A 230,686-nucleotide genomic window follows, 5' to 3' on the forward strand; every position below is an offset into this window, starting at 1 on the left:
CGCAGTTACAATAAAGGTTATAGCAACAGGAAACAGGAGAATAGTCTTATTGGATAAAACACCAGACGAAACTGAAATCGGGAGGAACCGGTTTAGATAGGGCAGGGCGAGGGCCACGGTTATTATTGCAAGTACCACCGCGATGCTGACGATTAAAAAGGCTTCCACTATAAACTGGGTTCGTAATTGCGCGCTGTTCCCTCCCATAACCTTTCTTACACCCACTTCTTTTGCACGGGTAACTGCTTGTGCCGTAGAAAGGTTGATAAAATTTACACAGGCTATCAACAAAATAAATCCAGCAATCAACCATAAAACATTCAGCATTTCAGGGCTGATGGTCTTATTGCTGTAATTACCCGCCTGTGCATCGTAATGAACAGCTTCCAATGGCTGGATGCGGTAATTGTCTTTGTTTTCCGGCGATTGAACCTTTGTTGTATAAGCAAGTAGTTGCCCGTTGAAGTGGTTGGTTGAAACCCCGGGCTGCAACATAATAAAACAACCAAACCCTGTATTGGTACGGTCTTCCCAATTGGTGTTTTTAGCGATCAGGCTCCCGGTAAATCCTGTCCCATACGACACCACAATTTTCATCTGGAAGTCGGTATTGGCCGGTATGTCTGCCAGGATGCCTGAAACTTTTAGCTTGTCCTTGCCGTGTTCGAACAGGTAGCCGCCTGTTTCAAGTTCGATAGTCTGGCCAAGAGCTGCTTTCCAATTGCCAAAATATTTTTCGGCTATTTCCTTTGTCAGCAAAACATTATTAGGATCTCTTAGTGTTTCATACGATCCGGCAAGTAATGGAAAATCGAAAATTTTAAAGAATGAAGCATTGGTAAAGAATACACCTGTAGGTTCTTTAAATATGCGTCGCTCCTTATCACCGGCCGCCGGTACCAATAGCTGGTCATCGTGGCTTGCGAAAATGGGTGCCATTTCTTCTATTTGAGAAAACTTCTTTTTTAAAGCCTCAGGCAAGGGGAAAGGAACATCTTTTCCATAGCTGATATTTGCATCACCTGTGTGATGGTATTCCGTTAACACGCGATAAATGCGGTCTTTTTTTGTATGAAAATGATCAAAGCTGGTGTGATAGGATATCACAATAAAAATGATCATGCAAACCCCGATGCCAACTGCGAGTCCTGCTATATTGATTATAGTATAGTTGCTGTTCCGGCTTAAACTTCTGAATGCAGTTTTAATATAATTTTTAAACATAACCAGGGTATTGAATTATTCGTTTCGTAAACTATTTACCGGATTGGCTATGGCTGCTTTAACAGATTGAAAGCTTACTGTTATCAGGCTTAGCAACATCGCAAGGCCTCCGGCAACCAGGAAGATCCAGGCATCGACTTCTGTCCGGTATGGATAATTTTGCAGCCACTGCTTCATCAGCAGCCAGGCTATTGGAAAAGCAATTAAGCAGGAAATAGCCACTAAGAACAGGAACTCTTTTGAAAGAAGCTGTGTGATGCCCGTAATGCTGGCGCCCAATACCTTTCGTATGCCGATTTCTTTGGTCCGCTTTTCTGCCGTGTAGGCGGAAAGGCCAAACAAACCCATGCAGGATATAAGTATAGCCAAAACGGCAAAGATTTTAGATAAAGTGCTTATTAATTGTTCGTTCTGGAACATTCGATTAAACTGTTCATCTACAAAATGATTGGAGACGGGATAGGACGGCGTATATTGTTTTATAGCTGCTGTTAATCGGGAGATAGCCTGTTCTACATTAACACCGGGCTTTAACCTTAAATACATATTGGTCATACTGTTCATGTTAGAGCAATAAAATACTACCGGATCCGGTTGGGCATACATATCACCATAGATGTAATCATTCACTACTCCAACTATAGTAAACTGGTCCCCGCCGGCATTTCCTTCCCAATACAATTTTTTACCCACGGCGGTACCATTACCGATCATTTTTTCCAAAGAACGGGTAATGATGATATTGGGGTTTTGTGTTTGAGCGCTATCTGTTGTTACGAGGTTTTTCCCTGATAGCAATTGCATACCGTAAGCATCGAAGAACTCCGGGTTTATACCCCGGGTTGAGATCAACGTTTTATCGTTATCAGGTTTGCCACTCCAGGCTAAGCCCCCTGTATTGTTACCTCCATATAAGTTATTGTAATCTGCCAGTCCAATATGTTCAATAATATTGCTGTTTAAAAGATTTTGCCGGATAGCCGCATAGTTCTTTCTTATTTCATCGTTCATGTCTATCTGTACCAGGTTGTTTTTATTAAATCCCAGATTACGGCTTTTCACATGTTGTATTTGCCGGAAGATGATAACCGTACTTACGATCAGTATAATAGAAATACTAAACTGTAATACCACCAGGCCTTTCCTGATAAAAGCAGCGCTGCCGGTTTTAATCTGTAATCCTTTTAAAACGGATACAGGATTGAAAGAAGAAAGATAAAAAGAGGGATAGCTACCTGCGATAAGCCCACAAATAAAGGCAATTGACACAATGACAATAAGGTGAACCGGGTTAGTAACGCTGAGTACGAGATTGGTTTGTACCAGTAAATTAAAAGCGGGCAGTAATAACGCCATAAGCAGAACCGCCATAAATGCCGACAGGAAGGACATGAACAGGGCTTCCCCAATAAATTGAAGAATCAGTTTTCGTTTGCCGGCGCCCAGCACTTTTCTTACACCCACTTCCCTTGCCCTTTTTTCGCTTTGTGCAGTAGACAGGTTCATAAAATTGATACAGGCTATAATCAATATGATCCAGGCAATGATCGAAAACATACGCACATATTCGACTTTGCCGCCACCGGTTTGCACGCCGTTTTTAAATTCACTTTTCAGATGCCAGTCATTCATAGACCATAGTATAGGAACTACGGTGGCTTCAGGTTCTCTTTTTTTGATGATATTGCTGATCGATTTATTGATTGATGCGGTGGTTATTCCCTCTTTTAACTCCACAAAAGTTTGTAAGCAATTGTTGCCCCAGGCTTCAGCCAGGGATTGATTGAGCTGATACCAAACCGCAAATGGCGCTACCCAATCGAAGCCTATAGTAGATGTTAAAGGTATATTTTTTATAACTCCCGATACCGCGTATTCAGTACTATTGTTTACCCTGATCGTTTTGCCAACCACATTTTTAGAACTACCAAAAAACTTTTCAGCAGTTCCCTGCGTAACTACTAAAGAGTGGGGTTGCAGGAAAGCCGTTTTAGCATTGCCTTCTGTAAAATGGAAACTGAACATGCTAAAAATGGACGCGTCTGCATAGGCCCCTAAAGCAAACATCGATTTATCGCCAACCGTTAGTAATTGCTTGGTTCCTTTGTCAGCAATCCTGCATGTATTGGAGATCCCTGGAATTTCAGTCTGCAAAGCGGGCGCGAGGGGTAGTGGGGTTGAGCTGAATGTAGATGTTTGAGAACCGTAAGTCTGGTTGGTCATTACCTCATATAGCTTGTCTTTCTTAGCATGGTATTGATCATAGCTGAGTTCATGCTCTACCCACAGGAAAATAAACCCGGCACAGGTGATGCCAATAGCTAAACCAAAAATATTCAGGAAACTATACCCCTTGTTCTTCCAAAGGTTCCGGAAAATGTTTTTTATATAATTGTTGAACATAAATTAATTTGAAAGTGGGTATTGCTGCTTATTGTAAGGCAAGAAGTCGGTCTGTTGTATATTCTATTATTGATATCAGATGAGATCTTATTTTTTGATAAATTTCGCCAGGCCATTATGCAATAATTTTTAAACATGATCGTCTTTTTAAGAAGGCTGCTATTTGATCTCATTCACTTCGCAAACTTTTTACAGGATTCGCTATCGCTGCTTTAACCGCTTGCGTTCCAATGGTTACCAAAACAATAACCGCAATCGTGAGGATAGTGGCTGCTGCCATAAGCCAGTTAAGATGGATGCGGTAGGCAAATGTTTGCAGCCATTTGGTGGCTGCCAGCCAGCTAAGTGGTATAGCTATCAAAAGTGCGGCAATGATCAGCCGGAGGAAAAGCCTGCCCACCAATATTACTACATCACTAACCCCGGCGCCGAGCACCTTCCTGATGCCGATCTCCTTCGTGCGCTCTTTTATGATGTAGGCAGTTAATGCAAAGAGTCCCATTGCCGATATCATTATAGCAACCAGCGCAAAGAAGCTGATGGTTTTTTGAATGGTATAATAGGTGTTAAATATTCTCTGGAAATTTTCATCAAGAAAGCTATACCTGATGGGGGCATCCGGTTCAATTTGTTTCCAGCTGGTTTCTATATTGCCGATTGTTTGCGATAGGTTGTTACCCGAAAGCTTCGCTAACAGCGCTCCGCCAGACAGATATCCGCATGCTTTATTGTTAATAGAGTAGGCAACAGGTCTTACTGCGTTAGCCATATCCTGCACATTGATGTCCTTTGTAATGCCTACTACCTCAGCTTTAACCGAGTCGCAGTAGGGCATTCCTACAAAAGAGCCAATTGCTTTTTGATCGCCCCAAAGTCGTGCTGCGGTCTCGTTTAAGATAATGCTGCGTGTATTTTGATCCGCATAGCTGTCATTAAAGTCCCTGCCCTTTAATACTGGGGTTCCAATGGTTTTAAAGTAGTCAGCACTTACTTTAACCGTGGTCATTTTTATCGTTTGCCCATTGAAGGTATAGTTGTTTAGTATTGTATCCACTTCGGCATCGCCTGGTACCAACGTTGTTTTGGATACCAGCTCAACGCCGGGGACAGACAGGAGCGCAGTGCGGGCTTTATCAAACCCTTCTTCTCTCGTGCCTTGCTGTGCTTCAATACGAACTATTTGAGCACCGGAAAACCCTTTATCTTTTGTTTGCATGTAATGAACCTGCGAGGTAATAACAATAACAGCGAAAACAAAGAACGCGGAAAGCGTAAACTGTACAACCAGTAAGAAATTTCGAAGCTTCAGGCCCGACCTGCCTTGTGAATAATTGCCCTTTAATATTTTAGACGTGTTAAAACGGGACAGGAAGACCGAAGGGTAGAGGCCTGACAATAAAATTACAGTAGTAACACTTAAAGCTATCTGAAAGATAAAATAAGGGATATTTGAGCCCCAAATAGAAAATTGGATATTAAACTCCTGTTTGAACCATGGCATTAATGCTATTACCAGCAGTATCGCAATACATAAGCTTATTGAACAAAATAGAATGGCTTCACCCATAAACTGCCAGAACAGTTGTCTTCTGTTGCCCCCTAAAACTTTTCTTACACCAACTTCTTTGGCTCTTTTAATGGATGCGGCGATGGATAGATTGCTGAAGTTTACGGCTCCGGCAACTAATAATAGAAAAGCCAGGACCAGCAATATCACTATGGTTTTGAAATTACTGCCACCACTTTTGGGAAAATTATGGAGCGCTGATAATTTTTCGGAGAATACAAGCGTTTTGCTATCTCTTTCCAGGTATTGCTGATAGGTGAGATTATCTTTTTTTTGCTGGTCGGTATAATAAATATTGTTGATGTCATACTCTAGCTGTTGAGCTGTAACAGCCTTCTTTATTTTTATAAAGGTTTGATAAGAGAAATTCTGCCAGTGATTGTTGGATTTTTCGTAAGGCGAGCGGAATAGTACCTGCATATTTAACGCAGATGGCTGATCAGGCGATTGCATGATGCCGGTTACTACCACCTCCAGCCGGCCATAAAGTTGGATCGTTTTTCCGATCGGGTCTTCGTTATCAAAAAGCTTCTCCTTAACGGCTTCTGTGATTACGGCTGCGTTGGGAGCATTTAAAACAGTATTTATATTGCCCGAAGATAGTTGATAGGGGAATACTTTAAAAAAATGGGAGTCTACTTCGGTAATTCCTTTTTGATATATTTTTTTATCATTGGCCCCTACCAGTATTTCGTATTCTCCGGCGCCACTTATGCGCGTAGCGGCTTCAGCATTGCTATACTTATCGGTTATCAGCCGACCCAGGGGTTCAGGAGTGGCACCATTCCAGGCAATACCATCTTTGTCTTCAAGTCCGAGCTTATAAATTTTGTCCAGTTCAGGGTTCCATTTGTCATAGCTTAACTCATAGTTCAAAAAAAGAAGTACCAATACAAAACTGGCCAGGCCAACACCCAGTCCAATGATATTGATGGCGCTATACCATTTATTATTTCGCAGATTTCTCCAGGCTATTTTTATGTAATTTTTGAACATATAATTCAACTTAAAGCGGAGCGTTTGATGTTTAATATTTAATATTCTCTCTTACACTAATATATTCTCCGTAACTGTCTGGCCATCCAGCATGCGTATGATACGGTGACTATAGCGCGCATCATGCTCGCTGTGAGTTACCATGATAATGGTAGTGCCCTGCTCATTGAGATCGGTTAGCATCTCCATTACTTCGTTGCCATTGGACGAGTCCAGATTACCGGTTGGCTCATCGGCCAGTATCAGCTTAGGTTTGTTTACAACAGCCCGGGCAACAGCTACTCTTTGTTGCTGTCCGCCCGATAGCTGTTGAGGGTAATGGTTGCGACGATGCATGATCTGTACTTTTTCAAGCACTTCCTCCACCCGTTTTTTACGATCTGCATTTTTTACGCCGGTGTAAATCAGGGGCAGTTCAACATTCTCAAAAACAGTTAGTTCGTCAATCAAGTTAAAGCTTTGAAAAACGAATCCGATATTATGCTTTCTCAGATCTGCTCTTTTGCGCTCATTGAAGTGTGCTACTTCAATTCCGTTGAAAATAAAACTGCCGCCATCCGGATCGTCCAGCAGGCCCAATATATTCAATAAAGTAGATTTGCCACAGCCGGAGGGCCCCATTACGGCTACAAATTCTCCTTCTTTTACTTCGAGAGACAATTTGTTAAGTGCAATGGTTTCTACTTCTTCAGTCCGGTACATTTTTTCCAGATCGGTAATTTTTATCATATAAAAGATTTCAAATTCGAAGGTTTTAAGTTTAATTCCGGTAATTACATTTATTTTTTGATCACTAATTCCTGCATATCTTCTCCGTAATTCTCATAGCTGCTCGTAACTACTTTATCACCTGGTTTGAGTCCGCTCATCACTTCAAAATAGTCGGGGTTTTGCCGTCCCAGCTCAATATCAGTTTTGTAAGCAACGGATCCGTCGCTGCTGAGTTTGTATACCCATCTGCCACCGGTTTTGTTATAAAAACCTCCTCTTGCCAGTAATAAAGCTTTTGTTTCATCGCTTAAGGCCAGGCGTATTTGTAATGTTTGTCCCCGCCTGATACCATCAGGAGCTTTGCTTTCAAAAGCCATATCCACCGAGAATTTCCCGTTGGCCACCTGTGTATAAACTTTTTTAATAGTTAGTAGATAATCTTTACCGCCAATAGTAGCAATGCCTTCCAATCCATTATAGATGCGGTTGATATAATGCTCGTCTATATCTACCCGTACTTTATAATCGCCAATCACATCCAGTTGCCCCAGTCTTTCCCCCTTATTTTTATTCTGGCCCACTTCTGCATCCAGCGAGGTGAGTTGTCCGTCAACCGGAGCTCGTACAATCAAATCTCCGACTTTTTGGCGCATTACCGATAAGGCATTTTGTGAGCCGTTATAAGATTGTTGCGCCTGTACCAGCTGTTGCTTCGAGGATTGGGCATCCTGGCTAATCGTTTCGGTCGCCAGGTTCTTTTTTGCCATCTGGTAATTATAGGCGTTTTCACTTTGCTTCAGCTCCTGCAAACCAATAGCCTTTTTATCATATAACTTTTTATTAAGCGTATATACGCGATCTGCTTCTTTCAGTTCATTGTCTACATCAGTCATCTGGTTAAGGTTGGTAATACGGTTTTGCTGGGAGGCATTTTTGGCAATCTGCATTTGTGTGATCAGGTTGTATACCTGGGTTTCCTGTTGCACCAGGCTTAGCTGCAGATCCGTATTCGAGAGTCGAAGGATGGGCTGCCCTTTTTTCATGATGGCGCCATCTTCTACCAATTTTTCTTCTACACGACCACCTTCTGCCGCATCAAGGTAAATGGACGTAAGGGGTTGCACTACGCCATTCACGGGTATAAACTCCTGGAAATTCCCTTGTTTTACTTCGCTGATAGTAATGCGTTCCGCCTCAACATTGAGTTTCGTATTACCAGTGGTCGCATAAATACTGGCTACAATCAGCATTACCAGGCCGGCAACACCTGCAATCAGCATGATCTTTTTCTTTGACCATTTTTTTTGTTCAATTTTCCTGTCCAACCTACTAGTTTTTTAATGGTACGATGTGTTGTATGCTGATATGAACCAGTCATGCCCGGTTTCCTCCTGCTTAAAAAGCTGCCGGATTTTTGAAAGAGCAATCCGGCAGTAAAACATGAGAGAAAATCACTGATGCCTGGTAATACCATGCCATGATTGTAATTTATTTATCTTCAACTCAGTATGTGTTTTATTGGGTTGAGGTGCTGTTCGGAATCGTACACCAGCTGTCCGGTTTTGATACAGTTTTTGCAATTATCGCCGAACCCGGTATAAAAATGCATATCGGGTATCCAAATGTGGTATTATTGCATTGGCAAATGTCTTTAAAAAATATATCCATATTAGCTGTTGATGACGATGCAGATATGCTCACTGCCTTGCGTTTGTTATTGAAGGCAGAAGTGAAGCAGATCGTTACTGAAAAGAATCCTGAAAATATACGCACCCATTTATTAGAGCAAAAGTTTGACCTGCTGTTGCTTGACATGAATTTTACGAGCGCCCTTCACACGGGCAATGAGGGGCTTTACTGGTTGCGGAAGGCTAAATCCTTAGATCCAGGAATACAGGTAGTGATGATCACCGCCTACGGTGATATTGATTTAGCCGTTCGCAGTTTAAAAGATGGAGCGGCAGACTTTATTGTAAAGCCCTGGCATAATGAAAAAATGCTGGAGACTATTAAGGAGATAGTGGCGCAAAAAAATAAGTCTGCCAGAGGGGCCGTTAATGCGCTGCTACAGGCAGATGCTGCTTTTATTGCTGAGTCTCCGGCTATGCAGGATATCTTATATAAGATCAGGAAAATAGCGCCTACAGAAGCCAATATCCTGATACTGGGCGAAAACGGCACCGGTAAAGACCTGGTAGCTCAGTTAATACATCAACAGTCTTTGCGCCATAAAGGTCCTTTTATAAAAACCGATGTAGGCGCGCTAACTGCCAGTCTTTTTGAGAGTGAATTGTTTGGTTATAAACGGGGCGCTTTTACCGATGCAAGAGCAGATAGGGCAGGACGTTTTGAAATGGCTTCGGGTGGTTCGCTCTTTTTAGATGAGATCGGGAATATCGCCTTACCTCAACAGGCAAAATTACTAACTGTTTTACAAAATCGCGTGGTCCACCGCCTGGGTAGCAGCGAGCCCCAACCGGTTAACATCCGCCTGATATGCGCTACCAACCTGCCTTTGCAGGAGCTGGCCAATGAACAGCGCTTCCGTCGTGACCTGGTGTACCGGATCAATACAGTAGAGATTACCATTCCACCGTTGCGTGAAAGACGGGAAGATATTTTACCCCTGGCGCAGTATTTTCTTAAAATGTATAGCGAAAAATACCTGAAACCATCCTTGTCAATAAGCAGGCAGGCAATGGAAAAGTTGAGATTGTATCATTACCCGGGCAATGTCAGGGAATTGCAATATGCCATAGAAAGAGCGGTGATCATGTGTGAGGGAAGATACCTGGATGCGAACGACCTCGTTTTTTCGCCCATCGAAAAGCACCAGGCGCAGGACCAGGAGCCAACACAGACGAACCTGGAGGCCCTGGAAAAAAATACCATCATCAGGGTTGTTGAAAAGCATAACGGGAATATTACCAAAGCCGCAAAAGAGCTGGGACTTACACGTACCGCTTTGTACAGGCGGTTAAGTAAGTATGATATTTAGTTATGGTAATACATCAAAAATACAGACCCAGGTATGTGCTACGGTTGGTATTGCTGTTTGTTTCGTTGTTGGTTACAGCCTGGTTTTTTCTAAAAGCAGCATACGTTGTATCCGTTTTGTTTATGATACTATCGGTGGTTCAGGCGTACCTGTTTTATAAACTGGTTATGATACCATTTACCGAAATAGAAGATTTTGCTGCCGCCGCCAGATACCGCGATTTTTCCCGCCATTTTAATATTGATAAGGCACCCGCCGAATTGCGCTCACTAAGAAGCGACTTTAACCTGATCAACCAAACCTTTAAGTCGATAACAAGAGAAAAAGAAACCCAGTATCAATATCTTCAGAAAATACTGGAGTTGATACAAACCGGTATCCTGTTATATGATACAGAAACAGGAAAGGTAAGCTGGGTGAACGAATCGTTAAAGAAGATACTGGAACTACCTTATATACCTAATCTGCATCTGATCGAAAAAAAGAATGCAATCATTTATAATGCGGTGGCAAGCCTGGAGCCCGGTCAGAGTACTGTACTGCTGCTGGATGCAGACCAGCAAAAGCTGATGCTTTCGGCGGCAACTTTCGTAACGGAGGGTAAAAGTCATAAGCTGGTAGCGCTGCAAAATATCAATGAAGCGCTTGATGAAAACGAAGCCCGGTCATGGCAGAAATTGTTGAGCGTAATGACTCATGAGATCATGAACTCGGTAGCGCCCATTGCCTCATTGGCTGCTACTTTAAAACAACAGTTGCAGTCTGGGGTGGAGCATTTTGCTTCTTCTAAAGAGGATCTGGAGCTGGGCATTGAAACGATACAGCGGAGAAGTGAAGGCCTGATGCAGTTTGCAGCCACTTATCGCACGCTAAACAAAATAACCAGCTCCGGTAAACAGTCTTTCCTGGTAGGAGACCTGTTTGAAAATGTATTGCAATTACTAGGTCCCAAGATAGAGCAGCGGGCTATTAACGCCGATATTATCTTAAAAGACCCTTTAATGAAACTGAGCGCTGACCGGCATTTAATTGAACAGGTGTTGATCAACCTGGTGCTCAACGCAATTGATGCCTTAAAAGATGTTTCTGACCCGAAGGTAGTACTTTCAGGTTACCTTAATAATGATGGTCGTATTATTATTACTATCACCGATAATGGGGCAGGGATTCCTGCAGACATAATGGAAAAAGTTTTTATTCCCTTTTTTAGTACCAAAGCCAGCGGAAGCGGCATTGGTTTAAGTCTGTGTAAACAGATCATGCTATTACACAAAGGAAATATCCACGTCAAATCGGTACCCGCGTCGGGTACTATTTTTTATTTGCAGTTTTAAAGAAGTGTAGTAGTATTTTCTTCTTCCTCCGAAACATAGTCCGGTACCACTGTTTTTTTAAAAGTGAAATTTCGTTGTACCAGGTAACTAACGATAATTAATATGCCGGTAGTGCCTAATTGAGCAAATGTGGGATATATATGTAAATATTCAACTGCCAGTTTTAATAAGAGCCAGTTTAAAAACAGGTTCAGCAAACAAACCAGTAAATACCTGAAAAACTGAACCCGACCCTTAATTTTGCTGTCATCAAACACCACGTACTTCATCAGGAAAAATCCCCAGAATAAAGCTACCGTAAACGAGATAGCGAGCGATGCGGTATATGATTCAAACACAAAAAAGCCGAGGTTAACATCCTGGCTGCCCACTATATAATGGTAAGCAATATAAAATGTAATAAGGCCTAATAGCGTGTTAGACGCACCTGTGGCGAGATAACGGAAGGTTTGTATCGTCATTAACCTTTTGAAAAGCGGATAAAAAAAGTCAATAACCGGTAAAATAAAATTCCTGACCCGATAAAAATGTTGACGCATCGGCCGCGAAGATATTGCTATTTATAGCTATTTATGATGTCTACGGCCTTAAATTTGTATGGTATTGCAACCCGATATGAAAAATCACGCACTCATTGATCAGACATCAATCACCGGTTAGTCTGGTTGCCCTAAATCGGGAACCGAAAAAATCCTGTACGTTTGCACGAAAATTAAAGATCGTATGAGCATTGTTGCGGAATTGAAACCTGTTGTGCTGGGCACGTTAAACCAGTTGTACGGACAGGATTTTGGCCAGGATATGGTTTCTATAAATATAACCAAGCCCGAATTTGAAGGCGATTACACTTTGGTGCTTTTTTCTTTTATCAAACAACTGAAAAAGAAACCGGAAGAAATAGGGGCCGAGATAGGCCAACACCTGGTAGCAAATCATCCACAGCTCATTACGGCTTTTAATGTGATTAAAGGTTTTTTGAATCTTTCAATCAACCAGGATTACTGGAAACAGTATTTGGAGGGAAAATACGCGGAAACCAATTTCAGGCAATCGGCAGCCGTTCCCCAAAAGATTATGCTGGAATATGCTTCTCCCAATACCAACAAGCCTTTGCATTTGGGCCATTTGAGGAATATTTTCCTGGGTTGGAGCGTTTCTGAAATTTTAAAGCAGCAGGGAGATGAAGTGTTTAAAAGTTCCATTTCTAACGACAGGGGCATACATATCTGCAAGTCGATGGTGGCCTGGGAGCAGTTTGCCAACGGGCAAACACCTGAGCAGGCAGGGGTTAAAGGCGATCATCTTGTAGGAGATTATTATGTGCTCTTTGGTGCGAAGCACAAAGAGCAAATGGCTGAATTGATTGAAGGTGGCATGGGTAAGGAAGATGCAGATAAGAATACACCTATTATGAAAGCTGCCCAGCAAATGCTGGTAGATTGGGAGCGTGGCGATACTGCTGTTGTAGGACTTTGGGAAAAAATGAACGGCTGGGTATACGAAGGATTTAGTAAAACCTATAATCGTATCGGTGCTGATTTTGATAAGAACTATTATGAAAGCCAGACCTACCTGTTGGGTAAAGAGTTTGTACAGGAAGGACTGAGTAAAGGTGTTTTTTATCAAAAAGAAGATGGAAGTGTGTGGATTGATTTAACAACGGACGGATTGGACGAAAAGATTGTACAACGCAAAGACGGTACATCGGTATATATCACACAGGACCTGGGTTTGGCAGATGAGAAGTATAAAGATTTCCCTTACGACGAAAGCATTTATGTAATTGCAGACGAGCAGAATTACCACATGAAGGTGCTAAAGCTGATCCTGCAAAAACTGGGCAAGCCTTATGCCGACCGGATCCATCATTTAAGCTACGGTATGGTAGAACTGCCCACAGGTCGTATGAAAACGCGTGAAGGCACCGTGGTGGATGCAGATGATTTGATGGATGAGCTGGTAAAGGTAGCTGCAGCCAAAACAGAGGAGTTGGGCAAAGTGAGCGGCTTTTCTGAACAGGAACTGACGGAGCTGTATGAAACCATTGCCCTGGGCGCTTTAAAATTCTTCCTGCTACGGGTAGATCCTAAAAAACGTATGGTGTTTAACCCGGAAGAAAGCATCGATTTTCATGGTTTTACCGGTCCGTTCATCCAGTATACTCATGCGCGTATTAAATCGGTCTTAAGAAATGAAACGATCGATCAGCAGTCTGTAACTACGGGTGATCTTTTGCCGCTGGAAAAAGACCTGGTGTTTTTACTGGAACAATTCAATGTAGTGGTACAACAGGCAGCGTCTGAGTTTAATCCGTCACTGCTGGCTATTTATGCCTTTAACCTGGCTAAGTTGTTCAATAGTTTTTATGCAGCCCATTCCATACGTAATGCAGAGAGCGGTGAAAAGAAACAATTGCGTTTAAAGATATCTACATTGACTGCCAATACCATTGCAGCGTCAATGAGGTTGCTAGGTATTAAGGTTCCGGAAAGGATGTAGTAATATTTATCGGATGATCAGGAGGTCGCGGAATAAAGCTGTCAGCATTGTTCCGCGATTTTTATGTGTCGGGGGGAGTATGTCAGCACATAGCCAGGTGTAATTATTCACCAACTAGTGAGTAATTTTACATTTGTACCCGATATTTATTTTGAGATTGAATCTAATTACTATAATATGACCCATCATCACCTATATATACTGGTATTGATCAGCCTGATGGCTAAAGCCTGCAACAGTCCTAAAGGAACGCAACAGTTGGCAGGTAACGACCCTTTTGAAGTGCCGTCGACCGCTCCCTGGCTAAAAGATCAGTACAATAATGTGGTGGAGATAGAAACAAAGCATGTGGCCCGTTCGGGTGAGCATATTCTGATTGATATTCCTTTAGCAGCGTATCCGGATAGCAGTTATGTGTTTTTTCTGAATGCAGCGGTACCTGTTGAAAGATTAGTAAAGTATGAGGGATTTTACCCTGCTGTTAAGGAATTTATTGTTATTGTGCCTGACTGGGAGTTCTATGAAAAACTGGCTGCCGATGCAACTAAGAACGGCATAACCCTGGAACCTGCTACGACTAACTTGTATTACCATATCCTGCGTGAAGAGGACAATGTGAAAGTAGATAGTATCCGCATATCGGGAGATGGGCATCCGAAACTGGAGTTTCAAAAGCCTATAGCGCCCAAAGATATGCTTGTAGTATATCGTACAGAAAGCTATGGGTCGGTTTGTTGTCCCAGGGACCCACGTTGGGACATTGCTGATCAGGATCCCACCTTTATCAAAGCTTTTGAGCAGCGCAATAAGGTTCGTATTCGTTCCCGTTACCGGCAGAATAATGGTAAAGAAGGAGAATATTCCATTTTTTACACGCTGCCCGGTTTATCGGTACAACAGCGCCTGAACTTCATTCTTGAAAAACGTTCACAGTGGATCGTTAATAAAGAAACCAAAGACAGTACTTTTCAACCACAGGTATTTACACCCCAGTTGGTTCCCATTGTTAAGACGGGTTCTAACAGGATGACCGAATTATAATCAGCCGTCGGGAATACCGGTTAATTTTTTCTGAAATCAATTACTACATTGTTAGCTAAAAGCTTTCCCTCAGCTTTAGTAATAGTTGCACCAGCCGGGACCTGAACCAACACCGCTGATTTTTGGGGACTTATTTTGTAGTTAAAGCTTTGCCTGATATTACGGGCTACAAACTTTCCTTCCAGGGTATTGTAAAGATCAACCGGCTGTTTAGATCGATTTTGGATTATAATTGTTTTAGTAGCCGTATAAGGATTGGTATACAGGTGGGTGGGGTAAGCTTCCCGGTGAAAAAAGTCTGCCGCCAAAAGGTCCAGTTGCAGGATACCCGGTACATTAGTAGGCTGAATCGTACCTCCGAAAATTCCCACATGCCCGCTTCCGTATACACTTAACTGAGAGGCTTTGGGGTTTTTATCCTGCACCCATAAAGGGCCGTCGCCCTGGGCTACAGGGGCTGCAAGATGCTCACTCTCTTTATAAAGTGATTTTTTGATAATGCCCTCATAAGCAATAACTCCTTTTGATATAGCCATTGCATTGGAAAGCGTTTGATGATTAGCAGGCATATATTGAGGATAAAATAGCCTGGCCACATTAGCTGCATTCAGCATCCATTTGCCCACAGCTGCTGCATAAGAGGCATCATATCTTACCATGGGTAACAGGGGGAGCGCCAGGTCATACGTGTTCATTAAAAACCCATAACCGCCATTATGTACCGTGCTGCCCACCATGCCTGAGATATCAAATCCATTCCAGTTGCCTGTTAAAACACCCCATCCTTCGCGGCATTGGGCGTCGCCAGCAAAACTCCAGTCCAGTATTTTATGAAAATCGAACTGTTGTCCTTCTTCTGCATTTAGCATAGCGGCAACGTAGGCGCCATACGGCATTAGTAGTTCGTAGGTCATGTTTTCGTTGAGCGCAAGCAATGCTTTAATGGCATTGATAGCTCCCTGCAGGTACCTTTTATCGCCAAATTTTTTGTAAGCCATATATAAAACCCATGCCTGTCCGGCGGCGGCATCTGGCTGTATGCATATCTGGTTTTTAGTGGGTGTTAAAGTAGCGTAGTTGAAAAAGCTGTAATTGTAATTGCCCTGCAAAACCGAATCTGCTGCATGAAATTTTTCAGCAATGCTCCTGGCAATTGCTTCAAAGTCTGTTTCATCCGGATATAAACTATAGATGGAGTAAAATAATACATTAGGATATACATCGTACCACCAATCCCGGCCATAGCCGCCGCCCAGCAAGGCTACTTCGGGGCAGGTGTTATTCATCATAATATTCCAGCCCGTTTCTTTGTTAAAATAATTTTTCAGCATGGCTACGTAGTTGTATTGCTGTGCCGATTTATCGATACCTACCAGGCTGGCACCCAACACGGCGCCCATAGTCGTCAGCGCTTCATGAAAAATGCCTTTATGGTTGTTAAGTCCCTGGCGCACATCGCCTACAGCGGTATAGATGCCGGCCACATTTTGCGGAAAATTTCTTTTACTGCTGTCAATCCATATCATGGGCCAGTATTTCCCTTTCGCGTTAAAATCATAAATCTTACGATCGAAATCTTTAGCGAGTGCGGTAAAGTCGATGATCTTGAGGGGGCGGGGCAGGTCGGGCATTTGGTTAACACGATCGATGGACTTTTGTGGTACCTGTGCCAATGCCATTGAGCTACATGCCAATAAGGCCAGCAGGCAGGTAGAAAATATTCTGTAGAATGTCATGCGTTATTAATTAGGCTTGTGGTTGTATAACTTTTTCTGCTATCTCTGTTTCTAGAGGCGACTGTTCTGCAGGGTCTTGCGGCGCTATTCGGTTGCCATCTTTGATAATCACTTTCGCTACTAAGATAGATCCTAATTGGAGAACGGCTATGATCAATATGGCATACCGTAAAGCTATTTCTGTAGAAACTTTATAAGCTAAAATTAAGAAAGTAGCCGCACCTAAAAATCTACCTGCATATAAACCCGCTTCATGGTTTAGGATATAGGCGAATTCGCTTCTTTTTTCAATTTTGGAAACAATATCAATGACCCTGAACTGTATGGGAAAATAGGCCAGGTCCATCAGGGGTTTTGCGATCAATAATAAGAGGATAAATAATACAACACCAGTTGAATTAAATAGAGCACTGTTAAACGCCGCACCGGCAGTAAATAAAATAAGCCCTGCCGCAAATATTTTTATGCGGTCTGAAGGTTTTGTGACGCGCCCCAGCACATACATAATAATAGCAGCGAGTACAGCGCCGATAGATTGGGCCGTGCCCAATGCACCTTCTTTTCCGAGTAATAACATGATCAACATAGCGGGCGCAGTAACCAGGAAGCCCTGAGCCAGGCCTTTCAACGAAGCCAATACCAACAACTTCCTCCAAAGCGGATGGAAATTGAAATAAACATATTTTTTTTGCGCAGGGTTGCTAAAAGTGCTGCGAAAACAAACCACCGAAGCCAGGATGGTGATCAGGAACACCACGCCGGTAACAATCCGGTAAGCATTTTTTACGCCCTCACCGGATCCCCTGGATTCTATAAACCAGCCAATGGTAATAGGAATGGCTACGGCTATTAAAGTATAGAAAAACGTTTCGAGTCCATAGTAATAGTTCCGGTTACTGTCGTTGGTAATAGCCAGGGCCAGGTAATCGCGGTTAGCCCAATAAAAGCCAAACGATAAGCCCATGATCATACCGGCAATTCCAATACCCACCAGGTCGAGCGATTTTAAGGACATCATTACGATCATAGATACAGCGCTTAGCATCATGCCAGCTGAATACAATTTTCGTATATTGATATATTTTAAAAGAAACCCATTGAGTAAAAAAGTAAGCGGGATGCCTGTGTAAATAGTTAGCTGGTAAATAACCACCTTGGTAGGGTCGTTGGAATTACGCATCACATAAGCTGCAACAAAAATATCAATAACCGGCAACACCAATGCATATACCAGGTTGGTAAGCACCAGTATGCGAAAATTGTGGGGTTGCTGCCTGAAATGCGCTACTTCACTGGAAAGGTACTTAAACATGGGTATAGCTTAATTGATTTAAAATCTGGTTGATGGAAAAATCCGCGGCGCATACTACTTCGTCTGAAGCACCATAATAAATCGTCACTGTGTCGCCGTCAGGCTGAATGATATGCCCATTGGTGAAAACCACGTTGCCGAAAAAACCGGTTTGTTCGTAATCAGCCAGCGGCATCATAATAGGATCGACGGTTTTAGCGAGTACTTTTGAAGGATCCTCAGGATCTAATAGAAAAGCACCCAGGCAGTATTGATGCTTTTCGTTGGCGCCATGATAAATGGCCAGCCAGCCTTTGTTCGTTTTAACAGGAGCAGCTCCGCCACCTACACGTGCGCTATCCCAGTTGCCTTTGGTAGTTTTAACCAGGCATTGATGATTACCCCAGTGAATACCGTCGGGAGAACTGCAGAGCCAGATATAGTTGCCGCCAATATCCACACTGCTCGGCCGGTGTAACATGTAATATTTGCCGTTTATTTTTTCCTCAAACAGGGCACAATCCTTATTATGGGGGGGCAGTATCATTCCATGAATATCAAAATGTTTCCAGTCTTTGGTAGTCCTTAGTCCAACACCCACGCCATTGTCAGAAACTGAAGTAAATGTGAGATAATAAGTGTCGTCAATCTGCGTAACCCGGCAGTCTTCTATGCCAAAAGTTTCCAGCCGGCCTATTCCCGTAAGCAGGGGATAATCTTCCGGTTCATAAAAGTTAACGCCGTCATCGCTGCAAACCAGCCGTAAGTGTGATAAAGTGGTTAAATAGTCAGCGCCCTTGTAATTGATCACGCGTGCATCGGTGGCATCCAGGTCCGGATCTGATTTGGAAATCGTGATCAGCTCAATGGCTCCGTCCTTCGAAAAAATAGGGAAGGAGATCGTTGTTGCATCTTGTGTCGGACGTTCCGCCACCCGAATGATCATCCATGTTTTGTCGTTGAATTTAAATACGCCGGGATTAAGCAGGCATGCTATCTCCAGCCCCTCCGTACTGGGCTTCAGATCGGAAGGCTTCAGTAACGGATTCCGGGGGAATCTCTTTGCTATGTCAGACATTGATTTGTTTTTTTAGTATCCGTTATTTTGAGTGATAGAACCCCCTGATTTGTCAATCTCTCCCTGCGGTATAGGATAGAGATAATGCTTGTCCTGGAAACTTTTGCCAAGACCGGTTAGGAAGGTCTTGGCGAGTCCCCATCTTTTCAGATCATAGAAGCGATGGCTTTCAAATCCTAATTCAACACGCCTCTCGTGAACCAGCCAGTTTTTAATTTCATCTTTATTATTGGATGCGGGCCGGTCTGTAATACTGCCTGCGGGAATAGTGCCGCCGGTAATAGTGGGGGTTTGCCTTGCCCGGGTACGTATTTTATTGATGTAGGTAACAGCATTAGCGTAGCTGTTCATCTCATTATAAGCTTCGGCTTTCCATAATAACACATCTGCCCAGCGAATGTATACCTTGTTACTTGCAGCATCTTCATTGCCTTTATTTGTTGTTCCAATTTCGCCGAAGATCTTATATACATTTTGCGTCGTTACATCCACCGTGTATAACAGGCGGGGATCGTTCGTTTCAAATTCATTGACGAAATTGGTGGTGGGTGCAATAAAGCCCCATCCGGCCAGGGCGCAAATTCCATTGCCATTTCTGGGTGTTTGTTCGGGCACGTGGTTGTAGGCAAAGATCACTTCATTGTCTGTGTATTTCTTGGCTATGGAAAAGTTATCAAAATAGTTGGCGTTTAAACTATAGTATCCCAGTCCTTCTAATTCAGTAATAATGGAAACAACTTCGTTCCATTTTTGAGTAAATAAGGCTACTTTAGCCTGCATAGCTAAAACGGCGCCTTGCGATACTCTCCATTTATCTGTATTATTTGAGTATTTCCCGGCAGGAATTAAACCTTTTGCAGCTGCTAAATCAGCGCTGATCTGGCTGTACACTTCTTCTTTAGGTACGCGCTTGGAAACCTCATCTGCTTCAGAGAAGTTTTTTAGTGGCTTGAGTAATAAAGGAACATCGCCAAAAGCATTTACCAGGTCAAAATAATAAAATGCCCGAAGGAAATAAGCCTGGCCCAACTGGTAGTTCCTGGAAGCATTGTCAATCGCCAGTTTGGACATGAGCGCATCATCTGTAAGATAGCTAATGGCCAGGTTAGAACGTGATATGCCCTCATAGTCATAACTCCATTGACCATTGAATCCGCCATTGTCCGCCGTAAAACTCCAGGAGGTGAACTGATCCATCCAGGCCTGGTCGCCATCAGGATTCCACTTTTTCTGCATATCGCCGGAGGCAATATCCTGCAAGATAAAATCATTTCTCAATACTAATCCCCTTGGCCAGTCCCAGTTACCCAAAAGATTGAGCGTATTGGCCAGCATTTGATAAGAAGAGTTTACCGCACCTGTAACAGTACCCACCTGCGGATCGGTATTTACCTGCTCGGGTGTTAAAAGACCTATCGGGTCCCTGTCTAAGTTTTTCATACAGCCTGCGGAAAATAACAGGGCTGCGGGTATTAAAATTTTATATATGGCTTTCATCTTTGTGTTTTTTACTTTAGAATAGTGTAGATGTTGAATTTAGAATCTGACATTAATGCCCATCATTACATTGCGCGATTGCGGATAGGTCCCCTGGTCTATCAAGGCTGTAGACTCGGGGTCCAGGCCGGTATATTTTGTAACGGTAAACAGGTTCTGTGCAGATACATACAGCCGGCAATTCTGGAATACTGTGCCTGGCTTTACCACACGGCCTAAGTCGTAACCGAGCTCTATGTTTTTCAATCTCAAATAGCTGGCGTCTTCTACAAAAATGCTGGATACCTGGCTGCTGCCATTATCCTGGAAGGTAGAGCGCGGCATACTATTTGTGCTGCCTTCGCCATTCCAGGCGCCTAATGTAGCTATCGTATGATTAAACGGACGGGAGTCATAGTCTATGATCTTCTTCAGGTCATTGTAACGCTCTACTCCTGCTACGCCCTGGAAAAGAAAAGAAAGGTCCAGGCCTTTATAACCCAGCCTGAAATTGGCGCCGTAAACCAATCGGGGATTAGGATTCCCTATATGTGTGCGGTCATTGTCATTAATGACGCCGTCGCCATTGAGGTCTTTGAAACGAATGTCCCCGGGAACCTGTGAAGGGCTGCTTACACCGTGTAAATGGGTAGCAATCTCCGAACTGTTCTGATAAATACCCTCCATTACATATCCAAAATAGGAGTTTAGGGGATAGCCAGCTTCTGTTTTGGTAACAGGGCCGGTTAGGTTGGGCAGATTGGGGTGTAACTTTGTCACTTCGTTTTTAAGCGTAGCTATATTGGCACTAATGCCATAAGTGAAGTCGCGTGATGTGTTGTCATAGCTAACGGATGCCTCAAAACCTTTATTGATAACGGTACCCGCATTTACCATTGTTGCAGAAACATTTCCAACGAGTGCTGGCAACGATCTGGGTAGCAAAATATCTGATGTAGTCTTTTTAAAATAGTCGAAAGTGAACGTCAGTTTATTTTTTAATAAGCCCAGGTCTAATCCAATATTATCCTGGCGGGTACTTTCCCATTTCAGGTCGGGGTTACCATATCTTGAAATCAAATATTGTTCTCCGTTTTTTCTTAGTAAAGTGAGGTAGGTATAATTGTCTATTTCCTGGTTACCCAGCGTACCGGTGCTGGCGCGCAGTTTCAGGTCCGATATCCAGCTTACATTATCCATAAAGCTTTCCTGGGATATTCTCCAGCCTGCGGAAACGGACGGGAAATATCCCCATTGATTTTCGGGTGAAAAACGTGACGAAGCATCTGCCCTTAAGCTGGCTGTTACAAAATATTTATTACGGTAATTGTAATTAGCAGAGCCAAATAAAGAGAACAATGCCCACTCTGAAGCTGTACCACTATTCCAGAGATCCTTTGCTGTACCGCCAAAGTCCATATATTGGAAAGTTGGTTGTGTATACTCAAAGCGTGCGCGTGAGGCTCCAAGGGAAGAAGCCCGGTTTTGTATATATTCCGTACCCCCCAGTATGCTGAAATTGTGGTCGGTTATTCTTTTAGTGTACTGCAAGGTATTGTTCCAGGTAATGGTAGTTTCCTGGCCGCGGTTCTCGTTGAGGCTATTGGGCCTGTTTTGCCTTCCCATTCCTTTATCTCCATCAGCGCCGCCACCATCCACATCTCCAAAGTTTTGGTTGAAAGCTTTGTTGTGCAGCATATTGAGATCAATACCAAAATTGGTTCTGAATTTTAGTTCTTTGTTGGCCAGAAATGCGTATTCGGCAAAAGCATTTCCGAAGGTTTTTAAATTTACTCTTTTATCGTTGGTAAAGTAGGCCAAGGCGATAGGATTGGCACTAAATTCATAACGATTAGCCGAACCGTTCCAGCTGCCACCATTGGCCTGTACGTTTCTATAAAAGAAGGGGAGGTCGGTATAAGGATCTTCGGGTGAGTAGGTGGGATCTGAGGGATCTTTGAAAACTGAAATTACCGGTGGCCGTAAAAATGCATGACGTATGATTCCCGGTGCGTCGCCACTTGATGATATTTTGTCCTGCCGTATATTGGTAATTTGCAAATTGGCGCCCACTTTCAGCCGGTTCGTTAAATTGCCGATCACATTGCTTCTGAAATTGATCCTTTCATATTGGTCATTATCATAAATGACTATACCATTTTGCTTGTAGTATCCACCTGATATCAGGTATTGTACCGATTCGTCGCCACCACTGGCGGTAATGGCTACATTTTGGCTACGTCCTGTCGTAAACAGCTCATCCAGCCAATTGGTATTGGCGAGGTCGGTTCTTGCTTTATCAGTGGTGTATGGATTGGTGCCTGTGTTGCCTGAGTTATTCCAGCTTTCTTCCATTTTATCCATGTACTGGCTGCCGTTGAGCATGGTAGGCAGATTAGCCACCTTATGAAAGCCGGTAAAGTAATTGAGTTCTATAGCAGGTTTCCCCTTTTTACCTCCCTTAGTGGTGATTACAACCACACCAGAGGCAGCTCTCGAGCCATAAATAGCCGCTGCTGCTGCATCCTTCAGTACAGTTATGCTTTCAATATCCTGGGGATTCACAAAATTGATCTCGCGGGAGGGAATGCCATCTACTATATACAAAGGGTTATTGTTTCCAATAGTTCCGTTACCCCGTATTCTTATTTCTATGCCATCGCCGGGTGCGCCCGTACTCTGGGTTACCTGTACACCGGCCACGTTTCCTTGCAGTAACTGCCCCACATCCGGCACGCGGCGGGTGCTGAGATCTGCCATATTAACACTGGCAGCGGCACCGGTAATCGTGCTCTTTCTTTGGGCAGTATAACCTACCACCACAATATCGTCCATTGCCTGTGTTGAGGGCGTCATCGTAAAATTAAAATCGGTTAAACCGGCGGTAGTAACTTCCAGCTCCTTGTATCCGACAGAAGAAATAACCAGAACTGCATTTTCGGGTATACTGATAGAGAATGAGCCATCATTATCCGATACAACAGCGTTGCTGGTACCTTTTATTGAAACGGTGGCCCCTGCGATCGGCTCTCCATTGGCCGAAACCACTTTGCCGGATATATCCCGGCCGGTTTGCTGGGCAAAACTGGTAAGGGTGCATAAAAACAACGCCAGGCCGAAGCTCAGCAGGCGAAGCACGCCGGACCATTGGGAATCTGCGACGGACAAACAATTTTCGTTCGGTTGTTGTATCATATTGATGGCTTTAGAATTAAATCGTTTTTACATTTTCATACAGGGACTGTCAGAATGAGTTCACCTTTCGACAAGCGCGGGACCTCCCTTTTTTTAGCGTGGTAAACCGTATAGCATAAACCGGCAATCACTGTTAAGATGATTGATCAAAACTACAGTTGTACACTCTCGAAACGGGTGTACCATTATTGCATTTTACTGTATTATTATTGCAAAAGAAGGCTTTTTGTGTTTATTAAAGACTTGATTTTCAATTTTAAATAAGAGGTCAGGCTTTTAGCTCGTTGTTTTTTCGATAATCCTGGGGGGCGCATTCATATCTTTTCTTAAACTCCCGGAAAAAGTAAGATTCATTATTAAAACCACTGTTCAGGAACACTTCTCCAACCGGCATGCTGGTGTGTACCAGCAGATCGGCAGCCTTTGACAGGCGGGTATGTTTGATAAACTCCCCGGGTGTCATGCCGGTTAGAGATTTAGTTTTACGGTACAGCTGCATTTTACTCAGGAAGAGAGTTTTTTCAAGTAAACCGGCATTCAACTCAGGGTTTAATATTTCCTCCCGGATGATATTGGTGAGCTGCTCAAGAAATGCCTTATCATCTTTTTTGATCCCAGCGTCGCGAACGGGTATATTATTATTGTCTGTGTTTTTGAATAATTGCTGGATCCTTTTTTGGTATTCAATCAGCTTTCTAACCCTGACTTTCAGGTTGGATGTGTTGAAAGGTTTAGAAATATAAGCATCGGCTCCCGCTTCGTAGCCCTCGATATGCTGTTCTTCCATCGACCGGGCCGATAGCAGGATCACCGGTATCTGGCAGGTGGCCGGCGTTTCTTTGATCAGTTTACACAATTCCAGCCCGTTTAGTAGCGGCATTAAGATATCGGCTATAACCAGGGACGGCATATAGCTACTAATGAGCGCTATAGCCTGTTGCCCGTCTTCCGCTTCGTAAATGATATAATCTTTTTTTAGTATATCTCTAAGGAGGTAGCGTATTTCGGCCTCATCATCTACAATAACCACAATATCCTTTTCGGCGTTCAGGATTTCTTCCATGGCAGCCGTTTTATTGCCCATGTTGGCCGGGCGTGCCAGGCTATCAGATGTCATTACTGTAAATAATTCAGAAGGGGTTGCATCCGCTACGGGATGATCTGCAACCTGCTGGCCGGTATTTTTTAAGGGGATGGTGGTTGTAAAGCAAACTCCATCCTCCCGGTTTTCCGCAATAATAGTTCCTTCCAGCAGGTTCACCAGTTGAGACGTAAAAGCCAACCCGATACCTGTACCATAAGTGTCAGGCGCATTTTTTATATTATCGCCGGTATAAAATTTCCTGAAAATATCCCTGAGCTGTTCCTGGGGTAACTGAACTCCCGAATTAAAGACCTGCAAATAAAGGTGGCTATCCCGCGCCGTAGCCTGGAAGCTTATTCTTTCTCCCTTGCCCGTGTATTTAAAAGCATTGGATAGCAAATTGAACAGGATCTTTTCCAGTTTATCCTTGTCCATCCAACCCATCATATTACCGGAAATATTGTAGTCATATTCCAGCTTTCTCTTCTCGGCGAGTGGCGCAAATGGTTCTACAATATTGGTTAATAAGGCAGTCAGGTTCAGATAACTGAAACGGTTCTGTGTATATCCTGTATCGGCTTTTCTGAATTCAAATAGCTGGTGTAACAAATACGTGAGCTTAGCCGTTTGTTGTTTGATCAAAGACAGGTATTTACCCTTATCATCTTTGATGACCAGCGTATCTGCTCTTTCCATGAAACGTTCAAAACCGCCCATAATAAGGGTTAAAGGCGTTTGCAGTTCGTGCGCTATATTGGTAAAAAATCCGATACGGTTTTCATGCACTTCCTCCTCTTTTAAGCGCATCAATTGTTCTAATTTTAGTTGTTGTTTTATGGCAGCTCTTCTTTTCCGGTAGCTGTATAATGCATATATAGCGGAGCCAATAATAAGTGCATATACAACCATGGCCCAAATACTCAACAAGGGATAAGGCTGCACTTTCACCTGGAGTACGGCTATTTCTTTTGAGCTGAGCCCCTCGCCATTATTCCACTTAACTTTTAACTCGTAGTTACCGGGAGGCAGATTACTGTAGGATATTTTGGCTGTAGCTTTTTGCGTGTTCCAGGTATGGTCATACCCTTCCAGGAAATAGGATATCTCAAATTTTTCAGCATTGGCAAAATTAATGGCTGAGGCTTCCAGGCTGATATAATTTTCGTCCCTCGGAGTGGTGTAGGAGAGCGGCGCAACCGTATTATTATTTTGAAAAACAAAAAGACTATTCTGTCCTGAACTATGATTCCCTGCTGTTACATAGGAAATCAAAATATTACCCAGGTAATTACTTTTACTGATCTGTGCCGGCAGAAAGCTATTAAATCCTGAAATCCCTCCGAAGTATAATTTACCGTCTTTGTCTTTCCAAACCGCACCATCACTAAATTCACTGCTTTGCAAGCCGTCTGTTTGCTGGTAGTTACTAACCGATAAGTTGGGCCAGGTTATCTTGGCGATACCTTTGTTGCTGCTGATCCAGATGTTGCCTTCATCGTCTTCGGTAATAGCATGTATGGTATTATTAGGAAGACCCTCTTCGGTGGTGATCTTTCCAAAAACAGGGTTGGTCTTTTTTATTTCGTCTGGATGTAAAAAATTAAGTCCGTAACTGGTACCTATCCATAGGATATTTCTTTTGTCCTTATATATATAAATAATGTCGTTATTGGATAAACTGCCCTCATATGTAAAAGCTTTAAAGGTTCTGAAAAAGCCTGTTTTTTTGTTTAAGAGACTTAGTCCGCCATACCGGCAACCCACCCATATATGGTCATTATCATAAGGGGTGAGGGAGTAAATAATATTATTGGCAGGTCCTTTATCTCTTTGCCCGGCGCTGTATTTTCTTCCGTACACCAATTTAATATTTCCATTCCCGTCTTTTGAAAACCGGAGGTGTAATAGCCCGTAGCCACTGGTGCCCACCCAAACAGAACTATCCGGATCCTGGTAAATGCTATATACCGAACCAAAAGCAGGAGAGTTTTCTTTGTTTAGAATGTCAGACCATTTGAGGAATTTGTTCCTTTTGATATCATATATATTCAATCCGTTTCCATCTGTTCCAATGTAAATAAGGTTATCGATACCTTTCTTCAATGCATATACCGCATTATTGTCCAGGTATTGAGGGGCTGTAATATTTTTAAGTTCCTGGTCCTTTAAAATATTGTTGTAGGTAATGATGCCCCGTCCTTTGGTGGCCACCCATAGTTGTTGTCCATCTTCACAAAAAGCGCGTACCGGCCGGTTATAGGCGTTGCCTTGCTGAGACATAGTAACTGTTCCGAAGAATTTTGTCTGAGGTGTTATTTTCACAACACCATTACCATCGGTGCCCGCCCATAGGGTTTCATTTTTCAATGCCCAGCTGGTGATGCGGATATTGGCCAGTGATCGAAGTAGACCCGACATAAAGCCAGACAACTGCCATGTGTTATTAAATGCAGTACAGCCGCCCGTTGCCCAGGCAACCACGTAGTGATTACTATAATATATAATGGAGTTGATGGCTCCATTTAATGAAACAATCGGCGTAGCTGCCTGATCAAAGCGATATAAGTATTCATCATTATTTTTGGTAAAAAAGAGCTGGCCGTTGACCAGGAAGAAATTTGTGACATTATTTTGTATTGACTGACTCAATCTAAGTGCGTTCGCGTTGCTGGCCCAAAGTTGAAGCTGGTCGTTTTCTGTCAGAATGATTAAGCGGTTACTATTGTCAAAGGATATCTTTTTTACTTTAATTGAGTTGGTTCCGGGGATGTTTTCAAACTTGTTTTGCTGGAGGTTATAGCGTATTAAACCCTGGCGATGAGTATAGCAAAATACCTGACCGTTTTGATCAATGGCAATTTTGTACTCATGCTCAGTTATATTCCCCGGCAGGTTCTGCTGGTAAAAAAAATTATAAAACCTGCCTTCTTTTTTATCATAACGGGTAATACCGCCTACCGTAGTGATCCATAAATTTCCTGCCTGGTCTTCATCTATATCCTGGATGATATTACCGCCGATGCTTTGCTGATCATTACTGAGATTATAATTAAATATCCGCAACCGGGTGCCTTCAAACATATTCAGGCCGTCCCAGGTTCCCAGCCAAAGCAATCCATCTTTATCTATATGCAGGTCGTTAATAGAGCTGTTGGACAAACCATTGTAGTTGTCGTAAGCCTGTACCAGGAACGAATCGGACGGAGATGTAGCAAAAGTTTCGCCGCTCAAAAATAAAATGACGCACCACAGGGGTAACCACTTTATATAGTTATTCATCATTAAGCCTCATCGTTTTATATAGCAAGTATACGGAATCTTAAGCCTAAATAATAGATAGGTCATTAGTTAGATAACCGTTGGCCTTTTGCTCATCCGGCAATTCTCTATGGGATAGAAGTTTTCCTAATAGGCCCTTACTTCAGTATTAAACCCGCCAATGGGGGTAGACTGATCGTGATATGATATTTTTTAGTTGCTTCATCCACTAATTCGCACCTGATATCAGTATTATACACATCGCCGGTTCCGTCGAATTCTTTCAGGTCAGAGTTGAACAATTCCCTGGTGTATTTTTTACCATAGGTCTCAATTACCCAGTCGTTGCGAACTTCTGGTGTGGCGTTTAGTATGATCAACACATCATCATCGTCTTTTTCAGCCTTTCTTTTGTATACCATCACCCCCTCATTCCGGTGATTGAGGTCTGTCCACTCAAATCCCCCGATATCAAACTGGCGACTGTAAAGCGCAGGTTCTTCTTTGAGTATCCGGTTAAGCGTTTTAAGACAATGCTGCGCCCCTTTGTGGCTATTGTGCTTTAATAAGTGCCAATCCAGTTCAGATTTATAATTCCATTCGCTGGTTTGTCCAAACTCACTGCCCATAAATAACAGCTTACCACCGGGGTGTGTCCACATATAAGTGAAGAACAGCCGGAGATTGGCAAACTTTTGCCATAAATCGCCGGGCATTTTAAATAGAAGCGGACTTTTACCATGTACCACTTCGTCGTGACTGATGGGGAGCATGAAGTTTTCATCATAATAATACATCATACTAAACGTAAACTGATTCTGATGAAAGGTGCGGTGAACAGGATCCAGTTTAAAATAATCAAGCGAATCATGCATCCAGCCCATCATCCATTTCATACCAAAACCCAGGCCACCTGTAAAAGTGGGTTTGGAAACACCGGGCCAGTCGGTTGCTTCTTCGGCGATGGTTTGTACGCCGGGGAAGTCGCGGTAAACCATTTCGTTTAAATTTTTTATAAATTCAATAGCTTCCAGATTACCATCTCCTCCATGTTCATTGGGTTCCCATTCGCCTTCTTTGCGGGAGTAATTCAGTTTAAGCATAGAGCTTACCGCATCTACGCGTATACCATCGATATGAAAAAGATCAAACCAAAATCGCGCATTGCTGATCAGGAAGGATTTTACTTCGCCTCTTTTGTAATTAAAAATGTAACTGTTCCAATCGGGGTGGAAACCTTTACGCATATCGGCATACTCATAAGTATGGTTGCCGTCAAACATAAACAAACCGTGCGAATCATAAGGGAAATGCGATGGTACCCAATCGAGTATCACACCAATACCTTCCTGGTGAAACGCATCAACCAGGCGCATAAATCCCTGCGGATCTCCGAACCTTGAGGTAGGCGCAAAATATCCTGTGATCTGGTAACCCCAGCTGCCATCGAAAGGATGCTCTGCCACCGGCATAAATTCTACATGGGTAAAGCCCATCTCTTTCACATAGGGTACCAGGCTTTCTTTGATTTCGTCATAGCTCAGGTATTTATGTTCGTCGTTTGCATCGGGTCTTTTCCAGCTGGCTAAATGAACCTCGTATACACTCCAGGGCGCATCCAGTGCATTAGGTTCTGCTCTTTTTTGCATCCACTCCGTATCGTTCCATTCATATTGAAGATCCCAGGTAATAGAAGCTGTAAGTGGTTTCAGTTCCCAGAAATTAGCTAAAGGATCACCTTTGTCGACAATGCGATTATTAGGCCCTACTATATGATACTTGTATAACTCACCATGGTTGATATCTGGTATAAACCCTTCCCATACGCCGCTATTGTCCCACCTGGGTGTAAGCGGATGAGAAAGTTTATTCCAATCGTTAAAATTGCCGGTTACAAAAACAAATTTGGCGCTGGGAGCCCACACGCAAAAATACATGCCCCAAATGCCGTTTACCTGCAGGGCCTTCGAACCAAATTTTTGATATAATGTATAATTAGAACCGTTCTGGAAATTACTGATATCTTCTGAGGTGAGAATGGAGTAATTCCAGACAGGTTTTGAGGTGTCTATAAAATTTTCCTTTTCAAACTTTTCCTGCAAAACTTTAATATCAATAGACATGGTATATGTTTGGAGCAATTTACGATAATTATAACACTGATGACCCTGTTTTGATTTAAATCCGATGTTCACCGATAAAATTTATTGGTTTACCGGATATCTATACTCAATTGAAATAAATACCTCTATTTTTATTACTGGTTGATTGTTGAAAAAAAGCTACGTGTCATTCGTAGATGTCCAGTGGTGTCGTGTTTTTTAACAAAAAATTGGTTGCTGAAAAATATAAGGTTGCTAATTGTTTATGGAAATTTGTTCATTGCGCGTCATAACGCTAATAACTACTTGTCAAAACAACTTATGAGATTATACTTAACACTTATGATACTATTTGCATGTTCGTGTGCTTATAGTCAAACATCTGTTATAAAGGGCGCTCTGGTAGACTCTTCAGAGCATAAAAACCTTCAGAATACAGTTATTACCTTGTTTAACAGTAAAGATTCTATATTGACAGCATTTACCAGAGCCGGGGCCCAGGGAGATTTTCAATTAAACGTACCTGACACCGGTAGTTATGTATTGCTGTTAACGCATCCTTATTTTGCCGACTTTTCTGACAGGATCATCATGAACCCAGGACAACCCGTTGATATGGGTTTCATTAATATGATCTCCAAAAGTAAATTACTGGAAGAAGTAGTGGTAAAAACAGGATCACCCATCCGGATCAAAGGGGATACCACTATTTATACTGCCGATAGTTTTAAGGTAAGAGAAGGCGCCAACGTAGAAGAGTTGCTGAAGAAATTGCCGGGTGTACAGGTAGATCGTAACGGTCAGATAACCGCTTTGGGCGAAAAGGTAGAACGTTTTTTAGTAGATGGAGAAGAATTTTTTGGCAGCGATCCGGGTATTGCCACCAAAAATCTCCGCGCTGATATTGTAAAAGATGTGCAGGTTTATAAAGGCAAAAGCGACCAGGCTGCTTTTACGGGTATTGATGACGGGCAAAGCAAGCAAACGATGAACCTGGTTTTAAAGGAGGACAAAAAGAAGGGATATTTTGCAAAAATTGAAGCAGGAGGCGGGCTTAAGAATGGTAATAACCTGGGAGAGGGTGATAAGTTTAATAATGCCCTCATGTTTAACGCGTTTAAAGCAAAGCGGAAGATATCTGCCTATGGAATTATGAGCAATACAGGTAAACTAAACCTGGATTGGGATGATAGGAACAAATATGGCGGAACGGGCGATGTGCAGGCTACCGATGATGGTGGCATTTCTTTCAGTTCTATGGGCGGGGATTATAACCGGAGCGATGGTATACCTACTAACTGGAACGGCGGTATACACTATAATAATAAATTTAACAGTGATAAGCAAAGTATTAACGCCGGTTATCGTATTACCAAAATAAATGCACCAGGAGAAACCAAAAGTTATTCCAGGAATTTTTTGCCTGATTCGACCTGGCTGAATTATAATAATAACAGCGGCTTTAGCTCTAACCTGAAGCAAGGTGCCAACCTGATCTTTGAAACCAAAATTGACTCCATGAATACCCTGAAGCTAACAGCCCAGGGCAATTTTAATAACATGGATGCCAGTTATAATTATTACAGTGAAAACCGAAACATCGATAGCTCTTTTATCAATGTAAACAACAGGCATGGACACAATAAAACGGATAACAGTAATATGGGCGCCAATTTACTCTGGATGCACAAGTTCAAAAAATTGTACCGAACCATATCTGTTAACGGAGGCTTTAGCCATACAGAGGCAAAAGGCACTGCTTTGCTCTATTCTAATATCGATTTTTACAGGAACGGGGTAGTTGACAGCACAGGTACACTAGATCAAAATACAATTTCAGACAATGTGCTCAACAATTTCAATACCCGTATTGCATATACCGAGCCTTTACTCAAGGATTTCTATCTTGAATTGAGCTATTCCTTTGGGCTAACAAAAAATGCGAATAACAGGAATGTATATTTTAATGATGGAACGGGCGGCTATAATCAATTTGTAGATTCGTTAAGTAACGATTTTCAGCTTAATACTTTAAGTAACGCACCCGGTATTAATTTCAGGTACAATAAAAAGAAACTTAATTTCTCTTTGGGTACTTCGGCGGCTTTCACCAATCTCGATCAACGCGATCTTACTAATGGGACAACCCGTGGGTATAACTTCGTGAATCATTCTCCCAGGGCCAATCTTACCTACAAGATCAAGCCCAGCGAAACCCTGAATTTTTATTATAATGGTGCGGGGCGTGCGCCTTCTCTGAATCAGTTGCAACCCATACCCGATAATTCAGATCCGTTGAATATCAGGGTGGGCAACCCATTGCTGAAACCCTCTTTCTCCCACGACTTTGATCTCTATTATAATAGCTTCAAGACACTGAAGGAGCGTGGCATATGGGCTTATGCGAGCTATAATTTCAGGCAGAACGCATTTACACAATTCAGTGAGTTTGCTGATGGTATACGAAGATATTATGATGTTAACACCAATGGAGTGGCCAGCTTTAATTCTAACTTTAATTATAATTTTAAATGGAAAGGTCCTGGTATTCGCATTGGCGCCGGTGTAGGATATGGATTTAACAGGAATGTGGATTTCGTAAGCAGCTTTTCGGCCGATAACGGCAGCAGCGCTAAAAACATCACCAAAACCAATATCTATAGCTTTTCAATAGATGTTTATAAAAGTGTAGATGAAAAATATGATTTTGGTCTGGCCCCCAATGCAAGATATAACAATACCAGGGCCACGGTGAGCAGCAATGCCAATGCCAATTACTGGAGCGGCGGATTAAATATCTGGGGAAATGTACAACTACCGGGTAAAATCGAAATCAGAACAGATGTGGATGCCAATTATGTACAAAAAGATCCGCGCTTCCCTGCTAATAATAATTATGTGATATGGAATGGCTTTATAACAAAAAAGATGTATAAAAACCAGTTTGAGGCAAGAATTTCTATATATGATATCCTGAACCAAAACAGGGGTTATAACAGGAACTTCGGTAACTACAGTTTTACGGAGACCTACAGAACGACACTGCAGCGCTTTTGGCTGGTTTCTTTTGTTTGGAACATTACAAAAAATGGCACCGGTACTCCAACGGCTAAATAAAAATACTATGATGAAGCAATTACTCCTACTGACCGCTTTTCTATATGCTGGTTTGGCACAGGCCCAAAAATTTATAACCAGTGGTACCATAGAGTTTGAAGTAAAAACCAATCTTCAGAAATCATTGTCCTCAGTGGCCTGGGATGATGATGATAACAGTTTTTTCAAGCAGATCATAGCCTCTCAGCCACAGTTTACCGTTAATTATTATAAATATAGCTTTAGTGACAATAAAGCCAATTATATATTTGACCGAAATGCGGATACCAAAAAAGTATCGCCCTGGTTGAGTAATATAAACGAAGATGATCTTTGGTATAGCGACTATACCAATAAAAAATTCGCTAATCTGAAAGCCATTGACGACAATTACCTGATTACCGGCGATCTTAAAAATGTGGAATGGAAATTGTATCCAAACGATAATACACAGATTGCAGGCTTTAATTGCCGCCGGGCCAGTACTATATTGTTTGACAGCGTTTATGTATTTGCTTACTACACCGATGAGATAGCCATTAGCGGTGGTCCTATGAGTGTAAACGGACTTCCCGGAATGATACTGGGCCTGACTATACCGCGTATGTATACCAGCTGGATTGCCACAACACTTACGCTGGATAAACCAGAAATAAAAGAACCAATAAAAGGGAAAAAGAAAACTGAAGCCGAATTGCAGATCCTTTTAACGGACCTTGCAAAATCCCGTATTAAAGAATGGGGCAAGAATTCGGCGAAATGGATGAACCAGATGATATGGCGAACCTTTCTTTAAACATGAAGATCCGGTTAGCAAGGATAATGGTAGGAACTCAAAAATTATCAAGCGCTTTTTTCCATACGGGTAGAATCCCTAATAACCAGGTTCGTTTTAATAACGATGGTTTCTGTTGCAATAGTATTATTCTTTTCTTCAACATTCCGGATTAATAGTTTGGCTGCAGCCTGTCCCATATCAAAGGCGCTGTCGTCAATAGTAGTGAGCGTAGGGTCAAGCATCCTGGAAATCGGGTAATTGCTGAATCCTACTACTGCAATATCACCAGGGATTTGATAGCCAGCTTTTTTAAATACCTGCATGGCTGTTATGGCCGTATAGTCATTCGCGCAAAACATTCCATCGGGCACCGTTCCTGAGGAAAGCAACCTTTTTGCACAGCTGGCGCCTTCTTCATAGCTCAATTCAGACGTATATTTTACCAGCTTATTATTTACAGGAATATGATGTTGAATTAAGGCGGCTTTATATCCTTCCAGTCTGGCTTTAAAAATATCAGTTGATTGAGGGCCGGCTATATGACAGATTGTCTTTCGCCCCAGGTGAATCAAATGTTCCGTTGCTTTAAAAGCAGCTTCAAAATCATCAATCACCACCTTGCTTACATCAAAGCTTTTATTCACACGATCATAGAATACCAATGGCACATTTAATTCCCTGAACTTATGAAAATGGTCGCAGTTTTTTGTTTCAAGCCCTATGCAGGCTATAATGCCATCTACCATTTTAGATTGTAAGATCTGGGTGATTTTAATTTCCCGGTCTAACGAGTCTCTCGATTGAAATATAGTGACGTTATAGCCTTGTTTATAAGCAATCTCTTCTATTCCGCTAATAACATGCGAATGAAAATAAATATCTATGCGGGGTACAATTACACCTATCGTATAGGTTTTGTTTCTCCTGAGGTTCGATGCAACGGAATTAGGGACATATCCTAATAGCCTGGCCATTTTTTTTACTTCGGCAGTCGTTTTTTTTCCAATGCTCGGATGATCATGGAGCGCGCGGGAGATAGTGGAAATAGACAGATTCATTTTTTCCGCAAGCTCTTTTATAGTGATTTTAGAGACTGACATTACAATAGATTTATGCAAACGTTTGTGTTAGTTCAATAGATGAACTATTTGTATAAATATACGAAATTGAATAATAATCTGTTTGTTTTGTTGTATTTTTTTAGAAAATAGTAGCAAGCTAGAGGAAAATAAAATTTTATTTAGAAATTTTACGCAAACGTTTGCTTAAAATAAATGGATGTTTTATATTTGGTTAAGACTAAGACAAAAGTCTGGGTTAACTACATTTTTAAACGATTGCTTCTGGTAGGTTAGCCCGGGTGAAGAACCGTGATATTCAGTGTATATAATATAGTTGTTGGATAGCTACTGGCGTAGTTTTTATAAAACATTTAACTATGATTGAAATCATTAGACTGCAATTGGCAAAAACTATCGGACGTGTTTTTTCAGGTAAATCTTTGCCTATTCTTGTTTGTTTCCTGGCTTTGATGCCGGCTATATCGGGAGCATCTTCTTTATGGCAAACCTCAATTAAAGGTAAGGTGTCAGACTCTGAGAACGGGCAGCCGCTAACAGGGGTTTCCGTTTCTATTAAGGGACAAACTGCGGGTGCTACAACAAATGAGAAAGGCGAATATGTTGTAGAAGCAAAAACCGGGGATGTTCTGGTGTTCTCTTTTGTGGGGTATATTTCAAAGGAGTTTGTAGTGACAGATAACACGGTTGTTGATATAACGTTGGAAAAGGACGTAGCCAGCCTTGATGAAGTTGTGGCCGTTGGTTATGGTGTTCAAAAAAAGCGGGATATAACAGGGGCCATTTCTTCTGTAAGTGCGAAGGATATAGAGAACACACCGGTCAAAGACGTGCTTACGGCCATGCAGGGGAGGATGGCAGGTGTGCAGGTGGTATCCAATTCAGGAGCGCCGGGAGACGGTATTTCGGTAACCGTGCGCGGGCAGTCGTCTTTAAATGCCGGAAATGCACCTTTATACGTGGTAGATGGAATTCCTATAGAGTCATCGTCTATTTCTCAGCTTAACGGATTTGACTCACATGGTTTAAGCCCGTTATCTTATATTAATCCTGCAGACATTCAGTCTATTGAAGTTTTAAAAGATGCTGCATCGACCGCTATTTACGGGTCGAGAGCCGCTAATGGGGTAGTAATGATTACTACTAAAAGCGGAAAGGCCGGAAAGGCGAAAGTTAGCCTGAATTTTTATACAGGGGTAAGTAAAATAACCAGGTACCTGGATGTATTAAACGCCACGCAGTGGCGGGCTAATATACTGGATGCCTATAAAAATCTGGATAAATATAACGGCGCTACCATACCCACCATTCCGCACTGGTCGGTGTTAGACTCTTTAAATCCTATGAATAACGGAGACGTGGACTGGCAAGACGTTATGTACCGTACTGCTAACCAAAAGCAGGCGAATGTATCGGTAAACGGAGGAAGTGAAAAAGCACGCTACTCACTCAGCACTTCTTTATTAGACCAGGATGGGATCTTTATTGCTTCAAATTATAAGCGCATAACATCCAGGTTGAATACAGATTTTGATATTTCTTCTAAAATAAAGCTAGGTTATAATATTTTATACAGCCATGAGCTCAATAACCGCATCAATGCAGGCGGGGATGGCAACCACAGCCTCGTACAGTCAATATTGGTGCGTCCGCCCACATATGCACTAACCTACCCCGATGGGTCGCCTATCAATTATTTCAATGGAAAAAGAAATCCGGTAGGCCTGGCACTAGAAGCAACGCATACAAACAGAACCCATAGGCTGGTAGGAAGCCAGTACCTCGAATACCAGATTTTAAAAAATCTAAAGTTCAGAACTAATGTCAGCATTGATTTTCTGTCAATGAAAGAAGATGAATTTTTACCTGCAACTGTAGATTACAGGGAAGGATATAATTCAGGAGCTGTGCGATCCATCACTAACTTTACATGGGCTAATGAAAACTATTTCACCTACAATACCACGCTAAATGAGCGGCATAATATTTCTGCAATGGCTGGTTTCAGCCAGCAGGCGTGGAAGCTGGAAACCACAGGCCTGGACGGAATGTATTTCGCAAGTGATAACATAAGAACGCTCAATGGGGCTGGTACCATATCCAACCAGGCTGTAAATACAACAGTGGAGCATGGAATGGCTTCTTATTATGGAAGAGTAGGGTATAACTACGACAGCAAGTATATCGTTCAGGCGAATATAAGGGCTGACGGGTCTTCGAGATTTGGCAAGAAAAACAGGTTTGGTTATTTCCCGTCGGTATCTGCTGCATGGCGGTTTTCAGCCGAACCTTTTTTAGAAAAGCTCTCTTTTTTGAGTGATGGTAAGCTAAGATTTAGTGTTGGCCAAACAGGTAATGAAGCCATTGGAAATTATACAGCTCGCGGAGAATTTGCGATAGGCGCCAATTATTTAGATAATTCCGGTGCGGCGCCTACCATAATGCCTAACTCGGGCCTTACCTGGGAAACGTCTACACAGTACGATTTAGGTCTGGATCTCTCATTATTCAATTACCGTGTTTCATTAAGCGGTGATGTGTATGTAAAAAATACCAACGATCTTTTATTTGATGTGCCGATACCCGAAACAAGCGGCTTTGGCTATATTACTCAAAACATAGGCAGTATACAGAATAAAGGCTTTGAACTGTCGTTAACAACTTTTAATCTAACCAGAGATTTTAAATGGAATACGAACTTTAATATAGGTGTCAACCGCAACAAGATCATCAGCCTGCCAGATAATGTATTAACCAATGGTTACATACAAAATGGAGTTTACCATATTTTGAAGGTGGGCCAGCCGATTGGAGTTTTTTACGGATATAAATTTCTGGGTGTATATGTAAATGATGCGGATAACGTAAACCAGGTAAGAAATGCTTCTTCGAATGGGAAAATTTATAAAGGTGGGGACCCCATATGGGATGATCTTAATGGAGATAACATTATAGATGCCCGGGATCAACAGATAATCGGAAATGGCCAACCGGATTATACCGGCGGTATAACGAATGACTTCTCTTATAAAAACTTTTCACTCAATGTGTTTTTCCAGTTTTCTAAAGGAAACCAGATTTACAGTATACTCAATCAGCTTAGAAACTCTGTTGTGGCATATAACAACGTATCCAGAGATGCTTTAACCAGATGGAAAGAACAGGGAGATATAACTGATTATCCCAGGCCTATATTTAACGATCCCCTTAACACTAATAGCAGGGTTTCCGATCGTTGGATTTACGACGGGTCATACTTAAGACTAAAAACAGTGCGCCTGTCCTATTCTCTACCCCAGCATATTATAAACCGCCTTAAAATAAGCGCTGTTAAATTATATGCATCTGGTGAAAATCTTATTACCTGGACACGATATACAGGCTATGATCCCGATATCAGCTCTTATAGCGGACTACGAATTGGACTGGATGGAGGTTCTTACCCTCAGAGCCGAACATTCATTTTTGGTTTAAATGTAGACTTATAAATCAATGTTTATGAAAATAAATAGAGTGATTGTAAAATGTAAACTACCTGTTATGAAAATTATATCTATAAATGTAATTGTTGTTTTGTGTAGCATGCTGCTATTTTCCTCTTGTGTAAAACAGGTTTTAGACAAGGCTCCGGTAAGTAGTTTTTCGGCAGAAGATTTTTATAAAACGCCTGCAGATGCACAAGCTGGTATTTATGGTATTTATAATGCCGTTCAATCAGCTTTTAGAATAAATTTTGCTTATTGGGGCGAAGGTAGGGCCGATAATGTGCAAACAACTCAATCGGGGGAAGGATTAATCCTGACGCAGAATAACCTCAATGAGTCAATGACCTCGGCGAACTGGACTAATTTGTATACGATCATTAGTCGGGCCAATTACGCAATCAAATATATACCTAATGCTTATTCCGGTGGTAATGGAGGTGCGCAATTGATTGGGCAGGCTCACGCATTAAGAGCGCTGGCATATTTTTATCTGGTGAGAGTTTGGGGCGATGTGCCATTAATTGTAGAACCTTACAATTCTATTGACCAGGATATATTTGTGGCTAAGAATAGCAGCGAAGAGGTTTTAGATCAAATCGAGCGCGATCTTAAATTGGCGTCAGCGAATTGTTTAGATCGCTTTAATAGCGACAATGATAGAGTGATGTTTACGAAAGGCAGTGCCAACGCCTTACTTACTGAAGTATATATGTGGCGCAAGAAGTATGCGGAGGCTGTGACCTCCTCCGCGCTGGTGTTGAATAATACCTTGTATTCTTTGGCAAAAACAATGGATGAATGGGGAAAGATATTTACGGGCGGATATTCATCGGAAAGTATATTAGAAGTGGGTTATAATGAAACGCAGACCAATTCTTTGAGAGTTCTGTATGCTATTGGTTCCGATCCTGTATTTTTCCCTTCAGTTAAATTCAGAGCTTCTTATGAAAAAGGAGACCTGCGCATCCCATATGTTTATGACACTACCATTGCACAGCCCAAGGCTATATGGAAATTTCTGGGAAAAGGTGTGAGTGATGAAGACCCGTCTCCCTCAGCTCAAAATATCGTTTTATTAAGGCTTGCAGATATAGTTCTTTTGCGTGCAGAAGCGTTAGTGAAATTAGGGGGCGCCTCAAATATAGCAGAGGCTTTAAGCCTGCTCAACAGTATCAGGAGCAGGGCCGGGTTGCCTGCTATAGAAAATGAAGAGAATGCTGCTGCCCGGTATGGCAATTTAGAGTTGGCTATTTTACATGAAAGGTCGATAGAATTATGCTTTGAAGGTAAACGTTGGTTTGATCTGGTCAGAACTGATAAAGCGATAGCAACGATGTCGCCCATTAATGGATTGAGTGATCAGCGGAATCTTGTTTGGCCCATTCACGTCAGTACCCTGAACAAAAATCCCAACCTTAATCAGAACGATTTTTACAGATAAATATATTTAACGAACCCGGATCATGACATCGTAAAAAAAATACCAAATGAAAATAATTTTCACCTATAAATCAGGTTCCACCCTGTTAGCGGTATTAGTACTGTATATTCTTATTATGTCGGGTTGTCAAAAGCAACCGCAGTTTAAGTATGAGTATGATAATCCAGGTAGCCAGCTGGGCGTGTCTGCGCTTGCTTTTGTACAAAGTACAGACTCGTTGTCGATGTTAGCGCAGGCCATTAGCATAGCAGGTCTGGGTGATTTTTACAGTGGCAATGACTTACATACTTTTATAGCACCTACCAATGAAGCGTTCGGCAAGTATTTAACAGCAAACAAGTACGTAAATATAGCTGCAGTACCTGTTCCTATACTGAGGAACGTGTTATTGTATCATATTGTAAAGAACAAAACCGTATTTTCTGATACTACTTACAATCAAAGGAATAACCCTGTGGCTTTTGAAACCGAGAACGGACAATGGATGTATCTCTCCCGGAATAATAATTATCAGGGAATGATTAATGAGGGTACTAATAAAAGCTGGACGATTTCAATTTCCAACCTTGAGCCCACAAACGGCGCAATTCACATTGTTCCCGAACTGGTATATTTCTCGGCCCGTACGGGAGGAGGAGCCCCGGAAATGCCTTTGGCCAGTGACACTATTTATGCTATTCAGGATGCTTATACCAATGGTGGTGGGTTAAGCACAACTAACTACGGGCTGAATCCGCTGCTTCGTTCAAAAAATGTAGACAATACAGGGGAGTACGATAGGAAGATATATATGATGTTCGATTTAAATGATATTGCAACTACAGGGCAATTAAGGAAGGCAAGCATAGAAGTAGGCGTAAGCTTTACCGCCGCAAAGGGGCTACGACTATACCTGTATAATGTGCCCGATACCAGCTGGTCCGAAAGAACATTGAATTGGAGCAATGCTCCTGCAGCCGGTGCAACACCAATAGCAAGCCTGGTTACCAGTAAAGTGTCGGATTTTAAATGGGATTGCACTGGTTTTATAGCGGCGCAGTTGGTAAAACCCAGGAAAATTGCCATACTAATCGATGGCGATCCGCGTGGCGATGAGACCAATGATCTGATCTCAAAAGAAAATGCTGCCAACAAGCCTCCCCGGCTGGTTACAACGTTTTCATCCGGAAACAGTACGCTTGCCATGGGTATGAATGAGGGATTGGCAGTTGCAAAAGGAGGAGTGAAAGTTTTAACAAGCAGCGTGCTAAAAATGGAAGGTGCAGCACATGAAGATATTACTTATAAATTAGTTTCTGTTCCTGCAAAGGGCTGGTTGATTACCGGATCCACTATATTAACCACGGGCAGTACATTTACGCAGCTTGATCTGGACGTTAATAATATTGTTTATGTGCATGGAAATGCTGATAATAGTGGGGATAAATTTAAGATATCTGTAAGCGATCCCGACGGCGGGATCATTGATCCTTTTGATTTTAATATAACAATACAATAAAAATATACAAAGTTGCCTGATAGCATAAACAGCAAATAGCTTTATTGGTTCTTAATGAGAAATAAATATTTGTATTAATTAACTATGGAAAAAGATATATTGATGCATTATGAATTACAAACTAACAATGTGCATGTTTTTGAAAATCGCAGATTGTTGGGCAATGCAGCCGGAAGCGATATTGAGAATGCAATAATTAAACTATTGAGCGTGAAGGATGAGCTGAGAATGATATTTGCAGCTGCGCCTTCACAGAATGAAGTATTAGAATATCTGTCTTCATCGCCCCGGATAGATTGGAGCAGGGTTGTGGCTTTTAATATGGACGAATACATCGGCTTACCGGATAATTCTAATGCGTTATTCGCATCCTATCTCAATGAAAAGATATTTAACAAAGTTCGTTTTAAAGCAGTAAATCTTATTACTGCCGGTCATGCAGTGGAGGAAGAAATTGCGCGATTTGAAAAGCTTATTAAAGCAAAGCCAATAGATATAGTGTGTCTTGGAATAGGAGAAAATGGTCATATTGCCTTTAATGATCCACCTGTAGCGGATTTTAACGACGAGGCATTAATAAAAGTAGTAGAGTTGGATCATCTGTGCCGTATGCAACAGGTAAATGAAGGTTGTTTTTTACATTTAGATGAAGTACCTAAAACTGCTTTAACCTTAACAATTCCCGTGATTATGCAGGCCGGTCAATTATTTTGTATGGTGCCGGGTAGCAGCAAAAAACAAGCAGTTTGGGGAACTTTAATGGAGCCCATAAGTGAAGCCTGTCCTGCTACCATTTTACGTACGCACGCCAACTGCAGCTTTTATTTTGATAAAGAGTCTTACCAGTTGGTTGAGGAGAGATCAAAGAAACAATAGTAATAATGAAGTATATAAAAACGCTCGTTTACGCAGCCCTGCTTTTGATCAGTATGTTAGCAACCGTTCCTCCGGCAAGAGCACAGCAAAGCAGAGACAACCGGTTTAATCACAGAGGATTTTTTATTGACCTTCGCAGCCAGGTTATGACTATGGATGCACTCCGGCATTTTGCCGGGGAGCTGGCGGGCTTCGGCATTAATACTTTAGTTGTGGAATGGGAAGCCACATATCCGTATAAAAATAATGCAACTATTTCAAACGAAGTGGCCTATACAAGAGCTGAAATAGCCTCTTTTGTAAGTTACTGCAATGAGCTTGGAGTAGATGTTGTTCCTGTTCAGCAATGCTTTGGCCATGCGGAATATATTTTACGGCATGACCGGTACCGCAATTTAAGCGAGGATCAAAAGAATATATCCCAGATATGCCCGCTTAAAGAAAAAGAAGCTAGCTCGCTGTTTTCAGACTTGTTTGCAGACCAGGCATCTTTGCATACTTCAAAATATATTCATATAGGTGGTGATGAAACAAGACTGCTTGGGCACTGTGCTGCCTGTAAGGAAAAAGTAGCCAGAGAAGGAGTGTCGAAGTTGTTCGTTGATTATATGAGAATGATGTGTAGCATTGTTTTGAGATTGGGGAAAACACCAGTGATTTGGTCAGATATGCTTTTAAAATACCCCGAAGCAGCTAATGAACTTCCTAAGGAAACTATTTTGGTGGATTGGAACTATGGATGGAAAATTAATCACTTTGGAAACGTTAGTGATTTACAGAGAAAAGGATTTACGTTTTGGGGCGCACCTTCTTTGAGAAGTCATCCTGATAACTGGTATGTTACTGATTGGCAAACTCACTTCAATAACCAGCGTGATTTTATACCTTATGCACGCGCGTCTAAATATGATGGGATTATAATGACATCCTGGTCGACCTCCGGAGTATATAGCTTTATATGGGATGTTGGAAATACTATTACCGATATGGTGCCTATAAGGAACAATTATCCGTTATCCGGCTTTCGTATTTTAATAGCTTCCTATTTGCAGGCTTTAAATCAAAGAACTGCAATTGATCCGAAGTCATGGGTAGTGAAATACGCACAGGAAAGATTCGGGTTGACAGTAAAAGAGGGCGGGCAATTATGGCTGGCACTAATGCTTCGGCCCGAGCTTATAGAAAATGGAAAGTCATCTCAAGGTAAGTCAATAGAAAGATTACAGGAAGAAAATGATACTGCAAGATTATTGCTAAGCCAGCTAAATCCGTTGCGAAACAAAGATGAGGTGGAGCATTTTAGATTGATGGCGGATTTGAGAAAATATTATCTGGATTATAAAAAGCTGGAGGCTATCTGTAATCAGGCTGATTTTACTATAGATAAGGTTAACGCAGTATTGAATAAAGTAGAACGCTTAAAAGAAGAGGGAGTGATATTGGATAAACGGTTTGAAAGTTTACAAAAAGGATTTCTTAAAAAAACTGAAATCGAAAAGCAAAATGCTGTTAGAAATAAGCCGATAGAGAATTTATATCAGCGAATGGCTAGAAAATTATAAAATGGGTAGCAAGTAGTGCGTTTTGCCTCAGAAGATTATCTGCACAACTATAACAGTCCGAAATAGCCGGGTTGTATGATTTGAAGAAACTTTTAAATTATAGTATAATGCTTCAACATATTACAATACAGCTGGGGTTGATTATTTTATTATTGCTTCATACAGGTTGTCAAAAAACAACTTCCGGAAACCAGGAGGACGAAACACCCGTAAAGGGGGCTAGAATAATAACTTTTTCAGGGCATCAGTGGGAAGTGCGTTCATCGTCAGGAAAAGCAGCAGGCCCGGGCCCAAATTTCTTTTCAGATTCAGAAGATAATGTGTGGTTGGATAATAACGGAAGGTTACACCTTAGAATCACCATGCGTAACGGCCAGTGGTACTGTGCAGGCATAAAGCTGTTAAAGTCTTATACCTATGGCCGATACCTGTTTGAGTTAGATAGCAGGGTAGACACGCTTGACAAAAATGTAGTAAACGGGTTATTTATTTATGAAAATGATGACCAGGAAGTAGATATAGAATTTTCGAAATGGTCTGTAGATCAAAATATGGATGCGCAGTTCGTTGTACAGCCGGGAGATAAAAGTGGCAATAAAAAAAAGTTTTTCCTGAATCATGCCGATCATCAATCTGTTCATTGGATCGATTGGTTTCCCGATCAAATTGCTTTTGCCAGTTTCAGGGGGCTTTTGCGGGATACCGCGAAAGCTGGAAATATGATTCAGAAATGGGCCTATTCCGGAGACGACTTACCTGTAGACAGAGATGAAAGCGTTAAGTTGAATTTGTGGCTTTTTAAGGGGCTTCCCCCTGCCAATCGTAAAGAAACAGAAGTCATCGTCTCAGGGTTCAGGATTATAGAAAAAAAGTAAAAGCATAAAGAAACGTTCTATGAATAGGCCGGCAATCAACAAAACAACCCCCATTATTTTTATCGGAGTTATGTTTTTTGTTTTTGGGTTCACAACATGGATCAATGCTATGTTAATTCCATATTTTAAGCTGGCTTGTGAGCTTACTCATTTCGAATCTTACCTGGTCACATTTGCTTTTTATATATCGTATTTACTTATGTCCGTACCCGCTTCTTATTTACTTACAAAAACAGGATTCAAAAGAGGGATGACAATAGGATTCTGGATTATGGCAATGGGCGCTTTTATATTTATACCAGCGGCTTACGGAAGGGCCTATCCTTTATTTCTTTGCGGGTTATTCTTTATTGGTATCGGTCTTACGGTGTTGCAAACAGCTGCTAATCCGTATGTGACTATTTTAGGATCCAAGGATCGTGCTGCGCAACGTATAGGTATAATGGGCATCTGTAATAAAACTGCCGGTATTCTGGCCCCAATTATCCTGGCCGCTGCAATTTTTAAACCCGGTGATGAAGAATTATTTAAAAATATTGCTGAAATGGCCCCGGCTAATAAAAGTGCATTATTGGATAAGCTGATACTTCGTGTGATACAACCTTATGCGTGTATGGGAGCTGTGTTATTTTTCTTGGGCGTAGTGGTTCGTTATTCTCCATTACCTGAAATAGAAAGTTTTGTAGAGGAGAAAAGCAGCCAGGCAACTGCACATAAAAGCATCCTCGCATTTCCACATCTGATATTAGGAGCAATAGCTATTTTTTTGCATGTAGGTTCCCAGGTAATCGCTGTAGATACTATTATCGGTTATGCGCAGTCGACAGGGATCGCTCTTATCAATGCTAAAGTTTTTCCCGGGTTTACACTTTTTGCTACTATTTGCGGCTATCTTTTGGGCGTTATTCTGACACCCAGGTTTATATCCCAGCTAAATATATTCAGAGTTTGTACTATAATCGGCTTGCTTTTTTCCATAGGCATATTGGTGGCAGAAAAAACGGTTATGTTATTGGGTTATCAAACTGATCTTTCTTTATATTTTATAATAGCGCTGGGATTTGCAAACTCCATGATATGGGCGGGCATATGGCCATTGGCTTTAGATAATTTAGGCGCTAAATTGAAACTAGGTGCTTCCATTTTAGTAATGGGACTTTGCGGAAATGCTTTACTACCCTTGGCGTATGGCTACCTGGCTGATTTATATAGTTTGAGATGGGGTTATGTGGTCTTGATTCCCTGTTATTTGTATTTGATCTTTTATTCTTTTTATGGCTACCGGATACAGTCATGGAAAAAGACCAGTCAGGCTCTGAATGCCTGAAATACTAATAAAAACCTAGACAAGCTATCCTTCCCTATATAGTAACCGGATATTTTGGGTTGTTTGCTGCCTAACCAGGAACTGTTTTTCCTCAGCGTATTGTTTTAAGGACGCGTTGTCGTAATGTCTTATTGTTAAGAGGGTAAGTCCGGGTGTGACCTGTACATCAAAATTCTGAGACGCTTCAGCAGCAAACTGGCTGATCTTTTCTTCACGGTTATCAAAAGCATAGGTAATGCTGATGGCCCCGTTTTGTGTAAGCGTAGGAGTGATAAAGAGTTTTTCAAACAGCTCGTATAGTATCTCGGTATTATGCTCGCCAATAAAAGAAAAATCTTTTGATTTCAACTCTACCATTACCTGGTTTCTTTTAATAACAATAATAGGAGGGAGCTGCCTAACCGTATTGTTATGAATATGGGTGCCTGGTAAATCCTTATTCAGAAAACACTTTACAAATAGGGGAATACTCTTATTTTGTAAGGGTTTAATCGTTTTCGGATGAATAACCTGGGCGCCGTAATAAGCCATTTCAATCACTTCGGTATAGTTTAATTCTGGGATCGATACTGCGTCGGCAATTTCTTTCGGATCGGCATTCATTACACTTTCCACATCCTTCCATATCGTCTGGCTTTCAGCATCCAGCATGTTAGAAAATACGGCCGCGGTATAATCACTTCCCTCACGTCCCAGCGTGGTGCTTTCGTTTTCGTCGGTAGCGCCAACAAATCCCTGCGTCAACACCAGAGAGCCTTCGTCCAAAACCGGGCGGATCAGGTCATTTACTTTTTCCTGCGTAAAAGCCCAATCTATATTGGCATCTCTGAAATTATCATCTGTGCGGATAATATCTCTTACATCCATCCATTCATTGCGGATACCTGCCTCATTCAAATAATGGCTTACTATGGCAGTAGACATAAGCTCACCCGAGCAAACAATCTGGTCGTAGTAATAGTCGTATTCACGAACCGGCCGGTCATGCAAGAGCCATTCTACTTCCGTGAAAAAATCTTTTAGCTGTGCTTCGCAAGCCAGGTAATTGGTTACTAAAAGGTACTTGGCCGTAGTTATATGTTGCAGTTTTACCTGTTCAAAGAGTTGCAAGGCTTCTTCTTTTTTTTGCTGGTAAAAAGCTTCGGCCACTTTTTCAAGCGCATTCGTGGTTTTTCCCATTGCAGAAATCACTACCAGCAGTTGTTGGTTGGGGTACTGCTGTAAAATAGCTGCAACATTTTTTATCCGTTCCACACTGTTTACTGAAGCGCCGCCAAACTTAAAAACTTTAACCATTGTACTTTTTTGAGAGTGCAAATGTCGTGGTTTGTTGGCAATATTTTGAGCGTTTGACCCAGGTGCCCGGAGAAAATCAGGTATAGTGTCTTTTGATACAGTTAACTTTTCAACCGTCATCTGCCAACTAAATTGTAGTTTTAGCCCATGGCAAAAGTGATGATATCCGTAAAAGACCTGGTTAAAAATTATGGTGATTTTAACGCTGTAAAAGGGATTTCTTTTGAGGTATTTGAAAATGAAATATTTGGTTTATTAGGCCCTAACGGGGCGGGTAAATCTACTACCCTGGAAATTATTGAAACGCTTCGCAAAAAAACAAGCGGTTCGGTGCAGGTGGCGGGATATGATTTAGATGCTAGTCCTAATACGATAAAGGGGCTGATTGGGGTACAATTACAGGCCAGCAGTTACTATCCGGGTCTGAATTTACTGCAACTGATCGATTTGTTTGCCGGTTTGTACAACCAGAAAGTGGACGGCATGGAATTGTTGCGCTCGGTAAACCTGGAAGAAAAGGCCAAAGCTAAGTTCAAAGAATTGAGTGGTGGACAGAAACAACGCTTTTCCGTGGCTACCACGCTTATCAACCGGCCTAAAGTTATCTTCCTGGATGAACCTACTACCGGTTTAGATCCCCAGGCCCGTCGCAATTTGTGGGAGCTGATTAAAACGATTAAGGCACAGGGCACTACCATCATACTAACTACCCATTATATGGATGAAGCAGAGTATTTATGTGACCGGATTGCAATTATAGATGCAGGTAAAATTGTAGCATTGGAAACACCCGACAACCTGATCGATCACTTGGTAGCATCTGGTTTTGAAAGACCAAGGGAAGTGAAAAAAGCCAACCTGGAAGATGTATTTATTCAATTGACAGGTAAAAGTTTAAGAGATGCCTGATGAGCAGGTTATATAAATCTGCCCATGGGCTATAGATTTATAATTATTTTTGAAAAAAGTTTTATGGATTTGAATTTACAACACAAATTACGTTCCGCTATGAATGAAAAAATAGAAAAACAAAAACAGGAAGGCCGCGATTTTTTAGAGGCCAATAAAAGTAAAGAAGGCGTACTGGAGCTGGAAGGTGGCATCCAGTATGAGGTGCTTAAGGAAGGTACCGGTATTCAGCCTGAATTGTCTGATTCGATAACAGCACATTATAAGGGCGCTTTATTAAGCGGTAAAGAATTTGATAGTTCTTTTAAACGCAATCAGCCTTTTACAGCAAGATTGACTCAATTGATCCGTGGCTGGCAGATAGCTATTCCTCTGATGAAAGAAGGTAGCCATTGGAGATTGTGGATACCTTCTGACCTGGCTTATGGCGACAGGGGCGCCGGTGGAGATATTCCAGGTGGCGCTACCCTATTGTTTGAAGTAGAATTATTAAAAGTTAATAAATAATACATTGGACATAGAGAACCAATATCCAATTGGACATGCTTCTTTTGTAGAGTTTTCTACCGCAGCTAAAGAAAGTGCATTGGGCGATATACAGTTTCTGCCCAATGCACTGGAAGCTGCCATCTTAAACCTCGATGAAGCGCAGTTGCAAACACCTTACCGTGCCGGTGGCTGGACGGTTAACCAGCTGGTGCATCATGTGGCCGATAGCCATATGAATGCTTATATACGGTTTAAGTTGGGCTTAACGGAATCGATACCTACGATAAAACCTTATGAGGAACAATTGTGGGCGGAATTAAAGGATGTGGCTTCTATTCCTATCAATGTATCCATTACCTTACTGTTTGCGTTGCATCAGCGTTGGTATGCTGCTTTAAAGGACCTTGATGATAAAAGCTGGGAACGAACCGTTTTTCACCCTGCATCGCAGAAGGAATTGTCCTTATGGTATTTGCTGCAAATGTATGCCTGGCATGGAAGGCACCATGTAGCACAGATAAACGGCCTGAGGGAGAAGATGAGGTGGGGGATTGGAGTTAGTTAACTGGTTGATTGGTTGATAAGTTGACAGGTTGATAAGGAGTACTGACCATGAACTATGAGCCATGACCTAAAATAATTTACAATGGAGCTGAAATGGGAGATATTAAAATCGGAGCAGTTATTTAACGATCTCTGGTTTAAGGTAAGAAAGGACACCTGCAAAACACCGCAGGGTAAAATAGTAGATCCTTATTATGTATATGAATTCCCGACCTGGGTTACCTGTTTTGCTTTAACAGAAGATAATAAGGTGGTAATGGAGTTACAGTATCGGCATGCGATAGGCGAAACCTGCTGGGAAATTCCAGGTGGTTGTGTAGATGATACAGATGATGACCTGGAGTTTGCCATAAAAAGAGAATTGCTTGAAGAAACCGGGTACGAATTTCAAAACTTTGAATACCTGGGAAAAACATGCGCCAATCCTTCCACCAATAATAACTGGATGCACATGTTCCTGGCGAAAGGTGGAAAGAAAACAACTGATCAGCACCTGGATGAAAACGAAGAAATTCATGTAGAGCTGATGGACCTGGAAGTGTTCAAAGAAAAATTCAGGAATAACGAATTCATACAATCGATGCATGTTACCTGTATGTTGTATGCGTTGATGAAATTGGGTGAGTTGAAATTATAGCCGAAAAGTTGTTTGTTGACAGGTGGCAGTTGACCGACGTACCGGTATCCTTTAACGAGTATCCGGTAACCTGCATCCAGTAACAAGTATCCAGTAACCAGCATCCTTCCCATGCCTTACCGCAAACAGTTAAATAAAGACAAAGTGATGAAAGCCCTCATCAAAGAGCAGGGTGTTTATAGCATTGAGCAGAAAAAGAATGTTTGTCTGCAGCTCTGTGCTTCTATTATGAGCCAGCAGTTGAGCACCAAAGTTGCTACGGTCATTTATAATCGTTTCTTACAGCTGTTTAGATCGAAATCACCTAAGCCTGCTGATATTTTACAGGTACCTCATGAAACCTTAAGAAGTATCGGTCTTTCGAATGCCAAAGCTATCTATGTTAAAAATGTTTGCCATTTCTTTCTTGAAAACAAGCTGACGGACGCCAGGCTTTATAAAATGAGCAATGATGAAATTGTATCGTTGCTGACCCGGATCAAAGGAGTGGGGCAGTGGACAGTAGAAATGTTGCTGATGTTTACGCTTGCCAGACCCGATGTATTTTCTACCGGAGACCTGGGTTTGCAGAAAGCTATCATCAAACTCTACCATATAGAATATGCTAATCAAAAAGAACTTTTTGAAAAAATGAATGACATTGCCAATAGCTGGTCTCCTTACAGAACCTATGCCTGCCGCTACTTATGGCGGGCCTTAGACGCACCCCTTATTCCTGTATAAACCGGTAGGCCCGTCTTTTTTGAGCCGCTGCTTGCCAGGAGTTTTCTTTTTCTTCGGCACAACATATAATCTCAGCAGCATTATAGGATATTCATTGATATTAATCCCTGAGTATTGGGAACCTATGTATAAATTGATACAGGGTATTTGTATCCCTTTCATAAAGCTGGTTACAGCTGGTTTCACATATTTCTTGTTTTTAGTCAATTTATTTGCCACCTGCATGCCTTTGTTTCGCGGTCTTAAATTCTGATGCATGCCACGGGTATCTGCGGTAGCGCAAGTGCTTGCAGTATCGGGATTTAATTGCAAGGTATTGAACTGTCCGGGTTCCGGCTGGTAACTTCAAAATAATTGAAATATGGCACGTCTGGTTTTATTAGCACACTTCATGTTACTCTGCTGCGGCTTATTTGCGCAGCATGAATTTATTACTGAATGGAAAGTATCTGCTCCTCCCTATGATATCACTTTTCCAGGTATCGGTATCAACTACAAAATAGAATGGGAACAAAAGGGAGCCGCTGGAGTGGCCGGCGTTATTAATCATGCCGGAAACGGCCAGTTGATTAGCTTCCCGGGAGCAGGTACTTACACAGTAAAAGTGACACCAGGTGTGGGAAGTTTTAGAGGCGTTAATAGCGGGGAGTATCCGGCCAGCGTGGCATTGCTGGAAAAGGTTACGCAGTGGGGGACCATCCAGTGGAGCTCCCTTCATTTTGCTTTTGCTGGTTGCAATGCTCTTGACGTAACGGCCACTGATATCCCTGACCTCTCGGGAGTGAAAGCATTACATTTCATGTTTTACGGCTGCTCCAAACTGGTAGGCAACGCTCATTTTGACCGCTGGATAACAACCGGTGTAACAGATATGAGTCACATGTTTTCAGGAGCGAGGTTATTTAACCAGCCTATAGACTGGGATATGGCTACGGTTACTGATATATCCGGCATGTTTGCGGAAGCATCGTTGTTTAATCAGCCCATTGGAAATTGGGAAACCGGTTCCGTTACTGACATGCAGTTTACCTTTACTGAAGCTGATTCCTTTAATCAGCCCATCGGAAACTGGAAAACAGATAACGTACTTGACATGAGTAATATGTTCAGGGGGACGAATTCTTTTAATCAACCTATCGGAGACTGGAACACCGGGAAGGTCAGAGACATGAGTAATATGTTTGCCTTTACCTCTGCTTTTAATCAACCGATAGGTGGCTGGGATACACGCAGTGTTACCAATATGTCATCTATGTTTTCTTATGCCAGTTCATTCAATCAACCCATAGGTAGTTGGCAAACCAATAATGTAACCAACATGTCGTCTGTATTGAACTATGCATCTGCCTTTAACCATCCCATCAGTAACTGGAATTTATCAGGTCTCTCTTCCAATATAACGCTTACTGGTTCCGGGATGGATTGTACTGCTTACAGTGCTACTTTGGAAGGGTGGGCAACTTCTGCGGCAACCCCGGATAATATGGCGCTGGCCGCGGTAGGGATGGTATATAACGCTTCAGCAACAGCCACGCGCCAACAACTGGTAAATAAAGGCTGGAGCATTAATGGCGACACCTATGACCCTGATTGTGTAGGCAATGCACTGCCCGTTCATTTCGGCGCTGTAAAAGCGACAATTCGGGGCAATCGTATTTTTGTCGGTTGGGAGTCCCTGCAGGAGGTAAATAACGATTATTTTGAAGTTCAGGCCTCCGCAGATGGACAGGTTTTTCATAAATTGGGTGACTTGGGTACGCAGGCTCCTGAAGGCAACAGTGATAGCTTGCTTTCGTACAGCTTTGAAGCAGGTCTTAACGGTGCCGGAGCTGCTATCGGGGTCACTGCCTTGCTGGTTATTTTGGGCATGGCGGGCCATCAGAGGAAAAAACAATTACTATTATTGATGACAGCTGTACTATTACTGGCTATCATTTCCTGTGCCAAGCAGGATATTGACCGGAGCGTTGATCGTGAAATATTCATACGCATCAAACAGGTAGATAAAGACGGGAACTTCCAATATTCAAAAACTGTAAAGGCTGTAAGAGAATAAAGCCGCTGCCAGGGTGGTAAGCTGCCAGCTAGATCAGCTAACACAGGCCCCCGGGTTTAAGATGTAGTAAAAGCTATAGCTACAGCTGCCGTCTTTAATTTCGAAGGCAATACAACTTTCACTTTTCCATTCACCAGCGACCATTTTAGTCGCTGCCTGGTCTCTAACAAAGTTACCGTACTGCCTTTGGCCGGGATATTGCCACTCCATTCTATTATCGAGGGTGTGGCAGCACCATCGGCTACCGGCATCAGGGCATACATTTTTTTGCTGTCTTTTGATCGGGTAAAAAATACATTACCGTCCTGGAAAATAGCTGTTGAACGGGTATTGTAAATAGCTTCGCCATTGGCATCCATCCATTTGCCTATTTCGGTCAGCCGATCTATGATAGGTTGTTGTAAGCTGCCGTCAGCACCAGGTCCTACGCCCAACAACAAGCTTCCTCCTTTGGCCACGATTTCAATAAGACTGGCAATAACTTTAGGAGCCGATTTAAAACTTTCGTTAGGTACATAACCCCAGGCGCCGCCTAATGTCATACAGCTTTCCCATGGGTTGTCGATCTTATGATCGGGTATACGCTGTTCAGGTGTCTGGTAGTTTTCATACGGTCCATGAACGGTACGGTCTATCACCAGCAAGCCGGGCTGTTTTTTACGGGCCATGGCTGCTATTTTCAGGATGTCTATATCCTGGCTCCATTCGGGTATGGGCGCACCCCAGCTTAATACTTCAGCATTTACGGTTTCTTTGGGACGTACCCAGCCGCCATCCAGCCAAAGAATATCCATGCAGCCATAGCCGGTCATCAGCTCGCTGATCTGGTTATAAGTGTATTGTTTAAATTTTTCCCATCTCCAGGGAAATTTCCGGATGTCATAGTTGTTGTTACGATTGGCCGTTTCGTATACCGGCCACCAGTAATTTTCGCTATGCCAGTCGGGCTTTGAAAAATAAGCGCCGATCATCATGCCTTCTTTTCTGAAAGCATCAAAGACATATTTGGCCACATTGGCTTTAGGGTGGTTCTTAAAAGGCCCGTTGGTAATTTTGAAATCCGTTTCTTTGGTATCGAACATGCAAAAGCCATCATGGTGCTTGGTTGTAAATACCAGGTATTTCATACCGGCCGTTTTAGCAGCTTTCGCCCATTCATCAGGATTGAAATTTACCGGGTTAAAATCCTTTTGCAAACCCCAGTACCATTTTTTATAGTCACCATAATAAGAGTTGCTGTCGCGGGTAATCCAATCTTCCGAGCATAAGGACCATGATTCAATAATGCCCGGTACTGCATACAGGCCCCAATGAATGATCATACCAAATTTTTGATCCTGCCATTGATCCAGCTTTTGTTTTACCTGCGGATCGGTGGGCCATTCGTATTGGGTAGAGGAGGGGTGGATGCCTTGCTGCTGGGCGGTTGCCGTTAAGGTGGCTAAAACAATTAATGAAGTAAGAATATTTTTCATGCGGGCAAAATATTTTGCTATTTAAGATTGATCGTGAGCATCTTTTCTTTGTTGTCTGCGAGGTATATTCGACTTTGGTTATCAGTATTCCTGACTTATTCTTTTAATTGATATCAAGATTTTCATCCCCCTCATTATAAGTCATATAAACCATAATTAATGTCATCATTTCATCGGTAGAACGCATGTCTCCGGTAGAACTGATCGGACGGGGAGGACTGTAAGGATTGAAAGGGTTACTAGCCGTATTGTCATAAGTGCCTTCGATAATCAGCTTTGATCCTTTTGGTATTTTAACCAGTTTTTTAAACCGGTAAATCTCCTGCCACCTGAAATCCCAACGCGGTATATGCACCAGTTTAATCGAGTCATATAACGGTGTTAAGGCATACGATAAAAACTCTTTGCCTATATAGTGCATATGCGGCCACACATATAGGATAGACATGTCTTCCCGGGGATTCATAAGTGTTAATCTGAATTTTTGGATGCTGTCTTTTTCTATGTAAAAGTTAGGCGTAATTTCCTGTTCTCCAATTCCCCCCGAACCAAAACTGATCACCTTAACCTTTCTTAGTACAGGGTCTTTAGTAAAAAACAGGTTCACGCCCAGCGAAGTGGTATCATCTTTAATTAAAGGAGAATAATGAACCGTAAGTAAAATAACACCTCTTTTGGGCATGGTCCAACCCATATTTTTAGGATATTGCTCATACGATGCGCCCGGTATCCAACCTGAATAATATGCTATTTGTCTTTTATATGGCAGGTAAGCCTGGTATTTTGTCCTGTCATCATCAGTGAGTGACAAGTGGTCAATCGTATTGTATAAGTCGATCGAAGGATCATCGACCGGATGTATACTGTAGTTGGCATGATGAATCAATTTTTTATTAGTGCAAAAGAATTCAATTCCCTCCACATTTGCAGCGTCGGCAAGGTCGAATGGGATTTTGTAGACAACAAAGCGTTCCGTATTATCTCCCTTGACAGTTATTGGATTCCCATACTTTAGAACCAGGTCAGGCTTTCGGGGATAGGCCGACGGGTAGTAAGCTCCTGATGCACCCTTTTTTACCTGTTTGCCAGCCGGCGCTTTTGCATCCACCCAATTTACTATTGTTTCAATTTCAATTTTTGTTAGCGAGCGATCGTTGCTATATAATGCATAATGCGGATCTGCTTTCCAGGGGGGCATAAATTTGCTTTGCACAACATCCTTAATAAAAGTTGCTCTTTTGGCCACGTCCTTATAGGTTAACAAAGGGAAGGGGGCTGATTCGCCCGGTCGATGGCAGGTAGCACATTTCGCCTCAATGATTGGGGCCACATCCTTGTAGTAAGTAAACGTTTGACCACTACCTGCCCCGCAGATGAGCGTACAAAAGGCAATCAATATTATTCTATAAAAATACATAAGTCTAAATGTCGTTAATGTAACAGCCTACAGCTTTGGTTTCGGTGATCGTAATGGTGCGATTGTTTGATATTTCGGTCAGCGCATTCTCAAGATAAGCATGCTTGCTTAACACTTTTTTTTCTCCCAGGTTCTCAACCTTATCATCGATTGCTCCTTTGTAAACAATATGTTTGCCTTTGCTTACTACTATGGCCTCGGGAGTTATAGCAGCACCCAGCACTGCAACTAATTTTTTTTTGTTATCGATGTAAACAGGAAATTTTATTTTGTCTTTATCCACAAAATTTAGCACTTCTTGTTTACTGTAGGACTTGCCAGGGACGATGCCTACCACCATAGCCTCCTTACTATTTGTATGTAGTTCATTCAGCAGGGGAATATAATAAGCTGATAACGGGCATTCGGGAGATAAGAAGATATATGCGATTAATTTAGATTGAAGTAATGTAGAAGGATGTTTGTTATTAGCCAGTGAAGAAATGGCTTGTTTATAATGCGCACTGTTGAGCAATTTTTCCTGGCCGTGCGATGCGCTTACTGCAACTAAAATTGAAAAAGTAATACTTGAAAAATATTTCATTAAAAGATGTGGATTGAATATCTACAAATTACAAAACTCCCATGTAATTATGGGAGTTTTGTTTTATTCTTTTTTTAGTGGATTTAAGGCATATCCCACCAAACCCGGCCATAAATATCACCTGGTCCGGCACCGAAATTTGGATCTTTAGCCATTTCGTCGATAGCCGCTTTTGCATTTTCAAAGTTTCTATCTGTAGTCAATGGTAAATTGACCAATGCTCTCCTTGGCATTTTTTGTGCTACACCATCAGCTAAAATTTGCTCAAAGGCCAACACTGTGGTAGTATTAGGCATACCGGTTCTTTTGTACAGCGACCAACCTTCATTAGCCTGTTTAAAGAAATGCAAGTAAGACTGTGATGCTATTTGATCCATTGCCTTCGCAGTATTGAATTTTACTTTGTCGTGATTGTAGGCTGCATTGACCTCTGCGTCAGTAATGGCTGTGTATTCGAACACCTGTGCACGACTGCCCATCACATCGTAGTATCTCATCGAAGCTTTAACCGCCGCTTCATATAACTGGCTGGCATTTTCAGTAGTGACACCTTTTACGGCTAACTCGGCCCGGAAGAACAGAAGTTCTGAGTAAGTTAACATAGGGAATGTTAAACTACCGGTTCCGGGAGCGCTGGGCGCCGTTAAAACCGGATTTTCAAGTGCAGGTGTAAACAAGCGGTACTGGATACGCGATAGTGTGTCGAGCGGCTGCTGCCTGTTATTGGCATTCAAAAAATTTCTGTTGTTATTATAGTAACGTGCATTAGCCGGATTGCTGGCCGCATCTGGCGAAGCAAAACCGCCTACATATTGCCTTGCCTTGACTACAGTGGAAGCCGGTATCACATTTTGTGCAATGGCCCGCGCCACGTTAGTGGCAGAGTATGCATTTTTCTGGAAAAATATCCGGATCCTTGGATCGGAGGTTTCATACATAAAATCTACAACCGCTTTACTGCCTTTGAATAACGCGCCGCTTGGATCCCAGTTAGAGCCTGCACCAGCATGAGAAGAGGAAGTTACAAATTCAAGATTATCGTCGTTGCTGGCGAACAGATCTGCAGGATTGGCCAATACCTCTGTTGCAATTTCACGCTGTTTCGCAGCGTTGCGTTTCGCCCAGCGCATAGCCAACCTTAGGCGAAGGGCATTTGCAGCTTTCACCCATTTGGTGGCATCTCCCTTATAATATAAATCAGCTGCTCCAAAACTTACCTGGCCATCTGCATTACTTTTTAAGGCTGCAATGGAAGCTTTCAGGTCAGCATCAAACTTGTTGAACAAAGCTTCCTGTGTATCATACTTAGGAGTCACCGTCCCGCCATATCTGGCCTGGAAGGCTTCGGTATAGGGGAGGCTTCCATTAATATCCGTGGCATAAAAAGCATAGTAAGTCATCAGGATATTAGTAATAGCTACCTGGTGCTGACGGCTGGCCTGTTCCTGTTGAGGGAGTAGTTTGATAATCTCTAAAACATCTTTAAATACATTGCCCACACGGGAATAGAAATAGCCCCGGCGCTGATTAAAATTGCCTACATCAGACATAAAGGTTTTAGAGTTCCCGTTTACGGGTGTAAAGTATTGCATCCATGGCATCATGATCCGGTAGTAATCATAAAAATATTCATAATCTGCGTCAAACATCGCAATACAGCCGTTCGTAAACTGCTCTTCCGCTTTAATGTTGTAAATAGTTGCCGGGTTGGTATTATACTCTATATAGGTATCTTTTTTACAGGCAGTAAAGCACACTGCTATAACAGCCGAAACAAGGAATAATTTATTTTTATGTTTCATTTTCTTTTGTTTTAAGGTTAAGTGAATTAGAATCCGGCATCAATTTTAAATCCTACGCTGCGTACAAAAGGTACACCGCCGTATTCAGCAAAGGCGCCGGCTCTGTTACTCAATAACCCTCCTTCGGGGTGAATGCCATCTTTGGTGGTTGTATATAAGTACCCCAGATTTCTTCCAATCAGGCTAACTCGTAGAGAGTTTAACTTTAGTTTGTTTGCGATTACAGATGGCATTGTATATCCCACCGATACTTCACGCACAGCTACCCAGCTGTTTTCAAAAGTAGAATACTCACGGATGCCTGTTGCCCACTGTGTTAAACGGGCATAGTAAAGACGGGCGCTTACTGGTTCTACAATGTTTTGGTCTACAGCTTCCTGGTAACTCATTCCGCTTACATCATAAGTCTGACCATTCGGAGCTTTGATTGAAATGCCATTTCCAAATACGCCTTCAGGTATAATACCATCATTAAAAGTGCCTGTAATATTGCCCGATGCGTCGAATGTGTTTCTAACAAGACCGCCGAACTCTTCTGACCGTCCAAAAAGTGTGCTTTCAAGAGAACCATTAGTAGACCCATATTGGTGCGTAGCTGAAGCCATCATGCCACCAAACTTTCCATCCACCTGGAAGCCCAGCGAGAAGTTCTTATAAGATAATGTTTGAGAAGTGTTCAGCAGGAAATTTTCCATCATGGTACCCAGCTCTTTGGTAGGCTGGCCTAACTCTGAACTTCTGTAAAAACTACCATTTTGTTTCAGCACTTTCTGACCGTTTGCTGGGTGTGCTATATTGTTACCCTGTGCATCCTTAGCCTGGTAGCTGGCGTACCCATAATTGGTGATGATAGTACCATAAGGCAGGCCTGGACGCGCCACAGAAGCCATATCAGCACCGAAGGCCAGGTCAAGGTCATAAGAGGTTACCCCTGGTGCCAGTTCAATAATTTTGTTTCTGTTGCGTGTGAAGTTGATAGACATGTCCCAGTTGAAATCGTTTGTCCTTACGGGAGAAGCTGTTAACAGGATTTCAACACCCTGGTTTTGAATATTTCCTGCATTGACCAACTGAGCTGAAACGCCGCTTTCAGAAGGTAGCGCTAACGGCAGCAACTGGTTGAACGAATTTTTCTTGTAATAAGCGACGTCTATGCCCAATCTGTTTCGGAAAAATTTCAGATCAGCACCTACTTCAAATTCCTTGCTTAGCTCATTTTTGATTTCCTGGTTGCCCAAAGTAGATCCGTCGAAGCCGTAGCGGGGGATAGTACTACTTGGTAGGTTGTAATTGCCAAGAAACATGTAGTATCCGGTACTGGTTTGCCAGGGTCTTACACCGGCACCGGTTTGGGCATAGCTTAAGCGTAATTTACCAAAGGAAAGGATATTCGATAATGACGAACTTTTAAAAGTCTCCGTAAAGATCCAGGCCAGGCCAGCACCAGGATAAAAATAGTTTGAAATGCCATGCCCGTCGTTTGGATAGAGTAGTGTAGAAGTCCAGTCATTTCGTGCACTGAAGTTTAAGGTCAGCATATTTTTATAAGTGAGGTCTCCAAATAAGTAGGCGGCATCAATACGTTTGGATACGCCGCCTTCATTAGATATGCCTCCATTAGTTGTTGCTGCATTTACGGAGTTGCCAATAAAAAAGCCTCCGGGAGTTTTTAGCCCGCCACTGGTTGCAGATTGACTGAAGCGCATCGGTTCGTATGCCTGACTTTCACCACCGATTGAAGCAGATAGCTCAAAGTCTTCACCTAAATCCTTAGTTGCAGTTAATAAAGCCTGTAACCTGGTATTTCTTCTGGTAGAATTATAAACTGAGTAATCTCCACCCGCGAAACCTACACCAGTGCCCCAGTTCTTAGTTTCCCTGTCCATCCCTACATTATTAATGTTCCCCCTCAGCAATAAATTGAGCCAGGGAGTTATTTTTGCGGTAACATCAAGATTAGCTAATAGGGTGTTTTCTCTCTGTGTTGTATTTCGGTAATTTAGGTTGAAGAACAGTCCTGCTAATCCATAAGGGTTGTTTCTGTTTAAGCCGCCCTCCGGATCGAGATAATTTTCCATCCAATACTTGGTGTCATAGTTTCTTGGGTTATAGTAAGCCAGGGCAAATAAGGGGTTATCGGTACTACCTTGAGCCATTGGATTTTTCGCTGCAGACATGGAATAGTTTACACTACCATCTATCGTTAGAAAATCAGATAACTTCTGCGTTACGCGTAATGCAAATGCGTTTCTTTTCAGATCACTATTGGGTATAATGTATGTGTTGTATAAATTCGAGTACGACGCCCTGAAGGTGGTTTGTTCCGTACCGCCCTGAACTGCAACGTTGGTATTGATAAATTTGCCCGTCTGAAAAGCATCCAGCACGTTATTAGGTTGCGCGTTCCAGCTGATCATTCGGTCGTCAATATCTCTTACCTGCTGACCGTTAAATCGCGGACCAAAACTCCAGAAATAATTGGCAGCATCTACTTCAGGTACTCCATCTTCGCCATTAGCAAACGTTGGGTTAATACCAGCTCCAAACTCGTTTTGCAGCTTTGTTGCTTTAAAAGCCTTGTCAAAAAGCTGGCTATGCGAAAAGTTAATACCTAAACCTTTTTGCTTTCTACCTTTTTTGGTAGTTATTATTAATACCCCATTCTGAGCCTGTGAGCCATATAGGGCGCTTGCCGCAGACCCTTTTAAAACTGTTACACTTTCATAATCATCTGAATTCAGGTTCTTCATCTGGTTACCAAAATCCTGTGCACCCCCCCAGCTGTCGCCGCCTGTTGTTCCGGGCTCCATAATAATTCCGTCGATTACTACGAGCGGCTGTGTATTGGTGGTTAAACTGGTATTCCCTCTTATACGAATGCGGGATGAAGACATAGGACCACCGTTGCCCTGGTTGATAAAAACGCCTGCCACTTTACCTTGCAAAGCATTTACAATATTTGCATTACTTGCTCTTGTTATGTCATCTCCCTTAACTTCAGTTATCGAGTAGGCAAGCTTTCGCGTATTTTTACGGGTACCGAAGCCGGTAACTACAACTTCGGTCAAGGCATCATTTGTGGTAGATAGTGAAGCAGACACCGTGTTGCTATCGCCAACCTGGATAGTACGTATGGCGTATCCTACCGAACTGATCTCAAGTTCCGGGTTTCCCTCTACAGATATCGAGTATTCGCCATTTTCATTTGCAACTACTGCCTGAACAGTGCCCTTGATCGTGACGGTGGCACCCGGTATAGGCTTACCCTCTGCATCTGTGATGACGCCTGTAATGGTACGCTTTACCTGAGCCAACAGACTGCCGCAAGTAATTAGCAACAATACAATGGTCGCAACTAATTTTCTTTTCTTCATATTTGTTGTTTTTGATTTGATAAAAGTTTGTTCTCTATTACACAACACGCCCAACTACATTCGTATTATACGATTTGTATCATTTTTCTATTCTTGTATCTGGTTGTCGCGGCAGTTTGGTTTTAACGCATATGGCCTACCGCATAATCGTTCTCAATTGTTAAGTAAATGTAAACTATCTTTTGTATAAAATGAAATACTTTTTAAATTTTTTTGATAACTTTTGTTAAAAGGAAATATTTAATGATGAGTGATTTATGAGTTATATAAATTGCTCGATACGACGAGTATTTATGCAATCGTTTTTTCCGTTAATAGCCTGGGCAGCCGCTCATAATTATCCATGATCAAAGCAGTAGCGCCAACCAGCTCTGCATTATAACCCAGGGAGGATATTTTAATTTCGGTATGTTCAGCAATTTTGGGAATGCAATGCTCATTAACGGCCTGCTGAATAGGAGCTACCCATACTTTCCCTGCCAGTGAACCGATACCGCTAATAACGATCAGCTCCGGGTTTAATAAGTGGATCAGAATGGCAACCCCTCTGCCGATATTATAAGCCGCTTCCGAAATAAGGTCAATGGAGAATTTGTCCCCTTTTTGTGCCGCTTCAATTATTTTTTTAGCCGACTCCTCGATGCGTTCCTTGTTCAGCTCTTTTAAAATAGAAGGTTGCGTCAGTTTCTTAAACTGCTGGATGCCTTTTTGAGCCACCACCATCATCGAAGTTTCTGTTTCCAGGCAGCCATGTTTCCCGCAGCTACATATCTTATTATTATCAAACAGGGGAATATGACTGAATTCGCCCGCAAAGCCTTCTTTACCCCTGAACAATTTTCCATCAGCAATAATGCCGAGGCCAATTCCCCAACCAATATTGATCACCATTACGTGCTGCTTGTTTTTAGCAGCACCCCATTTTAATTCTGCCAGTCCCACGAGGCTGGAGTCGTTATCGATTAATGTGGGAATCTGTAGCGCATCCTGTATGGTATTAACAATAGAACCGTTATACGTAGGTAGAAAGGTATGATTCACTCCCTTGGCTACATCTACAAATCCGGGCATACCAATACCAATACCCGCAATTTTTGATACGGGAATATTCGCCTTACCAATAAAAGTTTTGAGGTATTCAATCAGCTCATTCAGGCTGTTAGGATTATTGGCCAGTACCAGGTCGAATTTCTCTACCTCGCCTATGATACTGTTGTCATTCGAAATAAGCGCTACACGTGTGACCAGCTGGTCCATCGCCACCGCCACCACATAAAATACGCCGGACTTAATGCTATAAGTTTGAGGGCGCCTTCCTCCGGTTGAAGCCGCATATCCTTTTTCGATCACCATTTTCATGCTGATCAGCTCGCTCAGGTACTGCGTGGTAAGGGGGATGCTTTTACCGATCAGGTTGCTTAGATCAGCACAGGACAGCTGTTTGTTAAAAAACAAGTGCTTTAAAATCTCCTTATAGAATTTCTGCTTTTTGGAAATGATGTTGGCAATCATATTAACTATTTTCGTTAGGCAGTATATTCAATTCGAGTTAAATATAGAAACTTTTTTAATTTTTAAAAAAACTTTTTAAAAATTTTACTAAACATTTTATTAACATGAAGGGATTCGGGGTGGAAAGAGAAGGATAGAAGGTTCAATATTCAGTGTTCAAGGTTCAAATGGTAGTGGGTTGAGCCTCCGTACATTGTATACCCTACATCGTACATTGTATATCTTACATCGTACATCATAGATAGTACATCATGCATTCAGTGTCTAACATCTGGCTGCCGGCATCAATGTATCCGGTCACCCCTTACTTCGAGGTCCTGCATTATCTCGGTTTCATGGTTCAGCCACTCTGCCCAGCGCGCACGTACTTTCTGTTTAGGCAGGTAAGTTTCTGCCAGCTCTATAAATAAGGTATAGTGCCCGGCCTCGCTTTCCATAAAACGACGGTAGAATTTAGCCATATAAGCATCATTGAGTCCCTCGCTCAGGCGTTTAAACCGCTCGCAACTGCGTGCTTCAATCATGGCCATCATTAAAAGGTGATCTAGAAAGCGGTCTTCGGGAGAGCCGCCCTTTTGCTGAAATTCAATCAGCTTGTTTACATAAAGATCTTTTCGCTGCTTGCCCAATTTCAGGCCCCGCTTGTGGAGCTCCTGCAATACCAGGCGAAAATGTCCCCATTCTTCAGTCACAATAGGGGCCAGGGATTTTACCAGTTGCTCCCTGTCGCTGTATCTTTGTATTAAAGTGATGCAGGTGGTAGCCGCTTTCTGCTCGCAGTAAGCATGATCCGTAAGTATGGCTTCCAGTGATATTTCCGCCAGGTTTACCCAGCGGGGATCGGTTGGTAACTGAAGACCTAAAATATTTTTGGTATCCTGGGATAAGTTCATGTGGTAAAAATATGTTTTAAAGACGAGGTTTGGCATACAGCGACATATATCACAGAATTAACGCTCAATAGTGTTGCGTTATTGGATTTCAATACGTTATTTATTTATCTAAATAATAAATGGCTATGAAAAGCTCCCTTGTCTACTTACTGGTTTGTATCGCGTTGTTATCATGTAGTAAGGCTCTTGATGTGGAAAAAGACATGTATTTCAAGCAGGTGAACTGGGTAGAGCCCCCGGGAGAACGTGATCCTATTGCAGGCGTGGCGCCTATGCATCTGGAATTGCGTACGGATGGCCGCGCTTTTCTTTATCCTGGCTCAGGTGATATTGTATGGGATGGTTCTTATAAGGTGACTACTAAAAAAATAAAAGTAACGCTGAAATCGATAGACAGATCTTACGAATTTAACGTTAAGTCCTCCACCGAATTGAAAGGGCCAAATGGAGAACTCCTGCATTTGGAAGACCGATAGCAGGCGGATTGACAAAGAGGCATCCGTTACTTGAAAAAAACTTCCGGCGATTCAGAGAAATCCGAAATTATTCCTTACCTTTGCCGCCTTAAATTATAGGATACAAAAACAGGATGACCTTTTAAAAAAGACAGTATGCCACTTACAAAAGAAAGAAACGCACAGATTTTTGAACAATTTGGTGGAAGCGCCGCTAACACAGGTTCTATTGAGGGCCAGATTGCGCAGTTAACAGAGCGTATCAGCCAGATCAGTAAGCACTTACAGCAAAATAAAAAAGATTTCTCTACTCACCGCGGCTTGATGCAGTTGGTAGGTAAGCGTAAAAGCTTGCTGAGCTATTTGCAAAAGCATAACCTTTCTGGTTACCGTGCTTTAATTGAGAAACTAGGTTTAAGAAAATAGTCTTTTCCATCTTGCAAAGTTGGGAAAACGGTTCTATATCCTGGGTTTGATGCACTAATTTCAGACTTATTTATATATTTTGTATTCCCAACATTCGCTGTTGGGAATACGTGTTTTTACCTGCTTGCAATTTTTTTACCTGCTCAATTAAATAAAATCATATCAGGTTGGAACGTTCTTTCAAACGTTTTTGATCATTAGGAGCAATAATTGAGCGTATTGCTGGCTTCATAATCAAATACTTACAAAAATATTTTATGTTACAACAACCATTAAGAACAACCTTCGATTTAGGCGATGGCCGCGAAGTTGCTATAGAAACAGGGCGCCTTGCCCGCCAGGCGGATGGCTCGGTTACGGTAAGCGTAGGTAAAGCAGTATTGCTGGCTACCGTAGTTGCGAATAAAGAACCCAAAGAAGGACAGAGCTTTTTTCCTTTAACTGTTGATTACCAGGAGAAATTTGCTTCTGCAGGTCGTATCCCGGGCTCCTTCTTCAAGCGTGAAGGCCGTTTGAGCGACTACGAGGTATTGATCTCACGCCTGATTGACCGCGCCTTAAGACCTTTATTCCCCGATGATTATTTCTGCGAAGTACAGGTACTGGTTACCTTGATCAGCAGTGATCCTGAAATACTACCGGATGCATTAGCTTGTTTGGCTGCATCTGCTGCTTTGGCAGTATCTGATGTGCCCATTAAGGAAATTTTGAGTGAAGTACGTGTAGCCCGCATTGATGGCGCTTTCAAAATAAACCCTGGCAGGACGGAATTGGAGAATGCTGATATGGACTTTATTGTGGCTGCCACTGAAAAGAACCTGATGATGGTAGAAGGTGAGTCCCAGGAGTGTTCTGAGGCTGACCTGGTAGCTGCTTTGGGTGTGGCCCATGACGCTATCCGGGTTCAGATCAAAGCGCAGCAACAGCTAAGAGACCTGAAAGGTGTAACCACTAAAAGAGAATACACGCTTCCTGCTATCAACGAAGCTGTGAAAGAACGTGTATATGCTTTTGCGAGCGATAAAGTATATGAGATCGCTAAAAGCAAATCTGCAAAGCACGACAGAACGGATCAGTTTAAAGCATTGGAAGAAGAATTGCTGGCTAAATTGGTTGAAGAGTCAACGGAAGAGCTTCCTTTTACGGATGTTGAAAAAAGACTGGCTAAAAAATATTACCATGATGTTCAGTACGATGTGGTAAGAGACATGGTTTTGAACGATCGTATCCGCCTAGACGGCAGGCAGCTGGATGAAATTCGCCCATTAGATATGGAGGTGGATGTACTGCCTTCTCCGCACGGATCTGCTTTATTTACCAGAGGTGAAACTCAGTCTATTACAACTGTTACCTTAGGTACTGGTTTAGATGAGTTGTTGATTGAAACCGCAGCCTCTTCTAAATACTCTAAATTTATCCTGCATTATAATTTCCCGCCGTTTTCAACCGGTGAGGTGAAAATGATGCGTGGACCTGGTCGCAGGGAAGTAGGTCATGGTAACCTGGCCATGCGTTCATTAAAGCAAATGATGCCTGCTGATTCTGAATTTGGTTATACCGTTCGCGTAGTAAGCGATATCCTCGAATCTAACGGATCTTCTTCAATGGCTACTGTTTGTGCCGGTTCTCTGGCATTAATGGATGCAGGTGTACCTTTTCCAAAACATGTGGCAGGTATAGCTATGGGATTGATTACCAAGGGTGATAAATTTTCTATCTTAAGTGATATTTTAGGTGATGAAGACCATTTAGGAGACATGGACTTCAAAGTAACCGGTACACGCGAAGGTATTTGCGGGGTGCAGATGGATATTAAAGTAGATGGCCTTCCCATGGAAGTAATGAGCCAGGCTTTAGAGCAGGCGAAAGCAGGCCGACTACACATCCTCGAACATATGTACAAGGCTATTCCGGAAGCAAGGGAAGAAGTGAAACCTCATGCACCACGTGTGGTTAAGATGTTTATCGATAAGGAATTTATTGGTGCAGTGATCGGGCCAGGCGGTAAAGTGATACAGGAAATTCAACGTGAAACAGGAGCAACGATCAATATCGAGGAAGTAAACAATATGGGTGAGATCAGCATCTTTGGGGTGGAGAAATCATCTGTATCTAAAGCAGAAGACTGGATCAAAGGCATTGTTGCCGTTCCGGTTGTAGGTGATGTTTACGACGCCACGGTAAAATCAATAGTTGCCTTCGGAGCGTTTGTAGAATTCTTACCAGGAAAACAAGGTTTGGTTCACATCAGTGAAGTAAGCTGGAAACGTTTGGAGACCCTGGAAGGATTGGTAAAAGAGGGAGACTCCATGAAAGTAAAACTGATTGGAACAGATCCTAAGTCGGGTAAATTTAAATTGTCGAGGAAAGCTTTAATTCCTAAACCGGAGAGAAAACCGGAACCGGGAGAAGAAAGTCCTTCCGCTAATTAAGCTTTTACAAATTATTACCAATAGTTCATCAACCTCCGCTCTGAGCGGAGGTTTTGTTTTGATAAGATATTCCCGCCATGGATGATCCCTTCCTCGGATTTTGAAAGGTCAATAACCACTGAATGCCGTAACACCGCTCCGTGTCTGATAAGAGATCGCCGATCAGTAAAACTAGAGCTCGCCGATGGAGGCAAATGGCTCACGATCCCATGATTGGTAACAATAATTTTAGCGTAGGTTGTTGGGATGGGTTGAGGTAAAGACAATAGCTGCTGCCCGTTTTTAAAGGCAACGGGAAAGGTTCCATGAATGGTAACAATCTTTATGCTCCCCGGAGTGGCTTCTTTGTCAGATGAAATGTTTTGCCAGGATACCATTTTGCAACATTTGTTTTTAAACCAGTTTTGGCAGGAACAAACTACTTAATCTTTTTTCGTATACGGGAACGGCATCCAGGTCTTTGGTATAAAATAGATAATGTTGAGTGCATTGGGATCGGCTTTGGTGGGAGGATGTTGAGCCTGAAAGCAGGAGAGCCCGGTGATACAGCAGAGCAGGGTGGTGGTCATTTTCATCACTGAATATAAAGACTTTTATTGATAACTGTTTTGAACACTATAACCTGCTGCCCGATTATAATAATATGTAAAAGAAATACCGGCTATTGATAGGGGATGCTTTATTTTTGGGCCAATGTCGGACATACGAACCATAAATGTTACGCGCTATGTAACACCTTTACGTGAAGGAGGCTCTTTACCAGCGATAGCTGAAGGAGACGACGGCTTCTTATATGCCTTAAAATTCAGAGGCGCCGGTCAGGGAATAAAGGCGCTGGTTTCGGAATTTATTGGAGGCGAAGTAGCAAGACTGCTGGGGCTAAAAGTTCCTGAGATAGTATTTGCATATCTGGATGAAGCCTTTGGCCGAACTGAGCCGGATGAAGAGATACAGGACCTTTTAAAAGCCAGCCAGGGATTAAACCTGGCCCTCCATTACCTGAGCGGCGCGATCACTTATGACCCTGCATTAAGCAAAACAGATCCTTTACTGGCCTCCAAAATAGTTTGGCTGGATGCCTTTTTAACGAATATGGATCGTACTGCCCGCAACACCAATATGCTGATCTGGAACCGGGAGCTTTGGCTGATTGACCATGGCGCCAGCCTGTATTTTCATCATAACTGGCAGAATTGGGAGACCCAGATGAAAAGTCCGTTCCCATTGATTAAGGACCATGTGTTACTGAAGGAAGCCGGTTTGCTGGCAGAAGCCGATCCAATATGCCGGGAACTATTAAATGAAACGGTGATTGATGAAATACTCGATGCATTGCCTGCTGAATGGCTGGCATATGAAGAAACAAACGGCATCGCCGAAATAACCAAAAAAGTGTACCGGGACTTTCTCAACTTCAGGTTACAGAATAGCGGGATATTTTTAAAACAAGCCATTGATGCAAGAGCAGCAGTTATATGAGTACGCGGTAATACGGGTGGTGCCACGCGTGGAGCGGGAGGAGTTTGTGAATGCAGGCATCATACTTTTTTGTAAAAAAACAAAATATGTAGATTGCCGGATCGCATTACCTGTAGAGAAGCTGCAGTGTTTCAGCCCCGACATTGACCTGGGTTTTATCCGCCAAAATCTTGACGCTTTCGAAAAAGTTGCTTTGGGAGACCGGCTTAGCACTTCTCCAATTGCCCATCTGGATGCACCATCTCGTTTCAGATGGCTTACCGCCACCCGCAGCACAGTGATACAATGTTCGAAAGTTCATCCCGGGCTTACAGGCGATCTTGCCCTGGCAATGAAAAAATTATTGCACGAAATGGTGTTGTGATCAGGCTGTTTTCGTGCGGCGGCGTTTAAATAGAATCCTGTAAATATCTTTTAATATCATGATCCATCTCGCAGGGAATAGCAATAGCTGAGCGCATAAAACGATCCAGGCATCCGGCTGGTTCATGGATGCATATAGTAGTAATGCAACAGGAAAAAACAGGTCAGTAAAATCTAACAATAATATCTGGTAGTTGAAATGATTATGAAGGATGGGTATAGGCTGCTGTCTTAATACCGTATACCGGAGCAGCATTAAAACCAGGTACGCAATCATTGCTATATACACAAAAAGGTTATTCAGCATAGATAACATCAGGGCCAGCGCTGCCAGCTCCGTTGCGAGAATGAACCATTCTATTTTTTTAAAATCACCCGGATTTCGCGCGGTGGCAAAAGTTTTAATCCCTGATTTGATGTCATTTTCCCTGTCGGTAAACTGATGCCAAAGAATGCCCCTTAAGCCACCGCAGGTAGCCCATACAAATACGGCTGCCAGCCACGCGTAGTTAATGTTTTGTCCCGACAGACAACAAAGACTGCTTACCATCAAAAGGCTGATGAAAATATGTGCACCGCTGGCATCTGCCAATACACCCCATATCCCCCTGTTTTTAAGACGGAATGGCTGAAAGCTATACATGCTAAAGGCGATCCAGGGAATTGTATAAAAAATACAGGAAAGTATATCTGGATAGTAGAAGAAACAAATAAATGCGGCTCCCACAGACAGGCAGGCCAGGGGTAAAAGCCAACGCATGAACGGGGGAAGCGCTGCCATTTTATTGAATTTACCTGCTTTCTGGTCTACTTCAATATCGCTTACATCATTGATGATGCTTACGTAAATAGCGCCTACCACAACCGAAAGAAGGATGATTGCTATATAGCCATAATAGTCAAAAATATTCCGGTTGCCTAACAAAAGTGTTGCATACCCTACAGCCAGGATAGGGGGGAGTTTATAGTCCCACCAATCATGCGATCTTACCAGTCGGGCGAGGTTCATTGGCTTACTGCTTTTTGAGCTTTACTGTTTTTTTCTTCTTTTACCCGGTTAATTCCAAACATTATTACCTGCGGAATACTCCTGAAGGTTTGTATGGAGTCCAGGTACAAAGATTTTACCAGGAGCTTTGCAGTTTTAATAATGTTGAACTCTCGGATCAGGTGGTGTTTAGCTAACTCCACAAGGCTATATACATGTTTGTTTCTCAATGCCTTATATTGGTTGCTATTCATGTGCGGTTTAAAATCACGCATCATCTTTTCCACGTCGGCAATATACAGGTGTTCCAGCACTTCCTTTCTTCTCCTGCCATCGTATACATTTGACTGACCCGCATATTTTTTCCATAATCTCTTCAGTGTAAATGCCGCTTTTCGTTCTCCTGAGTACAAAGCGGAGAGATACAGGTACCAGTCATCGCCGATCTTAATATCATTATTCCAGCCATTTTTAATCAAGTCATGTTTAATGACTGCCGAAGACGAGGGCGAGGGGCATCCCTGTACATAGATAGTCCGGAGGTCATCGCTCGACAGATTAACCCAGTCATCTTTGAGCAGGTTAAAATAAGGTACAACAACAATGTCTGTTGACAGAAAATCCCGCACGCTTCCGTCCTGATCCTGCTGATCCCAGTTGGTAAATACAAAATCAAGTCCATCCCTCACAATTTTGTTCACGCACTCCTCCAAAAAATTCGGATACCAGATATCGTCTGAATCCAGGGACGCGATCAGGTCGCCCTTTGCCTGTTTTAATCCGGCATTACGCGCACTGGCCTGTCCGCCGTTTTGTTTGTGAATGCGCGTGATAGTATCATATTTTTTTAATATGTCAGCGGTGTTATCCTTCGATCCGTCATCTACTACGATGATCTCTATATTTTTATAGCTCTGGTTAAGCACACTGTCAATGGCATTCGATACGGTACCACCACGATTATAGGTAGGTATAATAACCGATACTAGAGGTTGGGTCATTTATTGAATCAGTTTAGAGACAGCATGTGCAAAAAGTGCTTCAGGACTTTCGGGTACATGCTGTGTAATATGAGTATGGGCGCTTTTTCCCATTATGTTCCAGTTGTGCCGCTCATTCCATGCCTTTTCCATGGCGGAGGCGAAATTGTTCTCATTGGCTTCACCTATAAACCCGGTGACGCCTTCGTGTACGATTTCGGCGTGACCGCCTGCCGGAGTCACAATAACCGGTCTGCCAATTGCCATGGCCTCTATGGTCACCAGGGGCATTCCTTCGCTTCTCGATGGCAGAATTAAGGCATGGTGGGTTTCCCAGCACTTAATTATGTCAGATTGATAGGTCTGAAAGGATACATTTTCTACATTCAGCAGGGCGGCCATTTCTTTTAGGGCCAGCTCATCAGGACCTCCGCCAATAAAGCTGATTTCTACCGGCCGGGATTTCCAAGGCTCTCTCGACAAAATACGTAATAAAATGTCCTGGCCTTTATCGATAATAAAAAAACGTCCAATACAGGCAAATTTATAACTCGTTTTTGATTCGGGGAAAGGAATTATGGAGCGTCTGAATTTTACCGGGTTCCAAACGATTGCTGCGTTGGTAAATCTTAGCCCGAATTGCTCTTCCGTAATGCGTTGATTATGCGCTGAGACAAAGAAGCATTGTACAGATTTTTTCCAGGCCTGGATCATGTAAGGTCTTTCGGGGTTATCAGGCCAGAAAAAATCTACTGCTTTGTGACTAATGATGGCGTAGGGGATCTGCTGCAGTAGACACTGATACGCGTAGCCCAGCCCGTCAAAATTGATAGCCTGGTTGATCAGCACCAGGTCCGGCTTATCTTTTCTAAGTAATGATCCTAAAGCTCCTGTATACTCATTATTATAATGAATAGGATTTTTATTACCGGACAGGTAATTTTGTACTCTCTTCCATATTTTTCCCGGTAGCCCGTTTAACTTCGGCTTGAAGTTTACAAGTGAGACGCCCTTATCGCGGATTTTTACAACTTCGGGATGGCTGAAGTTGAATTGCCGTTTGTATACGGAAACCCTGTATCCGAGTTTCAGCAACAACGGAGCAGATTGCGCCCATAGTTCCTCGCTGCCGCCCCAGTCATCGGTGCAACAGGTAATGAAAACAATATGTTTACTTTCAGCCATATTTAATAATCAGCAGCCTCCGTTGTACTTTCTTTAAACAGATTGGCGTAGGCGCCATTCCTTTGCATCAATTGCTCATCAGTCCCCTCTTCTATGATTTGCCCCTGCGATAAAACATAGATGTAATCGGCATGCAGGATAGCAGAACGCCTATGGCTGATGATCACCGCGCCACGGTTACCAATCCGCTCCCTGAACGTGCTGAACAGTTCTTTCTCAGAAACAGCGTCCAGCGCACTTGACGCTTCATCAAATATCAGGAACCGTGCGTCGGAATAAAAACACCTGGCCAGGGCCAGCTTTTGCCATTGGCCGATGCTGACTTCCCGTCCATCTTCAAAAGTTCGTCCCATAGTAGTGTCGTAAGCATTGGGGAATGATTCAATGAACGAGGCTGCTCCTGATTTTGCAGCTGCATCCTTAGCCCGTGCCAGGTTAAAGGGGTCATTGATATTACCAAAGAAGATATTTTCACCCGCAGTAAAACTGTACTTATTAAAATCCTGGAAGACAATACCCAGCTGTTTCCGGTAGTGTTGGGGTTCAAACGCTCTGATATCCGTATCTCCCCATAGTATTTGCCCTTCAGTAGGATCATAAAGGCGGCATAATAGCTTGATCAGCGTGGATTTACCTGCACCATTTAAGCCAACCAGCCCGATAATCTTACCCGAAGGAATGGTAAGGTTGATGCCTGATAGGGTTTCTTTTTCTGAATGGGGGTAGGTGAAGCGAACATTGTTTAGCCGAATGCTCACGCTTTCATCAGAGGGTATACATTCCTGTTGAGCGTGCTGATCAAAATGATTTTGAAGCTCCAGCAGTTCAAAGGCACTATTAATATAAATACTGTTTTGGTAAACGACAGAAACACCCGCTGCTATGTGCTGAAGAAGGGTAAAAGCCTGCGGAAAAGCTACCAGGAACAGGGTTATATCACCTGTGCTGGTTTCGCCCGATACTGCTTTAAGTGCAATAAATCCAATGCAGAAAAAAATACCTATATAAGACAAGGCGGTAGTAAACACTTCCAGTTGCGTTCTTTTTAAACTCAATGACAGCTTTTCTTTAAGAAGGGTATAGCGTATATCGCTGAATTTTTGCCTGAGATAGCCGCCCAGTGAGTAGGTACGGATTTCTTTTGCTGCTGTATCTGTAGTAATAAGGTTGCTGAAATAACCCGATTTTCGTTCCATAGACGTTTGAGCTATTCTAAGAATATTGAGTTTTCTCGAATATTTCAAACGGATCAGCAAAGTGGGTAAAACAAACAAAGTGATAATAGGTAACAGCAGCCAGTTAATCAGTAACAATACGGATGCCACTGCTGCCAGAGATAAAAAATTTTTTACAATTTCGATCAAAGTAGTAATTAACAGGCCTGGCTTATCAGTCCCGGCTTCTAATGCGCGTTTGAGAACATTATAATAAGAAGGGCTTTCGTAAAAAGAAAGCTGAAGATCTACTGCTTTTTCATGCACCTTGTTATTAATGTACTCAGAAACCTTGGTGGAAAGTACTTCTATTGAGTAGGCGCTGAATGATCTTAGTACGAAATAAAGAACCCCGGCCACCCCACTCAGTATTACAAAGCGGATAATTTCGGTTGGGGCTTCTGTCGAATGAAGTGTGGTTTTGGCCACTATATCAATGAGCAGCTTCATAAGATATAGAGAAGCAAAAAACACCAATGTCTCCAGGACGATTAGGGTAAGCGAAATATACAGCCATCTGGGAGCAGCAGTTTTAACCAGGCTGATTATACGTGGCAGGTTTAAACTATGTTTAATATGAGAAATTTTTCGGCGAATAGACATAATATTATCTAATGAACCTTTGGATATTGGTTGGGGCTTACGTAATGAACAAATATAACATAAATGACTAAGCCGCGACTTAATTTCTACCCTGAGAAGCCGATTGGCCCCTGTATAAATGCAGGGCTTCTATACAATAAGCGGTGGTTGTTTCCTCACTACCCCAAACCAACTTTCTGGAAGGACCGGATACCAGTTCAAAACGTCTCCATTCACCGTTTTTTGACTGTCTGGATAATAAGCGTTCCAGGTATTGTGTTACTTTTTCATCCTTTACGCCAAGTCGCAATAAAGAAGATATGCCAAGTGCCAGTTCTAAATCGCAGTTTTCAAAAATGTCGCTTGCCTTTATAGCATTAAACAATTTAGTAATAAATAACTCTTTTATTGCCGTCATTTCAGGTATGTCCAGTTCAAACAGGCGTGACAAAAATGAATAATATACAATTTCATTTAAATACCACTTATCCGAGCCTTTCTCCCTGTTCTGCACCAGTACATCTCTTATGAACTTAACAGCCGGTTTGGTGATTTCATTATAACCCAGGTAGCAAACAATGTTCGCATTCACAACAACATCTATATCATTGCGCCTGTGGTCGTTCATCGTCCAGAAAAGTATCGATTTAACCGGCAGTTTAAGTTCCCTGGCAATAAGACGCCAGAAGGTTCTGGAGTACTGCAAAAAATTACTATGAATGGTAAACCAGGTATAAAATAGTCCGTTTTTTGCGCGGTTTAAAAGAAGCATAGACGTATTATCTACCGGTAATGCATTTCTTTTCTTTAAGAATCCGGAAATAAGTACCGTGTCATCGGTATCCGGCGGTAACAGCTTAAAAAGCTGGTTCCATTTTGTATAATAACCCCAAACGCCACCCCGGAACATATTATAGGTTAAAAAATTGACCGATCTGGCTAGCATATTATTGACATCTTCCCGGTGCTGCAGGGGGACCAGGCAGGAACCGATAACAGCTGTTATCCCTGTTATGCTGTCTGGTGCGCACCATTCCTGCATTTCCGGGTCTGGCGCCATATAGGCAATAAATTCTCCATTGTGTAATTGATGACGCGATAGATAATCAACAGCCCTGTCAATAGAGGCATCTATTTTTTCTGATAATGTTTGCTTGTCCAAGTTAGCCATAGTTTATTATGTAAAAAGATGAGCAGTTTGTGAATAAATATAAGTGCGTGTTAAAGGTTTATTTGTCTAATAAAATAATTTTCGGGAAAATTAAGGATAACGTTTTGACTTTTTTCGAATATCCCGTATACGGTACTACCACTACCGCTCATAAGCGCATAAACAGCACCTGTGTGGTATAATAATTCCTTGATGTTTCTAATTTCGGTATATTCACTAAACACTGCTGCTTCAAAATCATTAAACACAAAACTTTTCCATTCCTGTACTGGTTTTACGATGCTTTTTTCAAGAGGAAGAAGAGGCGTTGCTGGTTGTAACCGGCTGAATGCCCAGGGAGTTGAAATATGGATGCCGGGGTTTACAATTACTATCCGGTAACCAGAAAGATCCAGGTGTGTTCCGGCAAATACTTCTCCGCGGCCTGTCGCTAACACCGGCCGGTTCAGAATAAAAAATGGGCAATCACTACCCAGTTGTAAGGCATACTGCAATAACTGTTCTTCTGTCAACTGCAGCGAAAATTTTTGATTCAGCGCAATCAGGGTGTGGGCGCCATTGGCACTGCCGGCACCCATCCCTGCACCTGCAGGAATATTTTTTAAAAGATAAAAATGAACGGAGGGCAGTTGAGGGAAATCTTTTTTAAGCAGGCTCCAGGCTTTTATGATGATGTTATCTTCCAGGCGCCCGGGGATGAGCTGACCTGTAACAGTTATGGCTGTTTCGGGCGCCTCGATAAGTTCTATTACATCATAAAGCGGTAAAGGGAAAAATACGGTTTCCAGGTTATGATAACCATCTGGTCTTTTACCGGTGATATACAGACCAATATTGATTTTGCAATTGGAAAATCGGATCAAAGCCTTGAAATATAAGTGAGGAATACTACTTCCTGAAAATGATAAAAATAAGTTCCCGGTTATTGACGCTTCCGGCTGTTCAGCTCATCTCTGATAGCTATTGCCCTCATATAATCTTCACTTTCGAGCACTTCGTTTAAGAGCTTATTCAATTCCTCTACACTCATGTTTTTTAGATCATCATCTGCACTTCCGGTAACAGCAGCACCAATTACTTCAGCGCTCTCGTCAACAGGCGCCTGGTTTTTTTCATCCATTACAATACCGGCGTTACCTAAGATGTGCTCATAAGTATAAATGGGACATCCAAAACGAACGGCCAGGGCAATGGCATCAGAAGTGCGGCTGTCGATTTCGATGGTATCGTGATCAGATGAGCAAACCAGTTTACTGAAGAAAATACCTTCCTGCAAATCAGAAATAATGATTTCGTGCAGATCGATTGAAAAAGCCGTCATGAAGTTTTTCATCAGGTCATGGGTCAAAGGCCTGCTCGGATTCATTTTCTCCAAAGCAACGGCAATAGCCTGCGCCTCAAAGCCCCCGATTACAATCGGCAATCGGCGTAAACCATTCACTTCCCCTAAAACTACTGCATAAGAGTGCGTTTGAGTAATACTATGAGAAAGCGCTACGACTTCTAATTCTATTTTTTTCATAAAAACAAGCCACGAAACTAAGGATTTTTAGTGTTAAAAAGAAGTGGGACAAAAGGTAGGAGCGCTTTTTAATCAAACCCTAATATCTGAAGCGGCGGAGCAACGGACACTGACTTATATGTTTCAATAGCGTTGGTTGAAGCAGCTTGTCAAATTAGTTAAAAGAATAAAGATTAAATTTTTACCTTTATCAAAATATCGGCAGCCTTTTAAATGAGCGGTAAGAAAATCATAATAGCGATAGATGGTAAGTCAAGCTGTGGTAAAAGTACCATGGCCAAGCAACTGGCTAGGGAATTGGGATATGTATATGTGGATAGCGGTGCTATGTATAGAGCCATTACGCTCTATTTTTTGCGGAACAATGTTGATATTACTGAGGGAAGCCAGGTGAAAGATGCGTTGGAGGAAATTGAGCTCGATTTTCGTTTGAATGAGCAACGCGGCGAGGTAGAGATATTTTTGAACGATGAAAACGTTGAGTATCTGATACGCGAAATGATCGTAGCAGAAAAAGTAAGTGAAGTAGCTGCCCTGGAAGCTGTCAGGAATTTTGCCGTGAACCAGCAGCAGAAAATGGGCAAATTAAAAGGCGTTATTATGGACGGCCGGGATATAGGTACTGTAGTTTTCCCTCATGCCGAGTTAAAACTTTTTCTGACTGCAGACAATGCCGTTAGGGTGGAAAGACGATTCAGGGAGCTTTATCAGAAAAACCCTAATATTACAATAGAGGAGGTAGCGCATAATATAGAAATGCGGGACTACATTGATGCGAATCGTGAAATAAGCCCCTTACGCAAAGCCGATGACGCCATAGAAATCAATAATACACATCTTACACAGGAAGAACAGCTACATAAGGCATTGGAACTCGCTAACGGGCTCCTGAAGTAGGTGCAGATCATATAGCCATAGGTTGCCGGGCATTGCTGTTTAACGATTCACACATTAACTCTTAAACCTATAAGTATGAAAACAAGAAGAGCATTCCTGCAGCAAATGGGTATGGCTTCTGCAAGCATCCCTTTTTTAAATACCGGTCTTCTTAATTTCAACCGGGAGCCGGGAGATGATGGTCCGGTATTGCGGGTCGCCTTAATGGGACTGGGCGGATACGCGAGCCGTGTTGCAGAATCTATACAAAGTTGTAAGCGTGTAAAAATAACAGGCCTAATCAGCGGCACTCCGGAAAAACTTCAAACCTGGCGTAAAAAATATAATGTACCTGAAAGCAGTTGTTATAACTACCAGAACTTCGATAATATAAAATCTAATAAAGATATAGACGTGGTGTATGTTATTACCCCCAATGCATTGCACCATAATCATACTATAAGGGCTGCGAGAGCCGGTAAACATGTTATTTGCGAAAAGCCCTTGGCGATTAGCGCGAAAGAAGGGAAAGAGATGGTAGAAGCCTGTAAAAAGGCGGGAGTAAAATTACTCGTGGGATATCGCATGCATTTTGAGCCTACAACGCTTGAAGTGATCCGTATGCGAAGTAATGGTGAATTCGGTAGTATAAAATTCTTCCAGGGACTTTGCGGGTTTAGAATTGGCGACCCTGCTCAGTGGCGATTGAACAAAGCCCTGGCTGGCGGCGGCTCCATGATGGACATTGGTATCTATGCTTTGAATGGCAGTCGCTACATGGTAGGAGAGGAACCGGTTTGGGTAACAGCGCAGGAAACTAAAACCGACCCGGTGAAGTTTAAGGCGGGAGTTGATGAGACCATACAATTTCAATTAGGCTTTAAGAGCGGAGCCACAGCGTCCTGCCTTTCTACCTATAATATGAATTACCTGGATAAGTTTTTTCTGAACGGTGAAAAAGGTTTTGCCGAAATGCAACCCTCCATAGGGTATGGGCCTATCAAAGGGCGAACCCATAAAGGCGCAGTTGATGCCCCTATTGTAGTGCACCAAACGGTTCAGATGGATGAAATGGCGGCTATTATACTGGATGGAAAAAAGCCAGTTGTTGCAGTAGATGGTGAGGAAGGGCTAAAAGATCTGAGGATCATAGAAGCCATTTACCAGGCAGCGGCCAGTGGCAAAAAAATAATGTTGTAATTATTAGCGTGGATGTATCATACTAAAGGTAGAGATAGTAATCTTTAAGTAAACGGGTAAAAACGGCACTGTAATCTGTACCTTCTTTAATTACTATACTACAAGCATCAGATTTGCTTTTGAGAAAAGACCCCCTGAGCATGATCCTGAATGCATCATGATTTTCTGTTTGATGCACTGCTGTTATTTCGTTAATAAAAAGATGGTTCTTACCCATTAACGGTTTTAAATCTGCCAATCTTTTTTGAGGCAGTAAAAGAAAGAAAGCGCCATCGGCAGTAAGCTGACGGGCTATCAGGCTGAGTAGTTCCGGCAGCTTTAATCCTGCATCATGATGTGCAATATTCTTCCCTGCTATGCTGCCTTTCAGATCATTTTCATAAAACGGCGGGTTGCTGACAATAACATCGTACCTTTTGTTGTAATGAAATTGTATTGCGTTAGCCTGGTGAAGGGTGATCCTGTTTGCAAAAGGGCTATTTGCAATATTATCAATGCTTTGCCTGTAGTCTTCCTGCTGTATTTCTATACCTTCTATCGAAGCATGCGTTTGCTGAGCGATCATCAAACTCAATAAACCACTTCCACTGCCTATATCGAGGATGTTTTTTGCAGGATCCATGTTCCGGATATGATGGGCAACCCAGGCGCCAAAGAGGCAGGAATCGGTGGTAACCTTCATGCTACATTGGTCGTGGTTGACAATAAACTGCTTAAACCTGAAATAGGGGTTGGACAAGGCGATAATAATGAGTAATAAGTGATGAATGATGAGTGTATTAGTGAAATCCCCGGGCGGCCGGCTGAGCTGCAAGGGATGCAAAATCTCCGGCAAGCAATTTATAGTAGGCGGTAATGGCGATCATTCCGGCATTGTCAGTGCAATACTGAAACTCGGGTATAAAAGCGTTCCAGCCATTCTTCTCACCCAATTCCGTAAATGCTGCCCGAAGGCCACTGTTGGCAGAAACGCCGCCGGCAATACAAATATCTTTGATACCCAGTTCCCGGGCGGCTTTGCTGAATTTATTGAGTAAAATAGTGATAATCCTTTTTTGCACAGACGCGCAAATATCCGCCAGGTTCTCATCGATAAATTGCTTTTTCTCTTCTTCGGAAGCAGCGAATTCCTGTTTGTAGACCTGGCTCTTGCCCGCATTCATCAGAAAGTATAAAATGGCAGTCTTCAAACCACTAAAGCTGAAGTTATAACCCGGAATTTTCGGTTCGGGAAACTGGAAGCGGTCTGGGTTTCCTTCTTTGGCATATTTGTCGATCAACGGGCCGCCGGGGTAGGGCAAACCTAATAATTTAGCACATTTATCAAATGCTTCACCGGCTGCATCATCAATGGTTTCTCCAATGACCTCCATTTCTACCGGGCTTTTACAAAGCACGATTTGCGTGTGTCCACCGCTAACCGTAAGACATAAAAAAGGGAAAGAAGGTTTTTTATCAGGTATCAGGTTGGCCAATACATGGGCCTGCATATGATTGACTGTAATCAACGGTTTATCAAGGGATAGCGCCAGTGATTTTGCAAATTCCGCTCCAACCAAAAGCGAGCCGATGAGACCGGGGGCCTGCGTAAATGCAAATGCATCTACTTCGGGTAAAGTTTTTCCGGCTTTGTTCAGCGCAATATCTACTACCGGCACAATGTTCTGTAAATGGGCTCTCGACGCCAATTCAGGAATAACACCGCCGTATTGCGCATGTACTGCCTGGGTGGCAATACTGTTCGACAATATGTTCCCGTCTTCGCAAATTGCTGCAGAGGTTTCATCGCAGCTCGATTCTATTGCTAATATTATAGGCATGTGCAAAAGTAAGGGTTGTGTGGTTTAGTTGACTCGCTGATACGTTGATTGGAATAGAACCAAAAGTCCGGTTTCAGGCATTCTTGTTAACTGATCAACCCATTACTAACTTCTGATAGCCACCACCGGATCCATCTTGGCTGCCTGCATCGCGGGAATGATTCCGGCAATGATACCTACCAATATACAGATAAAGAAGGTCCAGGCCATATTGGCTACAGAAACATAGATCGGGAATTCCAGGGCCTTGGTAAGAATGAAAGCCAGTAATACTACAAGCCCAAGCCCGATAATACCGCCTATAATGCAAAGAAAAGCTGCTTCGAGCAAAAATTCTGTCAGTATAATATGCCGTTTGGCGCCAATGGCTTTTTTAAGTCCGATCTGGGGAGTTCGTTCTTTCACCGTAACAAACATAATGTTAGCAACACCAAATAATCCCACAATAAGACTGATGCCTCCAATAATGGCGCCACCAATATTCAGGCCCACAAAAGCAGCTTCTACTTCTTTGCTGATATCATTCAGGTCGTTGAGGGCAAAGTCGGATTCCTTGGTGGGACTTAAGCGGTGTATACTTCGCATAACACCATCCAACTCGTCTTTTAAAACGGTACTGGTGATATGCTCGTATCCTTTAACCATTATTTTAGGATCGGAGAATCTTTCGAGGTAAATAGTTTTGGCAAATGCGTAAGGTATAATAATACTTTTATCGTAGTCCCAGCCGCCGGTTAACTGCTTACCCTGTTTTTTAATAACACCAATTACTTTTACCAGTCGCCCTTTCAGTTTAATGTCTTTATTAATAGCTGCTTCCGAGAGGGTAAAAAGTTTGGTGGCTACTTCATCACCAATGACTGCTACATTGGTACCGTAATTAAACTCTGCATCAGAAATATATCGGCCCTGGGCAAACGTGAGCTTCTGTATCTGGTTGTATTCTTCACTTGCACCATAAATTTTTACACCACTTAAAATGGAGCCGCCGAATTCGATATTGTCTGAAATATCGTAAAAAAAAGCTGCGTACTGCGTACTGGGAGATCGTTCTTTGATTTGTTTGAGTTCATGGAATTTGGGGTAGGGGCGATTTACAAATTTCCACCAGGGATAGTCGGGGCCGCCGCTCCATACCCATTTATCGATGAAGATAATATTATCGCCCATCGATTTTATTTCGTTCTGAATATTGCGTTGCAGGCTGTTTACTGTGGCCAACACCCCAATAATGCAGAATATACCGATGGTTACGCCGAACAAACTTAAAAAAGTTCGCAGCTTGTTTTTCAATAGCTCCTGTAAAGCCATCTTAAAACTATTGCCTATTATTTCTAAAGTAGAACGTATAGTTTCAACAATTTAACAGGCAATTTAATATTTAATATCGGGAAATGGAACACTGTTTTACTCAAACAGCTCGTATTTTGTTTTGGGCCTGACCGCTTCATGCCATTGGAAACCTTCCAGTTTCATTTCTGAAGGTTTTTTTTGCTGTATGGGGTAAATAGTACCTTTTACATTACTTCGGAACGCAACCTTTTTTAATTGCTTGTCTTCAAAATAAGAATCGATAATATCACAGGTATTCTGATTAACACCCGTAAAGGCACTGTCATCATCCTGCAAATAATAAATACATTCTGCTGATCCCTTGGCCCGGACCGAATCCAGGCCGCCATCGACAAAATAGGCGTCTATCCGGGAGGCTTTGATCTGGTTAAAAACTTCATGCCCCATTGAGTTCACCATAAAACCGTTTTTAAATGCTTCCATCCAATGTGGTTGTTTGTTTTTCGTGTGCAGTAAAATGGTATCTCCGGTAATCTGGCTTTCCTTACCCCACACCACAGGGTCTTTATATAAACGGAATGTGGAGTCCCGGAAAGAATAAAATAAGCTATCAGACACAGCCTGCATCGAATCTGAATAGATTCTTACATGGTGAAAAGCTTCAAAATAGCGATCAGTACTGTCATTGGATGCTTTCAGGTCTTTCCGAAAGGTTTGCGAAATAACCTGCGCATTTTTTTTATCTGTTTTTACGATACTGTCGCCAACAATAACACTGTCGGCATGGCTCACACTGTCAATAACCGGAGGCAGAACCACGGTTTCGAAAAGGTCGGATAATTTCGCGCTAAAGAGGGTATCGGCAGCAACATAAAGCGAGTCATTATCCTGTTTGATGATCATGACGGGCTTTTGCGTTGCCAATATGGCTTCATTAAGCCGGTTTTGAAAAATGGTATTTGCAATAATGATCGTACCGCGTACAGAATCTACAGCGATGGCATTACCCTCCGCACGGGCTATGTTATCATCGAGATAAACTTTGTCAGCGTTTAGTGTTGACTTGTTGTCATCGTTAATAAACGGGCGCTGACCAAATTCCGCCTGTTTGGTTCGAAGATTATAATAACCTTCTTTCGTGTCAATACTTCTACGGGCGCTATCTTTTATATGTGTCATCGATATAAAAGTGACAACTTCCGTGGCGGTATTATATTGTAATGAGTCGGCGGTGATTTTGTAAGCCGGATCATTAACAACTACATCTTTTTTAAAAAACACATTTTGTACATCTCTATAGTATTCCCCTTCTTTACTGGTAATGACCGTTTTTTTATTGACAACTTTTCCTCCCTGTTTATACACGCCTGTATTGGTAACCATATTATATACCAGGCTGGGCGTGGTAAGTGTAGCCTGCCCGTCTGTTAAACGTACATTTCCGTCCAGGTTGGCTATCTGGGGATTGCCGAAGTATTTAAGATGATCTGAATAGATATTAGTGGTGTCCCCGTCATTAATATGAACATGTCCCCAGGCTTCAAAAGTATTTTGGCGGTCGTTTTTGATGGCTTTATCGGCCTTGAAAAGGGTATTCCCCTGCCTGAGCACCACGTCACCTTCCAATATGACAAGACTGTTGGTGTCTGATTCTTTTCTCAGAGACAGGGTATTGGAATGTATGATCTTTATCGTATCTTTTAAGAATGTTTTTGCCCTGCTGGCTGCAGATGGGTTAAGAGAACTGGTAGCGCTATAGGCTATCAGGCATCCAAACACCAATAGTGCAAAGGGAAAAAAAAGATGGAGCGATTTTGAAGTTTTTTTTATCACCTGGGTACTGAATCTTTTATTGCAGGAGCAGTTAGTTCGCCTGCTTTATTTTTTTTGCCAAAAACAGATATATTTACGTAGCGCTTAGGATGTACCCGCAAGTCATCCAGCAGTATTTCAGCGCTCAATAAAACGTCATTCATTTTATTATACAATTGCCGGTCGTTAGTTAAGGCGCCCAGGCTGCCATTGGGATTGGTAATATTATTGATGGCGCTATGAAGGTCGGAAATAGTAGCATTTAAGCTGTCCACTGTTTTTTGAAATTGTAATTGCTTTAAATTGCCGGTAAAGGTGTTGGCATTAAGTAGTATGCCCTCGATAGCCTCATTCTGGTTCTTCAGATTACCGGTAATAGCACTAACATTATCTAATGTAGCTGCCAACGGCTTGTTAACCCCGGCGAGCAATGCATTAAGGGAAGCAGTGGAGTAGTTCAGGTTAGTAATCGCGTTCTGAACATCACGCTGGGTGTTGGGGTTTAAAATCTGGTTGAAGTTAGACAATAGCAATGTAACAGAATCTGCTACCGTTTTGATCTTTGTCATCAAAGGTTTTGCTTCAGAAGAAAGATTACCCAGCAAACCCGCTTCCTCTTTAGTAGCAATTCTGCCTCCGTCTTCAATTAAGGTAGTTGAAGTGCCTCTCTCAATAACGATATTCGCAGAACCCAGAAGGCTTCCCTCGATATAAGCAACCGAGTTAGACGGTATGTGTACATCTTCGGTAATACTCAAAACTACTTTTATTGCAGTTACATTTTCGTCTGCAGGCTCCATAGAGTAAACCGTTCCCACTGTCAGACCGTTTATTTTTATAAAATTTGATTTTTCAAGCCCGCCTACCGATTTAAAAATGGCATAGATCTTTGGTGTGCGGTTGAAGATATCTTTTGCTTTTAAAAACCTGAAACCAATTATTAATAAAGCTATAGATACGAGTGCCAGTACACCTACTTTTACTTCATTTGAAATTTTCATTGTACAAATTTACTTTGGGTTTGAACGCCGGGTAGCGCGCGACATATTTCTGATAGTCAAATTAATAAGTATTACAATATCTGCCTAAGACAAATTATATGCCTGATTTTCTTTTGATCAGTTATTGGTTAATCATTTAGCAAAGTAGCTTAAATAAGTTGGTTTAACCATATTTTTCCAAATAAACCTTTACAGCATTAACAATATCTTTAACAATGGTGTTTTGTCCTTCTTCGCTCATCAGGTAAGCCTGGTCGTCGTTATTGCTTATAAAACCCATTTCTACGAGGATACTGGGCATACCGGTAGCTTGTAACACCCAAATGCCTTTATGGTTGCGTTGTTGAACGCCACGGCTGGTTCGCCCGCTGGCTACAAATTCCTTTTCAACCAGTGTTGCCAGGGCGTAGCTTTTGCGGAAGTAATGCTGTGCATAAATAAGCATACGCGCTTTTTCTGCCGGGTCATTGAGGTCCGGCAGTTTTAAGCTGTCTGCATCCAGGTCTTCGCCTTCCTCATTATAATAGTCTTCGTCGTCATCGGGCACATTATTTTTCAGGGAAGACAACTTTTGATCGTTTTTATTGACTGCCCAGATATAAGTCTCCGTTCCCTTCGCCTTATTTTCCACCCATACATCCTGGTAGCTGTTGACATAATAGGTTTGTTTTACTTTCTTTTTTCCTTTTTTAACCATCCGGGTACGTGCCTGCCTGCCTACAACTTTTTTAGTATACCATCCACCTGGTTTTCTTCCCGCAGCATTACAATGCAATGAAATGAAAAGATCTCCATGATTTTCGTTTGCAAATTGCGCGCGATACCGGTTGGCCGCATTCGCATTGGTATTACCTCCCGGCAGGGGAAAAGTGGACCTGGTTTCGAGGGTTTTGATGGACGGAAAAGTTTCTCTTAGCGCTTTGGCCAATTTTAAACCCACGGCAAGGGTAATGGTTGCCTCATTGGTTTCGGTACCTCTTGCACCCACATCCGGGCCTCCATGGCCCGCATCAACAACTATCGTTTTTACGGATGAAGTGTTTTGCTGACCCCAGGCCGTACCTAAACAATGGAGAACACAGCCAGCAATAAATAAGAATCGAATCATTAATTTAGTTCGTGTCATTTTAAGGCTCCTCTTGTAGAGTAAGCCGGTTTTATATTTACGTTAACTATAGAGCCCGCTCCGTGTCTTTTACATATAGGTTTGTAACATATTTTTTGTTAAAAATCAATATATGTGACCCTATACATCATTTTTCATTCGGGCGCATGAAATTAGAATGAAAAATTTACTGTACGTTTGCGAACTTTGAAAACCAATGCGCAAATTTAAAAGAATTTACCATGCCGTACTTATACTTACTGTTATCTTCCTTTTAACGGTCAGTAAACAAATTGGCGCTATTAATTTTTTATTTAAGATATCTCCCGCTTATGAAGAGTCCAGTAGGCTGGCAATGTCTTCTTTTTCCCTATCTGATACGGTTCCGCTAAAAAAGGATTCACTTCTTAAACTACTGAAAGATACGATTCCGGGTTTGAAAGACAGTTTGCAAATTGCGGACAGTACACTAGCAGACAGTTTACCACGAGCAAGAGTAGATACATTTACTTTAAAAGTTTCGAAAGATAGTTTGGAAGCTCCTGTTGTATACGAAGCACAGGATTCTGCTATAGGGTTGGTACAGGGCAAAACCATCGAATTGTATGGTAAGGCTAAAACAGAATATCAAACCAGTTCTTTGCAGGCTCCTTACATGCGGCTTAATCAGGCCACAGGCGTTGTGTCAGCGAGGGCGGGCAGGGATAGCACGGGTGCTGTGGTTGATTATATTGAAATGAATGACGGGCAAAGCCAGTATAAATCGGATAGCCTGGATTATAACTTTCAAAACCAGAGAGGCTTGATACGGGGCACCATTTCTCAACAGGGAGAAATGTTTGTGCACTCCCATATAGCTAAAAAAGTGAATGAGAATACGGTATACGCCACCGGTAACTTTTTCACTACTTGTAATTTAGATCACCCCCATTTTGGTTTCAGAGCCAACAGGGCAAAAATCGTTAATAAAAAACTGGCTGTAACCGGCGCTGTCCGTCCCGAATTTGATTCGGTGCCCGTACCGGTTTACCTGCCTTTCGGTTTTTACCCGCTTTACCAGGGCCGGCATTCGGGTGCAATGGCGCCAAGTTTTGAAACCAATGACCAGGAAGGGGTGGGTTTGTCCGGTTTGGGGTATTACCTCGGTATCAGCGACTATTGGGATGTACAGTTTACCGGCGATGTTTATTCTTTTGGAACCTGGAGTGCTAATGCGCTTCCAACCTACCGCAAGTTATACAAATACCAGGGTAACCTGAATTTGGGCGTTAGAAGTACGAAAAGGAATACAAGAGATGATCCTGACTATATGAAGACCATGAGCTATACTTTTAACTGGTCGCACAGCTCGGATAGCCGTTCCAGGCCCGGGGTGAATTTTGGCGCCAGTGTTAACTGGAGTTCTACTAACTATAGCCGTTTAATTCCCAATAATGCGCAGCTCAACTTTCAAAACGTAATCGGATCTTCTATTAATTATTCTAAGCAATGGCAGGATAAACCGTTTAACCTGTCGCTGTCTATGAATCATAGCCAGAACAACCAAAACCGGTCGATGACCATTAACTTCCCTACAGCCAATTTTGCAGTCACTACAATTTATCCTTTACAGAAAAAAGAAAGCGTAGGTAAGAAAAAGTGGTATGAGCAATTAGGTATCGGCTATAATGGTAGCTTTAGAAACGATTTTAACTTTTACGATTCGGTGGCTTATTCAAGAAGTAATGATCTCATTAATAACAGGCGTTTCATGAAATTCTTGCTGGATACTGCCCGATGGAGCGCTAACCATAATATTCCTATTACACTTTCTTTGCCCTCCATCCTGAATGGAGCACTGGTAATTGCACCTTCTGTTTCTTACTCCCAGGAGTGGGTGGATGGGGTCACTACGATGAGCTGGGGACCTAAAACATTTTACAGGAGGAATATGGCCAATAATGGTGATAGTTCTTATGTGAGAGATACGATACTGGCAGATGTAGCCCGTGGCTTCAAGATCAAGCAGCAAACTTCATTTGGTATCTCATTTAATACAGCATTATATGGTAGCTATGAATTTAAAGGAGAGAAGGTAAAAGCTATCCGGCACGTAATGAGACCAACCTTCGGCCTGAATTATACACCGGACCTGACAAAAAACTTCTGGAAGCCTGTACAAATAGATAGTATTGGTACGATAGCGCTGTATAACCAGTTAGATGGGTTGTACTCCCGGCCCGTTAGCCAGTTTACGAGCAGGGAATCCGGAGGTATTAGCTTTGGGTTAGATAATAATCTCGAAATGAAAGTAAGGGCCAAACCGAAAAAAAAGAAGCCTGGCAGCAGCTCGTCAGATGAAGGAGAGGATGATAAAGAAAAAGATTCTTTTGTAGATACGAAAGAGGAAGATGCTGAAAATGGTATCAAAAAAATAAAACTGATAGATGGTTTTGGGTTCAACGGATCGTATAATTTTTTAGCAGACAGTTTAAAATTGTCACCGATCAGCATGTATTTCAGGACCAACCTTTTTGAAAAAATAAACCTGAACGCCTCAGCTACCTTAGTTCCCTATGAATTAAACGAGACGGGATATGCGACTTCCAGGTATGCCTGGGCTGGCGATGGAGGATTTAAAATAGGTACGGTAACCAACGCCAGTATTTCTATGAGCACCAGTTTTCAGAGTAAGCCGAAAGACCCGGAAAAGGCAAAAGCCAGGGAAAAAGCCATTAACGAAAGTTTGAATGATCCGATGCTTCAGGGCGATCAAACCAGGTTGATGGAGTATATGCGTCAGAATCCGGCGCAGTTCGTAGATTTCAACACGCCCTGGTCTATTAATTTATCCTATTCATTAAACTATTCCCGCCAAAATCGGAATCCATTGACATTACAAAGTTCCACCAGTCCGATTACTTCCAGCGTTAATTTCAATGGTAGCTTTAACCTGACTCCAAAATGGAATTTCAGTGTAAACGGGTTCTATGATTTTTCTACAGCCAAAATACAGACCTTCTCGATGGCCATTTCGCGTGACCTGCATTGCTGGCAGATGGCTATTAATGTTACACCCATAGGTTTGTACCGCTTCTTCAATTTCACCATTAGTCCGAAAGCGGGTATTCTACAAGACCTTAAGATCAATCGTAGCCGTTCTTTTGTTGGCGGAAGATAATTTCAGTTGTTTATTTGGACGATTTCTTTTGTGCAAAAACAAATTCAGCGAAGCCCAAAATATCCCAGAAGATATTTGCATTCAGCTTTTTGGAGCTCAGTATACCTGCCAGTAACCTGAACGGTGTTAATAAAATAAACAGCTTATTACGGCGGACACCCGATTGTATAACCCTGCAGTCATTGCCTTCGAATATTCCTGCTATTTCTTTTACAGAATAAAGCCGTACATGGGTAGGGTCGTCTTTAAAATTCAATGTACCGTGCATGCTCGGTAAGCGTGTACTTTTTTCACCCGGGTATTCAATATAAAAGTAACCGCTTGGCTTTAACTTTTTGATAAGTGCAGGCAAAACCAGGTCGCCGTTATGAAGATGTTCGATTACATGCGCCATCCTGATAAAGTCAAAATAACTGTCAGGGATGATCTCCAGGTTTAATTGGGTAAGGTCCAGCTCATAGAAGCTATGCATGGTGGCGAAGTCGCTTTCGCCGTTATTAAAATCTCTTACTATATCAATCCCATGGTACTCGCAATTCGGATACATGGCCTTTGTTTTGGAAGCCGACCGGTTGCCGGATCCTACATCCAGTAAAGTAAAAGGCTGGTTGCCAAATGTTCGGTTGATGTATAGAAACTTGGGCGTTTGTTTTTTTAGAAAGCGAAGCATGATGATGAGTAGGTCTGATGATTCATTAAAGAGTATTTTTCCGGATATGATCGTACATGGTAGTAAACACTTTGTCTTTTAATTCCAATGCAGTCATATCTTTAGAAGAGACCGGGGGGAGGAAGTGGATCTCCAGTCTCCTGGGTAAAAAGAAAAAGGTTTTATGTAAAGGAACAGCTTCCTTTGTGCCTGAAATAATAGCCGGGATAATTTCAGTTTTCGTTTCGTAGGCCAGCTTGAAAGCTCCGCTGTAGAAAGCTTTTAGCGGCTCTTTAGTACGGTTTCGCGTTCCTTCGGGATAAATACACATATGCATTCCTGTTCTCAACACCCATTTCATTTTTTCAAAGCTTACCCGGCGGCTTTTTTCACTTTTACGATCAACCAGTACCGATCCCTTGGCATAATAAAGACCAAACAAAGGTATTTTGGCAAAACTCATTTTAGCAATGGTTTTGTTAGGGCCTGGTATAAATGGCGATGAAAGGGGAATATCCAGTAGCGAATTATGATTACAGGTGACAATATAGCTTTTGCCTTTTTCAAAATGTTGGGTACCGGTAACTCTAAAGGGGCATCCGATGAGGAACAGCCATACCCGCATCCAAATCCTGGAGATCCTTATAAGGAAATGGGTACCTCCCGGCTCCGGTATCAGGTAGGAGATCAACGAAATGGGTAAGATAATCAGAAATGTAACAATAAAACTCAGCAAGCCCCAGGTGGCCCAAACTCTGCCTGCTATCTCTTTGAAAATGTTCATGCTTACTGTTGAATATCAGCAAAAATAGTAGATTTCAATTTTGACTATTTATCTTTTAATTTAGGACGACGAGTTTTATAGTTGTCCGATAAATATAACCTGCTATTTGTTTCTCGCAGAGCACACAGGTAAGCAGAGAGACAGGGAAAATGTATTGAGTTATTGAAAATTGATTGTTAATCATCGAATATCTCCCTCCTCGCCACTTGCCATTCCCCACTATCCTGTTCTCCTACAATTTCCAATCCACCGGCTCGATACCATGCTTCATCAGGTATTGATTGGTTTTTGAGAAATGCTGGCATCCCAGGAACCCTGCGTGCGCTGATAAAGGGGAAGGATGTGCTGCTTTAAGGATATGATGTTTTGACTCATCGATAAAAGCAGCCTTCTCCTGGGCAAATTTTCCCCAAAGCAAAAACACCACATGTTCTTTTTCTTCAGCGATCTTTTTAATAACGGCATCGGTAAATTGAGCCCAGCCAATTTTAGCATGGCTCATAGGCTCGCCCGCACGAACGGTTAACGAAGCGTTCAGCAGAAAGACACCTTCTGCCGCCCATTTACTCAGATCCCCGTTCTTTGGCCTTTCCATGCCTATATCCGTCTGTAATTCTTTAAAAATATTCACGAGCGAAGGAGGAGCCGGTACGCCTGGCTGAACAGAAAAGCATAAGCCATGGGCCTGGCCGGGTCCATGATAAGGATCCTGCCCCAGGATGAGTACTTTAACTTTATCAAACGGAGTGGAATTAAATGCGTTAAAGATCATTCTCCCCGGCGGGTAAATGATTTTATTTTGCTCTTTTTCCGTTTTAAGATGATTCACAATATTCGAAAAGTAAGGCTTATCGAATTCTTCTTTTAATTGTTCTTTCCAGGAAGCTTCTATCTGTACGTCCATTGGTCTCGTAATTTAAGTCTCAAACCTACCTAAAATTTTTCAATCCTGAAATCAGTTGAATATTAATGGGATGATTTTTGCACACTTATGTGGAAGTGATAAACTTATAAGATCAAGCCATCACTGTAAATAAAAATGATGTAAATTACTGCAACGATTTTTTAAACTATGGAGTATATAGATTATTACAAAGTGCTGGGTGTAGAAAAGAATGCAACGGCTGATGATATTAAAAAGGCCTACCGGAAACTGGCACGCAAACATCACCCCGATTTAAATCCGAATGATCCCGAAGCCGTTAAAATCTTCCAGCAAATCAATGAAGCGCATGAAGTGTTGAGCGATGCTGATAAACGCAAAAAATATGACCAGTATGGCCAGGACTGGAAGCATGCCGATCAGTTTGAACAGGCCCGCCGGCAACGGCAGCAGGAGAGCAGTTCACAGCATGCATACGGCGGAGAAGAACATTTTTCATATAGCAATGAGGGCGATTTTTCTGACTTCTTTTCACAGATGTTTGGCGGTATGGGCGGGGGGGCATCGCAGCGGAATGTAAAGTATAAGGGACAAGACTACCGGGCAGAGGTAAAGTTGAATTTGAGCGAGGCCTATAAAACGCATCAACAAACCTTTACCGTAAATGGTAAGAATATTCGCATTACCGTGCCGGCCGGTATTGAAAACGGACAGGAAATAAAAATTAAAGGATATGGCGGGGCCGGCGTAAACGGCGGACCCGCCGGGGATCTGTTTATTACCTTTAATATTATCAACGATACGTCATTTATAAGGAAAGGTAACGACCTGTACAAAGAGGTACCCGTTAACTTGTACAAGGCTGTTTTAGGTGGCGATGAAACCATTGAAACAATGGATGGAAAAGTGAAACTTGTTTTACAGCCAGAGACATCCAACGGGACAAAAGTGCGGTTAAAGGGAAAAGGTTTCCCGGTTTATAAAAATGAAGGCCAGTTCGGAGATCTTTATATCACCTGGCAGGTTCTGTTGCCCACCCATCTTACCGAAAAGGAAAAGGAATTATTTCAACAACTGGCCGATGAAGCCTCTAAAAAATAAGCTATGACCAACGAAAACAATATTTTAATAGAGGAGTGCTGCAAACATTACCGCATTGAAACCTCATTCGTGAAGACCTTAAATGAATACGGGCTGGTTGAACTGAGTTATACCAACGAGTCTTATTTTATCCATAGCGACCAGCTTTCACTGCTTGAAAAATATATGCACCTGCATTACGACCTCGATATAAATATGGAAGGAATAGAAGCCATTAGTCACTTGTTGGAAAAGATAGAGCGGCTTCAATTGGAGTTAAGAGTATTAAAAGGTTAGTCCCGCTCCTTATGCCATGAGGGCAATCGTTTGCGCAAAGCTTTGCGGTTAGCAGGTTTCAGTGTTTCTTTGAGGGATTGTTTTTCAATTACTCCAACCTCAAAGTTTATGAACTTTTTTTACTTTTTGTTGCTGTCTTGCTTAGCTGTACACGGGGCATCAGGGCAATCCCTGCCCATTGAGCTACAAACACCCGAAATTGTTGCTGTAAACCGAATGCCCATGCGTGCCGCGGCATTTGCTTATGAAAATAAAGTACTGGCAGAAAAGCGGGTAAAAGAACAATCCGCCTTTTTCTTATCATTAAATGGTAGCTGGAAGTTCAATTGGGTGCAGAACCCCAATGATCGTCCTAAAGATTTTTATGCAACCAATTTTGATGACAGCCAGTGGAAAAGCTTTACAGTTCCCGCTAACTGGGAGTTAAACGGGTACGGCTTACCCATTTATGTAAATCACCCCTATGAGTTTGCGGGGCGCAGGCTCACAGGTGCCAAAATGAATCCACCTTTTGATATTCCGGCTGATAATAACCCGGTTGGTTCTTATCGTAAGAAAATAACCATTCCGGCCTACTGGGATGGTCGCCAGGTATTTATTCACCTGGGAGCTGTGAAATCTGCGTTCTTTATTTGGGTTAACGGACAAAAAGTAGGCTATAGCGAGGATAGTAAGCTTGCTGCTGAGTTTGATATCACAAAGTATGTCAAAGCAGGTGATAATATTATAGCATTAGAAGTGTATCGCTGGAGCGATGGCAGCTACCTGGAATGCCAGGATATGTGGCGCATTTCGGGTATAGAAAGGGATGTGTATTTATATGCAACGCCTAAGCTGGATATACGCGACTTTAAAGTGCAAAGTGGTCTTGTCAATAATTATAAAGATGGACAACTGAAGGTAGATGTTGAAGTGAACAGCTACAAAACTGATGTAAAAACCTTGCACTCCAGGCCGGATAGTTTCTATGTTGACCTTCAATTGGTAGATGCAAAGGGAAAAGAAGTATTCAGCAGGAATGATGAAAAAGCGCAAACGGTATTAGGGCGCTATAAAACCAAGGTGTCATTTACAGGTGTTATACCTTCGGTGAATGCCTGGTCTGCTGAAATTCCTTACCTGTATACATTATACCTGTCTCTTAAAGATAAAACGGGCACTGTAATCGAAGTAGTACCCGTTCGTGTGGGGTTCAGAACTGTGGAGATCAAAGGCCGCGATTTTTTAGTGAATGGCAAGCGTGTATTTTTTAAGGGAGTTAACCGGCATGAACATAATCCCCAAACAGGCCATACTTTAACCAGGGCCGATATGTTGAAGGATATGGAAATGATGAAGAAGCTGAACGTAAATGCCGTAAGACATTCACATTATCCCCCCGATCCTTACTGGATGGATCTTTGCGACGAATATGGCTTATACGTTATAGATGAAGCCAATATTGAATCGCATGGCCGGTATTACGACCTGGAGTACACTTTTGCCAACGACAAGCAATGGCGTATGCCCCACCTGGAACGAATAACACGCATGTACGAGCGCGACAAAAATTATCCGTCGGTTATCACCTGGTCTTTAGGCAATGAAGCGGGTAACGGAGTAAATATGTATGAGGCTTATGAATGGCTTAGAAAAAACGACAACAGGCCGGTACAGTATGAACGTGCAGAGCGTGATTATAACACGGATGTGATCTGCCCCCAATACCCTTCACCTGATTGGGTAGCAGGATGGGGGAAAGCTAAAGAACAGCGGCCGCTTATTATGAGCGAGTATGCACATATAATGGGCAATAGCCTCGGCAATTTTAAAGAGTATTGGGATGCTATTGAGTCAACCCCCGGCGCGCAGGGCGGATATGTTTGGGAGTGGATCGATCAGTCATTCGATACGGTTAAAAATGGAAAACGTATTATGGCTTACGGTGGTGATTTCCCATTGAACGGCCCGGTGAATGAGGATTTCAGTGATAACAATTTTTGTGTAAAGGGAGTGGTTACTGCTTACCGCGAATTAACACCCATGGCGGTTGAATTAAAAAAAGTGCACCAGTTTATTAAAACAAAATATATCGCCAATAACACTATCAATATCGCCAATACTTATTTCTTCCGGGGCACCAATAACATCCAGTTGTTTTGGGAAGTGCTGGAAGACGGAAAGCCGGTGGAAAAAGGAACGGTAAATAATCTGCATATTCAGCCGGGAGCGAATATGGATATTAAGCTGCCTGTTAAAAGCAAGTTCAAAGAAGGTAAAGAGTATTTTTTGAATGTTTATTACCGGTTAAAAACTGCAGAGCCTTTGCTGGAAAAAGGTTATGAGCTGGCCTGTGAGCAGATGGCGTATGCGGGGAAGCCTGTAGCTGCCAAACCTGTAAATCTTACGGGAGCGATCCGTGAGTCAAAAGCCGGCAATTGGCTCACCTTAACCGGCAGGAATTTTAAGGTGGTATTTGACACGAAGAAAGGCATACTTTCTTCTTATACTATTGGCATTGTACCGGTGCTGGAGAACGGGCCCCAGCCTGGCTTTTACAGGGCCGCAACCGACAATGATATCGGGGCGGGCTTAAATCAATCCCTACGCATCTGGAAGGATGCATATGACAAAAGTGGTGCTGCCAACCTTACAACGGAGCAGATCGGCAACGGTGCTTACAAAATCAGTATTACCAAAAATATTCTGGAAGGGAAAGCGGGTATAAGCGAAATATTTACAGTGTATGGCGATGGTTCCATTCATGTGGCTAATAACTTCACTGTTGATGCTTCCGGTCCGAAAACAATAATGCGTTTGGGTAATAATCTCACCGTGAACAAGCAGTTCAGCAACATACAATGGTATGGCAGAGGGCCCTGGGAAAACTATTGGGATAGGAAATATGCAAGCGAAGTAGGAATATATCGTCAGCAGCTGAATCAGCAATATTTTCCATATGCCCGTCCTCAGGAAAGCGGCAACAAAACAGATGTGCGCTGGTTTACGCTTACCAACGGTAAAGGCAAGGGTATACGTGTTGATTTCGCCGACAGCCTGCTGTCTTTTGCCGCCCTGCCTTATAGTGTCGACGATCTTGATCCTGCACCTGAGAAACATCAGTATCACTCGGAAGAACTAGTGACAAGAGATAAAATTTACGTACATATCGATTTAAAACAATTAGGTGTTCAGGGTATCGACAGCTGGGGCGCCATGCCGTTAAAAAAGTACTGGATTGCCCCGGGATCCTATAGCTATAGCTACTGGATAAGGCCTTTGTAATTACAAAGTAAAGTTTTACAAGTCTTCAGCTCTTTGTTTTTTGCGCAAACGGTTGCGTGAAAGGATACATGCCTGAATCATTACCTTAGTCGTGTCAAAATAATAAAGAACGAAAGTCCATATTGAAAAGCGAATCATCACAAAAAAACAATTTATGAACAGGTTGAAATTTCTTGTCCTGGCTGTTACATCTTTTGCATTAACCACGCAAAGTTTGGAAAGCTATGGACAGGCCTCTAAATCAGGCATTCAAAAAACAAAAACTGACCGTTCCATCAAAATGCCGGTTCCTGTGCGTCCAGCAGAACAAAAGGATATGCTGGCTTATGCAGCGCCTAAAATACCAGTGGTAAGGGTAGGTTTCATAGGCTTAGGTATGCGTGGTCCGGGCGCTGTAGGCCGGTGGACGAAAATTCCTAACACAAAAATAGTAGCATTAGCCGATCTGCGCCCGGAGAGAGTAGAAGCTGCACAGGTTATTCTGGATACCAATAAGGTAGCACGCGCGGCGGGCTACTCGGGCTCAGAGGATGCCTGGAAAAAACTATGTGAGCGGGATGATATCGATCTGGTTTATATCGCTACAGACTGGAAGCATCATGTTCCAATGGCCTTGTATGCGATGCAAAAAGGTAAGCATGTGGCTATCGAAGTGCCGGCTGCCATGAATATGAAAGATATCTGGGCTCTGATCAATACTTCCGAGAAGACCCGCAAGCATTGTATGATGCTTGAAAACTGCGTATATGATTTCTTTGAGCTCACCACTTTAAACATGGCGCAAAAAGGCCTGTTTGGTGAAGTGATTCATGGTGAAGGCGCTTACATTCACGATTTGTCTCCATTTTGGAAAGAGTATTGGAATAACTGGCGTTTAGATTATAATAAAGATTACAGGGGAGATATTTACCCCACACATGGTATTGGTCCCGTTTGCCAGGCATTGAATATCCACCGTGGCGATAAAATGAACTTCCTTGTTTCAGTAGATACTAAATCATTTAATGGCCGGGAGCATTGGAAAAATGAGAAAGGATCTTATCCTGACCAATTTAAAAACGGCGATCATACGGTTACACTAATAGGTACCGAAAAAGGAAAGTCTATTGAAATACAGCATAATGTGATGACGCCCCGCCCTTACTCGCGCATGTACCAGTTAACAGGTACCAAAGGATTTGCCAATAAATATCCTTCGGAGGGGTATGCTTTGGAGGGGGATCAATTGTCTGCCGATGTAGCGCCCGATCATGAAAAATTAAATGCGCATAGTTATGTAACCAAAGAAGTAAAGGAAGCATTGATGAAAAAGTACAAACATCCGATTCATCAGGAATTGGAGGAGACCGCCAAAAAAGTTGGCGGACATGGAGGGATGGATTTTATTATGGATTATCGTTTGGCTTATTGTTTGCAAAACGGCCTTCCTTTAGATATGGATGTATATGACCTGGCTGAATGGTGTTGTTTGGCCGAATTGTCTGCCATTTCATTAGATAACGGAAGTGCTCCTGTACAAATACCGGACTTTACGCGTGGTGGCTGGAACAAAATACAGGGATATAAACATGCTTGGGTTAAGTAAATACGATCCACTTAACTTAATCTTTCTCTTCGTGCAATCAGTTAGAAATAGAAATGCCTCCGGTAATGGAGGCATTTTCTTGTATGTATTACGAACGGAGTGACCGATAATGAGTCTTGACTGTAAGGATTACTTCAATGTAATGTCTCCAAAGCTGCTGCTGATGGTAACCGAAGCTTTACCTGAGCCCTGCGTACCTGAATAGGTTTTGTCAAATGTAGGTCCGTATTTGTTTACTTTCGTCTTGTTTACAACCTCCACTTTACTATTGTTTTTCAGGTTTCCAAAGCTGGTTTTAATATTAAGTGTTGTATTTAGTTTGGATGATACGTTGATAGATACGTCAGAGTAGGAAACTTTCATGTCCAGCTTCTCCAGGTTGTCGTTCAGTCCAACTTTAGTTCCTTTGCAGAAGTCGATAGTGCTGGATATAATTCCTGAAAGGTTATCGATTTTCATATCCGAATACGAAATCCTGATGCGGCCGTCGTTAATGGCGCTGGATATCAGTGAGCCAAATTCTACGTTCACATCTTTGGCCTTTTGAAGCTTTCCCGTTGTTATGGGCCCGAAGGATTGTTTGATGTTGACTTCGCCCTCCCAATCGGGTATACTACTGCTCCCGAATTCGTTTTTAATATCCAGGGGATTACTGGCGGGCATATACACGATGTAATTAATTTCCATTTTCGATTTTTGCCCTTTGGTACTGGTATTTCCCTGAAACTTGGTATTAAAAGTAACCGGGTTGCCATCGCGGCTCTCTATGGTGATGTTATCAAGAATTCCCTGGGCTATGCGTTCATTTTCGGAGAATGCAATGATCGTTACATCTACCTTAACTTCATTTCTATCCCAGGCCTTTACTTCAACCTTTCCAAACTTGTTGGCTATTTTAACTCTTTGGTTGTTAGACAAAGAATAGCTCTTGCTATAAGTTTTCCTTTTTTCGTTGAAGCTGTCCGCGCGTGCAGCGGAGGTTGTCAGTGCAATCAGCAGAAACAACAGGCTACAGATTTTTATAGTCCTTCTCATCGTTCAATTTCTTTTTTTTGTGTACTTGTTTTAAAATCCCGAGTTGTTTATTGAGCAGATCTGCTTGCATCTTTAAGTTGCCAATCATGGCTTCCAGTAATTTTTCGCTGTTCACTCCCTTCGATAACTGCGCTTTTAACGCATCGTACGAAGTTTCCAGCATTTCGGCGTCTTTGGAGAATTCTTTGTAAAGTTCAGGCTCCGTCTTCTTCAGTTCCTTCATCTGTCCCTGCTTTATTTCAATCAGCTTTACGTAGTGATATAATTCCTCTTCCTCCATACTTCTTTGAGGGCCCCCGCTTTTTTCCTTTTTGGGATCATTCCCCGCCAGTTGACCACCCTGAGGACTATCATTTTCTATCACGGGTTGGTCTTCAACAATATCTTTTGGACTTTTATTAACCATAACCGGAGTACTATCATTTTCATTCCCGGTTTTCGCTACTATATCAGGCGACTGCCCTACGTTACGGTTCAGGTTATAAAAAACCACAGCCGTTGTTACTAATAAGGCTACAACCGCAGCTGCCTTCATCCAGCTTTTTAAAACGAACACCCTGCCCTTGGCCGGCACATCCTTTACTATATCCAGCCTGCCTTCTATGCGCTGCCATAAAGCGTCGGACGGGGTATATTCATCAAACGCGTCTTTATTATTCCTGATATAATCTTCCAGTTTCTTACTCATGCTATTGCGTTTACTGTATCGATTACCTTTTTTCTTGCACGGTGGTAAATCGTTCTTACATTATTATGAGATATATTGAGAAGCGCGGCAATTTCTTCCTGTTTCAGGCCGTCAATAACAAATAAGTTAAAGATCACGCGGTAATTTTCGGGGAGCTTTGCAATAGCTCTTCTGATTCTGTCAATATCTGCTGAAAAATCATCTTCATCGAGCTCTGCATCATCACCGGCATTGATATTGCCTATCTCCGTGTCCACCCATTGAATCTTCTTTTTGCGCAGCAGGCTAATAGATTTATTAATAACAATCCTGCGTAGCCATGCCTCAAACGAGCTTTTATAAGTGAACTTATCCAGGCTGTTAAAAGCATCTATAAAAGCTTCCTGTACCGTATCTTCTGCATCTGCCAGGTTATTCAACACCCGCATGCTACTATTCAGCATAGCCTTCACGTACCGGTGATACACGTCATAAAAGGCCTGTTTATTGCCCTCGCGGCAAAGTTCTACCTGTTCGTCTAATGCTATTTCTACCGTGAGGTTCAAGTTAGTATCTGCGTCTTTTATATAATAATAGCAAAAAAGAGAAGAATGTTACACTTTGTCAAAAAAAAATAATTGACATGAAAATATGTTTATAAATATCTGAAAATCAATTTAAATTGAGTTGCAGGTGAGCAGTAATACCGGTATTGGCTTGAATTTCTGACACGTTTCCTTTTAAAAGCACCATAGCAGGTTTATTAAACCGGTAATGTGAAATAAAAGGTAGAACCCTTTCCTAATTCGCTTTCTACCCAAATGGCGCCATTGTGCCGGGTGATAATTTCAGCACTTAAATAAAGACCTATTCCAAAACCCGATGTAAAATGCATCTGTGTGTTTTCGGCCCTGTAGTACCGGTCAAACACTTTCAGTTGATCTGCTTCTGTCAGGCCCATGCCCTGGTCGCTTACACTCACCTGAACTTTTCTGCTTTTTAATACATAGCCGACCTGTATTTCGCTACCCCTGGGTGAATATTTAACTGCATTGCTGAGCAGGTTGCTGATCACCGAAGTGATCTTGTCATGATCGGCATTGATGATCATTTTTTCATGATTCATCAGGCTGATCCGATGGGCAGGCGCTGTTAATTCTGTCTCTTTAACAACATCAGCTATAATCATGCTCAGATCAAAACTACTCTTTTCAATTATTAACCTGGCCGATTCCAGCCTGGACAGGTTCAGAAATCCGTTGATCATTGCCGCCATACGTTTTACCTGCACATTGGCTTTATGCATGGCCGTGGCCATAAAAGGATCTTCGCTGTTCTTTAATTTGGCGTGAGCCACCTGAATAATGGCTGTAAGCGAAGTAAGCGGTGTTTTTAACTCGTGGCTTGCCATACCAATAAAATCATTCTTTCGCTGTTCATCGGCCTTCTGCTCGGTTACGTCCATAATAACACCAGTGAATGCAGAAAATGTTCCTGAGGGGTCGGGGGCCAGGTTGCCAATTGCCCGCAGCCAGCGCATCCGCTGGTCGTTCAGGCCAATTACAGGATAGATTACATCGAAATCTTCACCATGATTGATAGCATTTTCTAACTTGGCAGCTACCAGCTCGCGGTATTCATCGGTAACCTGGGCCAATGCCTGCTCTACGCTCAGCGGTTCATCCGAGTTGTAACCAAACAGTTCCTTTAACCGGGCATCTGCGATCATTTCACGGGTAACCGAATGCACATACCAGGTGCCGATATTGGCTGCTTCTATAGCCAGCCTCAACGCGATCTGGTTTTCCTCAATCTTCATTTGCGCGGCTGCTAACCGGTTATTAACAAGAGCCAGTTCTTCATTAATAGTAATTAATTCTTCATTGGATGCCGCCTGTTCTTCGTTTGTAGCCGCCAGCTCTTCATTGATTTCTTGTAACTCGTCCCTGCTTTTAGCCAGGGCTTGTTCCATTTGTTTACGTTCGGTAACATCCCGGGTAGTACCGGCTACGGCTTCTACTTCGCCGGCCTCGTTGAGTACCGGTATCAGTATATAATCATACATGCGCCGGCCCAATACTGCGTGCGGAAACGATACTTCCCCCCGGACCGGTTGTTTGGTGGCACGCACCTGGTCAATTTCACGCTCGTGCATCAGGGCATGCCATTCTTCGTAGCCATTTTCTCTTAAACCCTTACCTATGGCGGTATCCCAGGTTTTGCCCCACATGGTAAGCAGGGCACTATTGGCATAGGTAAATCGGTAGTCCAGGTCCCATACATACATCAGATCGGGTGTGGCTGAAGTAATGGTCTCGTATACTCTTTTCTGTTGATCGGCCTTTTCGCGGGCGTCCCGCAATTGCTGCTGAATCAGCATCATGCTGGTTACCTCAATTACAAAAACCAAAATGCCGTCGGGGTAACCATTTTCATCCTGCCGGGCCCTGTAAATAAAATTAAAGTAACGGTCTTCTATAGGTCCATCGGGTGTACGTGCCAGGGGTACCAGCAACTCACTAGCTTCAAATGGCTTACCGGTTGTGAAAACCTCCTGTAAAATGCCAATAATGGGGGTGTCTTTAATTTCCGGCAGCGCCTCTAAAAGGGGTTTGCCCAACAGTTCCCTACCGGGAAATAACTGTTGATAAAGAGGATTTACCAGTTCGTAAATGAAGCTTTCTCCCTGCAGAATGCAGATGCCTGCAGGCGCCTGCATTAAAAATTCCTGTAACCGGTCTCTTTCCCTTTGTACGGCTAGTTTTGCCGTGAGTACTTTTTCCCGCTGACGAACCTGGCTGGTATTTTCTAAAACCCATACCGCAACCTTACTCACCTGCCCGGTTGACGTAATTACCGGTGCATAAACAAATGTGACAAAAACCGGTTCGGGCCGGCCCTGGCGCAACAGCATCATAGATACTTCATCAGCGTGATAAGCGATGCCGGTCTGTACCACCTTGTCGAGAATGGGTTGGTACGGATCCCTGAATTCAGGAAAAGCATCCCAGTACCTATGCCCGATGATCTGCTCCCGGGGTTTGCCCGCTACTTCGAGGTATTTGTCGTTAAGCAATTCTGCTACCAGGGTTTCCGCATCAAGGATGCAGATGCCGATAGGGGCATTTTGTACCAGGGTGAGCAAATCGGCTTCTTTAATTAACTGCATAAGGCCCGAAAAGATAATTAAATTTTTAAATTTTATTAGATAGTGATATGGGTTCTATAAAAGCATAGCAATACTTATGCTAAAAAACGGCAGCGTTTTTGTCTTCCATTTTTAAAAATATTATGGAAACAATAAACGCAGGGGGAGTGAATACGATCGAAGAATCGGTAACGCCCATTACCGTTGTTATTAACGAGGCGGTTGAAAAAGGGTTTGACCTTATCTTTCGCCTGAAAGAAGATGGTAGTCTTTGGGATCAAAATGGTATTTATTACGATCCTGAACAAATGACCATTGCCTACAGCCGTGTGGTTAATGAGGCCAGGGAAGATACTCCGGGTATACGGTTAACTACCATTTACCTGCTTCGTAACGAGGAGGGGGATAAGGGAATTTTGGTAGATGCCGATGGTATTTACGGAGATAGAAGAATAGACAGTTTTATCCGTAATATAAGCCGGTTACAGCAACCCGTTTCAGCCCGGCAACAAAAGTCATGGCCCGCAAAAAGGCTGGTATGGGCAGCGGCCGGTTTGTTGCTGATAACAAGCGCCCTTTCATTTAAGCTCATCAGTCGCGGGAAATAGCCACCCGGGGCTCATCGCTCAAGCTGCCCGGCGGTTCTATACATTATGATTATTGTTGTGTTATCTGGATATCGGAGACCCGACGGGATCCCTGGTTAATGCTTTATAAGCTAACCTGAATTTATAGGCCGTCTGCATACCCCGGATTATTGCAACTAAAATTTTCAGGAACTTTCATTTTAATAAACTTCCCGGTGGCTGCATTGATCTCCCAAATCTGATGCACATTTTTCAGCACGGGCTCATTGTTGTCTTCGTATGCTATTAAATAACTTCTTTCCTCCCCGTCCTGCGGCAATTGCAGCATAACGGTCGAATAGCATTTTTTAGGATAATTGCTGGTGAGGTTCAATTCATCTTTAATCTCAAAATGAGCTTTCCCCTGCGCATCATGATTGATCAATTTCTCCAGCACTATTTTATTTTTACCCTTTTGACATTGTTTAATCGTTGAGGTATAAGCGGCAACTGCATATTTTTCTTTTTTATCGCCAGTGACTATCATGCCACCCATGCAGGTGTGGAGATGGTAAGCGGCGATTTCTGTCGTGGTCTTCCCGATAAAACTGCTGTCCAGGTAATCGTTACCAACTAAAGGTACCGCTTCTTCATTTTTGTTTTCAGGAGCCGCAACCGGCGGTTCGGTTGCCGATACAACAGCTGCTTTATTTGGGGTTTTTTGTAAAGTGGTGTTTTCCTTTTGATCCCGCAACTAAAAAGGGTTAATAAAAAGGGTATGAGTATCGTTCTGATTTGTTTCATTGGATATAGGGTTCTTAATCCCGTGCTTGGGTTAGTTAATAGGAACGAAGGTATTTAAAATCGATAATGTTTATTGATGTTAAAGCGTTGTGCTGACGGAAACTGCCGGCGCTATTACCTTAAATGATGAAGATAATACCAGTACCCAAAAAAATCAGGAATAAACTAAGGAGAGTGTCTGGGGCTACTGTACCCTTAATTGTTGACCAGTAATACAGGAGCGCTATCCTATTTTATGTTGTGTTCTATATTGCCCGGGTGTAAGATTGGTGATCCTTTTAAAGATCTTGATAAAATACGATAGATTGTCGAAGCCGGTTTGCCGGGCAATAGCCTCCAGGGGCATATCATCCGTAATGATCAGGTATTGCGCTCTTTCGATCCGTTTTTCCTGGATAAAGGGTATTGGTCGCTCGCCCATATATTCCTTAAATAACCGGGAGAAATAATCAGGGTGGAGGTTAACCCTTCCGGCCAGGAGCTGTAAGCCTAGCGGGTTTTGCAGGTGTAGCTGAATATAGCTTACAGTATCCATAATAACAGAAGGTAAGGGGAGTGGGTTCTTTTGAGGGTTAGATGCCTCCAGGAACCGGGCAACCAGTTGCAAAAGAATGCCCTGTGTTTCGAGATAGCGGTTCGGCAGTTGGTGATTATTTAGCTGCTGGTACTCCCGGTAATACAGGCTTTTTTCATATACCCTCGGATTATCTGACCGGTTAATGCCCCGTCCGGGGTTGATCTCCAAAAGTCTTTGAATATTTAAAATATCCACGGGTTCTGCCTTGCGTTGTATAACGGCCCTTTTGCCCGAAAAAAGCGAGATGCCATCGGCCGAATCTTCAAAAAACTGGATAAAGTACTGGCTCAGCTGATCCTTGCACTCCAGGTTACAAAGTGTATAGCTGGGGATCATATACAAATGTCCCGGTAGCAGTTCAACTGCACCATGATGGGTCTGGATCAACCCTACGCCCTCATCTATATAATAGATACGGTAATATGGGCTGATCACATTTTTATAATTCCATTGAGTATTTAACCGAACATGATCAACATGCAGCAGCGAAAAACTATATTTTAAAACTTTTTTGATCATGGCTTTACCAGGCATTGAAATTAGCTATTAGAATTTATTTTCAAACCCCGCATGTCGGATTTGTTGTATAAAAGGTCTGTTTTATAGGATTAGAAACCTTAACTGTTACTGTATTTTTGTTATAACGGTTCATAACTAATAAGACCTAACGATTATTTATATGAAAAGAAGAGACCTTATAAAAGGATTGGCCATGGCCAGCCCGGCCCTGTTACTGGCCGACCCTGTAAAAGCCGGTTCCCTGCTGAACTTTAATGAGAAAATAGCCAAAGGGCCATTTCAGCCGGGCTGGGATTCATTGTCCGCTTATAAAGTGCCTGCCTGGTTTCAAAATGCCAAATTTGGCATCTGGGCCCATTGGGGTCCACAGTGTGAACCAGAGTCGGGTGACTGGTATGCGCGGGGAATGTACGTGGAAGGCAGCGCCCGGTATAACACACATCTGAAAAAATACGGGCATCCTTCTCAATTCGGGTTTAAGGATATTATCAATATCTGGAAGGCAGACCAGTGGGATCCTGAAGAACTGCTTGCTTTATATAAAAAGGCCGGTGCTCAATATTTTATGGCCCTGGCCAATCATCACGATAATTTCGACCTCTACAAAAGCCGGTATCAGCCTAACTGGAATTCCACCCGGCTAGGGCCTAAAAAAGATCTGATTGCAGGCTGGGAAAAAGCTGCCCGCAGGCAGGGATTGTATTTTGGGGTAAGCGTGCATGCCGCCCATGCATGGAGTTGGTACGAGCCGTCTCAGCAGGCTGATAAAGCCGGGCCTTACGCAGGTGTCCCGTATGATGGTACATTAACCCAAAAAGATGGCAAAGGCAAATGGTGGGAGGGGCTCGATCCGCAGGAGCTTTATGCGCAGCAGCACCCTTTAAGCGCCAACAGCGATGACGAGCGTACGATACACCAGCAATGGAACTGGGGCAACGGCGTTACACCACCCTCTAAAAAATATTGTGATCAATTTTTTAATCGCACCATTGACCTTATTAATAGCTACGATCCCGATCTTGTTTACTTCGACGATACCGCACTGCCGCTGTGGCCCGCCAGCGACGTGGGGTTAAAGATAGCTGCCCATTTTTACAATAAGAGCATACAAAAAAATGGTACTGTTGAAGCTGTGATCTTTGGTAAAATACTCGATGAGCTGCAGCGAAAATGCCTGGTATGGGATATAGAAAGAGGGCAGAGTAATGCCATTGAGGGGCTGCCCTGGCAAACCTGTACCTGTATCGGTAGCTGGCATTATAACCGGGACATGTACGAGAAGAAGAAGTATAAAACTGCAAAAACAGTCATCCATACCCTCGCCGATGTGGTTAGTAAAAACGGCAATTTATTACTAAGCGTGCCGGTAAGAGGCAATGGCTCCATCGACGATATAGAGCGGGGCGTGGTGGAAGAAATTGGGCAATGGATGAGTATGTATGGCGAAGCTATTTATGATACCCGGCCCTGGCGGATCTATGGGGAAGGTCCTGCTATGCAGGAGGCTATACCCCTTTCGGGGCAAGGATTTAACGAGGGTAAGGGCAAGCCTTTTACTGCTGCCGATATTCGTTTTACCGCAAAAGGCGACGACTTGTATGCCATTGTAATGGGATGGCCGGAGACCAATAACCTAAGCATCAAAAGCCTGAAAAAGGGAAGTGAATATTTAAAGAAAGAACTATCCCAAATAACGCTGGTGGGCAGCAGGGGAGCGGCATTGAAATTTTCCGTTGATGAGGAGGGCTTACAGGTGCAGTTACCAGGTGAAGCCCCTGCGCTGCCTTATGCATTTGTGTTGAAGGTAGTGTGATAGCTTTCTGAAAGTAACTGTAACTATCAGACACCTGGCTGGTAGTTGTGCCGCGTTATCAATAAAATTATAAGACGCTGCGGCCTGCTGATTGTTGTTTCCAGGTGATTTTTTTGTATATTAGAGTAATGGGGTCTTCGTTGTTTTATCATGCAGATAGCTTTAGCTGCCTTCGGTCAAATCATTCAACCGTTTGAAGCATAACCTTCTAATGGCCATAAATGATTACTTTATAGGTATGAAAGGTAGTGCTGGCTACCTGCTCATGGGCCACCTGGCAAAATAAAGGGTAATATATATTCACAACAACTCACTGACTTTTCCAGGAAACTCAGGCATTTGCAGGTCAGGTACCTTACAATTATAAAAAGATAGACCCCTGTGGAAACAGGGGTCGCAACCAAAACTAACTGCTTATGAGAAAATCTTTATTTAAACTAAATATTGTAAAAATTTATTTCTAACCAATGTTCAAGAACTATGCCATTTGTTAAAAAGGGTATCTTTTTTTCTTAAAGTGCGGGAAGTTGGCATTGTTTTAACATCTCTTGCATTTACCCATCGCTATAAATAGTAATCCGCTAATAGTTAATAAAGCTGCTGCCGCCCAATATCGTTTACGATCTCTCTGGCTTATTTGCATTCGCTGTTTTTGCTTGTGAATGTCGGTTACCTGCCTGATAAATTCGGAGGCATTGGCATCGTCATAAGCGCCATAGGCATCGATGAGAGTGCCTCTGTTACCATCTGCTGTACTGATCAGATACAGTATAGCACTATCTGCAGGATCGCTTTCTCCTTCAAACCGGTAAAAGTCATCTATACTTACTTCTAAAGGGTCATAGTACTGGTCTTTGCTGTCCCACAGCATACCATTAGGTTTTACATTGAAGTTGGCGGCATAACCTTTTTTTACCGCTTTATTGACCAGGTCGGACAATGTGGCCATTTTTTCGGACGAAGTATCTTCCTGCAGGTTACTTGTTTTTGTAGTCATAACGATGATTTTTTCGAGTCCTTTTTAATTGGTTATTGCGAAGTCAAAAATGCTGCCGTTTTAACATTGGCACATTAATTAAAACTTAAACTTATCCACCACCTGTTTCCGAGTGGGGCGCATCGACGGGTTTGGACTCCGGCGAACCTTTCTGGCGGAGCCAGATGGATAAAATAACTATGGAGGCAACGCTTAAAAATTCGCTTTGCCAGTTCTGAAAAGATTCAAACCAAAAGCCGCTGTCCCCGATATACTTAGCCCACGATGCGGGGGGCAGACCCTCTTCCAGCTGTTCTTCATTATGATTTTTCAAGCTACCATAAAAATGGAGCGCAAAGGATGCTAGGAATAAAACGGTAAATGAGATGCTTAATGAGCGGCTATACAGCCATAGCCACACGCCCCCTTTTTTTACGGGTGACGGAGCCCCTGGTTTCGCTTTTGGTTCGCGGTCTACTTCTTCTTCTTTATCGGGGTCTTTTGATTCGGACGAGCCTACCTGGAATAATTTTACGGTAAGCAGCACGTATAAGGCCATTTGTAAAAACTCGCTTTCCCAGTTTTCAAAGGTAGCCTGTATAAAATGACCGCTCTGTAAATAAGCCCAGGCGTTCAGTTGTGGTTCATCATTTAAGATCAGTTCATTGTTTTTGTCTGACCAGCCGGTTAAAAATTGCCCGGCCAGCGAAAACAGCATCAGCAAGAGTAAGGCGATGCTTAACCCGTTTCTTTTTAAAAAGGACTGTTTTGATGCCATATTTTAATGTTTCGTATTGGACAAAATAGTGGCCAGCCTTTGAATGGTGGTTTCGGCAAACTCCCATTGCGCAGCGGGGCCTTTAGTTTCAGGTACCAGTTTTTCATTCACCAGTAATTCGCCATTCCGGGTGATACTTACATAAGCGAATACCTCGTTAATACCTTCTTCCGGAACCGGGGTGGCAAAGCCGGTGATGCCGATACCGATCTGTGACCGGAAAAGGGTACAGGCGGACCGGGCGAGCTGTGTGCTGAGCTCGCTGCTTACTCCTTTTACTTTTTCCGCATATACGGGATCGGCATTTAAGTGGATGGCTTTCTGCGCAGAATTATAAACAGTAATGCCACCCTGGTAGATTTGCTGAGCCTCCTGTGCTGTGCTCAACATAAACTGTATAACACCCGAGGTGACACTTTCTGCCGCTGCTATGGTTTCTCCATTCTGAATACAGAAGTTTTTGATGAGTTCCAGTTGATCGCTGAGTTGTTTCGAAATAAGGTCGCTGTTCATAAAAAAGGGAAGACAATTTTAATACCAATTGGACTATGTTAAAGAAATGATGCAAATTTTTAAAGATGTCGGGCATAGATTTTGGCGGTATAACTGCAGTAATGTTGTCCGTAAACAATCATTAATTGAGCCAATGCCATCGTCCGTTATTGCCGGTTATAGTTATAATAAAGAAGAACAGGTACTACGCATCGTGTTTGTATCCGGGATGGTATACCTGTATAAAGGAGTACCGGCGTCTATATTCGAATCCTTCAAACGTTCGGGGAGTAAAGGCATTTATTTTAACCGGTTTATAAAGAATCAATATTCTTTCGAACGTGTTAATGATTAACATAAGGCTCACTATTGCGAATGGATATTATTACCGGAACAGCTGACTGCGGGAGATCTTAAGCGTACTCCAGCATGCAATGAATACCAGTTCAGCAAAGGCATCCAGCAGGTATACCCATTTTATCACACCTTGCAGGTAGTACCAGATGTCTATTACTGCCAATCCTAAGGCCGCTGATACTGCAATTAAACGGATCAGCCTGTAATCTGTATTATAGCAGGCGCCGTAAAGCAGGGCGAGCGCTACACACAGTATGAGAACACTTACTGTTTTTACCAGCCATAGGTCCTGCTTGGGGCCGGTAACCAGCATAAAGCTGTTAATGTGTACCAGCGACCAGATAGCGGTAAGCATATAATAAATAGCCTGTGCCCACAACAGATATAACATAAAGCGACTTCTTTTCATTTATTGAATGTTCGTTTGTTAACAGGAATACAATTAGCGTTCCGGATCGGCAGAACAGGATCGGTTGTAATGGTATGTGGCAAAGAATTTGGTTAGTACCTTTTTTAACCTTCTAAATATACTTACATGAAAGCAGCACTGATCAAAGGTCCCCGCAATATATCTTATGACACGGTTGATGATCCCACGATACAGGACGGCCGGGATATTATTTTGAAAGTAACCGCTACGGCAATCTGTGGATCCGACCTGCATTTATATAGCGGCGGTATACCGCAGGTGCGTCCTATGGTAATGGGCCATGAATTTATGGGCATCGTAGAGGAAGTAGGCAAAGGAGTAAATAACCTGAAGCGCGGAGACAGGGTAGTAGTGCCTTTCCCTGTAGCCTGTGGTCACTGCTTTTTTTGCCAGCACGATGTGCCGGGTAATTGTGAAAACAGTAATCCCGAACATTATGGTCCCGAAGGAGGGTTGGTGACAGAAAAGGGCGGCGGACTGTTTGGCTACAGTGATTTGTATGGCGGATATGACGGAGGTCAGGCCCAGTACGTACGGGTACCTTATGCGGATTATGGTCCACGAATTGTACCGGAAAATCTCACTGATGAACAGGTATTGTTTCTGACCGATATCTTTCCTACCGGTTATACCGGTGTGGATTGGGGTGAGTTAAAACCCGGTCAAACAGTAGCGATCTTTGGCGCCGGCCCGGTAGGCATCATGGCGGCTAAGAGCGCTATACTGCGCGATGCCGGTAAGGTAATTATTGTAGATACCTTACAGTACAGGCTCGACAAAGCGGCTCAGCTCACCGGTTGCCATACTATATTATGGGAAGATGGCGCTAAAGACGTAGTAGCAGAGATCCGGGATCTGACTGAAGGCAGGGGCGCGGATGTATGTATTGAGGCGGTAGGTTTTGAGCCTTCGAGAAATATACTGGAGAAGGCAAAAGCTGTTATCAATTTCGAAGCCGGATCAGTTAAAGTGCTGGAAGCCTGCATGAGTGCTGTGAGAAGAAGCGGGTATGTGTCGGTATTGGGTGTATATCCCACCACTTATGATAACTTTCCTATCGGACAGTTTTTCGATAAAGGTATTATTCTAAGAGGCGGACAGGCACCAGCCCATAAATACATTGACATGCTGATGGGGTATGTAGCTGAAGGTAAGGTGAAATTAGACGATATTATCACCCATCGGCTACCGCTTTCCCAGATTGCACATGGCTACGAAATTTTCAATAAAAAAGAAGATGATTGTGTGAAGGTGGTACTAGACCCCTGGAAATAAAAGTCAATCTTTGTGGAATTATTTACTCGCTTACAGTTATTGGTTGTGGAATTATCGAGTCAACTCTGTGTAAGGAGGTAGAATGCGCTACGCTAAGTTTATGAAATAGCCATGGCTTTATTCTTGTTATCTCTTATGCATACTTAAACCCTATTGATACATTTTATTATGGCAAAAACATCTGGTACTACAAAAAAAACAACCCGGTCTGCTTCAGCGGGCCTGTCTGCAGCAGCAGGCCTTACAGATTTGTTGAAGCAGCGGCTTCAAACTATTTATTGGGCTGAATCGGAGCTCGTAAAAACATTACCCCAACTGAAAGAGCAAAGCAACTCACAGGAGTTACAAGCCGCTATAACCGAGCATATTGCTCAAACACAAATGCATGTTACCCGGCTGGAAGAAGTATTTAATGCATTAAACGAAAAGGCAGGTGCAGTTAAGTGCGAAGGGTTACAGGGTATTTTAAAAGAAGGTGCGGTAACCATCAGCCGGGCTGAACAAGGACCGGTGCGTGATGCAGCAATCATCGGCGCCTGCCAGTTGGTAGAGCATTATGAAATAGCTTCCTACGGAACCCTGGCGGCTTACGCGAAAGTGCTGAATGAAAAGCAGGTGCTGGATCTGCTGCTGAAAACATTAACGGAGGAAAAGAAGTCTGATCAGATCTTATCAGGGATAGCAGATACGCATCTCAATGCTTCAGCGGCCGGGCAGGTATAAACTTCGTCATTTTTTTAATCAATAAAAAATCAAACACAGTATACATGGAAGACAATAATAAAAGCTATCATAATGGTAATGATCCCAAAGCCGAACAATTAAAAGCGTATACCAGTAATCACCAGGGTGAATACCTGAATACCAACCAGGGGTTAAAGATCAATGATGATCAAAATTCTTTAAAATCTGGCGAAAGGGGCGCTACCTTGCTTGAAGATTTTATCCTGCGTGAAAAGATCACGCATTTCGATCATGAGCGTATTCCTGAACGAATTGTACATGCAAGAGGGTCAGGGGCACATGGCTTTTTTGAATTGTATGAATCGCTCGAGCCCTATACAAAAGCTAAGTTATTTACTGATACGTCGGCAAAGACTCCGGTATTTGTAAGATTCTCTACTGTAGCCGGTTCCAGGGGCTCAACGGATCTGCCCAGGGATGTGAGGGGTTTTGCTGTTAAGTTTTATACGCAGGAAGGGAATTACGACCTGGTAGGTAACAATATGCCTGTTTTTTTTATACAGGACGCGTTGAAGTTTCCTGACCTGGTACATGCTGTTAAACCCGAACCTCATAACGAAATCCCACAGGCGGCATCAGCACATGATACTTTCTGGGATTTTATAGGACAAATGCCTGAAAGTATGCACATGATACAATGGTTGATGAGCGACAGGGCTATTCCGCGCAGTCTCAGGATGATGGAAGGTTTTGGCGTACATACCTTCCGTTTTATTAATGCTGAAAATAAGGCCAGCTTTGTAAAGTTTCATTGGAAACCCCTGCTGGGCGTACATTCTGTGGCATGGGACGAAGCACAACGTATTTCCGGTAAGAACAGCGATTTCCATAAGCAGGATCTTTGGGATGCTATTGATCAGGGACAGTATCCCGAGTGGGAGCTGGGTGTGCAGATAGTAACCGAAGAAGAGGAGCATAATTTTCCTTTTGACTTGCTGGATCCTACCAAGATCATTCCTGAAGAAATGGTACCGGTACGCAGGATCGGTAAAATGACCCTGAACCGCAACCCCGATAATTTCTTTGCAGAAACAGAGCAGATCGCTTTTCATCCGGGGCATATTATACCTGGTATCGATTTTACCAACGATCCTTTATTGCAGGGAAGATTGTTCTCCTATACTGATACACAGTTATCGCGTTTAGGAGGGCCTAATTTTCATGAAATACCTATTAACCGTTCTATTCCTGAAGTGCACAATCACCAGCGCGACGGCATGCACCGGATGCAGATTAATAAAGGAAAGGTGGCGTATAATCCGAACACTTTGGCTGGTGGCTGCCCCTTCCAGGCTAAGATGGCTGAAGGTGGCTTTCATTCTTATGAAGAACGCATTGATGCTAAAAAAGTAAGAGCGCGTAGTCGTAGCTTCTTCGATCATTTCAGCCAGGCTACCTTGTTTTATAACAGCCAGTCGGAGGCGGAGAAGCGCCATATTCAAAATGCTTTTTCTTTTGAGCTGGGAAAGGTAATGGTAGAAGGTATCAGGCAAAGAATTGTAGATATGCTGCTGGAAGTAGATGTGGACCTGGCCCATATCGTAGCCGCTAACCTGGGACTGCTGCCTAAGAAATTGCCGCAACCTGTTACCGGTAGTATCCCTGCGGATGGGGATCCGGAAGCGCATCATTCCTTTAAAGAAGAGTTGCCTGTAGCGGCGTCTGAAGCACTGAGCATGCAGAACACTATCAGGGATATCAGGACCCGCAGGATCGCGTTACTGGCGGCTGACGGGGTTACCGGTGAAGCTTTGGTACAGTTAAAAAGCGCCCTGGTAGAGGCCGGAGCTACCTGTAAGGTAATTGCGCCTAAACAGGGTTTTATCAGCAGCGATGACGGCGAACTGGTAAAGGTAGATGAGAGTTTCCTGATCACTTCGTCTGTTTTGTATGATGCAGTTTTCATAGCTGATCATTCGAATACTACACTGCTGGCGGATTGTAAAGATGCTTTGCATTTTGTGGCCGAAGCTTTCAAACATTGTAAAGCTATCGGGGCTACTGAAACCGGCAATTCCCTGTTACAAATTGCATTGCCCCAGGAGGCGATTCAAAGCGCAGGTGTCATAACCGACGGCAATACCGGGGCATTTATGGAAGCAGTAGCGCAGCATCGCTTTTGGGAGCGGGAAGAAACGCCTGTTGTAGCAGCCTAATGTTTTTATCATTTTAAATAAATCAATATTTTATATGTCGAAGTTAAAACCTAAAGAAGAAGTGAATCCGCCACAGGAACAACCCCGGCCCGGATCAGAAGAGCAGATGAAGCCGGTGCCGGAAACTGATCCGTTAAGTAAAGGCTCCGGCAAACTGCAATCTAAACGGGTGCTGATTACCGGTGGTGATAGTGGTATTGGAAAAGCGGTAGCCAAGCTATTTGCCAGCGAGGGTGCGCATATAGCACTTTGTTACCTGAACGAAGATGAAGATGCTGACCAGGCAAAGGCTGAGATCGAACATTGGGGTGTTAATTGTGTATTGATACCTGCCGATATCAGCAGGGAAGACAGTTGCAGGGAAGTAGTCAGGATTGCAGTAGAAAGCCTGGGCGGACTGGATATACTGGTAAATAACGCTGCCACGCAATGGGAGCAGGAAGATATAGCTAACATCTCCACGGAGCAATTATTAAAAACATTTTCCACCAATTTCTTCTCCTGTTTCTGGGTAAGCAAATATGCGCTTGAGCATCTACAGGAGGGGTCCTGCATCATCAATACAACTTCGGTTACAGCCTACCGGGGAAGTCCCACGTTAATGGACTATGCAGCTACCAAGGGGGCTATAGTTGCGTTTACCCGCAGTCTTGCCGGCAGCCTGGTGAAAAGGGGCATCCGGGTAAACGCAGTGGCGCCGGGTCCTATCTGGACACCCCTGATCGTTTCTTCTTTTGATGCAGAAAAAGTGTCGGAGTTTGGAAGTGATACGCCCATGAAGCGCCCGGGCCAGCCCAACGAGGTAGCGCCCAGTTACCTGTTCCTCGCATCTGAGGATAATAGTTATATGACCGGGCAGGTACTGCATCCAAACGGTGGTGAGATCATCAATGCGTGATAAGGTTGATAACTTGAATCGTTAATTAAAATTGAAGATCATGAATAGGGACGGAGCTTTACAAAGTGCCTGGCAACAGGAAATAAAAAAATTTGATACGCCTCCGGCTATCGCTGATGTATATGACGTGGCCATTATAGGAGCCGGTATTACCGGTATCACCTGTGCCGAAAAGCTGCAGGCGTCGAATCAGAATTGTATTGTGTTGGAGGCAGTCAATATAGGGCATGGTACCACCGGCGGCACTACCGCTCATCTGAATACTTTTTTTGATAGTAGTTATGATAAAGTCATCCGCGACTTTGGTAAGGATAATGCGCGGTTACTGGCGCAGGCCGCTAAGGAGGCTATAGCTACTATAAAAGCGAATGTGCAGAAGTATCAGATCGATTGTGATTTCGAAGAAAAAGAAGCATACCTGTTTGCTACAGATGAAAAACAGGCGAAGGAATTAGACGACCTATTCGAGGGGTCGCTGGAAGCAGGGATTGATATCAGCTGGTCCGACGCGCATACTTTTCCTATTCCTTTTGTAAAGCAGGCTAGGATTGGCGGGCAGGCGCAGTTTCACCCGGTAAAATATATACGAGCCCTGGCAGAGGCTTTTGTGAAAATGGGAGGAACTATCTTCGAAGACGTACGCGTACAGGATATTGAAGAAGCTGAAGATGAAGTATTGGTGCTTAATACTACCAAGGGGGTAATCCGTTGCCGGCATGCTGTTTATGCAACACATACGCCACCCGGCGTTAACCTGCTTCATTTCAGGTTGATACCCTGGCGTAGCTATGTAGTTGCAGTAAGGCTGAAAGAAGGTAACTATCCCGATGCGTTGGGCTACGATCTCCAGGATCCCTATCATTATTACCGTACCCATACCATTAATGGTGAGCAGTTACTAATAGCGGGAGGGAAGGATCATAAAACCGGCCACGAAGAAGATACAGAGCAGTTTTTCAGGGAATTAGAAGATCATGTACAGTTGCATTATGATATCGATTCGGTGGCCTATAGCTGGTCTTCGCAGTATTACGAACCGGTAGACGGGCTTCCTTATATTGGTCATTTACCGGGTGGATTTAAGGAAGTGTATGTGGCGGCAGGTTATAATGGAAACGGTATGATATTCGGTACGCTTGCAGGAACCATTCTTACTTCTTTGATCCATACGGGAGATCATAATTATAAAGAATTGTTTGATCCCTCAAGGGTCAAGCCTGTAGCAGGTTTTAGTAAGTTTGTGGAGCAGGGGGCTGATTTTATATCCAGCTTTATAAAAGATAAATTTTCTACCGAAAAGATCCGGTCCCTGGTTGAGTTAAATAATGACCAGGCCAAAGTGGTGAAATACGACGGCGAAGCTTACGCAATGTATAAAGACAATGGCGGACAATTACATGCCGTAAGCAGCACCTGCACGCATGTTCATTGCAATGTGGTTTGGAACAACGCGGAGAAAACCTGGGACTGCCCCTGTCATGGATCAAGGTTCAATATTAACGGGAAAGTACTGAATGCTCCGGCTGTAAAAGATCTCAGCCGGGTACATCTGGCCGAGCCAGATGAAACAGTTTAAAACCCTACCTGTCATAAAAATTCAGCGCGTAAATACCAGGCCCCCATTTTAAGCCTTCGATGATTTACCGTTATCTAAAGGAGCAGCCCGGCGCTCCTTTTTTAATGCATATAAGGCAAAAAGCTATTAACTTACATAAGGTATGAGCCTGGTTGAAGAATTTATCGGAAACCAGTTTATATACACTGATAAACGAAATTGACATTTAGAACCTTTAACCGATAAACAATATGAAAAAAAGAAAAGATCCAGGGCCTGCCCTGGAGCCCGTACTCGGCGAAAAGGAAAGGATCATCGTAGTAGGCGGTTCTGCCGGTGGTATTAATGCACTAAGAGCTTTTGTTAAGGGACTCGCAGCGGATTTTATTTCCCCTGTTTTCATTGCCTGGCATATGTCGCCGGATGCCAGCGGCATACTGCCCGAATTATTGAGTACCCTAACTTCATTAAAAGTAGCACATGCGCTCGATTATGAGCCGATAGCGCCGGGACGCATCTATGTAGCGCCGCCCGATCATCACCTGTTGGTGGAGCAGGGGCATGTACGGGTGACCCGTGGTCCTAAAGAGAACCGCTTCCGGCCGGCGATAGATCCTTTGTTTCGTTCTGCTGCCTATGCTTATAGAAACCGTGTCATTGGTGTGATTGTTTCCGGGGCGTTGGATGACGGAGTAGCAGGTCTTTGGACGATCAAAAATAATGGTGGTATCTCCATTGTACAGGATCCCGCCGATGCCGATATCCCTTCTATGCCACAAAATGCTTTACGGGAGGCTCCTATAGATCATTGTGTACCTGCTGCAGATTTTCCTGCCTTATTATTGAAGCTTACCCAACAAAGAATGCCGGCGAGAAAACCAAAAATGGAACAGGCGCCGCTGGGTTTGGAAAAGGATATTGCTGGAGAACTAAAGGGTGCTGGTATGAAAGCCTTTAGCCTGGGAGAATTAAGTCCCTTTTCGTGTCCGGAATGCCATGGCGTACTGGCCCGTATTAAAGAAGGAAGTGTTATTCGCTTTCGTTGTCATACAGGTCATGCTTATTCTGCAGATACATTATTGTCGGGTCTGACAGAACAAATCGAACAGGAGTTGTACAGCGCTATGCGTGGGATGGAAGAAAGTATTTTGTTGCTGAATCATATGGGCGATCATTATGCAGAGGATAATGAGCCTGCAAAAGCCGCTTTCTGCTTCAGGAAAGCGAAAGAAGCGGAAGAACGTTCGCAACAGGTGCGTAATATTATCAACACCCAGGAGGCGCTTACCAGAGAGCGTATCACAGAAGCATTGAGTGTAGGGGAAAACAAAACGGCGTAATAAACCAGGTTCTGAACAGTTGGTTTTATATTGCGCATAAATAACCAATCATATTTAATTAAGCAGCATGGTAAATCCTCTCAACAGGCAGGAAGATAGTGATAAGACGGGCAGTAATAAGGGGTCGGATTCCTTTTTGGCAGTAGTGCTGGGCGCTGCAGCAGGAGGGCCCGACGCCCTGCTTGATTTTTTCAGGCATACGGCACCCGGTGATGCCTGTTATTTAATAGTAGCGCATCTGGACGCCGATGAAATTACTGCCCTGGCTCAATCTATAAAAATTGCAAGTTCTTTATCCGTAACATTGGCTAAAGGAAAGATCGGATTTGTTCCTAATCATATTTACATTTTTTCGCACCTGGATGGCTGGCGGCTGGAGGAAGACTTCCTGGTAGTAACACCCGAGTCTGCAAAAGAGCTGAACCCGATCGATCGTTTGATGGAACAGGTGGGATCCTTCTTCGGAATGAATGCTATTGGGGTGATCCTTTCAGGTAAAGGCTCCGATGGCGCTATGGGTATACGAAGCATTAAAAAAAGTGGCGGGGTTATTTTTGCGCAAAACCCAAGAGAGGCTAAAGAGAGTGAGATGTGTCGCAACGCTATCATCACAGAGTGTGTAGATGAAATACTATCTGCCGGCGAAATACCGGCCAGGATACATGCCATTAAAAAAGGTAACACACAGGTACAGGAACAGGCCGTTCCGGTAGCAGCTACCGAGCGGCAACAGCAGGCACTGGAGCAAATCTTCAACGAAATCATACACCATACGGGCCACGATTTTACCAACTATAAGAAACCTACCTTATTGCGCCGGATTGAGCGACGTCTTGCTGTACACCAATTGCCTGACCTGCCGGCCTACGCCGCCTTTATAGCAGATCACCCGGAAGAAGTAACTGCTCTTGTGAATGATCTGCTCATATCGGTTACCAGCTTTTTCAGGGATGCTAAAGCATTTGAAACCCTCGAACAGGAGGTGTTGCCGATGCTTTTGAAGTTGAAGAAAAAAGAAGAACCGTTGCGGATATGGGTACCTGGCTGCGCTACAGGTGAGGAAGCCTATACTATTGCCATTTTATGTGCCGAAAAAACAGCCGATATTAAAGACCAGCCCAAGATACAGATTTTTGCGACTGATATCGACACTGCAGCCATCAGCGCGGCCCGCGAAGGTTTATACACCGATAATGAATTATCCAATATGTTGCCCGAGCGGGTAAGGCGCTTTTTCACGAGGGAAGAGAATATGTTCCGCATCAGGCGCGAAATAAGGGAGACGATCATGTTCGCCAATCATAATTTCCTGAAAGATCCTCCCTTTTCACACCTCGACCTGGTGAGCTGCCGCAATGTATTGATCTATTTAGACCGGATTGCTAAAGACCGCGTGATCAATACCTTTCATTTTGCATTAAATCCCGGCGGATTCCTGTTATTAGGTTCTTCCGAGTCGGTGGATCCGGTTTCAGGCCTGTTCTCGATCTATAGCCGTGAACATCATATTTTTCAGAGTCGTCGCTCAGGAGGCCGTGTTTACGCGTCGGCAGAGCCCCGCGGCAAAACAGCGTTAAGCAGTATCACTACACTGGAGGCCGGCAAGCCGGACATGGATGCCGCCCAAGAACCTTTATCGATGGGCAGCCTGCACCTGCAGCTGCTGGAACAATACGCACCCCCATCCCTGCTGGTCAATGAAGAATATGACCTGGTACATCTTTCGGAAACTGCGGGGCGGTATCTCCAGATGTCGGGGGGGAATATCACCCGCAATCTGCTCAGGCTGATCCGTCCGGAACTGAGACCTGAATTAAGATCGGCCCTTTACCAGGCGGCACAACGTAAAACAGCTGTTGAGGCCAGGGGGCTGGAAGTAGATCTGGGAGATCGGAAGGAGACGGTCAATATTATAGTGAAGCCAATGGTAAATATGGAAAGCAGCCAGCCTTTCTTTCTTATCATCTTTGGCGTCGCAACCGATAAGGAGCAGGAGGTTGCCAGGATCACCGATGAGCCGGTGACTAAACACCTCGAAGATGAGTTAGCGAGGCTGAAAACCCAGCTGCGGTTTTCCAACGAGCAGCACGAGTTTCAGGCAGAAGAACTAAAAGCATCCAATGAAGAACTTCAGGCTATGAACGAAGAACTGCGTTCAGCAGCAGAGGAGCTGGAGACCAACAAGGAAGAACTGCAATCCATTAATGAAGAATTACGTACGGTAAACGAGGAACTGAAACTAAAAATAGGAGAGACCAGTCTTTTCGCCAACAATTTGCAGAACCTGATCAACTCTACTGATATTGGTACGATTTTTCTGGATAGAGGTTTCAGGGTAGCATTATTTACACCGGCCGCCCGCAATATTTTTAATCTGATACTTAGTGATTACGGGAGACCCATTACGGATATCACCAGCAGGTTGACCTATGGTGACCTGCTGAAAGATGCAGAAGCTGTATTGGATAAATTGACAATGGTAGAAAAGGAAGTGACTACAGCAGATAACCAGGTATACCTGATGCGTTTATTTCCTTACCGTACAACAGATGACCGGATCAATGGTATTGTTGTGACTTTCATTGATATCAGCACCCGCAAAATCGCCGAGGAGAAATTAAAAGAGACTATAGAAGAGCTTACCAGATTCAATAAGGCAATGATCAGCAGGGAAACCCGTATGATCGAATTAAAAAAAGAAGTAAATGACTTGAAGCGGCGGTTAGGTGAACCGGAAGTATATCGCTTCTCCATTGAAAACGACGCGGATGATGCAACAGAAACCTGACAGAAATAAAAATGAAGCAATATTGAGCGACCTGAAGGACGGTTGGCGCCTCGAGGAGCTTCAGAAGGCTAATCAGGAATTTAAAGAAGCCCGGCTGGCCGCCCTGAATCTTATGGAGGATGCTCTACTTTCGGAGCAAGCCCTTAGGCAATCTGAAGCCCGTTACCGCTTTCTCTTCGATAATATTGATCAGGGAGTGCAGATCTGCGAGTTGGTACGTAATGAAGCCGGTGGCGTTACCGACCTGCGGTCTATACATGTCAATCCGGCCTGGATGAATATTGCTGTTGGAGGACAGGGGATTGTAAAAGCTGCAGCGTCATTGCATGCGCAGGATCAGCCCTGGTTCCGGTATTGCGAGCAGGTTAAGGAAAACGGTGCACCGGCACGTTTCGAAACCAAAATGAGCGAAGAGCAGTGGCTGGATGTGTTTGTAACACAAATGGAAGGTGACCGGTTTATGATCCTGCTCACCGATATTACGGATCGAAAACGACACGATATCAACCAGTCTTTTCTGGCTTATTGCAGCGTGGCATTGCTAAAAGCCGCAAGTCTCAAGGATATGGTAGATGCGATCGGTGAAAATGCACATACTTATCTCGGGGCAACTGCCTGTACTTTTCTAAGGGTAGAAGAAGATCAGGATACCCTGCAACTGATAGCAGGGTGGGAAGAAGTATCACAGCCGTTGCCGGCGGGAATTTTACAGCTGTCTTCTCTGGTAAATCATAAGAGTCTGGGACAGCTTTCCCAGGCTATTCCGTTGATATTGCAGCAGGCAGGTGTGGAACCAACGGTGCCGACGAACCCGGCTCTGGGTTTGATGCGTACGGCTCTATACGTTCCCGTAGTAAGAGATCAACAGATCCGTTATATCCTCTGTATCTATCATACCAATCCCTATCATTGGTTCAACGACCAGGTTTCCTTGCTTACCGAACTTGCGGGCCGAGCCTGGAATAAACTGGCCCGGCTGGAAGCCGAAGATAAACTGAAAGCATCCGAAGAGAATTATAAGGCTATCGTGAACCAGAGCGTGTCTGGCATTTTTAAAATCAGCATAGAGGGGCAAATCCTTTTTACCAATGATTATTTCGCTAAAATGTTAGGATACAATAGGGAAGAGCTGCTACGGCTTACGGTCAAGGATATTGTGCATCCCAGCGACCTGGACAAAACCTTTGCGGGCTTTAACAGTATGATCGAATCGGGCCAACCTTTCGAAGTTGAGAAGCGGTTAACGAGAAGGGATCATTCTGTAATATGGGTAACCAACTATGCGGCACCCCTCTTCGATAGCCGGAAGCAAGTCGTAGGCGCCCTGGTGGTTTCGGTAGACATCAGCCGGCAAAAGGCAGTAGAGCAGCAAAAAGATGAGTTTATCAGTATTGCCAGCCATGAATTAAAAACGCCCTTAACCAGTGTAAAGGCTTTTGGCCAGCTGGTGCAGCAAACCTCAAAAGAAGGCAATGCAGAAGAACTGGCTGATATGATCAGCAGGATGAACCTGCATATCGACCGGTTGGTAAACCTGGTGGGTACCATCCTGGATACTACTAAACTTGAGCGACAGGAGTATTCCGTAAACCTCGAAAAACTGGATATCAACGAATTGATCAGTGAAAAAGTAAAAGAAAATCAGCTGGCCGCGCCTCATTTCCGCTTTGTTTTTAATCCCTGCGAAAGGGCCTGGATCTATGGCGATAAAATATCGCTGGGTCAGGTATTAAATAATCTCATTTCCAACGCAGTCAAATACTCTCCTCACGGCAGTACTATTACAATTGATTGCGGGTATTTGGAAAACACAATCAAGGTATGTGTAACCGATGAAGGAATAGGTATTTCAGAAAAAGACCAGGAAAAGATTTTTGATAAATATTATCGCTCGGTGGGATTGTTGGAGTCGGGCAGGTCGGGCATAGGGTTGGGGCTATACCTGTGTGGTGAAATTATCAGGCGCCATAACGGCGTAATAGGGGTTTCAAGTATCCTTGGCACCGGCACAACTTTTTATTTTACCATCCCGTCTATTAATTAAAATAGAGCATGAAAAAGATTGTATTTGTAGAGGATGATCTGGGGATTCTTGAAGTAGCCCGGTTTATTTTTGAAAAGGCCGGTTATTCGGTTTCGCTATATGGGTCAGCAGAAAATTTGCTGGCTCAATTGAACCATGAGCCGGATATTTTTATATTGGATAAGCAGTTGCCTGACATGGATGGGCTCGAACTCTGTCGCAGGTTGAAAGCTAACCCTCGTACCAGTGCTATCCCTGTTCTTATGTTATCCGCCAATCCGCAAATAAAAACTCTTGCATCGAACGCGGGTGCTGATGCCGTTATGGAAAAACCTTTCGAAATAAAAGAACTGCTCATGTTGGTAGCAGACCTAACAGCCCGGGTCAAACAACCACTTTAATTGTGGTTATTATTCTACATAATGTAGAATAAAATTCGTATTCAATAGCCTGTTTTTGAATATATCCTTTTTATTGAAGTGCTATATAGTGGTTTGCCTTTGAACATTTTACATATGGCTGAAAGGCATGTATTTTGTTAAGAAAGGATAATCGGAGGATCAGGCTACCGTTAAAATTGTTTAAAATTCCGCGGCCGCTCATTCTGCATTAATTTAAACAAAACCTTTATGAAGAGATTCCTTTCTAATACAGATATTGACAATGAAAATGCAAAACCACCGGTACAAAAAGTTTGCTTCACTGCTAATAGTATTCATTACCTGGCTACTATGCATCTGCCAGTTAACCTGGACGAGTGGGAGTGGCATGAGGAAATGATTGATGGTGCGCGAACTTTTGTAATTACTGATAAGAAGTCCACTGAAGAAAACAAGCCTGTTTCCTTCAGGAACTAAAATACTATGTTAAGACTGACCGGATTTCTTTTCCAGGTTCAATTTATTGTAAAGTGTTTTACGATCTATATTAAGTAGCGCTGCTGCCTTAGTTTTATTGTACTGCACGCGCTTCAGCACTTCCATGATCTTGCGGTATTCCGCTTTTTGTGAAGCATTCTTCAAATCATGATCGGTAACAATATCCGATTCGGGAACCTCTGCCTTTTCCACCTGTGCCGACATCGCAAGTTGATTCAACTCCCGCTCGACAAGGAGTTCAGATATAGCATGACCTGCCGGTGTAAGCAGACAAATGCGTTTGATAAAATTTTTAAGCTCTCTAACGTTGCCGGGCCATGAATAGTTGCCCAGCATTTCAATACAGGAAGGTGTGGGGCGGAGTATCTTTTTATCAAGATCTTTTTCTGCCATAGCAATAAAAGACTCCACGAAAAGTCCCAAATCATCTTTCCGCTCTTTCAATGGCGGTATTACTATTGTAAACTCATTCAGGCGGTGAAAAAGATCTTCGCGGAAACGTTGCTCCCTTACAAGGTCATACAGGTTTTTATTGGATGCTACAATAATGCGGGTGTTGACCGGTTTTTCATTACTGCCACCTACCTTGCGGATATGTTTTTCCTGTATGGCTCTTAATAACATAGCCTGTACATCATAAGACAGGTTGCCGATTTCATCAAGGAATAAAGTGCCTCCGTCAGCCATTTCAAATGCGCCGGTTTTGTTTTGTATTGCGCCGGTAAACGCGCCTTTTTCATGGCCGAATAGTTCACTGGCAGCAAGCTCTTTTGACAGGCTGCCGCAATCTACCGCTACAAAAGGGCCATGCGCTTTTTTACTTTCCAGGTGTATTTGCCTTGCCAGCCGTTCTTTACCTGTACCGGTTTCACCGCAAATGATTACACTATAATTCGTGGGCGCTATCAAACTTACATTGCTATATAGCATTTCTGATGCAGAGCTGACTCCCTTTACATAAGAATCACCATCAGCCTGTGAAGCGTTCCCGGAGGCTGTTTCAGGTGCTTCGTTCGACTCAAAAGCATATTGCATCAATTCCAGTATTTTCTCCGGAAATAAAGGCTTTTCCAGGTAGTAAAAAGCGCCTGCCTTCATCAGGTCAACGGCTATCTGCACGCTGGCATGGCCTGTTATAAATATAACAGAGGTTTTAGGTTGTATACGCTTGATCTTTTCAAACATTTCTTTACCACGTATATCTGTCAGGATATAATCGCAAAAGATCAGATCAAATTTTTTTTCCTGTATCAGGTTAAGCGCTTCTTTTCCTGACAAACTGGTGTCGGTAAGATAGTGATGTTTCTTCAAAAAAGAGGCGAGTAAGTTACACGTCGACGGGTCATCGTCTATGATGAGTATTCTTTTCATTCCGGGCGGTTTGGTACAACATTAGAGTAAGGGACTGTAAATAAGTCAAAAAAAACGGCTTTAACAAGCAAAGTTTTATTAAAGCTGTTTAAAATGTATAAATGTGGAATTTTATGCACAAGTTGTAGATAATTTACCATAAATGTAACTCTTTTTTGTTGGCATCATATTCTTAGTATTTTTACGGACAAATCTAAACATGGCTTACAGGACAGACCCCTTACTGGTGACTTTATTTCATGACGTAAAAAATTGCCTGAATAATATAGCAATTGCTACTGCTTTACTGGAAGAGGACGAAATAAGCAGTGAAGACAGGCAAAAATATACTGCTGAGATCAGGAAAAACTACACACAGATCAAGACCATGTTAGGTAATTTTATGGAAGACTAGCTAACCCCTTCTTCCGGACGAATAACTTCCTATGACAGGATGCTAAACAAAATCCTGTTAGTAGACGGGTGGGCGCGGTATGAGGAAATATTTTCGCTGATGTAGAAGGTCGTGCACAGCCCCATATATCCTAAATGCCTGTAGCTGATAATTCGAATTCTCATTTGATTTATTTACAGTTAGTTAACTACATGCCCGCTGATAGGCGCTTAAGGCATAGGAATTGACGTTACCATAGCAGTGGATGCTATTGATACATTCCCTCTTCCTTATTCAATTTTATTAACTAAATCGGATGACCATCATCCGACACCCCCCTTTATGAATCAAAAGATAGATTTAATTGTGTTCTCTCACCTGCGATGGTATTTTGTATACCAGCGGCCACAGCACCTGATCAGCAGGTTTGCTCAAATGTATCGTACCATTTATATCGAAGAGCCGGTCTTTAAAAATGGCGACAATGGCTACTCAATTTGCTACGACCAGTCAGGTGTTTTGGTGATTACACCCGAAATGAACCATGCACACGATAGTGATACAGACGCGGTGATGACGAAAATTCTTCAACAAATATTTCAGGACCTCGCTGTTAGGAAATATATAATCTGGTATTATACACCGATGGCATTGCCTTTCACCAGGCACCTGGATCCAATGCTAACGGTGTACGATTGTATGGACGAACTGTCGGCTTTTAAGTTTGCGCCTCCTGCCTTACTTGAACTGGAGAAAGAATTGTTATCAAAGGCAACACTTGTTTTTACCGGTGGCCGTAGTTTATATGAGCATAAGCGGGCGCAATCATCGGCTCCGGTTCATTGTTTCCCTAGCAGTATAGATAAAAGTCATTTCAATAAGGCACGCTTGCTACAATCAGATACCGATGACCAGCATCATATTCCGTTTCCACGTTTTGGATTTTTTGGTGTAATTGATGAACGTTTCGATATAGATCTGATCGATGCGGTAGCTGCACAAAAAACCGAGTGGCAATTTATATTAATTGGCCCGGTGGTTAAGATCGATGAGGCTACATTACCCAGGAGGAACAATATTCATTACCTGGGCCCGAAAAAATATGAAGAGTTACCTGCTTATATCAGTAGTTGGGATGTGGCGATATTGCCTTTTGCTGTTAATGAATCCACCCGCTTTATCAGCCCCACCAAAACACCCGAATACCTGGCGGCAGGAAAGCCGGTTATTGCCACACCTATACGCGATGTAATAGATCCGTATGGAACATTGGGATTTGTAAAAATTGTGTATGATGTGGCATCATTCATAGCCTACGGGGAGGAGGAGCTTGCTACTAAAGATATGCACAAGTGGCAGCGGATTGATGCCTACCTGGATACAATGTCGTGGGACAGTACCTGGAATGAAATGCACCATCTTATTATTCAATCTATGAAACAAAATAAAACCTTATCGTATGTTTGATTACCTTATTGTTGGATGTGGCTTTGCAGGCAGCGTACTGGCAGAGCGATTAGCTTCGCAGCTAAATAAGAAAGTATTAATTATTGACCGCCGCAATCATATAGCGGGAAATGCCTATGATTACTATAACGAGCATGGTATACTGGTGCATAAATACGGCCCCCATATCTTTCATACCAATTCAAAAGAGATATTTATGTACCTCAGTCGTTTTACGCAATGGCGGCCTTATGAGCATCATGTACTCGCCAGTGTAGACGGGCAACTGGTACCCATCCCCATTAACCTGAATACGATTAATGCCCTTTATAACCTGGACCTCGATACTTCATCTGTAACCGATTATTTAAAAAGCCGGTCGGAGAATATAAGTCCGGTGGCTACTGCAGAAGACGTAGTGGTAAATAGCGTAGGGAAAGACCTGTATGAGAAGTTTTTTAAAACTTATACAAAGAAGCAATGGGATATGGATCCTTCTGAGCTGGATCCTTCCGTGACTGCAAGAGTGCCTGCCCGCAATAACCGGGATAACCGTTATTTTACCGATACTTATCAATCGATGCCCTTGCACGGATATACCGCCATGTTTAATAACATGCTGTCTCATCCTAATATCCAGATCATGTTGAATGCAGATTTTAAGGATATCAAAAACAGTATCCCCCATAAAGCCACCATTTTTACTGGTCCCATCGATTACTTCTTTGACTATTGTTATGGCAAGCTGCCTTACCGGTCTATTGATTTTGCTTTCGAAACTTTGGAAACCGAAAACTTCCAGGCTTGTGGAACGGTCAACTATCCTTTAACGCAGTTGTACACGCGTATCACTGAGTTTAAAAAATTAACGGGACAGATACATCCTAAAACAACGGTGGTCTACGAATATCCTACAGATAAGGGAGATCCGTACTATCCTATCCCTAAAAAAGAAAATCAAAGTTTATATAACAGGTACAGGGATCTGGCGCTGTCTTTTCCCAATGTGTATTTTACCGGCAGGCTGGGTACTTATAAATATTATAATATGGACCAGGTGATAGCGCAGTCGCTGGCATTGTTTAAAAAAATTGCATCATCTGACAGGTTGCCTTTGGAAGGTGTAACGAATGGCCGCCTCAACCATACCGTTAACGGACATAATCATTAGCCAATGGTTGATAATAATCCATTTGTCAGTTTCTGGATGGCAGGATACGAATCTTGCGATATGATCAACCGCCATGGGGACAGGGTAGACTTATTGTACCTCACGGGACATCTTGACAAACTGGAAGAAGATTACCGGCTCCTGGATGATTTTGAAATGAGGTCGGTAAGGGAAGGCATCCGCTGGAGTACAGTGGAATCTTCACCAGGTATTTACGACTGGCAGGCGGTGAGCATGATTATACAAGCCGCTGTTAAAAGCGGTAAGCAAATATTGTTTGATCTCTGTCACTTTGGTTTCCCATCTGATCTTACACCGTTTCATCCACATCTTACTATGCGGTTTGTGGCGCTATGCCGTTCTTTCGTAACGGTGTATCGCAGTATTCAACCACAAGGGCCACTGATTATGACACCTATCAATGAAGTGAACTTTATTGCCTGGTTGGGCGGAGAAGTTGCCGGTACAACTCCTTATTGTTCAGGTAAGGGCTGGGATGTAAAATACCACCTGATGCGGGCTTTTATTGAAGGTGTAAAAGCAATGAAGGAAATGGATCCACAGGTATTGATCATGACTGTAGAGCCATTGGTGAACATTGCTGCAGACGAAACGGATACGGAAGCGTTGAGTGTGGTGGAGATGATGAATGGATTCCAGTTTCAGACGCTTGATATGCTTTGCGGGTTGATATGCCCCGAGTTGGGCGGCCGGCCTGAATATTTGGATATTATAGGTCTGGACTATTATTATAATAGCCAGTGGTCGTATCCGCTCCATCGCAGGCTGGATTGGAAAAGGCATGGGGAAGAGCCGGGTTACCGCTGCTTAAGTGAACAGGTCAGCGATGTTTACGAAAGATATAAAAGGCCGGTAGTTATTACAGAAACCAGTCACCCGCTGGAAGATCGTCCGTTATGGATCAAACACATTACTGCCGAATGTGTCAGGATACTGGCAGCTGGTATTCCTCTTTGGGGCATCTGTATCTATCCGGTTATAGACCGTCCCGATTGGGATTATCCGGGTATATGGCACCGGTCGGGGATATGGGATATAGACGAAACGAGTGATCAGCTGGACCGCGTTTTGTATGAGCCTTATGCGGCGGCTATCAAGGAATGCCAGCAGCAGATCGCATTGTTGACGAATGCTAAACAAACCTTGAATGTTAAAAATTGGTGTCTCCCTGCCGGCTTCCAATGAAATTTGAATACAGATACTATGGTCTCGTTTTTGAATAGTATTCATGGATGACCGCCTTCTCAACTCTAAACAAAATAAAAACCTTTAATTGTACACTATGAACAGCTACACATTAATTACCGGTGGATCGCAGGGGATTGGCCTTTCCCTCGCCAGACAATTTGCGCAAAACGGCTATAACCTGATCCTGGTAGCGAGAGATCCTTCCGAACTGGAAGAAGCATCGGCTGCCCTTTCGTTTTATGGCGTCGATATTATTACGATAGTTAAGGACCTATTCAACAAGGATGCCGCTCATGAGCTATATAACGAAGTGATAAAGCAGGGGTTGCAGGTAGATATATTGGTGAATAATGCCGGGCAGGGCCAATATGGTTTATTTGAAGATACCGAGATCGGGAGAGAACTGGCCATTATTCAATTAAATATATGTTCACTGATAGTGCTTACCAAATTTTTCCTGAGAGATATGTTGCAGAAAGGGAACGGGAAAATATTGAACCTGTCATCTATTGCCGGTAAAACCCCGGGGCCCTGGCAGGCCGTTTATCATGGAACCAAGGCCTTTGTTCAATCCTTTACCCAGGCTTTAAGAAGCGAAGTAAAAGACCAGGGTATAATAGTAACAGCGTTGTTACCTGGTGCCACAGACACAGATTTCTTTAATAAAGCGGGAATGAATGATTCAAAAGCCGTTGAGGACAAGGATAAGCTGGCCGACCCTGAAGAGGTTGCAAAAGATGGATATAGTGCGTTAATGGAAGGAAAGGACCAGGTGATATCTGGCTTTAAAAACAAAATGAATGTAGCAATGAGTAATATCATGCCCGACAGTGCTGCAGCAGATAACATGAAAGACACGCAGGAACCTGTAGATCGGTAGGCGATTTTCAGGTATGTTTAAAGTTCAGGAATAATGTTCCTGGACTTTTTTATATATAGAGTTAATTGTACATCCAGGAAAAATGTTCGGTGCTTAGAAAGAAAATCATGCACAGATCCATGAGGCCGGCCATACTAAATGCAAATACAAGGTGGGCTACAAAAACGGTAGATAGAAAAGTAGGGTACGAGATGAAGGTCCTGAGTGGATGATTGCTTAATGTCAGGAACCATACAGTAACTGCTATCAAGCCGGCTATAGTTCCGAATACAAGTACTGTTGTGTAACTATGTGCCAGCCAGCCTTGTTGCCATAGTAAGAGGTATAGTGCTACGAAGCCTACACCAATCAGGTAATGTGTAATATTTCCCCAGGCCAGTACCTGGGTTTGACTGGCTGCTGCAGCAGGCTTAAGCCGGGTGTTAATAAAAGTACCCAGCAGCCAGGGGATGGATTTCCGTTGCCGGTATCCTATTAGCTGTACAAATACAGTCATAACAAAAGTGCTGAGCAGGCCAATGATGAGGGCTATCAAAATTAACATGTTAGTATCAGGTCAAAATGAATGCCAATACAACGCATGGCTATATTTTACACAGCATTTATTGTGGTCTGAATTTTGAAACCTGCTTATTATGAAAAATAAAATAAAAGATGCTACACTAAGGAATCAAACGGTTGTAATTACCGGTGCATCGAGTGGAATAGGTAAAGCTACCGCTATCGCTTTCGCCCGTGAAGGTGCCGATCTGGTATTGGCCGCACGCGGCCTTCAGGGTTTGGAGGAAACTGCGTCAATGTGCAGGAAAAGTGGCGTGATGGTGAAGGTGGTTGCAACTGATATGTCGGATGCCAAACAGGTACAGCAGTTGGTGAAGGAGGCTTTATCCATAAACGGGTATATCAAATGCTGGGTCAATAATGCCGGGGTCTTATCTTTTGGAAAATTTGAAGAAACGCCGGTTGAAGTGATCGGTCAGGTAATCAAAACGAATCTCCTGGGCTATGTGTACGGAGCCCGGGCCATATTGCCGGTGTTTAAGCAGCAGGGTGAGGGTGTACTCATCAACAATATCTCTATTGGCGGATGGATGCCGGCGCCCTACGGTACTGCTTACACCGCATCGAAGTATGGCATAAGGGGATTGGTAGAAGGTTTGCAGGCTGAAGTGGCCAATGAGCCGCATATTCATATTTGTGCATTATATCCGGGCTTTCAGCGTTCGGCTGGTATTGGTCATGCTGCTAATTACTCCGGTATACGGTTAAGCACACCGCCCCCCGCTTTCAATCCACGCCGGTTGGCCTATGCAATGGTACAAATGGCCAAACACCCGGTAGCTGCTGCTTATCCCGACTGGTTTGGATTACTGTTTAAAAGATTGTACCAGGTTTGTCCCGCCGTAATCCGTACTGTATCTTCTTTCGCTATGCGGGGGGCGATGAAGTGGGCTAATAAAACGGAACATACCGATGGCATTGTATTATATCCTTCCAAGGGTTATAACGGTATTTATGGGAAAACCCTGTTGTCGACTTCGTTACCTTTGCCGAAGCGTATGGTGGTGACGGTCTTAGGTATTACTGCAATGAGCATCTGGCTGGCTTCACGTAGCCGACGAGTCAAATAATAGCGTACAGTCTGCCGGGACCTGTATATCCGGTTTATTCCTTATAATACACACTTCCCCGGCACAGCCGGGGCTTAGTGTGGAGAGGTAGTATTTAAAGGCTGCTTATTCGGTAGCTGCCTGTGAGTTTACAAAATCTTCTGCTATTTCGGTTAAAGTTTCATCTGTCGTTTTTTCATTCACTAATGTACGTTCTAATAATTCGGCAACCTCAGTATGTCCCATGTTTCTTGCGAAAGTTTTTAAAGTACCATAGGTAGCTATTTCATAATGTTCAACCTTTTGAGCAGCCAATATCAACGCAGCATCACGGGTATAACTATTTTTTTCAGTATCGCTGATGATTTCCTCTGCTTCTTGGATCAGACCTTCCATAGCCTTACATTTTTTACTGTCTGATTCCTCATCCAGGAGATCGAAAATTCGTTCGAGGTTTTCGATGTGCAACTGCGTATCGCTGGCGTGTTTATAAAAGGCAGCCGCCAGCTCCTCGCTGGTGCTTGCCTCCTGCATTTTAGGCAGTGCTTTTACCAGTGATAGTTCCGCGCCATAGATATCCCTTAGCTCTTCTACAAAGAATTGGTGAAATTCGCTGTTTTGCATGTCTGAAAATTTGTTAGGAATTGTCATAGTATTTGTTTTATAGATCAATAATGATTCTGAAAATAACCGTCAAATATCTGTATCCGCTATCCAGTTTAGTTTTCCAATATCCGGCATCCCGTTCTACCTGCTTCTCAACAGGCTGTCGATACGCTGTGCTTCTGCCAGGTGATGCTCAAGGATGGGTATTTTTGAGGTAGCCCAATTGCGTAGTTCTGCATCTTTACTCTCTTTCGACTGTTCGCGGAAGGCCTCAATGTCTTCTTTGTGGTCTTTGATCATAAAAGAAATGTACTCCCTGTCAAACTCGTTGGCTTTTTTCGAATTAAGTTCATCATACTTCTTTTGTTTGTCTTCCCCTAAAGCAGCCGGTAAGCTGATGTTCCTGGTTTGAGCTAAAGATTCCAGCTCTTTATTAGTATCCGAGTGATCTCCTACCATCATAGCGCCGAAGCTTTTAACTTCCCTATGTACTGCTTTATTCTGAGCCAGCCTGCCCAGCTCCGCTTCCATCATTCCACCCTCTGCAGCCTTCAAAGCAAATTCAGCATCATCTTCTATTTTGGTGTTGTTAAACCGGGCCTCGTTTTGGTCTTCAGCCAGGTCTTTCGGGTCATTATTTTGCTGTCTGTTTTCACAGGCCGCAATACATAATGCCAGTATAAAGTATATGGTAATGAACTTCTTCATAATGCTGCTATTTAATGAACAAAACGACCAATCGCTATATAGTCTCAATCGCCGTGCCGGTAACATACAGGCAAACTTTAAATAGCTTCGGCCTCAGTTATTTACCATATTTAGAATTATCTGCGGTATTGGTATAATGAAAAAGCTGTGGCAAAAGCGTGAAAAAAAAAGTACATATTGTAGCAAATAATTCCGCGATACTACAGGGTGCATATGTCCGGTATTTCCGGGCATTGCGCAAACACTCAGCTAATCATTATATAGTCTGTGATCATTCCCATAGTAAATAGTCGTTTATTCTACAGCTAATGAGGTTTGATTATACACATTATAAAATTGATATAGGAGATAGCTGCAGATTTTCAAGTGTAGCGTAAAATATTATTAGTTTTATTGATTTTAATAGTAATATATTTATTTTAGCAGCCACGCCATCATTGTAAATAGCTAACAGATACGGGCCGTGAGGCGTTTTTTTAAAGACTGTTCATTTTCTGAACTTGTAAAATATACCTGATTCATGAAAAAAAATATTACATTACTATTATTGATCCTGTGTATTTCAGGTTGTGGTCTGGAAGAACGAAAAAAAGAACTGGATGAACGGGAATTACGGGTTGCAGAGCGGGAACGAATGGTAATACTTAAGGAAAAAGAATTACTATTATTTGAAGATAGCCTCAAACGAAATATGGTTTTAAAAGATTCATCATTGTTATTGGCAGATAGCAGTTCATTACCTTTACCCGACTCACTTTCAGGGGCGTGGGATGTAACGATGCTCTGCACTAAAACCAATTGCAGCGGTTTTGCAGTGGGAGATACGCGTAAAGAAACCTGGTTATTTATTAAAAGGGACGAGGCGGTAAGTGTACGGGCCATGCAGGGAGAAAAACTGATCAGGGTTTATGTAGGTACCTTTAAGGGAGAGGGGTTCCAGCTCTCTGTACCACCTACAGCTACAGATTCTCTTTCGTCTTCCATGACAGTAGACCTGCGTCTTGAAAACATCAATAAACTCTCAGGGGAGCGGGTCATCCGCCAGGCTGACGGGTGCAGTTCTTTTTTCAAAGTAGACGTAACGCGCTCTGCTGTTTCTAAAACTAACCTGTAAAATTGATACTGAACAATATGCTATTGAATATTGCTGATCTCAGTTTGCCTATATCCGATCCCATCTTAAGATACCTGATTGTGATATTGATTGTGTTGTTGGCGCCAATTTTATTAAACAAATTGAAGATACCGCATTTGATCGGATTAATCATTGCAGGTGCATTGATTGGTCCTAACGGCTTTGGTGTGTTAGAACGTGATAGCAGTATTGTGGTGTCGGGTACTACCGGCCTGCTGTATATTATGTTCCTGGCGGGATTGGAAATAGACCTTATAGAGTTTAAAAAAAATAGATGGAAAAGTATTGGATTCGGTTTGTATACTTTCTGTATTCCTATGATTATCGGTACTTTTTCGAGCTATTATATACTTCATTTCGACTGGATGACTTCTGTATTATTGGGAAGTTTGATTTCTTCACACACCTTACTGGCTTATCCCATCGCCAGCAAGTTGGGGATCACCAAAGATAAATCGGTAAATGTAACAGTGGGAGGTACCATGATCACCGATACCTTAGCACTGCTGGTGTTGGCTGCTATAGTTGGTATGACCAAGGGTGATGTGGGAACGGCGTTTTGGATGCGCCTGAGTTTGTCGATATTGGCATTTGGTCTTATCGTATTATTAGTATTCCCTGTAATCGCCCGTTGGTTTTTTAAGGTAGTCAGCGATAAAATATCACAGTTTATTTTTGTAATGGTAATGGTGTACTTCGGCGCTGTGCTTGCTGAACTCGCGGGAGTAGAGGGAATCATCGGAGCATTTTTAGCAGGCCTGGCATTAAACAGGCTGATACCGCATACATCCCCTTTAATGAACCGCGTGGATTTTGTAGGCAATGCCTTATTTATACCATTCTTCCTCATTAGCGTAGGCATGCTGATCGATTTCAGCGTGTTTATCAAAAGCGTGGGAACTCTAAAAGTAGCCGCAGTGCTTACTTTGGGCGTAATCGCCGCTAAATGGCTGGCTGCATGGGCCACCGCCAAAACATTTAGAATGAGCCGCAGTCAGCTGCGTGTTATTTTTGGACTAAGTGTAGCGCAGGCCGCGGCCACACTGGCGGCCGTGATGGTGGGGTATAATATTGTTATTTCCGAAACTCCTGATGGTATACCCATAAGGTTATTAAATGAAGATGTATTGAACGGGTCTATATTAGTTATATTGATTACCTGTACCCTGGCTTCATTCGTTACGCAGAAAGCAGGCAGACAATTGGCTGCAGAAACGGAAGCTGGTAAAGATCAACCGGATATAGCAGATGCTGACGGGATGAACATACTGATAGCCGTCAATACACTTGCCAAAACGGAACAATTGGTTCAATTAGCTTTAAATATTAGACGGCATAACCCGTATGATAAAATGTATGCGCTGAATATTATCAACAAACAGGAAGCGCCGGATGAATCAGATAAAAATGCCAGGAAAATGTTGCACCTGGCTACACAAACCGGCGCATCGGCCGATATTGAAATTGAAGAAGTAATCCGCTATGATACAATCATAAATGGCATTAGCGGTGAAGTAAAAGCAAAAAAAATCACCGACCTCATTATGGGCTATAGCACAAAGCCTTACAGCTCAGACAAAAGTTTTCATTTGATCAATGGAATATTAACCAACGAGCTGATCACCACTTACGTATATAACCCCGTGCAGCCTATTTCAACTATCAAGAAGAATATTGTGGTCATACCGCCTGATGCCGAAAAAGAAAGCGGATTTTTTTATTGGTTGTCAAATCTGTGGACGCTGGCAAAAAATTGCGGAGGTGGCGTGAAGTTTTTTGCAGCAAAGGAGCTGGAACCTGTTTTTAAAACGCTCAATGAATTAAATCCCATCAGTTATAGCTTTTCTGAATTTATCCGCTGGGAAGACCTGCTGGTTTTAAGCAGGGAAGTGGCTCCTAATGATCTGCTCACATTTGTACTCAGCCGTAAAGAAGGTATTTCACACAATCCTCATATGGATAAGGTCTTTTCTTACCTGGATAAATATTTCAGGCAGAATAACTTTTTGCTGATCTACCCTTCGCAAAAAAAAGCAGAGGTACAGGATGATTTTTTTGCAGGTGCTCATAACCATATCCTGGATGGATCCGTAGATATACAGGGACTGGGTAAAGAGATTGAAAAACTATTCACCAGAAAGTGATTTCATTGTAGTGACGCTGCTCCAACCCCTTAATCTGAATAGGTTTGCAGCTGTTTCCGGTATTTGATAAGAATGGTAGGTTTGGAGATAAACCCAATGAACCTTCCGTCCGGATCCAATACCGGCAGATGCCAGGCATCCGTTTGGTCAAATTTCTGCACAACTTCTACCATATCTTGGCCTTCATGTATCAACGCTGGCGGCTCTTTCATGATATTCGCAATACTATACGACTCAGGATCTTTCGAAAAAATTACCGGCTTCAGGTCATCCAGTGTCAGCATTCCGGTAAATTTCTGCTGATCATCAACAATGGCAAATACATTTTTACTTCCTGTTTTTACCATACTTAGTAATTGGTTGATTGTTGCATTAATGGTAATAATTTGTGGGTTAGCATCTATCACATCAGCTACCTGTAACCTGGTGATGAGATTTTTATCATGCTCCCGGGTAAATATTTTTCCTTCGTCGGCGAGTTTTTTCAGATCCGGAGAGATTGGCGAGAATCTTTTGGCTACCAGGAATGAAATCACCGAAACGATCATCAGTGGAATAAAGAGGTCATAACCGAAACTGGATTCCGCAATCAGGAAGATAGCAGTAAGCGGAGCGTATAAGGCGCCACTCATAACGCCTGCCATGCCCGCTAGTACCAGGTTGGTTTCGGGTACATCACTCAGGCCAACCAGTTTACAAACCTGCGCAAAAAGATAGCCAAGGGTGCCGCCTGCAAAAAGGGAGGGTGCAAAATTACCTCCATTACCGCCGCTAAAAATAGTCATAGGCGTAGCAAATGCCTTCAATAAGCAGATCAATGCCAGGAAGATAATCACGGTCCAGTCCTTGAACTCGAAATACCTAAAGAAGCTATTGTGAATGACAAATTCAACATGCCCGTTGGTAAACGATTTGATGGAATCATATCCTTCACCGAATAAAGGTGGTAAAGCCACACAAAGTATGGATAGCACAATTCCGCCCAACATGGCTCTTCTCATTTTGGATAAATGAAGCCTGGCAATAAAATGCTCTACTTTCTGCGCCACCACAACAAAATACCGGGCATAGAGCGCTGTAAGCAAACCCAGCGCCAGGTAAAAAGGTGTATTATGGTAATTAAATGGTTCGCGGGTATGGAAACGAAAAAGCACATCTTCCTGCAAAAGCACTTTAGATACCAGGCTGCCACAAATGGCCGCTACAACCAGGGGAACAAAATCTGAGAATACAACGCCCGTTAAAAGTATTTCAAACGCAAACATAATTCCCGCAATGGGGGCATTGAAAGCGGATGCAATACCGGCTGTTGCACCCGCAGCAAGCAGCAGCGTTCGTTCCTTATAATTAAGTTTATAGGTTTGCGCAAAGTTGGAGCCGATAGCTGACCCCGTAACCGCTATCGGGCTTTCCAGTCCTGCTGATCCGCCAAGTCCCACGGTGACGGCGCTTTGCACGACCTGCGAATACATTTTTACCGACGAAACAATGCTGGAGTTTTGCGCAATTTCATAAAGAATAGCACCAATACCTTTCCGGTCCTGACCTTTAAAAAAAGTAAGTACAATGGCCGTGGTGAGCACGATGCCAAGAAATGGAAAAATGATATAAAATAGTACCTGGTATTCGAAATGTATTTTATGGCTGATAAGATAGTGAATATAATGAACCAGTGATTTCAATGCAACACCTGCGAGGCCTGCAGTACATCCTACCAGCATCCCCGAAAGAATAAGGAACTGGGTACGGTTCATACGGCTTTTAAGCCAGAATAAAATCACCTCGTAGCTTTTTACTTTGCGGAGACTGTATCTCGTTAAGTCTCTTTTAAACTTTAAAAAGCTATGATATTTTCTTAAGTAACTTTTACGCACGGGTTCCTGTTTTTGATCTTCAATGGGTCAAAGGTATTAAAGAGCGCACCAGGATAAAAGAATATTTCTTTATCAGGCAGAAGTTGACAGGAAACTGCTACTCATTTGCGGGCGCTGATGGGGCACTGGGTGCTCATTATGTAGCTGCTAGCGCTTATTACAGGTCCTGGTATTATTCCTGATTAGGAGTATTTCTTTCTTTTTCTTTTAAGCGGTTCCGTATCTAATAGCTTCATAAGCAGGCGGCTGGTTTCATGTGGCGATGGGATAGGAATTGAAAAGCTTTAACTGGTTGGAGTAAAATCAACAACTGCCTGCCGTGGCATTAAATTGGTTCCCGTTGAATGTTTCACGGCCAGGAAATTTAATTCATCATTTAAAATTCAACATTATGTCTAATCATTCTGAAGGGAAAGTAGCAGAAGCTATAGAAAATCAAACAGCGAAGTTACCTTCTGATGCCTATTTATGGGCTTCTGTTGCTGCAATGGTCACTTCACTGGCGTTTAAGATGCTTAAACAAAATCACCGGGCTTTATTTATCGGCCAATGGGCTACTTCATTTTTGCTATTCGGAATTTATAACAAGATCGTTAAAACCCAGGGCTCTGATTAATAAATTCCGCAGGTATCTGTAACATTAAGGTTCTTCTCAGAACCTTTTTTCATGCCTGCTACCTCAACTTCACGTAGATGGAACCCATGGAACAGCTTTGTAGACAAGATACCACAGCGTTTGGAAAAACGGCCACATAATCTTTGCAGGAAGTGCTTCTATACGCTTTAAAAGCACATGGCTTCATATTTGACACCGCTTCAACCATGATGATCCTACCTCAGAATAAGATCAGGATTTTTACCTGGCATGTACACGGAAGTTATCTCTATTATTTATCGCAGGGACCTTTTGAAATTTTTATACCGGTTAATGCGGCGCGAAGTGAAGGCTACTACGGACGAGGTAACACGTTCCCTTTTGGAACCAATGTGCATGAAGTGCCTGTAGATGAACTAAAAGATCTTTGCTTTGATGTACTCTTATTTCAATCCTTTAAAAATTATCAAAAAGATCAGTTTGAAGTACTTACAGTTAAACAGCGTAATGCACCCAAGATATACCTTGAACATAATACCCCTCATGGCACCGCTGTTACCACACGTCATTATGTGAACGATGCGGACATCCTTCTGGTGCATGTAACCCATTTTAACCGGCTGATGTGGGACAATGGACAAACGCCCACCACAGTAATTCCCCATGGTGTAACAGATGGTAAAGTTCCGTACAGTGGCAATTATGAAAAAGGATTTGTAGCTATTAACCACCTGCCACACCGGGGGCGTGTATTGGGCTGGGATATATTCCGCAAGGTGAACCGGACGATTCCACTAGACCTGGCTGGTATGGGAAATGAAGGACACGGCATCGGGGAAGTGCTGCATCCCCGGTTACCCGAAGTGAGAGCACAGTATCGCTTTTTTTTCCACCCGGTGCGGCATACCAGCCTCGCTCTGGCGGTATGTGAAGCTATGATGGCAGGTGTTCCGGTTGTCGGATTGGCTACTACCGAATTGGTAACCGCTATCAATAACGGTGTAAACGGATGGATGCATACCAATATTGATGTACTCATAGATAACATGAAAGGCTTACTAAAAGATCGCATCAAAGCCAAAAAAATGGGAAGAGCCGGACAGGAAACTGCTATGGAATTATGGAATATACAACAGTTTTCAAAAAGATGGCAACATGCTTTCGAGCAAGTGTTAGCTTCACAAAAACAACCTCTAAACCTTGTACAATAATTTAAAAATAAGATTATGAATAAGCGTATTGCATTGATAAGCGATCATGCCTCTCCACTCGCCGCCCCCGGTAGTGTCGATAACGGCGGACAAAATATTTATGTAAAAGAACTCGCGATAGAATTAGCCATGCAGGGCTGCATCGTAGACATCTATACCCGCTGGGAAAATAGTGCTTTACCCCAGGTACTAAAATCGAGCAAAAATATCCGCCTGATTCACATAAAAGCCGGCCCTAAAAAATGCATTCCTAAAGAGCAGTTAGTGCCCTATCGGGAATCATTTGCTGAGAACATGATTACTTTTATGAAGATATATGGCATCCGCTACGATGTGGTGCATGCCAACTTTTTTATCAGTGCCTATGTCGCCATGCGTATTAAAGAAAGAATGGCTATACCCTATGTTATTACTTTCCATGCTTTGGGAAAAGTACGCAGGCTGCACCAGGGCAATAACGATCTCTTCCCGCCGGAACGTATCCAAATGGAACAACTTGCCATCAACCAGGCTGATGCAATCGTCGCCGAATGCCCGCAAGACCGGCAGGATCTCCTGGAACACTATGATGCGCCGGCCGACAAGATCACGGTTATACCTTGCGGTGTGAATATAAAAACCTTTTTCAATACGGGTAAAAAACCTTCGCGGGCTCGTTTGCATATACCCGCCGATGATTTTGTAATACTGCAGCTGGGCCGTATGGTGCCCCGCAAAGGCATCGAAAACGTGATCCGTGCAACCGCCGTCGCCGTGAAAAAAGGGGTCAAATGCCATCTGGTTATTGTTGGCGGCACCGCAGCAAACGATGCAGAGCACCTGCGCCTTAAAAAGCTTTGTGAAGATCTGCACATAAATGACATAGTGAGTTTTGTTGGCCAGCAGGAACAAATGGAGTTAAAATACTATTATTCTGCAGCAGATGTATTTGTGTCTACGCCCTGGTACGAGCCTTTCGGTATTACGCCGTTGGAAGCTATGGCCTGTGAAACGCCGGTGATAGGATCACGGGTGGGAGGAATTCAATTTAGTGTAAAAGAACCGGAAACCGGCTTATTGGTTGATCCTGAACAACCGCAGGCAGTGGCCGAAATTTTCGAAGATCTGAGTCGTAACAATCATCTGTTGGATCAAATGGGAAAAAATGGTTTGGAAAGAGTAAAATTGATGTTTACCTGGAAACGCATTGCACACGAAATGCAATTGATGTACGAGATGGTATGCCCCACTGCAGTTACAGAAATTTCTTTTCCTGTTCAGAACCGGCAGGTTCAATATGCAGGTATTCCTTTATTTAAGAGTTGATCACATTGTCCATGCACATGAGCCCGGCAATATTTATCGATAAAGATGGTACATTAATACGGGATGTACCTTATAATGTTGATCCGCAACTGCTGGAGTTTACACCTGGTGCTGTTTCTTTTTTAAATGTTATGAAGAAGGCGGGTTATCGGTTGATACTGGTGAGCAATCAGCCTGGAATTGCTATGGGACTGTTTAGCGAAACAGCTTTTACCGATTATATCCGGCATATGAATCAGTTGTTAAGCCCGGGGCTGGATAGTATTTATTATTGTGCGCATGCCCGTCCGGGATCAGACGGCAGTTTTCATTGCGATTGCCGAAAGCCTTTACCGGGCCTTCTGCTAAGGGCTGCATTCGAACAAAAAATTTCATTACCGCATTCATGGATGATTGGTGATATACTGGATGACGTGGAAGCAGGCAACCGTGCTGGTTGTCAAACCATCCTGTTAAATAACGGAGGCGAGACAGAGTGGCTGCCCGGCCCTATGCGATTACCCGATTTTACAGTGAAACGATTTGAAGAAGCCGAAAATATTATCTTAAAAAATAAAATATGAAACCGGATCCGGGTATCAAGCGTATCCTTTGCATCAGGCCCGATAATATGGGTGATATACTTATGAGTACACCTGCAATAAGAGCCTTAAAAGAATATTTCGGTGCACACATTACTTTATTAACATCCAGGCAGGGGAGTCCGATAGCCGGCTTCATCCCCGAAATTGATCAAACTATTATTGCAGACCTGCCCTGGGTTCAATTACCTGGCTCGGTAGGTGATATGCAATCAGTGATCGAAGAACTCCGTTCAGGTGCATTCGATCTGGCGATTATCTTTACGGTATTCAGTCAAAGTGCGCTTCCGTCGGCCCTTCTGGCTTTTATGGCGGGTATTCCCCGGCGATTAGCTTATGCGAGGGAAAATCCTTATGAATTGCTCACGCATTGGGTGCCCGATGATGAGCCTTTTGGCACCATTCATCACCAGGTTTACCGGGATCTGAAACTGGCAGCTACAATAGGTGCCCGAACCCTTTCTACAGTATTAAGTATGGAAGTGCCCGAACCGGCAGTTTTTCGCCTAGCGGCCAAACTGAACCGGATGGGTATTGAAGACTCACTGCCCTTTATGGTGCTGCATGCCGGTACCACCGATCTGAAGCGACAATATACAATGAAGAACTGGATTGCTATAGGAAAGAAAATTATTCGCCAATGGAAGATGCCACTTCTTTTAACAGGAAGCGAAAAGGAGAATAAAATGACCAGCCTCATATGGAAAGAAATCAACCATCCTCTCTGCCACAATATTGGCGGGCAACTAGCCCTGGACGAGCTTTTAAGCCTTGTCAGTAAGTGCAGGCTGCTGATAACGGTGAACTCATTACCGCTGCATATTGCTTCTGCACTAAAGAAGCCCGTAGTGGTGGTATATGCTAAAACGAATCCGCAACATACACCCTGGCAAACGCCTCATCAGGTATTGTATTTCGACGTGCCACAGTCCTTGCAAAGCAGGAACCGGTTACTTCAGTTTATGGCCGCTACCCATAATTGGGAGGGGCCTGAAGCTACCATCAACCAGGTTGTCAATGCCGTCACTTCTTTAATGCCTCAGGATATCAGCTGTGAAGCTGTGGCCAGTACACTATCGTAACTGTCATGCTTTAACCAGTCTATGGTGGCATGCCGTGAAGTATCCAAAGGCCCCCACCGGTGCGGTTCCCCATCCATGCTTATTACCACGCTTTTGGTTTTCGTTGCCGCACCCAGGTGCGATACGCCGGTGCAGTTACTGATCAGACCTGAAGCATGACGTAGTATTAATGCCAGGCTGCCAAGGGTAGTATGGCCCGCAATGTCGATAGCCCGGCCGCGCAGCACGTGGTTAATGGTGCCGGTAAGTGCTTTTTCTTGAGGGCCGCCTGTTAGCAATATTGTAAAACCTTTATCCATAAAATGGGCGGCAATACGTGCAAAAAGTTCGGGAGGCCATTGCCGGGTTATCAAAGCTGATCCGGGGTGGATGCAGATATATGGCTTATCTAAGTTAATATCCAGTTTCTCCAGTTCCTTTTCATCGGCATCAGTAAAAGGGAAGTCGATATGAATACCATCGTGCGGTATATGCAGGTGTTGCAGCAGGGCAAGATGTTTCTGTATTTCATGTATTTTTTCCGGATATTCCAGGAAATTGCGGGTGCCGGATCTTTTGTCTCCTGCTTCACAGAAACCTGCCAGGCAACGGGGGTGTAATTGTTCAAGCATATCATTTACAATACTGCCATTACCCTGCATTTGTAGTAATAAGTCGATGTGACTCTTTTTCATGTCATAAAAGAAACTATTGATGGCATCAATATGTACTGGCTGTTCAGGTAAACCCGGATAGCCTGGAAAATGGATGAAATCGTCGATGTAACAATAATACCTTTCAACAAAAGTAGCAGACCAGGGGAGTCCCATTAAAGAGATCCTTGCCTGGGAGAAAGCCTTCCGTAAAGCACGAAACGCAGGCACTGTGCAGAGAAGATCACCTAATTTGAGCGCCCTGAAAATGACGATATGCATTGTTTTGTACGGGTTTTATTTTCCTGAATTTGTAGTTGCCATACCAGTTCCAGTATAAGGAAAGAAACGGTATACACAATGATGTGAGCACCATTTCAGTTATATGACCAGGACTGAGACTGTTTTGAAAAAGTCGCTTGTAAATGAAAAAAGATATACCTGATAATGCAACGATCATACAACTGATGGCAGCTACCGGCTCGCCTATGGCAAAACACGCCAGCGAGCAGAGTATGCCTGTTACGGACAGGTAATAATAAAGTGGAGGAGACTCTTTAATGTAAAGCCGGTAAAAAAGCGGGTATTTTTTACGAAGCAGCGCGTTGTACAAAGACTTTTGTTGTTCTTTTATACTGACGCCCCAACGCACGGTACGTACGGGGTGGTACACCAGGCAGTCGGGCGCATAATAAGGGTTTTCACCATTGTTGAGTAAAGCAAACTCCAGGTCCGAATCTTCTCTCCAGGCCACTTTATACTGCTCGTCAAATCCGCCAACCTGGTCCAGCAGCGTTTTACGACAGGCTACATTGGCAGTTACAAAAGCAGGTGCTTCAAGCCGGGCCGTTTGCCTTTCAAAATCGGTTAATCGCGGATGGTCTGTCGGAACTTTTACCCGGCCATATATAACATGGCATAAGGGGTTATGAAAATGCTGGACAATCTGGGTTAACCAGTTGGAAGCAGGCACGCAGTCATCGTCGGTAAAAGCTACAACGTTGCCTGCTGCATTGCGCCAACCCAGGTTACGGGCCGCTGCCGGCCCCCCTTTATCCGCCAGGCATAAATATTTGATTGTAGCTACTGTTTTGTACAGTGTGTCATTTACACAGCTCTTTGACTCAACACAGGGTCCATCGCTTATTACCAGTATCTCATACTGTGATGCATCCAGTTCCTGTTCTGTCAAAGCACGCAGGCATCGTTTCAACAGGTCCGGGCGCTGGTAGGTAGGCACCACCACGGATATTAAGATCATATTATTACTGTTTATATTGTTTACTAATATGGAACGATCCGATGATCAGGTCATCAAAAGGGGTGGACCAGAAACATTCGATCGCATCACGGGGCGTACATACAATGGGCTTGCCTCTTGAGTTAAAGGAAGTGTTAATCAGGATGGGAATACCTGTTTGTTCATGAAAAGCATATAGTACATCATGATAAAGAGCATGTTGCTGCCGGTTGACGGTTTGTATCCTTGCCGTACCATCGACATGACAAACGGCAGGTATCTTTTCCTTTTGATCTTCCTTCACTTTAAAAGTAAAAAGCATAAAGGGAGAGATATGGGCTGCTTCGAACCATTCGCGGGCTTTATCTTCCAGTACTACCGGGGCAACAGGACGGAAGTCTTCGCGGTCCTTTAATACATTAAGCTTAGCTTGCATGCCCGGATCGATAGGCGATGCCAGTATAGACCTGGATCCTAACGCACGAGGCCCGAATTCCATTCTTCCCTGAAACCAGCCAATGATCCGGTTTTGAGCAAGGATGGCCGCGGTCTCTTTCGCTATATCAGTGAGCCTGCGATAGGGGATCTTATTTTCTTTGAGAAAAGTTTCGATGGTCTCATCACTATAGTCAGGCCCCCAATAAGCATGGGTCATTTCAAAACTACGAGGTAGATCAAGTTCCTGCGCATCCGTCCATAGAGCAGCGCCCAATGCCGTTCCCGCATCACCTGCCGCAGGCTGTACCCATATATTTTCAAAAATGCCCGCATCCCTGATATAGGCGTTCAGCACGCAGTTTAATGCAACGCCACCTGCCAGGCATAGATTTTTTTGTCTGCTGGTTTTCTGCAGCCAGTTACATAACTCCAGCATTTTTTCCTGTAATACTACCTGGAGCGAACGTGCGATATTAAAATGAACGTCTGTGAAAGGTGAGCCCGCTTGCCTCGGCTCACCCAATAGTTTTTCCAATTCATCAAACGCGATGGCGTACTGTCCTTCTTCGCCTACCTGTATAATATGGCGTAGTCCTTCTGCCCATGTTGGCTCTCCATAAGATGCCAGGGCCATTACCCGGTACTCATCTGAAGAATGCTGGAACCCCAGGTGCATAGTGATCTTTTCATATAGCAAACCTAAGGAGTGAGGAAGATTTACCTGGCCAATGCGTTGGATGCCGGAGCCTTTACCTATACTATAAGAAGTAGTGGCCTGTTCTCCCCGGCCATCCGCTACCAAAATAGCCGCCTCTTCGAAAGGTGACGGCAAAAAGGCGCTGGCAGCATGTGCCAGGTGATGATCAGTAAAGCGCCATTGATTTTCCCGGATCCTGGCGCCCTTGAAACGTTGTTGAAGGTGATGCGGATAGCCGTCCTCTAAATGGAAACGGGCATTCAGAATATAAGTCAGGAATAATGCATCCCAGGATTGGGGCGACCCTTTATCTGAAGACATCGTCAGGGGCAGTGAAATAGGAGCTGCCTGTTCCAGTAACTGGTACGGACCAAATGAGTACGAAAAGAAGTCAATGTCATTTATATGGATGTCTGCGGTTTCCAGGCAATAAAATATAGCGTGAAAGGGTAGCTCATAAGTAGAGAAAGGGATGGGTCTTTTGCCATGCTTTACCTGTGTAAAACGTTCCTCCTCAGCCGCAGCTATCAGCTGCCCGTCTTTTACCAGGCAGGCAGCACTATCGTGAAATGCTGCATTAATTCCTAATGTGTACATATTTTAAAGGGTTAAAGGTTACCAGCCATGCATCAAATAACCCGCCAACACGAGCCATTGCAGAACGATAGTCAGAATCGGATAACAATGAGAAAAATATTTCATTTACTGTGGAAGTATTTTCAGAACCGGCGGCAACCCTCGTCCGGTTCCTTGTTTTGCTGGTATTTTCTTTCAAAAGAATATCCTACATAAGAGCAGGGGTGTATTGGAACGGTTTTTGAATTTAGTTTGATGTCAATTTTCACACAAGCAGTTAGTTTTGATTGCGACCCCTGTTTCTACAGGGGTCTTGTCATTACAAATAATATAGCCTAAAGCTCGCCCCCTCAAGGATTTCAATATTTTAACGTATAAACACCTGCCCGGAACGATAATTGTTGAAGCTCGCTATAAACATTAGGGAAGCGATAAATGGGCTACAATGTTAAATATGGGTTATGGCAGAAATAAAAACAGAAGAATGGTTAGATAAATTATCAACATGGGTCGTCGGTAAAGGTCCCGCTATTGTGCTGGCTGTATTGGTTTTGCTAATAGGCTTGTGGCTAATCAAAGTTTTCTCCAACTATTTGGGCAGGGTCATGCAGGGTAAAAAGATCGATCGTTCCCTGAAACCTTTTTTGCGTAGCCTGATCATCGTGTTTTTGAGGGTATTGTTATTATTGGCTGTAATGCAGATAGCAGGAATTGCAATGACACTTTTTGCAGCATTGATCACCTCTTTAGGTGTGGCAGCCGGGCTGGCGTTATCAGGCACATTGCAAAATTTTGCCAGTGGAATTCTGATCCTTTTTTTAAAACCCTTTCGTGTTGGCGATAATATACTCACACAGGGGCAGGAAGGCACCGTTGCCGAGATCAGGATATTTTACACCATCATTACTACTTACGATAACCGGATGGTAGTAGTGCCTAACAGTAAACTGTCGAACGAAGTTATCATTAATCTCAGTGGTTCGGGTAACAGGCGACTGGATATAGAAATGAAGTTTGGAAATGCTATCGATTATGAGCAGGTGAAATCAGTGATCGACCAGGCAATCGCAGATGCAGGCAATATCCTGGAGGATCCACCCCGCAGGGTAGGTATTTCCTCCCTGGAGGCAGACGGGTATAAAGTGATGCTTAATCTCTGGATTGATGCACATGGTTTTGTTGATACCAAAATAAGATTTCAGGAAATGTTGCTGCAAAGGCTAAAGAGTTCGGGCCTTAAGTTGCCTGGTATGGCATAGGCTTTGAATATATGTTGCCGGTAAATAATGAGTGCAGAAAAATTATATATAGGAACCAGTGGAATTGTACTGCCCTATAAGAACCAGTTGGCTTATCCCGAAGCATTAAAAGGATTAAGCCGGTTGAGTGTATATAGCACTATTTTTAATTCACTCGAAGTGAATTCCATTTTTTATAAATTGCCCCGCCCCGCCACCATAGCCCAATGGAGCGAATCGGTAGGCGAAGCATTTCGTTTCACATTTAAATTATGGAAGCAGATAACACACCGTCCCCAGCTTGATTTTGACAAAGCAGACCTGGTAAAATATTTTGAAGTGATTGCTCCGGCAGGAGAAAAAGCCGGATGCTTATTAGTCCAGTTTCCGGCGTCTGTTAAATGTGGGTTTATTAAAAAATTGGGAGCCCTGCTTTCCGGTATACAACAATTAAATGATGGTGTATGGCCGGTAGCGGTTGAATTCAGAAGCTCCTGCTGGTATACGGATGAAACTTATGAACTGCTGAATCAGTATAATGCAGCAATGGTTTATCATGACAAGTGGGGCAGCGAATCGCCACAACCCAATCTTGATGCAGATCATATTTACCTCCGCTTTCATGGACCGCGGGGAGATTATAGGGATAGTTATGATCCGGGGTTGTTATATGAGTATGCGGAATATGTGATTGACTGGATGGATGCAGGCAAAACTGTATATATTTATTTCAATAACACTATGGGTGATGCTTTAAATAATGCACAGGTTTTGAGAAAATTTATAAAGGAAAGAATTTAAAGTATCGTTTTTGCTGATGATGAGCGCCTTGCCGGATTTATTAATAAGAGTAAGCGAATCCACAAAAACAACGGGTTGTAGCATATTTTCTACTAATTATGGGGCTCTGAATGAGCCGATGAATTTTCAAGGTATTCATAATCAGTTGCTTTCAATTGAATAAATTGCCAGGTAACAGAAGGCATTAAAGTTGCTGTTTTAGCTTATATTGATTTTAGCATGAAAAATAACAGGGATAGCAGAAAAGGAATCGTACAGCCCGACCTGGGGCCGCGCAATTGGGTAGCAGGAAAAAGCCTCAATGACTCGGGAACTATTGGTTTTCCCGGAGAAAAGTTGAGTTCCTATCTTCAGAAATTGACCGATAATAACTCCAAAGGGAAGGAGGACAATAATCTTTTTCCTAAAGGATAATCATTAACAAACATTTTGGCTAGTTTTTCTTAATAGTTTTCGCATACGCCTCGTGTTTCTACATGAGGTTTTTTTTAATACGAAGCGTATATCACCTCGTAGATAGGATACAGTAAAAATAATATACAGCAGTCAGGCCTCGGCCAGGTAATTGGGAGTAAAAATTGCTATAAAATTTATTATGATTTCTTCGTAACGGATCTTTATAGGGTCCCCGCTTTAAAAGTGATTTATTTTTTTGAAAGTATTTTATAGGAATTCAACTACCGGCAGAAATGAGGATACTGGTCAGAAAATGACATAGAACGGTTTTAAAGTGCATTTGTACGGCATTAAATGGTGACACATAGTTCATATCTCATGCAAATGCCTCCCGATATTCCAGCAATAGCGTCTGGTCAATGAAATATTGGGTAGTTCGTTGTAAATCAGGACTAGTAGGCGGTGTTAATTGTTTTTTAGTTAGTTTTACCTTATGAATGAATCGATGCCTTTATGGGTTGCGGAAGAGCGGCAGGCGCTATTGGCTGCAATAGTTGATTATTCAGAAGATGCTATTATTAGCAAAACCCTTGATGGTACAATAACCAGTTGGAACCTCGCTGCAACTGTTCTTTTCGGATACCATGAATCGGAGGCAGTAGGACAGCATATTTCATTGATCATTCCGGCGGATCGTCTTCACGAAGAAAATTTTATTATTAGTGAAATCAGCAATGGAAGGCGAATTCAGCATTTTCAAACGATCCGAAAAGCCAAGTCAGGGCAGGAAATTCCTTTGTCACTGGCCATTTCACCTATTAAAAACAGTCAGGGTATCATAATCGGCGCTTCAAAAATAGCCCGTGATATCAGCCGCCAGAAAGAAGCCGCTGAAAAGCAGGGAATGCTGGCTGCTATCGTAAACAATTCTGATGACGCCATTGTAAGTAAAACACTTGATGGCATCATCACCAGCTGGAACAACGCAGCAGCCCGCATGTTTGGTTATACAGAGACCGAAGCGATAGGCCGGCATATTTCTCTTATTATTCCTCATGAGCGTCTTGCCGAAGAAGATTACATTATCGGTGAAATTAAAAAAGGCCATAGCGTTTCTCATTTCGAAACCATCAGGGTTACTAAGAACGGTGATTTTATTCCCATTTCTCTTACGGTTTCACCTATCCTGAACGAGAGCAAAACAATTATCGGCGCTTCTAAAATAGCCAGGGACATATCTGAAAAAGTGGCGGCTCATAAAGAGTTAGAGCACTTATATCAACAGGTAAAAACCCTGAGCGATAGAAAGGACGAATTCATAGCCATGACGACGCACGAGCTGAAAACACCGGTAACTTCTTTGAAAGGCTTCCTGCAACTACTTCAGATCCATACCGGGGCCGACGGTAAGGGCAGACTTTTCGTAGAGCGCAGCATAAGGCAGGTAGAGAAGCTGGCAATGCTTATCAACGACCTGGTAGACTTTTCTAAATTACAGGCAGGGAAATTGGGCATGCATTTTGAGTCCTTCGATATTAAAGTGCTGGTAGAAGATTGTCTGGAATTATATGCAACCAATAGTAGCCATCCCTTTAGGTTCAACTATAGCGGATCACTTGAAGTGCAGGCAGATCGTCTGAGAATTGAGCAGGTGATAGATAATCTGGTTAGTAATGCTGTTAAGTATTCACCACAGGGAGGAAGCATCGATATAACGGTGGAAGGAAAAACAGACGCAGTAGAAGTAAAGATAAAAGATGAAGGCATCGGGATTGATGATGCGGTAAAGGGCAAGCTGTTCAGCCAGTTTTTTAGGGCAGTAGACCCGGGTTATAGTATACCGGGCTTAGGAATGGGTTTATATATTACCAAAGAAATTATAGAGCGTCATGGAGGTTCTATAAGCGTGGAAAGCATACTGGGAAAGGGTTCCGTTTTCAGCTTTGTGCTACCCAGGCAATCCTGCAACCAATAAAGATATTCGCAAGCTTATAAAATGAAAAAGAAGGAAATTTTAATTGTAGAAGATAACAACGATATCCGGGAGTTGATTGGTTTTATCTTAACTGAAGACTCTTATGAGTTAAAAATGTGCGCTACTGCCGGTGCGCTCAATACCGAAATGAGTAAGCACCTACCTAATGTTATTGTGCTGGATATTATGTTGCCCGATGGCAATGGGATCGATTTGTGCAGGCATATAAAAAGTGATCCGTCTACCAGCCATGTGCCTGTTGTGTTGATGTCGGCGCATGAGAATGAATGGCAGAAAGACTCTGGTGCGGATTCCTTTATAGCCAAACCCTTTAATATTGGCGATTTTAAAACGGTTGTTGAAAGCTACCTGTAGAAGATGCTACGCTAACCCATACTACAGCTGCATCATAAAAGTATCGATGAACTTAGCCCTATTGTTTAAAGATAAAACCATCAAAGCCAAAGCTAAAGTGGCCCGGGTAGGTAATTGGATATTGTCTGATGAATTAGGTGTTCATGAATTATTGGCTTTTAGTGAAACGCAGAACCCCTCAGATAAAGCAACCTGTATAGAAGCATTGGAATATGTAACCCGAAAAAATCCGGCTGTTGCAGACGAAGGCCTGCTGGATTTTATGACCGCCACTTTACAGGAAGATGAACCCCGCATTAAATGGGAAAGTGCCAGGGTGATTGGCAATATAGCAAAGTTATTTCCGACAGCTTTATCTAAAGCTATTGATCATTTGCTCATTAACGCCACGCATTCCGGTACAGTAGTCCGTTGGTCCAGCGCTTTTGCATTGGCCGAAATACTAAAACTTAAGACAGCATATAATATAAAATTACTTCCTGCAATAGAGTCCCTAAACTCAAAGGAGACAGATGGCGGTGTTCAGAAGAAATACCAGGACGCTCTGAAAAAAGTACGAAAGGGAACAAAGGGATGATCCTGCTTTGGTCTGCGTTAACCTAAGTGTTCTAATTGCTGCAACACCGGAACAAAGAAACGGCCTCGCTCGGTGAGGCAATATTCAATATGTAATGGCTTTGTTTTGATAGTGGTTTTTTCCAATATCCCCATCCCTTCAAGATCTTTGAGCGCAACAGCAAGACTTTGCTTATTAGAGCCGGGTATATCACGAAGCAGGCTGCTGAAGCGAAGGGGGCGATCCATCGCAAGGCGAAATATTTCGGGTTTCCATTTGCCCGAAAGCATTTTAAGCAGGGCCTGTGCCGGACAGGTTTCTTTCTCTTCCATAGCCATTTGAATAGTCATAAAAATCTGACTTATTGTACACCCGGTTGATAACTGGCAACTTTGTGCAAATTTATAAAAAATTGCACAGGGCATTAAGAATAGTGAAACCGGTTTATTTACTTTTAACTATTTTACTTGCATCGGGCAATATGCCTTGCCGCTCTCAAAAAGGAAGAACTATGCATCAACAAAACAATCCGCTATTATGCGATCCGGAAACCGGCATCTGCGAAATACCTGGTAGCGCCGCCACTTCAGGCACAACTGGCACTGTTTCGACAGTCGAAAAGCCGGTTAAACTCACTTACTTTACCGACCCTATCTGCTCTTCCTGCTGGGGTATCGAGCCTCAATTGAGAAAACTGAAGCTCGAATATGGTGATAGTATTGAAATCGATTATCGCATGGGTGGTTTATTGCCCGACTGGAGTTACAATAGCGGAGGAATCAGTAAGCCTTCTGATGTGGCGCATCACTGGGATGAAGTAAGCATTTATTATGGCATGCCCATCGATGGTGACGTATGGCTGGAGGATCCTTTGCCATCTTCTTATCCGCCATCAATCGCTTTTAAAGCAGCTCAGATGCAGGATCATGCTAAAGCCGTAGCCTTCCTGCGGGTCATCAGGGAAATGGTCTTTTTGCAAAAGAAAAATATTACGCCCTGGGAAAACCTGGGTCTGGCAGCACAAAGAGTAGGATTGGATACCACCCAACTAAAAAAGGATTATGAGGGAAATGCTCAAATACTTTTCGAGGAAGACCTGAAGCTGGCCCGTCAATGGGGCGTGAGAGGATTTCCAACCATGTTCTTTACCGATGCTACGGCGCAAAGGCAGGTGGTATATGGTTCTAAACCTTATGGCGCCTACCAGGATGCCATCCTGCAGTTATCGCCAGGTCTGACTCCCAGGCCTTATAGTAAAGAATGGTCAGCATTGTTCGGTACCTATCCTTCCCTTACGGCAAAAGAGTTTTCCGAACTGTCTCAAACAGCCAGGCCTGTTGCTGAAAAACTGCTCGAAGAATTGACCAATGCAGGAGAGTTGAAGAAACTGGCTACGAAGAATGGTTCTTTGTGGACTCTGAAGGAGCGTTAAAATAATGGATCTATGTCACCTTGTGGTGAATAAGCTCTATTTTTGATAGTTGTAATCCTGGCAAAGAACGTTTTATTAGTTATCCCAAATGATCAACCAGTAAGGCGAAAAAGTAAGCGCTGACCAGAGCCGGCTTTTGAATTCCTCGTCAGTACCTGAAACCAAAGAAAATAGTACGGCCGACATTTCCAGGTCCTATAGATTAGAGAGCGAGGCCTGTTAAGTCGAATGCCTATCCGAAAAAATTAAAATCCGATTAAATGAGATTTTTCGTTGCAGCTTTATGGTTGCTGCTTTATGGATCTGTAAATGCGCAGGTTATCTATTCAAAAGACTATGGTAACCCGCAAAATCCTGCTGTTATTTTTATACACGGCGGACCTGGTGGTAACTCCAATCTTTTTGAAGGTACTACAGCACAGGCCCTGGCCGACCGTGGATTTTATGTAGTCGTATACGACAGGCGCGGGGAGGGGCGCTCAAAGGACGAAGCCGCTACCATGACCTTTGAAGAAAGCTTCCGCGATTTGTTAGATATATATGATCAATATCACTTAAAGAAAGCGGTAATTCTTGCTCACAGTTTTGGTGGAATCATTGCAACGCTTTTTGTACAGCAGTTCCCCGAAAAAGTCAATGCTTTTATTTTAGCAGGTGCTTTATTTGCACAACAGGAAACTTATGATCATATTCTAAAGTGTGCAAGCGAGCATTTTAAAAATGACAAGACCAGGATAGCCGAAGTATTGGCTATATCACGATTAGGCAAGAATACTGCTGATTACCGGAAGCGATGTTATGAAATAGCCGGTAAAATGAATTTTTTCAATATGCCCGTTCCAACAAAGGAAAGTAAAGACCTTAGAGAAGCGTTTGAAAAAACGGTATTCTATACAACCAGTGTAAGAAACCAAGAGTCGCCTGTAAAATTTTATAAAAATGAAATAGCCAATAACCTGGATAATCAGCCGGTATTGAAAAGCATACGTAAAAAAGGCATCCCTGTTTACGCAGTATATGGACAGGATGATGGCATATTCTCAGCTGCTCAACTTTCAAAGTTGAAAGATATAGTTGGTGAAAATTATTTTCAACTGATTGAGAATTGCTCCCATTATTTGTTTGCCGATCAACGCGAGGCTTTTATACAATTTGTAGCGCAAAAGCCGGGTAACTAACTCGTTTTTTTATAGTGGCCGTAGTGAACGCCGGCAAAGTATGTGGAAGAGATCAATAAGATAAAGTCTGCGGCAGATACTTTCGTATGGAAGGAGCCTGTAGTAATACAAAACGGATTGTAAATTTTATAACCACATTGCAAACGGCCTTATTAAACTAATGTTACAATAATTATTTTCATTGATATTTATTATATATCAAAATGACTGTAGAAACTAATAAGAGCCAGGCTTTCCTGGAAAGCGTTAAAAACCTTGCGATCGCGTTAGTGGGCACCGGTATAGCCGGAAAAGGGATTACCTATTTTACGCCACATTTCAGCTATGATGTACCCCGTATTTTGTTGCCCGTTTATGAAGTATTTGGCCCTGCCGGCCTTGCCGTTGGTATGGTAGTTTTAGGTGTGCTACTGGCTGCCTGCAGCTTCTTCAGGTGGGTAGGCAGCAAGCGTAAGCCGCTACAATGGATTTTAATAGTAGGGATACCGGCACTTTTAATAGTTGCGGCTGTATATGCAACGAGTGCTGAAAAAAAACAGGAACCGTCTAAGGCGAACTCCCGGCAGGAGCTGGCGATATCAGCAAATATTGAAGCAGCAGCATCGGGTACTGTGATTTTCCCCTCGTCTTTTAGTTGGGAGTCTAAACAACAGTATGATCAGTTAATCAAAAACCTGGACGCAGCGATACAGGAGAAAGATCCTTCTAAAAGCTGGGTAACTTACAATAAGCTGAATATATTTATAGCAGGTTTAAAGCCCGATCAGAGCGATCCGGAACAATTGCAGTTTATCATTGCTTAAAGCCAGCGGATGATGATTATAACAATCAGATTAAAAGTTTTGCAGGCGGCAAATAGCCGCCCTGGCGAACAGGTATTAACAACTCGGAAATCATAAATTCCGATAGGCCTGTTCGATAACAAAGTTAACAGCCTCCTTCACTTCATTTCTTCCTTCTTCACTTTTCATATCCAGGCCGCAAAATATGCTGCCATTTACAGCCTGGTACATATTGAGATAATAGAGGCCTGAAACTAATAACGCAGTAATAGCACGGTAACGGGCTGCATTTTTGCCAAAATGGGGGTCTACAATGGCCTCGAACAACCGTTCTCCGTTTTCTTCCTGCTTGTCGGTTAATTTTTTTAGTGATCTTCTGCTTTCAGAAAGGCGCCATAAAATAATTCTTTGAAACTCCTTGTTCTGAAACATATAGTCAAATTGTGATATAAGCATATGTTTGGTGAGCGCTTCTCCGCCATCGCTTATTTCCGCCGGTTCTGCAACTACATTACTCCAGAAATCATGAGAACGGATATACTCGTCAATCAATTGATCCGTACCTCCAAAATAATTATAGATCAGTTTCTTATCCAGGCCGGCGGTAACCGCTATGTCATTTACTTTCAAAGCAGTATATCCTTTTGTTTTTAGCAGTTTCCCCACGGCGTTCAGCAGCTTCTGTTTGCTTTTTTCTTTACTTCTTATAGGACCCTCTACAATTTTTCTTTTCATAAAAATATAATTCGGAAAACAAATACTTTTTTAAAGTTAATCAACTTTTATCTGTCACTAATTGGTGAGTTATTGTAAGTTTGTGATATAAAAAACTATCGTTTGTGTTAGTAAGCATTGATGTCGCCGCCGTAAGTGCAGCGGACAGGCTTTTTTGCTGTGGCATCAGAAAAAGGCAGAATATTTTTATCATTGCGGGGGTGGTTATGCGCCATGTTTTATGATTTTACAAAAAATGACCCGGCTTTAACCTTATAGATTCAAAGAAGTGATCAGATAAATGAAACAGGCTATTTTTTTTCTTATCGGATAGTGCTTTTTATATGGATCATGCTTATGGCAGGTGCAAAGAGCAGGAAAAGGAAGAGCCGGACCTGTGGAAAAAAGATATGGTTTTAACAGGGGCTCCGTCTGAAAGTAATAGCAATGATGTCAAAGAAAAGAAGGAATCTTTCCCGCATTTTATGGTTTTAATACAGTAGGCGGTGAACTAATAAAGATTGCAGCTTTTGAACCTTCGGAACACGATCCTTTTTGGGGAGGCTAACTGTTTTGTAGCAACCAAGTACCTCGATGACAGGGTTATAAAAAAAGATACTTTACTCAAAAATGAATATGTATATGCCAGGATAGACGCGGCCAGTGTACAGCAACAAAAAGCGGGTAATAATCATTACCCGCTGCTTACAGCCAGGCAAACGTTTAAGGGCCAGGCCATTACCGAAAAGACCATCAATTTTATCTTGCTTGACGTAAACAGCCTGGAACATTTTACGTTGGTGTACGAAGGCATATCTTCTATCCGTTGTTATGAGTGTATCGATGGCAATTATCAACCGGCGCCTATTTTAGATGCAAAACAGGGTTTAAAGGCGGTGCTCCTCGAGTATGCCAATAAAAGTAAATGGGTATACCGGCCTGCCACACAGGCTGAGAAAGATGCAAGGCATTTCTCACCTATGAACAAAAATGGAACGAGGATAACAGGGAGGATAATCACCTGGCAAACGGACATTCGGGTATTTCTGAACCTATTTGCAGTACGTATTATAAAGACAACATTTTTAAACTTACAGCGGAGCATGACAGTGTTACGGATTCAATAGAAAATGAATATTTTAAAATCCTGTCTTATTTCAGGGGAAATATCCTGGGTTTCGATAAGCAGAAGCAGCTGTATTTTCCGGTTTATATTGAAAGCTGTTATTACCGGTTGTGATAAAAAGATAAAGTTTGTTTCGCCGCAAACCATTGAAATACTGTATGATGAGTATAATGCAAAAGAGGTTTACACGGTTGAATTGAGCAAAATCCGGTTTAAGTAGTGTGAGCAGAAGACGATGTCGGCGATAGGAGATCCTGTAAAATGTGCTAAGGCGCTTTGCGAATTATAACGCGTTGGTTGCGAATTGTAAATGCAGGCAGCGTAATATGCTTAGGTGGCTTTTTTGTTCCTGATAAATAAGTAGAACAATGTGGCAGATGCACGGGCCTCTTTTATCTTCAAAAATCAACCCGGGGTAACACTTATTACATGATGCCGGGATAGGAATTTGCTATAATTCTTATTTAATATACCCGCCCTCGCAGACTATGAAACTATTCAGGCCGTTGCTATCCCAATTACCCCGGCAAAAGATAAAAGCCGGTATATCATTTAGATCGTTCCTAAAAACTTTAACAAGGGACAAATAATTGAGTTGATAGCAGATCCGGCTCCGGAAAAGCTGGATCAGTATTATAAGGAGTGCCATATCTGCGGCGCCACGGAGGCAGCTCTGTATAGCTACCAGGGAATACTTATTTTAAGATGATGCTACTAACGATGACTACATTTATGCTGTTTGCGAAAAATGTATCGGGTTGAAATAAGGAAGGCATACGGGTGGCTTTGCTTGCAAACATTGTGGTAAACGGTATTTTACTTTTCAGTTTACATAATTCGTTGAAATTACAAGCTCTATTGAAAGTAATAGGCTTTTTGATCAACGGTGTCGCACCAAAACCGCTTATGAATATTTTTGCTTTGTATATTGCTGTGCCGGGAGTAGCCGGTTAGTTCATTGATTCTCTTCTTATTCCACCAGTCAAAATCATGCTGAAGGCTCTCAGGATTATTGCCGGCTAAACTGTCTTTACTTAGATCCAGTTTTTTGATGATAGCCGCCGCTGTGGTAGTGTCACAGTTAAAGGAGAACATGTAGTCCGCATCCTGCCCGATCGCATCATCAAAGCAATAAATATTGGTTATATCTGGTGTAATATCCACTTGAAGAAAATGTCTGAAATTTTTCCGGTTGGCTTCTGTATCGGGTTGGTCACTGTTAAAAGGAGGGAAGAGCGGATCGATGATCTTTTTAGCCAGGTTAATAGTAACCGCTGTGCCTCTGTCTACCGTATAGGAAAGCGTGTAGTATCCCGTTCCAATCAGCGCAAAAAAAGCAACTAAAGAAACCAGGAGGGAGCCTTTACTTTTTCTGATAATGGCAACAATTAGAAAAACGAGTATGATGAATGCCAGCAGTATCAGGACAGTTAGTAATATCTTCAACTTCAGCATATAGTTTGCTTATATTTACTATAGTTTTCAAAGGGGGGAGGCGTATATACTGGTTCTCATCAGGCTTCGTCAATGATCCACGAAGGGTATTGGGCTACATAGACCCACCGGCCGTTTTCTTTTTTGATAAAAATGAAACTCCGGCAAATTTTATTCTCCCCACATAAAAAAGAGAACAGGTAACAGCCTTTCGAGCCTTCCGCGTTGAAAACAGCACGGTAGACTTTGTCCGCTTGTATACAGAACTCATTCTGTTCACAATCTGCTGCTTTTTTTTGATATTGATAGTGAGCCAGGTTAAAAGAAGATAACTCCAGTGGAATACTTTCTCCTTTATAATTGATCTGTTGCTTTATCAGCCCGATATAAGATTCGCCGATAATTGTGTCAAAACGGTGGAGGTTGTTTTTTTGAAAATCATCGAGCAGGTTAGCATAATTGTTCTGCCAGTCTTTTTCGGTCTTTAAGTTACGGCTTCGGGCAACATACTGGTAGGTATATAAGGTATCTGCCAGTTGAACTATTATTTTTTTATTTTGAAGTTGTGTTGTAATCGAATCCACATAGTGTTCAAAATTGGCCATTTCTTTATAAATCCCTTTTTGTTTAACAGAGTCTGGCTCAAAAGCAAGGGCCATTTTAAAAGATTCCCTCATTAATTGATAGCCCTTGTTAGTCTTTAGGAAACTCGCTGCCGAATTAGGATTCGTGTTTAAGTACTGGCAAAGTGTTTCGCTGATGATCGATCGCTCTGTGGCAAGGTCAACCGACTGAGAAAAAGACAACTGTGCAAAAGATAAAAAAAGCAGGGGTAAGATTAATTTCATAGTTATGTTGTTACAAATATAGATATACAGGTCTCATTCTCATCAGATTTTTAAGAAAATTTATGTACTGTACATTGCAAGCGTTTGGCGTTAAGCGTATTAGATGTTGTCGGGAAGTTTAATTTGTTTGGAGTGAAGAATTTACTTGCAAAAGTACAGCCCTTATAGGGTAGTCAAGTTTTCGCAGGATAAACTTTTAATCCTTCCCAACTTTAGGTTACCTTTGCAACCTTAAAAATTGTCTAGTAATGATAAGTGTAAAAGATTTGAAACTCGCTTACGGTAAGCGTGTGTTGTTTGAAGAGGTTAACGTAAACTTTACCAAGGGGAATTGTTACGGTGTAATTGGTGCTAACGGAGCTGGAAAATCTACTTTTTTAAAGATATTAAGCGGTGAAATAGAACCCAATAAGGGTACTATTACCATAACGCCCGGCGAGCGTATGGCGGTATTGAAGCAAAACCAGTTTGAATTTGACGAGCAAACAGTTTTGAATACGGTATTAATGGGGCATAAGAAAATGTGGGATACTGTTCAAAAAAGGGATGCTATTTATGCGAATCCGGATGCTACAGAAGATGATTACATGAAAGCTTCGGAACTGGAAGCTGAGTATGGTGAGATGGGCGGTTATGAAAGTGAGAGTGATGCGGCTTCATTTTTAAATGGCCTGGGCGTAACTGATGAAATGCACCAGATGCTAATGAAGGATATTCCTTCTAATATGAAGGTTAGGGTGCTTTTGGCGCAGTCTTTATTTGGTAATCCTGATATTCTTTTATTGGATGAGCCTACCAACGGTCTTGATATTGAAACCATTGGTTGGTTAGAGAATTTCCTGGCGGATTATGAGAACATCGTATTGGTAGTGAGCCACGACCGTCACTTCCTGGATGCGGTATGTACACACGTAGCCGATGTAGACAGGCAGAAGATCAAAGTATTTACAGGCAACTATTCTTTCTGGTATGAAAGCTCGCAATTAATGGCGCGCCAGGTGGCAGATAAGAATAAGAAAATGGAAGAAAAGCGTAAAGACCTTATTGACTTTATTGCCCGATTCAGCGCCAACGCTTCAAAAAGCAAGCAGGCCACCAGCCGTAAAAAGGCTTTGGAGAAGCTGAATTTTGAAGAGATCGAGCCTAGCTATAGAAAATATCCGGGTATTATCTTCCAGCCTCTTCGTGAAGTAGGAAACCAGATCTTAAATGTAGAAAAGCTGAAAGCGGCTACAGAAGATCGTGTATTATTTAATGATGTAACATTTAGTGTTAACAAAGGAGATAAGATCGCGTTGATTTCAAAGGATCCTCTTGCTGTAACACAATTCTTCGAAATCGTAAATAGTGAAGCGAAAGCTGATTCGGGTTCCTACGAGTGGGGAACAACAGTAACTTCAGCTTACCTGCCGATCGAAAATAGTAAGTTCTTTACAGAAGGCTTAAGCCTGATGGATTGGTTGCGTCAGTATGTACCACCGCATGTAACAGATGTGGATGAGCCATTCTTACGTGGCTTTTTAGGTAAAATGCTGTTCAGCGGTGAAGATGTAATGAAGAAAACAAATGTATTGAGTGGAGGGGAGAAAGTAAGATGTATGCTTAGCAAAATGATGCTGCAAAACCCGAATGTGATTGTATTAGATCAACCTACCAACCACCTCGACCTGGAAAGTATCCAGAGCTTCAACGAACAATGTACGGCTTATAGTGGTGTGGTATTGTTAACCAGCCATGACCATACTTTTATGCAAACCGTAGCCAACAGGATCATCGAGTTAACACCTAAAGGCATTATCGACCGGTTAATGACCTTTGATGAATACCTGGCTGATGACCGGGTAAAAGCATTAAGAGAAGAAATGTACAAATAGACAAATTATAGCAGAGGCGGGTTATCCCGCCTCTTTCTTTATACCTGACCGCTCATCACAATTCTGCACAGATGAATGTTGGTTTTTACTACTTTCATGCGGCTATATGCGAATTTTTCGTTTTACATTAAGAATACAATATGACAAAAAAGTTTTTATTAACGATCTCGCTGTCTATGGCAGTAGGAGGTTTGCTGCATGCGCAGGACGATCTTATTAAAAAGATAAGCGACAATAAGACGCAGGGGAAAGCTGGCTATACTTTTAAAAGAACGATTGACCTGGCAACTACGCCGATTGAGAACCAGGGTTCATCCGGAACCTGTTGGAGTTATTCTACCAATTCCTTTTTAGAATCGGAGATGATTAAAGCCGGCAGAACACCAGTGCCGCTTGCAAAGATCTACACGGCAAGATGCTCTTATATAGATAAGGCAGATAATTTGTAAGAATGAACGGTGCGGTAAGCTGGGGTGATGGGGGCGAGCCGCATGATGTAGTGAATATGTATGCTAAATACGGTATCCTGCCTTATGATAATTACACGGGCCTGGTAAATGGCGCCACCAAAAATAATTTCAACGCCATGCAAACCGGTTTGAAGGCTATGCTCGATTCGATTGTAAAGAATCCTACAGGCACTGTGGATCTGACCTGGAAAGCTCGATTTAAAGATTCATTGGATAAGTATCTGGGGGCAGTACCTCAGCAATTCGAGTATAAGGGTAAGCAGTATACGCCGGTAAGTTTTGCAAAAGAAGTAGTGGGTTTGAATCCTGATGATTATATTGAGTTTATTTCCCAGAACAATACTCCTTATTGGCAGAAAGCTATGATGATGGTGCCCGATAACTGGGCTTTTCAATGGGACTGGAATATTCCTGCTCAGGAATTCACGAATATTATCGACAATGCGTTGAAATTAGGTTATACGGTAGCATGGGGTACCGATGTATCAGAGCCGTTTTTCAGCTGGCCTAACGGGGTGGCTTTTGTTCCTCAAAATCCGGAAAATTATAAAGGTGGATTAACCGATGAGCAAAAGAAAGAATTATTTAACGGCCCTAAACCAGAACCTGAGATTACCGCCGAATTAAGGCAAAAAGGACTGGAAAACCTGAGAACGACTGACGATCATGGTATGCATATCGTTGGTATGGCTAAAGATCAGCATGGTAAAGACTACTATCTGGTTAAAAACTCCTGGGGTGAAAGTAATGACTTTAAAGGGTTTTTATATGTAACCAAGGCCTATGTACAATACAAGACGACAGGTTTAATGGTGAACAAAAAAGCGCTGCCTGCCAATATTAAGCAGAAGATCGGTATCTAATATATGGTCTCCCATAGATAATTGATGCCTCCTGTTCCTTTTCAGGAGGTTTTTTTTATTAAGTAATAAAGCATCAAAGTTTGGCGGTGCAATTTGGTCCCATGGGGATAAGATACTTGTTGGCAATGGAAGGGAGGGGTTTTGGTACGCAACTCAACCAACATATTAGCAAAACAAGTTGTTTACCGCCTTTTCGGGAACGTTTGCGTACATTTTCCCAACCGGTTTGACCGGTAAAGAATTTTATTGTGATATATTGAAGCAACATAGCTTTTCCACCTTCTTGTATTATTGCCATATTAAGCAGGTAATGTTCGAATTGGAATGTGGCTATGTTGGAAAACTATATTATCTCTAACGTAAAGCTGTCTAAAAATGGAAAATCATTCCCGAAGGTCATTCCTTTATTCATTAAGTATGCTGGCTGCGGGCACAGCATTAACCAGTCCGCTGTACGGATTCAGCACGACTAAAAAACTAAAACTGGTATTGGTAGGAACCGGTGTGAGAGGTATCTCTTTCTGGGGTAAACGATTGATCGAACAATATCCCGATAAACTGGAATTCGTAGGCCTTTGTGATATCAATCCCGGCAGGGTAGCGTATGCCAAAAAGTTTATGGGTGCATCCTGTCCCACATTCACCGACTTTGATAAAATGATCAAAGAGCAGAAGCCTGACCTGATTATTGTAACAACAAAAGACGCCGTGCATCACGAGTATATCATCAAAGGATTAAAATATGGCTGTGATGTACTAACCGAGAAACCGTTAACTATTGATGAAGATAAATGTCAGCAGATTCTGGCTGCAGAGCGTGTATCCAATAAGAAGCTAATTGTTGGATTTAATTATCGCTGGGGACCTTATGTTACGAAAATAAAAGAACTGTTGGCTGAGGGCGCCATTGGTGAAGTAACATCAGTTGATTTCAACTGGTATCTCAACACCCACCATGGTGCTTCTTATTTCAGAAGATGGCATGGCCTGATGAATGGCGGAGGCTCTTTATGGGTACATAAAGCCACGCATCACTTTGACTTGCTCAACTGGTGGCTGGATTCTGACCCCGAAGAAGTATTTGCGTACGGAGCGTTGGAGCACTATGGTAAAAACGGGCCTTTCCGTGCCAGGAATTGTCGTACCTGTGATCATAAAAAAGATTGTAAATATTACTGGGATATCACGAAGAGTGATCACGATATGCGGCTTTATGTTGACAATGAAAAATATGACGGTTATCTCAGGGACGCCTGTCTGTTTCGTAACGAGATCGATATTTATGATAAGATGTCGGCGCAGATCAGGTATGCCAATAAAGCGGTGGTGAACTATTCTCTGACTACTTATTCACCCTTCGAGGGATGGCGACTGGCATTTAACGGTCAGAAGGGGCGCATCGAAGCGTGGACTGATATACCGTTTTTCAAAAATGAGAACCTGAGCCAGGCAGAATTACATGCGGCCGAGATGAACCAGAATCTTAAAGGAGATACAGCTGTGGAACCTGTTATTTTGTTTAAGAACTGGGAGAACTTTAAGACGATTAACGTGACCAGCGAACGAGGCGGACATGGCGGGGGTGACAAGAGGTTACATGATAAGATCTTTGTTAATCCCAATGCCGCCGATCCTTTAAAACATTCGGCCGGAGTAAGAGATGGTGTGATGTCGGTATTAATAGGAGTGGCAGCCAGGAAAAGTATACAAACAGGCCAGCCGATCAAAATTGCAAATCTTACAGATCTGAAACCCTCGGCTAACAGGGTATAGAGTAAGGAATATCTTTATTGAAACTCCGGTTTACTGGTAAGTACACCGGAGTTTTTAATTGAATAATATTCTATATGCTATAATGCGATCTTAATTTTGGGGCTTTTGCAGGATCATTAAAGCTGACCATCCAGCAGATCCCCAATTTGTCAATGAATATGCCAAAGTAAGAACCCCCGGAAGGTATCATTCATTGGCATAGTTACCGCCCGTCCGCAGAAAGTCCATTAAATAGGTGATCTGCCTCCCGCTTTACTATCTGCATTGACGGACACAGAGAAATTGTTGCCTTGCTGATAGCCGGATGCCCATTAGCCACCGTATCGCTACCGATTAAAGTGGTTTCTCTACTGATCGGCAAACTGATGTGGATGATTCTATTTTTGTCTTAAACAAGAAATCCGGGTTAATGGCCCGGATAAGCATATGGTTCTTTTATTTTATTTTTTATGCCTGGTTTCTAACACCTGTAACACATCGGCCAAAGAGAAACCTTTGGCTTGTAATAATACCAGGTAATGAAACATCAGGTCGGCTGCCTCTCCCAGAAATAACTCTTTGTTGTCGTCTTTACTTTCGATAACAATTTCAACAGCCTCTTCACCTACTTTCTGAGCTATTTTGTTAATGCCTTTTGCGAATAACGATGCCGTATAGGACTTTTCGGAAGGGTTGTTCTTCCGGTCAATAATCACTTTTTCCAGTTGCTGCAAAGAGAATTGATCATTAGCTTCTCCAAAGCAGCTGATATCGCCCGTGTGGCAGGTAGGCCCCTGGGGTTCTGCTTTTATGAGAACGGTATCGTTATCACAATCCACCAAAATTTCTTTGACCAGGAGAAAGTTATTGGATGTTTCGCCTTTGGTCCATAAACGTTGTTTACTGCGACTAAAGAAAGTAACTTTCCCCTCCGCCTGTGTTTTTGCAAAAGCTTCTTCATTCATAAAGCCCAGCATCAGCACTTCCAGCGTAAGTACATCTTGTATAATTACCGGCATCAGGCCGTCGGTATATTTTGAAAAATCAGGAGCCATTTTTTATGATTTTAAGGCCCGTCTTCCGACAGGCAGGTGTATAATTTATTATTTACAATGAACTATCCGCCGTTATAACCGCACTACAATGTTTTCTTTTTGAAGATATTCTTTTAAATCCTTTATTTCAATTTCTTTAAAATGAAAAATACTGGCCGCCAGCGCTGCATCAGCGTATCCACGGGTAAACACTTCCCGGAAATGTTCCATTGAGCCGGCGCCTCCTGATGCAATAACAGGGATGTTTACCGATTGACTGATTTTGGCAGTAATATCAACTGCGAAACCGGCTTTGGTACCATCATTCTCCATGGAAGTCAGAAGAATTTCTCCGGCTCCCAAATCCCTGCATTGTTTTACCCATTCCGTCGCAAGGAGTGGGGTAGGCGTGCGCCCCCCATGTGTTACTACTTTCCATATACCATCGAAAAGCTTGATATCTACTGCTACAACCACGCACTGACTTCCGAAATTTTTAGCCAGTTCGGAAATCAGTTCCGGGCGTTTTACCGCCGATGTATTCACCGAAATTTTATCAGCGCCGTTTTCCAGTAAAACGGAAACGTCATCAACGGTGTTAATGCCGCCACCAACAGTGAAAGGTATATTGATATGGGTCGCAATCTTCCTCACCAGATCCGACAGGGTTTTGCGTTTGTCTACGGTAGCGGTAATGTCAAGGAATACTAATTCATCAGCTCCTTCCTGGCTATAGCGGATGGCCAGTTCTACCGGGTCTCCGGCATCCCTCAACTCCACGAAGTTGGTACCTTTTACGGTTCGTCCGTCTTTGATATCTAAACAGGGTATAATTCTTTTTGCGAGCATGAAAATTGATATTTATCTTATGTCACCCTGAGCCTGACGAAGGGTGCTTTTAAGTCCAAACATGGTTCGTGGGGCTCACCATGACATTCGTTGCACGATCTAATTTATTATTCTAAAGACTTAGTTCTTTTTGTTTCGCTTCTGTGCGGTAGTAGTTGTGAACAATTAATTAGAGATCTCTTAGAAACGAATCCCTTAATTGAATTTTTTTAAATCTTCTAATGAGATGCGGTTTTCGTATATCGCCTTCCCTACAATCACTCCCGAACATCCCACTTCTTTCAATATTTCAAGATCTTCAATTGAGCTTACACCTCCACTGGCGATCAGGCTAATACCTTCCACGTTGTCCAGTATCTTTTTGTACAGGTCGTTAGAACTGCCTTGCAGCAAGCCGTCTTTGCTGATGTCGGTGCAAAAGAACTGTAGCACACCTTTGGAGGCATAGTTGCGGATGAAGTCGATAATGTTGATGTCTGTAGCAACAGTCCAACCTTTGATCTGTATCTTTTCATCCAGTACATCAGCGCCCAGTATAAATTTTTCAACTCCATAAGCTTGGAACCAGTCGGTCAGCAATGCCTCGTTTTTTACGGCTACACTTCCGATAGCCGCATAGGCAGCACCCGAATTAAAAGTTATAGCCAGGCTTTCGTTAGAGCTGATACCTCCACTAAAGTCGATCTTTAAGCTGGTTTTACCGGCAACCTGTTCCAGTACTTTCCAGTTCCTCACTTCACCCGCTTTCGCTCCATCCAGGTCTACCAGGTGTAGTCTTTTTAAACCCGCGTCTTCAAAGCCTTTGGCCACTTCCAACGGGTTTTCATTATATACTGTTTTTTGTGCATAGTCGCCTTTGCTAAGGCGTACACATTTACCATCTATAATATCTATTGCGGGTATAATTTCCATTTTTTGTTGATTCAGTTTCTTTTCCATTACGATAAAATCTTGTCCCAATGCCTGCCAGGATTGGGCTACAGCCTGCATGCCCATTTTCTCGTACAAACCGGTAGCAGTTAAGCGGGCATTGCACCACAGCCTTTGTACTTTTTTTTGCTGCGCCAGTTGGTCTATATAATTTAACAATGAGGTTGCCAGGCCTTTTCCCTGCCAGTCTTTACGGGTGGCCAGTTTGCGAAATTGCATCTCCCGCCCGTTCTGAAAAACAGATACTACGGATACAAGCTCACCCGTTTTATAAATACCCAGGTGTATACCTAACTCATCATCTTTTAATTTTACCACATCAGCAGGGTAGTTCGGATACATTACTTCATGTCTCAATAACCACACTTCGGATAAGGGGACTGGTCTTATATCCATATTAAAGCGCTAAAAAGTTTTTAAGGATCTGCTCACCCGTTTCAGCACTTTTCTCCGGGTGGAATTGTACACCGTAAAAATTGTCTCTTGCCAACGCACAGCTAAAATCAATTTCATAATTCGAAGTAGCAATAGAACTGTTGCTCAGTTCAGCGTAATAGCTATGAACAAAATAACAATAGCTATTGTCGGCAACTCCTTTAAAAAGCGGGTTGTCTTTTACATGTATATTATTCCAGCCAATCTGGGGTATTTTTAAAGTATCACTGGTGAATTTTTTGACTTCAACATCAAACAGGCCCAGGCATGGGGTATCGTTTTCTTCGCTGTGATTGCACAATAATTGCATGCCCAGGCAAATACCCAATAGGGGCTGTGTCGCCGATTGAATCACCTGGTCTAAATTACGCTCTTTCAGGTAACCCATGGCAGTGCTGGCTTCTCCTACCCCGGGGAAAATAATTTTGTCAGCCGAAAGGATTGATTCCTTGTCATCAGTGACAACTGCTTGCGCCCCTATGCGTTCCAGTGCAAAAAGCACGGATTGTATATTCCCGGCGTTATATTTTATAATAACCGTTTTCATATTACCTTAAAAATACTTTTTGTTCTTTACTAAGCGCATCCGAAAGCCAATACGGATTGATTTGGGCCATGTCTACCGGCATATTATCAATGTTGAAGAATTCTAGTGCAGCTGTTTCCTGGTTGAAAAAATCGAGATCTATTTTTTCTTCTATTATTGCTTCAAAATAGGAGGTTACATACTGCACGGTCCTGTCGCCATACCGGTAGGTTTGCGAAGCCGGCGATGAATATACTCCAATAAGGCGGAGGATAATGGCCTTTGAATTGGTCTCTTCTTTAATCTCTCTCTTAATTGCTTCTTCAACTGTTTCCCCAAATTCTACATGGCCAGATATGATACCCCACTGGTCAACGTCTCTTCGTTTTTGTAATAGTACTTCTCCTGCGTCATTAAATACAATAGCTGCTACTGCGGGCAATATTTGTAAAGAAGTGTTCATATACTGTTAAACAATTTTATAAAGTTCCTTTTGTTGTGGGTAGCTGCTCATTACCAGGAGTTCTTTTGATCGCCATTTTGATCGCCTTCGCCAGTCCTTTAAAAATAGCTTCAATTTTATGATGTTCATTCTCTCCTTCAGCTTTAATATTCAGGTTGCATTTCGAACCATCGCTGAAAGATTTAAAAAAGTGATAGAACATTTCTGTAGGCATTTCACCGATTCTTTCTCTTTTGAATTCGGCATCCCACACCAACCAGGGGCGTCCGCCAAAGTCGATCGCTACCTGTGCCAGGCAATCATCCATAGGTAATAAGAACCCGTAACGCTCAATGCCGGCCTTGTTCCCCAGCGCAAATTGAAAAGCTTCTCCCAGTGCAATGGCAGTATCTTCTATCGTGTGATGCTCATCAATATGCAGGTCTCCTTTGGTAATGATTTTCAAGTTGATGCCACTGTGACGGCCCAGCTGATGGAGCATGTGGTCGAAAAAGCCCAATCCGGTTTCTATTTCGCAAATACCGGTTCCATCAAGATTGATCTCGATGTCAATTTTAGTTTCGTTGGTATTACGGGTATGTTGAATCACGCGTTCTTTTTGCTGGAGAAAGCCGTAAATATCTTCCCAGCTTTTTGTCTTCAAAACAATAGTGGTTTCCAGTGCTTTCAAACTGTCGGAGATCTCAGCCGAACCTAAAGATTCATCAATATTCAGCCAGATACCTTTACTGCCCAGGTTTTTAGCCAGTTGTATATCAGTAATTCTGTCACCAATTACATAAGAATTATCAAGGTCGTAATCAGGGTTGTTCATATACTTCGCAAGTAAACCGGTGCCCGGCTTACGGGTGGGGGCATTGTCTGCCGGATAAGTTTTGTCTATCAAAACTTCATCGAAAACAATTCCTTCACTTTCGAGGTTGCGCATTACCAGTTCCTGGTAAGGCCAGAATGTATTTTCCGGAAAGGCATCGCTGCCCAGGCCGTCCTGGTTGGTGATCATCACCAGCTCAAAATCCATATCACGCGCTATTTTCCCCATCCAGGTAAACATACCGGGGTAAAATGTTATTTTTTCTATGGAATCCAGCTGGTAGGTAGGGGGCGCCTCGTTAATTAATGTGCCGTCTCTATCAATAAATAAAACTTTTTTCATTGTCAAACAGTATAATTTTTTAATGCTTCAATCAATGCCTGGTTTTCAGCTGCTGTGCCTACGGTAATACGCAGGCAGCCCTCACATCCTTTAGTGGTATTCCGGTTTCTTACAATAATACCTTTGGATTGCAAATAACTAAAAACATTATGGGCATCTGTTATTTTCACTAACAGGAAATTGGCGTCTGATGGGAATATCTTTTCAGTGAGTGGAACTTTTGCTAATTCAGTTTCTAACCAGCTACGTTGTTCAATGGTCGTTTTTGTCCACTGGTTTACCTGCTCTACATGGGTTAAAGCCTGTAACGCCAGCTGCTGGGTTGCTTCGTTAATATTGTAAGGATACTTTACATTATTCATCAGGTTGATGATTTCCTTGCTTCCAAAGGCGAGGCCCAGGCGCAAGGCCGCCAATCCCCAGGCTTTGGATAAAGTTTGCATCACCACCAGGTTCGGGTAATCCATTAATTGCTGCACAAATGTTTTCTGACGGGCATAGTTGATATAAGCTTCATCAATAACCACGATACCATCAAAGTTATTCAGTATAATTTCAATATCCTGGCGGGTAATGCTGTTGCCTGTTGGATTATTAGGAGAGCAGATGAAAATGATCTTGGTAAAATCATCGATGGCGTCTGCTATAGCCTGTATATCCATCTGGTAATTGTTGTCCAGTGGAACCTCCTTTACTTTGATGTTATTGATCGCAGCGCATACACTGTACATTCCATAAGTAGGGGGTAGCGTGATAATGTTGTCAACACCCGGTTCGCAAAATATACGCATTAATACATCAATAGCTTCGTCACTGCCATTGCCCGCAAATATGTTTTCAACAGGCACTCCTTTAATCTCGCTGATGCGTTGTTTAAAACTGAGCTGTAAGGGATCAGGATATCGGTTCAATGACTCATGTAAGTTACCAATATCCAATGTTACCGGTGAGCCTAAAGCATTTTCATTGGCATCAAGCATTACACTGGCTTCCCCGGTAAATTCATGCCTTGCAGTAGTATATGGAGCAAGGTTTTTAATATTGTCTCTTATCAGGTAGTCTAAATTGAATTCCATTGTTATAAAATTAATCGTTCATATCTTAAGAAGCATTAGAGTCGGATCTTAACCGCGTTACTATGCGCCTGTAGTCCTTCGGCTTCAGCCATAGTAGTAACTGTTTTGGCTATGTTATGTAAACCGTCTTTAGTTAATTGCTGGAAAGTGATCTTCTTATAAAAGCTATCCAGTGATACGCCACTGTAAGCCGTTGCATACCCGTTAGTTGGCAGGGTATGATTGGTGCCGCTGGCATAATCACCCACACTTTCAGGTGAATAGTTGCCAATAAATACGGAGCCCGCTGTGGTGATCTGTTTTAAAACAGTGTTGCTGGTCTTGCAGGCCAGTATCAGGTGCTCCGGAGCATATAGATTTGAAAATGCAATAGCATCACTCACGGTATTTAACACTACAAACCTTGCAAATTGCAGGGCCAGCAGTGCTATATCCTTGCGGGGAAGTTCTGCCAGCTGAAGCGCGATGGCTGCCTGTACCTTCGTTGCAATATCGAGAGTGGTGCAGGCCAGTATTACCTGTGAATCAGGACCGTGTTCTGCCTGGGCTAACAGGTCAGCCGCCACAAATTCGGGTACCGATGTTTCGTCTGCAATTACCAAAACCTCCGAAGGGCCCGCAGGCATGTCAATGGCTACTTTGGTTTGAAGAATTTGTTTGGCGGCGGTCACATACTGGTTGCCCGGACCAAATATCTTAAATACGGAAGGAATCGTTTTAGTTCCGTAAGCCATGGCAGCAATAGCCTGTGCCCCCCCGGTTTTAAAAATCTTGCTGATACCGCATACAGAGGCTGCATACAATATAGCATCGTTGATTTTGCCATTTTTATCGGGTGGTGTGCATAAAATAACCTCCTGGCATCCCGCGATCAAAGCAGGAACGCCCAACATTAAAACCGTGGAGAACAGGGGCGCAGAGCCTCCCGGGATATACAGGCCTACTTTATCAATAGCCCTTGCTTCCCTCCAGCACAGGATGCCCTTGGTAGTTTCTGTTTTTACCACAGCCTGTTTTTGCGTGGCATGAAATTTCTGGATATTATTTTTGGCCTGCTGTATGGCTTTCTTAAGCTGGGGGGCAATATTCTTGGTGGCTGCAGCTATTTCCTTTGCCGACACCTGCAGGCTTTTCAGTATTACTCCGTCAAACTTTTCTGCGTAACTTTTCAGGGCCGCATCACCATTGTTGGCCACATCATAAATAATCGCATTAACAGTGGCCTGTATAGTATTGCTATTCTGCAGGGGCCGCTGGCAAATCGCAGGCCAGGCTTTAGAAGAGGGATATTTATAGAGTTTCAAATTATTGGGGTTTTAATGGTGAGTGGGGATGTTTGAAAGAAGCATTATTGCTTATAGCACATCCTTTCAACCTGTCAACCTTTAAACTGGTTACCTGGCTATTTACTCGATGATCTTTTCAATGGGTAAGATCAGTATACCCTCTGCACCTGCTGATTTTATTTTTTCGATGACATTCCAGAAGTCGTTTTCACCAATTACAGAATGAATAGAAGACCAGCCTTCTTTAGCCAAGGGAACAATGGTAGGGCTGTTGATGCCGGGCAGGTATTTGCAGATTTTTTCAATGCTGCTATTGGGTGCATTCAATAATACATATTTATTATACTTCGCTTTTTTTACCGAACGGATACGGAATAAAAGCTGTTCTAAGAGTGCTGTTCTTTTTTTGGAAATGTTTTTACCGGAAATAAGAACCGCTTCAGATTTCAGGATAGTTTCGTATTCATACAGCTCATTGCTGAATAGTGTGCTGCCACTGCTTACCAAATCGCAGATAGCATCGGCCAAACCTATACGGGGCGCTATTTCCACAGAGCCGCTGATTTCATGGATATCAGCTTTTAGCTTATTTTTCTTTAACCACCCTTGCAGGATAATCGGATAGCTGGTAGCAATTTTAATCCCATCTAATGCCTGTATATTTTTAGGCTTTTTACCCTTAGGTAAGGCAATGGATAAACGGCATTTTCCATAACCCAGCCGCTCAACAATTTCTGTTTCTTTATTTTTTTCAAGCACCACGTTCTCTCCAACAAAGCCAATATCTGCTACACCGTCCTGTACATACTCCGGGATATCGTCGTCACGCAAAAACAGTATTTCTGCGTCAAAATTCTCAGTACTTATTTTTAACTGGTTATTTCCCGCAGGTACGCCTATTCCGCATTCTTTCAGCAGCTTAAGGGAGTCTTCACTGAGTCTGCCTGATTTTTGTACCGCGATTCGTAGCTTTTCCATTTTTTTGTTTTTATTTTTTGATCACCTGGTTTTTGAAAATAAAAAAGGCTTACAAACTGTAAGCCTTTATATAAGTTGATACATAGCACCACCGGCTTACTGCTGTAAGTTTGTAAAATGATGATGGATATGTATATTGCTAAGTGTCATTGCGCGGCAAATATAGAAACTAATTGAATAGAATAGTAGATTTTAGTTGAAAAAATGAAAATTATTTATTGACTGCCGCATTTCTCTTGATTTTTAAAGGATGGGTATCTGATCTATAACCCGGTAAGGGTATTATCGGCTATTTATCCGATACTATTTATTATTGGCTTCTGAGCCGATATTTTGTAATATCGGTGATATGAGCGATATTTAGGTAGTGAATGGAAGGGAAACCTCAACGAGGTTGAGGACGTATGATCAGATTGGAAGCTAAAATTAAAATGAAATGACGGCGGTAATTACGGGTGATATCGTAAATTCAAGAACTGAAACGGCTACCAAATGGCAGCCGTTGCTAAAAGCGGTGTTAAACCAGTATGGTAAAGAACCGAAGAGCTGGGAAATTTACAGGGGCGACAGCTTTCAACTGCGCCTGGTGCCCGATAGTGCCTTAATAGCGGCAATACATATAAAAAGTACGATCAGGCAACTGGCGAATCTGGATGTGCGTATGGCAATAGGAATAGGCACTATAGATACAGAGGCTAAAAAGGTAACTGAAGTAACCGGCGAAGCGTTCATCCGCTCGGGAAGCCGTTTTGATGAAATAGGAAAGCAAATGCTGGTGATAGATACCGGGCAACCCGAATTAAATGAAACGTTGAATTTAATGATTAGCCTCGCACTGCTGACCCTGAACAGCTGGAGTGAAACCGTTGCAACAGCCATTAAAACCAGCATCGAAAACCCTCATAAAAACCAGAGCGAACTGGCTGAAATCCTGCAAAAAACGCAAAGTAGTATCAGCGAGGCTTTAAAAAGAGGGGGATATGATGAAGTTAAGAAACTGAATAAATACTATCAATCTAAGATCGGGCAGCTATGATGATACTTTTCCTGAAATTACTGTTGGCGCATCTGTTGGGGGACTTTGTCTTTCAGCCTACATCCTGGGTGATGGATAAAAGAAAACATAAAAACCGGTCTCCCTATTTATATATACACCTGGCGGTCCACGCTGTTCTTTTGGCTATCGTGTTACAATTCGATACCCAATACTGGCTGGGAGCTTTATGCATTTTGATAAGCCATTACCTGGTAGATTGGGCAAAGCTGGAATTGCAGGGGAAATGGAAGGACGGTTATTTGTTTTTTGCAGATCAGGCCATTCATATAGCTGTATTATTGGCCGTAGCCATACTCTATGCTAACTCAGGCATCAATTGGGCAGATCTTTTTGCTTCCAAACACCTGCTGTTACTATGCGCTGTCATTACCGTTACCTATACTGCATCTGTAAGTATGCGGGTTATAATGGACTATTGGAAAGTAAAGGATGATGAAGCGGCCGACTCTCTGACCAGGGCCGGAAAGTATATAGGTATGATCGAACGGCTACTGGTTTTTTTATTTGTAATTTTAAATCAATGGTCGGCTATTGGCTTTTTAATCGCCGCCAAGTCTATTTTGCGTTTCAGCGATCTGTCTAAGGCCAAAGACCGGAAACTTACAGAGTATATCATAATCGGCACGCTGTTGAGTATCGCTATTGCAATTATTACAGGATTACTGTATAAGTATGTGCTGCAGTTTTTAAATTGAAGTAATCAAGACCAGCAAGACCAGGTAGAATGCCCAAATACCGGATAAATTTGGGTTTTGTTTAAAAGGAAAATTCTGATCTTCAGCACAAGTTTCTTTATCTTAGCCGCCTTTAAATATTGTTATGTTACAAATTACCAAGCCTATAGCATTTATCGACCTGGAGACTACCGGGGTGAATCTGGGAACCGACAGGATAGTGGAAATAGCTATAGTGAAACTGCTGCCGGATGGTTCTAAAACGGTGAAAAGAAAGCTGATTAATCCTGAAATGCCGATATCTAAAACTTCTGTAGAGATTCATGGTATTTCTAACGAAATGGTGAAGGATGCGCCCACATTTGCCCAGGCGGCGCAGGAATTGAAACAGGTATTGGATGATTGTGATCTTGCAGGGTATAACTCTAATCGATTTGATATCCCTTTACTGGTTGAAGAGTTTTTACGCGCAGGCGTGGATTTTGATATGAAAGGGCGCAGGATGGTAGACGTGCAGAACATTTTTCATAAAATGGAGCAGCGCACCTTATCAGCAGCGTATAAATTTTATTGTGGAAAAGTATTGGAGTCTGCCCACTCTGCAGAAGCAGATGCTTCTGCCACACATGAAGTGCTGGTAGCTCAAATCGAGCGTTATCCCGAATTGGGCAATACCATCGACTCCATCAATAAATTTATTGGTGAGGAAGTGGTGGTGGATTTTGCACGCAGGTTTGTGATGCAGGACGGTGTAGAGGTGTTCAATTTTGGAAAATATAAAGGACAATCCATTGCAGAGATATTAACCAAAGAGCCTCAGTATTACGATTGGATGATGAGGGGAGATTTTCCTCAGCAAACTAAACAAAAGCTGACCGAAATCTTTACCCGTACCAAACTGAAGGGACTAAAGCTCTAAAGATTTTAGAAATGGAAGAAACCTGTGCCGGAAGAATGAGCCATAGACACGATAGATGAACCGTGTTTTTGTTGATTTAATTATGATTGTTCTTGGATAAGATAGTTATCATACCAACCTATAACGAAAAAGAAAATATTGAAAGCATTCTGAAAGCTGTATTTGAGCTCGAGGGTGGTTTTCATGTATTGATTGTGGATGATGGTTCCCCGGACGGTACTGCCGATATTGTACGCATGTTGCAGCAAACCTACGAAGGCCGCCTTTTCCTGGAAGAAAGAAGGGGTAAGCTGGGTTTAGGCACTGCCTATATTCATGGGTTTAAATGGTCTTTAAAAAACGGCTACGGGTTCATTTTTGAAATGGATGCCGACTTTTCTCATAATCCCAAAGACCTGATAAGATTATACGATGCCTGTAAAAACCAGGGTGCTGATGTAGCGATTGGTAGCCGCTATGTAAAAGGTGGCGGTGTTATTAACTGGCCGGCCGATAGGATTGCTTTATCCAAAGGAGGATCGCTTTATACACGTATTATCACCTGGATGCCCATTAAAGATCCTACAGCCGGTTTTATGTGCTACACTGCCAAAGTGCTGGAGAGCATCGATTTCGACAGTATCACATTTGTTGGCTATGCCTTCCAGATAGAAATGAAATTCGCTTCCTGGAAACTGGGCTTTAAAATAAAGGAAGTGCCCATCATTTTCCAGGATAGAACGAAAGGACAATCCAAGATGAATAAGGGAATTGTTAAGGAAGGTATACTGGGTGTATTAAATCTTCGCTGGCAAAGTCTTTTTAAAAATTACCGAAGGCGAGTGCGAACCAAGGTTGCTGGCAGCGAGTAGGCGCTCACTTATTACTATTCCTCTTTCATTACTCATCACTCATTATTCATCATGTACAGCAAATCAGAAGCTTCTAATTTAAAAAAAGAATTCTGGACCACCTTTGGTATGTACATGAAACCAGTGAAAAACGCCGAACAGCTTACCATTAACTGGGTTAACTATAAAACCGGTATCCGGCATATTTATTTTAGAATGGATGCTACCAAACGGGAAGCAACTATTGCTATTGAAATCAAACATCCTGATGCAGCCGGCCGGGTATCTGCATATGAACGACTTGAATCTTTAAAAAGCTACCTGGAGCAATTCCTGGAAGAATCCTGGATCTGGCAACCGGAATTTTATGATGAAGATGGCAGTAGCGCTTCGCGGATCTTTACACAATTAGAAGGCGTGAGTGTTTTCAATAAAGAACACTGGCCTGTTATCATTTCTTTTTTAAAAGAGCGGATTATTCAACTCGATCTTTTCTGGAATGATGTTAAAACTCAATTCGAGTTATAAATTTTCTTACCTTATTTTTATCAGGTTTACTATCTTCATGACCTGCACTTTTAAAAAGATGCCAAATGAAAAAGGGATTTATATTTATCCTGATATTAGCTTCGAATATGTTACATGCACAGGAAACAATAAAGCTTTATGATGTTGTTCCTAACAGTAAAAAAACAGATATAGCAGAGAAAAGTGAAACGGCGGCTGACGGTATTACCCGTGTGAGCCAGGTGGTATCACCCGAACTGATTATGTACCGGCCGGAAAATCCAAATGGTACTGCGGTATTAATATGCCCGGGCGGTGGTTATCGTATTCTGGCAATCACACACGAAGGCCATGATGTTGCCAAAGCTTTAAATCAGTGGGGTGTAACTGCATTCGTTTTAAAATATCGTTTACCCGATGATAAAACTATGATGGATAAGACCATCGGCCCCTTACAGGATGCAGAACGGGGCATTCAATTGATTCGTCAGAATGCCAGGCAATGGGGTATAGACCCCCGGAAAGTAGGCGTAATGGGCTTTTCGGCGGGAGGACACCTGGCAGCGTCTCTTTCCACAAAATACAACCAGGAGGTAATCGAAAATCATAAGCATATTTCTCTGCGTCCCGATTTCTCCGTATTAGTATATCCTGTAATTAGCTTTTCCGACAGCCTCGGTCATACGGGTAGCCGCGATAACCTGATTGGTAAAAAAGCTTCTCCTGATAAGATAAAGAAGTTTTCCAATGAATTATTGGTTAATAAAAAAACGCCTCCCGCCTTTTTGGTACACGCTAAAGACGATGGGGGTGTTCCCTTCGGTAATAGCATTGCCTATTATGAAGCATTGCAAAAAAATAAAGTACCGGCCGAAATAAAACTGTTTGAAAAAGGAGGACATGGGTTTGGCATGTACAACAAAAAAGAGTCGGGCGATTGGATGGCCGAACTCCGGCAGTGGTTAATCAAAGTAAAGTTTTTAAATAAATAAGTATCAACAACGATAAAATAAATAAATGCTATGAAAATTGCTTTCCACGGTGCGGCACAAACAGTGACCGGCTCGAAACATTTAATAACTTTAAAAAATGGGAAAAAAATACTCCTGGATTGTGGTATGTTTCAGGGTATGGGCGATGAAACCGAATTCTTAAATCGCGATTTTGGTTTTGTAAGCAGTGAAGTCGACGCAATGATCTTATCACATGCGCATATAGATCATTCAGGGTTGATACCAAAACTCGTATCGGAAGGATTCAATGGAAATATTTATTGCTCGCCTGCAACTAAGGAACTTGCTGCTATACTATTAATGGATAGCGCCGAGATTCAGGAAAGTGATGCCAGGTTTATGGAGAAAAAGCGGGTGACAGGGTTGCCGGAATTACTAAAACCTTTGTATACGATTGAAGACGCTAAAAGTACGATTCCTCTTTTTGCGCCCAGGGAATACGGCGAATGGTTTGATGTAATAGAAGGGGTGACCTGTATGTTTACCGACGCCGGACATATCATCGGAAGTCAATGCGTACATTTGAAAATAAAGGAAGATGGTAAAGAACGCAAGATCACTTTTAGCGGTGATTTGGGCCGGTATCGCGATATTATTTTACGGTCTCCGGAGGTATTTCCGCAGGCAGACTATATCATTATGGAATCTACCTATGGTAATAGCCTGCATGATAACATAACAGGTACACCCGATCAGCTATTAGACTGGATTCAGCGTGTTTGTGTGGATCGTAAGGGGAAACTCATCCTGCCGGCCTTTAGCGTGGGACGTACACAGGAAATCCTTTATTTCTTAAATCAGCTTGAGCTGGAGAACCGGTTGCCCAGGATCCCGGTCTTTGTGGATAGCCCGTTGAGTATAGAAGCAACTGACATGGTTAAACGTTTTCCTCAATACTTTAATAAACGTATACAGAACGTGATGAAAAACGATGATGATCCGTTCATGTTCCCGGGGCTTACTTATATCAAAGATGTAAGAGATTCCAAGGCGCTTAACTTTAGAAGCGGACCAATGGTTATTGTATCCGCCAGTGGTATGGCAGATGCCGGTCGTGTAAAACACCATATATATAACACGGTAGAAAATTCAAGAAATGCGATTGTATTGACAGGGTATTGCGAACCTAATTCTTTAGGGGCGCGGCTTTTGTCTGGTATGAAAGAAGTAGGCATATTTGGCACCGAAAGACAGGTCAATGCCGAAATAGGTCAGATACGTAGCATGAGCGCACATGGCGATTATGAAGATATGAGTCAATGGCTGGCCTGCCAGGATCCAAGAGCAGTAAGGAAGCTGTTTCTGGTGCATGGTGAGCCTGATGTGCAGTTGGATTTTAAAAACCGTTTATTGAAAAAAGGCTTTATGGATGTAGAAATTCCCGAACGTCATTTTGAAATAGGATTGGATTAAAAAAGTATAGCAAACCGCCGTAGTGGCGGTTTTGCTTTTAAATGGAATCAATAACCTGCTTTTTATTCCGGTGGGCATCGCTACTTCTTGATATTTATCAATTCGGGCTATCCCAAAAATGGTTTATCTTTCCTAAAAGATCGATATGAGACTGCTGCCATTCTGCTTTTCTTTATTGATAACGGTTTTGTTGATATTTATCCTGGATCAACCAATAGGGACTAAAGTACCCATGCCCCTGGGTAGCTTCCTGAGTCCGCAAACGGGTTTTTGGCAGAATGCCGAAGATACTGCTTATAATTATAGCGTCGATATTCAGCAATCCGATCTGAAAGGGAATGCAAAAGTGTACTTTGATGAAAGGCTTGTTCCGCACGTCTTTGCAGAGAATGATGAAGATCTTTATTTTATACAGGGTTACCTGCATGCTAAATTCCGCTTGTTTCAAATGGATCTGCAAACCAAAGCAGCAGAAGGCCGGGCCAGTGAAATAGCGGGTCCTGTTGCCGTTAACTATGATAAAGAGCAACGCCGGCTGGGAATGAAGTTTGCAGCAGAAAACACCTTACAGGTTGTGGAGCAGAACCCGGATGCGCTCGCACGCTACACGTCTTACACGAAAGGAATTAATGCCTACATCAACACATTGACAGAAAGTTCTCTGCCGTTAGAGTACAAAATACTCAACTTTAAACCTGAGCAGTGGACCAATCTGAGAACAATGTTATTGTTGAAGATGATGGCTAAAATGCTGTCTTCAGGAACAGAACATGATCTGGAAAATACCAGCCTCCGCGCCATCCTTACTTCTGAGCAGTTCAATCTTTTATATCCGCAGGTACCGGACTCTTTGTTGCCGATAGTACCTAAGGGAACCGTTTTTCCCAAGCCCATGCATGATTATAAACTACCTGCTAACGTAGACTCCGCCTATTTTCATAACCAAAGAATCGTGGCAGCACAGACCAGATATCGCGAGGATAAAGATAATGGAAGTAATAACTGGGTAGTAGCTGGCAGCAAAACAGCGAGCGGGGCGCCTATTCTTTGTAACGACCCGCATTTGGAGCTATCCCTTCCGTCTATATGGTACGAGATGCAATTGACAAGCCCCACCTCAAATGTTTATGGCGCCAGCTTGCCCGGCAGCCCTTTTGTGATCATTGGTTTTAATGATTCAATTGCCTGGGGTGTTACTAATGCCCAGAGAGATGTAAAAGATTATTACACCATCAGGTTTAAAGATGATAGTAAAAAAGAATACTGGTTTAATAACGCCTGGAAGCCCACCCAACAAAGGATTGAAGAAATTAAAGTAAAGGGGCAGGCTCCTGTTTTTGATACGGTGGCTTACACTTTATTTGGTCCTGTGATTTACGACGGGGCTTACACAGATACTATTACCCGCCAGGATGCGCTGGCCGTCAAATGGATGGCACATCATACAGGCGATGATGGCAGCGCTTTTTATAAACTGAACCGCGCGGGAAATTATAATGAGTATGTATCCGCTATAAAAGATTTTGAATGTCCTGGTCAAAATTTTGTATTTGCATCCAGGTCGGGAGATATTGCTATCTGGCAACAAGGGAAGTTTCCTGACAGGTGGCAGGGACAGGGGCAATACATCATGCCCGGGCAAGACAGTAGCTATCTCTGGCAGGGGTATATCCCCCAATCAGAAAATCCACATGCTTTTAATCCGGAGCGTGGGTTTCTGGAAAGTGCCAATCAGCGACCGGTTGATGGAACTTATCCTTACTTTATACCGGGAACCTATATTACACCGCGAGCTAACGCTATCGAACATTTCCTGAGTCGGATGAACGGAATAAGTGTGCAAAATATGATGGAACTGCAAAATAATAATTACAATATCCTGGCCAGCCAAATGATACCCATCTTCCTGCACCACATTAATGAGGCTGCGTTGACGGCAGGAGCACGTACTTATTTAAATACTGTTAAGCAATGGGATTTTGAAGCAGGGCCTTATTCTGTCGGGCAAACGATCTACCAGTTCTGGTTAGATAGTTTGCAGAGGAATATCTGGTCAGATGAGTTAGGCAAAACAGGCGTTAAAGTGCCTGTTCCCGAAGAGCAAACGCTGATGGAGCTTTTGATAACAGACTCAACTGCGCTGGGATTCGTGGATAATAAAAACACGCCACAGGTCGAAACATTAAGAGACCTGGTGACGGCTTCGCTTAACGGCGCGGCGGTGAAACTGGCTCAGTCAGAAAAAGAAGGCAGGCTGGAATGGGCTAAATTTAAAGAGCCGGCAATTTATCACTTACTGAAGGCTAATCTGCCTTCATTTGCCCGCACTCATTTACCGGTGGGCGGAGCCGGAAGCGTAATCAATGCTATCAAAAAAAGCCATGGCCCAAGCTGGCGAATGATTGTTCAAATGTCCGGCACTATTGAAGCTTATGGGGTGTATCCCGGTGGACAAAGTGGTAATCCCGGTAGCCGGTTTTATGATAATGCAGTGGATAGCTGGGTGCAGGGTAAATACTACCAGCTTTGGATGATGCAGAAAGGGCAGGAGGGCGATGGCCGTGTTAAATGGACCATGAGCTTCATAAAGGGCTAAAAAACGCTGTACGACGGCTTGCAAGTGGCTATGCTTAATCTTAAACCTTGAATTGTGAACTTTAATCAGGTAATCATGAAATTTTTTATATCCCTTCTGTCTATAGCAATTTTATCATTTATAGTTGGTTTATATACATCCTGGTGGAGTGTTGCTGTGGTGGCGTTTGTTGTTTCCCTATGCGTTGTGCAAAGTCCGGGATCTTCTTTTTGGTCAGGGTTTATGGGCGTTTTTCTGCTTTGGCTGATTATTGCCTTATTAATCAATGCAGCCAATGGAGGTATACTCGCTAACAGGATCGGAGGGATGTTAGGTGTTGGGCAGAGCCCCGTGTTACTGGCTTTTATTACGGCATTAGCGGGAGGTCTTGTTGCCGGGTTTGCTGCTTTAACAGCTTCGTACATCAGGAAAAAAGTATAAACAAGCCGCTGAATTGCCAATTGCGATAATATCATCTTCTTCCTGATTTCGGGAGCTACAACCTGTTAATGTCGTTGGGTGATCTACATTTCTCATCGTCTCTGGAGGTAATGCATCGTACTATCCATTTTCTTATGTTTTAAACAATGGCTTAGCTATTCAGCCATCTGAAGTCGCAAATTACGCGTACCTTTGCACCGCGAAATTTGGTGCAGCCTGCAACTGCCCAATTATTAAATAATTTCCTGCACCGGCAGGATCAAATTTCAAAATTAATGGCTTTACACAATCGGGTTTCCCGCAAGGAGCTGAAGGAGCGTATTTTACAGGATAATACACCTCGCACCACTATATCATTCTATTGTTATTTCAAAATAACAGACCCTGTACAGTTTCGAAACCATCTTTACCGCAACTTTTCTGATATGGGCGTGCTCGGCCGCATTTATGTCGCTGAAGAAGGCATCAATGCACAGATAAGTGTGCCGACCGGCAAATTTGACACATTCAAAGAATTTTTATATCGTTTAGATACCGCGTTGATTAACTTGCGTTTAAATATTGCAGTTGATGATGATGGGAAGTCTTTTTATGTACTGGACATTAAGGTTCGTAATAAGATTGTTGCTGACGGAATAGAAGATGCCGGTTTCGATATGGCTAACCGTGGTAAATATGCCGACGCCAAAACATTTAACAAGCTAAGTAATGATCCTGAAACCATCATTATTGACATGCGTAACCACTATGAATTTGAAGTAGGACATTTCGAAAATGCAATAGAAATTCCCAGCGATACTTTTCGGGAACAATTACCCATGGCAGTAGAGATGATGCAGGAGCATAAAGACAGGAACATTATCATGTACTGTACCGGCGGGATACGATGTGAAAAGGCTTCAGCATATATGCTGCATAAAGGTTTCACAAATGTATTTCATTTGGAAGGTGGTATTATCAATTATGTGAATAAAGTAAAAGAGGAGGGACTTGAAAATAAATTTCATGGAAAGAATTTCGTTTTCGACCAGCGATTAGGGGAACGGATTACGGATGAAATTATTTCAAAATGCCACCAATGCGGGAAGCCGGCAGATACACATGTAAATTGCGTCAATGACGCCTGTCATTTGCTTTTTATTCAGTGCGGGGATTGCGCAAATGAATTTGAAGAATGTTGCAGCATTGATTGTAAGGAGTTTATACATTTATCGGCTGAGCAACAAAAAGAATTACGTAGCGGGGTGGATTTGGGGCGGAATGTGTTTAATAAATCGAAATCCAGGTTAGGGAATCTGACAACCAGGAACAGCACAGACTGAAAATAACTTTTTTTTATGAATTGCAGCGTTTGGAATGATGTTTGCGTCTATAGGAATTGTTAAAGCTAAACTTTTATGAACAGGATATCCAAGATGCTTCTTCTTCTTTTACTGGTAATTTTGCCGGTCGTACTTTTTGTTCTCGACAACAGGCAGGTTTTAGCCGAAAATGCAAAAGATGCTTTGCCGGTCAAGGAACCTGCAAGATCAGCAGGTCCTGTGTTTTCGGTGTTTAATGGCGCTGAATAAAAAATCAGCCTTTCTCCGATTTCAACAACTCCACTTCCTGCTGCAAACGTATAATCAGTTCCTGTATCTGTATAATTTTGTCTGTCCGGTTTTGAGCTTCAGTGTGTTGTGTAGCGGAGGGTAATGTATCATCTTTCGGTTCATCATCCATCTCCTCCTGTAGTTCTTCTACATCTTCCTGTATCTCTTCTACATCTTCCTGAATTTCTTCGATATCTTCCTGAATTTCTTCTACATCCTCTTGTATCTCTTCGATGTCTTTACTGTTTTTATTGACTGACATCTGGATAAAAATGGCCAGGTAGATAGCTTCGAGTGAAACTATCGTGGTGAGTACCAGCAGCATTTTATCGAAGCTTACGATATGTAATGGAGGCAATGCAAAAGCAGTTATAAATAGCAGCGTATGTACTGCCAGCGACGGAGTAGATCCGATCCATCGTGTAGCTACGTCCGCAATACGCTCCAGTCGCTCCCGGTTGCGCTCTCCTAATGTGTGTGTATCTTTTTGTTGCATAAATGAGGGCGCAAAATTAGCTAATCTGACGGTTACATAAATGAAAGCCTGGCTGCCGGTGTACAAACAACTTAATCCGCGGCTAACGGCGGTATCAGAAACGCCACAGTATTGTTAGGATGGCACCTGTAACCGTCTGCCGGAAGCTTGCTATTGCTCCCACAGTTTTACACCGCCGTCAATACCATCTATATTGTTAACCAGGATGATATTATCGTCCAGTTTAAAATCAAGTTTCCTGGACAATCCACCTCCGATGTACAATCGGTCGTAATTGAAAACAGTTTTGGTTACGGAGAGCACATACTGCATTCTTTTATTCCATTTTTTCTTGCCGATCTCGTTATAAGCCGCTTCCCCGATAAACGCATCATAATCCTGTCCTTTATGAATAGGGTGGTGGGCTACTTCCAGATGAGGTAACACTTTCCCCTCCAGGTAGAAGGCCGTACCAAAGCCGGTTCCCAATGTGGTCATCATTTCAAACCCTTTGCCGCTTACGCAGCCAAGGCCCAGCAGGTCAGCGTCGTTTACAACCCTTGCAGGCTTTCCCAAGGTAACCATTAGCTCTTCGGCAAGGTTGATCCCGGCCCAATAGCCTGTGCCGAGATTGGGGGCCGTATGAACAATACCATCTCTTACATATCCCGGGAAACCTGCCGATACGCGATCATATTTAAAGGTCTGTACCAGTTCTTTTATTGTGGCCAGTACATTTTTAGGATTAGCGGATTGAGGGGTGGGGACTTTCGTATACTCCTGTAATATTTTTCCGCTCTTACTAAGTGTGCATGCTTTTATTTTCGATCCGCCGATATCAATTGAAAGTGTAATTGCTGCCATTATTGTTGTTTATATGGTAAAGGTTTATATTGTTACTGGTAAACTATCGTTCAAAAAGCCCAAAGGTTCCGCCGGTCCATGTTTTATCTTTATTATAGCGTACCCCGATCATTTTACCCTTGCTTAGGCGAACGAGATTGTTGGCAGGAACGGGGCGCGCCGCGTTTTTTGGCCAAAAGTAAAATACCCGGATCTCTGCTTTCGCCGGCTCGTCAGGAGTTTGTATTACGGATGCATAAGTAACTTTTTTTTGTAGAATCCAGTTTTGAGGATCTTCTATATTTTGGATATCATCCGGGGTTATATCAATGACAACTCCCTGCCCTGCGAAGGAAAAAAGCGGTTTTAAAACATAATTCTGCAGGTCTTCCGGTATATGTTCTACCTGGTCAAGGTATTGTGTAGATGGAATATTGGGATGCTGTATCAATGGCAGGGTATATTTGCTAATCCGATAAAACCAGTTGGGGTGAGGCATCCATTCTACTTCCAGGTCTTCGAACAGTACTTTAGCTTTTTCCTGCACCCAATCTTCCTGTTGCAGCAATTCATCGAAAATCACCCGGTTGTAAATTCTTTTGATGCGTGTTTCTTTGCCTTCTTTCAAATAAAAAAGTTGCTTTCCTTTTTGGATCAGTTCCGTAACACAAAGCGGTATAATGCCGGTATATTCTTGGGTGCAATAAAAATCGATATTGGTTTTTTGCTGGTGGGGAAATATTTCGAGCAGCACAACATGCTCGGGTTCATGTCCGTTCAGTAAAAGATCTTTTAATAGTTTCAGATACGAATCTCTATCCAGGCCGTTCAGGTAGCTGGAGTAATGGGACGGAGCGCTAAAATGTTTATAGAAAACATCATCCAACAACACCTCAAAGGCAAAAAGGGTAGGAAATGCCTGCATTTCTATGAGTTGAGGTTCCAGCTTCTGCTGATCATTGATACAAACCCCAAAATCGAAAGTAATGCAGGAAGGGTAATCATCTTCATTCAATACCTGTAATTCGCGGGGAATTGCATTTTGTGTAAGCGCTTTAAAATCGGGCTTCAAAATTACATCCACAATGCTTTCGCAGGCGCTAAGCAGTTGGTTTGTAAAATCCCTGGGGACAAAAACAGGTGTTTCGGCAGACCTGAACTGTATTGTGCCATGTTTACTGTTCAGTTCTTTGAGGAAAGCCTCATACTTTTCCGTCGTAAAATTGCTGTTATACTGTGCTCTTAAATCGGGTACCATTAAAACAAAATATAGTTGACAAGATAGTGAATAAGTTTTAGTGATAATAATTAAATGACAAAAAGTTTTTATAAGTTAATATGGGTAGTAAAGATTGATAAATGAGGAGTTTAACTGCTAAAACCCTACCTTGCATTTATGAGGCATTTAAGAGCTCTGGGAAAATATTTTTGGAAGTACAGGGTAAGATTAGGAGCGGGGATTTTGTTTGTAGTGTTGTCTAACTACTTTAACGTTTTATCGCCACAGCTCATGAGGTTTATTATCAATTATGTCGACAATGCACTGTCGCTAACCCATAGCCGGGTGACGGGAACAGATGACGGATATGATTTCCTGGTTAAAAAGGTAATTGGTTGGATTGGTGTGCAAAGCAATGTAGGGCGGGTAGTTATTATAGCCAGTCTCATTATTTTGCTGCTTGCCTTGCTAAGAAGCTTTTTTATGTTTTTGATGCGGCAGACCATCATTGTAATGAGCCGTCATATAGAGTACGATCAAAAGAATGAAGTGTATGCCAAATATCAAAGCCTCGATAACTTGTTCTTTAAACGTCATGCAATTGGTGATTTGATGAACCGTATCGCCGAAGATGTAAGCCGGGTGCGCATCTTCACGGGCCCTGCGATCATGTACATTGTAAACCTGGTTTCCGTAATAGCATTGAGTGTTTTTTTTATGCTCCAAAGCAGTAAAGAGCTTACTTTTTACGTATTAATTCCATTGCCTGTACTGGCTATTATTATTTATTTTGTCAATAGTACCATTCACAAAAAAAGCGAACGCATACAGGAAGCCTTGTCGGATCTTACTACCAATGCCCAGGAGTCATATTCTGGAATCCGTGTTATTAAATCATTTGTACAGGAGCGTTCTATGCTTGATTTTTTCCAGGTAAATACCGAGCGGTATAGAAAGAATGCAGTAAGTCTGGCCAAAACAGAAGCTATTTATTTCCCCGCTATCAACCTGCTGATTGGTATTAGTACCTTGTGTACTATTATGATCGGGGGGCTTTATTATATCAATCATGAGCACAACATCAGCCTGGGAACTATAGTTGAGTTTATAGTTTATGTAAATATGCTCACCTTCCCGGTAAGTGCCATTGGTTTAACCGCGAGTATGGTGCAACGTGCCGCAGCATCTCAAAAACGTTTGAATGAGTTCCTGGACATTGAACCCGAAGTGAAAGACAGCACATCAGCAAAAGATGCAGTGATTGAGGGCATAGTAGATTTTAACAATGTAACATTTACCTACCCTGATACGGGAATTACGGCGCTCAGGAATTTCAATCTTCATATAAAGAAAGGAGAGAAAATTGCTATTACCGGCAGAACGGGCAGTGGTAAATCAACTATAGCCCAGCTCTTGTTACGGATGTATAATGTGGAGGCGGGTAATATTGAGCTTGACAAAACACCGCTGGCAAATCTGCAATTGTCATCGCTGCGCCAGCAGATCAGTTATGTACCCCAGGATGTTTTTTTATTTAGTGATACGGTAGAGAATAATATTCGTTTTGGTATTCCTAATGCAAAAAAAGAAGCCGTGGTAGAAGCTGCCCGCATTGCGGGTGTGGATAAGGAGATAGAAGGTTTTGCGAATGGATATGATACCCTGATCGGCGAACGCGGTGTTACTTTAAGCGGCGGACAAAAACAAAGGATATCGATAGCCAGGGCGCTGATCAAAGATCCGGGATTAATTATTTTTGACGATTGCCTAAGCGCCGTAGATGCCAAAACAGAAAAAGAGATCATGGGCCGGTTAAACGAATACCTGGCTGATAAAACGGCTATCATTATTACCCATCGTGTTTTCTCTTTACTCAATTTTGACCGGATTATTGTACTGGAGGAAGGCCACATTGTTGAAGAGGGTACCCATGAACAGTTAATGCAGATTCCTGATGGTTTTTATGCCAGGCTTTATGCACGGCAACAGGGACATACCGGTCATCAGTAGGCTATCTGCTTCAATTGCAGTGTTATTTTTTCATTTAAAACTTTATTTTTATAGGATGACATTTACATTTTCCATTACGCTGGTTATTGCAGCCATCACTGTTATCGTTTCGCTTTTAGGTTTTAATAGCCCTAAAGTAATTGAGAGCCTGGTTTTCTACGGACCAGCTATTTCGAAAAGGCGGCAATATTACAGGTTTATTACCTGTGGGTTTATTCATGCTGATTTTATGCATCTTGCATTTAACATGCTGGCTTTTTATTCTTTTGGTATTACTTTAGAACAAGGTTTATTTGCGTCACCGGAGATATTTGGAACGGAAGCTCCCTTTTATTATGCCATGTTGTATTTCGGCGGGCTAATTATATCCAGTGTGCCGGATTATTTCAAACATAAGGATAATTATTATTTTAGAAGTCTCGGAGCTTCCGGAGCAGTATCGGCTGTCATATTCTCCTGCATTGTTTTGTATCCAACTATGGGTATCGGATTTATTTTTATCCCCGTTCCTATACCGGGTTGGATATTTGGCTTACTTTACCTGGCGATTTCGGCTTATCTCGACAAGCAAGGTAAAGGGAATATCAATCACGGGGCCCATTTGTGGGGAGCCATATTCGGTATAGTCTTTACGGTCCTTTTCGTTTCTTTAAAAGGTGAGATTAATGTGTGGCAGAATTTTATCAGCAACATTCGCGGATGATCTTCCGGGCTGCTATTTTATAGCTGTTTCGTTTCATTATGCATGAACTCCTGCTCAGAAGCCAGTGCAGGAATTTAAAGCATGATTCCATATGATTGTTGTTACTAAGTGCCACTGCTACCAATTATATCTGTCGTTATGCCCGCTGTGTTGGCATCTTGTTAAAAGGTTATTCGTCGCCTGATCAAATCAGTAAAATAGTCGTTTAAAAGTGCTATTTTAGATAGGTTAAACCGATTTATTAATAAAACGTATTGCAATGTCTGAACATCATTTTTCGCGCGGCTTCGACTCCTGGCAAAAAACTCATTTTGAAGTAGTTGAGGCGCTTTGTTATTTACGGGATCTGCAGGAAGAAAAAGAGAGTAAAAACTTTTCGCAAATGCTCGACAGGAGCGCTACTGAAGATCTGTATCAGCTGGCGATAGAACTTACTGATAAGTTTGAGGCAGAAAAAGTAGAAAGGGGAGGAAGCACGTTATTTGATCTGATAGAAGAGTTCGTTTACAAAGAAACCAAACATTAGGAAACATAATAAAACAAAAAAACGACGTGTACTTTTAAATACACGTCGTTTTTTTAAGTGGAGGCGACCGGGATCGAACCGGTGTCCAAACATATCCTCCAAAAGCTTTCTACATGCTTATTTCTTTATTATTTGTCGGCAATGAACCGGGAAAGAACCAACCAATTCAAAACTTAGCTGCCCCGAAGTTTCGGGGGTCTTTTGCTACGCTCACAGCCTTGCGCAGCAGCATTCTGTTTTTGTTTTTAAGTCGGCGGCGGAGCTTGGTAACAGACCAACCTGCTCAAGCGGCCCTAATGACTATCTAATCACTGATTAGGCAGCCATGGCATACTGTGTATTGCCATTTGAAGTTTGAGTATTCAGATTAACGGGCTAATTACACAACGCCCGACATGCTTACACTTTCAAAGACCTACGCTGTCAAAACCAAGCGCCCCCCATTTCAACTAAGATTTAAGACTCTCTATTTCACTATTATGCTTAAACCAGCATACAAAGATACAGCTTTTATCTTATTTTTCCGAATTTGTACGAACAGTCACCTGTCAACATCCAACTGCAATCTTTTCTTACCGTCCCCATCCGAACCAATCGTTACCGTTGGCGTACAACATTAAACCTAATAACAGGATCATGCCCACCATTTGCGCATATTCCAAAAACTTCTCATTAGGCTTACGGCCACTTACCATTTCATACAACGTAAACATTACATGACCACCATCCAATGCCGGGATCGGGAGTAGGTTCATAAATGCCAATACAATAGAAAGGAAGGCTGTAATGTTCCAGAATGCTTCCCAGCTCCAGAAAGTCGGAAATACAGAACCCATTGCCTTAAAACCTCCTACGCCTTTGTAGGCTTCTGTTTTAGGATTCAGGATCAAAGCAAACTGATCTATATAGGCTTTCAGCTTTTCAATTGACTTATTGACACCTGCCGGAAATGCTGCCAGGAAGCCATATTCCCGTTTTTCTATTTTATAAGCGCCCAGGGCTTCGTATTCTTTATCTGTTAAAAAAGGAATACCGATTCTACCGTCAGCATCAACCTTTGCAGTTAGTGCAACAGGTTGACCTTTACGTGTTACAGAAAGGGCAACGGTTTGATTTTTTTTGTTTTTAAGAATAGCGGACATTTCATCGTAAAACTTCACCGGTGTGGAGTCAATAGCCGTGATCAGGTCCATTTTTTGCAAGCCGGCCTTATAACCACCCAAAGTATCCATTTTGAACTTCTTGTCGTATTCTCCTACATAAGCGGGTACGCGCTCAGTAAACATATATGCTTTCTTTCGCCTGCTTTCCACCAGCTTACCAATTAAGTTTACCGGCACATTCACTGTCATTTTTTGGCCGTTGCGTTCTACATCGATTGTCTCACTGCCGATCAGGATTTTTGCAGCCAGGTCTTCAAAATAAGGCACGGGCTGACCATTAACCGCCAGTATTTTATCACCTGAACGTAACCCTATGTCACTCATCAGGCTATCGGTAACGGCTACTCCATCCCTTAAAGAGCTCATGGGAGTCTTTTGCTCGCCCCAAACAAATAAGATCATGGCGTAAATAATAAAAGCAACCAGCACATTCATAATAATACCGGCCAGCATAATGATCAAACGTTGCCAGGCAGGCTTACTTCTGAACTCATAAGACTTTGGTGGTTGTTTCATTTGCTCTTTGTCCATGCTCTCATCAATCATTCCGCTAATCTTAACATAGCCACCCAGGGGCAACCATCCAACACCATACTCGGTGTCGCCTACTTTCTTCTTAAACAGGGAAAACCAGGGATCAAAAAATAAATAGAATTTTTCAACACGGCAACCAAACCATCTCGCAGTAATATAATGGCCAAATTCGTGTAACAAAACAAGGATTGAAAGGGCCAGAATAAGTTGAGCAACCTGTACAGCAACACCAGACCAGTTAATAGCTAAAGTATAAAACATTATGGTATAATAAAATCTATTCTTAAGAATCACGCAAAGATACATTGAATGGTCATACTGAATTGCTAAAAACACATTTTGAGGGCGCTATATTTTTTGTATGGTCCAGTATATTATTTATTTTAATATCTTGTATTTTATAGTGAAATTGCCTATATAGATTAATTTCTTCTATTTAACAAGTATTTTATTGTTTTTTCAAAAACATAGTTATATTTGTTAGCTAGTAAACTTCTATAAAGTAAATAATACGAAAGTGGAGAACGGAAACAACGAAAAAAAACTGGAAGCTATTTATAGCAAAAGGCTTCGTGCCGGAAAAAGAAGAACTTATTTCTTTGATGTGCGGGCAACCAAAGGAAACGATTATTATTTGACAATTACTGAAAGTCGAAAAAGGTTTGACGATAATGGTTATGACAGGCATAAGGTTTTTCTTTATAAAGAAGATTTCAATAAGTTTTTAAAGGCTTTGAATGAAGCGGTTGACTATGTAAAAACTGATTTGATGCCTGATTTTGATTTCGATGCGTTCAATCATGATGATTACGATGAAGAGGGAGGCCAGCATCATGCTTATGTTGCGCCCGTTGCAGCTTCCGCTCCTGTTGAGGCACCTGCGCCGGTAGAAGAGCCTACCAACGACGAAAAGGTGGTAGAAAATGTAGAACCTAAAACAACCGAAACCGGAAATACATCTACTACACATGAAGAAGTAGATAAGTGGTAATAGCCGTTCGCCGGTTGGGATAACAATATTAAGAATGAAGCCGCCCTGATGTCAGAGCGGCTTCTTCGCTTTACAAACTTTTTCTTCATTACTTACAGCATAGATCAGTCAGGCTCCATGATGGTATGGTAAGTGATGTTTGGCTGGCTCCATGAGAAAATACACCTTCCGATGTTACAGTAGCTTTGACATTAGCTCCGAATTGCGTGCGGTAATCGCCCTTGTTGATAATATAATCCTCAACTATGGTGCGGCTGGCATTGCGTTCATGAAACCATAACAGCGGTGCAACGGCTGTAATATTACCCGAAGTAAATCCTGTGTTATATTCGGCAGTCGAGACGGTAAGATGACCATAGAAGGTAAAGGCATACAGTGAAGCCTGCCACTTGATGGTCTTACGGACTTTCATTTTGTTACACCCATTATTAGCCGGCAGCAGGTTGCTCACCAATGTAATGCGACCCAGACCCCGTCCCAGAACCGGCCATGTGTTGGCCCTCGCTGCGATACCATTGGAGTATACGGTGTATCCGTCAGCATCGGCGCTCAGAAACTTTTCTACGTACCTGCTCTCGGCAATAAGGTTGGGGTAGTATATTTTCCCTTCCACCAACTGGCATGCAGGAACCGGGGGCTTAGGCGGGGCAGGGGCATCATCATCGTCAAATTCCCAGCGGTCAATATCTTTCATACGCGGAATCCATGTGGTTGACCCTGGCGGGCGTAAGATATCAAAATAGAAATTCAGGAAGTCGCCATCAAACCTGATCAGTTCGCGGAGGTTAAAGGGTAATAAGCTGGTTATTTTCTTTTGATAGGCCACGTTGTCTATGCCTGCTTTAGTCCAGCCCTCCTGCAAAAACGAATAGTACTTGTCCTTCAGTAAAGCAATGTATTTCTCTTTTTCAATATCAGTATTTATCAGGCTGGCGGTTTGCAGGTCTTTTTGATAGGATTCATAGAGCCCAGCGTTTAGCTCTCTAAACGTTGCATTTAGTTTTTCCTGTAGTGGCTTTGTGAGCTCGGCCACTTCATCAAAGAATTTTTGAGGTATGGGAGAGCTTGTAGGGATCGAGTCATTTTCAGCTGTCGCAGCAATTTTTGAAGTTCTCGACCTGCTGTCTGCGGCCAGGTTGTTGTCTTTAAAAGGATTGGATACTGGCTTGTCCTGTTTGGTGCAATGGCATAAAAAGATCATCAGCGCGAAAAGTAAAACGGGGTGCACGTGTTTCATGTGTTGGGTTTTTAGAGTTTTAATTTTTAAGTTACCCTTTCTATATAGCTTTATTGAGTGGGGCTATATTGATTGGTTTACGTTGTAAAACTATTCCACAGAGTACCGCTTTTATTCCCCTAAAAACATGATTTTAGTATAAACCCCATCACTAAAATATGCGATGAAACTCAGTAAGCGCCGGTGTTCTGCCTTTGTAATTCGCTTTTTATGAGTGATCGGAGATGAGGACCTGAAGAAAACCGCCTCATGAATAAGAGACGGTTTTCTTTTACTTATACCAGGTGGTGACAGCCCGTTATTTTAAATGGAGCAACCTGCCTACCTGTTCGGGATCTTTAAAATTAACGCCTGGATTTTTGGCTGATAGTTGCTGAACCTTGCCACTCTCAATAAATACAAAACGGAAGTTATATTTAAAGTCTACCGTCGGCTCCAGTTCATAGTCAGTCGGGTTATCGCTTACAAATGTTACACCTATTTGTCCTCCCCGTACGATGAAATGATAAAGGGTTGCAATAGTGGTGCCACCACCGGCTCTGGCAATAGTAAAGGAATAAGGTAATGGATAGAGCCGGTAAAATCCGGGGTTTACCAGCAGCTGCTCTCTTCTCCACATGGCGGCAACGTAGCCGTTATTCAGTTGTTCCTCGCTGATCCCCGGCAGTTCATAAAAGACAGGCCCTGTGAATGATGAAAAAGGTTGTGTAATGAAGCTTCTTACACCTTGTGTGCCGTCTTTGCCTCTTAGTTCCAGGCCCAGGCCCCAGCCCCCGGCTGTTTTAGGGCCATAGAGTAGGTAAGTCGCTTTGTTCAGGTAAAAGTCACCCGCGACTCCATCTGCCGGCGTAGGATCTGCAGTGCCGCTTAATATTTTACTCCCGGCAGTGCCCGCTACACCTTGTTGTCCCTGGCTTCCGGTAGCCCCTGTAGCACCGGTGGGCCCAACCAGGCTAAACGAATTGCCCCAGCCATTGTTTGTTTTAGGGCCATAAAAATTTCCGTTAGATGTATTGAGATAATAGTCGCCAACATTGCCGGTAGTACTGGAGGGGGGTGTTGCACCGGCATACACAACACTGCCATCTTTACCCGCCGGGCCTGCTACGCCCTGTTGACCTGTGGGCCCCTGGGGGCCAACCGGACCAGCCGCGCCGGTATCTCCTTTTTTACATGAAATGAATAACAGTGCAATGGTCAGGCATAGGATGGGGTACAGGCATAATTGATCTTTCATGATTGCGTTTTAAAGTTTTTGAATGCAGGGATTGACAGCACAAACCTAGAAAATTAGGTTAAGGCGTCAGTTCGCATAAACAAGCGACGCTCAAATTAGGTATTGGTTTTTTGTTTAAGCGCTACGCTATTAGGTATGCGGTCTACGTGCATAGCAACCGTACTCAAAACGGTGAACCATAACTTGTGTACCAAGAATCACAACCTGCTATAAACTATCCTTCGGAAATTGACATTATCTTTTGGCTGCTCTTGTATCTGCCAGGTATTGCTCAAACTCTGGCAAAGTGAAACTACTAAGGTTGAAATCCCTCGTCAGGCCACCCTTTTGGGCTGCCAGTACTCCGTACCTGATGTCATAAAGCCCGGCTATAGAATGTGCATCAGGGTTAACAGACAGGGGAACACCCTTTTCCATAGCATAGCTGATCCATTGCCAGTCGAGGTCAAGCCTATGCGGATTGGCGTTTATTTCGATGGCTACTTTATTAGCGGCACATGCATCTATGATCTTCTGATGGTTGATGGGGTAACCGTTCCGGCTTAATAACAAACGTCCTGTAGGGTGTCCGAGTATAGTGGTATATGGATTTTCTATAGCTTTAATAAGACGTTGCATCCCCTTATCTTCCTTCATGTACAGATTACTGTGAACAGAGGCGATAACCAGGTCGAAGCTTGCTAATACTTCGTCGCTGTAATCCAGGTTGCCGTCATTTAAAATATCACTTTCTATACTTTTAAATATCTTAAAAGGGGCTAGCTTTTTATTAAGTTCGTCAACCTGCTGATGTTGTTGCAGTATTTTCTCTTCCGACAGGCCATTGGCATACGCTGCCGTTTTGGAGTGATCGGAAATAACAAAATATTCAAAGCCGTTTTTAATAAGGTCTGTGGCGAGCTCTTCTATGGTATTCACGCCGTCAGACCAGGTGCTATGATTATGAATAATACCTTTTATATCGCTAACCTCTAAAACCTGAGGTAGTGTCTTGCTGATAGCCTGGTGAACGGCTTCGCTGGTTTCTCTATAGCAGGGAGGGACGAAATCCGCTCCGGCTTTTTCAAAGATATCTTTCTCCCCCGAAAATACGGCATTATTAAATCGGTCTTTTCCAAAATGCTCCATAAAGGCATTTATGAAGGATTCGCCGGAACTATAAAGAAATTGTTTTTTGTAGAAATGATCCGTTCCAAAATAAAGCCGCAGTTTAAGGCCGTTAGTTAACTTATACAAAATGAAAGTTTCGGTTTCTTCCAGTAACTCAGGCGGGTAGGCCGTTTGAAATTTGGGTTTTATTGCATCGGGCGTTGCAGCAATTATAAATTCGAGTTCTTTGATGATAAGCATCTGGCGCCTGAAGTCGCCTGCAGGAGCTACTTTATCGGGTCCGAACAAACCGTTCAGGTAGTTTTGTATAGTTGGGTATATTGTAGCAACCTGGGCATACAGGAAGTGCCCGATATTTTGATTATAGAACTGAATAGCTTCAAGAACGTTAGCCTGTGTTTTGGCGCCAAAACCTTTATATCTTGTCAAGCGATTTTCAATGCAGGCATATTCCAGTTCACCAATCGACTGTATGTTCATTTCCTGCCATACAGTATGAATTTTCTTCGGCCCCAGTCCTTTAATGTGCAGCATTTCTCTAACACCCGCAGGCGTGTTTTCGATAATTTCCTGTAAGGCATTCATAGAGCCGGTATCCAGTAGCTCGATAATTTTTGCCGCTACTGACGGTCCTAAACCTTTTATTGCAGCAATAGCGTTTCTATCCGTTTCCTTAAGCGGATACTCCAGTTTTTCGATATGGAAAGCGGCGATGGAATAAGTTTTGGATTTAAACGAGTTTTCACCATTGATATCCATCAGCTTTGAAAGCAGGGAAAAATGTTCGGCTATGTCTGCATTGTTCATTCATGCAAAATAGCAAACAAAACGGAATATGAGTTTATGGGTAGATAAAAAAAACCTCCCGGAAAGGGAGGTTTATAATTTTTTAAAAATCAGCGCTTATTTTTTCTTAGCTGCTGCTTTTTTAGGAGCTGCTTTCTTAGGAGCTGCTGCTTTTTTAGGAGCTGCTTTCTTAGGAGCTGCTTTTTTAGGAGCCGCTTTCTTAGGAGCTGCTGCTTTTTTAGGAGCCGCTTTCTTAGGAGCTGCTTTTTTAGGAGCCGCTACTTTTTTAGGGGCTGCTGCTTTTTTAGGAGCCGCTTTTTTTGCTGCTGCTTTCTTAGGAGCTGCCGCTTTTTTAGGAGCTGCTTTTTTAGCTGCTGCTTTTGCCATTTGATTTTGAATTTAATTGATTAGTAAATGGGTTATCGACGGTAAAATTATACAAAATTAGAATACCGGCAAATTTTTTTTCCACAATTTATTAAGGCGTAAGGAATAGTTATTCACAAATGGATTATATGCATAAAAAAAATCCCGCTGTTTGCGGGATTCAATAGTATCCAGAAAAAATATATTCCTAAGCTTGAGCTGCTTCAGAAACAGAAACGAAAGTTCTGTCTTTCCTCCCTTTTTTGAATTCTACTACACCGTCAGTTAATGCAAATAAAGTAAAATCTTTACCTACACCTACGTTAGTGCCGGGATGATAAACAGTACCACGCTGCCGAACAATGACGTTACCTGCAATAGCCGGCTGTCCGCCAAATATTTTAACACCTAATCTTTTGCTTTCCGAATCGCGACCATTTTTTACACTGCCTTCGCCTTTCTTATGTGCCATATTGAATTATTTAAAGTTGATATTGATAGAAGTTCTTAAAACAAATGCAAACTGGTAATTAAGCTATGCCAGTTACTTTAATTTTAGTATAAGCGGTACGGTGACCTTTCTTTTTATGAAAACCTTTTCTTCTTTTGGTTTTGTAAGCAATAACAGTATCGCCTTTGATATGATCAACGATTTCGGCGCTAACTTTTGCTTTATTATCGGCGCCCACAGACAATTTTCCATCAGCGTGTACAAATAGTACATCTAGGTTAATAGAGTCACCTGCTTTACCTTCGAGGTGAGGAACAAATAATGTCTGATCCTTTTCAACTTTGTATTGTTGGCCTGCTACCTTAATTACTGCTATCATCTTTTAAAAATTAGGCGGCAAAGGTAGTTATTATTTCCGAATAATCAATAAGAAAACCAAACTTTATGTAAATCATTTTCTGTAACTAGATTTCTCCTGTTATTTTTGCTTACATTTGATTGCCTGATACTCCCATTAAAGTTTCGTAAGTTAATGAAAATCAAATCATTTTTAGCAAAACCGTTTGCTTCTATTGTTCATAAAAATATAAAGAAGGGAATGCTGACGGCCGTCGCTGATCAACAGGCAATATTTAAAAACCTTATTAAAGTCGGCAAATCTACCCAATTCGGAAGAGATCACAAGCTGGAGGAGGTTTCTGGGTATGAAGAATTTCGGCAGGCTGTTCCGGTAAGAGACTATGAAGCATTCGCTTCATATGTCAATATGATTAAAGAAGGAAAGCACAACGTTTTGTGGAAAGGGGTGCCTATTTACTTTGCTAAAACATCGGGTACTACCAGCGGTACCAAATATATACCTATCACCAAAGATTCAATTGGTAATCATATTAACTCGGCACGTAATGCGCTCCTGTGTTATATGGCAGAAACAGGGAATCACCATTTTGCTGACGGGAAGATGATCTTTCTAAGCGGATCACCGGAACTGGAGAGAGTAGGAGGCATTCCTACCGGAAGGCTTAGTGGCATTGTCAATCACCATGTACCCCGGTATTTGCGTAAAAACCAGTTGCCGGATTACGAAACCAATTGTCTTGAGGATTGGGAAACCAAGCTGAATAAAGTGGTGGATGAAACGCTGGGTCAAAATATGACATTAATCAGCGGTATCCCACCATGGGTGCAGATGTACTTTGATGAGATCATTAAACGTACGGGCAAGCCGGTTGGGGAAGTGTTTCCTGATTTTTCGGTTATGGTATATGGAGGCGTGAATTTTGAGCCTTATAAAGCAAAGCTTTTACAAAGCATTGGCCGTAAAATAGACGGTATAGAAACATTTCCCGCGTCGGAAGGTTTCTTTGCTTTCCAGGATACACAAACAGAGCCCGGCTTGTTATTGAATACCAATAGCGGTATATTTTTCGAGTTTATACCTGAAGACGAAATATCAAAAGAAAACCCCCAACGGATATCGTTAGAGGATGTACAACCAGGTGTTAACTATGCATTGATCATCAACAGCAATGCCGGCTTATGGGGATATGATATAGGTGATATGGTGAAATTTGTATCAACCGACCCGTACAGGCTGGTGGTTACAGGCCGAACCAGGCATTTCATTTCGGCGTTTGGCGAACATGTGATCGGAGAGGAGGTGGAACATAGTTTGATGAAGGCGGCGCGCGAAGAAAATATCCATATTACAGAATTTACTGTGGCTCCTTATGTAAATGAAGGAGAGGGCAAAAGCTATCATGAGTGGTTTATAGAGTTTGATACCTTCCCTGAGAATATGCAGGAGTTCTCTGAAAAAGTGGATGTTAACCTGCGGGAGAAGAATGTTTATTATGACGATCTTATCGCCGGAAATATTTTGCAAACATTAAAGATTACCCCGGTAAGAAAAAACGGGTTTATCGATTACATGAAGTCTATAGGAAAACTGGGAGGTCAGAATAAAGTGCCACGTTTAAGTAACGATAGAAATATTGCCAATAGTCTGGCACCCTGGACCGAAAAGAATTAGTGGATGTTTTATTAGGTCTGTTGAAAATCAAAGAGCAACTTTGTGTTGGTTTTCGCAGTATCGTAATCATTATATGATACAATCGAAATAAAAAATATCATCTCAATTTACGCGGAGAAGTTATGGTTAAAAGAATAGGCATTTTTGGTTCAACCGGCTCTGTTGGCAAACAGGCACTTGAGGTTATTAAGCATAACCCGGATAAGTTCTCTGTAGAAATTCTGACTGCCAACAGCAATTACGAAGAATTGATAGAGCAGGCAATTGTACACGATCCTAATATTGTAGTGATTGGAGATGATACTTATTACGAAAAAGTAAAGCAGGCTTTATCCAATACAGATGTAAAGGTATTTGCAGGCGAAAAGGCATTGGAAGAAGTAGCCGCCATGGATTGCTATGATATGATGCTGGCAGCTATAGTGGGCTTTGCCGGACTGAAACCCACACTGAAAGCTATTCAAAGCAAGAAAGCTATTGCCCTGGCTAATAAAGAAACGTTGGTTGTTGCAGGAGATATTGTAATGGATATGGCTGTACAAAACCAGGTACCTATTATCCCTGTGGACTCTGAACATTCTGCTATATTTCAATGCCTGGTGGGTGAAACCCGCAATAAAATTGAGAAGATTTACCTGACCGCTTCAGGCGGCCCGTTCCTGGGACGGAAGACCAACTTTTTGGTGAATGTAAAAAGGGAGCACGCTCTGCAACACCCCAACTGGCAAATGGGGGCCAAAATATCAGTGGACTCAGCTACTTTAATGAATAAAGGGCTGGAAATGATCGAGGCAAAATGGCTTTTTAATTTACAACCCGGGCAGATAGAGGTATTGGTGCATCCGCAAAGTGCCATACATAGCATGGTGCAATTCGAAGACGGCAGCCTGAAGGCGCAGCTAGGAGAAGCTGACATGCGTTTGCCGATACAGTATGCGTTGGCCTTCCCGCATCGTATACCTAATGAATACCCCAGATTCAGCTTCAGGAAATTCAACACATTTACTTTTGAAGAACCGGATCTCCGTACATTCAGAAACCTGGCCTTATCTATTGAAGCCCTCGAAAAAGGTGGCAATTTACCCTGCGTTATGAATGCCGCTAATGAAATTGCTGTTTACGCTTTCCTGAAAAATAAAATCGGCTTCCTGGAAATGACTGATATCATTGAAGCCGTAATGGCCAAAGTGCCCTTTATAGAAAAGCCCTCACTCGATGACTACCTGAACAGCGATGCTGAAGCGAGAACTCTAGCCGCAGATATCATGAGCCTTTAAGAAAGAAACATAGCCTGAAGACTATTTAATGTAAGCTGTATCAACAAGATGCATTTCCATTTTCGGTGTAATGCCCTAAATTCGTGTTCAAACTTTTATCAATGGTGAACTACAAATCAGCTGTTTGGTTATTGGCATTAACCCTTTTCTGTAATATCGTATCGGCGTCTAAGGTTGATACCGTGCTGACCCGGAGCACAGCAATGAAGAAAGATATTAAGGCCGTGGTGATTACACCGGATAGTTATAATAAATCGAAACAATACCCGGTAGTATATCTGCTACATGGATATAGCGGCAGTTACGCCAATTGGCCTAAAGCTGCTGCAGTACGGGAATCGGCCGACCGATTGGACCAGATCATCGTTTGTGCCGACGGAGGCTTTGGTAGCTGGTACTGGGATAGCCCGGTAGATCCTTCCTTTAAATATGAAACCTATGTTTCACAGGAGCTGGTAGCCTGGGTAGATGCTCAGTATTCAACTATTAAAAACCCCAAAGGAAGGGCCATAGCCGGTTTGAGCATGGGAGGCCACGGAGCTTTATATTTGGCCATAAAACATCCTGATGTGTTTGGTGCCACCGGCAGCATGAGCGGAGGAGTGGACATCAGGCCATTTCCCAACAATTGGGATATGGCGAAGCGATTGGGTAAATATGCCGAAGCGCCGGATCTCTGGGAAAAAAATACAGTTATTAATATGCTGCATTTGATTCAGCCTAAAACTTTAAGCATTATTGTTGACTGCGGAACTGAAGATTTCTTTTATGAAGTCAACCAGGAATTACACAGGCAACTTTCCTATAGAAATATCCCTCACGATTACATAACCCGTCCGGGTGGTCATACCTGTCCTTACTGGGAGAATGCTGTTAAATATCAGTTGCTTTTCTTTCATAATTTCTTTTCGGGAAAGAATTGATTTTAATAGTTTATTGATTTTGAATCAATTGATTTATCAGAATCTAAATTTCAGCACAATATTTGTAATGTTGAGGTTGATGGTTCCCAAAATGTTTCAGCAGTGGTCGCTTGTGAGACCTTGCATATCAATATTTACTTTTCATAAAACACATAACGCTAATGATTCAAAATACATTTGAGCGATTGGTCACCATAATGGAAACCCTTCGTGAAAAGTGTCCGTGGGATAAGAAGCAAACCATCCAGTCGTTGCGGCAAATGACACTCGAGGAGACTTACGAGTTAACAGATGCTATTCTGGATGAAGATTGGACTAACATAAAGGAGGAACTTGGCGACCTGTTATTACATATTGTATTTTATTCGAAAATTGCTGCAGAACAAAAGCATTTTACTATAGACGATGTTGTCAATGCGATCAGCGATAAGCTGATCAAAAGACATCCGCATATTTATCCATCAGAAGAGCAAACAGAGGGCTTGTTGGAAGTGAAGAGTGAAGAGGATGTAAAGCGCAACTGGGAACGTATTAAATTGAAAGAGGGCAAAACTTCGGTTTTAAGTGGTGTGCCTACCTCTTTACCCAGTATCATCAAAGCCATGCGTTTACAGGAAAAAGCAAAACAGGTTGGATTTGAATGGGAAAAAAAAGAGGAGGTATGGGAAAAGGTTGAAGAAGAGATGGGAGAATTGCAAGACGCGGTAAATGGGAAAGAGTCGCAATTACGACAGGAGGAAGAACTGGGTGATCTTTTGTTTTCGATAATCAACTACGCCCGGTTTTTGAATATTGACGCGGATGCTGCTTTAGAGCATACGAATAAAAAATTTAAAAGCAGGTTTACCCAGATGGAAGCCATAGCTGCCGGCAGCGGGCAAAGCCTCAATAGCATGACATTGGCGGAGATGGATGCCATTTGGAACAGCGTTAAAAACGCAAAACCGGACAATGAATAAAGTCTATAGAAATAAGAACTTCTGGAGCTACCTGATACTGATAGCCTCCCTGGTTTTATTTGCAGGCTCTTTTGTTTTTAAATCTCCCTCGTTAAATGAAACTTCTTTAGAGTATAAGGAAAGAGAACTTCAAAGGGGGATTCACAAACAGGAAGACGATGCAGCTACACTACTGAAGGATACTTCTCTTGTACGGAGGCTAAGTGAAAATAAAGAAACGCAGGCCGATATGGATCTGCTATATAATAAACCTTATGGTTTATATCTTTATAAGGGAGGGCAGGGTAATCAGCGTTACCTGCATTTCTGGAATACGGCTACCATTATTATACCGGATAGTGTTTTATACCAGGTAAAAGATGAGAAGCTCGAAAAACTGGCCAACGGCTATTACCTGATCAAGAAGTTTGGTGCAGCAAACTTAAAAGATGTGGCTATTTATTCCGCTATCCTGGTTCAATCCACCTACTATTTAAATTCAACTGACTATGCAAAAGAAACATTCCCCTTAAGCCCCGGACTTACTTCAATAGCCGGTGTTAGTGAAACACCTACACCCTTTGCGATAAAGTCGTTGTCTGGCCAAACCTCTATTTATCTCGAAAAGAAACCTGCAGCCACGTCTAATCCGGACGGACCAATACTGGTAGTAATTAGGCTGGTGAGCTTTTTTTTCGCGTTTCTGGCGCTTTATTTCCTACTTTTTAAAAACGTGGTAAGGCAATATAAGTTTGCTGATATACCCTTGTTCCTTTTTTGTTTGCTTATTTTCAGGCTATCATTGTATTTATGCCGCGACTTATTTAAACTGGATAGCCTCGAACTTTTTGGCCAGCAGTTATATAATGCTAACGTAATATTGCCCAGCCTGGGAGATCTATTCCTTAACAGTGCTCTTTTTTGCTGGTTTGGCATTTTTATATGGAACAGGATAAAGCCCGATGGTACGACACCTGCCGCTGGTAAGGAGGGGCGCCGTATTAAATGGTTGCAGGGTGTTGTTTATATAGTTTTGTTACTACTGCTCACTTTTGTTATAGTAAATGTGATCCGGAGCATTATCTCTAACTCAAAAGTTTCTTTTGATGTTACTAATTTTTTCGGGCTATCTATTTACACTGCAATCGGATTTATCATCCTGGCTTTTCTTTCATTTGGCTTTCATTATTTTTCCCGCATACTTTTTTATTATCTCTTTCCTGCATTTAAAAGCAGAACCTACCTGATTTATCTTATTATAGCGATAGGGGGACTTTCTTATATCGCCGTTGGCGCTTCCGGTTCCGGCTCCCTGTACCTGATTTGTTTATTATGGCTGTTGATCTATACGTTTCTCTTTAACAATGAGCGGCCTTTAAATAAACTGATCCGGTTCAATATTTCGGGTACTATAGTCTGGATATTTATTTTTTCTGTGAGTATATCTTTTCTGATGTTGTCGGAGATTGATAATGCGGAGCTGAAACAGCGGCGGGTTTATATCGAAAAGCTAAATGTGAAGAGCGATTCGGCCACAGAACGTTTGATCGTAATGGCTAATGTTTACCTGGATAATGATTTTTTCGAAGAAAACTACAATAGGTTTTATGACGAGCAGCAAAATGAGTATTTAAGGGATAGTATTCTTTCTAATAATTATTCGAGATATATCAGGGATTATACGCCGAGCTTTTACCTTTTTGACAGTTTAAATAGGCCTATGTTCAATACAGGGAATCTCTCTTATGAATCTCTTCAAAATATAATACAAAGACAATCGACTCCAACCAGTTCTCCGGACCTTTATATTTATGAACCATCGTATGAAAAATTCGCCTATATAACGCACCGGCGTATAGTTAACGATGACGGTGGCCTGGTTGGAACGGTGTGGATCATATCTAAACCCAATAAGTATTCACCAGAATCCATTCGCCCCGAACTTTTCAGGCAATCCAGAGATTCGTCGTCTTTCAATTCTCCTGTATATAATTACGCTGTGTACTCTAAGAACTTATTGGTTACTTCCTCTAAGAAGTATCCTTTTACGTCAACCTTAGTTACATCTCAAATTCCGAAGTCGACCTTCGAACTAAGAGAAAATAATGGTTACAGTGAATTATGGTATCGTGCAGGTTATGATAAAATTATTGTAATGACACGCAAAAATGAGCGTGTTCTCGAAACAATTACGCTGTTTTCGTATATCTTTTGTGCCTTTCTCTTCCTGGTAGCATTAATACAGCTGGTATCCAATCTGCTCAATTTTGCTTTGAATAAGGGGCGGCTCAAAAAGCAAATCCGTTTCTCTACCAGCATTCGCGGGCAAATACATAATACATTTATATTAATTACCCTTTTATCCTTTTTGGTGATTGGGGTAGCTACTATATCATTTTTTACCAAGCGCTTTGATGATTCCAATTCAGAACACCTGGGTAGAACCATGAGTATTATGCTGAATGAGATGCAGTCGCATACTGAGATCGGATCTTTGGTGTATGAGCAGGCAGACTCTTTGAATTCTCAAAGGCTGGAAGAGATTATGAAGCGTGTTGCTGATATACACGGCGTAGATGTCAATCTTTATAACTTCAGGGGAAACCTGCTGGCTACCAGTCATCCTGATTTGTACGATAACGGGGTCCTTAGTTCGAAGATAGACCCGCGTGCCTTTTATTATTTACAAAAATTACGTCATATAGAGCATACACAAAAAGAGAAAATACTCGATCGTAAGTACACCAATATGTATGCTCCTTTAAGAAATAAAGACGGATCTTTCTATGCTTATCTTAGTATACCGTACTTTATTTCCGAGCAGGTGTTGAATGAAGAAATATCTAGGTTTTTAATTACGTTAATCAATCTTAACGCGTTCATTTTTTTGATTACAGGATTGGTAGCTTTACTCATTACCAACCGCATCACCCATTCTTTTGCGCTCATAAAGGACAAGCTGATGCAGGTAAACCTGTCCAAGCATAACGAAATGATCATTTGGGAAAAGAATGATGAAATCGGCAGCCTGGTAACAGAATATAATAAGATGGTGACCAAGCTGCAGGTAAGCGCCGATGCCCTGGCTAAATCGGAAAGACAGGAAGCCTGGCGGGAAATGGCCCGGCAGGTAGCGCACGAGATAAAGAATCCTTTAACTCCCATGAAGCTAAGTTTGCAGTACCTGCAGCGGGCTATCGATAATGACAGTCCCAATGTACAGCAGCTTACTTTTAATGTATCTAAAACCCTGGTAGAACAGATTGATCACCTCTCAAAGATTGCAGCTGATTTTTCGCAGTTCGCCAATATTAACCAGGTTAAAACTGAGATTTTCGACTTGCATGAAGTTATACAACCCTTAATTGTCATTTACAGCAAGAACCCGGAGGTGGACCTGCTTTGGCAGCCCCTTTCTCAGACCATTAACGTGTTTGCCGATAAAACGCATATGAACAGGGTATTTACCAACCTGTTTGGAAATGCCATAGAAGCTGCCCGTGAAGATGTGATCTGCAAAATGACGGTGAAGGAAAGGGTAGAGGGAAGCAGGGTTTATGTAAGTGTGAGCGACAATGGAGTAGGTATAAAAGATGAGATGCTGGATAAGATATTTACCCCCAATTTCACTACTAAAACTTCAGGTACCGGTCTGGGTTTGGCTATGTGTAAAACTATTGTTGAGCAAGCTGGTGGCGAAATAACTTTTGAAACAGACGTCAACAAAGGCACCACTTTCCATATCCAGCTTCCCCTGGTGGATTAATGCACAAAAAAGCCGGTTGAAAAAATCAACCGGCCTCTTTATAGCTAAATGGTAATTGCTTCAATTAGTGAGCAGCTTTAACTGAATCTACAGTAGCAGCAGCAGCTGAATCTACAGTGGCAGCAGCTGAATCGATAGAAGATTTAGCTGAATCAGCGATAGCTTCAACCTGTGTGTTTAAAGAATCTGCAGTAGCTTCAGCAGCATCTTCAGTTTTAGTTTCAGCACTGTTACAAGCTGCGAAAGATACAGCGATCAAAGCAATTGCGAATAATTTTTTCATGATTGTCTTTTTTGTTTTAAAATTATAATTTGAAGATTAATACCCAAAAGACAAAGAGGTAACCCAAAAATTGTAAACTTTTTAAAATATTTTTTAATTGATATTTAACAGTTTAAATATCATAAATATAAAAATATTATCTTTTTTCCAGGAATTCCGGCACCAGGGCGTCAAAAATAGTTTTTGATGCCTCGTTTTCATTTACCAGATCGGACAATGTGATGCGTTCGAGGAGATTATTTACCGTCATTTGTATCATTTGCCAAAGCGACCTGGACGAACAATCTACCGAACTGGTACAGAAGCGCATTACAGCGCCATTTTCGTCGGTAAACTCCTTATCGAGTGGGGTTCCCAAAGCCTCCAGAACCTGTTTAATAACTATTTTATCAGCAGGTTTGGCTAATACGTAGCCTCCTTTATTACCTGGTGTACTGCGGATGAAGTTAGACATACGGAGTAGCCGGGTTAATTTTGCTATATAATGCTGGCTTAACTGCTCTGTTTCGCTTAACTGGGGTATGCTCATACCATCACGATCTTTGCAAGACCCAATACGAATCAATATTCTTAAACCATATTCTTCCTGTGCAGTAATTTTCATATCGAGTATTTACATAAAGCCAAGTTCTAATTGCGCTACCTCGCTCATCATTGATTTATTCCATGGCGGATCCCAGGTTACAGTAACCAATACATCACTTACGCCTTCAACTGCCCTTACCTTTTCATCCACTTCCAACGGCAATGATTGGGCAGCGGGGCAACCGGGTGCTGTAAGTGTCATCAAAACAAAAACATTCCCACCCTCATTCACCTCTATTTTATAAATAAGCCCCAGCTCTAAAATATTCACCGGCAATTCGGGGTCGAAGATGGTTTTAATGACCTCTACTACCTTTTCTTTTATTTCTTCTTCGTTCATTTTTGTTCAAGGTTTAATGTTTAAGATCAGAGGCCCAATGCGGAATACTATGCATCAAACTTTAAACTTTTAAACGCTAAAGCATAGTTCTTCATTTGTCTTACCATTGCCAACAGCCCGTTAGAACGGGTTTGGGCGAGGTGACTGGTCATGCCAATCTTATTAATAAAGTCCATATCGGCACTTAAGATCTCATCGGGTGTATGCCCGCTCAATACGCGAATAAGCATGCTGATGAGGCCTTTCACAATAACCGCATCGCTTTCGGCCTGGTAATATACCTTGCCATCGCGATAACCTGCAATGAGCCATACGGTAGACTGGCATCCTTTAACTTTATTTTCATCTATTTTATGCTCGTCAGGCAGGGGCGCCAGTTTTTTACCAAGATCAATAATGTACTCGTATTTATCGTCCCAGCTATCGAAAAGCGAAAAGTCTTCCACTATTTCAGCTTCTGTTTGTTCTATTGTATTTGCCATTCTTTCTGCTTACCTTAAAATCTTAACTGCTTTAATTAATCCTTCTGCTAATTTATCTACCTCTTCGATAGTGTTATACAAGGCAAAAGAAGCCCTGATCGTGCCCGGAACACAGAACCGGTTCATCAAAGGTTCGGCGCAGTGATGACCCGTTCTGACGGCAATACCTTTATTGTCTAATAGTATGCCTACATCCTGTGGATGCACACCACTGATCACAAATGAAAGTACACTTACCTTGTGGTCGTTGTTGCCGATGATCTGCAGGCCATCGATCGCTCTCAGCCTTTCCGTGGCATGATTCAACAGCAGGTCTTCGTGCTTGCGGATATTATCCTTGCCAACCTTATTAATATAGTCAATTGCCGGTTTTAAGGCAATCGCATCAGCAATATTGGGTGTGCCGGCTTCAAACTTGTAAGGCAGTTCATTGTAAGTGGTTTTTTCAAATGTTACTTCTTTGATCATTTCACCACCACCTGCAAATACCGGCATAGCATTCAATAAATCTTTCTTGCCATATAATATGCCCATACCTGTGGGACCGAGTAACTTATGGGAAGAGAACGCAAAGAAATCACAGTCGAGGTCCTGCACGTCAATATCCAGGTGCATGGCGCTTTGGGCCCCATCTATTAATACCACCGCGCCTTTATCATGTGCCAGCTGAATGATCTCTTTAACAGGATTTACGGTTCCCATTGCGTTGGATACATGATTGACTGCAACCAGTTTGGTACGATCGTTTAATAACGCGCTGTACTCATCCATTAGTAACTCCCCCTTGTCGTTAACGGGAATTACTTTTAGTTTGGCGTTGTTTTGTTCGCATATAATCTGCCAGGGAACAATATTGGAATGGTGCTCCATTCCTGATATGATCACCTCATCTCCCTGCTTCAGGTTTTGCCTCGCCCAGGTATAAGCTACCAGGTTAATCCCTTCTGTAGTACCACGGGTATAAATGATCTCTTCACGGGAAGCAGCGTTAATGAAATCCTTAACTGCATCTCTTGTTGCTTCGAAGTCGGCAGTGGCCTCTTCTGCTAAAGAATGAATGCCCCTGTGCACATTGGCATTATTAAAACTGTAATAATGTACCAGCGCGTCAATAACCGATTGAGGTTTTTGCGAAGTAGCCGCATTGTCGAAGTACACCAGGGGGTGTCCTTTTACTTCCCGGTTAAGAATGGGGAAGTCTTTCCGGATAGCTGCTACATCATAAGTATGTATAGCATTTATAGTTGCTGTTTCCATAACGACCGATGTTTTTTAATGTCACCCCAACAACCCGGAAATGTTATGATACCAGGCCGGATTGCGACGATTAAATTTATAAATCCAGTTTCTTCACAACCAGCTCATCCACGAATGTTCTCACATTTTCGTGCCTGATTTTTTCTATCACATCCAATGCAAAACCATGAAGCAGGAGTGAAGTGGCAGTTTTTTCTTCAATGCCGCGTGAACGCATGTAAAAAAGTGCATCTTCATCCAGGCTTCCTACAGTACAGCCATGCGAACATTTTACATCATCGGCAAAAATTTCCAGTTGAGGCTTCGTGTTAACGCTGGCATTGTCGGATAATAATATATTCCGATTGCTTTGGTAAGCATTGGTTTTCTGAGCAATCTGACGTACAAATATCTTGCCGTTGAAAACACCTGTTGAATCACCATTCAACACGCCCTTGTACAATTCGTTGCTGAGGCAATTAGGCTGGCGGTTATCTACCACCGTGTGGTTGTCAATATGTGTTTGCTGGTCTCCCAGGTACAATCCAAACATGTTCGCCTCGCAATACTCTGCAGACATGACCATATTCAGGTTATTACGGATCAGGCCTCCATTTAATGAAACGGTAACCACGTTGGCTACACTTTTACCTACCTGGTGTACATGGGTAGTGCTTACTACCTTCGAATTGGGCTCGTCATTCTGAATTTTATACAAATCCAGGATCGCATCTTTTTCCACCACCAATTCTATTACCTGGTTGGTAAAGCTTTCATCTGCTCCGAGGGTTACAAATGTTTCTACAATTTGCACCTGCGCATTTTCTGCAACATGCACCAGGCTTCTGGGTTGAGCGAAAATATTCCCGCTTCGGGCATCTGTAATATTATACAGGTAAATAGGGTGACTGGCAGCTTTGCTTCTGAATACATGTACAAACACACCTTCTTGTATAAAAGCGGTATTCAACGCATTAATGCCATCTTTATGGTAAGCAGCACTGTGTCCCAGATGCTCTTTTACAATTGAGCCGTATTGGGTATGAGTCGTTGCTGCCTGCAGAGAGGTGATCTCCAATTCTTCAGACCTGGTATGCGACAGCTCCGGATGAAAATGGCCATTGATAAAAACGATCAGGTTGGCTTCTTCATGACCGGGCAATTGTAATTTTTCCAGGTCGGCAGCCGTAAAAGATTGTTCTTTAAGGTCTGTCGTAAAATGATAATCTTTTCCAAAGAAATCATTGATGCGGGTATATTTCCATTCCTCGTGCTTTACAGTTGGAATGCCTGTTTGTTCAAATTCAGAGAAAGCTTCATCTCTCATAGCTTTAATATGAGTATCTACAGGATTCGCCTGAAGCTGTTCAAAACGTTCTTTAAAATAAGTAATTGTATCCATTAATATTGTTTGCTAATATGATATTTATTATATAGTACGCAACGTTACATTGCTGTAAAGCTCTTTGAACGAAAGAGAAAATCCAATTGACGATATTTTTAAACTGCCTTCTGCTCCCTCCGTAACTGCAATATTCCACAATTCATCCTCCTGTCTGCGGTATATTACTACCGATCGCAGCGTACTGTCTATTAATATATACTCTTTAAGAGACGGAATGCGCTGGTAAAAAAGGAACTTTTTACTCGTATCGTATTCACGGGTAGTTGCTGATAAAACCTCAAAAATAACCGTAGGGTTTTTTACAGTGTCACGCTGTTCGTCTGTTACTTCAGGTGAACCACAAATGATCGTAGCATCCGGGTAAGTGTATGTTGCCGCCGAAGGAATGTTAACTCTAAGGTCGCTAGGAAAAATATTACAGTCTTTTTCCTTTAAAAAAACGCCAACTTCTCTGATCAAATTCGATACAATAGTATTGTGAGCGATGCTTGCACCGGCCATAGCTACCACGTCACCATTAAAGTAGTGATGTTTGGTTGATGATCTTCGCTCTTCCGCGAGATAAACCTCAGGACTAATGGGTTTTAATGCCGGGTAAGCCATGTTTTTATTTTTACACTAAAGCGCTTTTAATAAAATCGTATCCTTTTTCTTCCAGTTCGTAAGCCAGCTCTTTGGTACCCGATTTTACAATCTGACCATTATATAATACGTGAACAAAATCCGGAACGATATAATCCAATAAACGCTGGTAGTGCGTGATTACCAGAATTCCGTTTTCAGGCGTGCGTAGTTTATTTACACCATTAGCTACAATCCGGATCGCATCGATATCCAGACCTGAGTCTGTTTCATCCAGTATGGCTAATTTAGGTTCAAGCATCGCCATCTGGAAGATCTCATTACGTTTTTTCTCACCACCTGAGAACCCTTCATTCAAAGAACGGCTTAACATTACCTGATCGATTTCTACCAGGGCCATTTTTTCTTTCATTTTTTTCAGGAAAGAAACAGCATCTAATTCTTCTTCACCGCGATATTTGCGTACTTCGTTCACTGCTGTTTTCATAAAATTGGTGGTACTCAAACCTGGAATTTCAACGGGATATTGAAAGCTCAGGAATACGCCTTCCCCTGCACGCTCTTCAGGATCCAGATCTAAAAGATCTTTTCCCAGAAATTCTACTGATCCGCCTAATACTTCATAATCTGCCTTGCCTGCCAATACAGATGCCAATGTACTTTTTCCAGAACCATTAGGGCCCATAATTGCATGTACTTCACCTGGGTTTATCTGTAAATTAATTCCTTTAAGTATTTCTCTATCTTCAATACCTGCTTTCAGGTTGTTAATTGTTAACATATTTTAATTCAAAGTTTAATGTTTGGGGAGTTTAATGTTGGCCATTGTTATCCGGCTTTCTGAGTTTTACTCCTTTTATAGCGATTGTTGTTAAGATAATTTATAAAACCGTTTATTTTTCCACTTAGGTGTTCCAGTGAGGATTTTAGTCAGAGGCCAAAGTGATTTTGCGAATCTCGTTACATATCACCCTTGCATCCTTCCAGATATCAAGGTCTTCAAAACGTCTAACTGTTGCCATAGGTTTAAAATTTAAGTTGCTAGAATTTATTAATAATCAAAATTTATATATCAAATTTAATTTTAGATGATACTCAATAATATTTCAATTCTTTAATCTTGAACTTTAAACCTTAAACGTTTTAAAATTTTAGCCTACACTTCCTTCCAGGCTGATTGCCAGCAATTTCTGTGCTTCAACTGCAAACTCCATGGGTAACTGATTCATTACTTCCTTCGCAAAGCCATTAATGATCAATGCTACTGCAGTTTCTGTATCGATACCACGTTGGTTACAATAAAAGATCTGGTCTTCGCCGATTTTTGAAGTCGTTGCTTCATGCTCCACCATCCCTGTGCTGTTCTTTACTTCTATATAAGGGAAAGTATGGGCGCCACACTTATCACCTAACAGCAGGGAATCACATTGAGAGAAGTTTCGTGCATTTGCCGCATTCTTACCTACTCTAACTAAACCACGATAGCTGTTGTTGCTATAACCTGCTGATATTCCTTTACTTACAATGCGACTTCTCGTATTTTTACCGATGTGTAGCATTTTGGTTCCGGTATCAGCCTGTTGGCGGTTATTGGTAACCGCTACCGAATAAAATTCTCCGATAGAGTTATCGCCCTGAAGAATAACGCTGGGGTATTTCCAGGTAATAGAAGAACCGGTTTCTACCTGCGTCCAGCTTATTTTAGAATTAACACCCTTGCAAATTCCACGTTTGGTAACGAAGTTGTAAATGCCGCCTTTACCATCCTTATCGCCGGGATACCAGTTTTGCACAGTAGAGTATTTAACTTCTGCGTTATCTAAAGCAACAATTTCGACAACCGCTGCATGTAATTGATTTTCATCTCTCATGGGTGCGGTGCACCCTTCCAGGTAGCTTACGTAAGCACCGTCTTCCGCTACAATTAAAGTACGTTCGAACTGCCCTGTATTTTCAGCATTAATACGGAAATAGGTGGACAGTTCCATCGGGCTGCGAACACCTTTAGGAATGAAGCAGAATGACCCGTCGCTGAACACCGCCGAATTTAAAGCAGAAAAATAGTTGTCAGTAACAGGAACCACGCTGCCCAGATATTGGCGAACAAGCTCGGGATGTTCCTGTATAGCTTCACTCATTGAACAGAAAATAATACCTAATTCTGCCAGCTGCTCTTTAAAAGAAGTTCCGATAGATACGCTATCAATAACAGCATCTACGGCAACCCCCGTAAGGCGCTTTTGCTCTTCCAAAGAGATACCCAGCTTTTCGAAAGTTTTGATCAATTCAGGATCTACTTCATCAAGACTGTTAGGCTTCACTTTCTGTTTGGGAGCAGAGTAGTATATGACATCCTGGTAGTTGATGGTAGGAAATGTAACGTTAGCCCAGTTAGGCTCTTTCATTTTAAGCCACTGCGCATAGGCTTTTAACCTCCATTCCAGCATCCACTCCGGTTCGTTCTTTTTTGCTGAAATAAAACGTACGATATCTTCACTTAACCCTTTGGGAGCCGATTCTGATTCAATTTCTGTTACAAAACCATATTTATATTCACTGTTGACATGGCTTTCTATCGGATCAAACTCAACCTCTGTGTTTTCGGGCTTTACTAATTGGTCTGTGTCTGTGTTCATTTTGCAAAGGTAGGCTATTTGTACTAAAAAGTATAAATGAAGCCGGGCTCAAAAGTATAAATTTTGTGAATAAGCCCATTGATGAAAGTGATAGCAGATTGTAAGCTTTATCGAGTGGGTTCAATACAAAATGGGAGGTTATGTCAGGCAAAATAAATTTTCTTTTTATAAAAAAAATCTATTTGGTGGAGTAGCTGCCAGCGTTGAGTTTGCCTGTTGATGTAAACATCTGCTGCAGGTGCAGGTTCTTTCCTGGAGCAAGGCTTATTACATGCAGCGGAGAGACATAAAAATAGCGCCAGAGCGGATTTTAGATGTAATGGCATATCAATATTATTTTTGAATCGGGCAATCGTTTATTGACCGGCAATCAAAGTTGAAAGCTGATTCCGGAATAATCCGGGAATTGATCTGGCCGCTTAAGTTGTATTACGGTTCTGAAAAGAAAAGCCAGCCCGTATGCCAGGTAGTATCCGGCAATAGCCTATTTTTATACAATGCTTGAATTTATTATTATTCTTTTAGTGATATTGGCCATGGCTGGCTTCTCGATGAATAAAAAGAAATAGTTTACGACCAGGTTCAGTGTTCTGAACCCGGTGATCATTTTGCCTGCATAAAAGCATTTAAACTGCACGGAAATCGAAACCAGTAAATTTTGTGTTGTCAGTTTACCTGAATCTGGCAGGTGTGCAGATTTATTAACGATTGTTATGTCTGGGCAAGGCCCAAAGCCTTTTTAACCGGATCTTCAGCGATCGTTGGCTTAATAATTGTCCTCTTCTAGTTTTAACTATCAAAAAAGAAAACTATGGGATTTGATCAGTATCACGAACCGCCTGAAGAGCTATCGCAACCAGTTAGAACATTTGCGCGTATGATCCAGTCATTAATTGAGGAAGCAGAGGCCATCGACTGGTATGAGCAACGTATTCATGTTGAAAAAGACGAGGAAGCAAAAAAAATCATGAAGCAGGCGCAAAAGGAAGAGTTCATTCATTTTGCCATGGACCTCGAATTCCTGTTGCGTAAAAAAGAAGATTGGCGTACCGTTATGAAAAATGTATTATTTAAACCTGGTGATATTGTAGAGAACGGAGAGAAGGCTGAAGATAAGTTGGAAGAATAACAGCGTTTAACGGCAACTCCGGGAACTCACTAAAACAGGTGACCGGGAATTTTCCCATGCTTCTAGCAGGTATTTTTGTTTTTTAATAAACCAAAAAATACCGACATGGCCACCCGAAAAAATGCCCCAAAGAAATCTGCCGCGCCCCAAAAATCAAAAGTACCGGCAAAAAAAACATCAGGAACACCGAAAACAGCAAAAACCGTAAAAAAGCAACCGGAAGCGTTGGCCGGTGATGCATTGTCTGCTGCAAAAAATGGTGTGATCACCAGTAAGAAGTTTACCGCAGCTACCGTATTAAAAGACAACACGCTTATCAACATGCAGGCCATTGGCCGTCACTACAAGCTGAACCATGCGTATAAAAATGTGCGTAACCTGAAGTTAAACGACCCGCTGTATAAAAGGTTTGATTCGTACGCAGAACATCGCCTGAAGTTTAAGGATTACTACCAGTTTTTGCCTTTGATAGAGGAAATGCCCCGGCCCTCGTTTAATTCAAATGAGGCCTACCTCAATTCTTATAGCTTGTTTCGCTTTTTAAAGGGCCGCGTATTAATACTGGTGCATAAGGATGTATATGCAGCAACCCGTGCCAATGTAGAGCGTTTTGTACTGGATCTTGCAAGGGATGGATATTGGGCAACTGTTCATGTGGTTCGGGGCGGAGGTCCTTCTTATATCAAAAATTACATTAAAGGTAAGAGCAGGGCAGGTGTTATTATGGTAGGCGCTGTGGCGCCGGCCTGGTTTGAGATGACAGATGATTTTGACGGCGCGGATACGGAATTCCCGTGCGATTTATACTATACTACGCTGAACGGAACCTGGGCCGATGCTGATAGTGATGGGAAATTTAATGCCGTTTCGGGAGATATGACGCCAGAAATATGGCTGGGTCGTATATGGACACCAACGCAAAATGGCAATGATGTCACGCTGATCAATGATTATTTTGACAGAAACCATCGTTTCAGAACCGGCCAATTAGGGCATTCCCGCTCAGCACTGGCTTATGTTGAAGACGACTGGGTAGATTTTGATGATTGTGAAATGGACCAGATGGTGCCGGCTTCTTTTATTACCAAATTTACTAATCCGGATACAACAGATGCGGATTTATACAAAACGGAAATAAATAAGCTGCGTTCATTTGTTCAATTATGCTCGCATTCTTCTCCTCACGTACATTCGTTCAGGATACCCTCAACCAATTCGAAGGAATGGATTTACAATAGCTACTTCCGGGATGAAAGATCGCCCAACGCCCATTTCTACAACCTGTTCTGCTGCAGCAGCGCCAGATTTACTGAAAGTGAATATATCGGAGGCTGGTACATCTTTGATAAAGCCGGAGGCGAAATGTCAAATGGGCTGACCGCCATAGGCAGCACTAAAACAGGTTCCATGTTATTTTTCGCAGACTTTTATAAACCGCTTGGAGAGGGCAAATGTATTGGAGATGCGTTGGTAAGCTGGTGGCAGGCACGGGGGAATATGCACGAGTTATGGCAACGGCAATGGTTTTATGGGATGAGTATATTGGGTGATCCTACATTAACCTGGTCGAAGGGTGCCGTGCCTGTATTGAATGCTCCTGCAGATGGCAAGGTATTTAGTAATTATCCACGTAAAACGGATTTTAGCTGGGGTGCAGTAGGTATACCTGGTGCTACTTATAGTATAGAGATAGATGCTTTTGGCGCTGTAAAAGCAGGGGAATGGGCTGCCCAGTCATTCAAGACTTTTGCAGTTTACCATGATATTCACGGTACCAGTTTCACGCATAATTTTGTTGGCGCGCAGCCGGGCAGGTGGCGTGTAAGGGCTAAGATTGGCGATCGCTATTGCTCCTGGAGTCCCTGGAGATATTTTAGATATACTATTTGAGTTCCATAAATATCGCTGGTAAAAGGCCAGCTTACTTTTTAGAAGTACGCATGGCCTTTACCTTTTTGATATTATCATCTTTTAACAGTCGTCTGTAATCACCTGTCTCTGCACCAAAAAGGGCGATCTTTCCGTTTTGATCGGCGTGTACGCCAAAACCATATCTTTTAGTTAGCGGCGATGCTCTCATACAGGGTTGTCCTTTTGAAAAAAATACGTCCCTGGCCGCTTTGTATTCAGCCTGGGTAATGTCATTGCGTTGTGCATATACCTCAAAAAGCACATCATCCGAAGTGTATTGGTAAGGATGTTTGGCCAACAGTTCGTATTGAAGCCGCGCAACTGTTTTCGTATCTCCTTTTGAAGCGGGTATCTCTGCTATCTCTACAGGAGAGTCTTCTGCTATTTCTATCAGTGTATTAGAGTAGTTGGTAGTATGTTGTTTCATGTAGAAGTATTAAAATAATGTGCTAAGTCAATCTCATTTCTGTTAAGATAGGTTTAAAGCCCACCTTTTCATAAGCGTTGATTGCGCTGCTGTTGTCACTATACACCTGTAAACGTATCTCTGATAAACCTTTGCTCTTCGTCCATTCTTTCAATGCATCAATGATCAGGCGGTTCACGCCTCTGCCTCTAAAAGAAGGATCTACATACATAAATCCTAAAAAGCTGTAAGAACCGTAATTGTTATACGGCTTTGCATCTAAAATACGGGCAGAGCCACTGCCAATCAGTTGGCCGTTTTCTTCAGCTACAATAATGGCACAGTCATCCCGGTTAAGCATTTCTTTTAAATTATAGTAGTGGAACTGCCCGGTTTTCAATGTAACATCGAAAGGCCTTTCAGCTTCGATAATGCCTTGTTCAAATTCCAATAGTGTATCGAGGTCTCCTGAATAAGCTTTTCTTATCTGCATTTTAAATGAAAAATGATGAAGAATGAAGGTATCAAAAGAAAGGATAACGTCCTAATACTAAAATATAATTAATTTTATTTATATTATTTTAAAGCTATTGTTTGAGTAGCCCAATCACCTCCTCGACACAGATTTATTACAGGTATTTTGATTCGTTGATTTGAACCCTCTATTTTTGGTGTTTCGTACCAACAAATAGAAACTAATATGCACGCAGGCAGACGATTTACACCGGTAGAGTTTATGAAATGGACCATCAGGGACACTTATTGGATGTTGTTCCTGGCCACGATACCCACTTTATTATACTTCCTGGGTTTAAAATTCCTGACATTTCCCTGGCAGCCCACCGCCATTGTGGGTACGGCAGTGGCATTTATTGTAGGGTTTAAAAATAACGCCAGTTATAACAGGCTATGGGAGGCACGCCAGATTTATGGTACTATTATCAACGATAGCCGCAGCTTTGCTTATACACTGCGCGATGCATTGGGTGGTAAACAATCCATTGTTGTGAAACGGATGTTTTACAGGCATTTTGGCTGGCTTACAGCCTTACGTTTCCAATTACGGGAGCCAAGAGTTTGGGAAAATATGAGCGATAAACGGAATGAGAATTTCAGATCATCTCATTACGAAATACCCGAAACATTAACCAGGGTTGATATAGAACTGGCGAAATACCTGGGGCAGGAGGAGTTAAGCTATATTCTTTCTAAAAAGAACCGGGCTACGCAATTAACTGCCATACAATCAGAGGAGTTAGCTGCCTTGAGAAAGGACGGTCTGATCAATGATTTTCAATGGACACAGCTACAACAGGGCCTGATGAAGTTTACCGATCACCAGGGGAAGGCCGAACGTATTAAAAACTTTCCTTATCCCCGTAATTTTTCCTCTATCGCTACCTACCTGCTTTTTATATTTATTATTTTAGTACCCTTTGCGTTGCTCCGCGAATTTGATAGACTAGGCGATGGAACCTTTTTGCAAGGTTATTCAATATGGTTAAATATCCCGTTTTCTGCGGCTATTACCTGGGCTTTTCATACATTGGATACGGTGGGCGAAAGTTCGGTAAATCCCTTTGAAGGAAGCGCTAACGATGTGCCTATTACTCAAATCAGCCGTACCATCGAAATAGATATGCGCGATATGCTGGATGAAGCGAACCTGCCACCGGCTATTGTGCCGAAGAATAATATTGTGCTGTAGAGAGCAGGTAAGTAGGGGATGGTAAGTAGTTAGTGGGCAAGGGCGTGGACTTATTTAGTAGATAATTTTTTGCTGGCTTTACTTTCCAAAAGAGATTTCATTTGGTTAATGGCTACTTTGTTAAGCTGCAGGAGCCTGTCGCCCTGTGACAGTCCTTGCCCGATAAGTAATTCGTTAATGCCTGTCCTCCCACAGGCAGGCTTTCCATATTGCTTAACACAACCAACTGCTCTAAAGTTGCATAATCTCTTATGTTGCCAGTTTGCCCGGGATTGTTATCACGCCATTCTTTAGCCGTAATGCCGAAAAGGGCAACGTTCAGTAAATCGGCCTCACTTGCATATACATGACTGGCTTGCTGTTTGGTAATGGCTTTAGGAATTAAATTTTCCTTTATGGCATCGGTATGAATATGGTAATTGATCTTAGAGATGGTTCTTTGCAGGTTCCAATCGAGTTGCAGGCGATTGTTTTCATCATCCTTCAGGCGCTGAAATTCTTTGATCAGGTATAGCTTAAAACTTGCAGAAATCCAGGATGCAAATTCAAATGCAATATCCCCCTATGGGCAAAAGTACCGCCGCCATATCGGCCCGGTTTTGATATAATGCCAATTGCATTTGTTTTGGTATCCATTGCTTTGACGATAAAACATAGCCATTGCTCCCCGCTTCGCTTTTAATGTTACCGAATTCAGTAACATTAAAAGTTGGATTATGAATTTGCTCCCATAAGCCCATAAACTCTACCGTGTATCTTGTACTTAACCAATGTGAGATAACCAGGCCTGTAGCCTCTTCGTTTTTGTGCTTTGCAATATCTGTCAGCGAAATAAAATCATCCAGCCTATCGGAAATAATTGCTATTTCCCGCCCTTCGACTTCTATCATTTTACTCTTTGACATACTTTTGGTTTCTATAATATAAGTATGGCTTAACTATCTTAAAAATGGAGGAGCCTCACTTTCTATATTTAATTATAGCGAATTCGCCATAATTAGCCAGGTTTGCTTATTTCTTTTCTATCAACTTCTCCAGCTTATCAATCATTTCTCTTTGCTGTTGCAACATACGCTCGTATAATTCCACCATCTTATCAAGTGGGTTAAACGTAGGTGAATTGTTTATAACACTTGCAAATTGTGGACTGGAATGATCGTGATTATTAAAAGTATTTGAGATGACATTTATCGCGGCTTCTTCATCAAAATGCTGAATCGCTTCCACCGGTATTTTCAAAATAGCAGAAATTTGCTGGAGCAGGGGGGTATCGATGGTCTCCTTTTGCTCGAGTAATGATATGCTCTGCTGGCTCATGTCGAGATCGGCAGCCAGGGCATCTTGCTTTATACCCAGCATTTCCCGAAAACGTTTAATGTTGCGGCCTTCATGTACTTTGTGGTTCGGCATAGCAGTATGTGTTGTCATAGGAGCAAATTTAGGTGATCTGTATAGATTAAACTCCATATAAAGTTACGTAAAAAACCGGTAGATTAAGTAAATTACAGGAATAGCCAGTGGAAGGAGCGTCTATGGATTATGTATGTGGTTGATTGCAGATACTATGGTGTCAGGATCGGCGAATAACCCCGCCCTGCCGGTTATGAACGATCCACTACGAGCACCTATTCGGGCAACACAACCTGGCTGGATGCTGCTACCGGTAACGTTAACGTGAAAACACAGCCTGTACCTGGTTCGCATTGTATCAGTATTTGTCCACCGTTTTTTTCGGCGAATTCCCTGCTGATCTTTAATCCCATTCCCGTACCTTTTTCATTGGAAGTACCTCTTTGCGAGGTTACAGCTGCTTCATTAAATAATTTGTCTATAACATCTTTCTTCATTCCAATACCCTTGTCAATAACAGAGAAATGGACAAGTGAATCTCTATGTTCTACGAGCAGGTCAATCTTGCTGCCTGCATAACTGAATTTTATGGCATTGGAAATCAGGTTGCGCATAACCAGTTTAATATGATCTGGGTCGGCATATATCATTGCATCGGTATCAAAACTGGTATTGATACTGATGTTTTTATTGGCCAGGTTATATTGCAATAATCCGATAGTATCAGCTATCAGGGAGGCTATCATTATTTTTTGCGGCTGCAGTTCTATTCCCGTCATCTGCCGGTTACTCCATTTCAATAAATTGTCCATACTGTCCTGTAGCTGGTCTAACTGTGAAGAAAGTTCATGCGAAAGCTCGGTAAAAGTTTCTCTTGATAATGCTTTTTCATTGAGCAGATCCAGTGAGGTTTTCAAGCCGGCAATTGGGCTGCGTACGTCGTGCGCCAGTATAGAGAATAGCTTTTCTTTGGTGCTGTTTAGCACCGCCAGCTTACGATTGCTGATCTCCAGTTCTTCGGTTTGTTCAATGAGACGGGCTTGCTGCTGCCGGAGTTGATGATTCCGCTCTTCAATATTTGCGAGGTACAAACGGTTTATTTTTCCTGAATACCTGAAAAAAACGAGGTAAAACATTACCAGTAACACCAGGTTAACGAAATAAATATTACCCGGCGTTGGTGTATAAAATTCGGCCGACCGCTTTATAAGAACCAGAAATATAATACAGTTGATGATAGATAAAGTTCGTAAAAACCAGCTCCTTTTCATAATAGTAGCCATTAGCGCTGTCAACAGCAACAGGTAAAATTCCATACCATCATGATAAAGAAAGCTGGTGGCGGTGAAAACAATACTTAACGCGATGCTGACCGCTAGCTGGCCAAAATAGTAGGAATGTTTGTAATTGGCAATGACAACAGTTCCTGTGGACAGCATCGTTACTACATTAAGCAGGCCCAGTGTAACGCGATCATTAGAAAAGTGAATGATGACAAAAATAGTTGATATGAGAAGGCCCATCATTCCCATCACATTGAAAATCTGAACTCTTCTGGCTTCTTCAAAACTAAGGTCTGGAGTTAACCCTATATTGACAATATTATTGAACCATTGACGCGTTTGGGCATATTTTCTCAGATACAGCTTTTTGTGCATTATTTGGTTCCGGGGTTTAGGGGGAGATACAAAGAGTAGCTTTCAACCACTCTGAATGCATCTCAAACTTGTTTTGAGAAATAAAAGTATTCATTTTATGTAGCGTGGCAAATTTTTAAACAGGTTAGTACTTTTTTCGATATCAATCCAGTCTGCCAATCACATGGATGAAACAGCAATTCCACGCATTTTCCAATAAAAAATGCCGCAGGTTATTGCGACATTTTTAAATATCAGAACGAATGCTTATACAGGTTCGGCACTTATATTATTTTAATATTGCCATCTTACAAATGCTTCCATGGCGGCATAATGTGTAAGTCCGAGGTCTGCAAATATTTTAGCAGTAGCAGCATTTCTTTCTTCAGCTCTCTGCCAGAACTCGCGGTCATCACTGCCCTGGAAAGGTACACTGTCTTTCTGGGACTGGTGGATAAAAATACCGAAACGTTTTTTAAGCACCTGTGCGGGGCTCATAGGGATGGCCATTTCAATATCCTCGATATCCCATTCCTGCCAGGCGCCTTTATACAGCCATAGCCAGCAGTCATGGATCCACTCATCTCCATCAGCTTTGATACGTTGTAAGGCTTTCAACACTGCATTAAAACATACCAGGTGGGTGCCGTGCGGATCTGCGAAGTCGCCGGCACAAAATACCTGCTGGGGTTTTACCTCGCGTAGCAGTTGAATGGTCAACTCCACATCTTCTTCTCCCAAAGGTTTCTTTTCAATTGTACCTGTTTCATAAAAAGGCAGGTTTTGAAAATGTACATTATTGGGATCGATGCCTACATAGTTACAGGTGGCTTTGGCTTCGCCGCGCCGGATTAAACCCTTTAAAGAGCGAATGGTGGGCGAGTCAACCTGGCCGGGTTTTTTGCCGGATATATACGTTTTTGCTTCGCTCAGGATCTGTCCGGGTTTATCAGAATTAATATCGGCGATCTGGTTAAACCCTACTGCAAAATCTAAAAAGCGGGTGACAAATTCATCGGTAACAGCAATATTACCCGAGGTTTGATAAGCCACATGCACTTCATGCCCCTGGTCGTGCAGCCGTTGAAAAGTACCTCCCATGCTGATGATGTCATCATCGGGGTGGGGAGAGAAGATGATGCATTTTTTAGGATAGGGTTCCGATCTTTCGGGGTGGGCCGGAATTACTGCATTGGGCTTACCACCGGGCCAGCCGGTAATACTGTCGCGCAGCATATAGTACACTTCGAGATTGATCTCGTAGGCATCACCTTTTTCCACCAACAGGTCACTGAGTCCATTGTCATTATAATCTTCGTTGGTCAGGCTCAGTACGGTTTTGCCGAGTTGTAAGGCCATATTCACAACGGCCTTTTTTATGGTTTTAGCAGTCCATTCACAATCGCCGGTAAGCCAGGGCGACTTGATACGGGTGAGGCCCGCTGCCGCCGCTTCATCGAGTACGAAACTTACATTATCGTGGTTTTGCAGGAAAGAGGCGGGAACGATCTCGGAATCTTCGTCTTCCACTGCTTTTTTTACCGCTATGGCTTTAGCCGGCCCCCAGGCCATCAGAATGATCTGCCTGGATTTCATAATGGTGCTGATACCCATAGTAATGGCCATGCGCGGGACTTCAGAAATATTGGCAAACTCATAGGCATTGGCCAGGCGGGTGCTGTTGGTCAGATTTACCAGGCGGGTACGGGTATAAATGCCCGATCCGGGTTCGTTGAAACCAATATGCCCATTATTACCAATACCGAGTATCTGCAGGTCAATACCGCCCGCTGCCTCTATTTGCTTTTCATAATCAGCACAGGCAGCTTTGATATCTTCTTTTTTAATTTCTCCGTTAGGAATATGAATGTTCTCCGGTTTTATGTCCACCTGGTCGAACAGGTGATTATGCATAAAGCGGTTATAGCTTTGTGGCGCTTCTTTGCTGATGGGGTAATACTCATCCAGGTTAAAGGAAATTACATTGCCGAAGCTTAAGCCTTCTTCTTTATGCATGCGTGCCAGCTCTGCGTAAAGGGTTTTAGGACTGGATCCTGTAGCCAGTCCCAGCACGCAATTTTGTCCCTGCTGCTGTTTCTGCCTGATCAGGTTGGCAATAGTTTGAGCAATTACCTTTGAACCACTTTTTACATCAGCCTGGATATTTACACTGATCTTTTCAAGACTATCTATATAATTGCCTGAAGTTTGTTGTTTACTCATTGCTTGGGTTTGTTTGATTGGAGTAGCCTTATTAATATAATGAATAAGTTATTGATTTTTTCCGAAATAATTAGTGCCCCAAAGGTTATACCGTTTTTTCTGAACCTCTAATCGTTTGCTGAAGTTATCCCAGTTTTTCTGTTCCTGGGGCGTCCATAACACTTCGCTTACTGCAGCTACACGCGGGAATATCATGTATTCAACTTTGGACGAATTATTGATATATTCAGTCCAGAGATTGGCTTGTCCGCCTTGCACGTATTTTTTTTCCTCTGCTGACAGGGCATCAGGGAATATCTTCCAGCTATATACTTTCTCAATTGGCAGGAAGCCTCTATTATCGCTGATTGTAACCGAATCTTCTTTTTTCGCCTGCTGGTAATCGATATAAGCGTAGGTTGTAGGGGTCATAATAACATTATGGTGTTCTTTTGCCGCTTGTATACCGCCCGCTTCGCCACGCCAACTCATTACCCAGGCATTAGGGGCTAGACCTCCTTCCAGTATTTCATCCCAGCCCAAAAGGGTTTTACCTTTGGCGTTTAGATACTTTTCCATTCGCTGTACAAAATAACTTTGCAGGTAGTGTTCGGCTTTGTGCTTATCGTCGCCTTTAATATTAAGTTCTTTGATTCTTTTTTGACAATTAGGGCAATTTTGCCAATTGGTCTTAGGTGCTTCATCGCCTCCTATATGTACAATTTTGGAAGGGAATAAAGGTAGCACCTCGTCTAACACATCTTGCAGGAATTTAAATGTTGATTCTTTGCCGGCACAAAAAATATCATCATATACTCCCCAGCTTTGCATTACTGCTTTAGTGGTGGTGTCTCCGGCCCAGTTGGCGGGTTTATTACCTACTTTTTTAAAGAAATAATAAGTGGGTTTTTCGGGGAAACAGCTCAGGAACGGGTAGGCCGCAATGGCCGCACTGCCATGCCCGGGCATTTCAATTTCGGGAACCACGGTTATAAAGCGGTCGGCAGCGTATTTAACAATTTCCTTTACCTGCTCCTGTGTGTAAAAACCGCCATATTTTTCATTTGTATTGCCGGTGCCAGGGTATCTGCCGGTGATGGTGCCATTACGGTAAGCACCTACCTGTGTTAATTTAGGATACTTTTTTATTTCGATACGCCATCCCTGGTCCTCGGTGAGGTGCCAATGGAAATAGTTCATTTTATGCAATGCGATATAATCAATATATTTTTTAATAAAGCTTAATGGAAACACATGCCTGCCTACATCAAGCATCAGGCCCCGGTATTGTACTGTAGGCGCATCTGTGATGCTTACCGAAGGGATCAATAATGTACTGCTCTTTTCGGTTGGTAATAACTGAATTAGCGATTGTATACCATAAAAAGCACCCGGAGCTGTAAGGCCGGTTATAGCAGCGGTACTTTTATTGATATTTAAAGTATAGCCGTCTTTAGCACCGTTGCCGGATTTGATCATAATACCTGTTGTTCCCTTAGATTTTACCGGTAAGGTAAAGCCATAGCAATTTTTAAGATATTCATTCAGAAAGTTTGCAGATTTTATTTCATCTTTGGTTTGAGCAATAATAGCTGTTTTAGCGGTAAGTGTAAAGAAACCTTCTTTTTCGGTAATGCTAGTGGGTTGAGGGATGATGTTTACCTTTTGTGCGATAGATAACGCACATGCAGCAAGCAATAGCAGTGTGAAAGAAAATGATTTAAGCATAGCAAGATTGTTTAAGAAGGTGCCAAGATAAGTAATTTTGGAAGAGCTGATAACGCAAACGCAGTGCAAACGATTGCCTTTTAAAAAGTATTTATGACAAATAAACAAATGGTAGAACGGTTTTATGAGGCCTTTAGCAGAAGGGATTTTGAAACGATGAATAGCTGTTATGCTGAGGACATTGTATTTAGTGATCCGGTATTCGGTTTTTTGCGCGGAGACGAAGTGCGTGCAATGTGGAAAATGCTTTGTATGAACGCAAAGGACTTTATGTTAACCTTTGACGAGATCACCGAAATAGACCATGAGTACCTGACCTGCAAATGGGTAGCTTCCTATACATTTTCTGGTACGGGTCGGAAGATTGTTAACAGGGCAAAAGGCTTCATGCGGATAAATGAAGGCCTGATTGTAGAGCATAGTGACGGCTTTCGCTTGAGCACCTGGCTGGCTCAGGCATTTGGGGTTACGGGGAAATTATTCGGCTGGACTAATTTTATGAAACGTAAGGTACAGAACAGGGCCCGGAAGAATTTGGGAATTTTTATGGATGAGGAAGATAAACTAGTGGGGAATAACTAGTGGTGCGTAGGAGGAAAATGTTTAATGTTTAAAAAGCTGTGCCTCCATTCCTCGGCGAGTTCTGCATGAAATAAAAGGCTAGCAGGGAGTAGCTGGTGGTAAGGAGGAGGAGACTGTTTAATATCCAGTGTTCGAGACTGGATGCTCTGCGCTTCTGTTTTTTGCGTGCTTGGCGTGAAATGAAGGCTAGCAGGGGCTGGCTGGTGGTTAGAAGGAAAGGGACGTTTAATAACCAGTGTTCAACAATGGATGCTCTGTGCTTCTGTCTCTTTGCGCGCTTGGCTTGAAATGAAAACTAGCAGCGGCTGGCTGGGGGTTAGAAGAAGGAGACTGTTTAATATCCCATATTCAAGAATGAATGCTCTGCGCCTCCGTTCCTCTGCGGGCTCTGCGTGAAATAAAAGGCTGTCTGCTTATTTAATTCCTCCAAATGCAGCGAAACAAAGATTTTTGTGCAGTATTTCTGTTGTACTGAAGCCTACTTCTTTCATCAGGTTTAGCTGATAGGTTACCGAACGGGGGGAATCTTCTTTAGCAATATAATCCAATACTTTCTGGCGATACTCTTTTCCGCCCAGGCTTTCCAGGTAATTGCCATATTCGTTCCAGATATAATCATCCAACCGTTGATCATCCTGGGTAACCAGGTCGCTGATCATCAGGCAACCGCCTGGTTTCAATAAACTATACAACTTGCTAAAAGTAGTTTGCCAGTCTTCATCATCCCGCAAGTGATGTAATACGGCACCTGCTAAAATGATATCAAAGCCATTTTGAGGCAAGGAAAGTTCACGGATATCTCCATGGTGAGTTTGTACACCTCCGGTAGTTTGTACGGATACTCTTTCGAAAGCTTTGTTAAGCATAGGCTGGCTTAGGTCAGCCAATGTACAATGCAGTCCGGGCAGTTTCGAAAGCATTTTCAATGAATAGTTGCCGGCGCCACAGCCAATATCCAGTAAATGTGTTGCTGTCGGCACAATGTTTTTAGCTGCTTCAGTAATCAACTCCAGTGAAACAGTAGCGTCAATAGTGGACTGCTGACCGGTTTCAAGGTTTGCAAATCTTTCTACGTCGTTATCAAAGCGCTCGCGTATTTCAGCTACAGTTGATTTCATAAATAGATGCTTTCAAAAAAAAATAATGGGGAGACCTGGATCCTTGAACTAACGGACCCCCGGTGTCCGGGTAATAATTATTTAGAGGCGATCTTTTCAGCCAGCCAAAGGTATTCGGATGCGAAATTATGGATGCTTTTTTCGAAAGCAAGATCAATCAGATCGCCATTTTCATCAATTTTTTTATCGATAGTGGGGATCACCAGTAATTGAGGACAAACCACGGTAAACAGTCCAGCGCCCAATAAGATCAATTGCTGGGCTGCCCGCATACCTCCGAATCCGCCATTGGAAGCCGTAACAACGCCTAATGTTTTGTGCAGTTGTTTTGGAAAATGATCTACCATGTTTTTTAATGAAGGAGAGTAGCTGCCATTATATTCCGGGGTAACGAAAATAAAAGCGTCTGCTTTAAATATACGCTCGAACAACGGCTTCCACTGGTCAGGCGTATTGTCAATAGAATTGAATACTTTTTCCACCCAGGGCAACTGGTGTTCGCGGCAATCAATGATGCCTACATTATGTTGGGTATTTTTTTGAAACCATTTTTGCACCGCATATGCTGCTCTTACGGTTAAGCTCTGTTGGCGGGGACTGCCGGATATTATTTCAATGTTCATCAAATCAAAATTTAAAAATAACAACGAAGTAAAGCAATTGTTGGCATACCTGAGCGGGTAGGCGGGAACGACTTTTTTTTTGATGCACGATCTGGTAGAAAAGATAGCCGGATAATTTAAAAAGTTATTGAAAGCAGATACCATTATTTTAGGGTCATAAATGCTATTTTCGATATTAAAATTTGCGGTATGATGAATCGTAAGCGTTTTTTGCAGTTAGGAGCATTGGCAGGGGCTGTAACATCTATGGGGGGAAGAGGAGCGTATGCACGGCAGTTAACGAAGGTAAACGGACCTGTGGTAGTCTCTACCTGGGATGCGGGCCTGAGAGCCAATAAAGGAGCCTGGGAGGTATTAGGCAAAGGTGGAACTGCCCTTGACGCGGTTGAAAAAGGCGTTATGGTTACCGAAAACGAAATTAATTGTTGTGTGGGCCTGGGAGCTAATCCCGATAGAGATGGATTTGTAACGCTGGATGCCTGCATAATGGATCATCGTTTTAATTGTGGCAGCGTAGCGTTCCTGGAAAGAATTAAGCATCCCGTTTCGGTAGCCAGGCGGGTAATGGAGAAAACGCCGCATGTAATGCTGGTAGGAAGCGGCGCTCAGCAATTTGCTTTAGCTGAAGGTTTCTCCCTTGAATCGGCGGAGTTATCGCCCGATGCCAAAAAAGCTTACCAGGATTGGCTGAAGAATGAAAAGTATGAGCCACAGATTAACCGGGAAAACAAAGAAAATCAAGGGCATGGCCCGTTTGCTCCGTCGCAGATTAACGGCGGGTGGAATCACGACACGATTGGAATGGTGGCACTGGATACAAATGGAAATCTCGGCGGCAGCTGTACTACCAGCGGGATGGGCTTTAAGATGCGTGGCCGCCTGGGCGATTCACCGATTATCGGCGCAGGACTATATGTGGATGGCGACGTGGGCGCCTGTACCGCAACGGGCCAGGGCGAGGATGTAATACGGGTAGCGGGTTCACATAGCGTAGTAGAAATGATGCGCCAGGGATATGGTCCGGAGGTGGCATGCAGGAAGGTAATTGAACGGATCGTTAAAATAAAAGGGCCTGATGTAAACAAGATACAGGTGGCATTTCTGGCTATCAACAAGCACGGCGTGGTAGGCTCTTTTGCCATACACAAAGGGTTTAGCTATGCATTGAAAACAAATACAGCGGAGAAATTAGTGGAGGCGAATAGCTGGTTTAAGTGAACGGGTAAGCGTGGGAATAGAAAATAGTGAATATTGAATAGTGAGTTGTAAATAGGCGTTACAAATATCTTGGGATTAATATTGATAAATGGCATATATGGGGCAGGAGTATACTTTAGAAATTGCAACATCAGATTTTGAATCTACCAAAAATGCCGTGGCTGGGGGAGCGGACCGTATAGAGCTCTGTGCCAACCTGGGAGAAGGAGGTACCACCCAATCTTACGGGGTAATTAAAAAATGCAGGGAAAGTTTTGATGTGAAAATCTACCCGATTATCCGGGTGCGGGGCGGTGATTTTTTTTATACGGAAGAAGAGTTTGAATGTATGCTGTATGATGCGATGCAATGCAAAGCGCTTGGATGTGATGGTATCGTGATCGGTTTTTTAAACAGGGATGCATCCATTGATATAAAGCGAACAGCGCGATTAGTGGAAGCGGTTTATCCGCTTGGTGTTACTTTTCACCGGGCCTTCGATCGCTGTATAGCACCGTTTGAAGCCTTAGAGCAATTGGTAGATATTGGGTGTGAGCGCGTGTTAACCAGTGGTCAGCAGCTCACGGCTCCTCAGGGAGCCGCATTGATAGCCGAATTGAACATGGTGGCTAATGGGCGTATCGGCATCATGCCCGGAAGCGGAGTACGTGCGAATAATCTATTGGTGCTGGCTGCACAAACCCGATGTTATGAATTTCACACTTCACTGAGGGAGTTAAAGAAAAGCGATATGTCTTTTTTTCCTCTTGCTTTTGAAAGCAGTGTAGAAAATGATCATTACAGCATTAATGAAGCAGCAGTAAAGGAAATGAAAAGTGTTTTGAGCAAGCTTTCATAAAATAGCGACGGGGTTGCCGGGTTATTTTACACCGAACTTTTCCCCGTAGTAGGACATACCATTTTTTGAAATACCGTATATCATTACCCTAAACCTTCCGGTTAAATCAGACGTGGAGCATTCTATGGAGTGAGTTTGCCCATTTTGAAGTGATACGGACGGTTACCTTTGTGCCGTGAACAATCGGGGATATAGAACTCCCTCTGGGTGCTTATAAGATAATGTTAATCTGCGTGCCCTCTTTCAGCTTACTGGTTAGTGTAAATTGGGCTCCGATGGTTTTTGCGCGGCTTTCCATATTAATTAACCCTACGCCGGCTTTTTCGTTACTGCTGGTATCAAATCCCTGCCCGGTATCTTTAATGCTGATTTTTAGTTGGTCTTCTTCTTTTTGGATGCTGATGTGAATTTCACTTTCAGGTGCATGCTTGGTTGCATTGTTGACCGCTTCCTGTACAATTCTGAATAAGATGATCTCCTTTC

At 42.6% G+C, this 230,686-nt stretch carries 197 protein-coding genes and 1 other RNA gene (2 of these 198 only partly in view); 98 read left to right on the top strand and 100 right to left on the bottom strand.

Annotated elements, in window-relative coordinates; all coding sequences use genetic code 11:
• The 5 genes from U0035_RS21675 to U0035_RS21695 all read right to left on the bottom strand — a co-directional run.
• Nucleotides 1-1,224, bottom strand: partial view of an ABC transporter permease gene (locus U0035_RS21675; RefSeq protein WP_114791058.1) — the 5' portion only. Its footprint begins 1,224 nt before the window's first position; the window shows 1,224 of its 2,448 coding nt (coding positions 1-1,224); the start codon lies at nt 1,222-1,224; its stop codon lies off the left edge, out of view.
• Between the two features lie 15 nt (nt 1,225-1,239).
• On the bottom strand, nt 1,240-3,627 hold the full coding sequence (locus U0035_RS21680; protein WP_114791059.1) for an ABC transporter permease: 2,388 nt from the start codon (nt 3,625-3,627) through the stop codon (nt 1,240-1,242).
• A gap of 169 nt (nt 3,628-3,796) precedes the next feature.
• Complete coding sequence (locus tag U0035_RS21685; RefSeq protein WP_114791060.1) at nt 3,797-6,190, bottom strand: ABC transporter permease; 2,394 nt, start codon at nt 6,188-6,190, stop codon at nt 3,797-3,799.
• Nucleotides 6,191-6,241: 51 nt separating this feature from the next.
• Nucleotides 6,242-6,919, bottom strand: coding sequence for an ABC transporter ATP-binding protein (locus U0035_RS21690; protein ID WP_114791061.1), 678 nt, complete (start codon nt 6,917-6,919; stop codon nt 6,242-6,244).
• Nucleotides 6,920-6,969: 50 nt separating this feature from the next.
• Nucleotides 6,970-8,226, bottom strand: a complete 1,257-nt coding sequence (locus U0035_RS21695; RefSeq protein WP_114791062.1) for an efflux RND transporter periplasmic adaptor subunit — start codon at nt 8,224-8,226, stop codon at nt 6,970-6,972.
• A gap of 152 nt (nt 8,227-8,378) precedes the next feature.
• Between U0035_RS21695 and U0035_RS21700 the strand changes: the two genes are divergently transcribed.
• Complete coding sequence (locus U0035_RS21700; RefSeq protein ID WP_245957721.1) at nt 8,379-9,899, top strand: sigma-54-dependent transcriptional regulator; 1,521 nt, start codon at nt 8,379-8,381, stop codon at nt 9,897-9,899.
• A gap of 2 nt (nt 9,900-9,901) precedes the next feature.
• Nucleotides 9,902-11,233, top strand: coding sequence for a sensor histidine kinase (locus U0035_RS21705; protein ID WP_114791063.1), 1,332 nt, complete (start codon nt 9,902-9,904; stop codon nt 11,231-11,233).
• On the opposite strand, the gene U0035_RS21710 is transcribed toward U0035_RS21705, so the two are convergent.
• Nucleotides 11,230-11,694 (bottom strand): GtrA family protein, encoded by a 465-nt coding sequence (locus tag U0035_RS21710; RefSeq protein ID WP_245957722.1) that lies wholly within the window; start codon nt 11,692-11,694, stop codon nt 11,230-11,232. The two genes, U0035_RS21705 and U0035_RS21710, sit on opposite strands and share 4 nt — an antisense overlap.
• A gap of 262 nt (nt 11,695-11,956) precedes the next feature.
• Between U0035_RS21710 and argS the strand changes: the two genes are divergently transcribed.
• Nucleotides 11,957-13,732: an arginine--tRNA ligase gene (gene argS / locus U0035_RS21715; protein WP_114791065.1), complete on the top strand. Its 1,776-nt coding sequence runs from the start codon at nt 11,957-11,959 to the stop codon at nt 13,730-13,732.
• A 117-nt stretch (nt 13,733-13,849) separates the two neighbouring features.
• Nucleotides 13,850-14,773 carry a hypothetical protein gene (locus U0035_RS21720; RefSeq protein WP_162817873.1) on the top strand — a complete coding sequence of 308 codons (924 nt, stop codon included), beginning with the start codon at nt 13,850-13,852 and terminating at the stop codon, nt 14,771-14,773.
• 20 nt (nt 14,774-14,793) lie between these two features.
• Here U0035_RS21720 and U0035_RS21725 read toward each other — a convergent pair whose 3' ends face one another.
• The 7 genes from U0035_RS21725 to glgB all read right to left on the bottom strand — a co-directional run bounded on the left by U0035_RS21725 (nt 14,794) and on the right by glgB (nt 30,014).
• On the bottom strand, nt 14,794-16,509 hold the full coding sequence (locus tag U0035_RS21725; RefSeq protein WP_211316433.1) for a glycoside hydrolase family protein: 1,716 nt from the start codon (nt 16,507-16,509) through the stop codon (nt 14,794-14,796).
• Nucleotides 16,510-16,519: 10 nt separating this feature from the next.
• The gene (locus U0035_RS21730; RefSeq protein WP_211316434.1) at nt 16,520-17,821 is read right to left on the bottom strand and encodes an MFS transporter; all 1,302 of its coding nucleotides are present in this window, start codon (nt 17,819-17,821) and stop codon (nt 16,520-16,522) included.
• Nucleotides 17,814-18,878 (bottom strand): glycoside hydrolase family 130 protein, encoded by a 1,065-nt coding sequence (locus U0035_RS21735; protein WP_114791067.1) that lies wholly within the window; start codon nt 18,876-18,878, stop codon nt 17,814-17,816. Before U0035_RS21735 ends, U0035_RS21730 begins: the two co-directional genes overlap by 8 nt.
• Nucleotides 18,879-18,890: 12 nt before the next feature.
• On the bottom strand, nt 18,891-20,375 hold the full coding sequence (locus U0035_RS21740; protein ID WP_114791068.1) for a RagB/SusD family nutrient uptake outer membrane protein: 1,485 nt from the start codon (nt 20,373-20,375) through the stop codon (nt 18,891-18,893).
• A 39-nt stretch (nt 20,376-20,414) separates the two neighbouring features.
• A complete protein-coding gene (locus tag U0035_RS21745) occupies nt 20,415-23,549 on the bottom strand; it encodes a SusC/RagA family TonB-linked outer membrane protein (RefSeq protein WP_114791069.1) in 3,135 nt (1,044 codons plus the stop codon).
• Nucleotides 23,550-23,817: 268 nt separating this feature from the next.
• Complete coding sequence (locus tag U0035_RS21750; RefSeq protein ID WP_114791070.1) at nt 23,818-27,915, bottom strand: hybrid sensor histidine kinase/response regulator transcription factor; 4,098 nt, start codon at nt 27,913-27,915, stop codon at nt 23,818-23,820.
• A 134-nt stretch (nt 27,916-28,049) separates the two neighbouring features.
• Nucleotides 28,050-30,014: a 1,4-alpha-glucan branching protein GlgB gene (glgB, locus tag U0035_RS21755; RefSeq protein WP_114791071.1), complete on the bottom strand. Its 1,965-nt coding sequence runs from the start codon at nt 30,012-30,014 to the stop codon at nt 28,050-28,052.
• Between the two features lie 321 nt (nt 30,015-30,335).
• Here glgB and U0035_RS21760 point away from each other — a divergent pair, with 321 nt between their 5' ends.
• Both U0035_RS21760 and U0035_RS21765 read left to right on the top strand, forming a co-directional pair.
• A complete protein-coding gene (locus U0035_RS21760) occupies nt 30,336-33,110 on the top strand; it encodes an outer membrane beta-barrel family protein (RefSeq protein WP_245957723.1) in 2,775 nt (924 codons plus the stop codon).
• A 7-nt stretch (nt 33,111-33,117) separates the two neighbouring features.
• Nucleotides 33,118-33,885 carry a GLPGLI family protein gene (locus tag U0035_RS21765; protein ID WP_245957724.1) on the top strand — a complete coding sequence of 256 codons (768 nt, stop codon included), beginning with the start codon at nt 33,118-33,120 and terminating at the stop codon, nt 33,883-33,885.
• A 47-nt stretch (nt 33,886-33,932) separates the two neighbouring features.
• Here U0035_RS21765 and U0035_RS21770 read toward each other — a convergent pair whose 3' ends face one another.
• Complete coding sequence (locus tag U0035_RS21770) at nt 33,933-34,967, bottom strand: LacI family DNA-binding transcriptional regulator (RefSeq protein ID WP_114791074.1); 1,035 nt, start codon at nt 34,965-34,967, stop codon at nt 33,933-33,935.
• Between the two features lie 338 nt (nt 34,968-35,305).
• On the opposite strand from U0035_RS21770, the gene U0035_RS21775 reads away from it, so the two are divergent.
• The 7 genes from U0035_RS21775 (at nt 35,306) to U0035_RS21805 (ending at nt 46,010) form a co-directional block, all read left to right on the top strand.
• Nucleotides 35,306-38,434 carry a SusC/RagA family TonB-linked outer membrane protein gene (locus U0035_RS21775; protein ID WP_114791075.1) on the top strand — a complete coding sequence of 1,043 codons (3,129 nt, stop codon included), beginning with the start codon at nt 35,306-35,308 and terminating at the stop codon, nt 38,432-38,434.
• A 52-nt stretch (nt 38,435-38,486) separates the two neighbouring features.
• Nucleotides 38,487-39,872 carry a RagB/SusD family nutrient uptake outer membrane protein gene (locus tag U0035_RS21780; RefSeq protein ID WP_114791076.1) on the top strand — a complete coding sequence of 462 codons (1,386 nt, stop codon included), beginning with the start codon at nt 38,487-38,489 and terminating at the stop codon, nt 39,870-39,872.
• A gap of 46 nt (nt 39,873-39,918) precedes the next feature.
• Nucleotides 39,919-41,370 (top strand): CBM96 family carbohydrate-binding protein, encoded by a 1,452-nt coding sequence (locus tag U0035_RS21785; RefSeq protein WP_114791077.1) that lies wholly within the window; start codon nt 39,919-39,921, stop codon nt 41,368-41,370.
• 84 nt (nt 41,371-41,454) lie between these two features.
• Entirely contained in the window at nt 41,455-42,246 is a 792-nt protein-coding gene (locus tag U0035_RS21790; protein ID WP_114791078.1) for a 6-phosphogluconolactonase, read from the top strand.
• A 5-nt stretch (nt 42,247-42,251) separates the two neighbouring features.
• Nucleotides 42,252-43,808 (top strand): family 20 glycosylhydrolase, encoded by a 1,557-nt coding sequence (locus tag U0035_RS21795; protein WP_211316435.1) that lies wholly within the window; start codon nt 42,252-42,254, stop codon nt 43,806-43,808.
• A 107-nt stretch (nt 43,809-43,915) separates the two neighbouring features.
• On the top strand, nt 43,916-44,683 hold the full coding sequence (locus tag U0035_RS21800) for a LamG domain-containing protein (protein WP_114791079.1): 768 nt from the start codon (nt 43,916-43,918) through the stop codon (nt 44,681-44,683).
• 19 nt (nt 44,684-44,702) lie between these two features.
• Nucleotides 44,703-46,010: a sugar MFS transporter gene (locus U0035_RS21805; protein ID WP_114791080.1), complete on the top strand. Its 1,308-nt coding sequence runs from the start codon at nt 44,703-44,705 to the stop codon at nt 46,008-46,010.
• A gap of 24 nt (nt 46,011-46,034) precedes the next feature.
• Here the strand turns inward: U0035_RS21805 and U0035_RS21810 are convergent, their stop codons facing one another.
• The gene (locus tag U0035_RS21810; protein ID WP_114791081.1) at nt 46,035-47,306 is read right to left on the bottom strand and encodes an aspartate kinase; all 1,272 of its coding nucleotides are present in this window, start codon (nt 47,304-47,306) and stop codon (nt 46,035-46,037) included.
• A 147-nt stretch (nt 47,307-47,453) separates the two neighbouring features.
• On the opposite strand from U0035_RS21810, the gene U0035_RS21815 reads away from it, so the two are divergent.
• From U0035_RS21815 to U0035_RS21840, 6 genes are all read left to right on the top strand, one after another.
• Nucleotides 47,454-48,215 (top strand): ABC transporter ATP-binding protein, encoded by a 762-nt coding sequence (locus tag U0035_RS21815; RefSeq protein ID WP_114791082.1) that lies wholly within the window; start codon nt 47,454-47,456, stop codon nt 48,213-48,215.
• Between the two features lie 63 nt (nt 48,216-48,278).
• A complete protein-coding gene (locus tag U0035_RS21820) occupies nt 48,279-48,722 on the top strand; it encodes an FKBP-type peptidyl-prolyl cis-trans isomerase (protein ID WP_114791444.1) in 444 nt (147 codons plus the stop codon).
• Between the two features lie 4 nt (nt 48,723-48,726).
• Nucleotides 48,727-49,269, top strand: coding sequence for a YfiT family bacillithiol transferase (locus U0035_RS21825; RefSeq protein ID WP_245957726.1), 543 nt, complete (start codon nt 48,727-48,729; stop codon nt 49,267-49,269).
• A gap of 81 nt (nt 49,270-49,350) precedes the next feature.
• A complete protein-coding gene (locus U0035_RS21830; protein WP_114791083.1) occupies nt 49,351-49,905 on the top strand; it encodes an NUDIX hydrolase in 555 nt (184 codons plus the stop codon).
• Nucleotides 49,906-50,052: 147 nt separating this feature from the next.
• The gene (locus tag U0035_RS21835; protein ID WP_245957727.1) at nt 50,053-50,628 is read left to right on the top strand and encodes a DNA-3-methyladenine glycosylase family protein; all 576 of its coding nucleotides are present in this window, start codon (nt 50,053-50,055) and stop codon (nt 50,626-50,628) included.
• A 361-nt stretch (nt 50,629-50,989) separates the two neighbouring features.
• The gene (locus U0035_RS21840) at nt 50,990-52,684 is read left to right on the top strand and encodes a BspA family leucine-rich repeat surface protein (RefSeq protein WP_114791086.1); all 1,695 of its coding nucleotides are present in this window, start codon (nt 50,990-50,992) and stop codon (nt 52,682-52,684) included.
• A 56-nt stretch (nt 52,685-52,740) separates the two neighbouring features.
• Here the strand turns inward: U0035_RS21840 and U0035_RS21845 are convergent, their stop codons facing one another.
• The 7 genes from U0035_RS21845 to U0035_RS21875 form a co-directional block, all read right to left on the bottom strand.
• Nucleotides 52,741-54,159, bottom strand: a complete 1,419-nt coding sequence (locus tag U0035_RS21845; protein ID WP_114791087.1) for an alpha-L-fucosidase — start codon at nt 54,157-54,159, stop codon at nt 52,741-52,743.
• Between the two features lie 103 nt (nt 54,160-54,262).
• Nucleotides 54,263-55,489, bottom strand: coding sequence for a c-type cytochrome (locus U0035_RS21850; protein ID WP_327138711.1), 1,227 nt, complete (start codon nt 55,487-55,489; stop codon nt 54,263-54,265).
• Between the two features lie 91 nt (nt 55,490-55,580).
• Nucleotides 55,581-56,159 (bottom strand): redoxin domain-containing protein, encoded by a 579-nt coding sequence (locus U0035_RS21855; RefSeq protein ID WP_114791089.1) that lies wholly within the window; start codon nt 56,157-56,159, stop codon nt 55,581-55,583.
• An 83-nt stretch (nt 56,160-56,242) separates the two neighbouring features.
• Entirely contained in the window at nt 56,243-57,961 is a 1,719-nt protein-coding gene (locus U0035_RS21860) for a SusD/RagB family nutrient-binding outer membrane lipoprotein (RefSeq protein WP_114791090.1), read from the bottom strand.
• Nucleotides 57,962-57,987: 26 nt separating this feature from the next.
• On the bottom strand, nt 57,988-61,335 hold the full coding sequence (locus U0035_RS21865; RefSeq protein ID WP_211316436.1) for a SusC/RagA family TonB-linked outer membrane protein: 3,348 nt from the start codon (nt 61,333-61,335) through the stop codon (nt 57,988-57,990).
• A gap of 291 nt (nt 61,336-61,626) precedes the next feature.
• Nucleotides 61,627-62,847, bottom strand: coding sequence for an ROK family protein (locus U0035_RS21870; RefSeq protein WP_114791091.1), 1,221 nt, complete (start codon nt 62,845-62,847; stop codon nt 61,627-61,629).
• Nucleotides 62,848-63,131: 284 nt separating this feature from the next.
• A complete protein-coding gene (locus tag U0035_RS21875) occupies nt 63,132-63,740 on the bottom strand; it encodes a MiaE family protein (RefSeq protein WP_114791092.1) in 609 nt (202 codons plus the stop codon).
• Between the two features lie 125 nt (nt 63,741-63,865).
• On the opposite strand from U0035_RS21875, the gene U0035_RS21880 reads away from it, so the two are divergent.
• The 3 genes from U0035_RS21880 (at nt 63,866) to pnp (ending at nt 67,053) form a co-directional block, all read left to right on the top strand.
• Nucleotides 63,866-64,216: a hypothetical protein gene (locus U0035_RS21880; protein WP_162817874.1), complete on the top strand. Its 351-nt coding sequence runs from the start codon at nt 63,866-63,868 to the stop codon at nt 64,214-64,216.
• A 135-nt stretch (nt 64,217-64,351) separates the two neighbouring features.
• A complete protein-coding gene (gene rpsO / locus U0035_RS21885) occupies nt 64,352-64,621 on the top strand; it encodes a 30S ribosomal protein S15 (RefSeq protein WP_114791094.1) in 270 nt (89 codons plus the stop codon).
• Nucleotides 64,622-64,878: 257 nt separating this feature from the next.
• Nucleotides 64,879-67,053 (top strand): polyribonucleotide nucleotidyltransferase, encoded by a 2,175-nt coding sequence (gene pnp, locus U0035_RS21890; protein ID WP_114791095.1) that lies wholly within the window; start codon nt 64,879-64,881, stop codon nt 67,051-67,053.
• A 14-nt stretch (nt 67,054-67,067) separates the two neighbouring features.
• Here the strand turns inward: pnp and U0035_RS21895 are convergent, their stop codons facing one another.
• Nucleotides 67,068-67,430: a hypothetical protein gene (locus U0035_RS21895; protein ID WP_114791096.1), complete on the bottom strand. Its 363-nt coding sequence runs from the start codon at nt 67,428-67,430 to the stop codon at nt 67,068-67,070.
• Nucleotides 67,431-67,746: 316 nt separating this feature from the next.
• Between U0035_RS21895 and U0035_RS21900 the strand changes: the two genes are divergently transcribed.
• Nucleotides 67,747-68,532: a HipA family kinase gene (locus U0035_RS21900; protein ID WP_114791097.1), complete on the top strand. Its 786-nt coding sequence runs from the start codon at nt 67,747-67,749 to the stop codon at nt 68,530-68,532.
• Entirely contained in the window at nt 68,510-68,896 is a 387-nt protein-coding gene (locus tag U0035_RS21905; protein ID WP_114791098.1) for a DUF3037 domain-containing protein, read from the top strand. The genes U0035_RS21900 and U0035_RS21905 overlap by 23 nt, the downstream gene beginning before the upstream one ends.
• Here U0035_RS21905 and U0035_RS21910 read toward each other — a convergent pair whose 3' ends face one another.
• The 7 genes from U0035_RS21910 to U0035_RS21940 all read right to left on the bottom strand — a co-directional run bounded on the left by U0035_RS21910 (nt 68,897) and on the right by U0035_RS21940 (nt 76,537).
• Complete coding sequence (locus tag U0035_RS21910) at nt 68,897-69,904, bottom strand: UbiA family prenyltransferase (protein WP_114791099.1); 1,008 nt, start codon at nt 69,902-69,904, stop codon at nt 68,897-68,899.
• Nucleotides 69,901-70,884 (bottom strand): glycosyltransferase family 2 protein, encoded by a 984-nt coding sequence (locus tag U0035_RS21915; RefSeq protein ID WP_114791100.1) that lies wholly within the window; start codon nt 70,882-70,884, stop codon nt 69,901-69,903. The genes U0035_RS21910 and U0035_RS21915 overlap by 4 nt, the downstream gene beginning before the upstream one ends.
• The gene (locus U0035_RS21920; protein ID WP_114791101.1) at nt 70,885-72,048 is read right to left on the bottom strand and encodes a glycosyltransferase family 4 protein; all 1,164 of its coding nucleotides are present in this window, start codon (nt 72,046-72,048) and stop codon (nt 70,885-70,887) included. It abuts the gene before it with no gap.
• A gap of 2 nt (nt 72,049-72,050) precedes the next feature.
• Nucleotides 72,051-73,865, bottom strand: coding sequence for an ABC transporter ATP-binding protein (locus U0035_RS21925; protein ID WP_245957728.1), 1,815 nt, complete (start codon nt 73,863-73,865; stop codon nt 72,051-72,053).
• A 79-nt stretch (nt 73,866-73,944) separates the two neighbouring features.
• Complete coding sequence (locus U0035_RS21930; RefSeq protein ID WP_114791103.1) at nt 73,945-75,015, bottom strand: hypothetical protein; 1,071 nt, start codon at nt 75,013-75,015, stop codon at nt 73,945-73,947.
• Nucleotides 75,016-75,065: 50 nt separating this feature from the next.
• Nucleotides 75,066-75,878, bottom strand: a complete 813-nt coding sequence (gene ispE / locus U0035_RS21935; protein WP_114791104.1) for a 4-(cytidine 5'-diphospho)-2-C-methyl-D-erythritol kinase — start codon at nt 75,876-75,878, stop codon at nt 75,066-75,068.
• Nucleotides 75,879-75,937: 59 nt separating this feature from the next.
• A complete protein-coding gene (locus U0035_RS21940) occupies nt 75,938-76,537 on the bottom strand; it encodes a bifunctional nuclease family protein (protein ID WP_114791105.1) in 600 nt (199 codons plus the stop codon).
• Nucleotides 76,538-76,750: 213 nt separating this feature from the next.
• On the opposite strand from U0035_RS21940, the gene cmk reads away from it, so the two are divergent.
• Both cmk and U0035_RS21950 read left to right on the top strand, forming a co-directional pair.
• A complete protein-coding gene (gene cmk / locus U0035_RS21945) occupies nt 76,751-77,434 on the top strand; it encodes a (d)CMP kinase (protein ID WP_114791106.1) in 684 nt (227 codons plus the stop codon).
• 75 nt (nt 77,435-77,509) lie between these two features.
• Nucleotides 77,510-78,613, top strand: coding sequence for a Gfo/Idh/MocA family protein (locus U0035_RS21950; RefSeq protein WP_114791107.1), 1,104 nt, complete (start codon nt 77,510-77,512; stop codon nt 78,611-78,613).
• A 22-nt stretch (nt 78,614-78,635) separates the two neighbouring features.
• On the opposite strand, the gene U0035_RS21955 is transcribed toward U0035_RS21950, so the two are convergent.
• The 6 genes from U0035_RS21955 to U0035_RS21980 all read right to left on the bottom strand — a co-directional run bounded on the left by U0035_RS21955 (nt 78,636) and on the right by U0035_RS21980 (nt 85,647).
• Nucleotides 78,636-79,436: a tRNA1(Val) (adenine(37)-N6)-methyltransferase gene (locus U0035_RS21955; RefSeq protein WP_245957729.1), complete on the bottom strand. Its 801-nt coding sequence runs from the start codon at nt 79,434-79,436 to the stop codon at nt 78,636-78,638.
• Complete coding sequence (gene tsaD, locus U0035_RS21960; protein ID WP_114791108.1) at nt 79,393-80,433, bottom strand: tRNA (adenosine(37)-N6)-threonylcarbamoyltransferase complex transferase subunit TsaD; 1,041 nt, start codon at nt 80,431-80,433, stop codon at nt 79,393-79,395. The genes U0035_RS21955 and tsaD overlap by 44 nt, the downstream gene beginning before the upstream one ends.
• 105 nt (nt 80,434-80,538) lie before the next feature.
• Complete coding sequence (locus U0035_RS21965) at nt 80,539-81,744, bottom strand: ABC transporter permease (RefSeq protein WP_114791109.1); 1,206 nt, start codon at nt 81,742-81,744, stop codon at nt 80,539-80,541.
• Between the two features lie 96 nt (nt 81,745-81,840).
• On the bottom strand, nt 81,841-83,559 hold the full coding sequence (locus U0035_RS21970; RefSeq protein WP_245957730.1) for an OstA-like protein: 1,719 nt from the start codon (nt 83,557-83,559) through the stop codon (nt 81,841-81,843).
• Nucleotides 83,556-84,539 carry an MlaD family protein gene (locus tag U0035_RS21975; protein WP_114791110.1) on the bottom strand — a complete coding sequence of 328 codons (984 nt, stop codon included), beginning with the start codon at nt 84,537-84,539 and terminating at the stop codon, nt 83,556-83,558. Before U0035_RS21975 ends, U0035_RS21970 begins: the two co-directional genes overlap by 4 nt.
• A gap of 163 nt (nt 84,540-84,702) precedes the next feature.
• Nucleotides 84,703-85,647, bottom strand: coding sequence for an N-acetylmuramoyl-L-alanine amidase family protein (locus tag U0035_RS21980; protein WP_245957731.1), 945 nt, complete (start codon nt 85,645-85,647; stop codon nt 84,703-84,705).
• Nucleotides 85,648-85,861: 214 nt separating this feature from the next.
• Here U0035_RS21980 and U0035_RS21985 point away from each other — a divergent pair, with 214 nt between their 5' ends.
• A complete protein-coding gene (locus U0035_RS21985) occupies nt 85,862-88,804 on the top strand; it encodes a putative LPS assembly protein LptD (protein ID WP_114791112.1) in 2,943 nt (980 codons plus the stop codon).
• A 10-nt stretch (nt 88,805-88,814) separates the two neighbouring features.
• On the opposite strand, the gene U0035_RS21990 is transcribed toward U0035_RS21985, so the two are convergent.
• The 3 genes from U0035_RS21990 to ung form a co-directional block, all read right to left on the bottom strand.
• Nucleotides 88,815-89,474 carry a class I SAM-dependent methyltransferase gene (locus U0035_RS21990; protein ID WP_114791113.1) on the bottom strand — a complete coding sequence of 220 codons (660 nt, stop codon included), beginning with the start codon at nt 89,472-89,474 and terminating at the stop codon, nt 88,815-88,817.
• A 25-nt stretch (nt 89,475-89,499) separates the two neighbouring features.
• Nucleotides 89,500-90,237, bottom strand: coding sequence for a lysophospholipid acyltransferase family protein (locus U0035_RS21995; protein WP_114791114.1), 738 nt, complete (start codon nt 90,235-90,237; stop codon nt 89,500-89,502).
• Between the two features lie 232 nt (nt 90,238-90,469).
• On the bottom strand, nt 90,470-91,141 hold the full coding sequence (ung, locus tag U0035_RS22000; protein WP_114791115.1) for a uracil-DNA glycosylase: 672 nt from the start codon (nt 91,139-91,141) through the stop codon (nt 90,470-90,472).
• Between the two features lie 168 nt (nt 91,142-91,309).
• Here ung and U0035_RS22005 point away from each other — a divergent pair, with 168 nt between their 5' ends.
• The 4 genes from U0035_RS22005 to U0035_RS22020 all read left to right on the top strand — a co-directional run bounded on the left by U0035_RS22005 (nt 91,310) and on the right by U0035_RS22020 (nt 97,346).
• A complete protein-coding gene (locus U0035_RS22005) occupies nt 91,310-92,221 on the top strand; it encodes a DnaJ C-terminal domain-containing protein (RefSeq protein ID WP_114791116.1) in 912 nt (303 codons plus the stop codon).
• A gap of 3 nt (nt 92,222-92,224) precedes the next feature.
• Nucleotides 92,225-92,497: a chaperone modulator CbpM gene (locus U0035_RS22010; protein ID WP_114791117.1), complete on the top strand. Its 273-nt coding sequence runs from the start codon at nt 92,225-92,227 to the stop codon at nt 92,495-92,497.
• A gap of 108 nt (nt 92,498-92,605) precedes the next feature.
• Nucleotides 92,606-95,761 carry a glycoside hydrolase family 2 TIM barrel-domain containing protein gene (locus tag U0035_RS22015; protein ID WP_114791118.1) on the top strand — a complete coding sequence of 1,052 codons (3,156 nt, stop codon included), beginning with the start codon at nt 92,606-92,608 and terminating at the stop codon, nt 95,759-95,761.
• Between the two features lie 154 nt (nt 95,762-95,915).
• Nucleotides 95,916-97,346, top strand: a complete 1,431-nt coding sequence (locus tag U0035_RS22020; protein ID WP_114791119.1) for a Gfo/Idh/MocA family protein — start codon at nt 95,916-95,918, stop codon at nt 97,344-97,346.
• A gap of 129 nt (nt 97,347-97,475) precedes the next feature.
• Here U0035_RS22020 and U0035_RS22025 read toward each other — a convergent pair whose 3' ends face one another.
• The 4 genes from U0035_RS22025 to U0035_RS22040 all read right to left on the bottom strand — a co-directional run bounded on the left by U0035_RS22025 (nt 97,476) and on the right by U0035_RS22040 (nt 102,217).
• The gene (locus U0035_RS22025) at nt 97,476-98,381 is read right to left on the bottom strand and encodes a DUF4097 family beta strand repeat-containing protein (RefSeq protein ID WP_114791120.1); all 906 of its coding nucleotides are present in this window, start codon (nt 98,379-98,381) and stop codon (nt 97,476-97,478) included.
• Nucleotides 98,356-99,069 carry an anti-sigma factor gene (locus U0035_RS22030; RefSeq protein ID WP_114791121.1) on the bottom strand — a complete coding sequence of 238 codons (714 nt, stop codon included), beginning with the start codon at nt 99,067-99,069 and terminating at the stop codon, nt 98,356-98,358. The genes U0035_RS22025 and U0035_RS22030 overlap by 26 nt, the downstream gene beginning before the upstream one ends.
• A complete protein-coding gene (locus U0035_RS22035) occupies nt 99,066-99,614 on the bottom strand; it encodes an RNA polymerase sigma factor (RefSeq protein ID WP_114791122.1) in 549 nt (182 codons plus the stop codon). The genes U0035_RS22030 and U0035_RS22035 overlap by 4 nt, the downstream gene beginning before the upstream one ends.
• A 197-nt stretch (nt 99,615-99,811) precedes the next feature.
• Nucleotides 99,812-102,217 (bottom strand): PAS domain-containing protein, encoded by a 2,406-nt coding sequence (locus U0035_RS22040; RefSeq protein ID WP_114791123.1) that lies wholly within the window; start codon nt 102,215-102,217, stop codon nt 99,812-99,814.
• Nucleotides 102,218-102,339: 122 nt separating this feature from the next.
• Between U0035_RS22040 and U0035_RS22045 the strand changes: the two genes are divergently transcribed.
• Nucleotides 102,340-102,804, top strand: a complete 465-nt coding sequence (locus U0035_RS22045; protein ID WP_114791124.1) for a hypothetical protein — start codon at nt 102,340-102,342, stop codon at nt 102,802-102,804.
• Between the two features lie 121 nt (nt 102,805-102,925).
• Here the strand turns inward: U0035_RS22045 and U0035_RS22050 are convergent, their stop codons facing one another.
• Together U0035_RS22050 and U0035_RS22055 are read right to left on the bottom strand one after the other, a co-directional pair.
• Nucleotides 102,926-103,516 (bottom strand): hypothetical protein, encoded by a 591-nt coding sequence (locus U0035_RS22050; protein WP_114791125.1) that lies wholly within the window; start codon nt 103,514-103,516, stop codon nt 102,926-102,928.
• A 273-nt stretch (nt 103,517-103,789) separates the two neighbouring features.
• Nucleotides 103,790-104,677: an AraC family transcriptional regulator gene (locus tag U0035_RS22055; RefSeq protein WP_327138712.1), complete on the bottom strand. Its 888-nt coding sequence runs from the start codon at nt 104,675-104,677 to the stop codon at nt 103,790-103,792.
• A gap of 145 nt (nt 104,678-104,822) precedes the next feature.
• Between U0035_RS22055 and U0035_RS22060 the strand changes: the two genes are divergently transcribed.
• Nucleotides 104,823-106,475 carry an alpha-L-fucosidase gene (locus U0035_RS22060; protein ID WP_114791126.1) on the top strand — a complete coding sequence of 551 codons (1,653 nt, stop codon included), beginning with the start codon at nt 104,823-104,825 and terminating at the stop codon, nt 106,473-106,475.
• Between the two features lie 538 nt (nt 106,476-107,013).
• Here U0035_RS22060 and U0035_RS22065 read toward each other — a convergent pair.
• The 3 genes from U0035_RS22065 to U0035_RS22075 all read right to left on the bottom strand — a co-directional run bounded on the left by U0035_RS22065 (nt 107,014) and on the right by U0035_RS22075 (nt 108,742).
• Nucleotides 107,014-107,472 (bottom strand): hypothetical protein, encoded by a 459-nt coding sequence (locus U0035_RS22065; RefSeq protein ID WP_114791127.1) that lies wholly within the window; start codon nt 107,470-107,472, stop codon nt 107,014-107,016.
• 91 nt (nt 107,473-107,563) lie between these two features.
• The gene (locus U0035_RS22070; RefSeq protein WP_114791128.1) at nt 107,564-108,229 is read right to left on the bottom strand and encodes a DUF6766 family protein; all 666 of its coding nucleotides are present in this window, start codon (nt 108,227-108,229) and stop codon (nt 107,564-107,566) included.
• Nucleotides 108,230-108,232: 3 nt separating this feature from the next.
• Complete coding sequence (locus tag U0035_RS22075; RefSeq protein WP_114791129.1) at nt 108,233-108,742, bottom strand: CinA family protein; 510 nt, start codon at nt 108,740-108,742, stop codon at nt 108,233-108,235.
• 133 nt (nt 108,743-108,875) lie between these two features.
• Between U0035_RS22075 and U0035_RS22080 the strand changes: the two genes are divergently transcribed.
• Nucleotides 108,876-109,076 carry a KTSC domain-containing protein gene (locus tag U0035_RS22080; protein WP_114791450.1) on the top strand — a complete coding sequence of 67 codons (201 nt, stop codon included), beginning with the start codon at nt 108,876-108,878 and terminating at the stop codon, nt 109,074-109,076.
• 30 nt (nt 109,077-109,106) lie between these two features.
• Here U0035_RS22080 and U0035_RS22085 read toward each other — a convergent pair whose 3' ends face one another.
• A complete protein-coding gene (locus tag U0035_RS22085; protein ID WP_162817875.1) occupies nt 109,107-109,487 on the bottom strand; it encodes a hypothetical protein in 381 nt (126 codons plus the stop codon).
• A 126-nt stretch (nt 109,488-109,613) separates the two neighbouring features.
• Between U0035_RS22085 and U0035_RS22090 the strand changes: the two genes are divergently transcribed.
• From U0035_RS22090 to U0035_RS22135, 10 genes are all read left to right on the top strand, one after another.
• Entirely contained in the window at nt 109,614-110,783 is a 1,170-nt protein-coding gene (locus U0035_RS22090) for a zinc-dependent alcohol dehydrogenase (RefSeq protein WP_114791131.1), read from the top strand.
• 168 nt (nt 110,784-110,951) lie between these two features.
• Nucleotides 110,952-111,506 carry a YciE/YciF ferroxidase family protein gene (locus U0035_RS22095; RefSeq protein WP_114791132.1) on the top strand — a complete coding sequence of 185 codons (555 nt, stop codon included), beginning with the start codon at nt 110,952-110,954 and terminating at the stop codon, nt 111,504-111,506.
• Nucleotides 111,507-111,550: 44 nt separating this feature from the next.
• Nucleotides 111,551-113,683 carry a catalase gene (locus U0035_RS22100; RefSeq protein ID WP_114791133.1) on the top strand — a complete coding sequence of 711 codons (2,133 nt, stop codon included), beginning with the start codon at nt 111,551-111,553 and terminating at the stop codon, nt 113,681-113,683.
• A gap of 34 nt (nt 113,684-113,717) precedes the next feature.
• Entirely contained in the window at nt 113,718-114,581 is an 864-nt protein-coding gene (locus U0035_RS22105; RefSeq protein WP_114791134.1) for an SDR family oxidoreductase, read from the top strand.
• A gap of 40 nt (nt 114,582-114,621) precedes the next feature.
• Nucleotides 114,622-116,157, top strand: coding sequence for an FAD-dependent oxidoreductase (locus U0035_RS22110; RefSeq protein ID WP_114791135.1), 1,536 nt, complete (start codon nt 114,622-114,624; stop codon nt 116,155-116,157).
• A 230-nt stretch (nt 116,158-116,387) separates the two neighbouring features.
• Entirely contained in the window at nt 116,388-117,476 is a 1,089-nt protein-coding gene (locus U0035_RS22115) for a chemotaxis protein CheB (RefSeq protein WP_114791136.1), read from the top strand.
• A gap of 67 nt (nt 117,477-117,543) precedes the next feature.
• The gene (locus U0035_RS22120; RefSeq protein WP_114791137.1) at nt 117,544-120,264 is read left to right on the top strand and encodes a CheR family methyltransferase; all 2,721 of its coding nucleotides are present in this window, start codon (nt 117,544-117,546) and stop codon (nt 120,262-120,264) included.
• On the top strand, nt 120,245-122,308 hold the full coding sequence (locus tag U0035_RS22125; RefSeq protein ID WP_114791138.1) for an ATP-binding protein: 2,064 nt from the start codon (nt 120,245-120,247) through the stop codon (nt 122,306-122,308). Before U0035_RS22120 ends, U0035_RS22125 begins: the two co-directional genes overlap by 20 nt.
• A gap of 8 nt (nt 122,309-122,316) precedes the next feature.
• On the top strand, nt 122,317-122,688 hold the full coding sequence (locus U0035_RS22130) for a response regulator transcription factor (RefSeq protein WP_114791139.1): 372 nt from the start codon (nt 122,317-122,319) through the stop codon (nt 122,686-122,688).
• Nucleotides 122,689-122,916: 228 nt separating this feature from the next.
• Entirely contained in the window at nt 122,917-123,144 is a 228-nt protein-coding gene (locus U0035_RS22135; RefSeq protein WP_114791140.1) for a hypothetical protein, read from the top strand.
• A gap of 9 nt (nt 123,145-123,153) precedes the next feature.
• On the opposite strand, the gene U0035_RS22140 is transcribed toward U0035_RS22135, so the two are convergent.
• Nucleotides 123,154-124,536, bottom strand: coding sequence for a sigma-54-dependent transcriptional regulator (locus U0035_RS22140; protein ID WP_114791141.1), 1,383 nt, complete (start codon nt 124,534-124,536; stop codon nt 123,154-123,156).
• A gap of 199 nt (nt 124,537-124,735) precedes the next feature.
• On the opposite strand from U0035_RS22140, the gene U0035_RS22145 reads away from it, so the two are divergent.
• The 5 genes from U0035_RS22145 (at nt 124,736) to U0035_RS22165 (ending at nt 129,615) form a co-directional block, all read left to right on the top strand.
• A complete protein-coding gene (locus U0035_RS22145) occupies nt 124,736-124,930 on the top strand; it encodes a hypothetical protein (protein WP_114791142.1) in 195 nt (64 codons plus the stop codon).
• Nucleotides 124,931-125,251: 321 nt separating this feature from the next.
• The gene (locus U0035_RS22150) at nt 125,252-126,376 is read left to right on the top strand and encodes a glycosyltransferase (protein WP_114791143.1); all 1,125 of its coding nucleotides are present in this window, start codon (nt 125,252-125,254) and stop codon (nt 126,374-126,376) included.
• Nucleotides 126,369-127,526: a UDP-galactopyranose mutase gene (gene glf / locus U0035_RS22155; RefSeq protein ID WP_114791144.1), complete on the top strand. Its 1,158-nt coding sequence runs from the start codon at nt 126,369-126,371 to the stop codon at nt 127,524-127,526. The genes U0035_RS22150 and glf overlap by 8 nt, the downstream gene beginning before the upstream one ends.
• Before the next feature lie 3 nt (nt 127,527-127,529).
• Nucleotides 127,530-128,732, top strand: coding sequence for an amine oxidase (locus tag U0035_RS22160; protein WP_114791145.1), 1,203 nt, complete (start codon nt 127,530-127,532; stop codon nt 128,730-128,732).
• A 97-nt stretch (nt 128,733-128,829) separates the two neighbouring features.
• The gene (locus U0035_RS22165; protein WP_114791146.1) at nt 128,830-129,615 is read left to right on the top strand and encodes an SDR family NAD(P)-dependent oxidoreductase; all 786 of its coding nucleotides are present in this window, start codon (nt 128,830-128,832) and stop codon (nt 129,613-129,615) included.
• Nucleotides 129,616-129,676: 61 nt separating this feature from the next.
• On the opposite strand, the gene U0035_RS22170 is transcribed toward U0035_RS22165, so the two are convergent.
• Nucleotides 129,677-130,150: a DUF2938 domain-containing protein gene (locus U0035_RS22170; protein WP_162817876.1), complete on the bottom strand. Its 474-nt coding sequence runs from the start codon at nt 130,148-130,150 to the stop codon at nt 129,677-129,679.
• A 100-nt stretch (nt 130,151-130,250) separates the two neighbouring features.
• Between U0035_RS22170 and U0035_RS22175 the strand changes: the two genes are divergently transcribed.
• Nucleotides 130,251-131,246, top strand: a complete 996-nt coding sequence (locus U0035_RS22175; RefSeq protein WP_114791148.1) for an SDR family oxidoreductase — start codon at nt 130,251-130,253, stop codon at nt 131,244-131,246.
• Nucleotides 131,247-131,351: 105 nt separating this feature from the next.
• On the opposite strand, the gene U0035_RS22180 is transcribed toward U0035_RS22175, so the two are convergent.
• The gene (locus U0035_RS22180) at nt 131,352-131,876 is read right to left on the bottom strand and encodes a YciE/YciF ferroxidase family protein (RefSeq protein WP_114791149.1); all 525 of its coding nucleotides are present in this window, start codon (nt 131,874-131,876) and stop codon (nt 131,352-131,354) included.
• 96 nt (nt 131,877-131,972) lie between these two features.
• Nucleotides 131,973-132,539 carry a DUF4142 domain-containing protein gene (locus U0035_RS22185; RefSeq protein ID WP_162817877.1) on the bottom strand — a complete coding sequence of 189 codons (567 nt, stop codon included), beginning with the start codon at nt 132,537-132,539 and terminating at the stop codon, nt 131,973-131,975.
• A gap of 520 nt (nt 132,540-133,059) precedes the next feature.
• Here U0035_RS22185 and U0035_RS22190 point away from each other — a divergent pair.
• Together U0035_RS22190 and U0035_RS22195 are read left to right on the top strand one after the other, a co-directional pair.
• Nucleotides 133,060-133,653: a hypothetical protein gene (locus tag U0035_RS22190; RefSeq protein WP_114791151.1), complete on the top strand. Its 594-nt coding sequence runs from the start codon at nt 133,060-133,062 to the stop codon at nt 133,651-133,653.
• Between the two features lie 17 nt (nt 133,654-133,670).
• Nucleotides 133,671-135,818: a cation:proton antiporter gene (locus U0035_RS22195; RefSeq protein WP_114791152.1), complete on the top strand. Its 2,148-nt coding sequence runs from the start codon at nt 133,671-133,673 to the stop codon at nt 135,816-135,818.
• Between the two features lie 29 nt (nt 135,819-135,847).
• On the opposite strand, the gene U0035_RS22200 is transcribed toward U0035_RS22195, so the two are convergent.
• Nucleotides 135,848-137,692, bottom strand: coding sequence for a chloride channel protein (locus U0035_RS22200; RefSeq protein WP_114791153.1), 1,845 nt, complete (start codon nt 137,690-137,692; stop codon nt 135,848-135,850).
• Nucleotides 137,693-138,083: 391 nt separating this feature from the next.
• On the opposite strand from U0035_RS22200, the gene U0035_RS22205 reads away from it, so the two are divergent.
• The 5 genes from U0035_RS22205 (at nt 138,084) to U0035_RS22225 (ending at nt 142,466) form a co-directional block, all read left to right on the top strand.
• On the top strand, nt 138,084-138,308 hold the full coding sequence (locus U0035_RS22205) for a hypothetical protein (RefSeq protein WP_114791154.1): 225 nt from the start codon (nt 138,084-138,086) through the stop codon (nt 138,306-138,308).
• Between the two features lie 152 nt (nt 138,309-138,460).
• Entirely contained in the window at nt 138,461-139,498 is a 1,038-nt protein-coding gene (locus U0035_RS22210; protein ID WP_245957748.1) for a glycosyltransferase family 4 protein, read from the top strand.
• Between the two features lie 15 nt (nt 139,499-139,513).
• A complete protein-coding gene (locus tag U0035_RS22215) occupies nt 139,514-140,803 on the top strand; it encodes a glycosyltransferase (RefSeq protein ID WP_114791156.1) in 1,290 nt (429 codons plus the stop codon).
• A gap of 17 nt (nt 140,804-140,820) precedes the next feature.
• Nucleotides 140,821-141,366: a D-glycero-alpha-D-manno-heptose-1,7-bisphosphate 7-phosphatase gene (locus U0035_RS22220; protein ID WP_114791157.1), complete on the top strand. Its 546-nt coding sequence runs from the start codon at nt 140,821-140,823 to the stop codon at nt 141,364-141,366.
• Nucleotides 141,363-142,466 (top strand): glycosyltransferase family 9 protein, encoded by a 1,104-nt coding sequence (locus tag U0035_RS22225; protein ID WP_114791158.1) that lies wholly within the window; start codon nt 141,363-141,365, stop codon nt 142,464-142,466. The genes U0035_RS22220 and U0035_RS22225 overlap by 4 nt, the downstream gene beginning before the upstream one ends.
• Here the strand turns inward: U0035_RS22225 and U0035_RS22230 are convergent.
• Genes U0035_RS22230 through U0035_RS22240 form a run of 3 tightly spaced genes read right to left on the bottom strand, consistent with a single transcriptional unit; the run spans nt 142,424 to nt 146,070 of the window.
• Nucleotides 142,424-143,380, bottom strand: coding sequence for a glycosyltransferase family 9 protein (locus U0035_RS22230; RefSeq protein WP_114791159.1), 957 nt, complete (start codon nt 143,378-143,380; stop codon nt 142,424-142,426). The genes U0035_RS22225 and U0035_RS22230 overlap by 43 nt on opposite strands.
• Nucleotides 143,343-144,359 carry a glycosyltransferase family 2 protein gene (locus U0035_RS22235; RefSeq protein ID WP_114791160.1) on the bottom strand — a complete coding sequence of 339 codons (1,017 nt, stop codon included), beginning with the start codon at nt 144,357-144,359 and terminating at the stop codon, nt 143,343-143,345. Before U0035_RS22235 ends, U0035_RS22230 begins: the two co-directional genes overlap by 38 nt.
• A 4-nt stretch (nt 144,360-144,363) precedes the next feature.
• Nucleotides 144,364-146,070, bottom strand: a complete 1,707-nt coding sequence (locus tag U0035_RS22240) for a carbamoyltransferase family protein (RefSeq protein ID WP_114791161.1) — start codon at nt 146,068-146,070, stop codon at nt 144,364-144,366.
• Nucleotides 146,071-146,510: 440 nt separating this feature from the next.
• Here U0035_RS22240 and U0035_RS22245 point away from each other — a divergent pair, with 440 nt between their 5' ends.
• From U0035_RS22245 to U0035_RS22270, 6 genes are all read left to right on the top strand, one after another.
• Nucleotides 146,511-147,308: a mechanosensitive ion channel family protein gene (locus U0035_RS22245; protein ID WP_245957732.1), complete on the top strand. Its 798-nt coding sequence runs from the start codon at nt 146,511-146,513 to the stop codon at nt 147,306-147,308.
• Between the two features lie 27 nt (nt 147,309-147,335).
• A complete protein-coding gene (locus U0035_RS22250) occupies nt 147,336-148,088 on the top strand; it encodes a DUF72 domain-containing protein (protein ID WP_114791163.1) in 753 nt (250 codons plus the stop codon).
• Between the two features lie 219 nt (nt 148,089-148,307).
• Nucleotides 148,308-148,502, top strand: a complete 195-nt coding sequence (locus tag U0035_RS22255; protein WP_114791164.1) for a hypothetical protein — start codon at nt 148,308-148,310, stop codon at nt 148,500-148,502.
• A 475-nt stretch (nt 148,503-148,977) separates the two neighbouring features.
• Entirely contained in the window at nt 148,978-150,459 is a 1,482-nt protein-coding gene (locus U0035_RS22260; RefSeq protein ID WP_114791165.1) for a PAS domain S-box protein, read from the top strand.
• Between the two features lie 21 nt (nt 150,460-150,480).
• Nucleotides 150,481-150,834: a response regulator transcription factor gene (locus tag U0035_RS22265; RefSeq protein WP_114791166.1), complete on the top strand. Its 354-nt coding sequence runs from the start codon at nt 150,481-150,483 to the stop codon at nt 150,832-150,834.
• A 46-nt stretch (nt 150,835-150,880) separates the two neighbouring features.
• Entirely contained in the window at nt 150,881-151,411 is a 531-nt protein-coding gene (locus U0035_RS22270; RefSeq protein WP_114791167.1) for a hypothetical protein, read from the top strand.
• Nucleotides 151,412-151,428: 17 nt separating this feature from the next.
• Here the strand turns inward: U0035_RS22270 and U0035_RS22275 are convergent, their stop codons facing one another.
• Nucleotides 151,429-151,740, bottom strand: a complete 312-nt coding sequence (locus U0035_RS22275; protein WP_114791168.1) for a winged helix-turn-helix transcriptional regulator — start codon at nt 151,738-151,740, stop codon at nt 151,429-151,431.
• A gap of 161 nt (nt 151,741-151,901) precedes the next feature.
• Here U0035_RS22275 and U0035_RS22280 point away from each other — a divergent pair, with 161 nt between their 5' ends.
• The 3 genes from U0035_RS22280 to U0035_RS22290 all read left to right on the top strand — a co-directional run bounded on the left by U0035_RS22280 (nt 151,902) and on the right by U0035_RS22290 (nt 154,803).
• Nucleotides 151,902-152,822 carry a ClpXP adapter SpxH family protein gene (locus tag U0035_RS22280; protein ID WP_114791452.1) on the top strand — a complete coding sequence of 307 codons (921 nt, stop codon included), beginning with the start codon at nt 151,902-151,904 and terminating at the stop codon, nt 152,820-152,822.
• A gap of 260 nt (nt 152,823-153,082) precedes the next feature.
• Nucleotides 153,083-154,000, top strand: a complete 918-nt coding sequence (locus tag U0035_RS22285) for an alpha/beta fold hydrolase (RefSeq protein ID WP_114791169.1) — start codon at nt 153,083-153,085, stop codon at nt 153,998-154,000.
• Between the two features lie 203 nt (nt 154,001-154,203).
• Nucleotides 154,204-154,803, top strand: coding sequence for a YidH family protein (locus tag U0035_RS22290; RefSeq protein ID WP_114791170.1), 600 nt, complete (start codon nt 154,204-154,206; stop codon nt 154,801-154,803).
• A gap of 90 nt (nt 154,804-154,893) precedes the next feature.
• Here U0035_RS22290 and U0035_RS22295 read toward each other — a convergent pair whose 3' ends face one another.
• Nucleotides 154,894-155,517 carry a TetR/AcrR family transcriptional regulator gene (locus tag U0035_RS22295; protein ID WP_114791171.1) on the bottom strand — a complete coding sequence of 208 codons (624 nt, stop codon included), beginning with the start codon at nt 155,515-155,517 and terminating at the stop codon, nt 154,894-154,896.
• Nucleotides 155,518-156,026: 509 nt separating this feature from the next.
• Between U0035_RS22295 and U0035_RS22300 the strand changes: the two genes are divergently transcribed.
• A complete protein-coding gene (locus U0035_RS22300) occupies nt 156,027-156,623 on the top strand; it encodes a hypothetical protein (RefSeq protein ID WP_162817878.1) in 597 nt (198 codons plus the stop codon).
• Between the two features lie 3 nt (nt 156,624-156,626).
• On the top strand, nt 156,627-156,842 hold the full coding sequence (locus U0035_RS22305) for a hypothetical protein (RefSeq protein ID WP_114791173.1): 216 nt from the start codon (nt 156,627-156,629) through the stop codon (nt 156,840-156,842).
• A gap of 635 nt (nt 156,843-157,477) precedes the next feature.
• Here the strand turns inward: U0035_RS22305 and U0035_RS22310 are convergent.
• On the bottom strand, nt 157,478-158,077 hold the full coding sequence (locus U0035_RS22310) for a hypothetical protein (protein WP_211316437.1): 600 nt from the start codon (nt 158,075-158,077) through the stop codon (nt 157,478-157,480).
• 59 nt (nt 158,078-158,136) lie between these two features.
• Nucleotides 158,137-158,904 (bottom strand): hypothetical protein, encoded by a 768-nt coding sequence (locus tag U0035_RS22315; RefSeq protein ID WP_114791174.1) that lies wholly within the window; start codon nt 158,902-158,904, stop codon nt 158,137-158,139.
• A gap of 248 nt (nt 158,905-159,152) precedes the next feature.
• On the opposite strand from U0035_RS22315, the gene U0035_RS22320 reads away from it, so the two are divergent.
• The 4 genes from U0035_RS22320 to U0035_RS22335 all read left to right on the top strand — a co-directional run bounded on the left by U0035_RS22320 (nt 159,153) and on the right by U0035_RS22335 (nt 163,884).
• Nucleotides 159,153-160,778, top strand: coding sequence for an ABC-F family ATP-binding cassette domain-containing protein (locus tag U0035_RS22320; protein WP_114791175.1), 1,626 nt, complete (start codon nt 159,153-159,155; stop codon nt 160,776-160,778).
• A gap of 140 nt (nt 160,779-160,918) precedes the next feature.
• Nucleotides 160,919-161,227, top strand: coding sequence for a C1 family peptidase (locus U0035_RS22325; protein ID WP_245957733.1), 309 nt, complete (start codon nt 160,919-160,921; stop codon nt 161,225-161,227).
• Between the two features lie 2 nt (nt 161,228-161,229).
• Nucleotides 161,230-162,111 carry a C1 family peptidase gene (locus U0035_RS22330; RefSeq protein ID WP_245957734.1) on the top strand — a complete coding sequence of 294 codons (882 nt, stop codon included), beginning with the start codon at nt 161,230-161,232 and terminating at the stop codon, nt 162,109-162,111.
• Between the two features lie 375 nt (nt 162,112-162,486).
• Nucleotides 162,487-163,884 carry a Gfo/Idh/MocA family protein gene (locus tag U0035_RS22335; RefSeq protein WP_211316438.1) on the top strand — a complete coding sequence of 466 codons (1,398 nt, stop codon included), beginning with the start codon at nt 162,487-162,489 and terminating at the stop codon, nt 163,882-163,884.
• Between the two features lie 440 nt (nt 163,885-164,324).
• On the opposite strand, the gene hisIE is transcribed toward U0035_RS22335, so the two are convergent.
• From hisIE to hisG, 9 genes are all read right to left on the bottom strand, one after another.
• Nucleotides 164,325-164,918 (bottom strand): bifunctional phosphoribosyl-AMP cyclohydrolase/phosphoribosyl-ATP diphosphatase HisIE, encoded by a 594-nt coding sequence (hisIE, locus tag U0035_RS22340; protein ID WP_114791177.1) that lies wholly within the window; start codon nt 164,916-164,918, stop codon nt 164,325-164,327.
• A gap of 72 nt (nt 164,919-164,990) precedes the next feature.
• A complete protein-coding gene (hisF, locus tag U0035_RS22345; RefSeq protein WP_114791178.1) occupies nt 164,991-165,746 on the bottom strand; it encodes an imidazole glycerol phosphate synthase subunit HisF in 756 nt (251 codons plus the stop codon).
• Between the two features lie 195 nt (nt 165,747-165,941).
• Nucleotides 165,942-167,072 (bottom strand): 1-(5-phosphoribosyl)-5-[(5-phosphoribosylamino)methylideneamino]imidazole-4-carboxamide isomerase, encoded by a 1,131-nt coding sequence (hisA, locus tag U0035_RS22350; protein ID WP_114791179.1) that lies wholly within the window; start codon nt 167,070-167,072, stop codon nt 165,942-165,944.
• Nucleotide 167,073: 1 nt separating this feature from the next.
• A complete protein-coding gene (hisH, locus tag U0035_RS22355; RefSeq protein WP_114791180.1) occupies nt 167,074-167,658 on the bottom strand; it encodes an imidazole glycerol phosphate synthase subunit HisH in 585 nt (194 codons plus the stop codon).
• A 1-nt stretch (nt 167,659) separates the two neighbouring features.
• Nucleotides 167,660-168,100 (bottom strand): NUDIX domain-containing protein, encoded by a 441-nt coding sequence (locus U0035_RS22360; protein WP_114791181.1) that lies wholly within the window; start codon nt 168,098-168,100, stop codon nt 167,660-167,662.
• A 16-nt stretch (nt 168,101-168,116) separates the two neighbouring features.
• Nucleotides 168,117-169,256 (bottom strand): bifunctional histidinol-phosphatase/imidazoleglycerol-phosphate dehydratase HisB, encoded by a 1,140-nt coding sequence (hisB, locus tag U0035_RS22365; protein WP_114791182.1) that lies wholly within the window; start codon nt 169,254-169,256, stop codon nt 168,117-168,119.
• A gap of 2 nt (nt 169,257-169,258) precedes the next feature.
• Nucleotides 169,259-170,332, bottom strand: a complete 1,074-nt coding sequence (gene hisC / locus U0035_RS22370; protein ID WP_114791183.1) for a histidinol-phosphate transaminase — start codon at nt 170,330-170,332, stop codon at nt 169,259-169,261.
• Between the two features lie 35 nt (nt 170,333-170,367).
• Complete coding sequence (gene hisD, locus U0035_RS22375) at nt 170,368-171,636, bottom strand: histidinol dehydrogenase (protein ID WP_114791184.1); 1,269 nt, start codon at nt 171,634-171,636, stop codon at nt 170,368-170,370.
• A 102-nt stretch (nt 171,637-171,738) separates the two neighbouring features.
• Complete coding sequence (gene hisG, locus U0035_RS22380) at nt 171,739-172,596, bottom strand: ATP phosphoribosyltransferase (protein ID WP_114791185.1); 858 nt, start codon at nt 172,594-172,596, stop codon at nt 171,739-171,741.
• 436 nt (nt 172,597-173,032) lie between these two features.
• On the opposite strand from hisG, the gene U0035_RS22385 reads away from it, so the two are divergent.
• From U0035_RS22385 to U0035_RS22435, 11 genes are all read left to right on the top strand, one after another.
• Nucleotides 173,033-173,632, top strand: coding sequence for a SatD family protein (locus U0035_RS22385; RefSeq protein WP_114791186.1), 600 nt, complete (start codon nt 173,033-173,035; stop codon nt 173,630-173,632).
• Nucleotides 173,629-174,348, top strand: a complete 720-nt coding sequence (locus U0035_RS22390; RefSeq protein WP_114791187.1) for a DUF3307 domain-containing protein — start codon at nt 173,629-173,631, stop codon at nt 174,346-174,348. The genes U0035_RS22385 and U0035_RS22390 overlap by 4 nt, the downstream gene beginning before the upstream one ends.
• Nucleotides 174,349-174,472: 124 nt before the next feature.
• Entirely contained in the window at nt 174,473-175,246 is a 774-nt protein-coding gene (locus U0035_RS22395; protein WP_114791188.1) for a 3'-5' exonuclease, read from the top strand.
• A 92-nt stretch (nt 175,247-175,338) separates the two neighbouring features.
• Nucleotides 175,339-176,097: a polyprenol monophosphomannose synthase gene (locus tag U0035_RS22400; RefSeq protein WP_114791189.1), complete on the top strand. Its 759-nt coding sequence runs from the start codon at nt 175,339-175,341 to the stop codon at nt 176,095-176,097.
• Nucleotides 176,098-176,148: 51 nt separating this feature from the next.
• Complete coding sequence (locus tag U0035_RS22405) at nt 176,149-176,604, top strand: DUF4268 domain-containing protein (RefSeq protein ID WP_114791190.1); 456 nt, start codon at nt 176,149-176,151, stop codon at nt 176,602-176,604.
• Between the two features lie 65 nt (nt 176,605-176,669).
• Nucleotides 176,670-177,575: an alpha/beta hydrolase gene (locus tag U0035_RS22410; protein WP_114791191.1), complete on the top strand. Its 906-nt coding sequence runs from the start codon at nt 176,670-176,672 to the stop codon at nt 177,573-177,575.
• Between the two features lie 30 nt (nt 177,576-177,605).
• Entirely contained in the window at nt 177,606-179,009 is a 1,404-nt protein-coding gene (locus U0035_RS22415) for an MBL fold metallo-hydrolase (RefSeq protein WP_114791192.1), read from the top strand.
• Nucleotides 179,010-179,154: 145 nt separating this feature from the next.
• Entirely contained in the window at nt 179,155-181,605 is a 2,451-nt protein-coding gene (locus U0035_RS22420; protein ID WP_114791193.1) for a penicillin acylase family protein, read from the top strand.
• Between the two features lie 75 nt (nt 181,606-181,680).
• Nucleotides 181,681-182,025, top strand: coding sequence for a hypothetical protein (locus U0035_RS22425; RefSeq protein ID WP_114791454.1), 345 nt, complete (start codon nt 181,681-181,683; stop codon nt 182,023-182,025).
• Between the two features lie 275 nt (nt 182,026-182,300).
• Entirely contained in the window at nt 182,301-183,347 is a 1,047-nt protein-coding gene (gene trhO / locus U0035_RS22430) for an oxygen-dependent tRNA uridine(34) hydroxylase TrhO (RefSeq protein WP_114791455.1), read from the top strand.
• 75 nt (nt 183,348-183,422) lie between these two features.
• Nucleotides 183,423-183,596, top strand: a complete 174-nt coding sequence (locus U0035_RS22435; protein ID WP_162817879.1) for a hypothetical protein — start codon at nt 183,423-183,425, stop codon at nt 183,594-183,596.
• Nucleotides 183,597-183,600: 4 nt separating this feature from the next.
• On the opposite strand, the gene U0035_RS22440 is transcribed toward U0035_RS22435, so the two are convergent.
• From U0035_RS22440 to U0035_RS22450, 3 genes are all read right to left on the bottom strand, one after another.
• On the bottom strand, nt 183,601-184,113 hold the full coding sequence (locus tag U0035_RS22440) for a DUF1003 domain-containing protein (protein ID WP_114791456.1): 513 nt from the start codon (nt 184,111-184,113) through the stop codon (nt 183,601-183,603).
• A gap of 150 nt (nt 184,114-184,263) precedes the next feature.
• On the bottom strand, nt 184,264-184,956 hold the full coding sequence (locus U0035_RS22445) for an ROK family protein (RefSeq protein WP_114791194.1): 693 nt from the start codon (nt 184,954-184,956) through the stop codon (nt 184,264-184,266).
• A gap of 43 nt (nt 184,957-184,999) precedes the next feature.
• Entirely contained in the window at nt 185,000-186,193 is a 1,194-nt protein-coding gene (locus U0035_RS22450) for a hypothetical protein (RefSeq protein ID WP_114791195.1), read from the bottom strand.
• A gap of 138 nt (nt 186,194-186,331) precedes the next feature.
• Between U0035_RS22450 and U0035_RS22455 the strand changes: the two genes are divergently transcribed.
• The 3 genes from U0035_RS22455 to U0035_RS22465 all read left to right on the top strand — a co-directional run bounded on the left by U0035_RS22455 (nt 186,332) and on the right by U0035_RS22465 (nt 189,393).
• Nucleotides 186,332-188,164, top strand: coding sequence for an ABC transporter ATP-binding protein (locus tag U0035_RS22455; protein WP_114791196.1), 1,833 nt, complete (start codon nt 186,332-186,334; stop codon nt 188,162-188,164).
• Between the two features lie 55 nt (nt 188,165-188,219).
• A complete protein-coding gene (locus U0035_RS22460; RefSeq protein WP_114791197.1) occupies nt 188,220-188,867 on the top strand; it encodes a rhomboid family intramembrane serine protease in 648 nt (215 codons plus the stop codon).
• Between the two features lie 259 nt (nt 188,868-189,126).
• The gene (locus U0035_RS22465; protein WP_114791198.1) at nt 189,127-189,393 is read left to right on the top strand and encodes a hypothetical protein; all 267 of its coding nucleotides are present in this window, start codon (nt 189,127-189,129) and stop codon (nt 189,391-189,393) included.
• A 55-nt stretch (nt 189,394-189,448) separates the two neighbouring features.
• On the opposite strand, the gene ssrA is transcribed toward U0035_RS22465, so the two are convergent.
• Nucleotides 189,449-189,834, bottom strand: a transfer-messenger RNA (tmRNA) gene (gene ssrA / locus U0035_RS22470).
• A gap of 131 nt (nt 189,835-189,965) precedes the next feature.
• Nucleotides 189,966-191,351 (bottom strand): RIP metalloprotease RseP, encoded by a 1,386-nt coding sequence (gene rseP, locus U0035_RS22475; RefSeq protein ID WP_114791457.1) that lies wholly within the window; start codon nt 191,349-191,351, stop codon nt 189,966-189,968.
• A 256-nt stretch (nt 191,352-191,607) separates the two neighbouring features.
• Here rseP and U0035_RS22480 point away from each other — a divergent pair, with 256 nt between their 5' ends.
• Nucleotides 191,608-192,081 (top strand): DUF3276 family protein, encoded by a 474-nt coding sequence (locus U0035_RS22480; RefSeq protein WP_114791199.1) that lies wholly within the window; start codon nt 191,608-191,610, stop codon nt 192,079-192,081.
• 88 nt (nt 192,082-192,169) lie between these two features.
• Here U0035_RS22480 and U0035_RS22485 read toward each other — a convergent pair whose 3' ends face one another.
• From U0035_RS22485 to rplU, 6 genes are all read right to left on the bottom strand, one after another.
• Complete coding sequence (locus tag U0035_RS22485; protein WP_114791200.1) at nt 192,170-193,318, bottom strand: hypothetical protein; 1,149 nt, start codon at nt 193,316-193,318, stop codon at nt 192,170-192,172.
• A 298-nt stretch (nt 193,319-193,616) separates the two neighbouring features.
• Nucleotides 193,617-194,555 (bottom strand): collagen-like domain-containing protein, encoded by a 939-nt coding sequence (locus U0035_RS22490; protein WP_114791201.1) that lies wholly within the window; start codon nt 194,553-194,555, stop codon nt 193,617-193,619.
• A gap of 234 nt (nt 194,556-194,789) precedes the next feature.
• Nucleotides 194,790-196,472, bottom strand: a complete 1,683-nt coding sequence (locus U0035_RS22495; RefSeq protein ID WP_114791202.1) for a DNA polymerase/3'-5' exonuclease PolX — start codon at nt 196,470-196,472, stop codon at nt 194,790-194,792.
• 96 nt (nt 196,473-196,568) lie between these two features.
• Nucleotides 196,569-196,838, bottom strand: a complete 270-nt coding sequence (locus U0035_RS22500) for a hypothetical protein (RefSeq protein WP_114791203.1) — start codon at nt 196,836-196,838, stop codon at nt 196,569-196,571.
• A gap of 187 nt (nt 196,839-197,025) precedes the next feature.
• On the bottom strand, nt 197,026-197,289 hold the full coding sequence (rpmA, locus tag U0035_RS22505) for a 50S ribosomal protein L27 (protein WP_114791204.1): 264 nt from the start codon (nt 197,287-197,289) through the stop codon (nt 197,026-197,028).
• A 58-nt stretch (nt 197,290-197,347) separates the two neighbouring features.
• Nucleotides 197,348-197,647 carry a 50S ribosomal protein L21 gene (gene rplU, locus U0035_RS22510; protein WP_114791205.1) on the bottom strand — a complete coding sequence of 100 codons (300 nt, stop codon included), beginning with the start codon at nt 197,645-197,647 and terminating at the stop codon, nt 197,348-197,350.
• A gap of 153 nt (nt 197,648-197,800) precedes the next feature.
• Here rplU and U0035_RS22515 point away from each other — a divergent pair, with 153 nt between their 5' ends.
• The 5 genes from U0035_RS22515 to U0035_RS22535 all read left to right on the top strand — a co-directional run bounded on the left by U0035_RS22515 (nt 197,801) and on the right by U0035_RS22535 (nt 206,204).
• The gene (locus tag U0035_RS22515) at nt 197,801-199,300 is read left to right on the top strand and encodes a GH3 family acyl-acid amido synthetase (RefSeq protein WP_114791206.1); all 1,500 of its coding nucleotides are present in this window, start codon (nt 197,801-197,803) and stop codon (nt 199,298-199,300) included.
• A gap of 122 nt (nt 199,301-199,422) precedes the next feature.
• Nucleotides 199,423-200,577, top strand: coding sequence for a 1-deoxy-D-xylulose-5-phosphate reductoisomerase (locus U0035_RS22520; RefSeq protein WP_114791207.1), 1,155 nt, complete (start codon nt 199,423-199,425; stop codon nt 200,575-200,577).
• Nucleotides 200,578-200,678: 101 nt separating this feature from the next.
• Nucleotides 200,679-201,500: an alpha/beta hydrolase gene (locus tag U0035_RS22525; protein ID WP_114791208.1), complete on the top strand. Its 822-nt coding sequence runs from the start codon at nt 200,679-200,681 to the stop codon at nt 201,498-201,500.
• Nucleotides 201,501-201,661: 161 nt separating this feature from the next.
• Nucleotides 201,662-202,459, top strand: coding sequence for a nucleoside triphosphate pyrophosphohydrolase (gene mazG, locus U0035_RS22530; protein WP_114791209.1), 798 nt, complete (start codon nt 201,662-201,664; stop codon nt 202,457-202,459).
• The gene (locus U0035_RS22535) at nt 202,452-206,204 is read left to right on the top strand and encodes a sensor histidine kinase (protein WP_162817880.1); all 3,753 of its coding nucleotides are present in this window, start codon (nt 202,452-202,454) and stop codon (nt 206,202-206,204) included. Before mazG ends, U0035_RS22535 begins: the two co-directional genes overlap by 8 nt.
• 64 nt (nt 206,205-206,268) lie before the next feature.
• Here U0035_RS22535 and U0035_RS22540 read toward each other — a convergent pair whose 3' ends face one another.
• From U0035_RS22540 to sufB, 9 genes are all read right to left on the bottom strand, one after another.
• The gene (locus U0035_RS22540) at nt 206,269-206,487 is read right to left on the bottom strand and encodes a hypothetical protein (protein ID WP_114791211.1); all 219 of its coding nucleotides are present in this window, start codon (nt 206,485-206,487) and stop codon (nt 206,269-206,271) included.
• A 136-nt stretch (nt 206,488-206,623) separates the two neighbouring features.
• A complete protein-coding gene (locus U0035_RS22545; protein WP_114791212.1) occupies nt 206,624-207,091 on the bottom strand; it encodes an RrF2 family transcriptional regulator in 468 nt (155 codons plus the stop codon).
• Between the two features lie 9 nt (nt 207,092-207,100).
• On the bottom strand, nt 207,101-207,412 hold the full coding sequence (locus U0035_RS22550; RefSeq protein ID WP_114791213.1) for an iron-sulfur cluster assembly protein: 312 nt from the start codon (nt 207,410-207,412) through the stop codon (nt 207,101-207,103).
• A 47-nt stretch (nt 207,413-207,459) separates the two neighbouring features.
• On the bottom strand, nt 207,460-207,894 hold the full coding sequence (locus U0035_RS22555; RefSeq protein WP_114791214.1) for a SufE family protein: 435 nt from the start codon (nt 207,892-207,894) through the stop codon (nt 207,460-207,462).
• Between the two features lie 9 nt (nt 207,895-207,903).
• Nucleotides 207,904-209,151, bottom strand: a complete 1,248-nt coding sequence (locus tag U0035_RS22560; RefSeq protein WP_114791215.1) for a cysteine desulfurase — start codon at nt 209,149-209,151, stop codon at nt 207,904-207,906.
• 76 nt (nt 209,152-209,227) lie between these two features.
• Nucleotides 209,228-210,532, bottom strand: a complete 1,305-nt coding sequence (gene sufD / locus U0035_RS22565; RefSeq protein ID WP_114791216.1) for a Fe-S cluster assembly protein SufD — start codon at nt 210,530-210,532, stop codon at nt 209,228-209,230.
• Between the two features lie 27 nt (nt 210,533-210,559).
• Nucleotides 210,560-211,138 (bottom strand): Uma2 family endonuclease, encoded by a 579-nt coding sequence (locus U0035_RS22570; RefSeq protein WP_114791217.1) that lies wholly within the window; start codon nt 211,136-211,138, stop codon nt 210,560-210,562.
• 10 nt (nt 211,139-211,148) lie between these two features.
• Nucleotides 211,149-211,898: a Fe-S cluster assembly ATPase SufC gene (gene sufC, locus U0035_RS22575; RefSeq protein WP_114791218.1), complete on the bottom strand. Its 750-nt coding sequence runs from the start codon at nt 211,896-211,898 to the stop codon at nt 211,149-211,151.
• A gap of 370 nt (nt 211,899-212,268) precedes the next feature.
• Nucleotides 212,269-213,753 carry a Fe-S cluster assembly protein SufB gene (sufB, locus tag U0035_RS22580; RefSeq protein WP_114791219.1) on the bottom strand — a complete coding sequence of 495 codons (1,485 nt, stop codon included), beginning with the start codon at nt 213,751-213,753 and terminating at the stop codon, nt 212,269-212,271.
• Between the two features lie 811 nt (nt 213,754-214,564).
• Between sufB and U0035_RS22585 the strand changes: the two genes are divergently transcribed.
• Nucleotides 214,565-214,882, top strand: coding sequence for a ferritin family protein (locus tag U0035_RS22585; protein WP_114791221.1), 318 nt, complete (start codon nt 214,565-214,567; stop codon nt 214,880-214,882).
• 105 nt (nt 214,883-214,987) lie between these two features.
• On the top strand, nt 214,988-216,772 hold the full coding sequence (locus U0035_RS22590; RefSeq protein ID WP_114791222.1) for a C25 family cysteine peptidase: 1,785 nt from the start codon (nt 214,988-214,990) through the stop codon (nt 216,770-216,772).
• 31 nt (nt 216,773-216,803) lie between these two features.
• On the opposite strand, the gene U0035_RS22595 is transcribed toward U0035_RS22590, so the two are convergent.
• Together U0035_RS22595 and U0035_RS22600 are read right to left on the bottom strand one after the other, a co-directional pair.
• Complete coding sequence (locus U0035_RS22595) at nt 216,804-217,220, bottom strand: DUF6157 family protein (RefSeq protein WP_114791223.1); 417 nt, start codon at nt 217,218-217,220, stop codon at nt 216,804-216,806.
• A 22-nt stretch (nt 217,221-217,242) separates the two neighbouring features.
• The gene (locus tag U0035_RS22600; protein WP_114791224.1) at nt 217,243-217,692 is read right to left on the bottom strand and encodes a GNAT family N-acetyltransferase; all 450 of its coding nucleotides are present in this window, start codon (nt 217,690-217,692) and stop codon (nt 217,243-217,245) included.
• A 207-nt stretch (nt 217,693-217,899) separates the two neighbouring features.
• On the opposite strand from U0035_RS22600, the gene U0035_RS22605 reads away from it, so the two are divergent.
• Nucleotides 217,900-218,907 carry a bestrophin family protein gene (locus U0035_RS22605; protein ID WP_114791225.1) on the top strand — a complete coding sequence of 336 codons (1,008 nt, stop codon included), beginning with the start codon at nt 217,900-217,902 and terminating at the stop codon, nt 218,905-218,907.
• A gap of 545 nt (nt 218,908-219,452) precedes the next feature.
• Here the strand turns inward: U0035_RS22605 and U0035_RS22610 are convergent.
• The 5 genes from U0035_RS22610 to U0035_RS22630 all read right to left on the bottom strand — a co-directional run bounded on the left by U0035_RS22610 (nt 219,453) and on the right by U0035_RS22630 (nt 225,824).
• Nucleotides 219,453-219,812, bottom strand: a complete 360-nt coding sequence (locus U0035_RS22610) for a KilA-N domain-containing protein (RefSeq protein ID WP_262510905.1) — start codon at nt 219,810-219,812, stop codon at nt 219,453-219,455.
• A gap of 106 nt (nt 219,813-219,918) precedes the next feature.
• Nucleotides 219,919-220,335 (bottom strand): helix-turn-helix transcriptional regulator, encoded by a 417-nt coding sequence (locus U0035_RS22615; protein ID WP_245957735.1) that lies wholly within the window; start codon nt 220,333-220,335, stop codon nt 219,919-219,921.
• 197 nt (nt 220,336-220,532) lie between these two features.
• Nucleotides 220,533-221,915: a sensor histidine kinase gene (locus U0035_RS22620; RefSeq protein WP_114791227.1), complete on the bottom strand. Its 1,383-nt coding sequence runs from the start codon at nt 221,913-221,915 to the stop codon at nt 220,533-220,535.
• A 273-nt stretch (nt 221,916-222,188) separates the two neighbouring features.
• Nucleotides 222,189-224,117, bottom strand: coding sequence for a glucosamine-6-phosphate deaminase (gene nagB, locus U0035_RS22625; RefSeq protein WP_114791228.1), 1,929 nt, complete (start codon nt 224,115-224,117; stop codon nt 222,189-222,191).
• A gap of 48 nt (nt 224,118-224,165) precedes the next feature.
• Entirely contained in the window at nt 224,166-225,824 is a 1,659-nt protein-coding gene (locus U0035_RS22630; protein WP_114791229.1) for a beta-N-acetylhexosaminidase, read from the bottom strand.
• Between the two features lie 93 nt (nt 225,825-225,917).
• On the opposite strand from U0035_RS22630, the gene U0035_RS22635 reads away from it, so the two are divergent.
• Nucleotides 225,918-226,406 carry a nuclear transport factor 2 family protein gene (locus tag U0035_RS22635; protein WP_114791230.1) on the top strand — a complete coding sequence of 163 codons (489 nt, stop codon included), beginning with the start codon at nt 225,918-225,920 and terminating at the stop codon, nt 226,404-226,406.
• A gap of 413 nt (nt 226,407-226,819) precedes the next feature.
• On the opposite strand, the gene U0035_RS22640 is transcribed toward U0035_RS22635, so the two are convergent.
• Entirely contained in the window at nt 226,820-227,524 is a 705-nt protein-coding gene (locus U0035_RS22640; protein WP_114791231.1) for a class I SAM-dependent methyltransferase, read from the bottom strand.
• 77 nt (nt 227,525-227,601) lie between these two features.
• Complete coding sequence (locus tag U0035_RS22645; RefSeq protein ID WP_114791458.1) at nt 227,602-228,147, bottom strand: NADPH-dependent FMN reductase; 546 nt, start codon at nt 228,145-228,147, stop codon at nt 227,602-227,604.
• Between the two features lie 189 nt (nt 228,148-228,336).
• Between U0035_RS22645 and U0035_RS22650 the strand changes: the two genes are divergently transcribed.
• A complete protein-coding gene (locus tag U0035_RS22650) occupies nt 228,337-229,365 on the top strand; it encodes an isoaspartyl peptidase/L-asparaginase family protein (protein WP_114791232.1) in 1,029 nt (342 codons plus the stop codon).
• 88 nt (nt 229,366-229,453) lie between these two features.
• Complete coding sequence (locus U0035_RS22655; RefSeq protein ID WP_114791233.1) at nt 229,454-230,203, top strand: copper homeostasis protein CutC; 750 nt, start codon at nt 229,454-229,456, stop codon at nt 230,201-230,203.
• 211 nt (nt 230,204-230,414) lie between these two features.
• On the opposite strand, the gene U0035_RS22660 is transcribed toward U0035_RS22655, so the two are convergent.
• Nucleotides 230,415-230,686, bottom strand: partial view of a sensor histidine kinase gene (locus U0035_RS22660; RefSeq protein ID WP_162817881.1) — the end only. It continues 535 nt past the right edge of the window; 272 of the gene's 807 nt are visible here — the last part of the coding sequence; the start codon falls outside the window, past its right edge; its stop codon occupies nt 230,415-230,417.

Source organism: Niabella yanshanensis (assembly GCF_034424215.1).
GTDB lineage: Bacteria > Bacteroidota > Bacteroidia > Chitinophagales > Chitinophagaceae > Niabella > Niabella yanshanensis.

Bases quoted from the DNA above. Each gene is read 5' to 3' on its own strand.
- U0035_RS21680 (WP_114791059.1), bottom strand. From the start codon at position 3,627: ATGTTCAACAATTATATAAAAAACATTTTCCGGAACCTTTGGAAGAAC.
- U0035_RS21685 (WP_114791060.1), bottom strand. From the start codon at position 6,190: ATGTTCAAAAATTACATAAAAATAGCCTGGAGAAATCTGCGAAATAAT.
- U0035_RS21690 (WP_114791061.1), bottom strand. From the start codon at position 6,919: ATGATAAAAATTACCGATCTGGAAAAAATGTACCGGACTGAAGAAGTA.
- U0035_RS21700 (WP_245957721.1), top strand. From the start codon at position 8,379: ATGATTGTAATTTATTTATCTTCAACTCAGTATGTGTTTTATTGGGTT.
- U0035_RS21705 (WP_114791063.1), top strand. From the start codon at position 9,902: ATGGTAATACATCAAAAATACAGACCCAGGTATGTGCTACGGTTGGTA.
- U0035_RS21710 (WP_245957722.1), bottom strand. From the start codon at position 11,694: ATGACGATACAAACCTTCCGTTATCTCGCCACAGGTGCGTCTAACACG.
- argS (WP_114791065.1), top strand. From the start codon at position 11,957: ATGAGCATTGTTGCGGAATTGAAACCTGTTGTGCTGGGCACGTTAAAC.
- U0035_RS21725 (WP_211316433.1), bottom strand. From the start codon at position 16,509: ATGACATTCTACAGAATATTTTCTACCTGCCTGCTGGCCTTATTGGCA.
- U0035_RS21730 (WP_211316434.1), bottom strand. From the start codon at position 17,821: ATGTTTAAGTACCTTTCCAGTGAAGTAGCGCATTTCAGGCAGCAACCC.
- U0035_RS21735 (WP_114791067.1), bottom strand. From the start codon at position 18,878: ATGTCTGACATAGCAAAGAGATTCCCCCGGAATCCGTTACTGAAGCCT.
- U0035_RS21740 (WP_114791068.1), bottom strand. From the start codon at position 20,375: ATGAAAGCCATATATAAAATTTTAATACCCGCAGCCCTGTTATTTTCC.
- U0035_RS21745 (WP_114791069.1), bottom strand. From the start codon at position 23,549: ATGATACAACAACCGAACGAAAATTGTTTGTCCGTCGCAGATTCCCAA.
- U0035_RS21750 (WP_114791070.1), bottom strand. From the start codon at position 27,915: ATGATGAATAACTATATAAAGTGGTTACCCCTGTGGTGCGTCATTTTA.
- glgB (WP_114791071.1), bottom strand. From the start codon at position 30,014: ATGTCTATTGATATTAAAGTTTTGCAGGAAAAGTTTGAAAAGGAAAAT.
- U0035_RS21760 (WP_245957723.1), top strand. From the start codon at position 30,336: ATGATACTATTTGCATGTTCGTGTGCTTATAGTCAAACATCTGTTATA.
- U0035_RS21765 (WP_245957724.1), top strand. From the start codon at position 33,118: ATGATGAAGCAATTACTCCTACTGACCGCTTTTCTATATGCTGGTTTG.
- U0035_RS21770 (WP_114791074.1), bottom strand. From the start codon at position 34,967: ATGTCAGTCTCTAAAATCACTATAAAAGAGCTTGCGGAAAAAATGAAT.
- U0035_RS21775 (WP_114791075.1), top strand. From the start codon at position 35,306: ATGATTGAAATCATTAGACTGCAATTGGCAAAAACTATCGGACGTGTT.
- U0035_RS21780 (WP_114791076.1), top strand. From the start codon at position 38,487: ATGAAAATTATATCTATAAATGTAATTGTTGTTTTGTGTAGCATGCTG.
- U0035_RS21785 (WP_114791077.1), top strand. From the start codon at position 39,919: ATGAAAATAATTTTCACCTATAAATCAGGTTCCACCCTGTTAGCGGTA.
- U0035_RS21790 (WP_114791078.1), top strand. From the start codon at position 41,455: ATGGAAAAAGATATATTGATGCATTATGAATTACAAACTAACAATGTG.
- U0035_RS21795 (WP_211316435.1), top strand. From the start codon at position 42,252: ATGAAGTATATAAAAACGCTCGTTTACGCAGCCCTGCTTTTGATCAGT.
- U0035_RS21800 (WP_114791079.1), top strand. From the start codon at position 43,916: ATGCTTCAACATATTACAATACAGCTGGGGTTGATTATTTTATTATTG.
- U0035_RS21805 (WP_114791080.1), top strand. From the start codon at position 44,703: ATGAATAGGCCGGCAATCAACAAAACAACCCCCATTATTTTTATCGGA.
- U0035_RS21810 (WP_114791081.1), bottom strand. From the start codon at position 47,306: ATGGTTAAAGTTTTTAAGTTTGGCGGCGCTTCAGTAAACAGTGTGGAA.
- U0035_RS21815 (WP_114791082.1), top strand. From the start codon at position 47,454: ATGGCAAAAGTGATGATATCCGTAAAAGACCTGGTTAAAAATTATGGT.
- U0035_RS21820 (WP_114791444.1), top strand. From the start codon at position 48,279: ATGGATTTGAATTTACAACACAAATTACGTTCCGCTATGAATGAAAAA.
- U0035_RS21830 (WP_114791083.1), top strand. From the start codon at position 49,351: ATGGAGCTGAAATGGGAGATATTAAAATCGGAGCAGTTATTTAACGAT.
- U0035_RS21835 (WP_245957727.1), top strand. From the start codon at position 50,053: ATGAAAGCCCTCATCAAAGAGCAGGGTGTTTATAGCATTGAGCAGAAA.
- U0035_RS21840 (WP_114791086.1), top strand. From the start codon at position 50,990: ATGGCACGTCTGGTTTTATTAGCACACTTCATGTTACTCTGCTGCGGC.
- U0035_RS21845 (WP_114791087.1), bottom strand. From the start codon at position 54,159: ATGAAAAATATTCTTACTTCATTAATTGTTTTAGCCACCTTAACGGCA.
- U0035_RS21855 (WP_114791089.1), bottom strand. From the start codon at position 56,159: ATGAAATATTTTTCAAGTATTACTTTTTCAATTTTAGTTGCAGTAAGC.
- U0035_RS21860 (WP_114791090.1), bottom strand. From the start codon at position 57,961: ATGAAACATAAAAATAAATTATTCCTTGTTTCGGCTGTTATAGCAGTG.
- U0035_RS21865 (WP_211316436.1), bottom strand. From the start codon at position 61,335: ATGAAGAAAAGAAAATTAGTTGCGACCATTGTATTGTTGCTAATTACT.
- U0035_RS21870 (WP_114791091.1), bottom strand. From the start codon at position 62,847: ATGATTGCCAACATCATTTCCAAAAAGCAGAAATTCTATAAGGAGATT.
- U0035_RS21875 (WP_114791092.1), bottom strand. From the start codon at position 63,740: ATGAACTTATCCCAGGATACCAAAAATATTTTAGGTCTTCAGTTACCA.
- U0035_RS21880 (WP_162817874.1), top strand. From the start codon at position 63,866: ATGAAAAGCTCCCTTGTCTACTTACTGGTTTGTATCGCGTTGTTATCA.
- rpsO (WP_114791094.1), top strand. From the start codon at position 64,352: ATGCCACTTACAAAAGAAAGAAACGCACAGATTTTTGAACAATTTGGT.
- pnp (WP_114791095.1), top strand. From the start codon at position 64,879: ATGTTACAACAACCATTAAGAACAACCTTCGATTTAGGCGATGGCCGC.
- U0035_RS21895 (WP_114791096.1), bottom strand. From the start codon at position 67,430: ATGGTATCCTGGCAAAACATTTCATCTGACAAAGAAGCCACTCCGGGG.
- U0035_RS21900 (WP_114791097.1), top strand. From the start codon at position 67,747: ATGTCGGACATACGAACCATAAATGTTACGCGCTATGTAACACCTTTA.
- U0035_RS21905 (WP_114791098.1), top strand. From the start codon at position 68,510: ATGCAAGAGCAGCAGTTATATGAGTACGCGGTAATACGGGTGGTGCCA.
- U0035_RS21910 (WP_114791099.1), bottom strand. From the start codon at position 69,904: ATGAACCTCGCCCGACTGGTAAGATCGCATGATTGGTGGGACTATAAA.
- U0035_RS21915 (WP_114791100.1), bottom strand. From the start codon at position 70,884: ATGACCCAACCTCTAGTATCGGTTATTATACCTACCTATAATCGTGGT.
- U0035_RS21920 (WP_114791101.1), bottom strand. From the start codon at position 72,048: ATGGCTGAAAGTAAACATATTGTTTTCATTACCTGTTGCACCGATGAC.
- U0035_RS21925 (WP_245957728.1), bottom strand. From the start codon at position 73,865: ATGTCTATTCGCCGAAAAATTTCTCATATTAAACATAGTTTAAACCTG.
- U0035_RS21930 (WP_114791103.1), bottom strand. From the start codon at position 75,015: ATGGCTAACTTGGACAAGCAAACATTATCAGAAAAAATAGATGCCTCT.
- U0035_RS21940 (WP_114791105.1), bottom strand. From the start codon at position 76,537: ATGAAAAAAATAGAATTAGAAGTCGTAGCGCTTTCTCATAGTATTACT.
- cmk (WP_114791106.1), top strand. From the start codon at position 76,751: ATGAGCGGTAAGAAAATCATAATAGCGATAGATGGTAAGTCAAGCTGT.
- U0035_RS21950 (WP_114791107.1), top strand. From the start codon at position 77,510: ATGAAAACAAGAAGAGCATTCCTGCAGCAAATGGGTATGGCTTCTGCA.
- tsaD (WP_114791108.1), bottom strand. From the start codon at position 80,433: ATGCCTATAATATTAGCAATAGAATCGAGCTGCGATGAAACCTCTGCA.
- U0035_RS21965 (WP_114791109.1), bottom strand. From the start codon at position 81,744: ATGGCTTTACAGGAGCTATTGAAAAACAAGCTGCGAACTTTTTTAAGT.
- U0035_RS21975 (WP_114791110.1), bottom strand. From the start codon at position 84,539: ATGAAAATTTCAAATGAAGTAAAAGTAGGTGTACTGGCACTCGTATCT.
- U0035_RS21980 (WP_245957731.1), bottom strand. From the start codon at position 85,647: ATGATTCGATTCTTATTTATTGCTGGCTGTGTTCTCCATTGTTTAGGT.
- U0035_RS21985 (WP_114791112.1), top strand. From the start codon at position 85,862: ATGCGCAAATTTAAAAGAATTTACCATGCCGTACTTATACTTACTGTT.
- U0035_RS21990 (WP_114791113.1), bottom strand. From the start codon at position 89,474: ATGCTTCGCTTTCTAAAAAAACAAACGCCCAAGTTTCTATACATCAAC.
- U0035_RS21995 (WP_114791114.1), bottom strand. From the start codon at position 90,237: ATGAACATTTTCAAAGAGATAGCAGGCAGAGTTTGGGCCACCTGGGGC.
- ung (WP_114791115.1), bottom strand. From the start codon at position 91,141: ATGGACGTACAGATAGAAGCTTCCTGGAAAGAACAATTAAAAGAAGAA.
- U0035_RS22005 (WP_114791116.1), top strand. From the start codon at position 91,310: ATGGAGTATATAGATTATTACAAAGTGCTGGGTGTAGAAAAGAATGCA.
- U0035_RS22010 (WP_114791117.1), top strand. From the start codon at position 92,225: ATGACCAACGAAAACAATATTTTAATAGAGGAGTGCTGCAAACATTAC.
- U0035_RS22015 (WP_114791118.1), top strand. From the start codon at position 92,606: ATGAACTTTTTTTACTTTTTGTTGCTGTCTTGCTTAGCTGTACACGGG.
- U0035_RS22020 (WP_114791119.1), top strand. From the start codon at position 95,916: ATGAACAGGTTGAAATTTCTTGTCCTGGCTGTTACATCTTTTGCATTA.
- U0035_RS22025 (WP_114791120.1), bottom strand. From the start codon at position 98,381: ATGAGAAGGACTATAAAAATCTGTAGCCTGTTGTTTCTGCTGATTGCA.
- U0035_RS22030 (WP_114791121.1), bottom strand. From the start codon at position 99,069: ATGAGTAAGAAACTGGAAGATTATATCAGGAATAATAAAGACGCGTTT.
- U0035_RS22040 (WP_114791123.1), bottom strand. From the start codon at position 102,217: ATGCAGTTAATTAAAGAAGCCGATTTGCTCACCCTGGTACAAAATGCC.
- U0035_RS22045 (WP_114791124.1), top strand. From the start codon at position 102,340: ATGGAAACAATAAACGCAGGGGGAGTGAATACGATCGAAGAATCGGTA.
- U0035_RS22055 (WP_327138712.1), bottom strand. From the start codon at position 104,677: ATGCCTGGTAAAGCCATGATCAAAAAAGTTTTAAAATATAGTTTTTCG.
- U0035_RS22060 (WP_114791126.1), top strand. From the start codon at position 104,823: ATGAAAAGAAGAGACCTTATAAAAGGATTGGCCATGGCCAGCCCGGCC.
- U0035_RS22065 (WP_114791127.1), bottom strand. From the start codon at position 107,472: ATGACTACAAAAACAAGTAACCTGCAGGAAGATACTTCGTCCGAAAAA.
- U0035_RS22070 (WP_114791128.1), bottom strand. From the start codon at position 108,229: ATGGCATCAAAACAGTCCTTTTTAAAAAGAAACGGGTTAAGCATCGCC.
- U0035_RS22075 (WP_114791129.1), bottom strand. From the start codon at position 108,742: ATGAACAGCGACCTTATTTCGAAACAACTCAGCGATCAACTGGAACTC.
- U0035_RS22080 (WP_114791450.1), top strand. From the start codon at position 108,876: ATGCCATCGTCCGTTATTGCCGGTTATAGTTATAATAAAGAAGAACAG.
- U0035_RS22085 (WP_162817875.1), bottom strand. From the start codon at position 109,487: ATGAAAAGAAGTCGCTTTATGTTATATCTGTTGTGGGCACAGGCTATT.
- U0035_RS22090 (WP_114791131.1), top strand. From the start codon at position 109,614: ATGAAAGCAGCACTGATCAAAGGTCCCCGCAATATATCTTATGACACG.
- U0035_RS22095 (WP_114791132.1), top strand. From the start codon at position 110,952: ATGGCAAAAACATCTGGTACTACAAAAAAAACAACCCGGTCTGCTTCA.
- U0035_RS22100 (WP_114791133.1), top strand. From the start codon at position 111,551: ATGGAAGACAATAATAAAAGCTATCATAATGGTAATGATCCCAAAGCC.
- U0035_RS22105 (WP_114791134.1), top strand. From the start codon at position 113,718: ATGTCGAAGTTAAAACCTAAAGAAGAAGTGAATCCGCCACAGGAACAA.
- U0035_RS22110 (WP_114791135.1), top strand. From the start codon at position 114,622: ATGAATAGGGACGGAGCTTTACAAAGTGCCTGGCAACAGGAAATAAAA.
- U0035_RS22115 (WP_114791136.1), top strand. From the start codon at position 116,388: ATGAAAAAAAGAAAAGATCCAGGGCCTGCCCTGGAGCCCGTACTCGGC.
- U0035_RS22120 (WP_114791137.1), top strand. From the start codon at position 117,544: ATGGTAAATCCTCTCAACAGGCAGGAAGATAGTGATAAGACGGGCAGT.
- U0035_RS22125 (WP_114791138.1), top strand. From the start codon at position 120,245: ATGATGCAACAGAAACCTGACAGAAATAAAAATGAAGCAATATTGAGC.
- U0035_RS22130 (WP_114791139.1), top strand. From the start codon at position 122,317: ATGAAAAAGATTGTATTTGTAGAGGATGATCTGGGGATTCTTGAAGTA.
- U0035_RS22135 (WP_114791140.1), top strand. From the start codon at position 122,917: ATGAAGAGATTCCTTTCTAATACAGATATTGACAATGAAAATGCAAAA.
- U0035_RS22140 (WP_114791141.1), bottom strand. From the start codon at position 124,536: ATGAAAAGAATACTCATCATAGACGATGACCCGTCGACGTGTAACTTA.
- U0035_RS22145 (WP_114791142.1), top strand. From the start codon at position 124,736: ATGGCTTACAGGACAGACCCCTTACTGGTGACTTTATTTCATGACGTA.
- U0035_RS22150 (WP_114791143.1), top strand. From the start codon at position 125,252: ATGAATCAAAAGATAGATTTAATTGTGTTCTCTCACCTGCGATGGTAT.
- glf (WP_114791144.1), top strand. From the start codon at position 126,369: ATGTTTGATTACCTTATTGTTGGATGTGGCTTTGCAGGCAGCGTACTG.
- U0035_RS22160 (WP_114791145.1), top strand. From the start codon at position 127,530: ATGGTTGATAATAATCCATTTGTCAGTTTCTGGATGGCAGGATACGAA.
- U0035_RS22165 (WP_114791146.1), top strand. From the start codon at position 128,830: ATGAACAGCTACACATTAATTACCGGTGGATCGCAGGGGATTGGCCTT.
- U0035_RS22175 (WP_114791148.1), top strand. From the start codon at position 130,251: ATGAAAAATAAAATAAAAGATGCTACACTAAGGAATCAAACGGTTGTA.
- U0035_RS22180 (WP_114791149.1), bottom strand. From the start codon at position 131,876: ATGACAATTCCTAACAAATTTTCAGACATGCAAAACAGCGAATTTCAC.
- U0035_RS22185 (WP_162817877.1), bottom strand. From the start codon at position 132,539: ATGAAGAAGTTCATTACCATATACTTTATACTGGCATTATGTATTGCG.
- U0035_RS22190 (WP_114791151.1), top strand. From the start codon at position 133,060: ATGAAAAAAAATATTACATTACTATTATTGATCCTGTGTATTTCAGGT.
- U0035_RS22195 (WP_114791152.1), top strand. From the start codon at position 133,671: ATGCTATTGAATATTGCTGATCTCAGTTTGCCTATATCCGATCCCATC.
- U0035_RS22205 (WP_114791154.1), top strand. From the start codon at position 138,084: ATGTCTAATCATTCTGAAGGGAAAGTAGCAGAAGCTATAGAAAATCAA.
- U0035_RS22215 (WP_114791156.1), top strand. From the start codon at position 139,514: ATGAATAAGCGTATTGCATTGATAAGCGATCATGCCTCTCCACTCGCC.
- U0035_RS22220 (WP_114791157.1), top strand. From the start codon at position 140,821: ATGAGCCCGGCAATATTTATCGATAAAGATGGTACATTAATACGGGAT.
- U0035_RS22225 (WP_114791158.1), top strand. From the start codon at position 141,363: ATGAAACCGGATCCGGGTATCAAGCGTATCCTTTGCATCAGGCCCGAT.
- U0035_RS22230 (WP_114791159.1), bottom strand. From the start codon at position 143,380: ATGCATATCGTCATTTTCAGGGCGCTCAAATTAGGTGATCTTCTCTGC.
- U0035_RS22235 (WP_114791160.1), bottom strand. From the start codon at position 144,359: ATGATCTTAATATCCGTGGTGGTGCCTACCTACCAGCGCCCGGACCTG.
- U0035_RS22240 (WP_114791161.1), bottom strand. From the start codon at position 146,070: ATGTACACATTAGGAATTAATGCAGCATTTCACGATAGTGCTGCCTGC.
- U0035_RS22245 (WP_245957732.1), top strand. From the start codon at position 146,511: ATGGCAGAAATAAAAACAGAAGAATGGTTAGATAAATTATCAACATGG.
- U0035_RS22250 (WP_114791163.1), top strand. From the start codon at position 147,336: ATGAGTGCAGAAAAATTATATATAGGAACCAGTGGAATTGTACTGCCC.
- U0035_RS22255 (WP_114791164.1), top strand. From the start codon at position 148,308: ATGAAAAATAACAGGGATAGCAGAAAAGGAATCGTACAGCCCGACCTG.
- U0035_RS22260 (WP_114791165.1), top strand. From the start codon at position 148,978: ATGAATGAATCGATGCCTTTATGGGTTGCGGAAGAGCGGCAGGCGCTA.
- U0035_RS22265 (WP_114791166.1), top strand. From the start codon at position 150,481: ATGAAAAAGAAGGAAATTTTAATTGTAGAAGATAACAACGATATCCGG.
- U0035_RS22270 (WP_114791167.1), top strand. From the start codon at position 150,881: ATGAACTTAGCCCTATTGTTTAAAGATAAAACCATCAAAGCCAAAGCT.
- U0035_RS22275 (WP_114791168.1), bottom strand. From the start codon at position 151,740: ATGACTATTCAAATGGCTATGGAAGAGAAAGAAACCTGTCCGGCACAG.
- U0035_RS22280 (WP_114791452.1), top strand. From the start codon at position 151,902: ATGCATCAACAAAACAATCCGCTATTATGCGATCCGGAAACCGGCATC.
- U0035_RS22285 (WP_114791169.1), top strand. From the start codon at position 153,083: ATGAGATTTTTCGTTGCAGCTTTATGGTTGCTGCTTTATGGATCTGTA.
- U0035_RS22290 (WP_114791170.1), top strand. From the start codon at position 154,204: ATGACTGTAGAAACTAATAAGAGCCAGGCTTTCCTGGAAAGCGTTAAA.
- U0035_RS22295 (WP_114791171.1), bottom strand. From the start codon at position 155,517: ATGAAAAGAAAAATTGTAGAGGGTCCTATAAGAAGTAAAGAAAAAAGC.
- U0035_RS22305 (WP_114791173.1), top strand. From the start codon at position 156,627: ATGAATATTTTAAAATCCTGTCTTATTTCAGGGGAAATATCCTGGGTT.
- U0035_RS22310 (WP_211316437.1), bottom strand. From the start codon at position 158,077: ATGCTGAAGTTGAAGATATTACTAACTGTCCTGATACTGCTGGCATTC.
- U0035_RS22315 (WP_114791174.1), bottom strand. From the start codon at position 158,904: ATGAAATTAATCTTACCCCTGCTTTTTTTATCTTTTGCACAGTTGTCT.
- U0035_RS22320 (WP_114791175.1), top strand. From the start codon at position 159,153: ATGATAAGTGTAAAAGATTTGAAACTCGCTTACGGTAAGCGTGTGTTG.
- U0035_RS22325 (WP_245957733.1), top strand. From the start codon at position 160,919: ATGACAAAAAAGTTTTTATTAACGATCTCGCTGTCTATGGCAGTAGGA.
- U0035_RS22330 (WP_245957734.1), top strand. From the start codon at position 161,230: ATGAACGGTGCGGTAAGCTGGGGTGATGGGGGCGAGCCGCATGATGTA.
- U0035_RS22335 (WP_211316438.1), top strand. From the start codon at position 162,487: ATGGAAAATCATTCCCGAAGGTCATTCCTTTATTCATTAAGTATGCTG.
- hisIE (WP_114791177.1), bottom strand. From the start codon at position 164,918: ATGGCTCCTGATTTTTCAAAATATACCGACGGCCTGATGCCGGTAATT.
- hisF (WP_114791178.1), bottom strand. From the start codon at position 165,746: ATGCTCGCAAAAAGAATTATACCCTGTTTAGATATCAAAGACGGACGA.
- hisA (WP_114791179.1), bottom strand. From the start codon at position 167,072: ATGGATATAAGACCAGTCCCCTTATCCGAAGTGTGGTTATTGAGACAT.
- hisH (WP_114791180.1), bottom strand. From the start codon at position 167,658: ATGAAAACGGTTATTATAAAATATAACGCCGGGAATATACAATCCGTG.
- U0035_RS22360 (WP_114791181.1), bottom strand. From the start codon at position 168,100: ATGAACACTTCTTTACAAATATTGCCCGCAGTAGCAGCTATTGTATTT.
- hisB (WP_114791182.1), bottom strand. From the start codon at position 169,256: ATGAAAAAAGTTTTATTTATTGATAGAGACGGCACATTAATTAACGAG.
- hisC (WP_114791183.1), bottom strand. From the start codon at position 170,332: ATGGAATTCAATTTAGACTACCTGATAAGAGACAATATTAAAAACCTT.
- hisG (WP_114791185.1), bottom strand. From the start codon at position 172,596: ATGGAAAAGCTACGAATCGCGGTACAAAAATCAGGCAGACTCAGTGAA.
- U0035_RS22385 (WP_114791186.1), top strand. From the start codon at position 173,033: ATGACGGCGGTAATTACGGGTGATATCGTAAATTCAAGAACTGAAACG.
- U0035_RS22390 (WP_114791187.1), top strand. From the start codon at position 173,629: ATGATGATACTTTTCCTGAAATTACTGTTGGCGCATCTGTTGGGGGAC.
- U0035_RS22395 (WP_114791188.1), top strand. From the start codon at position 174,473: ATGTTACAAATTACCAAGCCTATAGCATTTATCGACCTGGAGACTACC.
- U0035_RS22405 (WP_114791190.1), top strand. From the start codon at position 176,149: ATGTACAGCAAATCAGAAGCTTCTAATTTAAAAAAAGAATTCTGGACC.
- U0035_RS22410 (WP_114791191.1), top strand. From the start codon at position 176,670: ATGAAAAAGGGATTTATATTTATCCTGATATTAGCTTCGAATATGTTA.
- U0035_RS22415 (WP_114791192.1), top strand. From the start codon at position 177,606: ATGAAAATTGCTTTCCACGGTGCGGCACAAACAGTGACCGGCTCGAAA.
- U0035_RS22420 (WP_114791193.1), top strand. From the start codon at position 179,155: ATGAGACTGCTGCCATTCTGCTTTTCTTTATTGATAACGGTTTTGTTG.
- U0035_RS22425 (WP_114791454.1), top strand. From the start codon at position 181,681: ATGAAATTTTTTATATCCCTTCTGTCTATAGCAATTTTATCATTTATA.
- trhO (WP_114791455.1), top strand. From the start codon at position 182,301: ATGGCTTTACACAATCGGGTTTCCCGCAAGGAGCTGAAGGAGCGTATT.
- U0035_RS22435 (WP_162817879.1), top strand. From the start codon at position 183,423: ATGAACAGGATATCCAAGATGCTTCTTCTTCTTTTACTGGTAATTTTG.
- U0035_RS22440 (WP_114791456.1), bottom strand. From the start codon at position 184,113: ATGCAACAAAAAGATACACACACATTAGGAGAGCGCAACCGGGAGCGA.
- U0035_RS22445 (WP_114791194.1), bottom strand. From the start codon at position 184,956: ATGGCAGCAATTACACTTTCAATTGATATCGGCGGATCGAAAATAAAA.
- U0035_RS22450 (WP_114791195.1), bottom strand. From the start codon at position 186,193: ATGGTACCCGATTTAAGAGCACAGTATAACAGCAATTTTACGACGGAA.
- U0035_RS22455 (WP_114791196.1), top strand. From the start codon at position 186,332: ATGAGGCATTTAAGAGCTCTGGGAAAATATTTTTGGAAGTACAGGGTA.
- U0035_RS22460 (WP_114791197.1), top strand. From the start codon at position 188,220: ATGACATTTACATTTTCCATTACGCTGGTTATTGCAGCCATCACTGTT.
- U0035_RS22465 (WP_114791198.1), top strand. From the start codon at position 189,127: ATGTCTGAACATCATTTTTCGCGCGGCTTCGACTCCTGGCAAAAAACT.
- rseP (WP_114791457.1), bottom strand. From the start codon at position 191,351: ATGTTTTATACTTTAGCTATTAACTGGTCTGGTGTTGCTGTACAGGTT.
- U0035_RS22485 (WP_114791200.1), bottom strand. From the start codon at position 193,318: ATGAAACACGTGCACCCCGTTTTACTTTTCGCGCTGATGATCTTTTTA.
- U0035_RS22490 (WP_114791201.1), bottom strand. From the start codon at position 194,555: ATGAAAGATCAATTATGCCTGTACCCCATCCTATGCCTGACCATTGCA.
- U0035_RS22495 (WP_114791202.1), bottom strand. From the start codon at position 196,472: ATGAACAATGCAGACATAGCCGAACATTTTTCCCTGCTTTCAAAGCTG.
- U0035_RS22500 (WP_114791203.1), bottom strand. From the start codon at position 196,838: ATGGCAAAAGCAGCAGCTAAAAAAGCAGCTCCTAAAAAAGCGGCAGCT.
- rpmA (WP_114791204.1), bottom strand. From the start codon at position 197,289: ATGGCACATAAGAAAGGCGAAGGCAGTGTAAAAAATGGTCGCGATTCG.
- rplU (WP_114791205.1), bottom strand. From the start codon at position 197,647: ATGATAGCAGTAATTAAGGTAGCAGGCCAACAATACAAAGTTGAAAAG.
- U0035_RS22515 (WP_114791206.1), top strand. From the start codon at position 197,801: ATGAAAATCAAATCATTTTTAGCAAAACCGTTTGCTTCTATTGTTCAT.
- U0035_RS22520 (WP_114791207.1), top strand. From the start codon at position 199,423: ATGGTTAAAAGAATAGGCATTTTTGGTTCAACCGGCTCTGTTGGCAAA.
- U0035_RS22525 (WP_114791208.1), top strand. From the start codon at position 200,679: ATGGTGAACTACAAATCAGCTGTTTGGTTATTGGCATTAACCCTTTTC.
- mazG (WP_114791209.1), top strand. From the start codon at position 201,662: ATGATTCAAAATACATTTGAGCGATTGGTCACCATAATGGAAACCCTT.
- U0035_RS22535 (WP_162817880.1), top strand. From the start codon at position 202,452: ATGAATAAAGTCTATAGAAATAAGAACTTCTGGAGCTACCTGATACTG.
- U0035_RS22540 (WP_114791211.1), bottom strand. From the start codon at position 206,487: ATGAAAAAATTATTCGCAATTGCTTTGATCGCTGTATCTTTCGCAGCT.
- U0035_RS22545 (WP_114791212.1), bottom strand. From the start codon at position 207,091: ATGAAAATTACTGCACAGGAAGAATATGGTTTAAGAATATTGATTCGT.
- U0035_RS22550 (WP_114791213.1), bottom strand. From the start codon at position 207,412: ATGAACGAAGAAGAAATAAAAGAAAAGGTAGTAGAGGTCATTAAAACC.
- U0035_RS22555 (WP_114791214.1), bottom strand. From the start codon at position 207,894: ATGGCAAATACAATAGAACAAACAGAAGCTGAAATAGTGGAAGACTTT.
- U0035_RS22560 (WP_114791215.1), bottom strand. From the start codon at position 209,151: ATGGAAACAGCAACTATAAATGCTATACATACTTATGATGTAGCAGCT.
- sufD (WP_114791216.1), bottom strand. From the start codon at position 210,532: ATGGATACAATTACTTATTTTAAAGAACGTTTTGAACAGCTTCAGGCG.
- U0035_RS22570 (WP_114791217.1), bottom strand. From the start codon at position 211,138: ATGGCTTACCCGGCATTAAAACCCATTAGTCCTGAGGTTTATCTCGCG.
- sufC (WP_114791218.1), bottom strand. From the start codon at position 211,898: ATGTTAACAATTAACAACCTGAAAGCAGGTATTGAAGATAGAGAAATA.
- sufB (WP_114791219.1), bottom strand. From the start codon at position 213,753: ATGAACACAGACACAGACCAATTAGTAAAGCCCGAAAACACAGAGGTT.
- U0035_RS22585 (WP_114791221.1), top strand. From the start codon at position 214,565: ATGGGATTTGATCAGTATCACGAACCGCCTGAAGAGCTATCGCAACCA.
- U0035_RS22590 (WP_114791222.1), top strand. From the start codon at position 214,988: ATGGCCACCCGAAAAAATGCCCCAAAGAAATCTGCCGCGCCCCAAAAA.
- U0035_RS22595 (WP_114791223.1), bottom strand. From the start codon at position 217,220: ATGAAACAACATACTACCAACTACTCTAATACACTGATAGAAATAGCA.
- U0035_RS22600 (WP_114791224.1), bottom strand. From the start codon at position 217,692: ATGCAGATAAGAAAAGCTTATTCAGGAGACCTCGATACACTATTGGAA.
- U0035_RS22605 (WP_114791225.1), top strand. From the start codon at position 217,900: ATGCACGCAGGCAGACGATTTACACCGGTAGAGTTTATGAAATGGACC.
- U0035_RS22610 (WP_262510905.1), bottom strand. From the start codon at position 219,812: ATGTCAAAGAGTAAAATGATAGAAGTCGAAGGGCGGGAAATAGCAATT.
- U0035_RS22615 (WP_245957735.1), bottom strand. From the start codon at position 220,335: ATGACAACACATACTGCTATGCCGAACCACAAAGTACATGAAGGCCGC.
- U0035_RS22620 (WP_114791227.1), bottom strand. From the start codon at position 221,915: ATGCACAAAAAGCTGTATCTGAGAAAATATGCCCAAACGCGTCAATGG.
- nagB (WP_114791228.1), bottom strand. From the start codon at position 224,117: ATGAGTAAACAACAAACTTCAGGCAATTATATAGATAGTCTTGAAAAG.
- U0035_RS22630 (WP_114791229.1), bottom strand. From the start codon at position 225,824: ATGCTTAAATCATTTTCTTTCACACTGCTATTGCTTGCTGCATGTGCG.
- U0035_RS22635 (WP_114791230.1), top strand. From the start codon at position 225,918: ATGACAAATAAACAAATGGTAGAACGGTTTTATGAGGCCTTTAGCAGA.
- U0035_RS22640 (WP_114791231.1), bottom strand. From the start codon at position 227,524: ATGAAATCAACTGTAGCTGAAATACGCGAGCGCTTTGATAACGACGTA.
- U0035_RS22645 (WP_114791458.1), bottom strand. From the start codon at position 228,147: ATGAACATTGAAATAATATCCGGCAGTCCCCGCCAACAGAGCTTAACC.
- U0035_RS22650 (WP_114791232.1), top strand. From the start codon at position 228,337: ATGATGAATCGTAAGCGTTTTTTGCAGTTAGGAGCATTGGCAGGGGCT.
- U0035_RS22655 (WP_114791233.1), top strand. From the start codon at position 229,454: ATGGCATATATGGGGCAGGAGTATACTTTAGAAATTGCAACATCAGAT.